Raw genomic sequence first — 227,413 nt, forward strand, 5'->3', positions numbered from 1 at the left:
CTTCCTGGTGCGGATGTCGAACTCGACGCAACGGGCGGTGCGCACTTCTTCCCAGGCGCCATGCGTGCCGGAACGGAAGGCGCTCAGCATCAGCGCCAGCTTCCAGACATTGTCGATCTCGAGGCTGTAGAGGTCGAGCGTGCCGTCCTCGATGCTGGCATCCTGCTCGATCACCGTGCCGCCGCCATAGTGCCGGCCATTGCCCACCGCGATCTGGTAGGTTTTGACGTGCGAGGTGCCTTCGCGGTTGATGATGGTGGCGCTGAACGGCCGCGCCTGCATCAGCACCTTGAGCGCGCCGATGGCATAGCCGAGCCGACCCCAGCGCCGCTTGGTCTCGGCGCTGAGCCCCATGGCGAGGTCGGCGCCGAGCCCGATGGTCGCGACATTGAAGAACGGGTGGCCGTTGACGTCGCCGAGGTCGACCCGGCGCTGGTTGCCGGCGATGATGATGTCGGCAGCGAGGTCGAGCTGCGTCGGGATCTCGAGGGTGCGGGCCAGGTCGTTGGCCGTGCCCATCGGCAGGATGCCCATTGGCAGCCCCGCCGCGACCACGCCATTGGCCGCCGCGTTGATGGTACCGTCGCCACCGCAGACGATGGCGAGGTCGGCCTCGTGCCGGCGCCTGACGATGTCGGCCGCCACTTCACCCGGCGAGCTGAACCGCTCGATCGCCACGTCGATGCCGCCGGCTTCCAGCCGGTTAACAATCGGATCGAGGCTCTCGGTACCGCGCCGGGCATTGGGATTGACCAGCATCAGCGCCCGACGGCGCGCGGGAAGGCTCATAGGCAGGGCTCACGTTGCGAACGGCCGTAGATGGAGGCGCAGCCATGAAACCGCAAGAGCGGCCAGATGCCGCCGCCGATGGGTTGCCACCGTCCTCACCTCCCCCCGATCCCGAGTGGGTGGAACAAACTGTGCAATCTAGCGGCGAACGATCGAGGCTAGATGCCGCCGCGCGCCTTCACCAACTCGCGCATCGCCGGCGCTTCGGCGTCGGTTTCCGCCGCGAGACCGTGCGCCACGCCGACCCGGTCAAGCTCGGGCCGGTTCTGGCTGGCCTTGAACTTGGCGTCGATGGCGGCGATCTCGATCTCGATGCCGACAATGCCCTTGAGCTGGCTGGCGATAAAGGCGTCCGGCGCGTCCGACACCGCCCATGGCTTCTGCCGGCTGCCCTCGTGCTGCGCCGTCAGCGCCGAGACATTGGCATGCAGCCACGCGGCGTCGTCGATTATCCGGGCGCTGCCCCGCGCCTGGACGATGGCATAGTTCCAGGTCGGCACGACTTTGCCGTCCACTGCCTTCTGCGGGTACCAGCTGGGCGTGATGTAGTGCTCGGTGCCCTGGAACACCACCAGCACGTCAGGGTTCTGGCCCAGCGCTTTCCATTGCGGGTTGGCCCGCGACATGTGGCAGCGCAGCGTCCCCAGCGGGCCTTCCGCTGCGTAGAGCAGGAACGGGATCGGGTTGGCCAGCAGCCCCTCGCCGGCCGAGATCAACAGCCCGAGCGGATGCGCGGCGATGAACGCCTGCTGCGTTTCGAGATCGGTCTCGCGGAAGGCAGGTGGCTGGTACATGGATGCCTCGAACGTGCTGCGATGATTGCCAGGTCATTTTCATCGATAAGCTGAACCACTCGCGATGTCATCCCAGCGAAAGCTCCACCCTCATCCGGATCTTTCGGTTTTCGCCTCCCTCCCCCTTGAGGGCAATCGCATATGGAAGCCACCGGCCGTTGTGTGAGTGCCTTCTCCCCTTGTGGGAGAAGGTGCCCGAGGGGCGGATGAGGGGTTCTCTCCGCGTACGGTGTCGCTCGTCGCTTTCGCTCCGACCGCGCTACACTTCGTTGCGCGGCCCCCTCATCCGGCCTTCGGCCACCTTCTCCCACAAGGGGAGAAGGCCATCCAACTGCTGTCAGAGCCCATATGCGAGCCCAAACCCCTCCCCTCCTAGGGGACGCGTAGCGCCCCGTGGGGGAGGGGAGCGCTCGGCTTCCGCCAGCGGACAAGAGAACGATGGCTGAACAGCGTTTCAGCCGAGGCGCAGCGGCTCCGGTTCGAGCGCCACGTGCAGCTCGTGCCGCCCGGCCGGCAGGCCGGGCAGGTAGCCGAAATCGAGCTTGTAGTCGGTGGCCTTCAGCCCCGCCACGGCGGCATGCGCATAGAGCTTCTCGAAGCCGGCGGCGATCTCGACCAGCGGGCCGTCGTGCACGATCCTGAGGTAGCGCTGCGCCGGGATGACGATCCGCACCATGCCGTCGGGCACCTCGGTTTTCTTCGCCGCGAGGTAGCCGACCAGCTCGCGGTAGATGCCGTTGTCGCGTGAGATCGATACCTCGAGAAACGAGCTGGCGCCGGTATCGGTCTCGAACAGCCGGGTCCAGGCGGCCGGGATGGCTTTGGGCAAGTCGTTCCAGTGCGCCTCGACCAGCACGCCGATGGCGTGCATCTCCGGCAGTTCGACGGTCTCGATCATCGATAATCCTCAGCGATCAGGCTCGCCGCCTTGCTCCCGATCGCCATGGCGGCGGCATTGGTATTGGCCGACGGAATGGCCGGAATGATCGAGCAGTCGATGACCCGCAGGCCCTCGACGCCGCGCACCCTGAGCCGCGCATCGACTACCGCCATCGGATCGTCGTCGCGCCCCATCTTCAGCGAGCCCGACGGGTGATAGTTGGTCTTCACCGTCTCCTGGGCAAAGCGGGTCATGCCGGCGAGATCGGTAACATCCTTGCCCGGCAGGATCTCTTCTTTGATCTTCGATAGGAACGGTTCGGTATCGAGCAGCCGGCGCGCATGCCGCATCGAAGCGAGGGTGAGCCGCAGATCTTCCGGGTCGCCGAAGAAGTTGCAGTCGACCAAAGGCTGCGCCGCCGGGTCGGCCGAACGCAGCCGCACTGTGCCGCGCGCCTTGGGGCGCAACAGGCATGAGGTGAAGGTGACGCCCCAGGTCGGCTGGGCCTTCGACACGTCCCGGTCCTGGTAGACGATCGGTGCGCAATAGAGCTGGATGGTCGGCCGCTCGCCGCCATCGGGATCGTAGAACAGGCAGGATTCGATGCCGGTGGTGGTCACCGGGCCCGAGTTGAACAAGAGGTACTGCAGGCCGTTGCGGAACATAGGCCAGCCCTTGTCCTGGCCGAAATAGCCCGACTTGCCCTTGGTGGTGGCGATCACCGGGACCTCGTGGTGGTCCTGCAAATTCGAGCCGACACCGGGCAGGTCGGCGAGCACGGGGATCTGGAAATCGTCGAGGTGGTCGGCCGGCCCGATGCCGCTCAGCATCATCAGCTTGGCCGAATTGTAGGTGCCCGCGCCGACCAGCACTTCGCGCCCGGCCCGTGCCTCATGCGGATCGCCATCGCGGGTATAGGCGACGCCGACGGCGCGGCCGTTCTCGATGATGATCCGGTCGACCCGCGCCTCGGTGACGATGGTCAGCCGCCGGTCGCGCCGTAGCGGGTCGAGGAAGGCTTTCTTGCCGTCCGAGCGTTCCTTGTAGCGGCCCCATTGCCCGTAGGTGTGCTGCATGATGCCCACCCCGTTCTGCCGCTCACCGTTGAAATCGGGGTTGTAGCGGTGGCCGAGCCCCTGCGCCGCGAGCAGGAAATCCTCGGTGGTATCGGAGATATGGCCGGGATCGGAGACGCGCAGGTTCCCCGAAATGCCGTGGAACTGGTCATTGAAGCGGGTGTTGCGCTCCAGCCCGCGGAAATGCCCCAGCATATCCGCATAGCTCCACTCTTCGGCATTGCCGAGCCCGGCGGCCCAGCCGTCATAGTCTTCCTTCTGGCCGCGCATATAGACCATGGCGTTGACGGCGCTGCCGCCGCCCAGTGCCTTCGCCACCGGCACGATCGGCGCCCGGCCGCCCAGTTGCGGCTGCGGCACCGTCTTGTGCATTTCGAGGAAAGTGTCCTGCGCCAGGTACTTCATGTAGCCGGCCGGCATCGCCATGATCCGGTTGGTCGAGCGCGGCCCGCGCTCGATGATCAGCACCGAATAGCCGAACTCCTTGACCAGCCGCATCGCCGCCACCGACGCCGCCGAGCCGCCGCCGCAGATGATGAAATCGAAGCTCCGTTCGGCCATGTGGAATCCCTTGCAACGCGCTCGTTTTAGCCGCCCGGCGGAGTGTTGGATAGGCTGCCATCGTCTTGAGCTGTTGCAGCAATTCGGCAACGGGGTCGTTCAAATCTCTCAGTAAACCGCGGACTCGGCTTGCCAGAATTCTGTTGTGGTGCAAGTCTTTCGCCCAGTTGTTGAGGGCGGACCATGTCAGTTTTGCGCGTGACTAAAGCAGCGCTGCTTGCCAGCGTGTTTTCGATTCCGTTCGGTTTTGCGGCATCTGCCGCCGACCTGATCCTCACCTCGCCGGAGCCGGTCGAAGATCAGTATGTCGATCTGGTGCTGCCGGCGGTTTCTGCGATCAACGGCAAGCTGGAGCTGGATTTCGGCGGCATCACCGATCCGGAGAGCGCCACCTTCCGCGCCGCCGGCTCACTATCGGTGCCGATCGGCGAGCGCTTCGGCGTCCAGGGTGACGTAGCCATCGGCAATATCGATGACAGCTGGTCGTTCGGTGGGGCGCTGCACGCTTTCACCCGCGACCCCTCGTCCTATCTGCTCGGGGTCACCGCCGGCGTGGTTGTCGCCGATGGCGCGCGGCTCGCCGCGATCGGTCCCGAAGCGGAACTCTATCTCGACCGGATCAGCCTCGAAGGCTGGGCCGGCTGGGCGGCGATCGACTATGACGACATCGCGATGCCCGACGAGAACGGCTTCTTCGCTATCGGCGATGTGGCCTGGTATCCGACCGATGACTGGCGCCTCAGCCTCGGCGCCGCCTCGATCCTCGGGCGTGAATCGCTCAAGCTCGCCACCGAATACCAGTTCAGCGGCCTCGGCTTTCCGCTTTCGGGCGTGGGCGAAGTGCGCGCCTACGATACCGGCGCCTACAGCTTCCGCGTCGGCATCAAGGGCTACCTCGGCGATCCCGACAAGAGCCTCATCGACCGCCACCGCCAGGACGACCCGCCGAACCGCGCGCTGGACCTGTTCAGCGCGGCCGGGGATCTGCTCACGGCGGAGCCGGATGGGCCGCCGGATGAGCCGTGCCCTTCCGAGAACGAGTCATGGCAACTCGTCGAAGGCGAATGGGTCTGCGAGTATAATAATGAGAGTTGATTCAGCCGCCGCGGCGGGCTGGTAGGCTTCAGCAAGTTCAGTGCTATGGGCGCGGCGGTGTCCGCGCCCATTCGTTTATGTACTCGATATACTTGCCTGCAGCGGTAAGCGGGATCTCGCGGACGGGTACAAATCGGACTTCCGCATCCGGGAAGAAAGCGGCGTGGAATGCCGACCTGGCTGAGGCCTCGTCCGCTACCACTGACCCGTCGCGCGGCACATAACGGACCTCGAACTGCAACGGCCCCACCTGGGCGATCTGCCAGAAGCTGCAGTTCAACGCCGTGCGCGCACCACTGCCCAACATGGTTGCGATCTGCCGACCGTCGGGATGGCTGAAAATAGCGATGGACCGTCCTTCGATCGCCGCCAGCACCGGCAGATGGCGTCCGCATGTGCAGGGTGGGCCGAAGCGAGCGATGTCGCCTTGCTCGTAGCGGATGAGCGGCTGGGCGGTACTGACGAAGGGCGTGATGATGACGCGGCCACTGGCACCGGGGGCCACTGCGTGGCCCGCTTCGTCGACGATCTCCACCAGCACGCTCTCAGAGTTGACGTGCATGCCCGTACCATGGTCGCAGGGATAGGCGATCGGACCGCCCTCCTTGGAGCTGTAGAGCTCGAGCGATCTGGCTCCGAATACCCGCCGGCACGCAGCCTTGTCCTCGTCGTCCATGTGCCCACCTTGGGCGAGCACATAGTGCAGCTTGAGCTCAAGGCCGAGCCGCTCGGCTTCGAGTGCCAGTACATGCAGGGTCTTGGGTCCGGTGGAATAATAGCGCGAGCCCGTGCGCCTGATGAACTCCAGGTTCTCCCGCATGGTGGCGTCGCTGTGCAACTCGAACGCCTGCCCGAGTTGCGCTGCCGCGTCCCACGAAGGGCCCCAGCGTCCGCGCGTTAGTCCGTGCGGATAGACTGAGCGGGCGTCGGATCCGATGCGCGCAGTGTATGCCGCCGACCAGTCTAGATCGTGCCATCGCTGGGCCCGCCATCGATTGGCGTTGCTTGTGAGAAAAGTAAGCCGGTTGCTGGTGATTTGGACCGGCTCGCCGGTCGAGCCGGAGCTGGCAACCGTGCTGGACTGACCGTGTCCCAGCGGCACTTCGAGCGCCAGCATCGCGGCGCGATGAGCGCTCATATCGTGACGTGTTACGATGGGGATTTCTTCCCACCGCCCCCAGTCGATATCGCCGGTGGCGGTGAACACCGGATCGAGGCGCTTCTCGTAGAACGGCACATTGGCGCGCGCATGTCGCAGCAGTTGCGCCAGCTGGCTGCGCTGGTAATCGAGCATGGTCTCGGGGAGCCAATACTGGCTCTCCATCAGCATGTCGTAGAACTCGTGCTGCAAGTCGCGCGCCTGGGCCATCGGTGGACTAAAGCCGAGCCGGGCGACGGGAGCAAGCGTCGTCCGGCCCCGCCGCTTGGCGCCCCTCACCTTCACCCTGACCCTCTCCCCAGAGGGGCGAGGGGACGCACTTTGCACCGCCCGTGCCACATCGCGCCCTCGCCCCTCTGGGGAGAGGGCTGGGGTGAGGGGCGCCAAGCACTCCGAGGCCAGCCTAAGCCGCGTTCGCCGCGGTCGGGGGCAAGAGCGTGGTTTCGAGGATGGTGCCGTTCTTCCGGCACTCCTCGGCGATCTCGGTGGCGAAGTCGCGCAGCATCTCGCGGTCAAGCACCGCGGCGTTGCGCACCACCATGGCGATGTCGCGATGCACCGGGTCGACATCGATGGGCGTGATCTCGGTGAGGCGGCCGGCGGCGATGTCGTCGGCGACGGCGGAATAGACGAAGAAGCCGACGCCTTCGCCCCGGATGGCGATCCGCCGCGCCGGCCCGGTGGGCAGCTCCACCGACACCGCGGCGCGCCGGAACAGCGCCAGCGCCGCGTCAGGATAGACCTGCCACCAGTTGATCGAGATCAGTCGCGGCACACGCTTCAGCACATCCTCGATCCGGGGTTCGAGCCCCAGTTCGGCGGCGATCTGCGGCGTCGTCACCATCGGCACCCGCTCGCGCAGCACCAACAACGGCACCAGGTCGGTGACCAGCGGATCGAGGTTGGGCCAGCAGAGGATACCGAGTTCGACATCACGCTCGCGCAGCATGGCGGCGATCTGGCTCTGCCGGCCCTCGTGGATCACCACGTCGACCGACGGATATTTCTGCTGGAAGCGCAGCAGCGACTCGGTGACCAGCGGCGAGACGAGGCTGCGCAGCGAGCCGATGGAGACCCGGCCGCGCTCCACCCGGCGCAGCGCTTCCTTGGCCTCCTGCGCCGCCTGCAGGATGCGGCGCGCGTAGGGCAGAAACGTCATGCCCTGGTCGGTGAGCGCGATATTGCGGCCGCGATGGAACAGCGGCACGCCCAACAGGTCCTCGAGCGCCCGCATCCGCATCGACACTGTCGCCTGCGTGACGTTGAGCTTGGCCGCGGCTTTGGTGAAGCTCAGATCCTGCGCAATCCGGTCGAAGGTTCTGATCTGGTCGAGGTCCATGATAGGCGACGCTTATGGAGGTTGCACCCTGGGGCCTCGGACGAGGCTTTTACATTGGACATGCTGATAACGGCCATCGGCGAATGTCAACAGAAATATGTCAGTAAGGCTGACCAATATCCTGGGCGTTGGCAGGATCGTGCCCCAAGCTGGATGCGGCACCTCCCCCGTGACGGGGGAGGATGGGTGGGGGTGTGCGGAGCCCGGATGTTTCTCGCTTCAGTCGACCGACTGCTTCCGCCGCGCCAGCTTCGCCGCCTTGTTCCGCGCCGCCGCTGCCGCCGCATCGTCCCCCAGATGCGCCTCGCCCCGCGCCCGCGCCAGTTCCATCTGCCGCTCGCGCTCAGTGGCGCCAGCCGGGGCCGCTTCGGCACATTCCTGGCAGAGCGAGCCGACGGCTTCGTGCGGACGCATCGGGTTGCGGCAGGCGCGACACAGCACCGCTTCGCCCTCAGCCAACCCATGCACCACCGAGACGCGCTCGTCGAACACGAAGCACACGCCGTTGAAGCGGCTTTCGGCCTCGGGGACGGTCTCGAGATATTTGAGGATGCCGCCCTTCAGATGGAACACTTCCTTAAAACCCTGCGACAGCATGTAGGCCGAGGCCTTCTCGCAGCGGATGCCGCCGGTGCAGAACATCGCGACTTTCGGATGCTGGGCCGGATCGAGTTTCGCCACGTAATCCTTGAACTCGGTAAAGCTCTGCGTCGCCGGATCGCGGGCATTGGCGAAGCTGCCGAGCTTCACTTCATAATCGTTCCGGGTATCGATCAGCGTCACATCGTTACGGCTGATCAGCCGGTTCCAGTCGCGGGCCTCGACATAGTTGCCGACGAGCTTGCTGGGGTCGGCTTCGGGCGCCCGCAGCGTCACGATTTCGGGCTTCAGCCGTACTTTCATCCTGAGGAACGGCATCTCGGTCGCGCTGGAGAGTTTGGCCTCGGCGCCGGCGAGGCGGCCGGCCCAGAGCGGCGCCGCCTCGAACCAGGCCATCAGCTCGTCGATCGCGGTGGGCGTGCCGGCAACCGTGCCGTTGATCCCCTCCGGCGCCAGGATGAAGGTGCCGCGGATGCCCCTCGCACAGCAGAACAGCGCCAGCTCCGGCTGCAGCGCTGCACAATCTTTGAAATCCGCAAACTTGTAGAGCGCCAGCACCTTGAAACGGTTCAGGCGTTCGGACAGATTGGCGGCGGTTTCTAAAAGCTCGGACATCGCGGCGGGTGTAGCATCCGGCGGCTGCAACGAGCAAATCGGCCGGAGCGTTTCCAGGAAAAGTGTCCCGCGGTTTTCCGGTTCGGAAGCGCGACAATCAAGCAAATTCGGAGGAATGAAATGACCTATCGGGCCAGCGACGCTCGCTATGGCGGCGGCATGCAGTATCGCTACACCGGGCGTTCCGGGCTGAAGCTGCCGGTGATCAGCCTGGGGCTGTGGCAGAATTTCGGTGGCACACGCGACTATCCCAGCGCCTTCGAAATGCTGAGCTACGCTTTCGACAAGGGCGTCACCCATTTCGACCTCGCCAACAATTACGGCCCCCCGCCGGGCGCTGCCGAAGAGCTGTTCGGCGACGTGATGGCGCGCGATTTCCGCCCCTACCGCGACGAGATGATCATTTCGTCCAAGGCCGGCTGGACCATGTGGGACGGGCCGTACGGCGACCGCGGCTCGCGCAAGTACATCCTCGCCTCGGCCGATCAGAGCCTGAAGCGCATGGGGATCGAGTATTTCGATATCTTCTACTCGCACCGCTACGACTCCGAGACGCCGCTTGAGGAGACGATGGGGGCGCTGGCGCAGCTGCATCGGCAGGGCAAGGCGCTCTATGTCGGCATCTCGATGTATCCGGAAAAGCAGACCCGCGAGGCAGTGCGGATTTTGAAGGACATGGGCGTGCCCTGCCTGATCCACCAGCCCAACTATTCGATCCTCAACCGCTGGATCGAGGAAGACGGCACCATGGCCGCCTGCGACGAGCTGGGCGTCGGCATCATCGCCTTCTCGCCGCTGCAGCAGGGCATCCTGTCGGGCAAGTACAACACCCTGAAGGGCGACCTTTCCGGCACCCGCGCCTCGGAAAACTACTCGCTCTCGGCCAACCGGCTGGAGCCGCGCATCCTCGAGGCCGTCGACAAGCTCGGCGAGATTGCCCGGGCGCGCAAGCAAACCATGGTCCAGCTGGCGCTCGCCTGGGTGCTGCGCAAACGGGAAGTGACCTCGGCGCTGATCGGCATCCGCACGCTCGAGCAGCTCAAGGATTGCCTCGGCGTACTCGACAACCTCGAGCTCTCGGCCGAGGAGATCGCGGCGATCGACGCTGCCGCCAAAGGCGGCCTGATCGACAGCCGGCCCGGGCGGTAGTCGGGCGACGAAGGGCCACTTGCTCGATCTCTCGGCCATCTCTCCCCTTGCGGGAGAGAAAGCGATTTCTTGGGCTTAGCGTTTGCTAAGTCCTAGAAATCGCAAGAGAGGGGATCTGGAGGGCACGGTGGCTCCTCACGCCCCCCTCTCTTGCGAAAACTAAGGACTTAGCTGTGCTAAGCCCAAGTTTTCGCTTTCTCCCCCGCCAAGGGGGAGATGTGACCGGTGATTGTGGCAGGTCTCACGCCCGCTCGTCCCGGCAGTAGTTCAGCAGCATCGCCGTCAGCACGACGTAGAGCGCGTTGTGCATGGGGAAGCTCAGCATCGTGTCGGGCAACCCCAGCACGAAATAACTCACTGCCAGCAGGCTGCAGCCATAAAGCCGGGTTCGATACTGGCTATCGCGCGGCGAGAACAGGCACGACACGATCGGCAGCACCAGCAGCACCAGATAGGTGGCGAGGCCGAGCACACCGGCGGCGACGCCAAAATTCAGCGCGTCGTCGTGCAGATGCGGCAGGCGGGCGTGCACCAGGTTTTCGGGTGCAAGATGCGGCACGATGGATTGCATCAGCTGGCCCCAGCCATGCCCGAAGATCGGCGCGTCGAGATACGCCGCCACCCCGGCGCGATAGAGGATGAAGCGAACATCAGTGCCCAGATCTGCCGGGTCTTCGCCGCCCGCCAGCATCGACAGCGCGTCGAACATTGCGGACGACGAGCGGGCGCCCACCAGGTCGGCGACATAGGCAACAATGCCGAAGCCGACAAGCAGCAACAGGCTGATCGCCAACGCCTTGGCCTTGTGCTCCACCAGCAGCACCGCACCGACGAACAGCAGGATCGGGAAGGCGACCAGCGCCGCGCGTGAGCCGGAAGCAAAGATCACCACCAGCGCCATCAGCGGGCCCAACAGGTAGATGAAGCGCTGCCGGCCCGACGAAGCTGCGGCGCCGATCATGGCGAAAAAGCCGATGATCAGTGCTGTGTTGGAGAGCCGGATCGGATCGGTGATCGCCGAGCCCATGCCGGCGCGTTCGGCGCCAAGCACGTAGGTATAGAACACCGCCAGCAGCATCCCGGCGGCGGTGCCGAAGAGCGCGAAATCGGCGACCTTGCGGGAGTTGCTGGCCCCCGCGGCGCGGCGGAACAACGTCGCGAGCGGCGCATAGAGCAGCATGGTGGAAAAGCCCAGCACCGGCACCAGGTCGGCCGGCTGCCTCGCCGTCGCAACGGCACTGACGAACAGCAGGGTAAAGGCGGCAATGAACAGCTTGTCCGGCAGCTCGAAGCGCAGCCGGACAGCCCGCTGTGTCACGATGAAATAGACGAATACCGCGCCGAACAGGAAGAACAGCGCGTGCGCGGTGAGGTAGCCAAGAATCGACGACAGGCCGATCGCCGTGACCAGCACGGCGCGCCGCAGCAGCGTCTCGAAACGCGGCGTCGCCGGTACCAGTGGCAGCTCGGTGATCGCCAGGAGTTCCGGCGCTACCCGGCTGATTGCCTCGACCTTGTCGCCGATCCGCATGTGCTCTCCGTCAGCCCCGCAACACGCCGCCGGTCGCCTTGGTGACCGCGGCAACGATCACAGTTGCCACCTTTTCGATCTCCTCGTCGGTCAGCGTCTTGTCGCTGGGTTGCAGCGTCACGGCGATGCCGACCGATTTCTTGTCGTCGGCGATGCCCTTACCTTCGAACACATCGAACACCGACACTTCCGTAATCAGCGTTCTGTCGGCGTTCCTGGCGGCGCGCAGGATCGTCGCCGCCGGCACCGAGCGGTCGACGAGGAAGGCGAAGTCGCGGCTCAGCGGCATCAGGTCGCTGAGCTTCAGCGCCGGCTTCGAGCGGGTCGGTTTCTTCCGCGGTTCCGGGATCGCGTCGAGATCGAGCTCGAATGCCGCCACCGGTCCAGTAAGGTCGAACTTTTCGAGCTCGCTCGGGTGCACTTCACCGAACCAGCCGATGGTCAGCTTGGGGCCGAGCTGAATGCGCCCGCCCCGCCCCGGATGGCTCCAGGCTGCGGGTTCGGCCACCAGCTGCAGCTTGTCGATGTCATGGCCCATGGCGTCGAGCAGCGCCGCGATATCGGATTTGGCGTCGAACACCGAGACCTTGCCGTTGGCCGATTGCCAGTGGCGCGAACCGCCCAGGCGGAGGCCCGAGGCGTAAGTGCGCTGGCCTTCCGGCTGTACCGAGTGGAACACCTGGCCGACTTCGAACAGCTTGAGTTCGCTCAGCCCGCGATTGGTGTTGCGCTGGGCTGCGCCGAGCAGCCCCGGCAACAGCGATGGCCGCATGTCGGTGAGCTCGGAGGCGATCGGGTTGGCGAGCTTCAGCTCGGCCGCGCCGCCGCCGAAGCGCTGCGCTTCCGCTTCCGGGATGAACGACCAGGTCACCGCCTCGTCGAGCCCGCGCGCCGCGAGGGTACGGCGGGCGAGGCGGCGGCGGTTCTGCAGCGTCGTCAGCATGCGCGGCGCCACGTGGTTGAGCCGCGGCAGTGGATCGATCGGCACGTTGTCGACGCCCACCATGCGCATCACTTCCTCGGCGAGGTCGGCCTTCATGGCGACATCAGGGCGCCACGACGGGACATGCACCTTGCGGGTGAGGCCGGCGCCTTCGAGCTTGAAGCCGAGGCGGCCGAGAATGGCTTCGATCTCGCTGGGCGAAGTCTCGAGGCCGGTGAGGCGCTCGACTTCGCTGAGCGGGAACTCGACCACGGTATTGGGGAACACGTCCTCGCCCGAAATCACCGGCTCCATCGCTTCGCCGCCCACCAGCTCCAGCATCAGCCGGGTGGCGAGTTCGAGACCTGGTTCGGTCAGCGCCGGATCGACCGAACGCTCGAGCCGATAGCGGGCATCTGAGACGATGCCGGTCTTGCGGCCGGTCTGCGCGATCAGATCGGGGTCCCAGCTGGCGCATTCCATCAGCACGTTGACCGTTTCGTCGGTGGTGCCCGAGCGGATGCCGCCCATCACGCCACCGAGGCAGAGCGGGCCGGAATCGTCGGCAATGACGGTCATGGTCTCGTCGAGCGCGTAGACTTTATTATCGAGCGCGTCGAATGCCTCGCCCGGCCTGGCATTACGCAGCACGGCCCGCCCGACGATCTTGTCGGCGTCATAGGCGTGCAGCGGCCGACCCCAGCCCAGCGACACGAGGTTGGTGATATCGACCACCGCGTTGATCGGCCTCAGGCCCACGGCACGCAGCCGCTGCTGCAGCCAATCGGGCGACGGACCGTTCTTGATGCCCTTGAAGTAGCGGCCGGCAAACTTGCGGATCGCCTTGGGCTCGCCGGCACCGAACTGGTGCGGCAGCGGCGGGATCGGGCTCGGGCCCTTCGAGGGCACCGGCGACATGTCGGTGTGCTTCAGCGTGCCGATGCCGAACGCCGCGAGGTCGCGCGCCACCCCGTAGACGCCGGTAGCATCGCCGCGGTTGGGGGTGATCGAGATGTCGATCACCGTGTTGCCGAGCTTGGCATAATCGACATAAGCCATGCCGATCGGGGCATCCGCGGGGAGCTCGATGATGCCGTCATGGTCGTTCGAAAGCTCGAGCTCGGCGGCCGAGCAGAGCATGCCGTTCGACGGCTCGCCGCGGATCACCACGCCGGCCTTCAGGGTGAAATCCTTACCCGGGATATAGGTGTCGGGGAAGGCGAACACCGACTTCATGCCGGTGCGGGCGTTCGGCGCGCCACACACCACATCGATCAGCGTGCCGGTGCCGGCATCGACCTTGCAGAGGTTGAGATGGTCCGAGTTCGGATGCGGCCTCGCTTCAACCACATGGGCGACGACGAACGGCCTGAGTTTTTCCGCGGGGTCGACGATCGCTTCGACCTCGAGCCCGACCATGGTCAGCGCCTTGCCGATCTCCTCGGCCGAGGCGGTGGTGTCGAGATGTTCTTTCAGCCAGTCGAGGGTGAACTTCATTTGTAGACGCTTTCGGTCGCTTCGATCCTGGGCAGCTGCCCGCTGATCTCGAAAAGTTTGGCGAGGACGTTGGCAAAGCCGCGCGCATCGTCGATGGCGCGGTGGGTGTGTTCGATATGGCCGTACCAGGCCGGTGGCACGCGCTGCATGCCCCACTTGGTATACTCGGCGCCGCGTAAGGTGCCGGCCATGGTGTAGAGGCAGACGCCGCCGCCGCGGAAGATCTGCCGGATCTTGTACGGTCCACCCATCACCCGGGTGCCGGCGAATACCGACAGGTAATGATCCATCCACAACCCGTCGAAGATCATCGGCGCCGCCGCAAAGACGCGGAAGCCGGGGAGCCTCTCGACCCAGTCGGCATAGCGCGGCATTACCACGCCTGGGTCTTCCGGGTTCTCGGTGGCATGCTTCCACGCCTCGGGTTGCGTCTGCCACCACGCCATGGTGTTGGGGTCGGGCTTCCTGTCGGTGCGCGGCGTCAGCACCGCCTCGAACTCGTCGAGCACCTTGCCCTCGATATCGACTGCCACCGAGGCAAAGCTCAGCATCGAGGATTCGAGCGGGTTATGCCCGTCGGACTCGATGTCGGTGACGACGAAGGTGCAAAGCTCCGACTGACCCGGCGCGATGGGCGGCTGCAGGCTCATCGGGGCACCTCGGTCACGTAGGTGCAGTGGCCGGAGGCGACAGCGCCTTCCGTGTCGACGCGGACGAACGGCAGGTCCTGGTCGATCAGGCTGATGCGCAGCAGAAACCCGGTGCTGCTGTCGAGCGCCACGAAATCGATGCGCTCGCGCAGCGAACCCGGATTGATCACCTTGAGGCTGCCGGCCTCGATGGTGTCGTTGTCCGAGCCAATGAAATGCTCGCGATAGGCGCCGGTCTCGAGGTCGATGCGCGTCACCCGCGACCCGGCGCCGCGCGCCTTGTCGATGGTGATGATCAGCGGTGGGGTCTCGCTCGAGTTGTAGTAATGCTCCGGCGTGCAGGCGACCATCTCTTCTGCGATTGCAGACGAGATGAATGTCATCGCCGCGAGGGCGATCAGCAGTCGCATTGTCCACGTCATGGCCTGGCCTCCCGTAGGGCGGCCAGCCGGGGCGGTAGCATCCGGTAGCCGAATGGCGTGTGACTGGCCTTGAGAAACGGCAGCGCGCGCTCGCTCAGCAAGGCCATGACTTTGGCCCGCAGCGGGCTGTCGCCATCGAGTTGATCATAGGCTAGTGCGTCGAGGCTGTTGTGCTCGGCCGTACTGTCGGCGAAATCGCCGATGCGCCAGCCCGAGAAGTAGGTGCCGGGCGGTACCCACTCCCAGTTGAGCAGGCGCTGCAAGCGGCCGAGATTGAGGTAGCAGGCAAGGCCCGAGCTGCTGCGCTGGATTTCGACCCAGGTGCGGGCGAACGCGGTCGTGCGGCTCCAGCGCCCGCCGGCCTGGACATAGCCGGCGGGAGCGAGGATCGCATCGATCTCGCGGTGCAGCATGCGCACCACACGCTCGCGCAACGATGCCGGGGGGTTGGCAGACATCAGCTGCTGAGCCCCCCGAACAGCGTCGGCAGGTCGAGCGGCCGGAAGCCGTAGTGATCGAGCCAGCGCTTGTCTGCATCGAAGAAGGCGCGCAGGTCATTCATGCCGTATTTGAGCATGGCGATGCGATCGATGCCCATGCCCCAGGCGAAGCCCTGGTAGACATCCGGATCGAGCCCGCAATTGCGTAAGACGTTCGGGTGCACCATGCCGCAGCCGAGGATTTCGAGCCAATCCTTGCCTTCGCCGATCTTCACCTCGGCGCCCGAGCGGTCGCACTGCACGTCGACTTCCATCGACGGCTCGGTGAACGGGAAGAAGCTCGGCCGGAACCTGAGCGTCACGTTGTCGACCTCGAAGAAGGCCTTGAGGAACTCCTCCAGCACCCAGCGCAGCTGGCCGATATGCGAGCTCTTGTCGATGACGAGGCCCTCGACCTGGTGGAACATCGGCGTGTGCGTCTGGTCCGAGTCGTGCCGGTAGGTGCGGCCGGGCATCACCACGCGGATCGGCGGATCGATTGCCGGGGTCAGGTACGGCGCCGCCGGCTTCTCGTTGCCCTTCAGCATAGTGCGGATCTGCACCGGCGAGGTGTGGGTGCGCAGCACGCGCTTCACCCCATCCGGCGACGGCGCCATGAAGAAGGTGTCGTGCATCTCGCGCGCCGGGTGCCCCTCGGGGAAATTGAGCGCGGTGAAGTTGTACCAGTCGGTCTCGATGTCGGGCCCTTCGGCGATCGAAAAGCCCATGTCGGAGAAGATTGCGGTGATCTCGTCGATCACCTGGCTGACCGGATGGACGCGGCCTTCGGCGGTGGGCGAGGGGCGGACCGGCAGGGTCACGTCGACCCGCTCCGATGCAAGGCGGGCGTCGAGCGCCGCTTTGCCGAGTTCCGCGGCGCGGGCTTCGATCAGCGCAGTGACGTCGGTCTTCAGCCCGTTAATGGCGGCGCCGGCCGATTTGCGCTCTTCCGGGGCGATGCCGCCAAGCGTCGCGAGCAGCGCCGAGACCGAGCCTTTCTTGCCCAGCGCGGCGACGCGCACGGCTTCAATGGCGCCCTCATCGCTGGCGGCTGCAGTGGCGGCGGCGATTTCGGCGCGAAGGGTGGCGATCTGAGCGTCGAGAGACATGTGGTGTTCCATTTATCGTTCGCTTCGTTGCCGCTCACTCGCTGTCATAGCGGCGAAGGTCGGTATCCATCTTGAGATCTCGGGATGGGCCCCGGCCTTCGCCGGGGTGACGTCGTGTTCTGGGCGGCGTCGAGACCAAAAACAAAAGCCCCGCGCCATCCCCGGTTACGGGGCGGCGCAAGGCTTAGCTTAGGGCCTCAGAAAAGGCGAGAATTCTTACTGGCTCTTAGCCTTGATCCGGAAATGGATCCCCGCTTTCGCGGGGACATGCTTTCCGGGGCTAGACGCTTAGGCCGAAATACGCTCGTGGGTGGTCGTCTCGATCTTGCCGAGATACCCCAGAGCCTTCTTGGCCTGCTCAACCAGCACGGCGAACGCTGCGGGCTCGGTGATCGCGAGATCGGAGAGCACCTTGCGGTCGACGGCAATCTCAGCCTTGCTGAGGCCGTCGATAAATCGACCGTAGGTCAGGCCGTGGTCGCGCACCGCGGCGTTGATGCGCTGGATCCACAGGGCGCGGAAGTTGCGCTTCTTGACCCGGCGATCGCGGTAGGCGTACTGGCCGGCCTTGTCGACGGCGGCCTTGGCAGTACGGATGGTGTTCTTGCGGCGACCGTAAAAACCGGAAGCGGCCTTAAGAACCTTCTTGTGACGGGCGTGGGCGGTAACGCCTCTTTTAACGCGTGACATCTATCGGCGCTCCTTAACGGTTATACGGCATGTACCACTTGACCAGACTTTCATCGCCCTTCTTGAGGATCTTGGTCCCCCGATGCGAGCGGATGTAGTCGGCGTCGTGGCTAAGGAGACGGTGCCGCTTGCCCGCGACGCCAGCCTTGACGCGGCCGGTCGCGGTCATCTTGAAGCGCTTCTTGGCGCCCGATTTAGTCTTCATCTTTGGCATTTTGCTGTCCTGGTTAGAGGCGGCTCGCTAGAGCCTGCATTCGGGATCGCCACGGCATGCCTTTTGGCCGGGCGGCCCGTCGAGAAGGCGGGTGTATAGGGGGAAAGCGGCACAGACGCAAGAGGGCGCGCCGTCACCGTCATCGGCACGTAATATCGCTCTGCCGTGATCCCGGCAAGCGCCGCGCTGCAGGCGCGGGATCCGGGAAGCGTTCAATGACTGATCTGTTTGCGCCCAAGCCGGCGAACCGCCCGTTGCCGAGGCCCAGCAAGGCGCAGTTGCGTGGCGCCATCTGGCTCGCGGCGCTGGCGGTCTTGGTGCTGCTGCCCAAGCCCTTTGCCGATGCCGAGCCGGCGGCGGCCCAACTGGCGGCCGAGCGCTAGCCCCGGTTGGCGGCGGCGAGCTCGCTGAGGCCATCGATCAGGTGCGCGGCCTCGGTCTTTGAAAGGCTCGCCAGCGCCTGCCGGTCGGCGCGTGCCGCGGCGGCCGCAGCTTCGGGCAGCACGGTCTTGGCCTTGGGGCTGAGATAGAGCCCCTGCGCCCGGCCCTTGCCGATCGACGCCTTCTCGATCCAGCCCTCGGCTTCGAGGCCACCGAGGGTGCGGGCGACGCCGGGCTGCTCGAGCTCGAGGCGGGCGACCAGCTCAGCCTGCGTCAGGCCTTCGCGTTCGGCGATCTCGCTGAGCGCGGTAAACTGTGCCGGATGCAGCCCGAACGGCTCCAGGGTCTCGCGCAGATGGTTGGCGAGCCGGCGGGCCAGTTGGCTCGCAACGTGAAACAAGGTTTCCTTGTGGTCGAACACGGCCTCCTCCCCAGAGGTGAGAGGCCATCATAGCGTGTTGTGACTTAAGGGGAGATTGCTGGGCCTTACTGAGAGAGACGCTGCAGTTATCCCTACCGCACGATCTCCGACCACGGCCGGCCACTGCGCGCCGCCTCCGCGGCGAGTGCAATGGAGCGCCTCTGTGCCGCGGTCAGCTCGTCCGAGACGATGTTGGCGGCGTTTGCCGGGTCGAGCATGGCGCGCGGCACTAGGAGGCGCTCGAAAAAGCCGAGCGCCGCCCAGACATTGTCGGCCAGCGCCCCGGCCGGGCGGCGGCGCAACGCGGCCTGGGTGGCGAGCTCCAGGTAGTAGGATGGGAACTCCAGCCCGTTCTGGTCGCGCCAGAGCTTCAGGATCCGCACTTCCTCGTGCCGGCCGGCGTCGTGGCTGTCGAGCACGTGCTGATGCAGGTTCGTGGTGATCGCTGCGGATCGGCGGGTCGAATAGATCTCGTGGATGTCCGAGATCATCGACAGCCGTTTGGCCGGCAGCAGGTCGACGACCATGTTGCCAAGGTTGAGGGCCAGCGTCACGTCGCGGCGGACCGGCGCGAGGCCGAGACGCCGGAACGCCGAGAACATCGACTCGTAAAGTTCGGGGATGCGGCGATCCGATTGAGCGTGGATCCACACCACGTAATCGACACTGATGCCGCTGCGATTGGCCATCGACTTCTCGAAGCCGCCGCCCGGCGTGACGTCGACAATGTCGCGGCTGCCCCAGGCGTGGCACAGCGCGGCGATCTTGTTCTCAACGCGTACCAGTTCGGCCATCGCTTCACGCGTGACCATCTCGCGATCGAGGATGTCCCGAAGGTATTCGGACGCCGACACGGTACTGACTGCCACTTGCATGATCGCATTTTACGATAATGCCATCGGTCCGGCCAGTATTCCGCCCGGGTAGATGCTGATGTGGTTACCGAAGACAGTTAATCTGTCGAGGAGAACAATATTGGCTCAGGCCGCCGTGTCTTTGAGGCCGCCGGCGATGGCTTCCATGAGGGCGCTCAACCGGCGCGGCACCAGGCGGCGCGACGGATAGACCAGGTGGATAGGCAGTGTCATGCGCTGCCAGTGCGGCAGCACCTCGATGAGCCGGCCGCTGCGCAACGGCTCGGTGACCAGATCGACCGGCAGATAGACGATGCCCGCGCCCTCCAGTGCTGCCGCCAACTGCGCCTCGCCATTGTCGATCTGCAGCCCGCCCTCGACCTCTGCAATCACCGAGGCGCCGCCCGGGCCGATGAACGGCCAGCGGTTGCGCGGGCTCATGTTGAGATTGAGGATGCAGCGGTGCTGTCTGAGTTCCTCCGGGGTAGCCGGCAACCCGAAGGCGTCGGCATAGGCCGGCGACGTGACGCAGCGAAAGCGGTAGGTGCCGATCCGGCGCGCGATCATCGTCGAGGCCTGCAACTCGCCCACCCGGATGGCGACGTCAAAACCCTCGGCGATCAGGTCGGCGCGGCGGTCATTGAGGCTGAGCTCCACCGTCACGGCGGGGTTGTCCTCGCAGAACCGCGCGATGATGCCGGCGAGCCGGTGGATGCCGAGTGTCGCCGGTCCGGTGGCGCGGATGCGGCCCGAGAGTTTCCCGGGCTCGGTGCGGGTGAGATCGTCGAGTTCGGCCACCGCCTCGAGCACCGTCTCCGCCTGGGCGAAAAAGCTCTCGCCCAGCTCGGTCAGGCGCTGCGCCCGCGTCGTGCGCTCGATCAGCCGGGCCCCATGCTCCTCCTCCAACGCCTGGATGCGGCGCCCGACCATGGCCGGCGAGATGCCGAGCAGCCGCGCCGCCCCGGCAAAGCTGCCGGCTTTGACCGCCGTGACGAAGGTTTCGAGGTTGGTGATCTCGGCCATTCGATACTCCAGCGCAATAGTGAAGCGCCATCAGCAGCAATTCTATACCTCCATGTCGGCGCGTAGATAGGGGTCATCGCAATCGCAGGATGGAGCTTTCGAAAATGACCACCACCGCAATTCTCGGCCTCGGCAACATGGGCAAGGGTCTCGCCAAGCGTCTCGCGGGCAAGACTGAGCTGGTGCTCGGCGCCTCTAACCCGGCCGCCGCCACCGAGTTCGCCGCCTCGGTCGGCGCCACCGTGACCGACTACAAGAGCGCTGTGCTCGCCGCCGACATCGTCGTCCTGGCCTTGCCCTATGGCGCGGCCCTTGAGCTCGCCGGCAAGCTGCCGCTCAACGGCAAGATCGTCGTCGACATCTCCAACCCGGTGAAGGCCGATTTCTCCGGCCTCGCCATCGGCCACACCACGTCGGCGGCCGAAGAGCTGCAGGCTGCCGCGCCCTCGGCCAAGGTGGTCAAGGGCTACAACACCATCTTCGCCAGCCTGTTCGATACCCCGGCCAGCGCCACCGCCAATGTCCCGGTCTTCCTCGCCGGCAATGACGCGGCCGCGGTCGATGCCGTTGCCGAGCTGGTCACCGCCTCGGGCTTCGCGGTCGAAAAGGTCGGTGGCCTCGATGGTGCCCGCCTGGTCGAGCCGGTCGGCATGCTGAACATCCGCTTCGGCTACGGCCTCGGCCAGGGCACTGCCATCGCCCCGACCTGGCTGAAGCTGGCGGCGTAAGGCCAGGCCAACGCAGCAGACGAAAGGGCCGGGGAAAGATCCCCGGCCTCTTTGTTCTTTACCCTGCGTCGCCCTAACCCCGATGTCATCCCCGCGAAAGCGGGGATCTCTGTTTTGGGGCAGGCACCGCAAACAGAGGTTCCCGCTTTCGCGGGAATGACCCGGTGGGGCTGCAGGTTGTGCGTCGATTTCGACGTCCTGGCGCCGCCCGAGTGCAGATAGAGTCTTCGGCATCGGCGACTAACGCCCGAGTACCGGTGATCCTGGAGCATCCAATGTCGAACCCCACCTTTACCTCCCGCCTGCTGTTAGTGGCGGCCGGTCTTTGTGGCGCACTGGGCGTCGCCGCAGCGGCCCGCGCCAGCCATGCCGGCGACGACAATCTCGGGATCGCCGCGAACTTCCTGTTGCTGCATGCGCCGGTGCTGATCGGGCTCAGCCTTCTGGCGGCGAGCCGCATGGTCATGGTGGCGGGCGTCGTGCTGCTGGTCGGGCTGGTGCTGTTCGCCGGCGATCTCGCGGCCCGCTCGCTGCTCGGCGGCGCTTTGTTCCCGCTGGCCGCGCCGCTCGGTGGTGGCGGGCTGATCGTCGGCTGGCTGCTGGTGGCGCTGGCTGGGGTGGTGGGGCGGCGGGGCCGGTAGTTTGCTGCCCCACCCCCTCCCAGCCTCCCCCATTAAGGGGGAGGTGCCGGCCGGTGTGTCAGGTACGATCGAGCCACAAGCTCGACTCTTCACCTCCCCCTTGATGGGGGAGGCTGGGAGGGGGTGGGGCAGCCCGCACCGCACCAAAAACAAAGGGCGACCCGCGGGCCGCCCTTGTTCAACTCATATCGCTGTCGACCTTATTTCGGCGCCAGCACCATCACCATCTGGCGGCCTTCGGAGCGCGGCGAGGATTCGACCTTCGCCTTGGCTTCGAGCTCGGCCTGCACCTTGACCAAGAGCTGCATGCCCAGTTCCTGGTGCGCCATTTCGCGACCGCGGAAGCGCATCGTCACCTTCACCCGGTCACCGTCCTCGAGGAAGCGGTGTACCGCTTTCATCTTTGTCTCGTAATCGTGCGTGTCGATGTTCGGACGCAGCTGGATTTCCTTGACCTCGATCACCTTCTGCTTCTTGCGCGCTTCGGCCGCCTTCTTCTGGGCAGCGTATTTGAAGCGGCCGAGATCGAGCATCTTGGCAACAGGCGGAACCGAGTTCGGGGAAATGATGACGAGATCGAGTCCCTGCTCCTGCGCCTCGGACAACGCCTCGCGCGTCCGCACGACGCCACGGTTGGCGCCTTCGGCATCAATCAGCTGGACATCGGGGGAGGAGATATCTTCGTTAGATTGCGGCCCATCTTTCTGGGGCGCGACGGGTCTCATGGGACGACGAATGGGAGGCGATCCTTCGATTGTTACCGGAGCGGCGGGAGATCGCGGCTAAAATCGTGCTGCGTCGGCCATAAGTCAACACCGGAACAGACAAGAAACAGCATGCAAGCGCGGTTTGATGACAAACTGTTGCCGCGAAGGCTAACGCGAGGCAAAAGGCCGAGCACGAGAATGGAGTCGGGGACGCGTGGAACCTGCGGTTGAGTATCTCGAGGTGGGCGAGGGGGCCGAGGCGCGCCGCATCGCCATGCTGCGCCGCCCCGGCAAGTCCCCCGGCATTTTCTGGCTCAACGGCTACCGTTCCGACATGGGCGGCACCAAGGCCTCGGCGCTCGATGCCTTCGGCGCCGAGCAGGGCCTCGCCGTCACGCGCCTCGATCACTCCGGCAACGGTCTGTCGGGCGGCGATTTCCTTGATGGCACGGTGAGCCGCTGGCTCGAGGAATCGCTCGCCGTGTTCGCCACCACCTCCGGGCCGCAGGTCATTGTCGGCTCCTCGCTCGGCGGCTGGCTGGCGCTGCTGATGGCGCGCGAGCTGCGCCGGCGGGGCGAGGGCGATCGGGTGAAGGCGCTGGTATTGATCGCTCCCGCCGTGGATGCGACGGCCGAGCTGATGACCAAGCGGATGAGCAAGGCGCAACTGGCAGCACTGAAGCGTGACGGCGTGGTGCAGCGGCCGTCGCAATATTCCGACGAACCCTATCCCTATACGGCCAAGCTGATCGAGGACGGCAACCAGCATCATCTGATGTTCGGCCGCGGTATCGATGTCGGCGCGCCGGTGACGATCCTCCAGGGCGGCAAGGACCCCGATGTGCCGCGCGAGCACGCCATGCGGCTGGTGCAGCACCTGCTCACCGACCCGGTGACCTTCACCCTGATCCCCGATGGCGACCATCGGTTGAGTCGCCCCGAGGATCTCGAGCTGCTGAAAGCCGCGGTCGAGCGCGAGATCACCGCGCCGCCCGAGCAGCTGGAGCTGGAGCTTTAGGATCGAACTGGTCCGCTGGTGCGGGCTGCCCCCCACCCCTGTCCCCTCCCCGCAAGGGGGAGGGAGACCCCTACACTAGCATCTCAGTCTGCGTCTCCCTCCCCCTTGCGGGGAGGGATCAAGGGTGGGGTCCACAGCCACCGGCCCATATTGGTTCAGCCGAACCGCAACGGCGCCTTCTGCTGCCCGTCCGCATCGAAATTGCCCGGCTCGAGCCAGCGCTCGAAGCCGGCCTTTTTCGCCGGCCATTCGCCGTCGAGCATCGAGAACCAGGCGGTATCGCGGTTCTCGCCCTTCATGATCATGTGCTGGCGGAACAAGCCCTCATAGCTGAAGCCGAAGCGCCTCGCGGCGCGTTTGCTCGGTTCGTTCCGATCGTTGCATTTCCACTCGAAGCGGCGATAGCCGAGATCCTCGAAGATGTGGCGGGCGAACAAATACAGCGCTTCGGTGGCGCGCGGCGTGCGGGAAATGGCCGGGCCCCAGTAGATCGAACCGATCTCGATGACGCCGTGCTCCGGCACGATGCGCATCAGCGCCTGGCGGCCACCCGCCTTGCCGGTCGATTTGTCGATGACGGCGAAGAGTATCGGGTCGGCCTTGCCGAGGACGCTCTGGATGAACGCCTCGGTATCGGCCTGCGCCTTTGGTGCGTAGTCGCCGAGATAGGCGAAACGAACGTCGCCATCGGGCACGTTCGAGGCTTCGAACAGGTCCGGCGCGTGCGCCATGCTCAGCGGTTCGAGCCGCACATAATGGCCCTCGAGCACCACGCGCTGCGGCGGGGTGCCGGGTTTTGGAGCGCTCATTGCCGGCCTTTCCAGATGGCGTCGAGACCTTCGCGATAGGTCGGATAGAGCAGGTCGGCGCCAAGCGCCGCCAGCACTTTCTTCGACGAGACGCGCTTGTTGTCGGAGTAAAAGCTCCGCGCCATCGGCGTCATCTCGGCGGTCTCGAACGGCACCTCGGCGGGCGGCGCGATCCCCATGACGTGGGCAGCGTAGGTGACGAGATCCTGCGGCGGCGCCGGCTCGGTATCGGCGAGATTAAAGGTCCCCTCGAGATCGCTGAGCGCGGCGCGCGCCGTGATCCGGCCGATATCGGCGACGTGGATGCGGTTGAACACCTGGTTCGGTTTGACGATGCGGCGTGCCGTTCCCTCGCGCAGCTTGTCGAAGGCCGAACGGCCGGGGCCGTAGATGCCGGCCAGCCGCACGATGAACAGCGGCACGCCGCGCTGTTTGGCATAATCGCGCCAGGCCTGCTCGGCCTCGACCCGCTGCTTGGAGCGGATGTTCAGCGGCCGGGTCGGCGCCTCTTCATCGATCCACTCGCCGCCGAAATCGCCATACACCCCGACGGTGGAGAAGTAGCCGATCCACTCGAGGTTCGGCGCCGCATCGAGATCGGCGCGGTGCAGGTTCAGCGCCGGATCGCCGCGCTCGTCGGGCGGGATCGAGAGGATCACGTGCGTCGCTGCCCTGAGGTCTTCGCTGAGCGTCGTGCCCGGCACTTCGCCATCGAACACGTGGATGCGGTAGGCCGAATCGGCCTCCGATTCGGCGGCTTCGGCGCTGCGCGTCGTGCCGGCGACAGGAATTTGCGGGTCGGCCAGGAGGTGCAGGGCGCGGGCGGTGGCGCGCGAGGAATAACCCATGCCGAAGAAGAACAGGCGCATCTCAGATAGAACTCTAGTTTGCACGCGCCGGCTGGACGACCGCGCTCCACTCTGCCTGGACGCTGATGTCGCCTTCATCGGGCAAAAACGCAAGCGCCAGTGCATCCGCGCGCGCTTTCGTCACAAGCCGGCGCACTGCCCAAACCGCGGCGCCGCGGATCAGCGGCTCAGGATCGGCAAGCCGGGCTTCGGCCAAGGGGATCAGCGTCTGGTCAGCGGAATTGCCCACCGCGATCAGCACGTTCCTCAGGAACCGCGCCTGGCCGATGCGTTTGATCGGCGAGCCGGCGAACAGGCTGCGGAAGCCGGCGTCGTCGAGCTGCAGCAGATCGCTCAGCGCCGGTGATTTCAGCTCGTCGCGGGCGCGCAGCTTCAGCTCGTGTGTCTCCGAAGCGAACTTGTTCCAGGGGCAGACGGCGAGGCAATCGTCGCAGCCATAGATGCGGTTGCCCATCGGCACGCGGAATTCCAGCGGGATCGGGCCGGGATGCTCGATATTGAGGTAGCTGAGGCAGCGCCGCGCATCGAGCTGGAACGGCGCCGGAAAGGCGTTGGTGGGGCAGACATCGAGGCAGCGCCGGCAGTTGCCGCAGCTCTCGGCATGCGCTTCGTCGGCCGGCAGTTCGGCGGAGGTGAAGATGGCGCCGAGGAACAGCCACGAGCCATACTCGCGGCTGACCAGCACGGTGTGCTTGCCCTGCCAGCCGATGCCGGCCGCTTCGCCCAGCGGCTTTTCCATCACCGGTGCGGTATCGACGAACACCTTCACCTCGGCTCCGGTGCGGCGGTTCAGCAGCCCCGCCAGCGCCTTGAGCTTGCCCTTGATGATGTCGTGATAGTCGCGATTGCGGGCATAGACCGAGATATTGCCGAAGGAGCGATGCGCGAGGTCGGCCATCGGGTCGCTGTCGGGCCCATAGTTCATCCCGACCACGATCACTGATCTGGCCTTGGGCCACAGCGCCTCGGGCGAACCGCGCCGCTCCGCGGTCTCCGCCATCCACGCCATCTCGCCATGCCAGTCGTGGGCGAGGGCGGTGCCGAGCTTTTCCGGCAGGTCCGGCCGCGCATCGGCCCGCGCCACGCCGAACGCCTCAAAGCCCAGGGCTTTGGCGCGGTCGCGGAGTTCAGCGAGGAGCTTTGTGTCTGTCACGCCGCGCGGTGTAGCACAGCCAGCGGCCGCGTCAGAAATCGAGATCCGCATATCCGGCTGCCGCCGGCATCCCGGCAACGCGGTCGTTGAGCAGGGTGCGGAAGGCCGGACGGGACTTGATCCGGGCGTACCATTGCCGGGTTTCCGGCGAAGTGTCCCACTGCACGTCGCCCAGGTAGTCGAGGCTGGAGAGGTGCGCCGCGAGCGCGAAATCGGCGAGCGTCATGGTGTCGCCGGCAATCCAGTGCCGGGTGGCGAACAGCCAGTTGAAATAGTGCAGGTGCTCGGCAAGGTTCGCCTTGGCGACGCGCAGCACGCCTGGCTCGGGCGTCATGCCGCGCTGGTCGCGCTTGACGATCTTTTCCTCGAGCACATAGCGGGTCACTTCGTCATTGAGCTTGACCAGCACCCATTCGAGCAGCCGCCACATTTCGTTGCGCAGCGCCGCATGCGACGGGAACAGCCCGGCGACCGCGGCGGGCACATAGCGATCCTCGATGGCGTGGATCACCGCCAGCGTCCCCACCACCGGCGGCTCGCCGTCCTCGGCGAGGATCGGCACCGTCGCCGCCGGATTGATCTCGAGCAGCCCCGGCTCACGCCGCCAGGGCTTGATGTCCTCGAGGTCGATGCCGACGCCATATTCGGCGAACATCAGACGGGCGAGGCGGGAGGAGGGGTCGAGCCTGTGCTGCAGCAACCGTGGCATGCGGTGAAACGATCCTTGCCGATCCTTGGCGGGCCCGGGCAAATCGCGCTAGATGCGACGCTTGCCGCCCTTCCGGTGGGATGAGTTAGGGGATCAGATGAACGCCGATCAAGGTCTTTTTGTGCCGCTGATCCTAGGGATTATCGAGGGCCTTACCGAATTCCTACCGGTCTCCTCGACCGCCCACATCCTGCTCGCGGGGCACTTTCTCGGCTTCAACAGCCCGGGCCGGGTGTTCGAGGTGCTGATCCAGCTGGGCGCCATCCTCGCCATCCTGGTGGTGTATTTCCAGCGCCTGCTCAGCATCGCCAAGGACGCGATCGCGAGGAAACCCGGGGCTCTGCGCTTCATCCTCGGGGTCATTCTCGCCTCCTTCCCGGCGGCGATCGCCGGCGTGCTGCTGCACGATTTCATCAAGACGGTGATCTACGAAACGCCGGTGGTGTTCTGCGTGTCGCTGATCGTCGGCGGCATCATCCTGCTCTATGTCGACCAACTGAAGCTCACCCCGAAGTACACAGATATCTACAACTACCCGCCGCTGCTCTGCCTCTATATCGGGCTGTTCCAGGTGCTGGCGCTGATCCCCGGCGTGTCGCGCTCCGGCTCGACCATTGTCGGCGCGCTGCTCTTGGGCACCGACAAGCGCTCGGCGGCCGAGTTCACCTTCTTCATCGCCATGCCGATCATGGGCGGGGCGTTCGCCTACGACCTCTACAAGAGCCGCGACTTCATCACTGCCGAACTCGGCGCCGCGGTGATCATCGGCTTCGCCGCCGCCTTCGTCACCGCCTTCTTCGTGGTGCGCTACCTGCTCGATTTCATTTCGAAGAACGGCTTTGCCGTGTTCGCCTACTGGCGCATCTTCGTCGGCGCCATCGGGCTATGGGGGATTTTGCTGTTCGGGTGAGTGACGCTTCCGCCGGTGGGGGGCAGCCCGCACCGGACCCTCGGGTACGACTACCCCGCCATCGCCGCCTTGAACGCGCGCACCACTGCCGGGTCAGTACGCCGGCGCGTCTCCGCCGCAAAGCCGAGCCGCACCGCCGGGGCGCTGCTGGCCGGGCCGGGTGAGGCGCAGGAGCTGTGCACTTCGTCGACCGGCACCGCGGCGAGCAGCGCGCCGACATTGGCGGGCGTCAGCCCCGAGCCGGCCATGATCTTGATCCGCCCACGCGCCGTGGTCAGCGCCGTGGCGATATTGTCGACCCCATCGAGCGCCACATGCACGCCGCCCGAGGTGAGGATGCGCTCGAACTTGAGTGCGATCGCCGCTTCCGTCGCCTCGGCGAAATCCGGCACCAGGTCGATCGCCCGATGCAGGGTCGAGCCGAGCCCCTCGGCCTGCTCCTGCAGGCGGGCCAGCACCTTGAGATCGAGTTCGCCATTCGGCAGTGACGCCCCCAGCACCACGCCGGCGAGGCCGGCGGCGCGGATAGCGTCGATATCGCCGAGCATGGCGTCGAGGTCGGCGCCGTCGCAGACGAAGTCGCCGCTGCGCGGCCGGACGATGGCGTAAACCGGAATCGGCGCCGTCGCGGCGAGCCGCATCAGGCCGGCCGACGGGGTGAGGCCGCCCAGTTCGAGCCCCGAGCAGAGTTCGATCCGGTCGCCGCCGCCGGCAATGGCGGCAGCGAGGCTTTGCGGGTCGGCGACGCAGACTTCCAGCAGGCGAGCACTCACGCGGCGTTCTCCGTAAAACCGAGGATAGCGGCCCCGACGAGGCCGGGCTCTAGCGTGAGTCGCGAGGGCACCACCAGCGGGTCGCTGAGCCGGCGCAGGATGCGCTGGCGCACGGCGGTGTCGAGCAGCGCGATGAACTCCGGCGCCTTGCCGAGCCCGCCGCCCACCGGCACGATGCTGGCGCCGATGACATTGACCACCAGTGCTAAAGGTCCGGCGAGCAGGTCGATCTGCACCTCGATGGTGCGGGTCGCCTGGAGGTCGCCAGCCTGCCAGGCCTCGACGATGGCGGTGCTCGGCAGATCAATGCCGAAGAGGTGCTTGTGCAGCCGCTCCATGCCGCGCGCCGCGCCCACCGCGTCGACGCAGCCCACCTGGCCGCAGCCGCAGGCAATGCGCGGGATATCGACCGGCGGGTTGCCCGCCGAGGTCGCGGCCACCGGCCCGTGCCCCCATTCGCCGGCAAAGCCTCCGGCGCCATTGACGACGCGACCATCGATGACGATGCCGCCGCCCACCCCGGTGCCAAGGATGGCGCCGAAGACGATGCGATGCCCGCGACCGGCGCCCTCGATGGCTTCGGCCAGCGCGAAGCAGTCGGCATCGTTGGCGATGAACACCGGGCGGCCGAGCTCCGTTGCGAGGTCGGTCGAGAGCGTGCGGCCATCGATGCAGGGGATATTGGCGCAGGTGATGATGTCGGTGACCGGATCGACCACGCCGGTGATCGAGATGGCGATCGGCGTGCCCGCCGGTGCGCCGGCTGCGTCGGCGACGCCACGGATGGCGGCGACAAAGGCGTCGAAGTCGTCGAGCGGTGTCGGCACCCGGCCCAGCGGCGTCAGCTCGGCGGGGTTTTTGGCCAGCGCCGCCTTGATCCCGGAGCCGCCAATATCGAAGCAGATAATCATCACTGTTGAGTGCTTTCTAACGAGCAGGCATCTACGTTCGTCGAACGTGGCCGACTCGGGCCGCGCGGAAGGTGCGATGACGGATAATGGTTGAACAGGCCCGGCAGCAGGCGACCCCCACCATCGACGATGTCGCGGCTCTCGCCGGGGTGTCCCGCGCCGTGGCGTCGCGCGCGCTCTCGTCCGAAAAGCGGCCGGTCTCGGCGGAAAAGCGCGAGCGGGTGCTGCAGGCGGCGGCCGAGCTCGGCTATCGCGTCAACCTCTTGGCGCAGAGCCTCACCACCAAGACGGTCAATCTGATCGCCGTGGTGGTCAACCACATCCACGACCTCTCGGACCTCGACCTGTTCGATCGGCTCTTGGCCGAGACCCAGGCGATCGGCAAGCAGGTGATCCTGATCCGCGTCGGCTCGGTCGACAAGGTCGAGGAGTTCCTGCGCCAGGGCGTCGCCTACCATGTCGACGCGGCGCTGGTGTTCTCTGATTTCGCAGATGCCGAGACGGTGCGGAAGATGTTCCGCTCTGATCTCGTGGTAATGCTCAATGGCCGGCACGACCGGCTGTCGCCGACGGTGATCCCCGACGAGGCGATGGGCATCCACCAGGCCGTCGCCGACGCGGCGCAGCACGGGGTAAAGACCGCGGCGCTGGTCACCGGCCGTGCCTCCTCGCTGGTCGAACAGGCGCGGATCGCGTCCTATCTCAGCGCTTTCAGTCAGCATGGCATCGAGCTCGTCCAGACCGTCCAGGGTGATTATTCCTATCAGAGCGGGCACGCCGCAGCGCCCGCGGTTGTCGGCTTCGATTGCCCCGATGCCGTGTTCTGCACCTCGGACGCCATGGCGATGGGCATTCTGGACGTCTGCCGCGAGGATTTCCCCGGCAACCGTCCGACCCGTTTCCGGCTCTACGGCTTCGACAACCTGTCGCTGACCGATTTTGATGCCTACCCGATCTCGTCCATCGGCTACGACAAGGCCGACTACGTGCGCCAGATGGTGCGCTTCCTCGCCGACCCCACGGCGTTCACGCCGGGCCAGCCACCGGTGCTGATCCCGACGCGGTTCGTGCCGCGGAAGACCAGCTAAGCTCGCAGTAGACCTCCATCCTCACCGGTGGTGGGGAAATATCGGTTGCCCACCACCACGCTTGAATACTGGCGAAGGTAGTGGAGGCGGCGGCTGCCACCACCACCCCCACAAATGGTTCCGGGCCGCCTTGGGGGACGGCCCGGCATTCGGCTGGAGCAGCGGCAAAGGGAGACCGGCGCCGCCCCGGCCAGTTCTTACCAGAGCGCGATCAGCTCGGGCGGATTGGCGGTCTCGCCCCACCACTTCTTGTAGTTCGCCGCGTAAGCGCCCGACTGGATGTAATCGGACACGAACATGTCGAGCCAGCGCACGAATTCCGGATCGCCCTTGGCGACGGCAATGCCGATCGGGTCGTTCGAATAGAGGCCCGGAAGGGTCACGAGGCTCGGGTTCTTGGTGGCGAGATAGTCGAGCAGCGACGAGTCTTCGATCGCCGCGTCGACGCGCTTCTGCTGCAGCTGCAGCACGCCATCGGGCGCGAACTGGTCGACATAGACCAGCTCGGCGGTCGGCACGGCGGTCTTGATGAAGGTCTCGCCGGTGGTGCCGCGGCCGACGACGATCTTCTTGCCGGCGAGGCCTTCGAGCGAAGTGATGCCCGAGTCGGCCTGGACGATGACGCGCAGGCCCGCGCGGTTATAGGGGATGGTGAAGTTCACCGACTTGGCGCGCTCGAGCGTCGCCGAGGTGTTGGCGACCACGATATCGAGCTGGCCCGAGACCAGCATCGAGATGCGGGCGTCACCCGACACGTCGGTGAATTCCACCGGCACGCCGAGCTTGGTGGCGATCATGTTGGCGACGTCGACGTCGTAGCCGACCGGGTTGTTCTGGTCGTCGCGGAAGCCGATCGGCTCGCCGCCGAGCGATACGCCGATGCGCACGACATTGCGGCCACGGATATCGTCGAGCATGCCGGCAAAGGCCGGGACGGCCGTGGTGGCGACGAGCGCCAGCGCGGCGATGGCAGTCAGAATACGCTTCATGGGTTGGTTCCTCTCCTTGTCAGATAGTCTTCGCTGCGCGGAGTTCTGCTTCCGGCATCGAGTCGTCCCAGAGCCAGTAGCGGATCTCGCCCTGGCACCTGAAATTGAACACTTCGTGGTTGCCCTTGGCGTCGACGGCGTGGATCACCACCCCGCCAAGGAACCCGTCGGTGAGTTCGCTGAGCTCGTCGACCGCGAGCTTGACCGCATCGCTGAGCGAATAACCGAGCTTCATGGCGAGGACGATGGTGCGGCTGGTGGCGCAGCGCATCGTCATCTCGCCGGTATGGGTACAGGCCGCGGCGCCGTAACGGCTGTCGGCATAAAAGCCGGCGCCGGGGATCGGGCTGTCGCCGAGCCGGCCCGGATATTTCCAGGCCCAGCCCGAGGTCGAGGTCGCGGCATGGATGCCACGCGCCGGGTCGGCGCTGAGATAGACCGTGGTGTCGCGCACCCGCTCCGGATCGGTGATGGTCTTGAGCAGCGGCGCCAGCGGGGTGTTGGGGAAAGCCGCCTTCTGCTCCGGCGTCATTTCCTGTTCGAGCCGCTCCCACCAGACCCGTTTACTATCCTCGAGCAGCACATCGTCGACTGAGAAACCGGTTTCAGTGGCAAAGCGACGAGCGCCCGCGCCGGTCAGCATGACATGCGGCAGTTGCTTCATCACCTCGTGGGCCAGCCGGGCTACCGGGATGGTGTCGGGCACTGCGCCGACGCTGCCGACTTCGCGCGTCGTGCCGTCCATCACCGCGGCATCGCACTCCATCACACCAAGCATATTGGGCCAGCCGCCATGGCCGACGCTGCGCACCTTGGTTTCGGCTTCGACTTTCGAAATGCCGGCGACCATGGCCGTCAGGCTGTCGCTGCCCGAGCGCAGCATCTCGATGGTCGTCGGGATGCCGGGCCAGCCTTCCGCATTGGCGATGAACAACATGGTGGTCAGTCTTTCCGCATCTTGGAGAGAAACTGCGCGACGCGCGGCTGTGCGAGGCCGCCATCGCTGGCGAAGAACTTTTCGGTCGGCAGGTCGACCAGCAGCACGCCCTTCTCGAGAAAGACGATGCGGTTCGAGATCTGCCGCGCGAACTCGATTTCGTGCGTCACGAACACCATGGTGGTGCCGTCCCGGGCGAGCTTGGCGAGGATGTCGAGCACTTCCGAGGTCATCTCGGGGTCGAGCGCGCTGGTGACCTCGTCGAGCAAGAGGTAGCGCGGCTTCATCGCCAGGGCGCGGCAGATGCCGACGCGCTGCCGCTGCCCGCCCGAGAGCTGCGCCGGATAGGCATCGGCCCGATCGCCGAGGCCCACCTGGGTGAGCAGGGCCCGGCCCTCGGCCTCGGCCTCTGCCTTGGGCCGTTTCAGCACCTCGATCGGCGCCAGCGTGATGTTCTGCAGCGCCGTCATGTGCGGGTAGAGGTTGAACAGCTGGAACACCGTGCCGCTGCGCTTGCGCGCCTCGGCCAGTTCCTTGGGCTTACTGACATCGAAATCGTCGACGGTGATCTTGCCGGCATTGAGCTTTTCGAGCCCGTTGATGCAGCGGATCAGCGTCGACTTGCCCGACCCGGATGACCCAAGGATCGACACCACTTCGCCGGGGTTCACCGTGAGGTTCACCCCGTCGAGGACGGTGACCGGGCCAAAGGCCTTCTTGACGTTTTCGACTTTCAGCATGCTTCAGAGGCCCCGGAAGGCGCTGTGCGCCCGCAGACGTTTTTCGGCCCAGGCGCCCAGCGAGGCGACCGCCTTGGCGGCGAGGTAGTAGAGGATGCCGACCGCGGTCCACACGATGAACGGCTTCAGCGTCCTCAAGTTGAGCGTGGCGCCGATCTTGGCGAGGTCGAGCACGCCGATCACCGAGATCAGCGAGGTGACCTGCAGCTGGTTGACCAGCAGCGCCGTCAGCGGTCCGATCGAGAAGGCGGCGGCCTGCGGCGCGATCACGTGGCGCAGTACCTGCCAGCGGCTGAGCCCGAACACCCGCGCCGCCTCGACCTGGTCGCGCCCGATCGATTCGATCGACGACACCGCGATGACGTAGACAAAGGCCGCGGTATTGGCCGAGAGCGTCACGATCGCCGCCTGCACCGGCGTCACGTTGACGTGGAAGAACGCCGGAAAGCCGAAGAACACCAGGAACAGCTGCACCAGCACCGGCGAGTTCTTCAGGATCTCCGAAACGAAGGTGACGAGCTGCATCAGCACCGGCACGCGGTAGAACCGCACGATGCCCCACAGCACGCCGACCGCGAGCCCGATCAGCGAGGTGACGAGGAACAGCCCCACAGTGACCCCGAGGCCCTGCAGCAGCAGCACGATATCGTAGGGGGTGAACTCGGCGAAACGCATCAGCTCACCTGTTCCTGGAGGTCGCGGTTGAGGCGGCGGTGCAGGAGGGTAATCCCCAGCGACACCAGGTAGGTCAGCGCCGCATAGACCACCAGCAGCACGACATAGACTTCGAACGGCCGGAAGGTATCGGAGGCGACGATCTTGGCCTGCCCGGTCAGCTCGTTGAGCGTGATGGTCGAGAGGATCGATGAGGTGAGGATCATGTTGATCAGCACCGAGCCGAGCGGCCGCACCGAGGTCCGCAGCGCAATCGGCAGCACGATGCGGGTGAAGGTGACGCGCTTCGAAAGCCCGCTGACCTCCGCTGCTTCGAGGATGCCGTTATCGATGGCGAGGATGCCGGCGCGGATCGCATCCGACGCATAGGCGCCGCCGGCGATCGACAGCGCCACCACACCGGTGGTGAAGGCGTCGATGTAAATGCCGATTTCGGGCAGGCCGTAATAGAAGAAGAACAGCTGCACGATGAACGGGATATTGCGGAACAGGTCGACATAGAGGAAAGCCAGCCGGCTGATCCACTTGCTCGACGAGGTGCGCGCGATGGCGACCAGCATGCCGAGGATGACGCTGCCCACCAGCGCCAGGGCGCAGGCTTCGAGCGTCAATAGCGCCCCCTCGGCCAGAAAGCCGAGATGTGGAATGAGAATGGTGAGATCGAGCCGCACGTGCCCTCCCGCCGAGTGAAACCGGTTTCACTTTATGTGACAGTTCGGCAATGTCAAGCAGGGTATCAGACCAGTCCGGCAGGTGTTCGGCCAGTGCGGAACCGAACACACGCCGCCGTGATCGGCATTGGATGTGAAGTGTGACCCCAATGCACTCGACAAGTGACCTCGCTTTTTGCTGGTAGACACCCTGATATTGCCACTCTTGTTGCGAGACCCGTTTTGACCACCCGCCGCCTGTTCCTGATCGGGGGCGCCGCCCTGGCGCTCAGTGCCTGTTCCTCCACCGGCAAGCGCGACCTCACCGCGCGAACCAACGTGATCCAGGTCGACGAGCCGTGGGCCAGCTACTATTCGATGAAGACCAACGAGCCGTTCCCGGTTCCTGGCATCGACATCCGCAAGATCCCGCAGCAGTTCTGGCGCCAGGAAGTCGATTATGCCGGCAACGAGAAGCCGGGCACCATCGTCGTCAACACCTCCGAGCGCTTCCTCTACCTGGTGCAGCCAGGTGGCCGCGCCATGCGCTACGGCGTCGGCGTCGGGCGTGAGGAGGGGCTCAACTTCCGCGGTTCGGCGGTGATCGCCCGCAAGGCCGAGTGGCCGCGCTGGACCCCCACCGCCAACATGATCAAGACCCAGCCCGAGCGTTACGGTCCGGTGGCCGCCGGCCTCGAGCCAGGGCTCAAGAACCCGCTCGGCCCGCGCGCCCTCTATCTCTATCGCAACGGCAAGGACACGCATTTCCGCCTGCATGGCACGCTCGAGCCCTACACCATCGGGCAGTCGGTTTCGTCGGGCTGCATCCGCCTGATCAACCAGGATATCATCGATCTCTATAGCCGCGTCTCCACCGGCACCCGGGTGATCGTCACCGGCTGATCGACCGGTCTGCTCCCGACGCGCCGCGTTGGGCCACCGAGTAAGCGAACCGACGCTGTGCAAGTCCCCCAAACTCGGTGTCATCCCAGCGAAAGCTGGGACCCAACTATCAGCTGGTGCTGGCGGTGAGATGGGTCCCTGCTTTCGCAGGGATGACCGCCGGTGGGTGGGGCGCGACCATAACTTAGCGCCCATGTGCTTTCGCGGGGATAACCCCGTGGGCAGGCCCGTCTGAAGTGCCACACCTCCCCATCCGGGCAGGGCGCTCCAGGACAGGGTGACAAATCCCGTTCCGCTCATCATTATGGCCCTCCCGGAATCAGCGGTGGGGATGTCCGTGGCATCAAAGGCCAATATCGATGCCTGGTTCGAGCGTATCGGCTTTGCCGGCTCGATCGCTCCCTCGCTGGAGACGCTGAGCCAATTGCATCAGCTGCATCCGGCGGCCATCCCTTACGAAAACCTCGATCCGCTGATGGGCGCGCCGGTCCGGCTCGACCTCGCCAACCTGCAGCAGAAGCTGCTGTTCGATCGTCGTGGTGGCTATTGCTTCGAGCACAACCTCCTGTTCAAGGCGATGCTCGAGGAGCTCGACTTCGAGGTGAAGATGCACGGCGCCCGCGTGCTGTGGGGCCTCGCCGAGGGCGAGGAGCCGCCATTGCGCCACCTGGTGCTGACAGTCGAAGTTGCCGGTGTCACCTATCTCGCCGATGTCGGTTTCGGCGGCCAGACCGCCACGGCGCCGCTCCGGCTGCGCGCCGACGCGCCCCAGGCCACCCCGCTCGACACCTACCGCCTGCTCGAAGCCGACGGCACCTGGCAGGTGGAGATCGAGATCGCCGGTGCGTGGCACGCGCTTTACAGCTTCGAGCGCACCGAACGCAGCATGGACGAGCTGGCCAGGCTGAACGATGAAGCCGACTCGTCGCCGTTCTTCACCCAGAACCTGCTGGTCGCCAAGGTCGAGAAGGCCCGGCGCGTCGCCCTGTTCAATAGGAAGCTCAACATCCACACCGTCGGCGCGCCGAGCGAGGGCCGGCTGATCAATTCGACCACCGAACTGCGCGAGCTGCTCACCGGCACCTTCGGTCTGCAGCTGCCCAATGATGAGCGGCTCGAACTGGCGCTGCAAAAGATCATCGAACGCGAGTCCGACTGATGGCGCCAGTCTATGTCGACCCCGACAAGGTGCTCGAATTCAAGGACGAGCAGGCCTTCTACGATTGGCTCAGCCAGCACCACGACAGCTGGGATGAAGTCTGGATCAAGATCCACAAGGTCGGCTCTGGCCTGCCCTCGATCACCGCCAAAGAGGCGATCGACGCCATCCTCTGCTGGGGCTGGATCGACGCGGTGCGCAAGGGCTTTGACGACAAGAGCTTCCTGCAGCGCTACACCCGCCGCGGCCGGAAAAGCATCTGGAGCAAGATCAACGTCGACAATGTCGCGCGGCTGGTCAAATCCGGCCGGATGACCGAGCACGGCATGAAGCATGTCGAGGCCGCCAAGGCCGACGGCCGCTGGGACAAGGCCTACGGCGCCGGCAAGGACATGAAGATCCCCGATGATCTCCAGGCGGCAATCGACGCCGAACCGGCGGCCAAAGAGATGCTCGGCCGGCTCAGCGAGCAGAACCGCTTCGCCATTGCTTTCCGCACCCACAACATGAAGACCGAGGCCGGGCGGAAAAAGAAGATCGAGAGCTTCGTCGAGATGCTGAAGCGCGGCGAGACCATCCATCCGCAGGGCAAGCAGAAGTGACCGTCTGGGTGGCGTTCCTGCGCGCCGTCAATGTCGGCAAGCGCCAGATGAAGATGGCGGAACTGCAGGCGCTCTGCGCCGAGCTCGGCTACACGGGCATCAAGACCATCCTCGCCAGCGGCAATGTGCGCTTCGAGTGTGGGCACGACCCCAAGGCGGAATTGGAAGCGGCGATCGAAAAACGCTGGGGCTGGTTTTCCGAGGCGGTAATGCGCTCGGGCCCCGAGATCGAGGCCATGCTGGCGGCAAAACCCTTCGCGGCCTATCCGGAGGCGGGGAACTTCCACCGCTACGTCATGCTGTTCGACAAGCCGTTGCCCGCGGGCGCGAGCTATACCGGCGTTCCCGAAAATTACGACGTGGTGCGGGTCGAGGCGCGCGAAATCTATCTCGTCGGCTACCGCCAGTCCGACGGTCGGCACGGTCCGGGGCTGGACAAGTTCGACCGGCAGTTGGAGAAGGGCGCGGTCGCTACCATGCGCAACTGGAACACCATCCCCAAGGTCCTCAATTGATCACTGTCCTCGGCTCCACCAATCTCGACCTGATCGGCACCGTCAGCCGCATCCCCAAGCCCGGCGAGACCGTGCCCGGGGACCAGTTCTCGATGGCGGCCGGCGGCAAGGGCGCCAACCAGGCGCTGGCCGCCCGTCGCGCTGGAGCCGAGGTCCGGATGTTCGCTGCCGCCGGCACCGACAGTTTCGCCGATGAAGCGCTGAAGCTGCTGCGCGCCGACGGTGTGGACCTCACCCACGTGCGCGTCGTCGAAGGCGCCACCGGCATCGCCATGATCTTCGTCGATGAGGCCGGCGAGAACGTCATCGCCATCCTCCCCGGCGCCAACGGCACCATGGGGCGGGCTGACGCCGATGCAGCGCTCGAGGGGCTGGGCATCGGCTCGGTGCTGATGCTGCAGCAGGAGATTCCGCAGGCCGCCACCGAGCGAGCGCTGGAGCTGGCCAAGGCCCAGGGCGTCGTCTCGATCCTCAACACCGCGCCGTTCCTGAAGACCACCAAGGCCGTGGCCGAACAGGCCTCGATCGTCATCGCCAACGAAACCGAGTTTGAACTCTTGACCGGCGCCGGCGTCGACCGGCTCGATGCCGCGATGACCGATTGGGCCAGATCGCAGAATCAGACGGTGATCGTCACCCTCGGCCCCGACGGCGCCCGCGCCGCCACCCCGACCGGCAGCTTCGCCGTTCCGGCAATGAAGGTCGATCCGGTCGACACCGTCGGCGCAGGCGACACCTTCTGCGGCTACCTGGCGGCAGGGCTGGATCGCGGCCTCGACCTCGAAGCCGCCATGCGCCGCGCCGCCGTGGCCGCCAGTCTTGCGGTGCTGAAGCCGGGCGCGCAACCGTCTGTGCCGTACCTGCGCGACGTCGAGGCGGCGCTGAAGTAGGGCGGCATGGAGCGGGTCTGGCTTGGGGGCAAGGTTGTTGAACTGATCCCCAGCATACATGCCGACGAGCGCGGCGCTCTCGCCGCCCTGGCGTTCGACCGGCATCGCTTTGCCGCGGTCAGGAGCTTCATCGTCGAGGCCCCGGATGGGGCCCGCCGGGGCGGCCACGGACATCACCGGGGCCGGCAGCTGCTGGTGCGGCTGTCCGGCAGCATCGACGTCGAGCTCCGCTATGGTGGAACCGTCGAGCGGCTGACCCTCGATGACAGGCTCCGTGCTGTTCTTGTCGAGCCGCCGGTCTGGGCCAGTCAGACCTATCGGGGCGAGCGCGCGAGCCTGCTGGTTCTGTGCGACACCGCCTACGATCCCGACGACTACTCCGAGGACCCCGTCTAGTGCCTCGTAAACGCATCGCCGTACTCGGCGCTGGTATTCTCGGCTCTAGCCTGGCGCTTTTGCTCGCCCGCCGTGGCCACGACGTGACCGTGTACGACAAGGAGAGTGAGCCGGTCGCCTGCGCCAGCCGCTGGAACGAAGGTAAGATCCACCTGGGATATCTGTACGGGGCAGATGACAGTCTCAGGACGGCCCGGCACATCCTCCCCGGCAGCCTCAGCTTCGGGCGCGTGCTGTCCGAGCTGCTGGAGGCCGACCTCAGGCCGCACACTACCTCCAGAGATGACATCTACCTCGTACATCGCAACTCGGTCGTCGACGCCGCCACCCTGGAGCGGACCTTCGGCCGGATCGACGACCTGCTGCACGAGCACCCGGGGGCGCGGAACTACCTGGTCGATGTCTCGGCGGCACGGAGCCGGAAGCTCTCGCCGGCCAAATGGGGCGAGATCAGCACCTCAGACGAGGTGGTTGCCGGATACGAAGTTCCCGAACGCTCGATCAACACGCAGTGGGTCGCCGGGAGCCTGGCCGCGGCGCTGCGCAGCCAACCCCGCGTCACGTTGCGGCTGGAGACGACGATCACCGAGGCAAAGCCCGTGGCCGGCGTCGATGGGAAATGGCAGGTGGCTACCAACGATGGGGCGCGGGAGCAGTTTGACGTGGTGGTCAATGCGCTGTGGGAAGGTCGCCTTGCCGTGGACCTGACTGCGGGCATCACGCCCGAGCCGGGATGGTCGCACCGCTTCCGCTATTGCCTCTTCATTCGCACCAAACGACCGGTTGCGTTGCGAAGCGCCCTCATCACCGTCGGAGGTTTTGGCGACGTCAAAAACTACAATGGACGCGACTTCTACATGTCCTGGTACCCGGTCGGCATGGTCAGGCAGGGCAGCGGCATCACCCTCGAGCGACCCGAAGCGCTGGACGCGGCGGCTACAGAACGATTCGCCGACGCCGTACGAGCTCGGCTGGGGACCCTGCTCCCAGGGACCGAGGCGGTTTTCGAGGCGGCCGAGGACATCAAGGTCCGGGGCGGCTTCGTCTTCGCCCAGGCCAGGGGATCGGTCGACGACCCCGCGGCGAGCATCCATCGGCGCGACCGTTTCGGCGTGCAGCGCGAAGGCAGCTACTATTCCGTCGACACCGGCAAGTACTCTACTGCACCGTGGATGGCCGAGCAGCTGGCCGCCGAGATTTCGGGAGGGTAGCGGCCGTGCTGGACCAATCCTTGCCGCCGGTCGCGCCCTGGCAGCCGAAGGTGACCGCGCTGGTCCCCTGCTACAACTCCGCCGCCTTCGTCACCCGGGCGCTCGATAGTCTCGCCGCCCAGACCTGGCCGAACCTCGAGATCCTGATCGGTGAGGATTGCTCGACCGACAATACCTTCGACATCGTCACCGCCTTTGCGGCGACCCGCGGCGATGTGCGCGTCCTGCGGCGCAGTGAAAATCTCGGCTGGCTGCGCAACGCCAACGACCTGATGGCCAACGCCACCGGCGAGCTGATGTTCTTCGCCTTCCACGACGATGCGGTCGAGCCGAGCTATGTCGAAAAGCTCGTCGCGGCGCTGCGCGACAACCCCGGCGCGGTGCTGGCCTATACCGATATGCAGCTGTTCCAGCCGGATGGGTCGGGCGAGATCAAGGTGTTCGACGCCCTTGCCGCCACCCACACACCATTGGCGCGCGGCCTGGTGATGGGCGGCCTCGTGACCGACTGGTGGCTGCCTAATCGCGGACTGTTCCGCTCCTGGGCCTTCGCACGGGCCGGTGGGATCAAACCCAATGCCGAAGGTGAGTTCTCGGCCGACTGGACCTGGCTCCTGCATCTGTCGCTGCTCGGCGATTTCGTCCGCGTGCCCGAAACGCTCTGCCGAAAATACTTCCAGAAAACCAGCCTCAGCCGGAACTGGGCCTTCAGCCCCGCGCAGCGCCGCGCCCTGCGCCAGGCTGGCATGCGCGAGGTGTGGAACAGCCGGCTCGACCTGCCACGCCGCGCCGTCCTGGCCGTCTATATCGGGCTGAACCTGGCGCGGCTGGGCGTGCTGTGGCGCCGGGTCACCGCACCAACTGGCCGCTAGAGCGCTTTCAGGAAAAAGCCTGTCCCGCGAAGGCGGAGCATGCAGACTTTCCTCCTCGAAAGCGCGACCAAATCAAAGACCTGGAGCATTTCATCGATTCAACGAAACGGTGAAAATGCTCTAGTCCAGCTTCACTCGCTGTTCGTAGGCCCTGAGCATCGGTTCGAGGTGATCCTCGAACAGCAGCCCCGGCTTTTCCTCGAGCGCCATCGGGTAGGCGGCTTCGGCGGCGAGCGACAGGCCGAGGAAGGCGATCAGGCCTTCCGCCGCACCGGGGGCGGCGAAGCGGTAGTGGCCGGTTTCCAGCCGTTGCAGCAGCGCTTTCTTCGAGGCGATCATCTTCTCGGTGACGCCGATGCCGTTGCTCATCGAGCTCGAGAGCTTGACGTAGTCGTGCTGTGGCGTGCCGAGGTGGTGAACGGTTCCGGCGGTGCGCCAGAGCTGCATCAGCAGCTCCAGGTCGGTCATGTTGGTGAGTTCGAGATCGTAGCGCGCGTCGCAGCGCCGGCGGTCCCAGACGATCATCGAGTCCATCGACAAGTTGACGAACTTGTAGGCGCCGGGGGTCAGCACCCGGTCCTCGCCGTCACCGACGAAACGCAGGTGCGTGTAGCCGTCATCCATCACCTCGAGCGCCGAAGCAACGATCGGGTGCTCGGCCAGCGCCGCGACGGCCAGCTCGAGCTTCCGCGGTTTCAGCCGGTCGTCGGCATCGAGGATGGCCACATAGGGGGCGCTGATGCGGTCGAGCGCCAGGTTGCGGGCCCGCGACGCACCGGCGCCGACCCGGCCGGAGCTGAGGAAATGGAAGCGCTCGTCGACGAGACCGGCACGGCCGAGCAGCTCTTCGTAGTCCTCGCCGTCATCGGTGACGATCCAGGCCTCCCAGTCCGCATGAGTCTGCTGGAGGACGCTGCGAACCGCCTGTTCAATCAGGCTCTCGGCCTTGTAGGCGGGGATCACCACCGCCACCGTGCTGTCGGTCAAAGTCATGCTCCCCGCCGGGGCGGCGGTCTTGATTGGGAAGGGTCCCAGACCCATATCACGGGCATGGAACGGCGCCACTGAAACTCGGGCCGCTCCACACCGTTGCTTGGAACAAGGACGATACGGATGTCGCGCGTCTCCATGTTTTCGGCGCCCTTCCTGCTCGGCTTCGACGCGTTCGAGGAACGCATCGATCGGTTGAGCAAAGCCGCCGATGGCTACCCGCCTTACAATATCGAGCGCTCGCTCGATAACGAGGGCGCGGAGACCTTTCTGATTTCCATCGCTGTCGCGGGGTTCGGCCTGGCCGACCTCGAGGTGACGGTGGAGGATAACCAGCTGCTGATCCGCGGCCGGCAGAAAGACGACGCCAGCCGGCAGTACCTGCATCGCGGCATCGCCGCGCGGCAGTTCCAGCGAAACTTCCTCCTCGCCGACGGCATGGTGGTCAAAGACGCGATGTTACGGAACGGCATGCTGATGCTCGCAGTTGTTCGTCCGAGAGCCGAAAAGATCGCCCGCCGTATCGAGATCCGTTCTGCCTAGAAAGGGGAACATGAAGTGCAAGAGAACAGAGAACACCCCATCGACAATCCCCTGCGGAACCTGACCCCGGCCCAGTTCATGGCGCTCGGCGGCAATGCAGTGGTCTACGTCAAGCACGTCAAGGGCGCGGACATGGGTCCGATCCTGCCCGACAGCGAATTCAACGAGGACTCCGACTTCCACATCGTGGTCTCGGCCGACGGCTCGCCGTTGATGGTCGGCGACAGCGAGGAAGCGGTCGAGGAATGGCTGAGCGACAAGTCGTTCGGCATCGTGACGCTGCACTGAACCTGAGCCCCTCTGCTTCCCTCCCTCGCGGCGCTACCGCGTCCGCTAGGAGGGGAGGGATTGAGGGAGGGGGTGATCCTGCGATCACCGATGGACCCCCACCCCTCCCCTCGAGGGAGGGGAGCCGAAAGCAGTTTCAGCTCAGTCGCCGAGGCTGGTGAGGTCGACCTTGTTGACGCTCACCATCTTGGTTTTGCGCACGAAGCCGTAGAGCACGTCAGGCTGCGAGCGGTCCCAGGCAATGCCCTGGCCGGCAATGGCCAATGGCACGGTGCCAATCCAGCTCAGCGTCGAACCGATCTTGGGTAGCTGCATCACATAGGCTTCGGCCGGATCGTGACCGCTGAGATAGAGGTTGCCGTCCGGGCCCCACGAGCCGCCCGAGTTCGACATGTCGTCGAACTTTTCCACCACCGCATCCGGAATCACATAGGCCGCGGCCACCTGCCAGTCGGGGGTGAAGCGCACCACCTGCGTATTGTATTTGTTGCCATAGGCGACGGGGCTCTTGTCGAACACCCGGTTGTAGTTGGCAAAGCCGCCCCACCAGCTGCCGTCGGCCGCCCGATCCACCCAGGTAAACGAGCCGATCTGAATGCCGAAGCTGTGGCTCTCGAGGTGGTCGAGCGTCGCCGCGTCGAAAATCTCCAGCGACGAGGTCATCGGCCATACCGGGTAGTTGGAATGGGCGACATAGATCTTGCCGTCGACCACCGTGGCGCTGTCGAAATGGCTGGCGCCGATATCCTCGTAGTCGCGGCTGAGCACCAGCTGCTTGCTGTCCTTGGCGTATTTGGCGATCGAGGTGTTGTCGATGGCGTAGAAATGCTCGGCGTCGACGCCGATCGCCTGGTTGATCTCGGGAATCTCGAAGCTGTCGAGCACGCTCGAGGTCATCGCCACCGGCTCGGCGGCGAGGCTGAGCGTAACAACGACAGGGGCAACACAATTGACGGCGACAACAAGCGTTGCCGCCAGCGACAATCTGGCAAACATCACATTCTCCTGAACGGCCTGGGGTGGCGCACTTAAGGCGGCGCGACCGCGGAAGACGCTAGGCGTGCTCGGTGAAGCTGGTGTGACGGGGCGGGCTTCCCTACCCCTTGTGGGCAGGGCAATCGCATATGGGAAGCGCCGGATGAGGGATGCTGCAAAACTCGGCAGCTCCCCACGCCCCCCTCTCTGGCGAAAACTAAGGACTTAGCTGCGCTAAGCCCAAGTTTTCGCTTTCTCCCCCGCCAAGGGGGAGAGTCCAGACGGATACTCAGGAGCAAGTGGAAGGCACTGATCATCTCCCCCTTGGCGGGGGAGAAAGCAAAATCTTAGGTTTAGCCGTTTGGCTAAGCCTTAGATTTTGCAAGAGAGGGGGCCTGGAGGGCACAATGGTTCGGCCATATGCGATCGCCTGCCTCAAGGGGGAGGGGGTCGCGGGGAGCCCTCCGGACTCAGGCCGCCCGCGTAGCTTCTAGCGGCTGGGTCAGGATGCCGTAGAGTTCGCCGGCATCGTCGGCGCGACGCAGCCGCGCGACGACTGAATCGGTGCGCAGGATCCGCGCCACCCGAGCCAGTGCCTTGAGATGGTCGGCGCCCGCGCCCATCGGCGCGAGCAGCAGCATGACGAGGTCGACCGGCTGGTCGTCGACCGACTCGAACTCCACCGGCTGTTCCAGCTTGGCGAACAGGGCCGTCACCGACCCCAGCCCGGCAAACTTGCCGTGCGGAATGGCGATGCCATTGCCGAGCCCGGTCGAGCCCAGCTGTTCGCGATCGTTCACCGCTTCGAAGATGGTCGCTGCGTCCTGCCCGGTAATCTCTGCGGCCCGCTCGGAGAGCCTGTGCAGCACGTCCAGCTTGGTCTTGATCTCAGAGCAAACAATCACGGACTCCTCCGAGAGGATGTCAGCCAATTCCATCAAGAAGTTCCCATCGTGGATGCGGAAAGAGCAAGCTTTTCCGGAGCCCTAGTTCGGCCTGAGGGCCGGATCGATCCAGCCAATATTGCCGTCGGCGCGGCGGTAGACCACATTTAGGCCACCATGTCCAGCATGCCGGAATACGACCACTTCCGCCTGGGTCAAATCAAGCTGCATCACCGCTTCGCCCACAGACATCTGCCTCAGGCTCGAGGTCGCCTCGGCGATCACCGGCGGCGAGTAGTCCTCCAGCAGCTCGTCATCCTCGCTGGGCGCGGCGAGCACGTAGGATGGCGCCTCCTCGTCAGTGCCATTGGCATGGCGGCGGTGCGCCTTGAGCTTGCGGTTGTAGCGCCTGAGGCGCTTCTCGATGGTGTCAGCCATGCCCTGGTAGGCCGACATGGCGTCGCCGCCATAGGAGCTCGACTGCAGCACGGCGCCGGAATCGAGGTGCACCATGCACTGGGCGTTGAACCCCGAGCCTTCCGGTTCGAGGGTGAGGTGGCCGGTGTAGTTGCCGTCGAAGTACTTCTTCACCACCGTGTCGAAATGGCCCTGCGCCCTGATACGCAGCGCATCGCCGACATCCATGTTCTTTCCTGAGACGCGCAGTGTCATGGAGGTCCTCTCTCGCTAGAGCGCTTTCAGGAAAAGTTCTGAGACTTTTCCGGTTCGAAAGCGCGACCAAATCAAAGCCTGAGCATTTCAACGCTTCAGCAAACGGTGAAATGCTCGTGTAGCCGGCCGGAGCGGCCGCCACCATGAGATGTGGTCACCCCGGTGAGGGGAGTCTAGACCGACCCCTCCCAAGGGGCAATGCGCGGAACCCGATTGGGTTCAAATGCGAGGTGTCGACAGCGGCAGTGCCGACGCGCTATCGTCCCGCCGCGACCAAAGCGCGCTTCTGGCGGCGCCGGATCACCGAGGAGGGGATGTTCATCCCCTCGCGGTATTTCGCCACGGTGCGGCGCGCCACTTCGATCCCGCGTTCCTTCTGCAGCATCTCGGCGATGGTGTCGTCGGAGAGGATATCGGCCGGCTGCTCGGCATCGATGATCTGCTTGATGCGGTGGCGCACTGCCTCGGCGGAATGGTCGCCCTCGCCGGTCGATGAGCCGAGCGCCGTGGTGAAAAAGTACTTCATCTCGAACAGCCCGCGCGGCGTCGACACGTATTTGTTCGAGGTGACCCGGCTTACCGTCGACTCGTGCATCTCGATGGCGTCGGCAACCGCCTTCAGCGTCATTGGCCGCAGATGCGTGATGCCGTGGACGAGAAAGCCGTCCTGCTGTTTGACGATCTCGGCGGTGACCTTGAGGATGGTCTGCGCCCGCTGGTCGAGGCTTTTGGCCAGCCAGTTGGCGGTGGCGAGACAATCGGTCAGGAAGCTCTTTTCCGTGGTGTCGCGGGTCTTCTTGGTCACCGAGGCATAATAGGTGCGGTTGACCAGCACCCGCGGCAGCACGTCGGCATTGAGCTCGATCTGCCACTCGCCGCCGGGCCCCGGCCGCACGAACACATCCGGCACCACCGATTCCACCGGCCCTGCCTCGAAGGCGCGCCCAGGCCTGGGGTCGAGCTGGCGCAGCTCGGCCAGCATGTCGAGCAAATCCTCGCGGTCGGCGCTCACGGCGCGGGCGAGGGCGGCGAGGTCGTGCTGAGCCACCAGCTCGAGATTGTCGAGCAGCCGCAGCATCAGCGGATCGAGCCTGTCCTTCTCGCGCAGTTGCAGCGCCAGGCACTCGCGCACATCCCGGGCGAACACCCCAACCGGGTCGCACCCCTGCAGCTTCAACAGCACCGCTTCGATGGTTTCGACGGGGGCGCCGAGCTGCTCGGCGACGGTTTCGAGCTCGACCGCGAGGTAGCCCGCCTCGCTGAGGCTGTCGATCAGGAACTGCGCGATCAGCCGTTCCGCCGGATCGGCGGTGATCAGCCCGGCCTGCGCGGCAAGGTGGTCGGAGAGCGTCGGTCGCGCGGCGACGAACTGGTCGATATCGGCCGCCTCGCCGTCACCGCCGCTCCGCTCGTTCCACTGTGTCGAGTCGGTCAGCCGCTCCGGCGCCGACTGGTCGGGGAAGACGTTCTCGACTTCGGTATCGTAGCCATTGGCGATCGAGTCCGCCGACTGGATGCGATCGGAATAGTCGACCGTATCCTCGGCAGCGTTCAGTTCGGCCGGGCGCTCCGGCGCTTCCGCCGCCTCGTCGGCCGGTTCCGCCCCGTCCTCGCGCTCGAGCAGCGGATTGCGCAGCAACTCCGCCTCGACGAAGCTGTTGAGCTCGAGGTGGCTGAGTTGCAGCAGCCGGATCGACTGCATGAGTTGCGGCGTGAGCGTCAGGCCCTGGCTCTGACGAACCTCAAGCCGTGGCGACAAGGCCATGCGCGCGTTTCCACGTAAGAGAGGCTTCCAACGCCATCCATGCATGATTGGCGAGGTAAGGGCAAGAACCGTGCCAAGAGTGGCCAAACGCATTTCCTGCCTTCCGGTTGTATCCGAGCCGGCGGTAGTCGATGGTGAGCCATAAGGAGAGTCCGGTGCCACTCAAGATAGTCAGACGGCTGCTGCCGGATTGGGGCACGACCTATGGACCGCCGGGTGAAGGACCATTTCCGGTTGTCCTCCTGCTCCACGGTTCGGAGGGCCCGTGGTCGGGCTGGAGCCACCGCAACGCCGTGATCCTCGCCGCGCATGGGTTCCTCGCCTTCCCCTTCGGCTACTCTAAGGGTGGCAATGCCTGGAACGCCGGCAACATCATCGATGTGCCGCTCGACCGCACCGTCGAGGCACTGGCGGCGCTGCGCGGCTTCGCTCCGGCCGGGCCGCGGCTTGGCCTCTATGGCGTCTCGCGCGGTGCCGAGCACGCCCTGCTGCTTGCCGCGCTGATGGCGCGTGACGGGGACCGGGGCATGCCCGACGCCATTGCCGCCCACAGCCCGCCCGATGTGATCTGCGGCAGCTTCGACAGCCGTTCATGGCGCGACGCCGGTGATCCCGGCTGGCAGCCTTGGGATCCGGGCCACCGTGCCTGGAGCTGGAAGGGCTCGTCGGACGGGCTGCTGCCGACCACGCCGATCGAGATCGAGCGCTACCCCGGGCCGCTGTTCCTCAGCCACGGCACCGCCGACCGGGTATGGTCGGTGGAGATGACGCGGCGTCTGGCCGACCGTCTGCATCGCCACGGCCGCAGCCCGGAAGTGCATCTCTACGAAGGCCAGGATCACCTGCCGGGTAGCGACGCTGAGAACGAACACCACGAGCACCTGATCGACTTCTTCGAGCGAAACCTCGCTTGACCAGTCAGACCTCGAACGTATCGCCCAGATACACGCGCCGCGCCTCGGGGTCGGCGGCGATCACCTCGGGCTTGCCCTGGATCATCACATGGCCCTCGTGGATCACATAGGCGCGGTCGACTAGCGACAACGTCTCGCGCACCGAATGGTCGGTGATCAGCACCCCGATGCCGCGGCGGGTGAGGTGCCTGACCAGCATCTTGACTTCGCTGACCGCGATCGGGTCGACGCCGGCGAACGGCTCGTCGAGCAACATGAACAGGGGGTCGGTGGCGACCGCCCGGGCGATTTCGACGCGCCGTCGCTCGCCACCCGACAGCGCCAGCGCATTGGATTTGGCGATATGGGCGATACCGAACTCCGCCAGTAATTCATTGAGCCGCACTAGCCGGTCGGCTTTCCTCGGTACGTGCCCCTCGAGCACTGCGAGGATGTTGCCCTCGACGCTGAGGCCGCGAAAGATCGAGCTTTCCTGCGGCAGGTAGCCGATGCCGAGCCGCCCGCGCTGGAACAGCGGCAGGTTGGTGATCGGTCGTCCGTCGACCAGGATCTTGCCCTTGTCCGGCTTCACCAGCCCCATGATCATGGTGAAGACGGTCGTCTTGCCGGCGCCGTTCGGCCCAAGCAGGCCAACCGCCTCGCCGCGCCGCACCGCGAGGCTGACATTCTCGACCACCGTGCGCTTGCCGAAACTCTTGTTGAGCCCGTGCGCCACCAGCCAGCCGGATTGGTCGACCGGGGTCCTGGTCGTCACTGTCGCCGCTTCGTTCATTGCGGGGTGAAGACGCCGGTCACCCGGCCTCCGGCATTGCCCTTGAACACCGAGCTGTTGGTCTTGAGGTTGATGGTCAGCTCCGGCCCGTTCAGCTTGCCCTGCGCGTTGACCACCGTGACATTGCCGCTCAGCCTCAGGATCAGGGTGTCCGGATCGAATGTCGCCTTGGCCCCGGTGGCGTCCTGGCTGTCGGTCTTGATCCGCACATTGCCGGTGGCGGTAAGGCCGTCGATGTCGCTTTGCCCACCGCTGCCATAGACCACCACCACCTTGTCGGCCCAGAGCTTCAATCCGGTCCGGGTGATCGTGACGTTGCCGGTGAAGGTGGCGTTGTTGTTGTTCTGGTCGATGGTGAAATCGTCGGCGGCGACGTTCACCGGCTCGGCCGCGGCCGCCGGCAGCGCCATGGCCAACAGGGTGGTCAAGGCAATAGCGAGGGCAGCACAAAACTTCATTCGGTTTCCCCCGGGGTCGAAACCAGCGTCACCCTGGCGTTCTTGAAGGTGTAGATACCGGTTTCGCGGTCATAGGTCATGCCATCGGAGACGATGTGCGAGCCGCTGGGCATGGTGATGTCGACGTTGCCGCTCGCCACCATCTTCCAGTTCATCAGGTCGGCGAACACCGCTTCGAGCGTGCCATCGAGCCCTTCCGAACTGGTGACATGGGCGATCCCCGGCACGTTCAGCAACTGGTCATTGGTCTGGAACTGTGCTGCCGCCGCTTCCGCCTGCATCGCCGCACCCTCCGGCGGGGTCATGGTGAACACTGCGTCCTCCATGTCGATCAGGTCGTTCTGTGTCGGCGCCACCTTCGCCGCCCGAGCCGACAGCGCGTAAAGCGTGCCGTCATCGCCGGTGGAGGTGAGTCGTGGCGTTTCCACCACCAGGTTGTCCCGATCGATCCTGATATTGGAGTAGCCGAAGCGCTGCCCCAGATTGTCGATGACGATCATCGCCAAGAGCACCACGAACACCAGCACCCCGCCGGCTGGCACCAGCCAGCGCAACAGGCTGACCAGCCGGTTACGACGATTGAGTCGCGCGTAGAGCGCGGCGCGATCGTCGATCGGGGTGGCCAGCGACGCCATCAGCTATGCGCGAAGATGTCGGTCTCGTCCCAGCCCATCAGGTCGAGGTCGATCCGGTGCTTGAGGAACTCGAAGCAGGCCTGGGCCAGTTCGGTCCGGCCCTCGCGCCTGAGCATCCGATCGAGGTGGCGCTTCAGGTCGTGGAGGTAGAGGACGTCCGATGCGGCATAGTCGAGCTGCGCTTCGGAGATCTTTTCGGCGCCCCAGTCCGAGCTCTGCTGCTGCTTGGACATGTCGATGTTGAGCAGCTCGCGCGCCAGGTCCTTGAGGCCGTGCCGATCGGTGTAGGTGCGCACCAGCTTACTGGCGATCTTGGTGCAGTAAACCGGGCCGGTGACGATACCGAAGCGGTGCTTCAGCACGGCCATGTCGAAGCGCGCATAGTGGAAAATCTTGGTGACCCCGGGGTCACTCAGGAGCTTCGTGAGGTTCGGCGCGTCCTTCAGATCCTGCGGGATTTGCACCACGTCGGCGCTGCCGTCACCGGGGGAGAGCTGCACCACGCAGAGCCGGTCACGCCGCGGATCGAGGCCCATGGTTTCGGTATCGATCGCCACCTCCCGGCCATAGCGCTGGAGGTCGGGCAGGTCGCCCCGATGCAGTCTGATCGTCATGTCGAAATCCTGGTTCGGCGATTTGGGCTGTGATGCCATAGCATAAAGGCGTTGGAAAGACCGGGCGGCATCGTTACAAAACCCGGGGCGGCCGCAGGCCACGCGGCTCGCGGCGGGTGGGTTACTTTATGACGTTGAACAAGGTCCGCGACGGACTGAGCGGACTGCCGCGTCGCTGGAAGCAAGCCATTCTGATCGGCTTCGACATGCTCGCGCTGCTCGGCGTGCTGTGGCTGAGCTTTGCTATCCGCCTGGGCGGCACCTTCACGCCTACCATGTCGCACATCCTGTTGATGCTGCTGGCGCCGATCCTCGCCGTGCCGGTGTTCATCCGGATGGGGCTGTATCGCGCCGTGATCCGCTACCTGCCGGAGCGGGCGCTGTGGACCATCATCCAGGCGATGATGCTGGCAACCCTGCTCTGGGTGTTCGCGCTGTTTCTCGCCGAGGCGACGCGGCTGGCGACCTTCCCGCGCACCGTGCCGCTGTTCTACTTCATCTTCGGCACCGTCATTGTCGCCGGCTCGCGCTTCCTCGCCAAGGCACTGCTCTGGCTGCCTGAGCGCAACCTCCGCCATGGCGGCGGGGTGGTGATTTATGGCGCCGGTTCCGCCGGCACGCAGCTTGCCGAAGCGCTGCGTGCGCATCGCGCCAGCTCCGTCGTCGCCTTCGTCGATGATGACCAAAGCCTCTGGGGTCGCGATGTCGCCGGCATCCGCGTCGACCCGCCGACCAGGCTCGGTGAGCTGATCAGCAACCGCGGTGTCAGCGAGGTGATCCTCTCGATTCCCTCCGCCGACGCCACCCGACGCGCCCAGATTGTCACCGAGCTCAGCCACCACCCCGTCAAGATCCGGGCGCTGCCGGCGATTGCCGACCTGGTCTCCGGCAAGTACCTGATCAGCCAGCTGCGCGAGATAGATATCGACGATCTGCTCGGCCGCTCCGCCGTGCCCGCCGATCCCGAGCTGATGGGCGAAATCCTTGGCGGTCGGGTGATCCTCGTTACCGGCGCTGGCGGCTCGATCGGCTCGGAGCTCACCCGGCTCATCGTCCAGCACGCGCCCAGGAAGCTGGTGCTGCTCGAGGCCAACGAGTTCGCGCTCTACGAGATCGACCGGCACCTGCGCACCCTGGCTGAGGTCGAGATCGTCCCGGTGCTCGGCTCGATCGCCGACGCCGCGCTGCTCCGCCGCACGCTCGAGGGGCAGGGCGTCGAAGTGATCTTCCATGCCGCAGCGCACAAGCATGTGCCACTGGTCGAGGCCAACGCGCTGGAGGGCGTGCGCAACAATGTTCTGGGCACCCGCATCCTGGTGGAAGCGGCGGTCGCGGCGGGCGTACAGCGCTTTGTCCTGATTTCGTCCGACAAGGCAGTGCGGCCGTCGAGCGTCATGGGGGCGACCAAGCGCTGGGCTGAACTGATCGTCCGCCACTACGGCAAGGGCAGCGGTATGCGCTACTGCTCGGTGCGTTTTGGCAACGTGCTCGGCTCCAACGGCTCGGTGGTGCCGCTGTTTCGCGAGCAGATCGCCGCCGGCGGCCCGGTGACCCTCACCGACAGCCGCATGACCCGCTACTTCATGTCGATCCACGAGGCGGCCGAGCTGATCGTCCAGGCCGGCGCCATGGCCGAGGGTGGTGACATCTTCCTGCTCGAGATGGGCGAGCCGGTACGCATCCGCGATCTCGCCGAGAACATGATCCGGCTGGCCGGCCTGTCGGTGAAATCCGACGACAACCCCACCGGTGACATCGCCATCCGCGAGACCGGCGCGCGGCCGGGCGAGAAGCTGGCCGAAGAGCTGTTCTTCGATCCGGCCAACGCGCTGCGCACCGCGCAGCCGAAGATCCTCCGCTCGCCACCGGGCGCCCGCCAGACCAACGACCTGTTGCCCGCCCTCACGGCGCTCGATGCTGCGCTGAAAGCCGAAGACGAAGCCGAGCTGCGCCGCGTGCTGTTCGACTACGTGAAAGTCTGAGCCGGCGGTGCTGATCGCGCAGCTCTCCGACCCGCACCTCTGCGCCCCCGACACGCTCTATCAGGGGCTGGTCGATTCCAACGCCATGTTCGAGGCTGCCATTGAGCGGCTGGCGACGCTCGATCCCGCCCCCGACCTGGTGCTGCTGACCGGCGACGTCACCGAGCACGCCGCAGCCGCGGAGTACCAGCTGGCCCGGCGCCTGCTCGCCGGCATCCGGCAGCCCGTGCTGGCCATCCCGGGCAATCACGACGAGCGCGAAGCTTTCCGCGCCGCCTTCGCCGACCGGGGCTACGTGCCCGCCACCGGCCCGCTGCATTTTGCTGTCGGCCGTCACGGGCCGGTCCGTGTCATCGGCCTCGATATCAGTGTGCCGGGCCAGCATCACGGTGATTTCGACGCGGCGACGACTGCGTGGCTGGAGGCGGCGCTCGCGGCCGAACCGGAGCGGCCGACGCTGATCATGCTGCACCAGCCGCCCATCGAAACCGGCATCGGCTTTATCGACACCTATCGCTGCTTTGGCGGCGAGCGGCTGGCGGCCATCATCGCGCGCTACCCGGCGGTGGAGCGCGTGCTCTGCGGCCATGTCCACCGTCACATGTCGCGGCGCTTCGGTGGCAGCCTGCTGCAGATCGCCCCAAGCACCACCACAGCCATCGCCCTGCGCCTCGCGCCCGGAGCCGAACCCGCCTCGTTCGTCGAGTCACCAGCGCTGCTGCTGCACCACTGGCGAGCGGATTCCGGGGTGGTCACTCATCACGTGCCGATCAACCCGGGCGAAGGCCCGCTGCCGTTCTTCTGAGCGCCAGCTAAGCGGCAGCTGACTGCATCATTCATCAGGCATTCAAGTGCTACTGAGCACTTGTTGATGATCAACGCGGGCGGCGGGCTTGGGGCTCCGCCGGTTTCGCGCTCGGCTCCGAGCCCCGGTGAATCCTAGGGAGAATTGCCATGAAACGAATTGCACTCGCCGGCTTCGCATTGCTTGGCCTGGTCACCGGCGCAGCCGCGCAGACGCCGCCTCCGGCAGTGGTCAGCTTCGCCACCATTGCCGACATGCCGACGCTGAAGGATACCTCCAAGCAGGATCATTTCGCCGTCACGCTTTCCGACGCCCAGGTGGTGACCAACATCACCGTCGATTGCACTGCCGGCCGCACTGAGCTCTTGATCGTGCGCAACGACAAGGCCTGCGCCATCGGCGGCAATGGCTCGATCATCAACCCGTCCAACAAGCAGGCACTGCCGCGCACCCAGTATCTGGGCCAGTACACCGTCACCGCCGACGGCAGCACCGACGCGCGGACGCTGTCGATCAACTACCTCGCCGTCGGCAAGGTGGCGCCCGACACCAAGCAGTTCGGCGGCTCGCTGAACTTGAAGCCCGAGCTCTCCTCGAGCGGCGCGGCCGGGCTCACCCAGTCGGTGCTGAAGAAAATCACCGGCGACAATACCGGTCCGATCAACAATGCCGTCGACACTGTCGACCTCAACCGCCTGTTCATCCCCTCGGCCGGCCTGCCGTCCGACAAGGGCTGCACCTGGTCTGGCAACATGGTCTTCGCCTACCAGACCTATTCCTGGTTCATGTCGCTGTCGGCCGATTGCAACGGCAAGGTCTATGAGCTGAAGGGCAATATGCCGTTCACCGATACGCCCGGCGTCGAAGGCCAGACCCAGTATGACCTGACCCTGACGCTGCCCTCTACCGAACTGGTCGGCGACGACGCGCTGTTCGCCACCACCGACGAGAACGCCGACCTGTTCGCCTCGGTCGACGGCATCACCGGCAACATCATCATGAAGAATTCCAACAATGTCACCGTCACCGTCGATGGCGAAAAGATCACCACCCCGATGAAGGTGGAGGCCTCCGGCAGCCTCTCGGGCACCAACGTGCCGCTCGAAGTGGTCCGTTCCTTCGCCACCCTGATCGGCATGCTGCCCTCGACCTTCTTCGGCGCCTGAGCCGTTATCGGTCGCACCCATCGAGCCCCGCGCGAACCGCGCGGGGCTTTGCCATGAAGCCGGCAGGCGTCAGGCCTGTTCGGCTGCCTCGTCGCCGGCCCGGATCGGCTTCACCGCTTCGAGGTCCTGGCCGCGGAACTGCGCGATGCGCAGGCGAAAATTGTAGCCGATGCGTTCGGCCCGCTCGACGAACAGCGCCGCGACCTCGGGCGGACAGAGTTCTTCCGCCGTCTCGCGGAACAGCTTCAGCCAGCGCGCGAAATGCCGGTCGGAGAGTTCGGGGATGGCGATGTGCTTGGGCATCGGGCGGCCGTAATAGCGGCCACTGCCCAGCAGCATCGAGCTCCAGAAATCGGCGATGGTTTTGAGATGCGCCGGCCACTCGGCCTCCGGGATCACCCGGTTGAACACCGGCCCGATCACCTCATCGCGCCGCGCCCGGCCATAAAACTGTTCGACCACCGCAGTCACCATGGCGTCGTCCAGCTCGGCTGGGATCAAGCGGCCGGTCGGGTGGAGGCGGGGGCCTTCGGGAGCAGTCACGTCATGGCCTTTCGGAGCCGCCGGCGCGTCGTGCACGCCGGCGACCTATGTAGTTAGCTCAGGCGACCTTTGCGAGCGCCTGTTCGACATCGGCGATGATGTCGTCGATGTGCTCGATGCCGACCGAGATGCGGACCAGGTCTTCCGAGACACCGGCCTTGGCCAGTTCCTCGGGGCCGAGCTGGCGGTGCGTGGTCGATGCCGGATGACAGGCCAGCGACTTGGCATCGCCGATATTGACCAGCCGAAGGATCATCTGCAGCGCGTCGATGAACTGGCCACCGGCGACGGCGCCGCCCTTGATGCCGAAGCTGATAATGCCCGACGCCTTGCCCTTGGTGATCTTCCTGGCCGTCGCATTGTACTTGCTGTCCGGCAGCTGGGCGTAGTTCACCCAGTTGATCTTGGGGTGCTGCTTCAGCCAGGCGGCGAGCTTTTCGGCATTCTCGCAATGCCGCTCCATCCGAAGCCCGAGCGTCTCCAGCCCTTGCAGGAACAGGAAGGCGTTGTGCGGCGACAAAGCCGCGCCGGTATTGCGCAGCGGCACCACGCGGCAGCGCCCGATATAGGCCGCCGGCCCCAGCGCTTCGGTATAGACCACGCCGTGATAGGACGGGTCGGGCTCGTTGAGGATCTGGAAGCGGTCCTTGTGCTTCACCCAGTCGAACTTGCCCGAGTCGACGATGATGCCTCCGATCGAGTTGCCGTGCCCGCCGATATATTTGGTGAGCGCGTGCACCACGATGTCGGCGCCGAACTCGAACGGCTTGCAGAGATAGGGCGTCGCCACCGTGTTATCGACGATGACCGGCACACCGTGGCGATGCGCGATCTCTGCCAGCCGCTGGATATCGACGATGTTGCCAGCCGGATTGCCGATCGACTCGCAGAATACCGCCTTGGTCTTCTCATCGATGAGCTTCTCCAGCCCCTCGAAATCACCCTGGTCGGCCATCCGCACCTCGATGCCCTGGCGCGGGAACGAGTGCATGAACAGGTTATAGGTGCCGCCATAGAGCTGGCTGATCGAAACGATGTTATCGCCGACGCCGGCGATCGCCTGGATCGAATAGGTGATGGCGGCCATGCCCGAAGCGACGCAAAGGCCGGCAATGCCGCCTTCCATCTCGGCGACGCGCTGCTCCAGCACTGCCGTCGTCGGGTTCATGATGCGGGTATAGATGTTGCCGGGGACCGCCAGGTTGAACAGGTCGGCGCCGTGCTGGGTGTTGTCGAAGACGTATGACGTGGTCTGATAGATCGGGACCGCCGCCGCTTTAGTGGTTTCCTCCGCCTTGTAGCCATGATGGAGCGCGATGGATTCGAGCTTCACTTATTGTCCTTTCAAGCAATGAACCCCCGGCGAACCGGTGGACCTATATCCGTAACATGGCCGGATGGGGCAGGGACCCCGTCCGAACGGATGGGGATTGCGTGATTTGCGCGCAGTGGGAAATATCGCTCCCCTTCAACCATCGAGGCCAACGTGCAAATCCGAGCTGAACGCCCTGCCGACGATGCGGCGATCCATGAGCTGACCCGCTTGGCGTTCGAGCCGATGCCGTTCAGCAGCGGCACCGAAGCGCCGATCATCCGGGCGCTGCGCGCCGCCGGCGACCTGACGCTGTCGCTGGTCGCCGAGGACGACGGCACGATCGTCGGGCACATCGCCTTCTCGCCGGTTACCATCGATGGCGTGCATGGCGGCTGGTTCGGGCTCGGGCCGATTGCTGTGCGTGCCGACCGGCAGCGCCAGGGCATCGGCAAGGCGCTGATCGCCCGGGGGCTGGAGCTGCTGCGCCAACAGGGCGCCGCCGGTGTGGCGCTGATCGGCAACCCCGATATCTACGGACGCGTCGGCTTCGAGAGCGACGGGCTATTGGCCTATGGCGATCTCGATCGCCGCTACGTGCAGCGGCTGGTGCTGTCCGGCCCGCCGCCGCGCGGCGAACTCAAATTCGCGCCGGGCTTCGACATCTAGCGCTTGAGGACATCGGCGACATTGTCGCCGGGCCACACCCCAAACTCGGTGTCATCCCTGCGAAGGCAGGGACCCAACTCACAGCCCGCGCAGGTGGATGAATGGGGGGGCCTGCTTTCGCAGGGATGACAGCCGGTGGGTGAACCGGTCCAGCGCCGTTTGACCGTCTAACCATGTTATTATAGTAACATACTCTGCGCCGATGCGGTGCGGAGGGGCGGTTGCTTGCAACCGGGCAGAGGTTGGCGATCGAGGCGCGCGGGACGGAGCGGATGGCACGGTTTGAGCCGCACCGTCCGGTCGCGCCGTCAGATCTTGTTGGCGGCCTTCAGTTCGGCGTCGAGCTTGGCCTGGTAGGCCCGCTTCATCTCTTCATCGGCCTTCGCGCTCACCCCGAAATACACAAAGCCCAGCGCCCGGCGCGAGCGGGTCGGCGAGCGGTTGGGGCTCGCCCAATGCACCGTCTTGCAGTCGTGCATCAACAGCATGCCGGCCGGCCCCGGCTGCGCCGCGGTATTGGCGACATCGTGCTCGGTGCCGAAATCGGTGATGCCCTGCGAGAAGCCGAGGATCTCGGAGCGCCCATGCGGACGCCAGCCCTCGAAGGCATGCGAGCCACGCACATATTGCAGGCACCCGTTCTCGTCGTCGACCGGTTCCAGTGCCAGCCAGCCGGTGATCGCCTTGGGCGGCGCGATCTTGAAATAGTAGCCGTCCTGGTGCGGCGGGGTCTGCTTGCCGATGCCGGGCGGCTTGTTGAAATACTCCATGTTCTGCGCGATCGCCGCCTCGCCCAGCACCGTCTCGGCCAGCTCCTTGATCACCCCGTCCGAGAGCAGCGCCTTGAAGTAGCTGTCGTATTTCTCGAGGTACATCATCTGCTTGACCGTCGAGCGGTTGGCCTTGTCCTCGTAATAGACCTCGGTCTCCGACATCTTCGGCACGCATTCGATCAGGAAGCGGTCAAGCTCGCGGTTGATCTCGGCCATGCGCGCGGCATCGAACAGCGGCCGGAAGGCGATGAAGCCGTCGCGGTCGAAATCTGCCTTCAACTGGCTATGCGGAATGCTCATTGCAGCACTCATCCTGCGCTCCTCTCCTCAGGGCCGATGCGGCCTTACCTGATGAAAGGCCACCGCCGCCCTCCCGTCATTCGTGAGGATCGGCACGACGTTAGGAAATCCGATTGCTGCCGTCAGCGGGCACTGGCGAGGCGCCATGCCCTGTGACACCGATCAGCTCGAGCTGCGCGACCACCGCTTCGGTCGGATCAACCGCCGCATGCCGATCGGACCCGTGCAATGGCCATTCCACGATCTGTTCTGGGTGCACGAAGGGCGCGTCGCCATTACATTTCCAGAGCTCGAGGCCAAACTCGAACTGGTGGCTCCATCAGGTGTGCTGATCCTGCCGGGCACCCAGTTTCAGGGTGCAACACTTGGTGCCTTCGCCACCGCCTCGATCTGCCATTTCGCGATGCCCGAAAAGCCGGCGGGGCCAGGCTATGCCCTGCCCAACCCGGACGAGGCGCTGCATCTGCAGAACCTCATCCGCCTCGCCATGCACCTCGCCCGCCGCAACCGCCCCGACGAGTTGCCGCGCCGCAAGCGCCTGCTGCTGAGCCTGCTCGACGGGTTCGAACTCACCGGCGCAACCGACATCCCGACTGCCGACGAGGACCGGCTGACCATCGCCTGGACCCAGGCCGGGCAGAACCTCCATCGCATGCGCACCCTCGCCGACGTGGCGGCCTTGCTCGGCATCTCCGAGAGTGCGTTGCGCGCCATGCATCGCAAGGCCCGGCATACGTCCGCGGGAGAGCACCTGAGGGAACTGCGTCTCACCCGCAGCGAGGAGCTCTTGGTTTCGACCGACAAGTCGCTTGCGACCATCGCCGCCGAAGTCGGCTACGGCCATGCCGCCACGCTCGCCGCGGCGTTCAGGAAGCGCCGCGGCAAGACCCCCGGCCAGTATCGCCACTGGTCCAATCCTTTCGCCTGACCGGAGTTTTTGATGCAGCGTCTTGAAGAGATCACCATCTACGCCAACCCCGACCCGCTGCTGGTCAGCCGCCAGGCAACCTTCCCGGGCATCGTGCAACTGGCCAATGGCGAGCTCTGCGCCATCTTCACCATCGGCCAGGCCTTCGACGCCGCGGATGCCCGCGCCCATGTGAGCCGCAGTGCCGACAATGGCCGCACCTGGTCTGCCCCGGTGCGGCTCACCGACCATGAGGTGCGGCCGGAAGAATCCGAGAGCTTCAAGCCGCTGCTGCTGGCTGATGGCTCGCTCCTCGCCACCGGCTATGTCTTCGTCCGCCCGACCCCGCTGACCCCGGTGGTCGACCCCGAAACCTTCAAGCTGCTGACCCTGCGCAACAAGACCAGCACCTCCAGCGATGGCGGGCGCAGCTGGAGCGTTCCGGCCTATTTCGACATCGAAGGCCAGCCGCTCGAGCTCTCCGGCCCCGCCATCCAGCTCGCTTCGGGCCGCATCATCGCCGCCACCGCGCCGTTCCATCTCGGCAAGGATGGCCATGCGGGCTGGATCATCGCCAGCGACGACAATGGCAGAAGCTGGCGCAAGCTCTCCGAGTTCTACCGCTCGCCGGCCGGGAACGTCTCGACCTGGGAGAGCCGTATCGCCGATCTCGGCGGCGGCCGCGTCGCGGTGATCTTCTGGGCCTATGACAATGCCGCCGGCGCCAACCTCACCAACCACATCGCCCTCTCCAGCGATGGCGGCGAGACCTTCGCGCCGGCGATCGACACGGGCATCCGCGGCCAGGCCTCGAACCTCTTATCGCTTGGCGGTGGCAAGGCGCTCACCATCCATTCGCACCGCGAGGCGCCGGTCGGGCTGATCGTCCGCCGCGTCGATCTCAACGGAGGTGGTTTCAAGGTGGAGGAGGAGCTCAACCTCTTCGCCGATGCTGCGATGGGCAGCGACTCCGCCGACATCAAGAAGCAGTTCGGCAGCCTGAAGTTCGGCCAGCCCTCGCTGCTGCGTTTGCAGAACGGGGAAATCTACGCCGCCTGCTGGAGTTTCGAGCAGAGCCAGTATGTGATCAAGGGCTATCGGATCGCGCTTTGACCGGGCCCTTTCTGAACCGGAGGAGCTGGTTGGGCTCGACGGTAGACCAACCCACCGGCTGTCATCCCAGCGAAAGCTGGGACCCAACTCGCAGCCCGTGCAAGTGGACAATTGGGTCCCAGCTTTCGCTGGGATGACATCGCAGGTGGGGCGATCACAGTGGTTCAACTCATCTGTGAAGCGATCCAGAGCGAGGTCGGGAACGGGCGAGTCGGTGGGAGGACAGGTATCGTGTCGCGGGTGGAAAGCATCGGCGCAGTTGCGGCCGAGTATGAGGAGCAGTCGGATTTCGACAAGATCCGGCGCATTCCCTATCTCTACGCCTTCAACATCATCACCGCCGCAGCGCTGCTCTGCACCGTCACCTCGCCTTTGGCGCTGTTCGCTGCCGAGCTGGGCGTCCCCAAGGACCGCATCGGGCTGATCGGCGGCATCATGCCGTTCGTGCAGGTCATCGCGGTGGTGTTCCTGCCCATCGTCATGGCCTTCGGCCATCGCCGGGTCGCCGGTTACGCCTCGCTCACCCGCTATCTCTGCCTGTCGCTGATCCTCGTGGCGCCGATGTTCCAGGGCAACCCGGACATGGTGTTCTGGGTGCTGTTCGCGGCCATGCTGGGCTTTTCGATCTTCCGCACCTTGGCCGAAACAGCGATCTGGCCGTGGTCGCAGGAATATATGCCGAGCTTCATCCGCGGCCGGCTCACTGGCGGCATCGCACTCGCCTACCTGCCGGTGGCACTGGTGGGTTCGGTCCTGGTGCAGCTCTGGCTTGATGGCCAGCAGGGCATCGAGCGCTTCTTTCCGGTTTTTGCCATCGGGTTGCTGCTGGGCGTCATCGCGGCGTCGACGCTGTTCGGGCTCGGCGGCGGCAAGCCGCGCCCCGGCTCGGCCCGCGGCTTCGATGCTATCCGCGCTATGCGGGTGCCGCTGCGCGACGGTAATTTCCTGCTCTATCTGGTCTCCTCGGGCACGCAGTTCCTCGTCTACACCGTCATCAACCTCTTTATCCTGCTGTTCTTTCGCGAGCGGCTCGGCATCTCGTCGGGCCAGATCGTCCTGATGGCTGCCTTCATTCCGGTGGGCGCGGCGCTCGGCAGTGTCGCTTCGGGCTGGTTCGTCGATCGCTACGGCACCCGCGCCATCCGCATCACGCTGCAGGCGTTGCAGGTGGCGATGCTGATTGGGCTGATGTTCGTTACCAAGGATACGCCCGGCACGATCTTCATCGTCGGGCTGATCTTCTTTGTCTTCGGCATGCTGTTCCAGAGCGCCATCTCGGTGGGCGGCATCTACATGCTCAACTACGTGCCGCCGGCCAAAAAGGAGAGCTACATGACGCTCGCCTATATGACCGACGGCCTGATCGGCGGCGGCGCCGCCTTCCTTGCCGGCTGGCTGCTCGAACTGCTCGCCAGCAACACCATCGTCATCTCAGGCGTGACGCTGGGCAATTTCGAAACCCTGTTTGCGCTCAGCGCCGTGATGGTGGTGGTCTCGGCCATCACCTTCGCCATGCTGAAGGAAGAGGGGGCGACCGGGGTGCGCGATTTCCTCGGCCAGTTCGGCCGCGGCCGGCCGCTCAGCGCGCTCTGGGGCATCCACCGCTATGGCGCGCTGACCTCCGAGGAGCGCCGCCGCGACCTCGCCTATGGCTTCGGCAAGACTCGCAGCGCCCTGGTCAAGGAGGAACTGATCGCCGCGTTGAGTGATCCCTCGTTCGACGTCCGGCACGAAGCGATCCAGTCGCTCGGCCACCTGCCGCCGAGTCCCGTGGTGGTGCTGGCACTTGAATCCATGCTCGCCTATGATGGGCTGGTCGAGCTGCAATATGCAGCGCTCAACTCGCTGGGCCGCATCAAGGCGACGCAAAGCGGCGAGGCCATCGCCCGCTTCCTCGACAGTCCCAACCCGCTGCTCCGCGCCCGCGCCGCCCGCACCCTCGGCGATATCCGGGACGTCAAGCAGCTGCCGCGCATCCGAACAATGTTGGCCGAGGATCCCGAAATCGACGCCCGGCTGGCGGCGGTCTCGGCACTCGGCAAATTCCGTGACAGCCAGAGCGTCGATGGGCTGCTGCAGGTCTATCGCGAACTGGCCGGCGATGCAGTGAGCATGGTGGGCGAGCCGCGCAGCAAGGTGCTGCTCCTGGCGCTGGCCAAGATCCTCGACTGGGAAGAGAGCTTTTCGCGCGAGTGGCGGCACGAGGAAAAGGTGCTGGGCTACCGCCTGCCGGGTCTGTTCGGCCGCCTCAGCGACGACCTGCGCAAGCGCTCCAATGCCGAGCACTCCCGCCTGATGATGCAGGCCGCCGCGGCGCTGAGCTCGGGCAGCACCGGCACCGCCTTCCGCGCCCTGCAGGACCTTCGCCCCTATATCGAGCGCAGTGGCCACCCCGAAGCCGGCATCGTGCTCAAGCTGATGGATGGCACCCGGGATATCGAACAACCGCACCGCGCGCTGCTGATCCTCCTGGCACTGGCGATGCGGCCGGTGCTGGCGGGGTAGTTGTTAGGCCGGTGGCTGTGGACCCCCACCCTTGATCCCTCCCCGCAAGGGGGAGGGAGACGCAGACTGTGAAGCCAGTGTTTTCGTCTCCCTCCCCCTTGCGGGGAGGGGACAGGGGTGGGGGTCAGCCCGCACCAGCGCTTCAGTAGGCGCAGCTAAACCCGCAGCTTCGCCCACCGCACATCGAGCGCGCTCGGCTCACCCGCATAATACACCACCAGCACATCCCCATCCGGCAGGGCCGTCGCCGAGGGCAGGCCAAAACTCCACACATCCATGCTGGCCAGCATGTCGCCAGTATCGCTGCTCGCCGCCTGCACCCTGGCATGCGCATAGACCTCGACCTCGCTCGCCGCCGCGAACGGCGCATCGATGCTCTGGGCCACCCGGGCGCGGATCGACTGCGACCCGAACCGATCGACCCAGGCCAGCACCACGCGGCCATCGGCCAGCACCGCCGGCCGCGCCGCCTGGTCGGCAAAGCCGAGATCTTCGGCCGCACTCCAGCTCGCCCCGCCATCGGCGCTGATCCGGCGGTGGATGTTGAGGTAGCTCGCCGTCGTGGTGTCGTAGGTCCAGGCGAACGAGCCGACCCGGCCATCCGGCGCCACCGCACAGCGGAGGTCCCAGTTGAAAATCTGGCCCGACGGGTCCTCGGCCACCGTCACCGGTCCGCTCCAGCTCTGGCCCTCGTCGGACGAATGAAAGAACACCGCCCGCTGCAGCCATCTCGAACGATCGAGATAGGTCTTGTTGGTCTCGATGCTCATCGCCAGCCGCCCGTCGGCCAACCGCATCAGCGGGCTAGTGAGGCTGGCGGGTCCGATCTCCTGGGGCATCGGCACCGCGCGCCAGTCGCTCCAGCTCGTACCGTTATCGTCGGAATTGGCGAGGAGGATCACCATCGGCAGGCAGCCCTCGGTCTCGGCATTGAACAAAGGTTTGCCAGGATACGTCGTCCGATCGACCCACATCGCGGCGGCCAGCAGCCGCTTGGGAGCGAGTTCGGTGATGTAGCAGAGCTTCAGCGTGCCGCCGATGCCGCGCACCGCGGGCGGCTCGAACGGGTAAGTCGGCGCCGACCAGCTGAGCCCGCTATCGGCAGAGCGATAAAAGGCGATCCGCTCCTTGGGCGAATCCTTCTCGTCGCCGGCCCTGAGCGTTGCCAAGAGCGAACCGTCCGCCAGCGCGGTGACCGACGGAAAGGTCAGGTTGGCGCGATCCGTACCTGGCTCCGCCTTGCCCAGAATTCCCGCTGCGACGATCTGCATTGGCCCATCCCCCTGAGCGTTTCGCGATTGAGTTGCGCCGAGCGACCCTGACCCACCCACCGGGTCATTCCCGCGAAAGCGGGAACCTCTGTTTTCTTGGCCTCATGCACCATCCCAAACGGAGTTCCCCGCTTTCGCGGGGATGACACCGCGGGTGGTGCAATTCGTCCGTGAAACGCTCTAAGCCGTTGCGCCAACCTGCTACGCGGCGCGCCTGAACAGTGTCTCGCCGCCCACCACCGTCGCTTCGATCTCGAGGGTTTTAGGGTCCAGCACAGCGAAGTCCGCGAGCTTACCCACTTCGATCGAGCCGATATCCTTTTCCATCCCCAGCACCCTGGCCGGCACGAGGCTGGTGGCGTGGGCGGTGCGAACGAGGTCGGCCCCGACCAGCTGCACGTAGTTGCGCATCGCCTCGTCCGGGGTCAGCGACGAGCCGCAGAGCCCGCCATTGCGATCGACCACTGCCTTGCCGCGCGCGCTGCGTACCCACTGACCCGGATAGAACTCGAACTCCATCTCCTCAGCGCCGGCATATTTGTTGGCGTCGGTTTCGAGGAACACACGGTCGACCGGCAGTTGCGCCAGGATCTTCATCAGCTTGGGCGAGACGTGGATGCCGTCGCAGATCAACCCCAGCGCCAAGCCCGGTTCGGCCAGCAGCGCATCGGTGAGCGACAGCACGTGCAGCCCCATATTGCCCGGCTCGGGCTGGCGCATCACGTTGTACATATGGGTCACCGCATCGATGCCCCAGGAGACGTAGCGCGCCACATCATCGGGTGCGGCCTGGCTGTGGCCGAGATGGATGCTCACCCCGTGCTGCTTCAGCCGCTTGATGAAGGCTTCGGCACCCGGCAGTTCTGGCGCCAGCGTCACCGCCTTGAGCCGGCCGTTGCTGGCGGCCAGCATCCGCTCGGCCAGTTCGACGCTCGGCTGTTGCAGGTTGCGCGGGTTGTGCGCGCCAGGCGAGGCGAAGACCGGGCCTTCGCTGTGGATGCCGATGGCGCGCGCGCCGGTGGCCTTCTCGGTCTCGGCCGCGAGGCGCGTCAGCGTCGGTTCCATGTTCTCGGGCGGCAGGCAGCTGATCGACGGCAGGAACCCGGTCACGCCGCGCGACAGCAGCAGCGTCGAGTTGTCCGACACGCAGCCGGGCAGGGTGTCGTTGTAGAGATAGACGTCCATGCCGTGCTGCAACAGGTCGATAATGCCGGGGAACAGCAGCTTGCCGCTGGCCTCGACATCCCGCCAGTCGGCGCCGGTGGCGGCGTCCCGGCTGACGATGCCGGTGAACCGGCCATTCTCGATCAACAGATCCTGCCCGATTTCTCCGCCCGGGGTCACCAGCGTGGCGTTACGCCATCTTTGCTTCACTTGCAGAATCCATGCTCGTAGTATATTGTCATGATAACCACCTAACATGCGAATTCAAGGGGAAACATGGCGCCGCAAAGCGCCTCTGTGATCGGCAGGGCGGGCGTGGTGCTATATGTCGCCGAAGCAAACTTCGGCAATCACCTGTCACGGGAAGACCTGGCTTGAGTATTGACCTGTCGCCACGCCACTTGCAGCTCAGAGACATGCTGTTCCGGCGCTGGAAAACCAACGGCCTCAAAGCCGGGGACAAGATCGAGTCGCAGAACGAGATCGTGAAGTTCTGCGAATTCTCGCTGATCACCGTGATCAAGACGCTGAAGGACCTCGAGGCCGAAGGGATCATCCGCCGCCAGGTGGGCAAGGGCTCCTTCCTCGTCGAAACGCCGTGGACCGAAGCGCATCATCGCATCGGCTTCTTTTACAACCGCGACATCGTCGGCGGCGGCATCTTCAACAACGAGTTCTATACCAAGCTGGTGGTGGCGCTGGAAAAGGCCGTGGTCTCCGATGGCCACGAGTTCATCCTCGGCAGCTTCACCCACAAGTCGATGCCGACCCATGTGTGGGACGCGCTCGATGTGGTGGTGCTCGCCGGCATTACGCCGGAAACCGAGATCGACAAGTTGCCCGAGACCTCGGCGCAGGTGGCGATCATGGACCTCGTCATCGAGGAGCTGCCCTACCACGCCTATCGCATCGATTTCGAACCGGCCTTCATGGAGATGTTCCGTCAAAACGACGGCAAGAAGCTGAAATACCTCTACCTCAACACCACCATCACCTCGAGCGAGCAGGCCTCGCGCCTCGCCAGCATCAGGCGCGCCAATGCCTCGACCGCCACCGAGCAGGAGCTGCGCGTCATCTCGGTGAACCAGGAGACCGGCCAGAACGACACGGCCGAACTTGAGGCAGTGCTCAAGAGCTACAAGCCCGATATCGTCTGCGGCTACATGCACCACAGCTGGGTGCCGGTGATCGCCGCCAAGGCAACCAAGCCGACCAAGGCCTATCGCTATTCGCTCGACAATGACGGCCCGAGCTTCAACGTCGACTCCGCCGCCTGGATGCAGCAGGTGCTGGCCGACATCTACGCCAACCTCGAAGACCGCAAACCCGGCAAGCAGGTCATGAGCATGCCGGCGACGTTTCATCCTTAGGAGCCTTGCTTAGAGGCTGGTGCGGGCTGACCCCCACCCCTGTCCCCTCCCCGCAAGGGGGAGGGAGATCAAAACACCGACATCGAAGTATGCGTCTCCCGCCCCCTTGCGGGGAGGGATCAAGGGTGGGGTCGGCCCGCGCCGGCGCTTCGGTCAGCCCGGACCAGTGCTACCCCAACGCCTTATCAAACGCCGCCATTGACTCATCGGCATAGTTCGCCAGCGCGATCACGTCGGCGCCGACCGAGAGCAGATTATACCCCATGTCGACATACTCGCCGATCAGCTCGCGGTTGGTCACCGTTGCCGCGATCTTCCCGTACTTCCGCGCCACCTGGGCAATGCGCTTGCGTACCGCCTTGATCTCGTCGTGCTGGATCTCACCCGGGATGCCGCTCGCCACCGAATAGTCGCCGGGGCCGAAGAACAGGCAATCGACGCCGTCCATCTCGGCGATCGCCTCGAGGTGCTCCATCGCTTCGGGATCCTCGATCTGGTAGCAGGCGAAGCGCTCCTCGTTGGCGGTCTTGAGGTAGTCGAGAAAGCCGACCCGGGTGAACTGCGCATCGTTATTGCCGCCATCGACGGCGCGCTTGCCGAGCGGCGCGAACTTGGTGATGTCGCGCACCTTGCGGGCGTCATCGGCATTCATCACGTGCGGCACGATCAGGCCGGTCGCATCCATCTCATAGCCGCGGATGTAGTCGCTGTAGCTGCCGCGCGACACGCGCAGCAGCGTGTCGACGTCATAGAGCTTGGCGGCGCGGATCTGGTTTTCCACCTGCTCCCAGGTCGCCGAGGTATGCTCCATGCACAGCCACAGCGCATCCGGCTGCGCCGCGGCGAAAATCTCGGCGATCTTGGCGTCGGCGATGTTGAGCTTCAGCACCCGGGCCACCTTGCCCTCGCGGATGGTGCGCAGCACGCGGCTCGGCCGCATGCGGAAGCGCGTCGGGGGCGTCGCGGCGTAAGGCTGCGTCTGGGACAAGGTGATCTCCTCCGGAGGGGTTATTTGGCGGTATAGCCGCCATCGATCGGGATGTTGGTGCCGGTGACATAGGCCGAGGCGTCGGAGGCGAGAAAGACGATGACGCCTTTCAAATCGGTATCGTTGGCCATGCGACCCAGCTGGGTGCGGGCGCTATAGGCTTTGACGAACGGCGCCGGCTGGTTGTTGAAGAAGCCGCCCGGCGACAGGCAGTTCACCCGGACATTGTCGGCGCCGAGGATGCTCGCCGCCCAGCGGGTGAAGTTGAGCATGCCGCCCTTTTCGTAGTGGTAGATCGGCGAGGGGTTGGGCGTCATGTCGGTGCCCTCGTAGTTCGCCATTTCGACCCCGACCATGCCCATCATCGAGCCGATATTGATGATCGAGCCGGATTTCTGCGCCCGCATGTTGCGGCCGAACAGCTCGGTGATCTTGAACAGCGCCGAGGCGTTGACGCGGAGGCTCCTGTCGAACGCATCGAGATCATGGGCCCAGCCATCGAGTGCCGAGCGGGTCACCGCGTTGTTGACCAGCACGTCACAGCGGCCGGCCCGGGCGATCACCTCGCGATGCAGCGCTTCGATCGAGGCGTCCGACGACAGGTCGAGCTGCAGCGCCGTGACGTCGAGGCCGCGGGCCCGCTCTTCAGCCGCCACCACTTCGAGTTTTGCGAGATCGCGTGCCGCAATGAAGGTCTGCGCCCCGGCCTCGGCCAAAGCCGCGACGATCTGCCGGCCATAGAGCCCGGCGCCGCCGGTGACCACGGCGACCTTGCCTTTGAGCGAGAAGCTTTCGAGTACCTGCATGGTTCAGTCCATCTCGCTGAGGAAAACGCGGCGACCGCCTTGTTCGCGGCTTTCGATGCCGGCGATCACCAGTTGCATCAGTTCGCGCGTCTCCTCCCACGGCACCGGCGGCTTGCCGGTGCGGAGGTAATCGACGAAGCCGACGAGCTGGGTTCGGAACGCATGATAGGTGTCGGTGAACTTGAGCTGCAGCCCGGCGGCGGTGCCGGCCAGCGTCACCATGCCGAAGCCGCCGCCCATATCCTTGGTCACCTGCAGCAGCACGTCGATGCCGTCGCGGTGGCGCAGGTGCACGATGTTGGAATTCGCGTCGCCGATATTCTGCACCGACACGTAGCCTGGTCCGGTGATCGGGTAGACCGTCTCCAGCGCATGGATGCCATAGGCTTCCCATGACTTCGCCATCGTGGCGCTGACATGGCGCAGCTGCCCGAGCGCATGCGTGGCGCGGTGATAGGGCGCGTACTCCTTGGCAAAGCGCATCGCCGACGAGCTGATCAGCGGCTTGCCCTCGGCCACCCATTTCGAGAACGTCGCGAGATCGAGCCGGTTGTCGCAGAGCGGCTTGTCGATGAACACCGGGATGCCGGCCTCGATGAACGGCCGGGCCCGCTCGACATGCTCGAACCCTTTGTCGGTGGCGACCAGCACCGCATCGACCTCGCCGATAACGTCCTCAGCTCGGCCCGCGATGTTGGGAATATGCGCCACCGCGGCGACCTGCACGGCGTCCGCCGGGTCATCCGTCCACACATGCGTGACCTTGGCGCCGGGGATACCGAGCGAGCCCGGAGGTTGCTTTCCGATATAGTCCTTGATCACCGGGTAGGGGCAGGCCGCGAGCGCCTTGGCGTCGTAGCTGCCATTGATGATGATGCTCCAGGAATAGGGGTGCCCGTTGCCCTCCACCATGCCCAGCATGGCGAGACGGATTTCATCCCGGGTGATCGGCAGAACGCTCATCGACAAATTCCCTACCAGGCGGTCCAGCCGCCATCGACATTGAGACAGTGCCCGGTGATGTAGCTCGCGGCATCGCTGAGCAGGAACGCCGTCGGTCCGGCCATTTCGTCCTGCCGGCCGATCCGGCCGAGCATGGTCTGGCGCGCCAGGTTCCCCATGAACTCGGCATTGTCCTGCGTCGCCTGGTGCGGGTAGGGGCCGGGCGCCACGGCGTTGACGCGGATGCCGGCCGGGCCGAAATGGCCGGCCATGTAGCGCACCATCTGGATCATCCCGGCCTTGCCGGCGCCGTACTCGATCGGGTTGGGCGCCATGTCGCCCGGGTAGTTCGCCGGGTTCGGCGCCACCACGCCATACATCGAGGCATAGAGCACCATCGCGCCGCCAGGGCCCATATGCCTGGCTGCCTCGCGCGCGAGGAGGAAGCTGCCGGTGAGGTTCAGCCGGTTGGTGCGGTCGAAATCCGCCGCGGTCAGCTCCTCGAAGCGCTTGCCGGTGGAGCCGAAGGTGGCGTTCACCACCCCATGCAGCGCGCCGAACTGTTGCGCCGCGCCGCGTACCGCCTTGAGGATCGAGTCCTCGTCGCCGATGTCGAGCGGCAATGCCAGCACCCCGCCGCCGAGCCCCTTGAGCTCGGCCTCGGCTGCCGCCAGCCGCTCCGGGTCGATGTCCGCCAGCACTACATTGGCGCCCTCAGCGGCGAGCAACTTGCTCACTGGCAGCGCCAGGTAGCCCGCGCCACCGGCCATCAGAATGGTCTTGCCACCAAAACCAGGCATCAGAGCCTCACGATCCGTTTTTCGAGCCAGGATTGCTTGGCGGCCAGCGCCACCCGCAGGTTGTCACGCGCGTCGTCGAGCGTCGCCAGCCAGCACGGCTTGCCCTCGATCGCATCGAGCATGGCGTCGGCCTGCATGCGGAAGCGCGCCTGATGCGCTTCGGTCGGCACCAGCCCCTGCATGAAGTCGCGCTCGTCCTGCCATTTGCCGCTGTCGTCGTCGGCGAATTTCAGCGTCGAATGCTCGAGCATCAGGTTGCCCTTGGTGCCGATGAACTCGAAGCGCGCAATATTGGGCTTCTGGAACTGGTTGATGGTGACGTTCGCCATGGCGCCGCTCTGAAAGCGGATCGAGACGAGGCAGGTGTCCTCGGTATTGGTGCCCTCGAGCACCAGCCGGTCATAGAGGCAGCTGACATCGGTCGGCTTGCCCATCAGCCAGATCAGCATGTCGAACAGGTGGCTCGCCGCATCGAGAATGGCGCCGCCGCCCATTTCCGGGCGGGCGTAGTAGGTGCGCTGGAAATCCGGTCGATATTTCGGGAATTCCTGCGAGGAGTTGAGATAGGCGAGCCGCAGCGTGCCGATCTTGCCGTCGAGGATCTGCTGGCGCAGCGTCACCACTTCATCGGCGACCCGCCGCACATAGCCGACCCGCGCCACGAGGTTCTTGGAGTGGACCAGCGCCAGCGTCTCGTCGACCTCGTCCATGGTCACCGACAGCGGCTTCTCGACGAGGAAGTTGAGTCCGGCCTCGGCGCAGCGCCGCATCAGCGCCACATGAAAGTTGGCCGGGGCACAGATCACCGCGAGGTCGAAACTGTTGAGGTCGGCTTCGCTGATATCGGTATAGGTCTCGGTGATGCCGAACAGCGCCTTGGCTTCATCGCGGCGCCCGGCGTCCGGCTCGACGATCGCCAGCTGCACCCGCCCCGTCAGGCTGTAGCCCTTGAGGTGGCGCCGGCCAATGCCGCCGCTCCCCACGATAAGCACCCGCTTCACCGACGCTGCCCCCTCACCCGACAACCAAGTATGTTGTTATGCTAACGGCATATTTAGTGCTGTCAATCGCGGCTGAGGGTCATCAGCTGCACAAAAAGTCGAAAGCCGTTGAGCTCGCACCATGATCCGTGATGCGGCGGTTCCGCCAGACGAACCACAGTCGAACGCACTGTTTGACTCACTTGACTCCAAGAAAAGCATGTTATCATGCTAACGGTATATTTAACCGATCAATGCAGGGGGATGCATTCGAATGGGTACAAAACCAAAGGTCCTCGTGACCGGCGCCAGCGGTCTGATTGGCGGCCTCGTCATCCGCGACCTCTCCGACAAATACGAGTTCAGCGGCTTGAGCCGGCGTGTCGTCCCGGGGATCGTCCACACCCAGGCCGAGATCGCCGACCCGGTGGCCATCCGCAAGGCGTCCGCGGGCATGGACATGGTGCTGCACCTGGCGGCCGAAACGCACGAGTATGACGACTGGGACAAGGTGATGCAGAACACCATCGGCGGCACCCTCAACATGTTCCGCGCTGCACAGGAGGCCGGCGTGAAGCGGGTGGTGTTCATGAGCACCGGCAGCACCATGTGCGGCTATGAATGGTACGAGGGCTCGCCCTACGGCAAGCTCGCCGCCAACCAGTTGCAGGCCCTGCCGCCGGGCGAAAAACTGCTCGACTACAAGGATCCGCCGCGCCCCGACAGCTTTTATGGGGTCGGCAAGCTGTTCGGCGAGAATACCGGCCGGCTGTTCTCCGATCGCTACGGCATGTCGGTGATCTGCATTCGGCTCGGCGCCGTGCTGCCGAGCGACCAGCCCGAACTGATCCGCCATTACCCCGGCTACCTCTCGCAGGCCGACGCGGTGCAGATGGTCGACAAATGCCTCGATGCCCCCGAAAGCGTCCGCTTCGACATCTTCGACGCCATCTCCGAGAACAAGCGCCGCTGGCGCGACACCTCGCACGCCAAACAGGTCATCGGCTGGCAGCCGACGGGTTCGGCCGACAAGTACGACATCAGCAAGCTGAGCGTTTGAGCGGCCGAAACCGCCAATCGTGCAGCGGCTGCCTTCTCCCACAACAAGGGGAGAAGGCGAGAGGTGTCTTACTCTCCATCTCGCCACTCCCACCGGCCGTCATCCCGGCGAACGCCGGGACCCACTGCTCGGAGGCCTGGGCAGGCACGAACCGTGCTGATCTGTCACGGCAAGGTCGGCGGGGTCCGCGCCGGTGCAACCTTCGGAGCACTGGGTCTCGACTTTCGTCGGGATGACGGCCGTTGGGGTGGGTTTCATCCAGCCCGACTGCGACCAAGCCCATCCCCCCAAAAATCCCCGGAAATCCTGACTTTGTTCCGTCTGGCGAACCTATTCGCCGGTGTCGCAGCCGTCGCTTGACCACCCCAAACTGATATGTTGTTATGTTAATGACATATGCAGGCCACCAGGGGGAATTGGTGACTCAGCGGGGCGATATCGTCGATCGGATGCGCGCTGGCCGCGCCCCGCTCCGCCCGTCCGTCAACCGCTTCCACCATCCGTCGATGCCCACTTGTTCACAGCGAGCATGGCAGTTTGGTCGACCAAAACATAAAAGTTTGACACCATATAGCGTCACATGGCTCCCTAAAGTTGTAGAGGACTGGGGAACCGCTGACATGGCGACCGAAGCTGCCGACATCGCGCAGGCGCTGGCCGAGGACATCCACTCCGGCGTCATCAAGGCCGGAGAGATGATCCCGTCGGAACGCGATCTCTGCGAGCGCTTCGCTGTCGGGCGCACCGTGGTGCGCGAAGCCATCACCATGCTCGAGGGCATGAAGCTGATCGAACAGCGCAAGGGCTTTCGTCCGCGCGTCGTGACGCCGACGCTGGCCCAGGCCATGGCCGGGGCCGCCGAGGCGGCGCGCTTCTTCTTTCGCGGCAGCGAGGGCAATGCCCATCTGGAGCAGGCTCGGTTCTTTCTCGAAATGAGCCTGGTGCGCTATGCCGCCCAATACGCCACGCAGGCGCAGCTGGGCAAAATGCTGGCGGCCATTGAGGCGTGTGAGCGCGCCATCGGCAACTACCCGCTGTTCCGTGAGATGGACCTGCGCTTTCATCGCACGCTGGCCGAAGTGCCGGGCAACCCGATCTTCGTTGCGCTGCACGATGCCTTTGTCGATCGCCTGATGCGCCGCCGCGAGGCGCCGGCCGATGTCGCCACCCATAACCGGCGCAGCAATGACGAGCATCGCGCCATCGTCACCGCTCTTGTCGCCCGCGACGAGCCGGAGGCGGTCAGGGTGCTGACCGTCCACCTGTCGCGCAACTACGCCACCTACATGCGCCAGGCCCTTAGCGGCACTGAATCGCCTGTCGGCACTGAACCACGTGCGGCCGTTTCCAACTCGGAGGGATGAGAGGGAAGGCCGGCGCCGTCGGGGTCCACGAAAGCGTGGATCACTATCCGTGAGTTAAACAGGGAACCCATTCACATGAAGAAATTGCTGGCACTTGGCATGGCGCTGCTCATGTCGACCTCGGCGATCGGCACCGCAGCCGCGCAAGCCACCAACAACAACCCGCTTTCGGACGTCCGCGTCCGCCAGGCCCTGGCCTACGCCATCGACATGCAGACCATCATCGACACCATCTTCGATGGCAACGCCATCAAGGCGGTCGGCATGCTGCCCAATGGCCCGTTCAAGAACCCCGAGCTCAACCCCTACGATTACAACCCGGACAAGGCACGCGAGCTGCTGAAGGAAGCCGGCTGGGATTCGAACCGCACCCTCGAGATGGTCTACTATTACGATGACCAGATCACCGCCAACCTGATGCAGGCGCTGCAGGCCTATTTCGCCGATGTCGGCATCAACATGAATGCCCGCCTGCTGACCGGCGACGTGGCCAAAACCCTCGGCGCCATCCCGCCGAACCCGACCGACAAGTCGCTGGTCTCCTGGGATCTCGGCTATGGCGCCCGCGCTGCCATCGTCATGCAGGAATATTACAACGACTACGCCACCGGTAAAGCCAGCTCCGACCAGTTCCCGGGCACGCCCGAGATGGACGCGGCCATTGCCGCCACCAATGCCAGCACCGATCCGGAGAAGCAGAAGGAAGCCTTCTTCGCCATCGAAAAGCTGATGAACGACAACGTCTACACCGTGCCGCTCTACTACCAGCGACTGTTCACGGTGGAGAGCGACCGGCTGAACCGCAACGGCGCCCCTTACGGCAACGAGCAGTTCAACTACAACTGGGATATCCAGAACTGGACCGTCACACCCGACGCCAGCGGCAAGCAGGTGTTTTACACCAACGGCGCCCCGGTCGATTATTTCGAGCATCCCTGGGCCAATCTCGGCCTCTGGGTCGGCAACCGCTTCGTCTTCGACCGGCTGCTGTTCGCCAACCCGACCATGACGGGCGTTGCCGGCGGCGACCTCGCCGAGAGCTATACCATCAGCGATGACGGCAAGACCGTGACGCTGACGCTGCGCGATAACATCAAGTGGCACGATGGCGAGCCGATCACCGTCGACGACGTCACCTGGAGTTTCGAGGCGGCTCTGTTCGTGCCGAACCTGCATGGCGTGGTGGGCAAGACCCTCAACGCACTCGAGGGCGCCGCCGACTATGTGGCGAAGAAAGCCGAGCACATCTCGGGCATTTCGACCGAAGGCAACACCATCACGCTGAAGTTCGCGACGCTCGACCCGAACGTCCTGATCTCGCTCAGCCAGTTCGCGCCGCTGCCCAAGAAGTATTTCGAGGGCACCGATCCGACCGTGCTGCAGCAGAACGCCTTCTGGCAGAAGCCGGTCGGCTCCGGCCCGTTCAAGGTCGATACTGTCGCCTTCGGCGACTACGCATCGCTCTTGCCGTTCGACGACTACTTCCTCGGCAAGCCCAAGATCGAGCAGGTGGTGGCCTTTGCCAGCGCCGACGGCGACGTCAACATGGTCAAGAACGCTGCGGCCAACCGCATCGACTTCGCCATCACCAAGGTGACCAGCGACGTGAAGGCATTGGAAGCGATGCCGCACATGAAGCTGACGCCGATGGATATCCCCTACACCCGCATGATGTGGATCAACACTTACGACAAGTAAGGCCCGATCCCGTTAGCTCCGGATGCCGCGGCCAGACCGCGGCATCCCTCTCCCGTCGTCCCAGCCGTGTAAGGAAACAGCCGCGTGCTAGCCTACGTCATCAGGCGCGTTCTGATCATGATCCCGATGGCCGTCGCCATCAGTTTCCTGATCTATCTCGGTCTCGACGCGACCCCCGGCGACGCCGTCTCCTTCATGCTGAGCCCCGAACAGATGTCGGGCGCCAATCCCGAACGCCTCGCCGAGCTGCGCGAAGCGCTCGGCCTGAACCAGCCGCTGTTCGTCCGCTACTTCATCTGGCTCTGGGGTCTGTTGCAGGGCAATTTCGGCTACACCCTCACCGGTGGCGTGCCGATCTCGGACCTGTTGGCGCGGCGCCTGCCGGCGACGCTGGAGTTGGCCGCCGTGGCGCTGGTGCTCTCCACCGTGTTCGGCTCGATCCTCGGCATCATCAGCGCGCTCCGGCGCGGCTCGGCCACCGACAACACCCTGACCGTGGTCGGCATGGTTGGTGTTTCCATCCCCGAGTTCTTCTTCGGCCTCGTCGCCATCACCGTGTTTGCGCTGAACCTTGGCTGGCTGCCGGTCGGCGGCCGCTCGATGCCGCAATACATCACCTTCTGGGATCGGCTGCCGCATCTGGTGATGCCGTCGCTGGTGCTGTCGATCATGATGACCGCCGGCGTCATGCGCTATGCGCGCGCCGCCATGCTCGACGCGCTCAACAAGGATTTCATCAAGACCGCCCGCTCCAAGGGCCTGCCGGAATGGCGGGTCAACCTGCTGCACGGTTTTCGCGTCGCGCTCACCCCGGTGGTGGTACTGATCGGCTTCCGCCTGCCGGCGCTGATCGGCGGCTCGGTGATCGTCGAGCAGGTGTTCCAGTGGCCGGGCGTCGGCAGCCTGTTCGTCCTCTCGGTGCGTAACCAGGACTATCCGGTGGTGATGGCCGTGGCACTGATCTCGGTGGTCACCGTGCTGGTGGTCAGCGTCGTGATCGACGTCCTCACCGCCATCATCGATCCACGCGTCCGGTTGGGGAACTAGCCATGGCCCTCGCCGATATTCCGCGCCGCCGCAACCGTTTCGACCGCCGCTTCGACCGCATCCGCGAACTCGAGGAGGCCGGCCGTCTGAAGCACCCGACCGGCAGCCGGCTGCTGCGCAAGTTCATCAGCAACCGGCTCGCCGTTGTCGGGCTGGTGGTGTTCAGCGTCATCATTCTTGCCTCGATCTTTGCGCCGCTGCTGACGCCGTGGGACCCGACCAAGATCAACCTCCGCGCCATGCTGCAGCCGCCCTCCTGGGAGCATTGGCTGGGCACCGACAAGACCGGGCGCGACGTGTTTGCCCGCGTGCTCTATGGCGGCCGCATCTCGATCCTTGTCGGGCTCGGCAGCGCCGTGGTCTCGGCCATTATCGGGGTGATCGTCGGCTGCTATGCCGGCTATGTCGGCGGCTGGTTCGATGCCATCTGCATGCGCATCTCCGAGATCATCATGGCCTTCCCGGAGCTGATCCTGGTGCTGATGCTGGTCTCGATCCTCGGCCAGTCGCTTTCCAACATCATGATCATCTTCATCGTCGGCGGCTGGTGCGGCATTTATCGCCTCGCCCGCGCCAGCATGCTGTCGCTGCGCGAAGAGGAGTATGTTCAGGCGCTGCGGAGCTTCGGGCTCAGTGTGCCGCTGATCTGCTTCAAGCACATCCTGCCCAACGCGCTTGGGCCCATCATGGTCAACATCACGCTCTCGACCGCCGCTTTCATCCTCGCCGAAGCCGGCTTGAGCTTCCTCGGGCTGGGCGTGCCGATGAACATCGCCACCTGGGGCAACATCCTCAACGTCGCGCAGGATCTCGGCGTCTTGCAGAACAACTGGTGGATCTGGCTGCCGGTCGGCACCACGATTTCGCTCTTCGTTCTGAGCGTCAATTTCATCGGCGACGGCCTCCGCGACGCCACCGACCCGACGCAACAGGGCTAGCCGCATGACCACCACCACTCAGCTGCCGGTCAACGACGTCGCGCTCAGCGTGCGCGATCTGAAGACCTTCTTTTACACCAACAAGCGCTGCAACAAGGCGGTGAACGGCGTCTCGTTCGAGATCAGGAAGGGCAAGACCCTCTGCATCGTCGGCGAGAGCGGCTGCGGCAAGTCGGTCACCGCTTCGGCGATCATGCAGCTGTTGCCGACGCTGTCGCGCATCGAACAAGGCGAGATCGTCTACCACTCGGAGCGCGGCGATATCCGGCTCGATACGCTGGAGCGCAACGGCAAGGCGATGCGTTCGATCCGCGGTTCCGAGATCGCCATGATCTTCCAGGATCCGATGACGGCGCTGAACCCGGTCTTCACCATCGGCTTCCAGATCGCCGAGAACCTACGCTACCACACCGCTATGCGCGGCCGGCAGCTGATGGACAAGGCCATCGACCTGCTGCGCTCGATGGGCATTCCGGCGCCCGAGCGGCGGGTCGAGCAGTTCCCGCACCAGTTCTCGGGCGGCATGCGCCAGCGCGCCATGATCGCCATGGCCATGGCCTGCAACCCGAAAATCCTGATCGCCGACGAGCCGACCACGGCGCTCGACGTCACCATCCAGGCACAGATCTTCGAGCTGATGGCGACGCTGAAGCGCGAGCACGGCACCGCCATCATGCTGATCACCCACGACATGGGCGTGGTGGCCGAACTCGCTGACGATGTCGCCGTCATGTACATGGGCAATATCGTCGAGGCCGGCACCGTCGATGAGGTGCTGCGCCGCCCCAGCCACCCCTATACCCGCGCGCTGCTCGATTCCGTGCCGGTGCTGGGGCGCGGCAAGAACCAGGATATCCGCGCCATCCCGGGTTCGACCCCCGATCCGTTCAACCGGCCCAAGGGCTGCCAGTTCGCTGATCGCTGCGCTTACAAGCTCGATGCCTGCGAGACTGCCCTGCCGGCAGAAACCCACCTGTCCCCCACGCATCGCGTCATGTGCGTGCGCCACGAGGAGTTCGCCAATGGCGTCCGCAGCTGAAGCGCACGAACCGGGCGACGTCATCCTCAGCCTCAAGGGCGTCAAGGCGCATTTCCCGGTCAAGGCCGGGGTGCTGCGCCGCACCGTGGCGCAGGTGAAGGCGGTCGATGGCGTCGACCTCGATATCTATCGCGGCGAAGTGCTCGGCCTCGTCGGCGAGAGCGGCTGCGGCAAGACCACTTTGGGCAAGACCATCCTGCAGTTGGTGCGGGCCACCGCAGGCGAGATCACCTATGTCGGCGCCGAAGCGAGCGCCGATCTCACCAAGCTCAGCGACAAGGAGCTCTACGCCTATCGCAAGCGCCTGCAGATCGTCTTCCAGGATCCGCATTCCTCGCTCAATCCTGCTTTCACCATCTTCGGCTCGCTCGAGGACCCGCTGACCAAATACGGGGTGAAGACCCGCGAGGAGCGCCGCAAGATCATCGGCGACCTGCTCGAGGCGGTGAACATGCGCCGAGAGTATATGGATCGCTACCCGCACGAGTTCTCCGGCGGGCAGCGCCAGCGTATCGGCATCGCCCGGGCGCTCAGCGTCAACCCGGAGCTGATCGTCTGCGACGAGGCGGTGAGCGCGCTCGACGTGTCGATCCGCGCCCAGGTGCTGGAGCTGCTGATGCGGCTGAAGCGCGAGCGCAACCTCACCTATGTCTTCATCACCCACGATCTCAGCGTTACCGAGTTCATCTGCGACCGCGTCGCGGTGATGTATCTGGGCAAGATCGTCGAGCTCTGCCGCTCCGAGGATCTGTTCGAGCGCAAGCTCCACCCCTACACCCAGGCGCTGCTCTCGGCGATCCCGGTCGCCGACCTCGATCGGAAGAGCAATCGCGTCGTGCTCGAGGGCGATGTGCCGAGCCCGGTCAACCCGCCGTCGGGCTGCCCGTTCCACCCGCGCTGCCGCTTCCGCCAGGATATCTGCAAGTCCACCGTGCCGACGCTGAAGCGCTATTCGATCGACGGCCGTGACGATCACTACGCCGCCTGCCACCTCATCGACGCCCAAGAAGCCGCGGCCTGATCGCCCGGCGCCAGCCCCCTACGGAGCCCCAAATGCCCGCCTTCGACATCAAATCCATCACCGGCGTCCTTCCGGCGATGGTGACCCCGTTCGACGAGAACGAGAAGCTCGACGAAAAGCGCCTGCGCGCCGTCGTCAACTTCCTCATCGAACGCCAGGTCGAGGGGCTCTACATCACCGGCTCGACCGGCGAGTCCTTCCTGATGTCGCCCGAGGAGCGCAAGCGCGTCGTCGAAGTGACGATGGAGGAGTGCCGCGGCCGCGTCCCGGTGATCGCCCATATCGGCGCCATCAGCACCTTCCATTCGATCGACCTGGCGCAGCACGCCGAACGGGCCGGCGTCGACGCCATCTCCTCGGTGCCGCCGATCTACTGGGGCTTTTCCGCCGACCAGATCCACGGCTACTACGTCGACATCACCCGCTCCACCAAACTTCCGATGATCGCCTACAACGTGCCGATGGCGGCGCTCGGCTTCGATATGATCAAGCGGCTCTCGACCATCGATGGCGTCGCCGGGGTCAAGTACACCGCCACCACGCATCACGACATCATCCGCATCAAGGAAGAGATCGGGCAGGACTTCATCGTCTATTCCGGCGCCGACGAGATGGCGATGTCGGGCCTGAGCTTCGGCGCCGACGGCATTATCGGCTCGTTCTACAACTCGATGCCCGAGATCTGGATTGGGCTGCGCGACGCCGTCGCTGCCGGCAATCTCGCCGAGGCCAAGCGCCTGCAGGAGATCGGCAACGCCGTGATCTTCTTCTCACTGAGCCGCGGCGGCATCCCCTCGATCAAGCGCGCCATGGCCTGGATGGGGTGCGACGCCGGCTATGCCCGCAAGCCCCTTGGCGGCTTCATCGACCAGGCGGCCGACGACAAGCTCAGGGCCGAGTTCCGCGGGCTCCGCGACGAGCGGAAGCTTAGCGGCGTGGCGTTTCTCGATGCGCTCTGAGAGTAAGGCTAGCGCGTATCGGGGCGACGCGGCTGATAGGCCGGTGCGCAAAGAGCACCCCCACCCCTGTCCCCTCCCCGCAAGGGGGAGGGAGACGCTCCCACCGGCGCCAGTGTTTTGGTCTCCTCCCCCCTTGCGGGGGAGGGACAGGGTGGGGGGTACTCTGTGCGCACAGAGCTATCCTTTCGCCCCAGCTGTTTGGGCGAGAGGTCGCGACGCAGTCGCGGGTGAGGGGGCCTTACTGTGACGCTCCGCACCGTCCTCACCCTGAACAGTGACCGCTCGGTTCGCAGCGGCAGCACCACCGACCTGGTGGACGCCATTCGGCGCGGTGCGGATCTCCGCATCGGCACGGCGTTCCGCCACAACGAACACATCGACACCAGCTCTTCGAGCAATGAACTGATCGAGGAGGTCGCCGAGTTCCGCCAGACCTGGCTGCTCGACGACCGCTGGGCCGCCGGCATCATGACGCTGCGCATGCCGGTGGAACTGCCGGAGGGGTTTGGCCCGCGCCCCTCGATGTCGTTCTTTCTCTACAACCAGGACGGTACCCAGGCGATCGCCCGGCCCTATCTCGATGGCCAGCCGCCGACCGGCCAGCGCGGCCCAGCGCCGCTCGACGACCTGGCGGACATGCCGCGCTACCACCAGTTCGACAATTTCGACGCCGGCACCAACGCGCCTTCGAGCAACTTCGTCTACGATTTCGACAGCTACCGCTTCATGGTCAACGACCGCTGGCGCGAGGTGCTGGCGCACGATCACACGGGGCGGCCGGTTTCCGGCTCGGTCGAGGCGCTCAATGCGGCGTTCCTGCGCGGCTCGCCGGTGAAGGTGGCGATCAGCAAATTCGGCATCGGACTGGTACCATCAGGGGAGACCGCCCCCGAGCACGAAGCCTTCATCCACTGCGGCTCCTGCTACTATTACACCGACAGGAAACTCTTCATCACCGGCACTCACCCGGCGGTGCGTGTGAAGCCGGCCATCCCGCTACGCTACGAGTCGGGCGGCTGGGATTTCTGCTGGCTGGTGGCGCGCACCGATGGCCAGGTCGAACGCTGGCGCTGCGATCCGCATACCCTCGCCTTCGATCGCAGCACGCATCGCTACGACATGCGCTGGTTCGTCTCGGGAGAGTAACAAAACATGCGTCTCGATCGGTTGTTGACCGTCGACGACTTCAAGCGCGTGGCCGAGCGCCGCGTTCCAAAAATGTTCTTCCAGTATGCCGACTCGGGCGCTTACACCGAGCAGAGCTACCGCGAGAACAGTTCCGACTTCAGCAAGATCCGCCTCGAGCAGCGCGTCGGCCGCGACATCTCCCGTCGTAGCCTTGCGACCACCATGCTCGGCCAGCCGGTGTCGCTGCCGCTCGGCCTCGCACCCACCGGCGCCGCCGGCATGCAGGTGGCGGATGGCGAGATCAAAGCCGCCCGCGCCGCCGAAAAGGCCGGCATCCCCTTTACCCTCTCCACCGTCTCGATCTGCTCGATCGAGGATGTCGCCGCGGCCACCAATCGCCCGTTCTGGTTCCAGCTCTATGTGCGGAAGGACCGCGCCTTCACCGAGCGGCTGATCGACCGGGCCCGCGCCGCCAACTGCGCTGCCCTCGTCGTCACGCTCGATTGCCAGCACTATGGCCAGCGCCACAAGGATGTGCGGAACGGGCTCACCGTGCCCTTGAAGTTCACCCCGAAATTCGTCGCCGAGCTGGCGCTGAAGCCGGCCTGGTCGTTCGCCATGCTCGGTACCCCGCGCCGCAGTTTCGGCAATTTCGCCGGCCACGTCCCCGGCGCCAATAGTGTCGCCGAGCTGGCGCAGTGGATGTCGCAGCAGGACGACCTGACGCTCAACTGGCAGGATCTCGGCTGGATCAAGCGCCGCTTCGGCGGGCCGCTGGTGGTGAAGGGGATCCTCCACGCCGACGATGCCCGCGCCGCGGTCGCCCATGGCGCCGACGCCATCGTCGTCTCCAATCATGGCGGCCGCCAGCTCGATGGCGCGCCCTCGACCATCCGCGTGCTGCCGCGCATCGTCGACGCGGTCGGCGACAACTGCGAGATCTACCTCGATAGCGGCGTCCGCTCCGGCCACGACATGCTGAAAGCCGTGGCCCTCGGCGCCCGCGCCGTCTTCATCGGCCGCCCCACCCTCTACGGCCTCGGCGTCGCCGGCGAAGCCGGCGTCACCCGCGTCCTCGACATCCTCCGCGCCGAAGCCGACAGCGCGCTGGGGCTGATGGGCGAGACCGACGTGACGCAGCTGGGGGCGCACAATATCGAGTCGAATGATCTGGTGAGAGAGCGCAACTAGCACTGGCTTTGCGGTGAGTGCCTTCTCCCCTTGTGGGAGAAGGTGCCCGAAGGGCGGATGAGGGGTATCTCTCCGCGTGCTGGTCGCTCGTCGCTTGCGCTCCGAGCGCGCCACACTTCGTTGCACGGACCCCTCATCCGGCGCTGCGCGCCACCTTCTCCCACAAGGGGAGAAGGCAAACTGTGCCCATTGCGCTTCAGAGCTTCACCGAATCCACCAGCCCCCGCGCCGTCCCATAAAACAGCGCTTCCCTCTGCGCCGTGCTCAGCCCGATCTGCCGCGCGCCGCGCTTCATCGCCCTGAGCTGCTCATAGCGGATATACGTCATCCGCCCGTCGCAGTGGCTCAACCCCATCGAATGGTTGGTCGGCGACAGATAGGCCCAGGCTCGGCCATAGGTGATGTACTTGCCGCGCATCGGCCCGATCATATCGTCCGAGCCATACATCACCCGCTCCACGCCGACGCCGGTGTAGAGCGCGTCGAGCGCATCGGAATCGCACACCGTCGAGGTGTCGTACCAGACGTTCGATAGCCCCCTGAGCCGCGCCGCCGCCTTTTCGATCGCCCAGGCCGAATAGCTGCGCGCGCAATGCGCCAGCACCCATTTCGCGCCCGGGTATTTCTCGCTGAGCCGCACCATGTCCTCGATGTTCTCGGGGTCGGCGATGGCGTCGCGCTTGCCCAGGTGCATCATGATGATCAGCCCCAGCCGGTCGGCCACGGCGATCTGGTGCTCGGGCAGCATATCGGTAATCCGGCACTGCACCGGGTCGGCGGCATAGAAGCGGTAGGGCTTGAGCCCGATCAGCCCGGTGCGCCGGATCTCGGCCTCGACCTCGGCGGCGCTCATTCCGGGATGCACCAGCATCAGCCCGCAAGAGCTGCCGCCACCCTTTGCCACCTCGGCCGCCACATAGGTGTTCGAGCCCTCGAAGTCGCAGGGGTTGGGGAAGGGGAACGGGAAGGACAGCCGCTCGATCTGCCGCGCCGGGAACAGTGTGGCATCCACCTCGTCGGCCAGACCCCAAGTCACCTCGGGGAAATAGGCGCCGATGCTCCCGGCGAACGGTCCGTTCAGCCGGTTCGGATCGAGATCGAAGGCCCAGCGATAGATATGAGTGTGGACGTCGAACACCTTGTCCGGGACGAAATCGGCGAGTTCGTCCTCCCAGATCTGCCGGTCGAGGTCGGTCGGGTCGAGATCGCGCATCAACATATCCCCCAGCGCAGCATCCGCACTTGACACTGCTGCAGATGTTATAATGATAAGCTAATATTCTGGGCAAGAGGCGAGGGGATGCCGGTGACGTCATATATCGAGGATTTCGATGACGGGCCGGGTGGTTGGATGCGCGTGGTCGACAATTTCGCCCCGCCTGCCGCGCTGCCGATCAGCAATGGTGTAGTGCGTTGCCAGGGCCCCTGGTGGGTCGATTACAACCATGCGCCGCCCGGCGGCGGCTACCTGCAGCTGCTGATGTGCATGGTCACCCACGGCCCATCCGGCGAGTCGGTGCGCGAGGTCTCGGGCGCCAACCGCTTCACCGGAGGCAGGTTCCCCACCGACTTCACCAATGCCAGGATCACCCTGCGCACCCGCGGCGAACTCGAAGCGGCCGGCACCAAACTGTCGCTGCTGATCCAGGGGAGCAAGGACGGCCTCACCTCCGGCTGGGTGCTGACCGGCCAGACCTTCGCGGTGAACGCCGAATGGACCGAGACCACCGTCACCGCCGTGCCCGACCCGAGCCAGTGGACCAGCATCGGCTCGCGCCATGATCGCACCGACACCTATGGCGAAAAGCCGCTGCTCGACATCCTCGCCAACGTGAACGTCAACATCCACATCATCATGTTCCCGGTGCAACCCCGGCCGATGGGCGAGATCGGCGGCGATCCGCATCGGCTGCGCGCCGGCCGCGACTACCCGATCTGGCCCTCGAGCATCGCCCAGGGCTATGTCGAGGTCGATCGCATGCAGATCGATTTCGCTCAATGAGCCGCTACCCACGCACCGTTCTCGGCACGGTCTGCCTGCCCTGGCACGACGACGGCGCGCTCGATGAGCCGCTGTTCCGCCGCACCATCCGAAACCTGGTCGCCGCGGGGCTGCCCGATCTCTACATCTTCGGCACCGCGGGGGAGGGCTATGCGGTCACCGACGGCATGTTCCGCCGCGTCGCCGCGATCTTTGCCGAGACCATGCGCGAGGCCGGCGGCGCCGCGCCGATGGTCGGCATCGTCAGCCAGTCGTTGGCCACGATGCAGGAGCGGATCGCCTATTGCCGCGGCCTCGGCATCGATACTCTCCAGATCTCGCTGCCCAACTGGTCTGTGGTGACCGATACCGAGCTGCATGGGGTCTTCGCCGAACTCTGCGGCGGCTTCCCCGAGGCGAAATTCCTCCACTACAATCTGATGCGCTCGGGCCGCCTGGTCTCGCCGCGGCTTTATGCCGAGCTCGCCGATGCCCACCCGAATCTGGTCGCTACGAAGTATGGCGGCGGCGATCCGTTCCTGATCTCCGGGTTGATGCAGTATGCGCCACAGCTGCGGCACTTCCTCACCGAGCAAGGCTATTACATCGGCGCACCCTTGGGCGAGTGCGGGCTCCTGACCTCGATCTCCTCGAGCAACCCAACGCGCGCTTTCGAATATCTCAACGCCGGCGCGAACAGCGATTGGCCGAGGTTTGCTGAGCTCTACCGCGAACTCTGCGGCGTGCTGCATGCGCTGCTCGACAGCGCCGGCGGCAGCTTCGTCGACGGCGCCTACGACAAGACCATCCTGAAACTCAGCGAACCGGATTTCCCGCTCAAGCTGTTGCCGCCGTACGAGACTGTGGGGCAGGGGGTGTACGAGGCGTATCGGGTGCGGTTGGTAGCGGAGTTTCCGCAGTGGTTGCCGGCCGGCTAGTTCAGTGACTGCACTGCCCCTCACCCCGACCCTCTCCCCGGCGGGGAGAGGGGGCGTTGTGGCACAGGCGGTGCAAAGCGCGTCCCCTCTCCCCGCTGGGGAGAGGGTCAGGGTGAGGGGAAGTTCAGATCGCCCCCGATGTTCCCCCTACCGGCTCACCGCGCTAGCCACCCGCCACACCCCATGCGCATCGCAGCAGGCGTAGTACATCCGATACCGCCCATCGCCGAGGTCGATCAGCGACATGTCCTCGGCATGCACGGCGTCGATCTCCTCGCCGCCATAATCATCGCCGGCGATAGCGATGCCGCTGCGCCGCCAGTTCAAACCATCCTCCGACTCCGCCACCAAGATGCGCGAGCGATAGCCCGACATATCGGCGGCGATCGAGGCTGCGGCGAAGTCGGCGCTCGACCCGTTCGCCACCGCTTCGGCGTCGAGGCTCGGATGCACCGGCGGCACCGCGCCGTCAGGCAGGTCCTGCCAGGCCGAATAGAGCATGGTCCACGGCTCACCCGACATGCGTGGCGCGATCACTTCGGCCGCGGTGATCCCCGCGCTGTCGAGCGCATCGGTGCGGTCGCGCATCCGAAAACCCGACTCCATCTCGAAGCTCAGCCCATCTGATGTCACTGCGCTCACCACCGGCGTGCCGGCCCGCTTCCCAGCTTCATACGTGGCGCGAAACACGAACAGCCGCCCGACGCTATCGCCCAGCGACAGGAAGCGCGGCGCGCCGACCCCACCGTCGAGCCGGATACCCGGCTCGACCGTCCAGTTCACCTGGTCCTCCGAAATGGCGCTGCCGATCACCGTCGGCCGGTCCGCCCGGCCGCGCCCCTCGAAATACATCCGCCAGCGGCCATCCGGCAGTTGCGTCAGGCTCGGCGCCAGCACCCGCAGCGCCATGTGCGGCAGCGCCGGATCGGGCGCCACGCGGATCCCCGGCTCCGGTTCGAACCGCAACCCGTCCTGCGACACGGCGCTGAGGATGTAACCCTGGCAATCAGCGAACGGCTTGTCCGGTCCGACCGCCGTGTAGAACAGCCGATACCCGCCTGCCGGCGCCTTGACGATGCACGGCGCCTGCACCTTGGAATGATCGAGGTCGCGGCTGCCTTCGATCCGCGCCCCGGCTTCCTTCCGCCAGTTTTTCTGCATTGAGGATCAGGCTCTTCCTTGACGGCTACTTGGTTATTCTCATAACAATATAGCATTACGTCAATGCTCGCCGCAGCGAGTGAATGGGGGAGACGGAATGGGCAAGGGGCAGGACCTCTGGAAGACGGCGAAGACCGTCATACCTGGCGGCAATATGTTGCTGTCGAAGCGCCCCGAAATGTTCCTGCCCGAACAGTGGCCGGCCTATTTTTCCAAGGCCGCCGGCTGTCGCGTCTGGGATCTCGACGGGCGCGAATATATCGACATGTCGATCATGGGCATCGGCTGCAACACGCTCGGCTATGGCCGGCCGGAAGTCGATGATGCCGTCAAGCGTACCGTTGACCTTGGCAACATGGCGACCCTCAATGCCCCCGAGGAAGTCGAGCTGGCGCGGCGGCTGATTGACCTGCACCCCTGGGCCGACATGGCCCGCTTTGCTCGTTCCGGCGGTGAGGCCAATGCCATCGCCATCCGCATCGCCCGCGCTGCCTCCGGCAAGGATGGGGTGGCGCTGTGCGGCTATCACGGCTGGCACGACTGGTATCTCGCATCCAACCTCGGCGATGAGAGCAAGCTCGCCGGGCACCTCTTGCCGGGGCTCAGTCCCAATGGTGTGCCCAAGTCGCTGCGCGGCTCGGTGTTCACCTTCAACTACAACAAGCTCGACGAGCTCGAGGCGCTGATCCGCAAGGAAGAGATCGGCGTCATCAAGATGGAAGTGTCGCGCAACTACGACCCCGATCCAGGCTTCCTCGTCAGCGTGCGCAAACTTGCCGACCAGCACAACATCATCCTGATCTTCGACGAGTGCACCTCAGGCTTCCGCCAGGCCTTTGGCGGGTTGCACAAGGTCTATGGCGTAGATCCTGACATGGCGGTGTTCGGCAAGGCGCTCGGCAACGGCTATGCCGTCACCGGCGTCATCGGCAAGCGCGACATCATGGAAGCGGCGCAGAACACCTTCATCTCCTCGACCTTCTGGACCGAGCGCATCGGCTCCGTGGCGGCGCTCGCCACCCTCGACGTGATGGAAAAAGAACAGTCCTGGCAGCAGATCACCGATACCGGCCGCGCCATCACCGCGCGCTGGCAGGCGCTGGGCCAGAAATACGGCCTGCCGCTGGTCACCGCAGGCGTTCCGGCGCTCACCGGCTTCAGCATCAAATCGGCCAACGGTCTCGCCTACAAAACGCTGATCACCCAGGAAATGCTGGCCGCCGGCTACCTCGCCGCCACCAGCGTCTACACCTGCACCGAGCACACCCCCGAAATCGTCGACAGCTATTTCGCCGCGCTCGAGCCGATCTTCAAAACCATCAGGGAATGCGAGGATGGGCGGGATATCAACACCCTGCTGAAGGGCCCCGTCGCCCATAGCGGTTTCACCCGGCTCAACTGAGATTTTTGCATGTCCCTCCCACCGCTCGCCTCTGCCGCCCTCGCTCCCTTTGCCACGCTGGTCCGTGCTGAAGGCGGCAAGTTCACCACCATCCCCGCAGTGCTGGAGCCGGGCGATGTCCCCGGCCAGCACGCCTTCGCCGTGCTCTGCCCGCAGCCGGTCGACCCCCAGGCGATCAGCATCGGCTTCCTCGAGCGCCATCCGCACTCGACCCAGACCTTCGTGCCGCTCAAGGTCGGCCGCTGGCTCGTGCTGCTTGCCCCAACGCTTGCTGACGGCGCGCCCGACCTCGCCAATATCCGCGCCTTCCTAGCCGGCCCCGAGGATGCCGTCTGCATCCATCGCAACGTCTGGCATGCCGGCCTCACCGTGCTCGATCGGCCGGCGGAGGTGGGGATGATGATGTGGCGCTCCGCTGCCGGCCCCGCAGCCGACGGCATCGTCTTCGAACTCAAAACTCCCATCGTTCTCAGCGTGTGAGGCACGTGATGACGCGACTGGTCTACATCTCGGGCGAACTGGTGCCCGAGCCCGAGGCGCGGATCTCCATCTTCGACAGCGCCATCATGCTCGGCGATACGATGACGGAATCGACCCGCACCTTCCGCCACATCCCGTTCAAGCTCGACGCGCATATCGAGCGGCTCTACCAGTCGCTGAAGCTGACGCGCATCGACCCGCAGCTGAGCCCCGCCGAAATGAAGCGGGTAACGCTCGAGGTGTTCGAGGCCAACCGGCCCAACTATGCCCCGCACGAGGACGCCTGGATCGTCCACAACATCTCGCGCGGCCTGTCGGTCGCCGGCGCCGACCCGACCAAACAGCTGGGCGCCGCCACGGTGATGATCTTCACCCAGCCGATGAACCTCTTGCCCTGGGTCGATTTCTACTCGAAGGGTTGCCACGGCGTCACGCCGATGAGCCGCATGGTGCCGAGCCAGTCGCTCGACCCCCGCATCAAGAACCGCAGCCGCCTCGCCTACACCCTGGCCGAGATGGAAGCGAAACTCGTCGACCCCCAGGCCCAGAGCGTCATCCTCGACCTCGATGGCCACGTCGCCGAAAACAAGGGCGGCAACATTTTCTGCGTCACCAAGGGCGTGCTCCGCACCCCCTCCACCGTCAACTGCCTCGCCGGCGTGAGCCGCGCCACGGCGCTCGAACTGGCGCAGGGCCTGGGCATCCCGACCGAGGAAACATCGCTGCTGCCCTACGACCTGGCTACCGCCGACGAGATGTTCTTCACCTCGACGCCGTACTGCATCATGCCGGCGACCAAGTTCAATGGGTTGCCGGTGGGGGATGGCCAGGTGGGGGCGGTGACCAAGCGGCTGCTGGGGGCGTGGAGCGAGTTGGTGGGGCTGGATATTGTCGCGCAGGCGGAGGCGCAACGGGGTTAGCGCTTTGCTGCCGCAAAGAACGAAGCCTGTCTTTCGGGGCGCTGCTTACGCAGATGCCTCGGGGGCCTCGGGCGGCGCTACAGCACCCGCGCTGAGCAAGTGATCAACCACCTGCAGATTTGCCGCGTATCGGAAAGTTCTGGTCGATTTGTCGTAGCTGCTTTGCCGCACCTCGCAGCAGGGTCTGATCAAGCGCAAAAGTTACAAGGTGGGTTTGAGTCAGGGGATCGGGCGTGAGCGATGCACGCATCGTGATGTGTCCCTGCCCGTCACCCTCGAGGTTCACGTCGATGTTCGGCTCCAGCGACGCCAGCCGTGCAGTGCCTCGCAGGTCGCGATACAGTTTCTCCAACTCGGTGCAAAAGCGCTGAAGGTCCACGTTCTGCAGGAAACACCCTTCCGCGGCAACGTGTGAGTTGGACGTAGCCAACACTGCCTTGACCCTTAGCCAATTTGCGTCGAACGGCTCTGTGGCGTCCGGGAATTCATAGCCTCTTATCCAGAGGCTCAGCCCTTTCAGACGGAACGCTGGCTCGACGTCATTGGGCATAGCCAATCTCCACGAGTTTCCATTTGGAACCCGGGCCATTTGCACCGTCCAGCCCAAATCGATCTATGCCCTAACTTGCGCGTAGCGTAACCGAGCGGCCCAAAACAAAAGGCCTCCCGTGAGGGAGGCCTTTGCGTATCCATTGGTGCCCTGGAGAAGACTCGAACTTCCACGTCTTTCGACACACGGACCTGAACCGTGCGCGTCTACCAATTCCGCCACCAGGGCAATCCGATGGGCGCCGTTCACTAGGTGACTGCACGGGGGCTGTCAACTCGGTTTCTTGCCCGACCACGCCTCGTCCACTCGACACGTCGTGGCGTGCAGGCTAGAAGCGGCAAAACCTTAGTCCGATTGCCTTGCCCGGAGCCGCCTCAAGCCATGGAATCCACCTCGAACCTGGTCACCATTTTCGGCGGCGCCGGTTTTATCGGGACCCAGGTGGTGCAGCTCCTGGCCCGTCGCGGCTATCGCATCCGCGTCGCGGTGCGCCGGCCCGATCTCGCCGGTCACGTCCGCCCGCTCGGCGCCGTCGGGCAGGTGATGCCGATCCAGGCCAATATCCGCAACCGCGAATCGGTGGAGCGCGCCATCCGCGGCGCCGGCGTCGTCATCAACCTCGTCGGCATCGGCCACGAGAGCGGCAAGCAGCGTTTCCGCGCTGTGCATGCGATGGGCGCCAAGAACATTGCCGAGGCGGCCAAGGCGCTCGGCGTCAAGGAACTGGTGCACATCTCGGCGCTGGGCGCCGATACGCAGGCGCCGAGCGGCTATGCCCGCTCCAAGGCGCTGGGCGAAACCGAAGTGCTCGCTGCCTTTCCGTCGGCCGTGGTGATCCGTCCTTCGATCGTCTTCGGGCCGGGCGACGGCTTCTTCAACCGCTACGGCATGCTGGCCCGCATGCTGCCGGTGCTGCCGGTGATCGGCGCCAAGTCACGGCTGCAGCCGATCTATGTCGGCGACGTCGCCGAGGCGATCTGCCGTGCGGCCGAGGGTCAGGTGAAGGGTGGCAAGATCTATGAGATCGGCGGCCCCGAGGTCGCGACCCACAAGGAACTGGTGGCGCGGGTGTTGACCGATACCCTCCGCACCAACCTGCTGCTGCCGCTGCCCGCCGGACCGGCCAAGCTCCTGGCGCTGCCGCTGTCGCTGCTCCCCTCGCCGCTGATCACCAGCGACCAGGTCGACCAGTTGCAGGCGGACAACGTGGTGTCGGAAGACGCCAAGCGCGAAAAGCGCACCCTCGCCGCGTTCGACATCGCGCCGACGGCGATGGACGCGATCCTGCCGAGCTATCTGTGGCGCTTCATGAAGAACGGCCAGTTCGACCGCCAGACGGCGTAATCGGCGGCTCGTCGCTGCCACCGCTGGTGGCTGTGGACCCCCACCCCTGTCCCCTCCCCGCAAGGGGGAGGGAGACCCTCACACTGACATCTCGGTTCTAGCGTCTCCCTCCCCCTTGCGGGGAGGGATTAAGGGTGGGGGTCAGCCCGCGCCGGCCCTTGAAGTGCCGCGCCGCTACCGCACATCCGGCGGCACGCCGATATCCCGCAGCAGATGCGGCGACAGCTGGTCGAGCGGCGTACGGCGCGACCGGCGCAGGGTGCGCTTCAGCATGGCGTTGGCATAGCGCCGCAGCACCAGCGTGCGGAACCACTGTCCAAAACCCCGCGCTGGCAGGTCGGCGCGCAAGACGTTGATGCCGGCCACCGCCTGCCGCAGCTCCGTCGCGTCGCGAGCCCGCTCGTTTCTCACCTGCTCGAAAGCCATTTCGCATCTCCTCGAATCTTCAAGAAACGACTCTATGCCGCTAAGACTGACACCCGCTGTCAGGGTTCGTGGTGTAGAGAAGATTTATGCGTGCCAGTCGCCTCCTCACCATTCTGATGATCCTCCAGACCCGGGGGCGGACCAGTGCCGAGTCGTTGGCCGAGGAACTCGAGGTCTCGGTCCGCACTGTCTATCGCGACATCGACCAGCTGAGCGCCGCGGGCGTGCCGGTCTATGCCGAGACCGGCCGCAATGGCGGCTTTGCTTTGCTCGATGGCTGGAAGACCCGGCTCAACGGGCTGACCGCGCCGGAAGCCCGGGCGCTGTTTTTCTCCGGGTTGCCCGGCCCGGCCGGGGAACTGGGTCTCGGCGAGGAAGCCGCGCAGGCCGAGCTGAAGCTGCTGGCGGCGCTTCCGTCCGACTGGCAGGCCGAGGCGCGGCGGATGAGCTCGCGCTTCCATCTCGATCCGCGCGGCTGGTTCCAGCCCGGCCACAAGCCGGAATTCCTGAAGTTGGTCGCCGAGGCGGTGTGGAGCGAAACCCGCATCGCCATCCGCTACGAGAGCTGGAAGGACGTGAAGGACCGGGTGATCGAGCCGCTCGGGCTCGTCTTGAAGGGTGGTGTCTGGTACGTCGTGGCGCAGCGCGACGGCAATAGCCGCACCTACCGGCTGTCGCAGATCCAGGCGCTCGGCCCTACCGGGCAGACCTTCACCCGCCCCAAGGACTTCGACCTGCCCACCTACTGGCAGGAGGCGACCAAGCAGTTCGAGCGCGATATCTATGTCGGCATTGCCCATGTGCGCGCCACCGCCGTCGGGCTGCGCAAGCTCAGGGATCTGAGCGACACGGTGCGACGCGCGGTCGAGGCACTGGCGCCCACGCCCGACGCCGATGGCTGGTGCGAGCTCGACATCCCGATCGAGGAAGTCGGCTGGGCCAGCCACGAGTTCATCAAGATCGGCGACGATGTCGAAGTGCTGGGCCCGCCGGAGCTGAGGAGCCGCGTCGTCACCAATATCAGCAAGATGGCGCGAAGGTACGGGATTACCGGAGCGTGATCAGGAAAGGTTGCAGACCTTTCCGGTTCGATCGCGCGACCATAGGCAGCGGCGTCAGCTAATGAGTGGCACATAACCGCCGCGCCGGTTATCAATCGGCATGCCGCGCCCCAAGCTTGTCTCCGACGATCAGGTCCTCGATGCCACCCATGCCGCCATGCTGCGGCTGGGACCGGAGCGCTTCACCCTTTCCGATGTTGCCGAGGCCGTGGGGCTGAGCCGTGCGGCGCTGATCCAGCGTTTTTCCGACAAGCGCACCCTGCACCTCAAAACCCTGGAGCGTTCGACCCAGGAGGTGCGCGATTATTTCGCCGCGGCACCGAGGGAGCAGGGGCTGATCCCGCTCTGGGCCATGCTGCGCGACCTGATCAGCGGCATGGGCTCGGGCGAGGGCTTTGCCGGCTACCTGCTGCTCGCCTGGGGCGACATCAACGACCCGCAGCTGAACGCGCTGGCCCGCGAGCGCAACCAGCTGGTGCGGGCAGCAATCTTCGAGCGATTGCCGCAGACGCCCGACCGGGCCGAATCGGCGGCGCTGATCCAGATGGTGATCCAGGGCGCCTGCATGCTCTGGCTGGTCGAGCCGCAGGGGACGCTCGCGCGGTATACCGAGGCAGAGACGCGCAAGGTGATCGCGCGGCTCTATCCGGGGGAGCGGCTGGAGTAGGGGGCGCTATCGGGGCTCCGCACACCCCCTCCGAGCTGCGCTAGGTCCCTTTGCTCCCAAGCTGCGCTTGCCTCCCCCGTCAAGGGGGAGGTGGGCATCGAGTGCTTGGTTTAGTCCTTGCCACAATCACTGGCCGGCACCCTCCCCTTGACGGGGAGGGATGGGGTGGGGTGTGCAGCGCGCTCGATGCTCGCAGCGACATCATTGCATCGTCTTGATTTATAACTAACGAGTAAGTTATAAACAATGGATGCAACCCGCGCCCTACGCCCTCGACCTCAGCTCTGCCGCCTTCGATGCGCTCAACACCAGCCCGCGCCTCACCTACCGCGAGCTGTTCTCGCCGCACGAAGATCTCCCCAGGCCGCTGCGCCGTTGGGCGGCGGCGCACGACATTGCGCCGCGCGCCCTGACCCGTCGTGACCGGCAACTCGGCGGCACCTCCGAAAAGCACCTGTTCGGCTTGCGCGATGGCTATGCCGTCGAATCCGTGCTGATCCGCCGGCGCGACGGCTTTACCGCCTGCATCTCCTCGCAGGTTGGTTGCGCGTTCGCCTGCCAGTTCTGCGCTTCGGGGCAGGCCGGGTTGAAGCGCAACCTCTCGCCCGGCGAGATCGTCGAGCAGGTGGTGCGGCTCGGGCCGAAGGTGAACCGCATCGTCTTCATGGGCATCGGCGAGCCCCTGAACAATTACGACAACGTGCTGGCGGCGATCCGCATCCTGCGGGATCGGCGCGGGCTCGATTGGGCTACCACGGGCATCACCCTCTCAACCATTGGCATCCCCAAGGGGCTGAAGGCGCTGCGCGAGGAGCACCTGGGGCTCAACCTCACCATTTCGCTCCACGCCACCACCGACGAGACCCGGGGCCGGCTGATCCCCGGGGCGCGCAAACACGCCATCGCCGACGTGGTCGGCGGCGCGTTGAGCTGGGCCCGGCGGCACAGCCGGATCGTCACCTTCGTCTACCTGCTGCTCCCCGGGATCAACGACAGCGACGCCGATCTCCGCCGGCTGATCGGCATGTTTCGCAACGAGCCGGCCCGGCTCAACCTGATGCGCTGGAACGAAGTCGATGGGCTCGGCTTCGGCCGCATCTCCGATTTCAGGCTGACGCAGTTCCGTGCCGGGCTGGAAGGTGCCGGCATTCCGGTCGTGGTGCGCGACACCCAGGGCAACCGCATCGACGCCGCCTGCGGCCAGCTCTGGCTGCGTGACCTGCGTGGCCAGCCGGTGGCGCGGGCGGCCTAGCCGCGCAGCGCCAGCAGCCGCTCGACGCCGCAGCCGGAGATCACCATGCGCTCCTTGCCGTTGCCGGTGAGTTTGGCGCCCCAGTCGACGACGCCACCATCGGCGAGTTGCATGTCGCCGGCGAAGATATGGAAGCAGAAGCCGGCATAGTAGCCGCCCGCCGCCTCGCGGCCGACTTCTTCGAACAGCTCCGCGCCATTGGCTTCGGCGACGCCGCGCAGTGCCTCGAGCCGGGCGTCGACATTTGGTGCCGATGTCCGGGTGTAACCGAGCCGCAGCACGGTGCCCGGCGCGAGAAACTGCCCGAACGCTTCAAGCAGCAGCCCGACTTGCCGGCCCAGCGCCTCTGCCTCAAAGCCGTAGCCGCCCCGATCGCGCCCGCCGCTCACCAGGGCGAATAGCCGAAAATGCGCCAGCATCTTGCCATCGCCATAGTTCTGCGGCCGCACCACCCGATGGCTGGTCGTGAGGTGCACATCGCCGCCGCCCTGGCGCAGCCGCGCCGCCTCGAGCGCCAGGACGTTCGTCGGGTCCGACACCACCTCGCCGCGCCGCGTCGTGCCGATCGACCAGTCCTGGTCCACCGTCGCCACCACCGAGCAGGCGCCGAGCGGCGTCACCGGCGACAGTTCCACCGGCTCGAACCGGCCTTCACATAATGTGAGCGCCAGTTGCTCCCAGGCCAGCAAAGCTGCCCGATTCGGCCGGGCCACGCCGAAGAAGCGGCTGGTCGTAAAATCCTTGAGCAGTTCGGCCGGGCTGCGCTTCTTGGCGCGGCGGCGGGTCACCTCGATCAGCAGCGACTGCAGGTCGGACGGATTGAGCCGCTCGGCCAGAATCTCCGCCAGCCCCTCGACGCCGCTCTCGCGCTCGATCCGCTCGATAATCCCGCTCATTCCCGGTCCTCCCCAGCGACCCATGGCAGGGCCAGATCGCTTCGCCGTTTCAGGTGAAACGCCGAAACGCTCTAGCTGATTTTGATTTGGTCGCGCTTTCGAACCGGAAAAGTCTGCAACTTTTCCTGAAAACGCTCCAGCAGCCAAACGGATCAAACCCACGGCTTTGACATCGGCGTCCGCGCTAAGTAACCAAGTGGTTCGGAGGACCGTGTGACCATGACTTTGCTCGACGACTTCAGGCTGTTCGATGCCGAACCCAAGGCGCGTGGCCTGGCGCAGGCGCTCTATGCCGGGATCAAGGACCTGCCGCTGGTCTCGCCGCACGGCCACACCGAGCCGCGCTGGTATGCCGAGAACGAGAAATTCCCCGATCCGGCGCAACTGCTGATCGTCCCCGATCACTATGTCTTCCGCATGCTGTTTTCGCAGGGCATCCGCCTCGAGGACCTGGGCGTCCCGACCACCGACGGTTCGGCGGTCGAGACCGATGGCCGGAAGATCTGGCGGCTGTTCGCCAGGAACTACTACCTGTTCCGCGGCACCCCGACCCGCTCCTGGCTCGACCACACCTTCGCCACCCTGTTCGGCGTCACCGAGCGGCTGAGCGCAGAGAATGCCGACGCCATCTATGACCAGATCGCCGAGCGGCTGGAACGCGACGATTATCGTCCGCGCGCCCTGTTCGAGCGCTTCAACCTCGAAGTGATCTCGACCACCGACGCGGCGCTCGATGATCTCAAATGGCACCGGATGATCAAGGGCAGCGGCTGGAAGGGCCGGGTGGTCCCGGCCTACCGGCCCGACTCGGTGGTCGATCCGGATTTCGCCGGCTTTGCCGGCAACCTCGACAAGCTCGGTGAGATCACCGGCGAGGATACCGGCCACTGGAACGGCTATCTCGAGGCGCACCGCAAGCGCCGCGCCAATTTCAAAAGCTTCGGCGCCACCTCGTCCGATCATGGCCACCCGACCGCCGAGACGGCGAACCTCCTCCCCAAGGAGGCCGGGCAGCTCTACGACAAGGTCCGCTCCGGCAAGGCCGATGCGCGCGAGCGCGCCCTGTTCCGGGCTCAGATGCTCACCGAAATGGCCCGCATGTCGATTGATGACGGGCTGGTGCTGCAGATCCATCCCGGCGCCTGGCGCAACCACTCGCCCTCGATGTTGCAGAAGTTCGGCCGCGACAAAGGCTTCGATATTCCCTCGCGCACCGACTATGTCGGCGCCTTGAAGCCTCTGCTCGACGCAGTGGGCACCGACCCGAAACTGTCGATCATCCTGTTCACCCTCGACGAGAGCGTCTATGCGCGTGAACTGGCGCCGCTGGCCGGCGTTTATCCGTCGCTGAAGCTTGGCCCGCCCTGGTGGTTCCACGACAGCCCGGAGGGGATGCGCCGCTTCCGCGAGATGGCCACCGAAACGGCGGGTTTCTACAACACGGTCGGTTTCAACGACGACACCCGCGCTTTCCCCTCGATCCCGGCGCGCCACGATGTCGCCCGCCGCGTCGATTGCGCCTTCCTCGCCCGCCTCGTCACCGAACATCGGCTCGATGAGGACGAGGCCCACGAAGTCGCCAAAGATCTCGCCTACAACCTGGTCAAGAAGGCCTACAAACTGTGAGTGACAGAATGTCCCCCCTCTTTGCGCAGCCCGGCGACGGCAAGCAGACCGAGCTGAATGGCTCCTCTCGCCGCGTCATCCTCGATCTGCCCGAACTGATGCTGGTCGAGTTCACCTTCGACGAGGGCGGGATCGGTGCGCTGCACTCGCACCCGCACCTCCAGACCAGCTATGTCGCCGAAGGGGTGTTCGAGGTGACCATCGACGGCGTCACCCAGACCATCGGCAAGGGTGGCGCCTATATCGTGCCGTCTGGGCTGGTGCACGGGGTCAAGGCGCTGGAAGCCGGCAAACTGATCGACAGCTTTACCCCGCGCCGCGACGATTTCCTGTAGGGCGCTTTCAGCCTGTCCTCGTGAAGGCGCATACGGGTGGTGCCCCACCCACCGGGTCATTCCCGCGAAAGCGGGAACCTCTGTTTTCCTGGCCTTTGCACGATCGCAAACGGAGGTCCCCGCTTTCGCGGGGATGACACCGTGTTTGGGGGAGCCTCGGTTCGCATACCCAGCATGCCCCATTGCGGGCTAAGTTGCGATCCCGCCCACCCACCGGCTGTCATCCCTGCGAAAGCAGGGACCCATCCATCCACCTGCGCGACGGCGAGTTGGGTCCCTGCTTTCGCAGGGATGACACCGAGTTTGGAGCGCTGCCGGATGGCAAGCGGTCAGATCGGAGAATCCAAGCCGTGCCCGTCACCAGGTTTCGATGCCGGCGCGGGCCATCTGGAAGCCGTGGGCTTCGTCCTCGGTCGTGCAGGTGAGGCCGGTTTTCTTCGAATAGCAGACGAAGCCTTCGATCGACGCCCACTCGCCGTAGTGCAGCACCTGCTCGGCTCCGCAGCAGCTGGCGTCGCCAACCTCGTCGAGTTCTTCGGCGCTATCGGCGCCGAGCACGACACGGACATATTCCGGTTCGACCCGGTCGCACATGATCTCGGGGCCGCCACCTTCCGGCTGATAGACGTCGGTGCCGCCTTCCGGGGTGACGATGCAGCCGACATTGCCCGAGGGCATGACGAATTCGATCTGCCCGTTGTCGTTGGCGTCTAACTCGACCTCCGCGGCGGCCGCCGGCATCGCCAATAGGGCCACGAACGCGACGCCGAGCATCAATGACCTGAACATTGGAGTCCTCCCTCCGTGCTGAGCGGGAGACTGCGCCTGCGCCGCTGAAGCCGCGATGAACCGGGTAGTCATCGCGGCGGAGCCAGCCGAAGCCCGCGGCGGGACGATTTCCTCTGAATCGTGACGCTGCCGATCACGTTTCCTGTTCTCCCCGCAATTCACACCGCCCAGCAGTTGTGATCACGGCCGCGTTGAGCCAGTGGAACGCCGGGTGCAGCGTCGCATTAGCGCGCAAGTACAACTACGCAGGAGACTACGCATTGGACGATAGCTATCGCGGCTACATCATCCGCGTGACGCGTGCCGCCCAATGGCATGCCATTCTGCTTGAGCCCGGCACCGGCGCGGTGCTGCCGACCAAGGCCACGGCCCTGTTGCGCGAAGGGCGGGGCATCGCCATGGACCGCGCCCGCAAGCTGGTCGATCTCTACGCTGCGGGTTTCGAGGAATTGCGCGACCACGCCGCCTGAGCCTTATTCGACCGTGACCTCCAGCCGTTCGCCGGCCACCACGCTGATGCTGGTTTGTTTCGGCTCGCCTTCGGCCGGCGATGCGACCACCAGGTAGTCGCCGGCGGTCAGCGTGGTTTCGAGCGCCCCGCCAAAGCCGTAGGTGAAGGATTTGCGGTTGCCCTGGATATCCGCCTTGGCGCCGAACACCTCGACCTTGTCGGTGCCTGGCGCGGTGATCGCCACGACCCCGGCGCCGAGGATGGCGCCGACCTCTGTCCGCTCGCCGGTTGCGATGCTGAACGGGGTTTCCAGCGTCGCGCCGCCCACCGTCGACACCAGCACATAATCGCCCGGCGGCAGCTCGAAATTGTGGTCCGGGCCATAATTGTAGGCCACCGACTTGCGGTTGCCCTGGATGTCCTTTTTGGCCTCGAGGATCTCCTCGAACAGGTCGCCGTCCTCGACCTTCATGCCCTCGACATAGAAGGCGTTGACCGCCGCGACGCCGACCCCGACGACGATATCCTTGACCACCGTGGTATCGGACTGCACCGGCACCAGCTCGGACACCTTGCCGCTGCCGATGCTCACCTCGACCCTGGTGTCGCCGGCCGGCACATAGAGCTTGGTCTCGCCGTAGTTGGTCGTGCTCGCGCCGCCGGGGAATTCGGTGAACACCGCGGCATTGGGGTCGGGTTCGGCGTCGGCTGCCGGCAATGGCCGGATGATCAGCCGGCCCGCATCGAGCACGAACAGCGGCTCGGCGACCGTCCCCGCCTCGATCGTCACCGGCTGTTCGAGCTTGGCGAAGTCGAGCGTGGCGCGCACCACATAGGCGCCGGGTTCGAGATTGGTCTTCCAGTTGATGCCGTAATCGGTGGTGACGTACTCGCCGAGGCTGCCATCCGGATTGGCCTTGTAGACCTCCCAGACCAGGCCCGCCTCTTCGTCCAGCGACTCGCCGCCTTCGGCGAGGCTCGCATCGGGATCGAAATTGAACTCGGCGTTGGCGGGCCCCGGGGCAGGCGCCGGTTCGGGCTCCGCCGGCGCCGCAACCTCGGCCACCGTGCTCTTCAGCGCCTCGGTCAGCGTCTCTTCGTCGCCCGCCGCGATATACTTGCCGCCGGTATTCTCGGCGAGGCAGGCGACTTGCTTGCCCTCTTCGTCGGTGAGCCCGAAGCCGACCACATGGGTGGTGAAATCGACGCCCTGGCCTTCGAGCGTCGAGGCCAGCGCGCAAGGGTCGGCCTCGCAGGTCTCGAGCCCGTCGGTGATCAGGATCACCGTCGCCTTGTCCTCGGTGTATTTGAGGTCCTCGGCCGCCAGCTGCACCGCCGCCGAGATCGGCGTCTTGCCGGTCGGCGTGATTCCCGCAGCCGCCTCACTGATCGCCGCGCCGGTTCCGGCGGCCGGCGGCACCAGGAGTTCGATGTCGTCGCACGAACCCTTCTCGCGATGCCCGTAGCTCATTAAGCCGAGCTCGAGCGCCTCGGGCACCCCCTCCAGCACCGTGTTCAGCGTCTCGCGGGCGATCTCGATGCGGGCCTTGCCGTCGATCTGCGCCCACATCGAGCCAGAGCCGTCGAGGATGATGATCGCCTTCTCGGCGGCCGAGGCGGGCATGGCGAAGGCCAGCGGGCCCAAAAGCAGCAGGGCAAGCAGCCCCGACAGCAGCGAACGGATCGGCAGCAGCATCGAAATCCCCCTCGGGTGCTGAGAGCGAGATCAGAAAAAGTTGCAGACTTTTCCGGTTCGATCTCGCGTCAAACAAGTCACCTCTAGAGGCGTAGCGAGACCAAGCTGAAGGCTAGCTGAACCGCCGCATCGCATCGAGGGCGAGGCCGAGCCCGACGCTGCCGAAGGCATCGGTTTCGACCGCCTTGGCTTCGGGGAACAGCGCCCTCAGCATATTGCCGACCGCCGGTACCCGGGTCGAACCGCCGGTGAGGATCAGCGTGTCGATCCGGCTACCAGGTACGCCCGCCGCCACCAGCGTCCTGCCGATTGCCGCGGCGATCGCTGCCGTGGCGCCTTCGAGGGCGGCGTGTAACTGCTCGATGCTGATCGGCGTCTCGAGCTTCACGTCGCGCGTCACGAAGCGGAACTCGGTCTGCGGCGCCTCGCTGAGCGCGATCTTGGCTTCCTCGACGCGACCGGCCAGCCGATGTCCCTGCCGGTCCTCGACCAGTGCGATCAGCATGCTGACGAGGTCGGGGAACTGCGCCTCCTGGTAGGTCGAGTGCAGCTCGAGCAGGGTCTTCTGGTTATAGAGCCGGTTGATCCGATGCCAGGTGGCGAGATCGTAATAGGGCGCCGAGGGCAGGGGGCGTTTGCCATCCGCCGTCTCGGTGCCGTAGCCCATCAGCGGCATCACCTTTTTCAGCGACAGCAGGCGGTCGAAATCGGTGCCGCCGACATGGACGCCGGCCGTGGCGAGAATGTCGGCCTTGCGGTCGGCGCGCCGGGCCCGTTCCGGCGAGAGCCGGATCACCGTGAAGTCCGAGGTGCCGCCGCCGATATCGGCGACCAGGCCCAGTTCTTCACCCGCTACCAGTTGCTCGTAGTCGAGCGCCGCGGCGATCGGCTCGAACTGGAACTCGATATGCCGGAAACCCTGGGCCCGCACCGCGCCCTCGAGCTGGCGCTGCGCCTCGGCATCGGCCTTGTCGTCGTCATCGACGAAGCGCACCGGGCGGCCACAGACGATGTCTTCAATCTCATGGCCGAGCGAAGCCTCCGAGCGCCGCTTCAGTTCGGCGATGAAGCGTCCCAGAATCTCGGAGAATTTCAGCGCGTCGCGCTTCACCCTTGTGGTGTCATTGAACAAGGACGTCCCGAGCACGCTCTTGATCGAGCGCATCAGCCGGCCGTCGGCGCCGGTGACATATTCGCTCACCGCCTGCCGGCCAAAAAAGGTGCGATTCTCCTCGAACGAAAAGAAGATCGCCGAGGGGATGGTCGGCTTGCCGTCCTCGAGCGGCAGCAGCCGCGGCGGCGTGTTGCCGCCGGCTGCCGCGAGGGTGGAGTTGGAAGTGCCGAAATCCATGCCGCAATGGGTCCGCGCCATCCTGTCCTCCTGGGCTGCCTCGAAAGCTGCACCGGGAGGGGCAGCGGGGCGCGCGATATAGGCGGTATGGCGGGAGCTGTCGAGAGGGCGTGCCCGCTCGCGGCGGAATCCGCGCGGGGGAGCGTAGTTATCGCAACGAACCGGCGATGGACCGAGCTCCCGCGAGTGGTTGGCGGACGCCGCGACAGATCAGGAATCTGTCATGGCGTCCGCCATGCCGTTACTGGATATAGAGCTGCACGTTGCCGCCGACATCGATGATGTCGACCACCTGGTTGACCTTGATCTTGTTGTCGGCGAGCAGCTTCACCGCGGCGGGGTTCTTGTTCAGCGCCTCGCGCAACAGGCCGATGCTCTGGGAGTCCTCGGTCAACAGGTCAACCGCCTTGCCGGCCTTGTCGGTCCAGGCGGTATTGTAGTTGTAGACCGTGACGCTCTTGGCGCCGACGAGGTCGGTGACATCCTTGGCGTTGAAACTTGCCAGCTGGCTGGCAAAGTCGTCGACGCTCATGGCGGTGCCAGGCGCGCCATTCGTAAACTTCGGCACGGCGGCGAGCACCGGATTGGCGGCGATCAGCGCAGCAATGAGGGCGACGACGGAAAGGCTGGAGAGCTTGTTCATTTCATGGAACTCCGCATGGTGGGTTGGCGTCGGCGGAGGAGGGCCGGCGGTCGGTGCAACGGCATCGGCGGGCAGGGTTATGACGTGCGGGGTTTGCGCGTCGCTCTCCCCAACCTTACAAATCCTCAAACTGCGCCGGCGGCGGCGATCGGAAAGCGGACGGTCACCCGCAGGCCGGGGCCGTTGTCCTCGAGCCGCACGCTGGCCCGGTGGCGGGTGGCGATGGCCTGCACCAGCGCCAGCCCCAATCCCGAGCCCTTCTCGTCGCGCTCCGGGTTGAGCCGGCGGAACGGCTCGAACACTTCGCTGCGCCGGTCGGGCGGGATCCCCGGGCCGTTATCGGCCACCACCAGCACCGGGTGCTGATCCTCGATGCCGGCGCTGAGTTCGATCCGGGCGCCGGGCGGACTATAGCGCGAGGCATTGGTGATCAGGTTGACCAGCATCTGCACCACCATCCGCCGATCCCCGACAATCGTCGCGTCGCCATCCCCAGGCGCCTCGACCAGCTGTTGCTTGGCCTCCTCGACCACCGGCTCGAAGGTCTGCAGCGTTTCGCTCACCAGTTCGCGGGCGGAAAAGGCCGCAAAGCCGGATTGATCGTCGGAGGCCTCGATGCGCGAAATCCTGAGTACGGTGTCGAAGATCCCGTTGAGCCGCTCGATCTCGGCCTGCGCTTCCTCGAGCAGCTTGCTCTGCTCCGCCTCGCTCGGCGCCTCCTCGGCTTCCTGCAGCAGGATATAGGCGCGGCTGAGCGGCGACTTGAGGTCGTGCGCGATCGAGATCACCGTGTTGCGCATGGTGCCGAGCAGGTCGCTCAACCGGTCGAGATGGGCATTCATCTGCCGCGATACCCGGTCGACCTGGTCGTTCGAGCGGCCGACCGGCAGGCGGACCCGGCTGTCGCCGCGCGCCACCCGTTCCAGCGTATCGGCCATGCGGTCGAGCTTGGCCGAGACTCCATGGCTGGTGAAATAGCCGATCGCCAGCGCCCCGATGCCAACCACGATGCTCGCCAGCATCAAGGCGCGCCACAGCGCCGCCGAGCCGACTTCGACGAAGAACAGCGTCCGCCCGAAGGTCACCCGGTTGCCGCCGATATCCTCGGTCAGCGCCAGGTACTGTTCCGATGGCGTCGTGACGTTGATCCCCGAGCTGATCGTGCTCCAGCCCAGTTTCGCCGGCCGCGGGATATCGTCGCCGGCCAACAGCGTGCCGTCGGGCCGGTAGAGGGCGACGACGAAAAAGCGCGGCCCGGCTGCAGCGGCAGAGCTGTCGACCAGTTGCCGCAACTGGTCCATGTCACCGGTGTCGGCCGCCTCGCGGAACAGCTCGAACTCGTTGCTGACCAGCGCCCGGATCTCGCTCTCGGCCTCGCTGCTGGTCTGGCTGACGATCACCACGCCGGCGACCAGGAACACCGCAAGGAACAGCAGCAGCGACAGCACCGCCGAGCGGAACGCCGCCCCGGCGAGAATGCTACTGACGCGGTGCATGGATCGAGTAGCCCGTATTGCGGGTGGTGTGGATCAGCGGCACCTCGAACGGCTTGTCGATCTTGGCCCTGAGCCGGCTCATATGGGTTTCGACCACCGTCGTCTGCGGGTCGAAATTGAAGTCCCACACCTGCTCGAGCAGCATGGTCTTCGTGACGATCCGCCCCGCGTTGCGCATCAGCAGCGCCAGGATGGCGAACTCCTTGGCCTGCAGTTCGATGCGGGTGCCGGCCCGCGTCGCGGTGTGGTCCAGCAGGTCGAGTTCGAGGTCGTGAATGCTGAGCCGCGTCGAGGCTTCCGCCGTCTGCGGCCGCCGCGCCAGCACGGTGATCCGTGCCATCAGCTCGGAGAAATGGAAGGGTTTGACCAGGTAATCATCGCCGCCGGCCATCAGCCCCTCGACCCGGTCGTCGACATCGCCCATCGAGGTGAGGAACAGGATCGGCATGGTGCGCCCGGAGGCGCGCAGCGCCTTGGCGACCGACAGCCCGTCCATGCCGGGCATCATCCGGTCGAGCACCAGCACGTCGCAGCTATTGTAGAGACAGAAGGTCAGGGCGTCGCGGCCGTCGAACACCGATTCGACACTGTGCCCTTGCTGGGCCAGGCCCTTGCGGATGAAATCCGACGACGTCCGGTCGTCTTCGGCGACAACGACCTTCACCGTGCAACCTCGACATTGAAGCGCGGCGCGCCCGACGATGGCATTGCCGCCTGGTCGCAACCTACACCCGGTGCAGCCGTCCTGTCGGCTTACGAATATGTAAGTTTCAGGAAAGGAGGGAGCAATCGGCCGGCCCCAGCTTCTGTCTCGCCGCTGCACCACGCACCGGCCGCCACCCAAAGCCGGCGTGGCGAACCTGACGAAAAGGAGATCGTCATGCGCAAGTTCCTTGTTCCCCTGATGCTCGTCGCTTCGATCGGCGCGTCCTCGATGGCGCTGGCCGCCCCCAGCACCGCCCATGGCGCCATCCAGTCGATGGACGGCAAGGCGTGCACCGTGACCCTGGCCGACAAGTCCGTCTACCAGTTCGCGCCCAAGTGCGACTTCTCCAAGCTGAAAGCCGGCGAGAAGGTCGCGATCACCTATACCCTCAACGGCAAGGTGAACCAGGCGTCGGCGATCACTGCCGGCTGATCAGTCTCCCGATCACCGACAGGCCCGCAGGCGAGGAGCTTCGTCCCGGCTCCTCGCCGATTGTCGTTTGCTAAACGGGGACGTGGCCCGGAGCTGGGGTTGGTCAATTCGGGGGTCGTCCAGGAGCGACAACGTTGAACCGACGCGCGATTTACCCACGGCACGATGGGTTTCAACGCTGCCCGTCCGACACCTCAACCAGATCCTCTCAGTCCAGCTCGAAGTACCTAAACGAACCAAAAGTCCTGCACCGTCAGCGCACTGACGGCGACGCCGCGGAGGGTGATGGAATTGCCTTCCCCCAGATCGAGATATGCGTCGGAACCCCTTTGCTCCGCATCGGCAATGACATCGGCGAACGTGAGGCCAGTCTGGTCATGGATCTCGATCACGTCACCATTCGCGCCGCCAGCGTGGATCTCAAAATCCTCGACTTCGTCGCTGCCGAAGTCCCCGCGGAACACGAACGAGTCATCGCCAACGCCACCAGTCAGCCAGTCGCCACCCCCGGCGCCGTCCAAGCGATCATCGCCATCGCCGCCGTCGAAGGTGTTCCTGATGTCATCGCCGATGATCGTGTCGGCGCCGGCGGTTCCAGAGACCGCGCCCACGTGATCGCCGAGAAGGAGGGTGGTTCTGATGGCCGTTCGGCCGCCGGCTGTTTCCGAGAACTGCCAAGCCAATGCTATGCCGCCGTCCTCCAGCACGGAGACCTCGGGCCTCCAGGCCTCATTGATCGCGTAGTCGGCAAGGAAGATTCCCGACCCCTCGGCCTGACCAAGAGAGTCAAACCGCTGGCCGCGTATCGTGCCGTCGGACAAATCACCCCAGATGACTACGAAGTCACCATCCGGAAGAGCTGCAACAGTGGGTGCGGTTTGGCTCCCCGCAAAACCTGAGCTGTTGATGCGGAAGCTCGGTCCCTCGCTCACTCCGTCCGAGCTGAACAGGCGGCCGACAATATCGGTACCGCTTCCCGCACCGAAGCCCCCGCTCTCATCCTCCCAGATCACAACGAAGCCCCCATCACGAAGGGCGGCGATTTGCGGCTCCCGCTGCGCATTTTGCAAGTATTCATGGATCTGAAGTTCGTTGCCGAACTTACTTCCGTCGGCATTGAACACTTGCCCATATACACCGAGACCGCTGCCGTCTTGGGTATTGGAGTCCCATACTACAACGAACTTTCCATCCGTCAGTTCTTGAACCTGCGGCACACGTTGCCAGTTGGTCGCAAAAGTATTGACGCGAAGCTCTGTAGTCACTGCGGAGCCGGCGGAGTCATACTTGCGAACGTAGACGCCGAAATCACTCCCATCCTGACCGTTGCTTTCCCAGGTCACGATGAAGCCGCCATCATCCGTCGCCGCCACGGTCGATCGCCGCTGATAGTCGGCCGTTGTCGTGTTAACGCGGAACTCGCCACCGGCCTTTGCACCGGTCGAGGTGTAGCGCTGCGCATAGACGCCGTCGTTGCTGCCGTCCTGCGACGTGGACGTCCACGTGACGACGAAACCACCTCCGCTCAGTCCGGCTACGTCGGCCAGCGATTGATCATTGGTGGCATAGGTGTTGACCTGGAACTCGCTGCCTAGCGCATTTCCGTCAATGTCGTATCGCCGCGCCAAGACTCCGCTCAGCGAACCGTCACGCCCATCCTGCGACCAGGCGACGATGTAGCCACCGTCCTCGAGGGCGGATATCGCGGGGTCCATCCTCCAATAATCGGCGTCCGTCGTTATGTTGCTGGCCCGCCAATACGCATTGACAAAGGAGACCGGAGACTGCGTCACCGCCTGACGAACGAAAACGGCGACCGTCGCTACCTGGACACCGCCGAACTCATCTTCGATTCTGACCGAGAAGCCATCGCCGCCAACATATGCAGGGTTGGCCGCATAAGAGTAGGTGCCATCTAAGCCAATTGAGACCGACCCGTGATCGGCATCGTCGATGATCGAATACTCAAAGATGCCGTCGTATCCGGGTGGCACGGTCAGCTGAATTTTGCCCTGGGCGGTCGAGCCGACTGGGATAGAGAGTATCCCGTCAATAGCCTGATGGATTGGTTCGACGGCCAGCACAACGTCCTGATCCGAGAATCGCGCGAACTCGATGGACGTGAGGAGATCCGTGCCCTCGTTGCCGTCGCTCGCGTTCAGATCCGTGATGGTGAAGCTACCGTCGACGTTCTCGACGATCGAGTAGTCCTGCCGTGCGCCGCTGTAGATGGCGGTATCGACACCCGAGCCGCCATCGAGCTGGTCGCTTCCGAGCCCGCCGCCGAGCACGTTGCTTCCGCTCGTCCCCAGGATTGTGTCGTTTCCGCTGCCACCTCTGAGGTTCTCGATATTGACCGCCGTCTCCGTCGTGCCGCCGGCGAACAGAACGGTTCCAGCGGTGAGGTTGGCCGTTACGCTCTCGCTTGTGTAGGTGAGCTCGAGTGTGTCGTTACCATCTCCGCCGTCAAACGTGTCGGCGCCAAGATTGCCGATAAGCAGGTCGTCGCCACCGCCGCCGAAGTAACTGTCGAGACCCGCGCCGCCATCGAGAATGTCGTCGCCATCTCCGCCGTGCAGAGCATCGTTGCCGTCTCCGCTGTTGAGCCGGTTGCTGCCCGAGCTGCCAACCAGCACATCATTGCCGGCCCCTGTGGTGGCATTCTCAATGTTTATGGCGCTCTCACTGACTCCATTGGCGAAGGTGAGCGTTCCGGATGCGAAATCGACCTGGATGTTGGATGCGTAGTAGGTCGTATCGATAGTATCGACGCCATCGCCACCGTCGAACGTGTCCGTGCCGGCATTGGCGACAAGACGGTCGTCGCCGTCTCCGCCAAAATGGCTGTCATCTCCGTCGCCGCCGTCGATGATGTCGTCGCCACCGGCGCCATTGATGGTGTCGTTGCCGCCGCCACCTCGCATAGTGTTTCCCTGGGCCGAGCCCAACAGGGTGTCGTTGCCTGCACCCGATGTGAAGTTCTCGAAGTCAATCGCGGCTTCTATCTGTCCCGTCTCAAAGCTGACGGAGCCGTTCGCCAGATCCACGGTCAGCGCTGCGCTGGTGTAATCGAAGTTCAACGAATCCTTGCCAGCCCCGCCATCGAAGCTATCGGTTCCAACACTGCCGTATATGACGTCATCGCCGTTGCCGCCGAAATGGCTGTCGTCGCCGTTCCCACCTCGAACTACGTCGTTGCCATCACCGCCGTGGACGGCATCGTTGCCATCACCCCCATCCAAGGTGTCGTTGCCGCTGGCGCCGTTGAGGTAGTCGTTCGAGCTGAAGCCGGTGATGATGTCATTGCCTGAGGTTCCAAGCAGCACCATACTCCGCAGGGTAGCGCGGCTCCACACGGTGCCGTCGGCGAATACGATCTGCTCGACGCCTCTATCGAAGTAATCGTCCAGGTTTTCGTCGAGGAAGATCGAGCCACCGTCTCCGGCCCCTGGAGTGCTTTCGGCGATCACCAGCGTGACGTCGTTTCCRTTCCGGAGGAGGCTGACGTCGTCGGGGTTGATATCGGTGAGCACGAGTTTGTCGGCACCGCCATGATTGGTCCCTTCGGCGATCGAGTCATGGCCRTCGCCGCGGGAATAGACATAGGTGTCGTTGCCGGCCTCACCGCGCAAAGTATCGTTGCCGAGGCCGCCGGTAATGGTATTGCCAGTATTGAATCCGACGATCGTGTCRTTGCCGTCGGTCGAGGCYTGCGCCAGGAGCCTCAGCCGCAAGTCCACCCGAGCCCAGGTGGTGCCGTCGGCGAATACGATCTGCTCGACGCCTCTATCGAAGTAATCGTCCAGGTTTTCGTTAAGAAGGATCGAACCACCATCTCCGGCGCCTGGGGCACTCTCGCCGATCAGCAGCGTGACGTTGTTTCCGTTTCGGACAAGGGCGACATCGTCTGGATTGATATCGGTGAGGACGACTTTGTCGGCGGCGCCTTGATTGGTCCCTTCGGTGGTCGAGTCATGGCCGTCGCCGCGGGAATAGACGTAGGTGTCGTTGCCCTCACCACCGCGCAACGTGTCATTGCCACTGCCGCCGGCCAGCATGTCCTGGCCGGTTCCGGCGTCGATCACGTCATTACCAGACCAGCCATTGATACCGCTGGCAATGTTCGGGCCGGTGAGGACATCGTCCGCCGCCGTTCCATCAACCCAGACCCTGGCCAACTGTTCGAACTCCGCCGCCAGCATAACCTGGCCATCGGCGAACACGATCTGTTCGATTGCTTCAAAGGCGTAAGAGCTCAGCTGATCGTCGAGGAGCAACCACTCTCCGGTATCGACGACCTCGATCATTAGGTCCATGTCGAAGCCAGGCTCGATCATGCGGACGAACCGCACGTCCTCCGCCGTCAGGTTTGTCAGGACGAGCCGATCGACGTCGGTGGTGTTGTTGGGGTCGGCATCGCCTTCTTCGTCAGTGACATCATTGCCCATGCCGGTGCCCCAGACATAGGTGTCGTTGCCCTCGCGCCCCACCAGAACATCGTCCCCCTTGGTTCCCTGAAGCGTGTCGTTACCCGAGGGGTCGGCAACATAGACTGCATGGTCTGCCATCAGGGCGTCCGGTACCAGCTCATCGCCCGGGCCATCGGTGACGTAGTAGCCGTCCTCAGCAACAAGTCGGGCAGCCATCTGCTGCGCGATCCCGGCAGCAACTCCGATGCTGACATAGCCATGAACAATGGCCTGTTCGTAGGCGCCGAGGTCACTCGCCTCGTGGCGCATGATGCGCAACAAAGTGCCGGCCTGAGCAAGGGTGAGTCCCGTCTCGCTCGCCGCATCGGCCAGGATTTCTCCGACCCAATCATAGGAGCCGGCATCGTCGCCGACGGATGGGAGCATGTTGAGCGGGTGCCCCGCGATGGCCGCTTCGTACGTTGCCGCCGACGTGGCTGTCAGTTGCGCGTGCGATATCGTCGATTGCGCGAGGAACTGGGCCGCCATGGCCTCGATGATCTTCGAAGCTTCCCAGTCGAGCATCAGCGCCGCGACAGGCCCAGGGTTGGCAAGATAGGCGTAGTCGTCCTGCTGATACTGCCGGCCTAAGATCGCTTCGAGAAACGCAACTTTACGCGCGTCCATTGCAGGACCACGGCTATCCGGTTCGACGTTGGCGACGCCTGCCCAAGCGTAGACGAAGGCCTCGAACCCTGCGAGAAGACCACCAATGTCTCCCGACGCGGCCTGAGCCAAGAGCGCCGTAAACTGCGCCTTGAGTGCCGGTTGGGCGCTGAGGGCAATGAGCGTAGACGGGAGCTGTCCTGCGCCCTGGATCACCGGCAGCTTGAACACATCGGGATCGAACTGGAACCCATCGGGCACCACAGCCCTGGTCCGGATCGGATCGATTTCGAAGAATACGTCCGACACGGTTCCCGTAGAGCCGTCAGTCCGCGTGAAGCCGGATTGCCAGAGAATGCCGTGCCCGGCTACCTGCTGGTTCGTGGCGGTCGCTGACAGCGAGATCGAAGCGACGCCGAGTTCGGCCAGCGTCTTCAACTCGCCGGATTGACTCACTCCATCGCCATTTGCGTCTCGCCACAGCAATAGCTCAGCAAATGTGCTGTCCTGCGCGTCGATGATGCCGTCGTCATTGCTGTCATGCTCTGCGAGCGCCAGGAAGCCGTGGGCGAAGCCGGTCTGGTCGCCAAACAGCTCCGAGCCGTTGTCGATGCGTCCGTCGCCATCGAGATCAATCGCCAGCAATGCATCGTCGGCGGCAACCCAACCGGCAAGTTCCGTAACACCATCCGCATCGAGGTCAAAAAAGGTCCCCGAGTTCTGCAGCGCGACAAGCTCGACGCCGTCACCGTCAAGGTCGAGAACCAGGGGGGAGAGCGGCGGCAGATCGAAGAACTCGGTGAGGAGTTTTCCGAGATCACTGTCCCGCCAGTCGGCATGCAGCTTTCCGATCAGTTCGATCCCGTTGGTGAGGGCATCGTAGACACCATAGGCCGCCCAGCCGGCGGCGACGACGGAGGCGGCCAACACACCGATTTCCGCGGCGGCGGCGACGCTGAGGGCTACTACCGCAGCACTTATTACTGCCGAAGCCCCATATGTCAGTATGTTCTGCCTGAAACTGGACCAATCGTTTGTATCGAGACCGATCTTGATGGATTCATAGCTTGCATTCAGGAATTCGACGACGTCGCCAATGGCCCCGCCACCGATACCGGCAAGTATGCTCCCCATGCTGGTCGCCATGGCGCCGACGGTGGAACTCCCAAGCCCATCCAGCGAAGCGGGCAAGCGGGCCCCGAAGTCACCAGCCACCCGGTCACCGAGCCGATCCATCGAAGACATCATCCGATCGAAAACGTCGACCGGGACCGAGGCGTTCTGATCACCGACGAACTTTGTGACAAGAAGCGCGAACTCCGACTTCGCACTGGGCTGGATCGAGCCCATGTTCTTTTGAATGTCGATGGTCGCGGCGACGCCGACGGCTGAGACGTGGCTGGGTCCCTTAGAAACGCTGGCCCCTAGATCGGCAACATGGTTGTGGTACTGCGCCTCGGTCAAGTGCCCCGCGTCGTACGCCTTCTCAATCTGGTCCCTGATATTCTCGTAGCGCTCCTCGTCATTGCTCAGGCCATTGGCATCGGTAATCGTTGGATCGAAATCAGCGGTACGCTGGCTTAGTTCGGCCGGGCTGGGATCGTAGTCAACCCAAGTGCTGCCTAACGCCGCCGACCTGCTCTCAACGCCGAGGTTGGCGAAGCGCCCCTCCGATACATCGGTGAGAAACGCGTGGAGCTTCGTGAAGGCGGCCTGCCTGTCGGCAGGATCAGCGAGCATTATCGCTTCAAGTTGAGCCAGGGCAAAATCGTTGTAGCCCTTGTGACTAAGGCCAGTCTCTCGCCCGGGGTGGACCGAGCCCCCGAAGCCAGCGTCAAGGTAAAAACTGCTGCCGCTATTTATCGATTGGCGGGCAATGGCTGCCGTTTCCGAACTGGCAAATAAGGCGATCTTGTTGCCTTTCGCTTGCTGGAAGAAGCCAGCTGCCTCCAGGGCTTGCCCCACCAGTACGTCATCGTAAGCTTTCTCGGGGATGATATGATGAACATGGAACTGCCAAAGGTAATCCACTTCCGTATCCCCAAAAATCAATCAGCTTGGTGTCAAAACCCGGCAGCGAAATAGCGGCAAGTGACTCGCCACCTTTGCGGCGCGAAGCGTCTGCGCCAGCCGGTCAGAGCAGAAAAAATGACTGCGGAATGTGTCGTCGATCCAAAGATCGGGGCCGTTCAGCGCTGCCGGGATGACTGTGACATCGTCATCCTGCGCCTCCGCTTCGATAGTTGCGACATAGGTAGTCGCAGGGTTGGGTATCCGTTCGAAGCGGGCCGAATGTTCCGGCGAGAAGTACCGGTGCACCTCTGCTATGTTAAGGAAATAGTAGCGTCCCGGAAAAGCCTCTCTGCGATTGGAGTGCAGCAACTCCACTGGATAGAGCCGCGTTTGCCCAAGGTCAAAGCCGCTCAGAACCTCGGCAAACTCTTCGGACACGGTAAGAAACCCCGCAGCACTGAAAAGGTGCGGCAGCTTGTTTCTGTCCTGTGCCGCGCGCTGAGGTCGGATCCACATCGTCGAAGGCAGTTGACCACCTTCGACGGCCACCCCTTGCCTGAATGCCTGGATAAGTGAGGCCACGGCGGGCAAATTTGTTTCGATTAGGTCGCACGTAAATCCAAACAGCAATTCGCTCTTAATATGCGATACGCTAAGCCAAACGCATGCTTCGGACGGGACGTTGTCTTTGGCGTTGTCTTCCACGTTGCTCAACACTGCTCAAATCGAGAGGCGACTATCGTCACCTAATCTTCCCCGCGAACGCCGGTGTTCCGCCAATCGACGATCGCTCTCATTGGATCATACTTCGAGGCACTCGCAAATTTCCAACCCGCAACAGCATCGCCTCATTTACCCAGCGCAGTTTGATGTATGCAGAAATAACGTGATCGAATTTCGTTTGTGTAGATCGTCGATAAGCTTCATGAGGCTGACATGCCGAAGCCAATCGGTCAACACTCAAACACATGTCCCGGGTGGGTGGCGAAGGTGCATTTCTCCATATTCAGTGTTCCGTCAAAACCCAGCAACGAACCTGCTCGCAATCTTTGCGGCGCGAAGCGCCTGCGTCAGCCGGTCGGAGCAGAAAAAATGCCTGAGCAGCGTGTCATCGATCCACAGATCTGGATCGCTCAGCGCCGCCGGGACAACTGTAACATCGTCATCCGGCAGCTCGTTTCCGACACTCCCGATATAGGAGGTCGCCGAGTTCGGCATTGCTTCGAAGCGCGTCGAGAACTCGGGCGAGAAGTACCGCCGCACCTCGGCAATACTGAGAAAATAGTACCGCCCCGGAATAGCTCTCGGCGATTGGAATGCAGCAGCTCCACAAGGCGGAGCCGGGTTTGCCCTAGCTCAAAGCCACTCAGTACCTCGGCAAACGCTTCAGATACCGTGAGCAACCCCGCAGCACTGAAAAGGTGCGGCAGCTTGCGTCGATCGTGCACGGCGCGTTGCGGGCGGATCCACATCACCGAAGGCAGTTCTCCACCGCTATCGCACCCCCTCGAGTGAACGCTTCAAGGCGCGCGACCGTGGTCGCTGAATCTTTCTGGAAGAGATCGCAGGCAAATCCGAACAACAGCTCGCTCTTAACATGCGAAATGCTAAGCCACACGCACGCGTCTGCGGGAGGGGTGTTCATTTGGGCTGCTTCTGTTCACGACCGGATCTGGAGTGCTGCGGCTCTACGAGGGCGCTCGTGACGGTTCGTCCGCTAGGCGTCGTCGCGCACCAGCTCGGTGCTTTGGCTCGATCCTGGCCGCTTGACGTTAGCGGCACGCCAGGCTCGCCACCGATCGAGCGCTGACTGCGACCTGAGCCGTATTTCGTCGACCAATATGGCGAGCCTGCCCTTCAGCGTCGCCGGCCCCATCACCGAGGTCAGGGTCAGCGTCTGGGTGGCAAAGCGGACCTTGAACGGCTCCTCACCACAGAGGAAATCCACCATCTCGAGTCCCTGGTCGATCGACCACTGAACATAATCCATCAGCAGCACCATCCCGGGCGAACCGCGCTCGAAGCTCGGATCGTAGCTGGTGAGAAACGCCATCAGGGTGCCGCGCTGCACGAAATTGACCGAAATGGCGACGGTGGTCCCCGCGCATTCGATGACGAAAATCCTGAGCGCGCCGGCCTTCGCCAGCACCTCGACCAATGCCGGCAGCGCCGGAGCGCCAGCGTCGAACAGCGGCGCAACGCGGCCGTTCCCCGCCAGCCACTGCCGCTTCAGTTCGCCGAGCCGCGCCAGCACCGGGCCCGCGGGCTCGTCGAGCGGCAGCAGGCGGAACACCACCTTGCCACTCTCCTCCAGTGCCTTGCGCCCGCGCCGGTAGTTCTGCCGGGTTTTCTTCGACTGCGCCTCGAACCACTGGGCCCCCGTCGCCCAGTCCCCCGCGACCTGCGAGCAGATTTCGGTGCGGCGATTGGCGGGTAGGCTCAGGCCACCGGGTGCATCGAGCAGGGCGCGGAACTTCGCGTCCGGCCGCAGCCGGTTGAGGAAGTAGAGGTCGAACCCGCCGGCAGCGACCACCTGCCGCCACAGCTGGCTGAGCGCGGCGGGCGGGCAGCGCGGGTGGATCAGCACATCGGCATAGTCGCTGCAGTCATTGGCCGCCCATTCGAGGAATCTGAGGCCTTTGCGGCGCTGGATGGCCAGCGGCAGGATAGCCATCAGCTCGTCGCCGCGCCAGATCAGCCCGATCCGCAGCTGTCGGCCGTCCCGGTTCGGCACGGTCCTCCACCAGGCCGCAACCCAGTCGTGGCTCTGAAAGATCAGTCCATCGCCGCGCCGCCACAGGGCGTTCCAGGCAGCGCCGATTTCGGCCAGGCGGGCATCGCTCTCGACAATCTCGAGGCGATAGTCCTCGAAACGATCATCGAGGCGCACCATGGGAGCATGGACGTTCATGGCTGTGTGGGTTCCGAAGGGGGCGGAGTGATCGGTGCGGGGCGCCGGCCGAACCAGCGCGCGACATGGCCGGCCATCTTCTTGAGCGGCAGCAGATAGAGCCCGAACAACGACTGGTAGTCGTCCTTGTCGCGATCGAGCAGCCCGAACTTCATCTCTTCGTCGGGGTCGGGAACATAGGCCGTGCCGAACATCCGATCCCAGATCGACAGCAGGAGGCCGAAATTCTTGTCGTAGTGACGCGGGTCGGCGCTGTGGTGCAACTGATGCCAGTGCGGCGACAGGATGTAGTTATCGAGCGGCCCGAACGAGATTTTGTAGTGGGTGTGCCGGACGAAATCCATCATCAGCAGGTTGCGCATAGCATAGACATTGATGCCGAACACGGTGAGCTCGACCGGATCGAGCGCAATAATGCTCCACACCCCGAAACAGATGCCGGGAATGAGCCCATCCCACACCCGGTTCATCAGGTCGTCGAGCGGATGGACGCGGTCCTTGGTAATGCCCACCAGCACTTCGGCCGAGTGGTGCACCTTGTGCAGCTCCCACAGGAACGGCACCTTGTGCTGCGCGACGTGGTACAAATAGTACGAGATGTCGTAGGCGATCAGCATCGAGCCGGTGAACAGCACCAGCACCCACCAGGGTGTCGGGCCCTCGAGCAGGGGGCCGTGGATCTGGAAGATCCAGCTGATCAGCTGGTTGGTACCGTAGCCGACCAGCGCGATGAAGACGATGCCGGTGGGGATCAGCAGCAGCGGCATCAGCAGGCGCTTGGTGATGTAGAACAGCAGGTCAGCGCGCGCCGAGGGATGCATGATCACCTCCTTGGGCAGCGCGAAGCTGAAGAAATCGCCGAACGATTTGTCCTCTACCGTCCGCCAATAGGCGACGAGGGCGCTGACGAAGGCCGTCGCGAACAGGATGAGCAGCGTGATGCCGTTCTCGCCGCTTACGGCGTTGACGAGCTTGGTGGTTACCAAATCGACGATGTCAGAAATCATCGCGGCCTCGAGAGGATCCAGATACTGGGGCCAAGATGCCAGAGCGGGGCCGCGGATGCCTGCTCCTACTCGAATCGTCCTTAATATGGGGCGGCCCCGCAGCTAAGCCTGGACAGGCTTTTCCGGCGCGGCCTTGATGCCGTTGGCATTGTAGGCGAGCACCAGGACGATCATCATCATGACGATCGGGGTCTTGGACGAAAATGTGTTGTTGGAAAGCGCCGCCAGCAGCGTCGCCGCCACGCCGATCCAGGCGGCGAGCGGGGCATGGCGCAACATGCGCAGCAGCATCCAGATCACCAGCCAGGCAAACAGCAGCGCCACCGGCAGGCCGAACAGCAGCACGATGACGACCTGAGCGCTCTCGATCGTCGGCATATGGAGCTTTTCGGTGACGATCCTGATGAGCTCCTTGCCGTCCATGCCGAACATGACCTGCTCGAAGCTCACATATTTGAACACGTCATAGATGCTCACCCGAACGAAGAAGTTCTCGTCGAACAGGGTGCTGGTGAAGCGGCTGAGCAGGCCCGCCGAAAGCAGGATGCCGGTCAGCACCGCACCACCCGCAGCTGCAGCGAGCAAGACGAACAGCTTGGCCTGCCGCTGGTGGCGTTGGGACAGACGGGGCCACGGCACCACAATGATGAGGGCGAAGATCTCGACGACGGTCACCAGCAGCGCCATGCGCGCGCCGGAGGCCGCGGCTCCGATAAACAGCACGATGATGCAGGCGACACGGATCCAGACGCGCCAATTGGTCAGCGCCACGAAACCCACGGCAATGGCGCAGGTGGTGCCGAGCGCCAGCGGGTGCTCGGAGAGACCGACTGGCCGGAACCCCAGCTCCACGGCATCGTAAGGCATGATCCGCTGCTGCGTCAGCGCCTCGAGGGTCCCGAGGGCGGCGCTGAGGATGAGCAGGCCCAGGGTGACGTCGCCGAGCAGCCGGCGCGACGTCGGGTTCAGCGCCAGCATGATCAAGCCAGCCCCGCCGGTCACCAGATAGGTATCGATCAGGACGACTGACGAGCCTGCCCGCCCGGTAACGAACATGAACAGCACCAGCAGCAGCATCAGCCCGCTGTAGCGCACCAGGGCCCGAAACTTGCCGATCTCGTCGCCGCGCAGCAGGAACGGCCGGCTGAACAGCACGACCGGCAGCAGGAACAGCACGGCATAGGTGCCGAAATGCAGCTTCTCGTAAAACGGCCCGGCTTCCGTGGTGTAGGCGACGACCCGGTTCATCAGCTGCGACGACACGGCGAAGCGGGCGATGAATGCCGCGGCGACGCAGAAGAAGAACAGCAGCGACACCGCGTTCTGCTGGCGCGCGGCATCTGTCGGCGATCTGTCAAACCCGGCCGACGTAGAACTCATTGGGGCATCCGGCTGGATCAGGTGCAGCCGCCGGGCACATTGGCGACGATGCCAAGGCTAGTTCAGCTTCGGAAATGCGGCGTTAAGATCGGTCGTATCGCTGTATGCATCGGCGCGCGCTCGTGAGCGGCCGCCTCTGCCGGCAGGTGATTGTCGGATTTTTCCAATCCCCTCGCGGCGCCTCCCCGTAGCCTTATCCCATCAGACAAGCGTGGAGATGAGAGATGAACCGCCGTCAGTTTTCCAAGGCCCTCGCAGCCTCAGCCCTGCTCGCTGCCTTCACAGCCAAAGCCGCTCATTCAGAGGAGACGACCACCATGACCAATCCGACCGCTTTCGAAATCGCCATCCCGGATGCCCAGCTCGCCGACCTGAAGTATCGGCTCCAGCACACCCGCTGGCCCGATCAACCTGAAGATGCGGGCTGGTCCATCGGGACCAATCTCGACTATCTCAAGCAACTGACCGACTACTGGATCAACGACTATGACTGGCGGCGCGCCGAGGCCGGGCTCAACGCGCTCGGCAACTTCAAGGTCGCACTCGACGGCATGGACCTGCATTTCGTCCACCGTCCCTCGAGCAACCCGAACGCGACCCCACTGCTGCTGCTGCACGGCTGGCCGGATTCGTTCTTCCGCTATCACCGGGTGATCGAGCGGCTGTCCGAGGATTTCCACGTTGTGGTCCCGTCGATTCCGGGGACCGGGTTCTCCGGCAGGACGGCCCTGCCGATGGACAAGGTCGCCGATCTCTTCGCTCGCCTGATGACCGAGACGCTCGGCTACGGCAAGTTCATCGCTGCCGGCGGCGATGGCGGCTCGATCATCTCCATGTCGCTGGCCCAGCGACACCCGGAGGTGCTGCTCGGCTATCACGTGACCGATGTCGGCTATCCCGACCACACCACCGACTTCGCGGCGCTGACCCCGCCGGAGCAGGCCTATGCCGGCGCCATCCAGCAGTGGTTCTTCGCGCATGGCGCCTTCAACCTGGTGCATGCCACCAAGCCGCAGAGCCTGGCGTTCGCGATGAACGACTCGCCGGTGGGGCTCGCGGCGTGGATCATGAGCTTCATGGCCGGCATGGGCGTCGGCGACGAGGCGGATGAACGCTTCGGTCGCGACGAGCTGATCACCAACATCATGATCTACTGGCTGACCGAGACCGCCGCGTCGTCGTTCCGGATCTACAGCCAGAACGCCATGCAGCCGCCGACCATCAAGGGCACGAACACCGGCGTTCCGGTCGCGGTGGCGACGGAGGTTCCGATCCCCGGCGGCGTGCGCCTGCCGCGCGAATGGGCGGATCGGCAGACCGCCGGCAATGTGGTGCAGTTCCACGACATGCAGAAAGCCGGCCATTTCGCGGCCTGGGAGGATCCCGAATTCGTCGTCGGCGACCTCCGCGAGTTCGCGGCGCTGCTCAAGCGCTGAGCGCTGCGGCAAGGTTACGCAAGAGCGCCGGGGGACATCCGCCCGGCGCTCGAGATTCCGGAAATCCAGGGCGAGGCACGGCCTGCCCACGGGACTCGGATGGCTAGGTCATGGCGAGGCATGTTCGGCCTGACCAGAATAAGCAGTAGAAAGGCACCCTTCTTACTGTGGGCCGAAGCAACCTCTCATACCCCCCCTCAAAACCCCCACACATTAAGTCGATCTGTGGGGGTAGCATTCCGCGCCCCACACGGGTTCTATATCGGCGAGGCATTGTCATTCTGGGGAACTTGTTGAGAGCGTTTTTGGGGATTGTTCTGGGTGTGATCCTAGTTGGGGTCGGAGGTGTCCAGGCCGGGCAATATGGGGTGCGACCACATTCGGGGATTTATGTTTGCAGTGACGACCCGGCCGTCATTGGTCAGCTGCAGCGGGGACTGCCGCCAAGCTTCCACGTCATCGATGGCACGAAGACACCACCACCAGATGACATCGCCGAGGTCACGCTTGCGTACTTTGGGCGTCCCGGTGGCGCCGCTGAGAAGTGCGCGATGAGCTATCCCGGGGGACGCAATATTCTGGACCGTGTAGTGCGCGGCGCCGAACGCTCTGCCAGGGAAACAGAGGAACGCATCAAGAAACTGGGTGGCAAGGTGGTCGGACATAGTATGCCGATGGGGAGCATGGAGTGGGACAGCGACAGCGGTGCGTCGAGCGATTGGTTTGTCGACCTGTGCTTGTTGCCCATCAATGAAGAGTGCCCTGACCTGAGTGGGCCAAGCAGGCTTCTCGACATGGCCCGCGCAGACTAGGCAGCCTCACGCCCTAAGTTTGCATGTGGGAATCGAGATAACGGTGGCGGGAGCATTGGTCACGGCGTCCATATTCGAAGGCCGGCTTGGACAGATACCGGACTGTGCGGTTCATGGTTATGGAGATAAGGAGGAATTGCGGGCCTCGTTGCAGGAACTGGGTGCCATCCCAAGGGGTGACGACGAGTTCCGACTTCGGATCGATGGCAACCTCGTGAAGTTCGACATGAACGAACGAGAGGTCGGACAAATCAGCCTGCACCTAGTTGATGTACCCGAGCACTAGCCAAATCCATGGATGGCGACCGCTCGATCACCTCGCCGGCACCAATCCGTGCCCGCACATCCGCACTATAGGTTCGGGGATCCGTCCGTCTGGCCGACTCACAGATTGACTCACAACCCGCACGCGAGTGGCGGTAGTCCTTTGCGGATCGCACTGGACGGCTGAGCAACTGCAATTAGGGCTGATCGCCTGAGTTCTCAGGCTTCGGACAATCCAGAATGTCTGTGGGCGGTCCTGGAAAACCGGGGATTTGGTGGAGCCAATCGGAATCGAACCGACGACCTCTTGCATGCCATGCAAGCGCTCTCCCAACTGAGCTATGGCCCCATCAACGATCCGTGGATCACATCCGGTGGCACGATTGTATCGTGTGTATCGTGCCTTTGGGTATGCGCCGCGGCGGTCTCCCGTCGAAGCGCGGTGCTATCTACCCACGTCACCCCTCGCATGCAAGCGGTATTTCGTGGGCTCTGCGCGGTGGGGGAAAGTTCTCGACTTTCGCACCCAAACCCGCGCCGGAGGGGGCCGGGCTTAGCGCTCGTCCCCACCGCCGCCGACGTCGAAGTCGAGGTTCTCGTCCTCGTCTTCATCCTCTTCGAGGAACACGTCGCTGTCGTCGTCGCCGATGTCTTCGACGTCTTCGACGTCCTCGACATCAGGGATCTCTTCACCGTCATCGGCGCCGGCCTCTTCGGCGTCGGCATCCTCGAGCGAGACGATCTCGGGCGCGCCGGGCTCGGCCGCTTCCTCGACTTCCGTCTCTTCCTCTTCATCCTCGTCTTCGCGAGCAACTGCGGCCTTGGCGCGCACCGCCGCTACGGCGTTCTGCTCGAAATAGGAGCGCGGATAGGACTTGCCGGTATAAGGCGAGACGATCGGATCCTTATTCAGGTCGTAGAACTTCTTGCCGGTATCGGGATCTTCCCGTTTCGTACCGCGTTCGTCGTTGGCCAATTGCTTCCTCGTATAGAAAGGCGGGGCCACCCGCAGGGAAACGTCCGGTTAGGGTGAAAGTTTCGCCCTGTCAAACCGAAAGTGCGGCCGCACTCGACCGATCTCTGGGGGTAGCGTCGTGGCATGCTGGCAGCCCGCCCGGCCAGCGTGATAGGCAGGGCCGCGAACAGCCTGGGTGCGGAGGGGCAATGATCATTGCGGTGGATGGGCCGGCGGCATCCGGCAAAGGCACGCTGGCGGCCGGTCTTGCCCGGCACTATGGCCTGCCGCACCTCGACACCGGGCTGCTCTATCGCGCCGTTGGCCTTGCCGTCGCCGACCATCTGGGTAAGTCCGATTTCGAGGCCTATGCCATCGCCGCGGCCCGTGCGCTGGATGCCGCACACCTGAGCGACGTCGATAAGCTGACCAGCGCCGAAGCCGGTGTTCTTGCCTCGCACGTCGCAGTGATCAACGACGTGCGCCTCGCGATGCGGCAGTATCAGCGCGACTATGCCCACCAGCCAGGTGGCGCGGTGATCGACGGCCGCGACATCGGCACGGTGGTCTGTCCCGATGCCGATGTGAAGCTGTTCATCGTCGCCGACAGCAAGGCCCGCATGGAGCGCCGAGCCCGCCAGCTCGAAGCCAAGGGGCAGGTGGTTGATCGTTACGCCCTCTATCACCAGATAGAGCAGCGGGACGCGCGGGACCGCGCGAATCCACATGGCGGCTTCTACCAGGCGCCCGATGCCCACTTGCTGGACACCACGCTCTTGGGTATAGAGGCCGCACTCCGCGCAGCCGTCGCCATTGTCGACGGGGTCATGGCGCGCAAGGCGTAGCTTCGGCGACCACCAAGTCCGAGCTGCTAAACCAAACCTTGCGGCTTTCGTCCCCCGGCATGTTCCAAGAGCCGGCAGCGGAAAACCATCCTAACCCCACATGGCTCGCGCGCCAGCGCACCGGATCGCCTTTTCATGGCGATTGGCACCGGGCCTTTCACCTCAAGCCACCGGGCGCATTGGAGAAGTCGTTTGGCAGTTCAAACTGTTACCAAGGAAGATTTCGAATCCCTGCTGCTGGACTCGTTCCTCGAGAACGAGCCGCTGGAAGGGACCGTGGTCAAGGGCACCGTCGTGGCGATCGAGAAGGATCTCGCCATCATCGACGTCGGCCTGAAGACCGAAGGCCGCATCGCGCTGAAGGAATTCGGCGCCGCCGGCCGTGACGGCACCATCAAGGTGGGCTCGCTCGTCGAAGTCTACGTCGATCGCGTCGAGAACGCCGTCGGCGAGGCCGTGCTGTCGCGCGAGAAGGCTCGCCGCGAAGAGAGCTGGGTCAAGCTCGAAGAGATGTACAACGCCAACCAGCGCGTCGAAGGCATCATCTTCAACCAGGTCAAGGGCGGCTTCACCGTCGACCTCGAAGGCGCTGTTGCCTTCCTGCCGCGCTCGCAGGTGGATATCCGCCCGATCCGCGACATCGGCCCGCTGATGAATGTGCCGCAGCCGTTCCAGATCCTGAAGATGGACAAGCGCCGCGGTAACATCGTCGTGTCGCGTCGTGCGATCCTCGAAGAGAGCCGCGCCGAGCAGCGCTCCGAGATCGTCCAGCAGCTCGAGGAAGGCCAGGTCGTTGACGGCGTGGTCAAGAACATCACCGATTACGGTGCGTTCGTCGACCTCGGCGGTATCGATGGTCTGCTGCACGTCACCGACATTGCCTGGCGCCGGGTCAATCACCCGTCCGAAGTGCTGTCGATCGGCGAGACCATCAAGGTGCAGATCGTCCGCATCAACCACGAGAGCCACCGTATCTCGCTGGGCATGAAGCAGCTGCAGGCCGATCCGTGGGATGGCATTGCCGCCAAGTATCCGGTCGGCGCCAAGTTCACCGGCCGCGTGACCAACATCACCGACTACGGTGCGTTCGTCGAGCTGGAGCCCGGCATCGAAGGCCTGATCCACGTCTCCGAGATGAGCTGGACCAAGAAGAACGTCCACCCGGGCAAGATCGTTTCGACCTCGCAGGAAGTCGAAGTGATGGTGCTCGAGGTCGATCCCGAGAAGCGCCGTATCTCGCTGGGCCTCAAGCAGACGCTTGCCAACCCGTGGGAAACCTTCGCCGACAAGTACCCCTCGGGTACCGTTGTCGAGGGCGAGGTCAAGAACAAGACCGAGTTCGGTCTGTTCATTGGTCTCGATGGCGATGTCGACGGCATGGTCCACCTCTCCGACCTCGACTGGCAGAAGCCGGGTGAGCAGGCTCTCGAGGCCTACAACCGTGGCGACATCGTCCAGGCCAAGGTGCTCGACGTCGACGTCGAGAAGGAGCGCATCTCGCTTGGCATCAAGCAGCTGGCAGTCGGCGAAGTGGCCGATGCTGGCGGCGACGGCGTCCGCAAGGGCTCCGTGGTGACCGGCACGGTGACCGAGGTCAACGATGGCGGCATCGAAGTGCGCATCAACGACACCGAGATGACCGCCTTCATCCGTCGCGCCGATCTGTCGCGTGACCGCAACGACCAGCGTCCGGAGCGTTTCAGCAAGGGCGAGAAGGTCGACGCGCGCGTCACCCAGTACGATCGCAAGACCCAGCGCATCCAGCTCTCCATCAAGGCGCTTGAAATCGCCGAGGAGAAGGAAGCCGTGGCCGCCTATGGTTCGTCGGACTCGGGCGCCTCGCTCGGCGACATCCTGGGCGCCGCCCTCAAGGGCCGCGACGAGAAGTAAGCGTTTCCGCGGGCGCCCGGATCAAACCGAGCGCTCGCGGGTCTGCATCTGTTTGATTTGGTCGCGCTTTCGAACCGGAAAAGTCTGCAACTTTTCCTGAAAGCGCTCCGGAGGGCTCGCACCAGCAGGTGCGGGCCCTTTGTTTGGGGGAAACGATGCTTTTGAAGGATGTCGCCTGGCGCGCCATGACCAGCTATGACCTGCCGGCGGTGCAGGGCATCGCCGACACCGTGCATGTCGATTTCTTCGAAACCCCCGAGGTGCTGGCCGAGCGCCTGAAGCTCTACCGCCACGGCTGCTACCTGCTCGAGATCGGCGATAAGCCGGCCGGCTACGTGCTGAGCCACCCCTGGCTCTATGGCACGCTGCCACCGCTCAACACGCTGCTGAAGGCGCTGCCGGCCGAGCCGGATACCTACTACCTGCACGACCTTTGCCTCTTGCCGGTCACCCGCCGGGTCGGCGCGGCCTCGAAGATAGTCGAGGCGCTGGTCAAGCACGCCAACGCCGAGGGCTACCCCACCATGACGCTGGTCGCCGTGAACGGTTCGATCCCGTTCTGGCAGCGCCACGGCTTCGAGGTGACCGAGGTTCCCGAGCTCTACGGCAAGCTGCTGAGCTACGAGGCAGAGGCGCGGTACATGGTGCGCAAGCTCGATTGACCGCTACTTGAACATCCGGTAGCCGCCATCGTCGCCGCGGCGGAGGCCAAGGTCTTCGAGTTCGCTGCCGCGCATGCCGTCGAGATAGGCGCCGTCGGACTGGCCGCGGCCGAGACCGCCGAACACGCCAGCGATGGCGACGAGCACGTGCCGGGCGAGCGCTGCGGCATTGTTGCGGGGCTTGGGCTGGTACAGCATTTGTCCGTCTCCTCGGATCTGGTGCGCTGATCATCGCCCCGAGCGGCCCGGCAGTCCTTGGGGCAATCCTGAAGAGTTCTGAAGCAGTCCTGATCGACCTGAATCAGGGGATCAGGCTATGATCACACAATGGAAAAGCGCTTTGGCGACTACCGGATCCGCCCGCGTGAACGCGAGCTTATCGGCCCCGACGGGCTGATCGAGCTTTCGGGCCGTTCCTTCGACCTGCTCGAGGCGCTGCTGACCCGGCCCAACCAGTTGCTCGACAAGTCCGCCCTGTTCGACGCGGTGTGGCCCGGCGTGGTGGTCGAGGAGAATACCCTGCAGGTCCACATGTCGGCGCTGCGCAAGGCGCTTGGCCCCGGCTTCATCGCCACCGTGCACGGTCGCGGCTACAAGTATGTCGGCCCCGAGCCGGTCGAGGATGCGGAGCCGGTGCGATCGCTCGCCGCCGGCGCCGACGGCAATCTCGGCCGCTATCGTGCCGACTGCGTGGCGCGCGAAACTGAAATCGCGGCGGTGGCACGCCTGCTCGACCAGCACCGGCTGGTCAGCATTCTCGGCCCCGGCGGGGTCGGTAAGACCACGCTGGCGGTCGCTGTGGCCGAGACGCTCGGCCCTGTCGATGGCGGCGTCTGGATGGTCGACCTTGCTTCGCTCGGCAGCGGCGAGTTCATCGAGAGCGTCTTGATCCAGACCCTCGCCGTGCCGTTCCGCGCCGGCAGCCGCTCGCTTGAATCGATCGTCGAGTATCTGAGGCCCACCGAAGCCGTGCTGATCTTCGACAATTGCGAACATGTGCGCGGCGCCGCAGCGCGCGTCATTCGCACCTTGCTGGCCGAAGTGCCAGATATCCGCATCCTTGCGACGTCGCAGGTGCCGCTGGCCTTGCCCGAGGAGCATGTCTTCAAGCTCTTGCCTTTCGCCGTCACCGGCGAAGGCGAGCTGGTAGACGCCGCCTCGGCGCAGTTCCTCGCCTATTGCTACGAGGCGTTCGGCGAAAAACTCTCCGCCGACGAACTGCCGATCGTCGCCCGGCTCTGCCGTCGCCTCGACGGGGTGGCGCTGGCGCTGAAGATGGCAGCCGCCCGCGCCGCCACCGTCGGTATCGAGACCGTCGATCGCCAGCTCGAGCAGCAGCTGGCGAGCCTCGAGGCCGATTGGGACCCGGCGCTGCCGCGCCACCGTTCCCTCGCCGCTTCGCTGGCCTGGAGCTACGACCTGCTCGAGCCTGAAGATCAACGCACCCTGCGCGCCCTCGGGGTGTTCCAGGGCAGCTTCTCCATCCCCGCCGTCAACGCGGTGGCGGGCGAGGGGGCCGAGGCGCGGGTCGCCGAACTGGTGCGCCGCTCGCTCGTCGTTCGCGACGGGCAGGACCGGGCGCGCTACCGCCTGCTCGAGTCCACTCGTCACTTCGCCCTCGACAAGCTGGCCGAGGCCGGCGAGGACGTCATCACCCGCGACCGCCACGCCGCCTATATTCGCGACCTGTTCGCCGACAGCGTGCTGCGCTGGGAGGTGCTGCCGGACGAGCGCTGGGACCAGATCTACCGCCCGGATGGCGATAACCTCCGCGCCGCCCTCGCCTGGACCAAGACCCGTGCCGACTGGCCGACCTATGTCGAGATCGCCGCCGGCTCCTACCGCTACTTCATGGAAGAGCAGCTCGGCGCCGAAGGGCTGGCGACCATCGAGGCCGGCATGTCGCTGGTCGGCGCCGTGCCGTCCGAAACCGCCGCGCGGCTGCAACTGGCCCTGGGCGAGATCGGCCGCTACAACGCCATGGATGTCCGCGCCTATCAGGGGCTCGAGCCGGCGCTCGACTGGTTCCGACGGAGCGATGATCGGTTGCGCTACACCCAGGCGCTGGTGCTTACCGCCTGGATCACCATCTTCTTCCACCATCAGGGCGATGCCGAGCCGCTGGTTGCCGAGCTCGAAACGCTGATCGCCGACATGCCGCCCAGCAAGGTGAAATCCTGGGCGCTGGTGGGCATCGGCACCCAGGCCTGGACCCGCGGCGACACCATGTCGGGGCTCGCCCGCGCCGAAGCCGGGCTTGCCATGCATCTCGATGTCGGCAACCCCAAGGGCCGTTTTCGCTCGGTGATGAACCTTGCCGAGATGCTGCATAAGGGCGGCGACACGGTTCGCGCCCTGTCGCTCTCCAATCAGATTATGCCCGAATTGCGAGCCGCCGGCCGCAGCCTGCTGCTCGGCTTCCATCTCAACAACAACGCCGCCTACCGCATGGCGCTCGGCGATTTCGACGGTGCGGTCGCCCCGCTTTACGAAGCGGCCGAAATCGTGCCGCGCGATGGCGGCCAGTGGCACTGGTGCCTGTTGCAGAACGCCGCGGAGCTCCTCGCGACGCGCGGCGCCTTCGATGTCGCGGCGCTCCTCGTCGGCTTCACCGACAAGAGTTTTGAGGGCTGGATCGACGGCCGCCAGGCTACCGAGGAGATGCAGCGCAACCGGCTCTCCGCTACCCTCGAGGCCGCGCTGGGCCGAACCGAACGAGACCGCCTGCTGCAGCAGGGCAGGGCGCTGACCCTGTTCGAGGCCGATCACCTCGCCGGCTTCATCAAGACCGAGCGGCAGCGGCTGAAGGTATAGGGCCGTCTATCCACGGGGCACTGACCCTTCCCCACCCACTGTGTGATCCCGGCCCCACCCACCGGGGCATTCCCGCGAAAGCGGGAACCTCTGTTTTCTTGGCTTGCCGCACGATCGCAAACGGAGTTCCCCCGCTTTCGCGGGGATGACACCGAGTTTGGAGGACTTGCAGAGCCTCGGCCCGCAACCCTTCTCCGCATTGCATTTGTCGCGGCCTGCGGGTTACCTCCCCCAATCCTGCATGAGGCCCCGATGACCGACACCTCCGGCGATAGCGCGCACTTGATCCCCGCCAATGCCCGGCTGCGCCGATCACGCCGGCTGTGGCGGGTGCTGTTCTTCCTGGCGCTCGCTGCTGCCGTCCTGGCCATTGTCGGCCGCTTCGCCATGGAGCAGGGCGGCCCCGGCGACCGCATTGCCCGGGTCAGCATCACCGGCACCATCATGACCGATCCGGCTCGCCTCAAGATCCTCGACAAGCTCGCCGAGGACGATGCGGTGAAAGCCGTGATCGTCGCCATCAATTCCCCCGGCGGCACCACCGCGGGCGGTGAGGAACTCTACGAGGCGCTTGGGGCGCTGCGCGCCAAAAAACCGGTGGTCGCGGTGATCAGCGAACTCGGCGCTTCGGCCGCCTATATGACTGCCATTGCCACCGACCGCATCTTTGCCCGCCGGCTGTCGATCGTCGGTTCCATCGGCGTGCTCTATCAGCATGTCGATGCCGGCAAGCTGCTGAACACTATCGGCGTCAATTTCGACAAGGTGCAGACCGGCCCGCTCAAGGCCGAGCCCGACTTCAACGAACCGATGCAGGGCGAGGTCCGCGCCTCGCTGCAGGCGCTGGTCAACGATTCGTTCGAATGGTTCGTCGATATCGTTGCCGAACGCCGCGCCATCCCACGGCCCGAAACGCTGGCGCTGGCCGATGGCCGCATCATCACCGGGCGCCAGGGCGTCGAGACGAAGCTGATCGACGCGATCGGCGGCGAAGCCGAGGCCATTACTTGGCTCGAGAGCGACAAAGCCATTGTCGCCGACCTGCCGGTGGTCGATTACTTTCCGTTGCCGGCCGAAGGTTGGTTCGGCGTAACCCGCTGGCTCGGCCAGAGCGCTGCCGAAGTGATGCGTTCGAGCGTCGACGGGGCGATGTCCCTTGACGGTTTGGTCTCGCTTTGGCAGGCTAACCCATCGATGTGAACCCCATCGACCCGTGGAGTGCGCCGGGGGGCGGTATGATCAAGTCCGAACTCGTGCAGCGACTGTCCGACGAAAATCCGCATCTGTTTCAGCGCGATATCGAGAACATCGTGAACGCTATCCTCGATGAGGTCGGCGACGCGATGGCCCGTGGTGACCGCGTCGAGCTGCGCGGCTTCGGTGCCTTCTCGGTCAAGAACCGGCCGGCGCGTGTCGGCCGCAACCCCAGGACCGGCGAAACCGTCGATGTGGGCGAGAAGTACGTGCCGCAGTTCAAGGCCGGCAAGGAAATCCGTGAGCGGATCAATCGCGCGGGATGATGTCTGGCATTTCCGATGATTAGACGCATTGTCGGCTGGTTCGTGCTGGTGCCGCTTTGCGCGGTGCTGATTGTGTTCGCCCTGGCCAACCGCCAGTTGGTGGTGGTGAACTTCAACCCCTTCGCGCCGGTCGAAGCCTTGAGCTCGCCGGGTGTCGGGGTGCCGCTGTTCCTGGTGCTGTTTGCCGTGCTGCTGGTCGGCGTGCTGCTCGGCGGCGTCGCCACCTGGTTCGCCCAGGGGCCGCATCGCCGCGACGAGCGCCACTTCAAGCGCGAGACCGAACGCTTGCATCGCGAGCTGGAGGTCGCCCGCCGCTCGCCCGAACCCCCGGCGCTCGGCGCCGAAGATTTCGTTCCCAACTGATCCAAGGCACATGTCCGACCCCCTCATCGTCAAGATCTGCGGCATCAGGACCCCGGCACTGCTCGACGCAGCCATCGACGCCGGCGCCGACATCGTCGGCTTCATGCATTTCGAGCGCAGCCCCCGGCATGTCGATCTCGAGACGCTGCAGGAACTGATCTCGGCGGCACGTGGCCGGATCGAGACCTGCGTCGTCCTGGTCAATCCGGACAATTCCTCGGTCATGGAAATTGCCGCTTTGTCGCCCGACTGGATCCAGCTGCATGGCCCTGAGACGCCGCATCGCGTCGAAGCGATCCGCGACGAAGCCGGCATCGCCATCATGAAGGCCATCGGCATCAGCACGGCCGAGGATGTGGCGCATGTTGCCGACTTTGCCGATATCGCCGATCGCATCCTGCTCGACGCCAAGGCGCCCAAGGGGGCCGATCGCAGCGGCGGGCATGGCGTGCCGTTCGACTGGAGCCTGCTCAAGGCGCTTGACCCCAACCTTCCATTCATGCTTTCCGGGGGCCTCACGCCCGAGACGGTGGGAGAGGCAATCCGGGCCGTTCGACCGATGGCCGTCGATGTCTCCTCCGGCGTCGAAACCGCGCCCGGCGTCAAGGACGCGGCGCTGATCCGGGCTTTCATCGAGCAGGCGCGAGCCGCACACGGGTAGGAGTTCAGCAGTGACCGCGACCGGGGCCAATTCCCTTCGCAACGGCCCCGACGAGCAGGGTCGCTTTGGGCTCTATGGCGGCCGTTTCGTCGCCGAAACGCTGATGCCGCTGATCCTCGATCTCGAGAAGGCCTACCGGGCGGCGCAGGCTGATCCTGAGTTCCAGGCCCAGATCAAGCATCTCGCTACCCACTATGTCGGCCGCCCCTCGCCGCTCTATTTCGCCGAGCGGCTGACCGAGCAACTGGGCGGCGCCAAGGTCTACTTCAAGCGCGAAGAGCTGAACCACACCGGCTCGCACAAGATCAACAACACGCTCGGCCAGATCCTCTTGGCCAAGCGCATGGGCAAGACCCGCATCATCGCCGAGACCGGCGCCGGCCAGCATGGCGTGGCGACGGCGACGGTCTGCGCCAAGTTCGATCTGCCCTGCGTGGTGTTCATGGGCGCCACCGACGTCGAGCGGCAGTACCCCAACGTGTTGCGCATGAAGATGCTCGGCGCCGAGGTCCGCCCGGTCACTGCCGGCGCCGGCACCCTCAAGGATGCCATGAACGAGGCGCTGCGCGACTGGGTCACCAATGTCGAGACCACCTATTACCTGATCGGTACCGCGGCCGGCCCGCACCCCTATCCGGAGATGGTGCGCAACTTCCAGTCGGTGATCGGCGAAGAGATCAAGGCGCAGATGCAGGCCGAGACCGGCAAGCTGCCCGACGCCGTCGTCGCCTGCGTCGGCGGCGGCTCCAACGCCATCGGCACCTTCCACGCCTTCCTCGATGATCCCTCGGTCAAGCTCTATGGCGCCGAAGCCGGTGGCCATGGCATCGAAGTCGAGAACGGCCATGCCGCCTCGATGACCGGCGGCCGCCCCGGCGTGCTGCACGGCAACCGCACCTACCTCTTACAGAATGCCGACGGCCAGATCCTCGAGGGCCACTCGATTTCGGCCGGCCTCGACTATCCGGGCGTCGGTCCCGAACACTCGTATCTGCACGATACCAAGCGCGTCACCTACGCGCCGATCACCGATAAGGAAGCGCTCGACGCCTTCCAGCTCTGCACCAGGCTCGAGGGCATCATCCCGGCACTGGAAAGCGCCCATGGCCTCGCGCATCTCATGAAGGTCGCGCCGACGATGAGCACGGACGAGACCATCGTCCTCTGCCTTTCCGGCCGCGGCGACAAGGATGTCGAGAGTGTCGGCCGCTACCTGGGGATGAACAGCTGATGACCACCCGTATCCCCGCGCGGTTTGCGCTCTGTGCCTCGCAGAACCGTCCGGCGCTCGTCGCCTACACCATGGCCGGCGATCCGGACCTCGCCACCGCGCAGGCCATCCTCGAGGCGCTGCCGGGTGCCGGCGCCGACATCATCGAGCTCGGCATGCCTTTCTCCGACCCGATGGCTGATGGCCCGGGCGTCCAGGCCGCCGGCCAGCGGGCGCTCGCGGCAGGCCAGACGATGAAGAAGACGCTGGCGATGGTCGAAGCCTTCCGCAAGCAGGACGACGAAACCCCGATCGTCCTGATGGGCTATTACAACCCGATCTACATCTTCGGCGTCGATGCTTTCCTGAGCGCTGCCAAGGCCGCGGGCGTTGACGGGCTGATCGTCGTCGACCTGCCGCCCGAAGAAGATGCCGAGCTCTGCATTCCAGCGCTGAGGGCCGGCCTCAACTTCATCCGCCTCGCCACCCCGACCACCGATGACGCGCGCCTGCCGGCGGTGCTCAACAACACTTCGGGCTTCGTCTACTACGTCTCGATGACCGGCATCACCGGCGCCAGCATCAAGAACCACGCCGCCGTCGGCGAAGCGGTGACCCGCATCAAGGGCCATACCGACCTGCCGGTGGTGGTTGGCTTCGGCATCAAGACCGCCGACGACGCCGCCCGCATGGGCCGCGACTCCGATGGCATCGCCGTCGGCACCGCGATCTGTAACGCCGTGCTCGGCTCGCTCGAGAATGGCAAAGCCACTGCCGGCACCGTTGCCGCGGTGACGACGCTGGTCGCGGGCCTGTCGAGCGGCGTGAAGCGGGCGAAGGCGGCCGCCTGACCGCAGCAGGGGCGTCCGGCTTCCGAGGTCTGGCGAGTTAGCCTCTCGCTCACCAACTGTTCCTATGTTCGGAACGGCACCCGTCGTGGCGCCGTTGCAGTCGGGAACGGAGCATTGGGATGCGCAGGACACTTGGCATCGTTGGCGGACTGGCGCTTGGCCTCAGTCTCAGCCAGTTCCCCGAATATGCGCAGCAATATACCCAGCGGCTGGGCGGCGCGGTCGACGAGTTGCGCATCATCACCGCCGAGTTCGAGGAGGCGGCCAAAGAGGCAGGCTTGACCCTCGAACAGGCGATCGACCGATATTCGAAGACGGGCGACAGCTTCATCGCGGCCCGCGGCGAGTCGATGGCGCGGACCTTCTCACGTTACCAGCAGCTCTCTGCCACCCTGGCCGAAGTGCGCGGCGCTACCGGCTGGGAGCGCTTCACCCGGATGCCCGAATATTTCGATACCGAGATCGGCCGGCGCACCCTCAGCGATTACCAGCCGGCGGTGCCGGTGACCCTCGAGGGGCTGAGCTATGCGGCCGCCGGCTTCGCCGTGGGCTATGTGATCCTCTCGGCGATAGCAGGGGTGCTGCTGCTGCCGTTCCGGCGCCGTCGCGTGCGCTATGTCGAGCGTCGGCCCTAGAGCGAGATCAGGAAAAGGCCTGCCCCCGCGGAGGCGGGGGGTGCAGACTTTTCCGGTTCGATCTCGCGACCGATCAATCACTCAAGGGACATAAAGCTTTCTTTATATCCCGGTTGATAGCGGCCTCCAGCTTCAGTATAAGGCCGCAACAGCACGACAGGACGGAGACAGGGCCGATGGCCAGCAATAACGACTACGTGGTCCGCGACATCGGCCTCGCCGAGTATGGCCGCAAGGAAATCGGCATGGCCGAGATCGAAATGCCGGGCCTGATGGCGATCCGCGAGGAATATGCCGCCAAGCAGCCGCTCAAGGGGGCCCGCATTGCCGGCTCGCTCCACATGACCATCCAGACCGCCGTGCTGATCGAGACGCTGAAGGCGCTCGGCGCCGACGTCCGCTGGGTCAGCTGCAACATCTTCTCGACCCAGGACCACGCCGCCGCCGCTATCGCCGCCGCCGGCATCTCGGTCTTCGCCAAGAAGGGCGAGAGCCTCGAAGAATACTGGGATTACACCGACCGCATGATGGAATGGCCCGGCGGCCAGACCCCCAACATGATCCTCGATGATGGCGGCGACGCCACTATGCTGGTGCTGACCGGCGCTAAGGCCGAGACCGACCCCTCGGTGCTGAACAACCCGCATTCCGAGGAAGAGGAAATCTTCTTCGCGCTGATCAAGAAGCGCCTGGCCCAGGACCCGAAATTCTATTCGAAGATCCGCGCCAATATCCGCGGCGTTTCGGAGGAGACCACCACGGGCGTGATGCGGCTCTATCAGCTGCAGCAGAAGGGCGAGCTGCCCTTCCCGGCGATCAACGTCAATGACAGCGTCACCAAGTCGAAGTTCGACAACAAGTACGGCACGCGTGAATCCCTCGTCGACGCCATCCGCCGCGGCACCGATGTGATGCTGGCCGGCAAGGTGGCGATCGTCTGCGGCTATGGCGACGTCGGCAAGGGTTCGGCCCAGTCGCTGCGCGGCGCCGGCGCCCGCGTGCTGGTTACCGAAGTCGATCCGATCTGCGCGCTGCAGGCGGCGATGGACGGCTATGAAGTGGTGACCCTCGAGGACGCGGCGCACCGCGCCGACATCGTCGTCACCGCCACGGGGAACAAGGACGTTGTCAGCCTCGACGACATCCGCAACCTCAAGGACATGGCGATCGTATGCAACATCGGCCATTTCGACAACGAGATCCAGGTTGCCGAGCTGCGCAACTTCAAGTGGACCAACGTCAAGCCGCAGGTCGATATCGTCGAGCTCTCGGCCAATAAGCGCATCGTGCTGCTGTCGGAAGGCCGCCTCGTCAACCTCGGCAACGCCACCGGCCACCCGAGCTTCGTGATGAGCGCCTCGTTCGCCAACCAGACCCTGGCGCAGATCGAGCTCTGGACCAATGGCGAAACGCTCACCAAGGCGGTGCACGTCCTGCCCAAGCACCTCGACGAGAAGGTGGCCGAACTCCACCTCGCCAAGCTCGGCGCCAAGCTGACCAAGCTCAGTAAGTCGCAGGCCGACTATATCGGCGTCAGCGAGACCGGCCCGTTCAAGTCCGAGCAGTATCGGTACTGACAGGTTACGCTTCGAACTCTGAAGGGCGCCCGGTGGGCGCCCTTTTTCATTGCACCGGCGGTGCGGTGGTCCTCCCCCGCGTGGCGGGGGAGGATCACCGAGAGTTCGGCGGTCGCCACCGCACCCGGCAAAATAATCCCCCCAAATCAGTGCGGCGTTAACGAAGCGTTCACTGTTCGGACTCGGGTCAACACCCATTCTCGGGCCATTCCCCGCTGTTCACATACAATTAGACTCTTTTTGCGCGATTCCGCGCCCGGTAATGTCTGGTGATTCGGCGGTTACGGGTTTTGGCCTGCCGAAGGCGCGGCGAATCAATGGGGCTCGGCGCGGCGGCAAGTGCGGTGTTCGCTGTCCGATCCGGGCAGCGGTGAGCGGCATAATCGGTTAGGGGCAGTATATGGCGCCGGATAGGGTCCGGAACGATTGGGGATTCGCAGGTCTGTCAGCGAGTCTGGTGACCCTTGTGAGTGCGTCCCCCGCCCTGGCCCAGGGCATCACTGCCAACAATGTGATGGGCGCTGCGCCCGTCGCCATCGCGCTGGGCGCCGGCGCCTTCGCACTGATCGCCATGGCGCTGGTGCGCCGCATGCTGCGCGACAACCGGCTGGCGCGCTCACGCGCCGCCGAACAGATCGCCGGGCTCCGCGCCCGGGTCGACGAATACGAGGCGCTGCTGTCTGGCGGTCGCGAGATCATTGTGCTGTGGGCCAGCGCCGGTGAAGGCCCGCGTTTCCTCGGCCAGGCCTCGGCCCTGCTGCCCCCGGGGCGGCGCGCTGAAGCGGTGCTGGATTTCGCCTCCTGGCTCGGCGAGGCCGACGCCGATCGCATCGCCCGCGCCATCGAGAACCTGCGGGTTGGCGGCCGCGGCTTCGAGCTGACGCTCAAGGCCGGCGATGGCCGCACCGTGCGTGCCTCGGGCTCGCTGCTCGGCAACGGCGCCGCCCTCCGGCTCCGGCCGGCAGCGATTGCGCCGCAGGGCGAACTGGTTGCAGCAGCGTCGGTTTCGCAGGCCACGCAGACCGCCACCGACCACGCCACGGCTCGTACGGTGCTCGCCAGCCTCGGCAAGCCGGCATTCCTCCGTGATGGCGCCGGCCGCCTCGTCTTCGCCAACGCCGCCTATCACGACCTGGCGCGGGCGCTCGGCCGCAAGACCAGCGAGAGCCAGCCGGCCGAACTGGTCGATTACGGCCTGCTGCAGCGCAACCGCGCCGTGCTTGGCGATGCGCGCAAGCCCCAGAGCACCATGGTGACCTTGGGCGAGGTCGGCGATTTCGAGGTCGTCGATTTCCCGGTCAACGGTGGCTCGGCCGGTTACCTGCATGCCAGGCAGGACAGTGCCCCACGCGATCCGGGCCTGTCGCATCTCAGCGCCATCATTGACGCCCTTGCGACGCCGATCGCCATCTTCAATCCCAACCGCGAGCTGGTGCAGTTCAACCGCGCCTATTGCGCCATGTGGGACATTGACCCGAACTGGCTGAAGCTCGGCATGGACGAGCGCGCCATCCTCGACAAGCTCCGCACCGACGGCAAGCTGCCCAACGAGCCTGACTACCAGGGCTGGCGCACCCGGCACCTCAGTGCCTACCAGCTCCGCGTCCCCAAGGAACTGGAGCCCTGGCACCTGCCCGATGGCCGCACCGTGCAGGTGATCGCCGCCCCGGCCGGGCCGAAGGGCGGGGTGATCTACGTGTTCGAGGACATTACCGACCAGCTGAACTTGAAGAGCCAGCACAAGGTGGTGCTGGACGTACAGCGCTCGACCCTCAACGCCCTGAGCGAAGCGGTGGCGGTGTTCGGCACCAACGGGCGGCTGACGCTGTCGAACCCGAAACTCTCGACCGTGTGGAAGCTGCCGGCCAACCTCCTCGCCGAGACGCCGCATATCGACCAGATCGCCGAAGCCGCGGCGCGGGCGCTGCCCGAGGACGGGGCGACGATCTGGCGCGACCTCAAGCGCTCGATCATCGACCTCAACCCGACGCGCTCGGACCGGCAGGGCCGCATCACCCGGGCCGACGGCAAGCTGATCGACTATGCCATCGTGCGGCTGCCCGACGGGCAGACGATGATGACCTTCCTCGATGTCACCGAGAGCGCCAACTACCAGCGCGTGCTGAAGGAGCGCAACGACGCGCTGATCACCGCCGACCGGCTGAAGGATGCGTTCGTGCAGAACGTCTCCTACGAACTGCGCTCGCCGCTCACCAACATCATCGGCTTCGCCGACCTGCTCGCCTCGGGCGCCGCCGGCGAACTCAACGACAAGCAGCACAGCTATACCGACTTCATCCGCGCCTCGAGCGCCACGCTGGGCGTGTTGATCGACAACATCCTCGACCTCGCGACGGTCGATGCCGGCATTGCCGAATTGCAGCCCGAACCGCAGGATGTCGCCACGCTGGTCGACAAGGCGCGCGCCGGCCTCGCCGCCACCTTCCCCGATATCGATGGCGAGCCCTCGCTCAACCTCAAGGTCATCGTCGAACCCGACCTGCCGCCATTCATCGCCGACGGCACCCGCATCGTGAACGTGCTCTATAACCTGCTCTCGAACGCCGCCCGCTTCTCCGAACCGGGTGGCGAGGTGCGGCTCACCGTCAGCGGCCGCACCGGCCGCATCCAGTTCGTCGTCGAGGACGAAGGCGCCCCGATGAGCGAGGAAATGCGCGTCGCGCTGCTCGATCGCAACGAGGCGTTGGCCGGCCCGGTCCGCCAGCGCGGCGCCGGCCTCGGCCTCTCGATCGTCCGCGCCTTCGTCAACATGCATGGCGGCACCATCGCGGTGGAGCGGCGCGAGCCGCGCGGCACCCGCGTGGTGGTGAGCCTTCCGAGCGACGCCGCCATGGCCGGCGCCGCCGAGTAGGGCTTTTCGCCGTCGCGCGCTGACGCTATTGCAGTGCCATGACTGACCAGCACCTGTTCCTCGCCGACGATGACGCGACCGCCGCCTTTGGGCGACGGTTGGCCGCTCGCCTGGTTCCCGGCGATCGTCTCCTGCTCTATGGCGATCTGGGCGCGGGCAAGACGGCGCTCGCACGGTCGATCATTCGTGCGCTGGTCGGCGATGACATGCTGGACGTTCCCTCGCCCACCTTTGCGCTGGTTCAGCCGTATGAAGCTGGGGAGCAATCGATTCTCCATGCAGACCTCTACCGGGTCGTTGATGAGCGCGAGGTCGATGAACTCGGCCTTTCCGACACCCCAGGGGCGATCGTGCTGGTCGAATGGCCGGGACGGGCCTCGCACCACTTCATCGATAGCGCGACTGGCGAGTTCGAGCTGACCGTTCCGCCAGGCGGCGACGGTCGTCATGTGCGATACAATTTCGCTGATGAGCGCGTCGTCTAGGCGGCTGGACTTCCCGCGCCCCACCGAGTCAAATCGCCGACCATGCGCCGCGACTCGCTCTTCACTATCGCGCCCCACGCGCCCTTTCTCGCGACGCTCGCCGAGCGGGTGCTCGATGGCCGCTTGCTGGGCGATTGGCCGCGCCAGGGTGCCTTCTGGCTGAGCGACATCACCATCATCCTCCCCACCCGTCGCGCCCGTTTCGTCCTCGCCGAAGAGTTCGCGCGGCGCCTCGGTGGCACCGTGCTGCTGCCCGATATCCGCACCTTTGGCGGTGAGGTGGCAGATGAGGAGCCGTTCCTGCCGCCCTTCGATGCGCCGGCCAGTAAGCCCGCGGCGTCGCTGCTTGAGCGCCGGCTGACCCTCTCTCATCTGGTGCGGCTGTTTGCCGAGCGGGCCGAGAGCTTTGCTACCCCGCCCAACCCGGCGGAGATCTTTTGGCTCGCCGATTCACTCGGCGAGGTGATCGACGATTTCACCATTGCCGGCATCGCCACCGAAAAGCTCAAGGATCTGGTGCCCGAAGAGCTGGCCGATAACTGGCAGAAGGTGCTGGAGTTCCTCGATGTGGCGCTGAAGGCCTGGCCGGCGATCCTCGCCGAACGCGGCCGCATCGACGCCGCCACCGCCCGGAATGAGCGGCTGCTGCGGCAGGCCGGGGCAGCGAGCTTTGTCTATGGCAACCGCCCGGTGATCGCCGCCGGCTCCACTGGCTCGATCCCCGCCACGGCGGCGCTGCTCAAGGCCGTGGCCGCATTGCCGCGTGGCGTGGTGGTGCTGCCGGGGCTCGATACCTCGTTCACCCCGGATCGCCACGACCGGATGATCAACGGCGAGACCACCCAGGGCCATCCGCAATATGGCCTGATGAAGCTGCTGCGCAGCCTCGAGGCCGGCGTCGGCGAGGTGGTGGAGCTTGGTGGAGAAACGCCGCGCACCGCGCTGGTGCAGGCAGCACTGGCGCCGGCCAGCGAAACCCCGGCCTGGCCCATCCTCCGCGCCGATATTCCGGTGAGCCGGGCGCTCGACGGTGTCAGCATCCTCGCCGCCCGCAACGCCGACGTCGAAGCCCGCGCCATCGCGCTCGCCGCCCGCGCCACGCTGGCTGAGAAGAAGACCGTCGGCATCGTGGCGCGCGACCAGACGCTGGCCCGGCGCATCGCAGCCGAACTCAACCGCCACGGCGTGGTGGTCGATGACGCCGCTGGCACACCGCTGTTCCAGTCGGCCGCCGGGCGGCTGGCGCGGCAGGTGCTGGCCATCGCCACCGACGACTATGCGCCGGTCGACATCATCTCGCTGCTCCGCAACGCCGCCGTGTCGCTGAGCCTCGACCGCTTCCTCGTCCGCAAGCTCACCGACCATCTCGACCTGCGGCTGCGTTCGGAGCGCCCCGGCGCCGGCATCGCCGGGTTGCGGGCCCTGTCCGACCACGCCGAACTGCCGGCGCTGCTCGATCGGCTCGATGCGGCGATGGCGCCGATCGTGACGCTCAGGACGCGCGAGCGCATCACCGCTCCCGAACTCGCCTCGGCGCTCTTGACGACGCTCGATGCGCTGATCGCCGAAGCCGAGCTGCCGGGGATGGCCGAGCTCCGCCGCTGGGCCGAGGAACTGGTGGCGCTCGACCAGGGCGGCACCGCTTTCGCGCCGTTCGACCTCGAAGCCGTGCTCGAGGCGCTGCTCACCGGCACCAAGACGCAGAACCCGGTGCCGGCGCGCGATGACATCCATATCTGGGGCGAGCTCGAAGCCCGCCTGATGAACCCCGACCTGATGATCCTCGCCGGCATGAACGAGGATATCTGGCCGCCGGTCGCCGACCCTGGCCCCTGGCTCAGCCGCGGCATGCGGATCGGCATCGGGCTCGAGCCGCCCGAGCGCCGGCAGGGCCAGGCGGCGCATGACTTCGTCATGGCCGCCGGCAATGCCGAGGTGATCATCGCCTATGCCGAGCGCATCGGCACCTCGCCGGCGCTGCCTTCGCCGCTGCTGCAGCGGCTCTATGCCTTTATCGGCGAGAGCGAGGCGAAGCTGGCCCGGGCGCGGGGCATGCGCTGGTTGGCTGAAGCCGATGCGATCGATCATGCCGGCGTGCCGCGCCCGGCCGAGCGGCCGTCGCCCAATCCGCCTGCCCGCATCCGCCCACGGCGACTGTCGATCACCGAGATCGAGCCGCTGATGCGCTCGCCCTACGACATCTACGCCCGGCACGTGCTCGCCCTCAAACGGATCGAGCCGCTCGGGACCGAGCCGAGCGCGCGCGAGCGCGGCACCATGATCCACGGCGTGTTCGAGAAATTCGTCCACGCCGGGCTCGATCTCGAACTGCCCGAAGCGCTGCCCGAGATGATGGAGATGGCGCGCGACGCCTTTGCCGGGCTCGACGCCATCAAGGAGCGTCGCGACATCTGGCTGAAGCGCTTCGAGCGCGCCGCCCGGCAGTTCCTCGACTATGAGCGGCGGCGCGATGCCGAGATCGTCGAGCGCCACGCCGAGACCAAGGGCGAATGGCTGTTTCCGGCGCTCGACAACTTCACCCTCGTCGGCAAGGCCGACCGGCTCGACCTGAAGCGCGACGGCACGCTCGAAATCATCGACTTCAAGACCGGCGGCGTGCCGCAGCCCAAGGACATGACCGCGTTCGATGCGCCGCAGCTGCTGCTGGAAGCGGCAATGGCCCGCGCCGGGGTGTTCCCCGGCATCTCGCCCCGCGACAGCTCGGCGCTCACCTACATCAAGATCGGCCTCGGGCCGGCAGCGTTCCAGATCAAGCCGTTCAAGCTGGTGAAGGGCATGAGCCTGATGGATGCGGTGGGCGAGATCGAACGCCGCATGCAGCGGCATGTCGAGGCCTTCCTGCTGCAGGACGGGCTGCCGATGGCGGCGCGCATCCGGCCGCGGGTGGAAACCGGGAGGAAATCGTATCCGGGGCCGTACGATCACCTGGCGCGCACCGACGAATGGACGCTGACCGCCGGAGTGGATGATCCATGAGCCGGCGCCTCTTGAGCCCGATGCCGCAGCAGATCGTTGCGGCGCAGCGCGACGCCTCGGACCCCGAGCGCAGTGTCTGGGTGACGGCCAATGCCGGCTCGGGCAAGACCTATGTGCTGACCGCCCGGGTGCTGCGGCTGCTGCTTTCGGGCGCCAAGCCCGAGGAGATCCTCTGCCTCACCTACACCAAGGCCGCAGCAGCCGAGATGCGCGGCCGCGTCGCCGAGCGGCTGGGGCAGTGGGCGCTGGAAAGCGAAGATGAGCTGATCAAGGACCTGACGGCGCTCTCTGGTGTGCCGCCGACCCCGGCAATGCGGCTGCGCGCCCGTTCGCTGTTCGCCCGGGCGCTCGAGGCTCCGGGTGGCCTGCGCATCCAGACCATCCACGCCTTCTGCGAGAGTGTGCTGCACCGCTTCCCGCGCGAGGCGGCGGTGCCGTTCGATTTCAGCGTGCTGGAAGAGCACCAGCGCGACAGCATGCTGCTCGAAGCGCGCGAGACCGTGCTCGCGGCAGGCCTGCGCGGCAGTGGCGAGGCGGCGGCGGTGGAAACGCTGTTCGGCCTGCTCAGCGATTTCCAGATCGAGACCGCCATCCTCGAAGCGCTGAACCAGCAGCGCACCCTCAGGCCGGTGCTGGCGCAGCCGCAGGCGGCGAAGCGCGAATTGCAGAAGCTCGTCGGCAATGTCGGCAGCATCGACGAGGTGATGGCGGAGATCAGCTCGGGCTACGGCCTCAGCCGCGACGACCACGCCGCGATCTTCGCGCTGATCACCCCCGACCCCTACGGCACCGACTTCGTCGACCGGCTTGGCCAGATCGACCCTGGCAAGCCCGATGCCGACGACCTGCTCGATGCCTTCCTGACCCAGGCCGATCGCACGGCGCGCAAGACCTTGATCAAGAAGGCCACCGCGGCGCTGATCCCCGACGTTGCGGCCCGCCTCGTGGCCGAGGGCCAGCGACTCGAACAGCTCTACCAGAAGCTGGTGACGGCCGAACTGGTGGCGCGCAGCGAGGCGATGCTCGACGTGGTGGCGGCGATCTCGGCGCATTACGAGAAGGCCAAGCGGGCCCGCTCGCTGCTCGATTTCGATGACCTGATCGAAAAGCTCGCGGCGCTGCTGCGCGATGAGGAGCAGGGCCCCTGGGTGCGCTACAAGCTCGATGCCGGCCTCAGCCACATCCTCGTCGACGAGGGGCAGGACACCAACCCGCTGCAATGGCAGGTGGTGGGGGCGCTGATCGACGATTTCTTTTTCGGCGACAGCGCCGCCGACCGGCCGCGCACGCTGTTCGCGGTGGGCGACCAGAAGCAGTCGATCTTCTCGTTCCAGGGCGCCGACCCAAAAGTGTTCGTCGAGGCCGGGCGGCAATACGCCTTCAGCGCCCGCGCCGCGCATTTCGAGATCACCCCGGTGCCGCTGCGCTACAGTTTTCGCACCCTGCCTAACGTACTGAACGCCGTCGACGAGGTGTTCAAGCGCGCCGACCTCAAGGACGGGGCGCTCGAGGCGACGGGTGTTGCGCATTCGACCGCCCGCGCCGATGCCGGGGGCGTGGTGACCCTGTGGCCGCCGATCAAGGATCAGGCGGAAGAGACCGACCCCGAGAACTGGCCAACCGAGCCGCCGCTGATCCAGACGCAGAGCGCCCAGCGCCAGGTGGCGGAAAAGATCGCCCGGGAGATCAAGGGCTGGATCGATGCGAAGCGCCCGCTCGGGCCGCGCGGCAAGGCGGTGAGCGCCGACGATGTGCTGATCCTCGTTCAGGTGCGCAGCATCCTGTTCCACGAGATCATCCGGGCGCTGATCCGCGCCGGGGTGCCGACACCGGGGGCCGACCGGCTGGCGGTCACCACCCATATCGGCGTCCTCGATATGATGGCGCTCGGCGATGTGCTGAGCAACCCGGCCGACGACTTGCAGCTGGCGGCCTTGCTGCGCTCGCCGCTGTTCGACGTCAGCGAGGATGACCTCCTGGCGGTGGCGCAGCCGCGTGGCGACAAGCGGCTGTGGCGGGCCATCGAAAGCGCTGAAATCCCCTCGGTAAAGGCGGCCTATGACCAGCTCTATCGCTGGCGCAACCGGCTGGATTTCGAGCGGCCGTTCAACTTCTACGCCGACGTGCTCTATGCCGGCGGCGGCCTCAAGCGGATGCGCGGCCGCTTCGGCTCGGAGATCGACGACGTGATGGCCGAGTTCCTCGACCTGGCGCTGTCGCATGAGCAATCGCCGCAGCCCTCGCTGCTCGGCTTTCTTGCCGAACTCCGCTCGCGCGAGGTGACCATCAAGCGCGAGCTGGCCGAAGGCGGCGCCGGCGTGCGGGTGATGACGGTGCATGGCGCCAAGGGGCTCGAAGCGCCGATCGTCATCCTCGCGGACGCCGCCAGCACCGAGCGCGGCCGCGACCGGCGCAGCATCTACTTGCGGGCACAGCCGCCGCTCTTCGTCCACGCCTCGTCGTCGGCAACCCATGCCCCGGCCACATCAGGCTTCAAGGACGAGGCCGACAGCGACCAGCTCAAGGAATACTGGCGGAAGCTCTACGTCGCCATGACCCGCGCCGAGGACGAGCTCTATGTCACCGGCTACCTGACCAAGCAGGGCAAGGTCGATGGCAGCTGGTACGAGGCGATCGAGCAGGGGCTGGGGCCGCTGAGCGAAAGCCTCACCGATGCCGAGGGCAATACCGCGGCGCTGCTCTATCCCAGGGAGAGGCCGGCGCCGGCGAAGCTGAAGCCGGTCGAGGCGCTGGTCGACCTCGGTGGCATGGGGCTCGATCTGAAGCCGCTGCCGGAGCGCAAGGTGCGCAAGGTCTTGCGGCCATCGAGCGTCGAGACGCCGTCCGATCCCGACCGCACGCTGGCGACGCGGCTTGAAGAGGGGCTCGACCCCACGACGGCGCGGCTCGCCGGTACGGCGCTTCATGCCTTGCTGCAGCACCTCGCCAAGGTTGCACTGCCCGATCGGCCGGCAGTCGCGGCGCGGGCGCTGCCGCTGCTGCTGCCCGAAGCACCCGACCAACATCAGGGGCTGGCGACGAAGGCACTGTCGATCCTGTCGCGGCCGGAGCTCCAGCACCTGTTTGCCGAGGGCAGCCGCGCCGAAGTGCCGTTCCTTGCGACCGCGCTGCATAAGGGCGAGACGGTGACCATTGCCGGCCGCATCGACCGGATCGTCGTGACGCCGGGTGGCGTGCTGCTGGTCGATTTCAAGTCCGATGCCGACCCGATGATGGAACCCGAGCGGGTCAAACCCGGTTACCTCCTGCAGCTCGGGCTCTATGCGCTTGTTGCAAAGCAGCTTTTCCCGGGACAGAGGATAGAAACCGGCATCCTCTGGACTGGGTTGGAATCGCTGCTAAAATTGCCCGACGCCGCCTTGGCAAACGCGGCGCGGGGGTTCACCATCCGGTGACGTTCGTTGAAGTCACGCTGGACTCTACCTAGCTTTTGGATCAAACAGACCGCCGCTTTCAACCCAAAAGGCAATCCCAATGACAACCCACGTTTCCGACGCCAATTTTGGCGAGGAAGTCCTGTCCTCGAAAGAGCCCGTGCTCGTAGATTTCTGGGCCGAGTGGTGTGGCCCGTGTCGCGCCATCTCGCCGGTTCTGGAAGAGCTCTCGGCTGAGCTGCAGGGCAAGGTGAAGATCGTCAAGCTGAACGTCGACGACAACCCGAACACCACCGTCAAGTACGGCGTCCGTTCGATCCCGACGATGATCCTGTTCAAAGGCGGCGAAGCCGCCGACATGAAGATCGGCGCCGGCACCCCGAAGGCCGGCCTCGCGAAGTGGCTCGAGAGCCACGCTGCCTAAGGGCGCGTCACTCGCTGCTTCCAATAAGAAAACGCCGCTGGCACCCGCCGGCGGCGTTTCTCTTTTCATCCACGACGGAAATTGCGGGTGGGGTGTGAGGTAGGCGCGACGCTGCGGGCGAGCATAATTGGTCGACACTCAGCGTAGGGACGCAAACCTATCCCTTCCCACCGCGCCCGACTCCCTGTAGCTTCCATCGCCAATCGACGATGGAGACGATTATGGGTACGCGCGTCAACGACCAGAACTTCGAAGCCGAAGTGCTGAACTCAAGTAAGCCCGTACTGGTCGATTTCTGGGCCGAATGGTGCCCGCCCTGCAAGGCGATGGACCCGATCCTCGACGACCTCACCACCGAGCTCGCCGCCAAGGTGAAGATCGTCAAGCTCGACGTCGATGCCAACCCTTCGACCGTGGTGAAGTACAATGTGCGCGCCATGCCGACGCTGATCGTCTTCAAGGATGGTGAGCCGGTGGATTTCAAGGTCGGCGCCGGCCAGTCGCGCGTGCAGCTGATCAAGTGGCTGGATCAGTTCGCCGCATAATTTCACGCGCGATTTTCCGGTGCGATCGGGCATAGTCACCGCCCCGCACCGGAGGACTGCATGAATTTCGACCACCTCGCCAAAGCCCCGTTCAATCTCGATGCCGAGGCGCTTGCCTGGGTGCGGGAGCGCTTTGCCGCGCTGACATCGGACGACAAGCTGCGCCAGCTGTTCACGCTATTGTCGCGCGGCATGGACGCCGATGAGATTGCCCGGATCCGGGCGTTCCGGCCGGGCGGCATCACCCGCCATGCCGGCGCAGACGTTGCGGCAGAGCGGGCGCTGTTCGCCGATCTCAACGCCGCGGCGCCAGTGCCGCTGCTGATCTCGGCCGATCTCGAAGGCAGCAGGATGTCCCTCGCGGCCGGCGCCGAGATGCCGAACCCGCTGGCGCTGGCGGCGATCGACGATGTCGAGGTCACCGCCGAAGTCAGCCGGATCATGGCCGAGGAAGCCCGGGCGATCGGCATCAACTGGAGTTTTACCCCGGTTCTCGACATCAACGCCGCGTTCCGCAGCGCCATCGTCGCAACCCGCGGTTTCGGCTCCGATGTCGCGACCGTCGAAAAGCACGCCATCACCCAGATGCGGGTGTTCCAGCAGCACGGCGTCGCCTCGGCCATCAAGCACTGGCCCGGCGAGGGTTTTGACGATCGCGACCAGCACCTCGTCACCACCATCAACCCGCTGTCGATGGAGGACTGGGAGGCCAATTTCGGGCGGCTCTATCGCGGCGCCATCGCCGCTGGTGCGCTCTCGGTGATGTCGGCGCATATCGCGCTGCCGGCCTTCGTGCGCGCGCTCGATCCCGATGCCGGCGTCGAAGCGTTCCGCCCGGCCTCGATCAGCCGGCTGCTGAACGAGGAACTGCTGCGCAACCGCCTCGGCTTCAACGGGCTGATCGTCTCCGACGCGACGCCGATGGCGGGGCTCGGCGCCTGGGGCAAGCGCAGCGACACGCTGCCCGAACTCGTCAGCGCCGGCTGCGACGTGATCCTGTTCTCCGATGACTACGAGCAGGACCTCGTCTATCTCGAAGCGGCGCTGGCGGATGGCCGGCTGAGCTGGCAGCGGGTTGACGATGCGGTGATCCGCCAGCTCGGCCTCAAGGCCGCGGTGGGCCTCCACAAGCCCGCTGGCGGGGGTTCGATCGGCACTGCCGAGAACCGGGCCTATGCCGACGCCGTGGCAAAGCGGGCGCCGACTCTGGTCAAGGACACCCAGAACCTGCTGCCGCTCGATCCCACCAAGCACAAGCGGATCCTGGTGATCTCCGGCGGCATCGTCTTCCCGTTCCTGCCGCACCCCTTGCCCTTCGCGCTGCCCGACCTGCTACGCCAGCGCGGCTTCGAGGTGACGGTGCATGACGCCGCCACCGAGGTGAGCCCGGATAAGTTCGACCTGGTGCTTTACCTGTTCGGCGACGAGACGCTGTTGACCCGCGGCCGCATCTTCCTCGACTGGCTGCGGCTGACCGGCAGCTTCGGCAAGGCGATGCAGCGCCACTGGCACGACATCCCCACCGCGATGATCTCGTTCGGCTATCCCTACATGCTCTACGACGCGCCGCGGGTGCCGACCTACATCAACGCCTATGCCACCACCGAGACGATGCAGCGGGCCGTGCTCGCGGCGCTGCTCGGCGATGTGCCCTGGAACACGAAGTCGCCGGTCGACCCGTTCTGCGGGCTGGAGGATGCGAAGTATTGAGAGGCCGGTGCGTGGGGCGCCCCCACCCTTGATCCCTCCCCACAAGGGGGAGGGAGACGCAGGAGCCGAAAACGTGCAGCTATCGCCTCCCTCCCCCTTGTGGGGAGGGTAGCGCAGCTAGGCGAAGCCTTAGCGGAGCTGGGGTGGGGGTGGCCCCACGCACAAACCTCAAGTCGGCGGCGTGCCGTTCTGATGCAGCACGTGCCCGGCGAGATACAACGAGCCGGCGAACACTACGCGCGCGGGCTGCCCAAGCTTGGCGGCATCGGCGAGGGCGTTGAGGATCGAGCTCGATTCCACCGCCTCGAAGCCACCTTCGCGCGCCTGTTCCACAATGGTCGCGGCGGCGTGCGCGTTGGGCTCACCCGGAATGGTCAGGGCGAATACCTGCTCGACCATCCCGGCGAACGGCGCGAGGAAGTCGGCGGGCTTCCTGGTGTTCATCAGCCCCATGATCAGGACCAGCGGCAGCGGCCGCCGAGCCTCGATTTCCTTGAGCGCCAGCGACAGCGCCGCGGCGCCATGGGCATTGTGCCCGCCATCGATCCAGAGTTCGGAGCCCGGCGGCAGCATCTGCAGCAGCGTGCCGTGCACCGGCTGCAGGCGAGCCGGCCACACCACCTCACGAAGCCCTCTTGCGATGTCGGCATCGCTTACCGGCAGGCCGAAATGCCGCGTCGCGGCAATCGCCAGCGCCGCGTTGTCGAACTGGTGCGGGCCGGCCAGCGCCGGCGGCGGCAGGTCGAGCAGGCCCTGTTCGTCCTGGTAGACCAGCCGGCCATCTTCGGCGCGGCCGTCGAAATCCTCGCCGGCGATCAGCGGCGTGACGCCCAGCCGCGCTGCCTCACGTACCAATACGGCGCGGCCTTCATCGCGCTGCCGGCCGAACACCGCCTTGGCGCCGCGCTTCAGGATGCCGGCCTTCTCCCAGGCGATCTTGTCGAGGCTGTTGCCGAGGAAGTTCTGATGGTCGTAGTCGACCGGGGTGATGATGGTGCCGAGCGGCCGCGCCACCACGTTGGAGGCGTCGAACCGCCCGCCCATGCCGGTTTCGAGCAGCAGGTAATCCGCCTTCACTTCCGAAAACAGCTTCAGCGCCGCCGCCGTGGTGATCTCGAAAAAGGTGATCGGCTCGCCGCCATTGGCCTGTTCGCAGAACTCCAGCGCCTGGTTGAGCTTGCGCGATGACACGAGCTTGCCGGCCAGCCGGATGCGCTCGTTGAAGCGCACCAGGTGCGGCGAGGTCATTACGTGCACCTTCTTGCCCGAGGCCTCGAGGAAGGCGCGCAGGTAGGCGAGCGTCGAGCCCTTGCCGTTGGTGCCGGCGACATGGATCACCGGCGGCAGGTGATCCTGCGGGTTGCCGATCCGCTCGAGTAAACGGACCTCGCGATCGAGCTTAAGGTCGATAAGCTTCGGATGCAGCTTGAGCAGCCGCTTGAGGATAGCGTCGGTGCGGGACACAGGAACGAGATTCTCGAACAGGAGCATGGCGCGCTTTTAGCATCAGGCCCTCAGGCGGCGAAAGACCCTGCCGATACCTCCTGTCCGATCAGGTCGATGGCGCAGCGGAACCCGATCGCGGGCGAACGGTTGAGCCCGGCGCCGAGCTGCAGCAGCTTCACCGAGCGCTGTGGCGGCAGCAGGCCGCTCTCGACATACCAGTCGGACACCACCGGATGCAGCTCACAGCCACCCTTGAGGGTGTGGAAGCGGGTGCGGCCGTCGCAATGCTCGCTCTCGGTGAGGTTCCAGACCAGCGGCGCGAGCCGCTCGAGCTTGCCTTGTTCGGCGGCGACCTGCCATTCGTCCTCGGTGGCGAGCCGCAGCCCGGCCCACCGGGCATAGGCCCGCGCGTCCGCCAGTTCGACATGCGTCACCGGCAGCGTTTCGGTGCCGGGCGCCGGGCGACCGTCACGCCAATGGGCAAGGAAGCGCTCGGGCCGGGCTGGCCGATAGCCCGTGGCGTTGGTGAAGGCGTAGAACTCGGCATTGGTCACCTCGGCGGGCGAGATGGCGAAGTGCAGTGCCGGCACCGGTCGGGTGAGGCTGACGATCTCGTGCAGCCGCGGCGGCAGCGGCTTCCATTCCTCGATGAACGGTGTTTCGCCATAGAGGCCGGTCTCGCGCAGCCGATAGGTGACGACGAGGTCCTGCGCCGGCGCGGTGACCGCCACCATGCCACGAGGCGTGGACGTCGCCTCGGTCTTCGGTCCGGCCAGTGGCAGCGCCATGCGGGCGGGAAAGAAGCTCGACGCGGCAAGGGGCGGTTGCGGCTCAAGTTCGCCCGAGGCACGGGCGACGGCCGCAATCCCGCCGCTCGGCAAGGCGCCGCCGATGCCGATCCGGCCATCGGGCAGGGTGGTTGCGGTCAAGGCCTTGCCGCTGACCAGGTCGACGAAGCCGGCGCCGACCTCGCCCTCCACCACCAGCCAGACGCCATCGACGGCCTCGCCGCGGTTGACCACCGTCCATAGCGGCTGGCCCTGATGATCCCAGCGTGAGGCATACACTTTGCCATCGCCCGGATGGTCGGCGAGCGGCACCCAGTCTTCGGAGATGAACCAGGCGGCGTGGCTGCGATAGAGCCGCCGCATGGCGCGCAGCAGGTCACGGTCGCGAGCGTTCCAGCCGACCCAGACGCCGAACACCACCTCCCACACCAGCACGCCAGTGCCGTTGAGCCAGGCGGAGTGCAGTTCGTCCAGATGATCGCGGTTCCAGCGGCGGACGTGGTGGATATCGTGCCGGCGCTCGAACCACTTGGAGCGCAACACGCCGGGGATCTTGGAGTCGGCGAACCACTGGCCCCACGACATCAACTGGTCGGCGACGCGGGCCAGCGGCACGCGGGACTCGCCTTCGACGGTGAGCGCGGGATCGATGGCGTCGAGGGCGACGCGGAGCCTGGCGCTGCCCTCTTTGGAGCTATCGAGAAACACGCCATCGACGCCAAGCTTGCTCACCAGCGCGGTGACGCTGTCGATGGCCTCGGCCCCAGCGCCGGTCTCCCACGGATAGTAGGTCAGGTACACCCGGATGCCGTGACGCTGGAATGCCGCCACCACCTCGGGCAGTTCGGGTACGTCCTCAAAATAGGCAAAGTGATTGCGCGGATCGATGCCGAGCACCGGATAGGCGTTCCACAGCATGACGCCGTCGCAGCCGCCGAACTGCTCGGCGAGCCCTTCGACATAGCGGTCGACTGTGAAGCGCCCGCTGGCATGGTCGTAGAGCCACTCGTCCCACAACCATACCATGTGCATGATGCGGGCGGCGCGGCTGGTGTCGGCGTAGCGGGCGGCATCGTAGCCGATGCGAGCGCGGGCCTCGTCGCGCCAGCGGTTCAGCGCGGCGCGCCAGGCCGGCCAGTCCTCGGGGTCGTCCGGGGCGGCGAAGATCTTGGCTTCATCGATCGCCGACAGGTCGGCGTCGGCCTGCAGTGGTACCGCGGCAGGCAGGTCGATGGGACGAGGGACGTACGGATTGAAACCGGGAGACGGCAAGGCGGTTCTCTGAGCCAGAGGGGAGCACGACGACCCGGCCGCCCCCCCGCTGCCGCAGAGAGGCAGGAGGTCAGGCTATTCGGCGTGCGCCGCCTCGGGCATGCCGACGAGATCGTCACCGGCATTGGCGGCGACCGGCGTCGCCAGCCGCGCCGGGGCGGTTTCGCTCAGCTCTTCGCGCTGCGGCGACTTGGTGAGGATGCCGACCAGCGAGCCGATGGTTTCGCGCAGGTTGTGCCGGTGCACCACCATGTCGATCATGCCGTGCTCGTAGAGATACTCCGAGCGCTGGAACCCCTTGGGCAGCTTCTCGCGGATGGTTTGCTCGATGACCCGCGGCCCGGCAAAGCCGATCAGCGCGCCGGGTTCGGCGAGGTGCACATCGCCCAGCATGGCGTAGGACGCGGTGACGCCGCCAGTGGTGGGGTTGGTGAATACCACGATGAACGGCAAGCCCGCTTCACGCAGCCGCAGCACCGCCACGGTGGTGCGCGGCATCTGCATCAGCGACAGGACGCCTTCCTGCATGCGGGCGCCGCCCGAGGAGACGAACAGCACGAACGGGGTGTGCTTGCTGGCGGCGGTTTCGAGCCCGGTGACGATGGCCGAACCGGCGGCCATGCCGAGCGAGCCGCCCATGAAATCGAAATCCTGTACGCCCACCGTCACCGGCTGGCCGAACAGCTCGCCGGTGCCGACGGTAACGGCGTCTTCGGTGCCGGTCTTCAGCCGGCTTTCCTTGAGGCGGTCGGCATAGCGCTTACTATCGCGGAATTTCAGCGGATCATGCGGCACCGCCGGCAGCGGCACCGTGTCGTATTTGCCTTCGTCGAGGAAGGTGGCCAGCCGGTCCGAGGCCTTGATCTTCATGTGGTAGCCGGAATTCGGCACCACCCACATATTGGCTTCGAGGTCGCGGTAGAACACCATCTCGCCCGACTCCGGATCCTTGACCCAGAGATTCTCCGATCCGGTATCCTTCGGCTTGAGGAAGGAGCGGATACGGGGACGGACGACGTTGTTGATCCAGTTCATTGCCTAAGCCTGTTCGCGGTCCATGTGCGCGCCATTCGGGCGCTGCCATCGGCCTATATGGTGATTGTGGCAGATATTATCAGCTTCAGCGGGCGTGGTTAAGGGCAGGTAGGGCCCCGCGCAAGGGGGATTTGGCGAGGAGTAGCCTTGCCTATCGGCGGGAATACCGCAGCCGGCTAGGCGGCGGGGGCGCCGTCCGAGTCTTCGTCGAAGCCGTTATTGACCAGCGTGGTGATGGCGTCGAGCGCCTCGCGCGCCTGCTTGCCGGTGGCCTGGACGAGGATGGTCGAGCCCGGGCCGGCGCCCAGCATCATCAGCCCCATGATCGAATTGCCGTTCACCGCCTGGCCGTCGCGCACCACCTTGATCTCGGCCTCGAAGCACTCGGCGGTTCGTACGAAGCGGGCCGAAGCCCGCGCATGCAGGCCCTTGCGATTGACGATGGTCAATTGCTGCGCGAGTGCCCGATCCGAACCAGCTGCGGTATCCATGCCGCTAGGATGCCGGAAAACCAATTGGCCGCCAAGCCGATCCTTGCAGTCGGCGCACCCTCTCCCGCTTGCGGGGGAGGGGGGACCAGCCGAAAGGCTGGTGGGAGGGGGGTGCCCCACGCGCTGAAGCTTCATGGTTCCCCACGCACCAGGGTGCGCAGCTGGGGCTGAGGCCCGCGTGTGCGGCACCCCCTCCCACCACGCTTTCGCGTGGTCCCCCTCCCCCGCAAGCGGGAGAGGGGGTCCCGACTGCGAGCCTCGGTGTCTACGGGGAGGCGTGACGTGCCGCATCGGAGGTGGCAGAAGCAGATCATCGAGCTTCGGGGGACAGGGTCATGGGAGCGCGTTTTGTGCATCTCTTGGCGTGCTTTGCGGTTTTGGCCTTGGCAAGTCTCCCCGCGGTCGCCGCGCCGACACTGCCCGACCTGTGCGAAACCGTTACCTTTGAGGGTGACGCGTTCATCGCCTGCACCGTCGATCCCGTGCTCCAGGACATCCGGCTGTTTCTGCACACGCCCGATGGCCAACCCTACGGGTCGCTCGAGAGCTTTGCCGCCGACGGCCCATCGGTGGTTTTTGCCATGAACGGCGGCATGTACCTGCCCGACCGCAGCCCGCAGGGGCTCTATGTCGAAGCCGGCGGGACGCTCGCCCCCCTCGTTACCGCAGATGGCGAGGGCAACTTCTATCTGAAGCCCAATGGCGTCTTCCTCGTCACCGCCGACCACCGGGCGCAGGTGGTGGCGACCGAGGCCTTCGTGGCCACGCCGGATCTCGCCTACGCCACCCAATCGGGCCCGATGCTGGTGATCGATGGCGCCCTCCACCCGGAGTTCTCCGACAACGGAACCTCGCGCTACGTGCGCAACGGCGTCGGTGTCCGCGCCGATGGCAAGGTGGTGTTCGCCATCTCGCTCGACGTGGTGAGCTTCGGCCGCTTCGCCCGCCTGTTCAGGGATGGCTTGTCATGCCCCGACGCCCTCTACCTCGATGGCTTCGTATCGGGGCTCGCCGATGACGATGGCGTGGTGGTGGGCGGGGGGCATGCTGCCGGGCCGATTGTTGCGGTGCTGCAGCGGTAGAGAGCCGGTCCCGCAGTCGGCGCACCCTCTCCCGCAAGCGGGAGAGGGACGCCGACTGCGAGCCTTGGCGGTAGCTGTCCTACCCGCCCAGCGTCTCGCTGGCGACGTTGATGTATTTCCGCCCAGCCTCGGCGGCTTCCTTCACCGCCTGCTTGATCTCGAGGTCGGCGCGCACCCGGGCGAGCTTGACCAGCATGGGCAGGTTCACCCCGGCGATCACTTCGACTTCGCGCTGCTGCATGATCGAGATGGCGAGGTTGGACGGGGTGCCGCCGAACATGTCGGTGAGGATCACCACGCCCTGGCCCTGGTCGGCGGCGTCGACACATTTGAGGATGTCGTTGCGACGCTCCTCCATGTCGTCATCGGGGCCGATGGCGACGGTCTCCACCATCTCCTGCGGACCAACCACATGTTCGAGGGCGGATTTGAATTCTACGGCGAGCGCCCCGTGCGTCACCAGAACCATGCCGATCATGCAGTATCCCCAAAGTCTCGCAGGTTCCGGCCGGGCAACAGGCTTCCCAGAGGAGCCGGGAGTCTTGCCCTTGGGCGGCCCTGATTCAAGTGGTTTTTTGTCGCGCCACCGGAGGCGGGGCGTTGACGGCGGCGATCGCCTCGCGGATCAGCAGCAACTGGTGCCGCGCGTCGATCACCCCGGCCCGCGGAACCGGGGCGCGGGGCAGGGTGGCACCGCCGAGTTCAGTGACCAATGCATCCTCTTCGAGCATGCGCTCCAGCGTTTCGACCAGGTCGATGACGAGGTGCAGCCGCGCCTCGGCGGCGAACGGTCGCCGGACGATGCCGCGGCCGCGCAGCTCGATCAGCCCCTCGATATTCGGCGCCGGCCGCATGCTGACCTCGCCGTTGCCGGCAACGATCACCACCCGGTCGTCCGAGACCAGCAGCGCTGGTAAGCCGCGCGCTTCCCATTGCTCGAGCAGGTCGAGGGCCAGCAGCGATTTGCCCGAGCCCGATGGGCCACGGAGGATCAGGCCGGTGCCGCCGAGCACCAGCCCTGTGGCATGGATGTTGAGGCTGTCGCTCACCGGCGCTTCTCGGCCGCCGCCCGCTTCAGCTTTACGGTGAACAGCGCGCCGCTGCGGTCGGAGCGGTTCTCGGCGGCGATGCTGCCGCCATGCGCCTCGACGATCTGCTTGGAAATGGCGAGGCCGAGGCCGGAATGATCGCCGAAATGCTCACCGTCCGGTCGGTCGGTGTAGAAGCGCTGGAAGATCCGGCTGATATCGCCGCGGATGCCCGGCCCCTCATCGGTCACCGTGATGGTGATGGTGTCTTCGCTGGTGCGCACCACCACCAGCACCTTGCCGCCCTCGGGCGAGAACGACACGGCATTGTCGATCAGGTTGTTGATCACCTGCGCCAGCCGGCTGTCATGGCCGAGCGCGATCGGCACGTAGCGGCTGACATGCTTTTCCAGCACCACATCGACCTTGCGGTTGGCCGCCACGTCCTTCTGGATGGAGACCATGGCGTCGGCCAGCTGCGCGATATCGACCCGCTCGGCGCTCTGCCGCGCCAGCTCGGCATCGAGCCGGCTGGCGTTCGAGATATCGGAGATCAAGCGGTCGAGCCGGCGCACATCGTGCTGGATGATGGCGTTGAGGCGCTCGCGATCCTCGGCGCGTTTGGCGCGCGGCAGCGTTTCGACCGCCGAGCGCAGCGAAGTCAGCGGGTTCTTCAGCTCATGCGCCACATCGGCGGCAAACCGCTCGATCGCCTCGATGCGGTTGTAGAGCGCCGAGGTCATCGAGCGCAGCGCTTTGCTGAGGTGGCCCACCTCGTCGGTACGGTCGGAAAAATCCGGAATTTCGGTGCGGCTGTTGACCGTCGAATGCACCCGCTCGGCAGCGCCGGCGAGACGGCGCAGCGGCCCGGCAATGGTGCCGGCGAGCAGCAGCGACAGGATCACCGTCACCGTGGCCGCAACCAGCGCAATTCGCAGAATGCCCCAGCGCTCGGCGCTGGCGATCTGGTCGATATCGCCGGGCTGGGTGGAGAGCAGCAGCACACCGACATTGGCGCGCACCCGCTGGATCGGCACCGCCACCGACACCACAAGCTGCCGCTTGGGGTCGATGCGGACGATCGCCGTCGGCGCGCCGCCCAGCGCCGCCGCCACTTCCGGGTAGCGCGTGCCCTCGTCGGCGCCGAACTCCTGGTATTGCGGATAATCGTCGCCCGGCAGCCAGTCGACAAAGGCGTTCCACCAGTCGCTGAGGAAGAAGCTGCCATTGTCCTGCGGCTTGGTGATCTGCCGCAGCACCTCGCCGCGCGCATAGAGGTTGGCGCTGTCGAGGATGAGCAGGCCCTGCTGGTCGTAGATGCGGGCTCGGGTGCGGGTCGGGGTCACGAGGTTGCGGAGCAGCGGCGCCACGCGCTCGGGATTAACCGGGAATTCGAGGCTCGGATCAAAGAAGCTGAGCGGCGAGACCACCTCGCTGCCTTGCAGCTCGATCAGCCGGTCGGGGTTCACGGTGATGACGTCGCTGTCCACCGTGGCGTCGCCCGCGATCGCCGCGGCGATGATTTCGCCTTGCACGCGGAGGCTCTGCACCCGCGCCTCGATCAGCCCGGTGCGCCACTGGTTGAGGAACAATATGCCGATCACCAGCACGGCGAGGCCGGCAAGGTTCAGGACGATGATGCGGCGCGCCAGGCTCGAGAAGATCGTAAGCGCCAGCGCGCGCTGGATCTGCTTGATCGCCGCGAGCACGACGGTACCGACAGCCCCGGCGATCCGGTTGAGCTTCGGCATGATGCCGACCTCCGCGGATGCGGGCTTGGAACCCGGCAGCTCCTCTTCGGTGACGGCCAATTGTCCTCTTACTGCTCCTTGAAGCGGTAACCTACGCCGTAGAGGGTTTCGATCATCTCGAAATCGTCGTCAACGGCTTTGAACTTCTTGCGCAGCCGCTTGATGTGGCTGTCGATGGTGCGATCATCGACATAGACCTGGTCATCATAGGCCGCATCCATCAGCGCATTGCGCGATTTCACCACGCCGGGGCGCAGCGCCAGGGCCTGGAGGATCAGGAACTCGGTGACGGTCAGCGTCACCCGCTGGCCCTTCCAGGTGCAGGTGTGGCGCTCTTCGTCCATCACCAGCGAGCCGCGCTCGATCAGCGCCTTGCTCGGCGCGGCCTCGGCGCCGGGATTTGCCCCGGCAGCAGCGGGGTCGCGCGGCGCGGCGCGGCGCAGCACCGATTTCACCCGCTCGACCAGGAGGCGCTGGCTGAACGGCTTGGTGATGAAATCGTCGGCGCCCATCTTGAGCCCGAACAACTCGTCGATTTCCTCGTCCTTGCTGGTGAGGAAGATCACCGGCACGTCGGATTTCTGGCGCAGCCGGCGTAAGAGTTCCATACCGTCCATGCGCGGCATCTTGATATCGAGGATGGCGAGGTCCGGCCGGTCGGCGGTCAGACCTTCCAGGCCCGAAGCCCCATCGGTATAGGTGGCGACCTGATAGCCTTCGGCTTCGAGCGTCAGTGACACCGAAGTCAGAATATTGCGGTCGTCGTCCACCAGTGCGATCTTGGGCATTGAGCTCCCTTTCATCCAACTCTCGCTGCGCGATTCAGCATCGCGCCTCGAATTGTGGCGAGCATTGACTGCCACAATTGCGCATAAATAAGGCGCGTCGCCAATGATTGCCAGCATGCCGCACTCAACCGAAGTCGCAGGACTTCCGTCTTAAGCCGGATTTCCCGATGGGCGAGGGGCCCTATACGGCCGTAACTCATGGTCATTCCAGACCGAGGGTAACGGCCATGGCGCAGCGTATCGACGACAAGATTCACCTGGAGCTCGCAACGCGGATCGGGGCTTTGGCTCATGTCCGTTGGGACGAGTTGCCCCCCACGCTGGTGGAAACCGCGCTCGCCGAGGGCGAGGGGCGGCTGGCGGCCGGCGGGGCGCTGGCAGTCTCCACCGGGGTGTTCACCGGCCGCTCGGTGAAGGACAAGTTCATCGTCCGCGATGCCATGACCGAGCATCAGGTCTGGTGGGACAACAACCAGCCGATGGCGCCTGAGCAGTTCGAAACGCTGCTCGCCGACATGGTTGCGGCCACCGCCGAGCGCACCCTGCACGGCCAGCACCTCCTCGCCGGCGCCGACGAGCGGCAGCAGCTGCGGGTCAGCGTCATCACCGAGACCGCCTGGCACGCGCTGTTCATCCGTAACCTGTTGATCCGACCGGAAAGCGTCGGCGGCGCCACCGACGTCACCATCCTCCACCTCCCGAGCTTCACCGCCGATCCGGCCCGCCATGGCAGCCGCAGCGGCACGGTGATCGCGCTCGATATGGCGCGAAAGCTGGTGCTGATCGCCGGCACCGCCTATGCCGGCGAGATCAAGAAATCGGTGTTCTCGCTGTTCAATTTCCATGCCCCGTTCGCCGGCACCATGCCGATGCACTGCTCGGCTAATATCGGCGGCGATGGCGATGTGGCTTTGTTCTTCGGCCTCTCGGGTACCGGCAAAACCACGCTGTCGAACGATCCCGAGCGCCTCTTGATCGGCGACGACGAGCATGGCTGGACCGCCGATGGCGTGTTCAACCTCGAGGGTGGCTGCTACGCCAAGACGGTGAAGCTCAGCGCGACGGCCGAGCCGCAGATCCACGCGGCGACGCAACGCTTCGGCACCGTGCTCGAGAATCTGAAGCTCGATGACAACCTGGTGCCGCTCTACGACGACATCTCGCTCACCGAGAACACCCGCGCCGCCTACCCGCTGGAAACCCTGCCGGCGGTGGCGCCGGGCGGTGTCGGCGGCAAGCCCCGCACCGTGGTGTTCCTCACCGCCGACGCATTCGGCGTCTTGCCGCCGATTTCGAAGCTCACCCCCGAGCAGGCGGTGTTCCATTTCCTCTCGGGTTACACTGCCAAGGTGGCCGGCACCGAGCGCGGCGTCACCGAGCCGGTCGCTACCTTCTCGGCCTGCTTCGGCGCGCCGTTCATGCCGCTCCATCCCACCGTCTATGGCCGCCTGCTCGAGCAGCGGCTGGAAGCCTCGGGCGCCCGCATCTACCTGCTCAACACCGGCTGGACCGGCGGTGGCTACGGCGTCGGCAAGCGCATCGACATCGCCACCACCCGCCGGCTGCTTGACGCGGCGCTCGCGGGCGAGCTCGAACGCGCCGAGCTGCGCACCGAGCCGCTGTTCGGCATGCAGGTGCCGCTCCGCGTCGAAGGCGTCACGCCCCGCGCGCTCGACCCCCGCGCCAACTGGGCCGACGTCGCGGCGTATGATGCCGCAGCGGCCAAGCTGCAGGATTTGTTTGCTACGAACTATCGGAAGTTCGAGCCGGTGTCGGTCGCGGCGGAGTAGGGCCGCGATTGCTGAGTGTGACAGTCCCCGCGTCAGCGGGGATTGTTGTTTCTGGGGGCACGTGGCTCCCCACGACCCCCTCTCTGGCGAAAACTAAGGACTTAGCTTCGCTAAGCCCAAGTTTTCGCTTTCTCCCCCGCCGAGGGGGAGAGGGAGCGTGAGGCGCTGACGGTGCGAAAGCTGCTTAGTCTGCGAACTGAGCTACCGGCATCCTAGCACGAGCCTCTCCGCCATCTCCCCCCTTGCGGGGGAGAAAGCGATTTCTTGGGCTTAGCTTCTTGGCTAAGCCTTAGAAATCGCAAGAGAGGGGATGCGGAGCCACCGGACCTCCCGACAGCTGAGCACCTCCCCCGAAAATGAAAAAGGCCCCGTTCAGGGCCCATTCATCCGGTGACTGCTAGGTCTCAGTTTGTCGAGTAGAAGACGTGCGAGCCGATGGCGGCGACGCGGTTGAAGGTGTGGGACCATTTCGGCGCCACTGCCGTCGTGTGGTAGAACAGTACCGAGGCCGGCACCACGCCCGGGCGCTCGCCGCGCTGGAATTCGTAGAACGCGTCTTCTGCCAGCTTGATCGACCGGTTCCAGGCCGAGCGCTCGCGACCCAGATCCGAACGACCGTCGCAGGCGAAGGTGAACTGGCACTTGTAGCGGCCCTTGTCGGCGTTCTGGAACACCACGCCGCAAATGGTCGAGGGATACTTCTTGCTCATCGCCCGGTTGATGATGACGTTGGCGACGGCCAGCTGGCCCTCGCGGCTTTCGCCACGGGCTTCGTGGTAGATCGCCTGGGCGAGGCAGAGCCGTTCGCCGTCGGCCAGCTTCACCCGCTTGGTGGTCGGCACGAAATCGGCCTTGGCATAGCTGGAGAGCACGGCTGAGGTGAGCGCTGGCTTGTCGGAGATATCGACGCTCTCGATCGCGTCGAGCGCCTGGTTCTGCCGCTTGGCGATATAGCCCATCAGCATGGCTTCGGTCAGTTCCGCCTTCGGGGCCGGAACATCAAAGCCTTCAAAATTGTCGAGTTGCTTGCGGCGCTCCACATAGGCCTGCAGCACCTCATTGGTCAGCTGCGGCTGCGCACTGGTCTGGAACTGCTCGCGCTTCAGCGCCACCGTCTGGGTGATGGCGGCGGGAACCACCGTCTCGTCGACGAGTTCTTCAGCGGACGACGGAGCAAAGGTCACCAGCAGCACCAGTGCTGCTGCGGCGAACGCCAATGCATGCGTGAAAACACGCATCGCTGGTGCGATCGACCCTGCTCGCAATCCGCCTACCTTCCCCCGATGCCGCCCCCGAGGCAGCCCCAGTTGTCTAGTTACCCTTGCCCGGAACGTAGCCGAGCTTGGGTGACGATGGAACCCAGAATTTACAGTTACTTAACCATGAATGTTAGGTTGCTAATTTGAGGTTAACGGCTCTCCCTCCGGGGTGAAAGCCCTGATTTTACTGAGTTTTGGAGGTGGGTAAGGGGGTGTTGCGGCAATCGATAAAAGTTAATCGATCCGAATCGTTGCGCGAACGACACAGTTTTTACGCCCCTTGCGAGGGCGTGAATTAACCTGGCGATTCCAGCTGGACTTGGGGGCCGGTCAGCCCTGGGCGAACGCCGCAGTCCTCAGATCATGGAGACTGTGCATCACCGCGACGCAGAGCGCGCTGATCTCGTCCGAGGGGGCGACGATGTCGGGCACCATGATGGTCTGCAGCCCTGCCGCATGCGCGGCGCGCACCCCGGTATGCGAGTCTTCCACCGCAATGCAGAGGCTCGGGTCGATCCCCAGCCGCTTTGCCGCCATCAGGTAGGGCTCGGGATGCGGCTTGGGGTTGACGACGTCATCGCGCGTCACCACCGTCTCGAACATCGACAGGATCCCGGCGCCGCCAAGGTGGCCCAGCGCGTGCGGGGCCCGTGATGAGGTGGCGACCGCCGCCGGGATGCGACGCGCCTTGAGCTCGGCGAGCAGCTCGTGCACGCCGGTCTTCACCGGCACCACTTCGCTCATCTTCTCTTTCATCAGCACCCGGCACTTCTCGTCGAAGATGGTGTAGGGAAAGCTGACCCCATAGGCCTCGACCAGCAGCCGGTTGGTGGTCTCGTGGCTGGAGCCGACCATGGCGTGGTGCACGGTCTCGGTCATCTCGAAGCCGAGCTCACCGCTCACATCCCAGACGATCTGCTTGAACACCATCTCGGTATCTAGCAGCGTGCCATCCATATCGAAGACAATGGCGGAGAACGGGCGGAGCGGAGCGGTCGGAACGGTCGGGGACATGTCGGGGGATATAGGCAGATTTCACTCCCGCCGCTACCCTTGGCTTCAACCACCGGCGACGACCTGCTATGAGCCCAGCGATGACCGTGTTCGATCCCTATAAGGTGCTTGAAGTCAGCAAGGCCGCCCGCCCCGCCGACATCAAGCAGGCTTACCGCCGCAAGGTGCAGCTCGCTCACCCCGATCGGGGCGGCGACCCCGAGCACTTTGTCGTGGTGGTCCGCGCCTTTGGCCTGCTCTCCGATCCCGACTCTCGCCGGCTGTTCGACGAGACGGGCATTATCGACGACGAGGCCGTGACCAGCTATCGCCGCGAGGTGGCGGCGATCCTCGCCGACATGTTCGATGCGGCGGTCGAAACCGCCATCGCCACCCGGCTGAAGCTCGAGAATGTCGATTTCATCGCCCAGATGTCGGCCGCCGTGCAGACCGGCCTCGCCGATGCCCGGCTCTCCATGGCCCGCACCGACACCGAGATCGGCGCCCTGCAGACGCTACGCGCCCGCATCCGCCGCACCGACGAAGACCGCAACATCTTCGCTGAACGCCTCGACGCCCAGGTCGCCGCCAAGGCCGAACAGCACCGCACCATCAAACGCCGCGTCGCCATGCTGGAAACGGCGCTGGCGGAGCTGGGCAATTACGAGAGCGAGATCGAACTGATCGCAGCGCTGGAGGCTGAGGGGTAAGGGGCTTTGCGCCCCGTGGCGGCTCCGATCTAGCTACCCCACCGAATGTCATCCCAGCGAAAGCTGGGACCCATCTATCCGCCGGCGCGGGCTGCGAGTTGGGTCCCAGCTTTCGCTGGGATGACACCGAGTTTGGGTAGGGCGCGGTGGGCTTATCTCACCAGGTCTGCGGTTAGCGGATCCTCCACCCCGTCATAATACCGCTCCAGCACCCGCCGGAACGGAGCCGCATCCTCCGCCGCATGTGCGAACAGCGTCATTGACGATCTGAGCTTCACATCGTCGGGCGAGCCGAAGATCTCATGCGCCGTCTTCCCGGCAATCCCGCCGACGATGTCAGCACATTCGACCAGCCGCGCGCCCAGCACCGGATGCGCCAGGTAGGCTCGCGCCTCCTTGAGATCGGCAATGCCGAAGCGCAAAGCCGTGGCGCTACGGCCGAGCGCCTTGAGCTGCGGGAAGATGAACCACATCCAGTGCGTCTGTTTCCGCCCGGCGCGGAGCTTGGCCAGCACCTGGGCGTAAACCGGCTCCTGCGCCGTGACGAAATGCTCGAACATGCCTCGAGCCTAGCACGCGCCAAACCCCCGCGGATTGGAACTCCCGACCCCGGCCGAAGTTTTTTCATCACCCATGTCGATTCCCGATTTCGCCGCTCGTCGTGAAGTCAGAAGGCGCGAGGGACGCGCCGACGACAACAGGAGAAACGACCATGAAGACCGCCCTTCTTGCCGCCGCCTTTGCCCTCGGCTTTGTCGGCTTTGCCCAGGCCGAAACCGCCAAAATCAACGGCCTCGACATGTACTACGAGGTGCATGGCGAGGGTGAACCGCTGGTGTTGCTGCACGGTGCCTATATGTCGGTCGACAGCAACTGGGCCGGGCTGATCCCGACCTTGGCCAAGGACCACAAGGTGATCGCCGTCGAGCTGCAGAGCCACGGCCACACCAGCGACCGCGACACCCCGATCACCTATGAGGGTATGTCCGATGACGTGGCGGCGCTGCTCGACGAACTGAAGATCGACAAGGCCGCGCTGTTCGGCTTCTCGATGGGCGGCGGCGTCGCCATCCGCTTCGCCATCGATCACCCCGAAAAGGTCACCCGCATCGTCGCCGCGTCCGCCGGCTACAAGTATGACGAGGAGACCATGGGCCCCGATTTCATGAAGATGATCGAGGGGATCACGCCGGAGATGTTCGCCGGCAGCCCGTTCGAAGGCGAGTTCAAGCGCCTGAACCCGCACCCGGAGAATTTCCCGCTGCTGGTCGACAAGCTGAAGCAGCTCGACCTCAACACTTTCGACTGGTCGGCTGATTTCGCCAAGATCAGCGTGCCTTCGCTCTATATCTACGGTGACGCCGATATCGTCGGGCTCGACTATATTTCGAAGCACCACCAGGCCGCCGGTGGCCTCGTCAACGGCGACATGGCCGGCCTGCCCAAGACCCAGCTGCTGGTCCTCCCCGGCACCAGCCACATCAACGTCTTCTTCAACCCGGCCAACGTCGAAATCATGAAGGCCGTGGTCCCGGCCTTCCTGAAGCAGGAACTCCCGGCCAAGCCGAGCTTCCCTGGCTGATCGACGACGGAATGAGTGTGAGGCCGGCGGGAAACCGCCGGCCTTCTTTGCTCGATCCCGCAGTCGTCACCCTCCCCCTCGCGGGGAGGGATCAAGGGTGGGGGGTGAAACACACTCAGTTGCTTCGTCGGCCCCTGGCCAGGGCGCAACATTTGCGCCCGCGTGGCCGTCGTCACCGTCACTGCTGACAGCCTTTGTCAGCATGCCCCAGGCAAACCTTGTCACATCAGACAAGGAGACCCCCGATGAGCACCATCGCCACCTGTTACTGCGGCGGCACCCGCATCGAGCTGCCCGAGGCGCCGACCGAGGCGACGCAATGCACCTGCACCTGGTGCACCAAATCGGGCGGCCTCTGGGCCTATTACGATGTCGGCGGCCCGCGCATCCTCTCGGACACCTATGGTGCGGTCTATTCCCCGGTCAGCCCGCTGCACGAGCACCACTTCTGCACCCGCTGCGGCTGCACCACCTACGGCGTCAGCCCCGATTATTCGCTCGAGGACACCGCGGTTCCGGAGCGAAAGAAAATGGCCATCAACGTCAAGATCCTCGACGATTACCAGCTGATGCAGTCGCTGCCGGTGAACGTCATCGACGGCCGCAACCTCTGGTAGCCGAAACGACAACGGGCGGCCGAAGCCGCCCGCTGAATTTCTGTCTCTAACCCGTCCGGATCGGCTACTGCCGACCGCGAGGTCAGAAGCCCCAGTTAAGACCGACCGTGACCTGATGGGCAGTGATGTTGAGCGGGCTGGGTGGCGCCAAGCCGAGGGTGTAGTCGGCATCGCCATAATCGCTGTAGCGATAGGCCAGGTCGACCGACAGGTCCTCGGTGGCGGCGAACTCGACGCCGGCGCCCACCGTCCAACCGACATGGGTGGCGTCGTCGCCAAAACTGGGGCCCAAAACCGGCACAGCCTCGACGCTGTTGTGTGCGACGGCCAGACCCGCTGTCAGGTAAGGCAGGAAAGCACCGCCGTCGAAGCCGATCCGGCCGCGCAGCGAGCCTTGCCAGTCGACCGTCGAGGTGAGGCTGCCAAACCCCGGCTGGGTAAGCGTCTCGGTGAGGTCGGCCCAGGCGATGTCGCCGACGACGCCCAGCACGATGCCGTTATCCAGCGTGAAATTGACGCCGGCAGCGACGCCAAGCAACCAGCCCGCCGGCTCAGGGAACTGCGCGCCGGGCGGCGCAATGTCACTGCCGAGCTCGGCCCAGCCATAACCGCCGAACACGCCGATAAAGGCGCCATCCCAGTTGCCGCTGGCCTGGACCACGCCGGCCTCAACCGGGGTATCGATGATGAGATCGGCCGCCGAGGCCGAGGAAATGGCCAGCGCCGAGGCGCCTGCAGCCAGCAGAAGCACAGTTTTGTTCATTGGAGCCCACCGCAAAGAATAATCAGTATGCAATCCCAATGGCATAGCCGCGCCCCGAACGGAAGCGCGGGGAGCGCGAAATTCCAGTTTCGCGGAGGCTTGATAACGTAAGCATCACGACACGCGGAACGATCAGCGCTCGATGTAGCAGTCGTCACCCTCCCCCTCGCGGGGAGGGATCAAGGGTGGGGGGCGAAGCACGCTCGATTGGTGCGTGGGCCCCTTCCCATCAGGGGATGTACTTGGCATCGCGACCGTAGCTGCGGAGCGAAACCCCGTTCCATCCAGCGCGCGTCGCCCCCCACCCTAGCTTCGCCAGGTCGCGTCGCTCCCGGCTGCGCTACCCTCCCCGCGAGGGGGAGGGTGACCGGTGCATCACCTCAGTGCCGCGTCTTGCCGTCCTCTTCTTCCTCGAACAGCTCGGCATTGGCCGCATCGGCCGACAGCCTCACTTTGTCGCCCTCGACGGCGGCCACCAGGATGCCCGGCACATAGTGGTGATGCCCCTCATGGCTACCGCCCGGCGCCTCGGCCTTAGTGAGCTTGATCCGCCCACCCTCAACCCGATCCACAATCCCCACATGCACCCCATCGGCGCCGATGACTTCCATATGTTCGCGGATACCCGAAAGGTTCGACATGACACTGCTCCTTGGTTGCTGGAGCAGGGGGAACGCATGGGGGCGGGGATGGATGCTGTGACAGGTGACATCGAGGTAGCGGTCACCGGTCGTCCATATATATTGTGGCGATCGTCTGAGTCTCTCATGTTACTCGCAACAAAGAGGTTGATGTGAATCCGGTAATTCGTGCGCAACTACGTGAGTTTGCGAAAGCGAACTCGATTACGAGCGAGGGTCAGGACACTCAGTTCGAGATCTACTCGATCTTCTCAGTTGTAACAGGTTTGCTGGGAGAGAGCATCGACGCATACGAAGTGCACCTTCCGGGAGACGAGTTTGGTCTAGATGGTGTTTCGATTATCATCCAGGGCGAGGCGGTGCGAAACCGACAAGACGCCGAGGAAAAGTTGGCGACGATCAACAACCCAACACTTGAGTTTTTGTTTTTCCAAGCCAAAACCGGAACGGCCTACGACTACGGTGACGTCTCTCGCTTCTACGATGCGGTATCCGGTTTCTTCAGCGGCGATCTGAAGGGGGAGAGCCTGGCAATTGACGATTGCATCGATGCGATGAACGCAATTTACGAGCAGGGCGTAGGAAAGCGTAACCCCAAGATTAGCTGCTACTACATGACGACAGGGAACTATGAGTCACCAGCTCGCATCGAGAAGTTGCGCAAGGCCTTCAGAAGCGAGCTTGAGGAGATGAACATTTTCGACCCACAGAACATTTCCATCGAGTTCGTTGGGGCGAGGGAATTGCAGCAATGGTATCGCGCAGCGACGAGCGCCGTTGACGTGGAGATCGACTTTCCCCGTAACGTTGTCATGCCAGACAATAAGCACGTCGAGGAGGCCTACATTGGTTACATCGACGCCGCCAACCTTATGGATTTGTGTACCGTAAAGGATGCCGACGGGAACGTCATAGGGCTCAACCGTGCTGTATTTTTCGATAACATCCGTGACTACGATCCGAAGTCAAAGATAAATACGAGCATAAAAGGTATCGTTACGTCGGATGGTGGTGAGGAGTTTGTTTTTCGAAACAACGGAATTACAGTAGTATCAAAGAGCATCGACAGAACAGGAGATAGATTCAGGCTCGAAGACTTTCAGATTGTTAATGGTTGTCAGACAAGTAATATCATATTTGATCTGGTGCACGGGTCTGGAGGGGAGCCGGGCAATCCTCTCCTGGCAACGCAAATTCAGGTTCCGTTTCGCCTGATTGGCTCGAGGGATGACGAATTTGTTTCGTCAATCATTGTCGGAACAAATCGACAGAACCCTGTTCGCGACGAACAATTCTGGGCGCTTCGGCCATTCATGAAAAGTTTCGAAGAATATTGCCGAAATTTGGACGATGAAGAGATCATCTATTTTGAGCGTCGGGACAATCAGTACAGGAATCAAGACGTCGAGAGAACGCGTGTCATGCAGCCATCGGTCTTGATGAAGGCCGTTGCTGCCGGCCTGTTGTTCCAGCCGCAACGAGCCGCCAGAGACTATCGAGGCATATTGTCGGAGTACGATAAATCCATCTTCTTGGATGACCACGATGTGCGAGTGTATCACGCTGTAGCGTATATGTACTATAGACTCGAGTTTCTATGGCGAAATCAGAAGTTGCCCAACAGCTACAAGACGTTCAGATATTACATCCTGTCGGGCATCGGGATGAGTGTTACGGACTCAACCGATGTGTTTGGAATGAAGAAGAACAAGATCGTCGGAGTAGCGGAAGAAATGATCCGAGTTTGCCGCGATGAAGATGACATGAAAGCGTTGATCAATCGCATCGTCGCGATCATGGAGCAACGTCTCACCGAAACTGGCGTCACCACTCAGGAGCGTATCCGAGATGCGATACGATCTGAAACGTTTGCCGCCACATTCAAGGAACGGCTGGCGGCCGAGTTTGCTTCGGAATAGCCGCAGTGCCGTTTGATGCGATGTGTGACCCGCTTAGCTGACCACGGCCACAGCGCGATCCAGACTGGTGCGAGAACATAGGGTTGCAGCCATGTCCACCCAACTCTCCACCGTCGACTACCTCCTCGAACAGCTCGCCTCGGCCGGCTCCGTTTCCGCGCGTAAGATGTTCGGCGAGTACGGGCTCTACTACGACGGTAAGATCGTTGCGCTCGTCTGTGACGACCAGTTCTTTTTGAAGCCGACGTCGGAGGGGCGGGCGTTTCTCGGCGAGGCGGTGGATGAGCAGCCGGCTTACAGCGGCGCCAGGCCGAGCTTTCGGATTGACGGCGAGCGCTGGGACGATGCGGAGTGGATGGCCGAGCTGGTGCGGGTGACCACTGTGGCGCTGCCGATGCCGAAGCCCAAGGTGAAGAAGAAGGGCTGATCGCTGTAGGGCAGCTGCGGCTGGTGCTCAGGCGGTCGACCCTGGCTCGATCGGCACCCTCCCCTTGACGGGGAGGGATGGGGAGGGGTGTGCGGTACGCTGGTGGCCGGCGGTCAGGCACTGAGCCCGCCTCGCCCCCCACCCAAGCTGCGCTAGGTCGCGTTGCTCCCAAGCTGCGCTACCCTCCCCGCGAGGGGGAGGGTGTCCTGACTGATAGCCCGGTGCGCGCTAATGCGCCCCGTCCCAATCCCTCGCCGCGTGCGCGTCCACCTTGATCGGCACGGTCAGCCGCACTGCCGGCTCCGACGCGTTTTCCATTGTCTTGACGATCACCGGGATCACGCCGTCTTCCTTGCCTTCGTCCACCTCGAAGATCAGTTCGTCGTGCACCTGCAGCAGCATCTGCGCATCTGAGCCGGCGGCTTTCAGCGCTGGTTCCATGCGGATCATGGCGCGGCGGATGATGTCGGCGGCAGAACCCTGGATCGGGGCGTTGATCGAGGCGCGTTCGACGAAGCTGCGCTCGGCCGGGTGTGAGCTGTTGGCGTTGGGGAAGTTCACCTTGCGCCCGAAAATCGTCTCAACATAGCCGTCGGCCTTCACCTTGCGGCGCTGCTCGGCCATGTAATCCTGGATGCCGGGGAAGCGGGCGAAGTAGGTCTTGATGTACTCCCCGGCTTCCGAGCGCTCGATGCCGAGCTGGTTGGCGAGGCCGAAAGCCGAGATGCCGTAGATGATGCCGAAATTGATCGCCTTGGCGCGGCGCCGCACTTCCGAGGGCATGCCCTCGACCGGCACGCCGAACATCTCCGACGCCGTCATGGCGTGAATGTCGAGCCCCTCCTCGAACGCATCCTTCAGCGCCTGGATATCGGCGATGTGGGCAAGGACGCGGAGCTCGATCTGCGAATAGTCGGCACTGATCAAGGTCTTGCCCGCCGGCGCGACGAAGGCGGTGCGGATCTTCCGGCCATCTTCGGTGCGCACCGGGATGTTTTGGAGGTTCGGATCGTTCGAGCTCAGCCGCCCGGTCAGCACCGAATGCTGCGAATAGGTGGTGTGGACCCGGCCCGTACGCTGGTTGATGTAGCTCGGCAGCGCATCGGTATAGGTGCCCATCAGCTTGGTCAGCTGGCGCCAGTCGACGATGGTGCGGGCGAGCGGGATGCCCTGCGTCGCGAGGTCTTCGAGCACGTCGGCGCCGGTCGACCAGGCGCCGGTCTTGGTCTTGGTGCCACCAGGCAAGCCCATCCGGTCGAACAGGATCTCGCCCAGTTGTTTGGGCGAACCCAGGTTGAAGTTGGAGCCGGCGAGCTCATAGGCCTCGGCCTCGAGGGCAGCGGCCCTTTGCGCGAAATCACCGGAGAGGCGCGAGAGGATCTGCCGGTCGACGGTGATGCCGCGGCCTTCCATGCGCGCCAGCACCGGCGCCAGCGGCCGCTCGATGGTCTCGTAGAGCGTGGTCATGTTCTCGGCCACCAGCCGCGGCTTCAGCACCTTCCACAACCGGAAGGTCAGGTCGGCATCCTCGGCGGCATACTTTGCTGCGTCGGCGATCGGCACCTGCGCAAAAGTCTTCTGCGTCTTGCCGCTGCCGAGCAGCTCCTTGATCGACATGCCGGCGAGACCCAGCCAGTGATCGGAAAGCTCGCCCATGGTGTTGAACTGCGGGCCATCGAGCGAATAGCTGAGCAGCAGATTGTCGTCGAACGAGCGCACCTCGATGCCGTAGCGGGCGAGGATGCCGAGATCGTATTTGACGTTGTGGAAGATTTTGAGGATCGAGCGATCGGCGAACAGCGGCTTGATCTGCTCGAGCGCCGCCCGGAGGTCCATCTGCCCCTCGGCCATGCCGCCGCCCAGCAGGTCGCCGTGCCCCTCGGTGTGGCCGAGCGGCAGGTAGGCGCCATTGCCCGGCGCGGTCGAGAACGAGATGCCGACGAGATCGGCGGTCTGGTTGTCGAGCCCGGTGGTTTCGGTGTCGGTGGCAACGATCCCCTCGGCATAGGCCGCATCGATCCAGCGTTGCAGGTGCGCCGCGTCGCGGATGATCTCGTATTTCGAATGATCGAGCGGGATCGCCTTGATCTTTTCGTGCTCGAGCTTGGCATGCAGCACCGGGGCGGAATCCGCCCGGCCCTCGGCCGATTGCCGCGCCGCGCGCGCCTCGGCCCGGGCATTGTTGTCAAAGCCCACCGGCTCGGCGGGCTTGGCCGCCAGTTCCGGATCGGCCGGCCACGCCTCGGGGTCGGCATCGAGCAGGGTACCCAGGCGCTTCGAGATGGCGAAGAATTCCATCGCCTTAAGGAACGGGAACAGCTTTGCCGGCTCCACCGGCTGGCGCACCAGGTCCTCGAGCGGCAGCTCCACCGGCGTCTCGCGGTTGAGCGTCACCAGGCGCTTCGAAATGCGGGCCAGCTCGGCATTGGTCTCCAAGGCCTCGCGACGCTTCGGCTGCTTGATCTCGGCGGTGCGGCTCAAGAGCGTCTCGATATCGCCAAAGGTGTTGATCAGCTCGGCGGCAGTTTTCACCCCGATGCCGGGAACGCCCGGCACATTGTCGACCGCGTCACCGCAGAGCGCCTGCACCTCGATCACCTTATCCGGCCCGACGCCGAACTTGGCGAACACCTCGTCCGAGCCGATCCAGCGCAGCGGCGGCTGGCCGGGGCGCGGAATGGTGTCGAGCAGCCGCACCGAGCCATCCGGCTCCACCAGCTGCATCAGGTCCTTGTCGGACGAAACGATCGTCACCTTGCCGCCGACATCCTTGGCGAGCGCGGTGTAGGTGGCGATGATGTCGTCGGCCTCATAGCCTTCCATCTCGATCGACGGCAGCCCGTAAGCCCGGGTCGCGGCGCGCGTCAGCGGGAACTGCGGCACCAGCTCTTCCGGCGCCGGCGGCCGGTGCTGCTTGTATTCGGCGTAGATCTCGTCGCGAAAGGTCTTCGACGAATAGTCGAAGATCACCGCCATATGGGTCGGCGCGTCGTCGCCCGAGAGATCCTCGCTGAGCTTCCAGATCATGTTGCAGAACCCGATCACGCTGCCCACCGGCAGCTTGTCGCTCTTGCGGGTAAGCTGCGGCAGGGCATGGAAGGCCCGAAAGATGAAGCCTGAGCCGTCGACGAGAACGAGATGCATGAAACGATTCCGGATGGTCGGGGCCGGACCTTAGCCGAGAAGCCGCTGGGGATGAACCCTGACGAAGGCTGACACGGAGCAGTCCGGCGCCGCTGCAGCTGCTCCCGATTGTAATCGCCCTGACGCGCACCATGTCTAGGCTACCGGTCGGGCCGGGAGGGGGAGATAACGATGCGGGCAGCTGTCTATCGGTCGTTCGGCGGGCCGGACGTGGTGCGGGTTGAGGAGTTGCCCAAACCGGCGCCGCAGGCCGACGAGGTGCTGGTGCGCGTCCATGCCTCGACGGTGAGTGTCGGCGACTACCGCATGCGGACCCGCGACCTGCCCAAGGGGCTCGAATTCTTCGGCCCGCTGACCATCGGCATCTTTGCACCGCGCAAGAAAATCCTCGGCATGGATTTCGCCGGCGTGATCGAGGCGGTGGGCGCCGGCGTGACGCGCTTCAAGCCGGGCGACGCGGTGGTGGGCCTCACCGGCATGAAGTTCGGCGGCCATGCGGAATATGTCACGCTCAAGCAAACCGAGGCGATGGTGCTCAAGCCCGAGGGCTGGAGCTTCGAGGATGCCGTGGCGCTGGTGTTCGGCGGCCACACTGTCGCCGAGTGCATCCGGCAATGCCCGATCAGGCCCGGCGACGAGGTGCTGGTCAACGGCGCTTCCGGCGCCGTCGGCACCTCGGCCGTGCAGGTGGCGAAACACTTCGGCGCCGTGGTCACGGCGGTGACCAGCGCCGGCAATGCCGAGCTGGTGCGCTCGCTCGGCGCCGACTACGTGATCGACTACAAGGCCGAGGATTTCACGAAGAACGGCAAGCAGTACGACGTGATCTTCGAGTGCGTCGGTAATGCGCCGTTCGAGCGGGCCGAGCCCGCGCTGAAACCCGGCGGGACGCTGCTGCTGGTGATCGTTGACCTGAAGGGCATGCTCGGCGCCGGCAAAAACAGCCGGCGCAGCGGCAAGCGGGTGATCCCGATCAGCTTCAAGCCCAGGCCGGAGGATGTCGCCTTCGAGATCGAGCTCGCCAAGGCCGGCGCATTGCGGCCAGTCATCGACCGGATTCATCAGCTCGATCAGGTGGTTGAGGCGCATCGTCACGTCGATACCGGACGCAAGCGCGGCAGTGTCGTGCTGCAGCTGGCAGGATAGATGCTTCGCCCCGCAGATCGTGGCAATCCAGAGTCCGTCAAGCCATTGCCCGATTTGCGTCGCTTTCGGGACAGACTTTCCACAAGCTTGTTAATCATTGTAAGGGCCATGAACGGGGCATTCGACGAGCTTTCGCGTCACTCGGCGCGTCGGCGAAGGGCGACAACTCAGCAACTTCTGGTCCGTGTCGGTGCGCCGGCAATGGCAGTGCTTGGCATTGGCGCGATCGGCGCAGTGCTGCTCGGCTTGCAGTGCGGTGGATTGGACCAGTGCTTTGCCCGCAAGGCGCCCGTGGCCGCCACCAGCGTGGCACCCGTGCCCGTCGCGGCCGAGGCCTCGCTCGGCCCGGCCCCTGTCGCACCCGTTGCGACGGCTCCCGCGGCCCCTGTCGCATCGACCGTGGCGATGACCACTGCGCCGGAGGTGCCGGAGGGCGTCAAGCGGGCGCAGCGGGTCGACGCGATGATCGGCGATACCTTCGTGGCGCTCGCTTCCGATGACGAGGGCTGGCTCGCCGGCGCCGCCGCCAACGCTGCCGCCGACCCCGAGACTTATGCCGAGGGCGATGGCGCCGGCCCGCCAGTGCAGGACGAGACCGCTGTCGAGGCGGTGGACGCCGTTGCCGGCGATACCACGAAGCCGCTGGAGCGCCCGACGCCGCTCGATGTGGCGGCCTTCGCCGAAGCGCCCACCGAGACCGCCGCGACCGTCAAGGCCGAGGCTGAGCGGAAGCTCGCTGAAGTGGCGAAGTCTGAGCCCGAGCCGATTGCCGAACCCGAGCCGGAACCGGCAAAGGAACAGCCTGCCGCCGAGCCGGAAGCCAAGCCAGAACCCGCACCCGCCAAACAGGAAGCGGCCGCCTCCGGCGATTCCCGCACCGTTGCCGGCTCCGGCGTCAATGTCCGCTCCGGCCCGGGCAAGTCGAACGGCCGGGTGTTCGGCCTCGCCGGCGGCGAGAAGGTGACGGTGAGCGAAAACCGGCGCGGCTGGCTGAAGATCACCGACGACCAGGGCCGCACCGGCTGGGTCTATAAGGATTACCTGAACTAGCAGCCAGAGGGCACGCGGCGCCGCGCCGTCGTCGGCAGCGAGTGCCTTCTCCCCCTGTGGGAGAAGGTGGCCGAAGGCCGGATGAGGGGTTCTCTCCGCGTACACCGTCGCTCGTCGCTTACGCTCCGAGCGCGCTACACTTCGTTGCGCGGACCCCTCATCCGGCGCTGCGCGCCACCTTCTCCCACAAGGGGAGAAGGCAAACCGGTGCCCGCGCCGGCCGGGGTTGCCCGCCGCTTCCGCCCGTGATTAATTCCGCGTCCTTCACAGCCCTCCCATGGAGATCGCAATGCCCCGAGTCATGTTCATCGAGAAAGGAGCCCTTCCCCAACTTGAGAACGTGACGCGCAATGCGAACACTGAACCTTGGGATTCTGGCGCATGTCGACGCCGGTAAAACCTCTCTGACGGAACGGCTGCTCTACGCAGCCGGTGTCATCGACCGCCTCGGGAGCGTCGATGGCGGCAATACCCAGACCGATACAATGGCGCTGGAGCGCCAGCGCGGCATCACCATCAAGGCTGCCGTGGTGTCGTTCGTTGCCCATGATACGACGATCAACCTGATCGATACCCCCGGCCACCCCGATTTCATCGCCGAGGTCGAGCGGGTGCTGAACGTGCTCGATGGCGCGGTGCTGGTGGTCTCGGCGGTCGAAGGCGTACAGGGCCAGACCCGCGTGCTGATGCGGGCGCTGCAGCGGCTCAGGATCCCCACGCTGATCTTCATCAACAAGCTCGATCGCGCCGGCGCCGACCCGGACCGGGTGCTGGCGACCATCCGCCGTCGGCTGACCCCGGATATCGTGCCGATGGGCATGGGGCAGGGGCTCGGCACGGCCGCCGCGGCATTCGCCCCCTTCGGTCCCGACGACAAAACCTTCCGCGACACCCTCGCCGAATGTCTCGCCGAGCACGACGAGGCGGTGCTGGCCGCCTATGTCGACAACCGCCACCTGCCTTACCACCGGCTACGCGGAGCGCTGGCGCAGCAGAGCCGTGCCGGCCGGCTGCATCCGGTGTTCATGGGCTCGGCCATATCGGGGGCCGGGGTGGAGACGCTGCTGTCAGGCATCGCCGAGCTGCTGCCCGCCCCGTCTGCCGAGCTGGAGGCGCCGCCCTCCGGCAGGGTGTTCAAGGTCGATCGCGGTCCGGCCGGCGAAAAGCTCGCCTATGTCAGGATGTTCGCCGGCGCCCTCCATAACCGCGAGCGCCTGCAGCTGCGCGGCGAAGACGCCAAGATCACCGGCGTCGAGGTGTTCGAGCGCGGCGCCGTCGTGCGGCGCGATCGGGTGGTGGCCGGCGAAATCGCCCGGCTGCGTGGCCTCGATGTGCGGATCGGCGACAGCATCGGCATCTCGCCGCGCCCGGCAGCGCAGCACTTCGCGCCGCCGACGCTCGAAACGCTGGTCGTGCCGGTCGCGGCAGCCGATCGCCGTGCCCTGTGGACGGTGCTGGGGCAATTGGCCGAGCAGGATCCGCTGATTAACCTCCGCAAGGACGATACACGGCAGGAGATATTCGTCTCGCTTTACGGCGAGGTGCAGAAGGAGGTGATCGAGGCGACGCTCCTCACCGATTACGGCCTCGCGGTAGCGTTCCGCGAAACCACCATGATCTGCGTCGAGCGCCCGCTCGGCACCGGCACGGCGATCGAGCAGATCTTCAAGCCGCCCAACCCGTTCCTCGCCACGGTCGGCATTCGCGTCGCGCCCGGCCCGGTCGGCTCGGGCCTCGATATCAGGCTCGAGGCGATGTTCGGCGCCATGCCGGTGGCATTCTATGAAGCCATAGAAGCGGCGATTGGCGAGACGCTGCGGCAGGGGCTGATGGGCTGGCAGGTGACCGACGCGATTGTCAGCGTCACCGATGCTGGCCACAAGGCGCCGATGAGCGCCGCCGGCGATTTCCGCAACCTGACGCCGCTGGTGCTGATGGAGGCGCTGCGGCTGGCCGGTACCGCGGTGTGTGAGCCGATCCACAACTTCCTCATCGATGTCCCAGCCGAGGCGCTGGCGGCCGCGCTCTCGGTGCTGGCGCGGCTCGATGCCTTGCCGGGCCAGCCGGTGCTGGAGGGCGTGAGCTATGTGGTTGAAGGCGAGATCGCCGCCGCCCGGGTGCACGAGCTGCAGCAGCTGCTGCCCGGGCTGACCCATGGCGAGGGCGCCCTCGAAACCAGCTTTGCCGGTTACCGCGCCGTGGCCGGGCCAGTGCCCACCCGGCGGCGCTCCGACAACAATCCGCTGAACCGCAAGGAGTACCTGCTGCATGTGCTGCGGCGCGTCCCGACCAGTGTCGGCGAAACCTAGCGGGGATCGGCAGGCCGGCGGCATTTGAGGAAAATGCCGCCGGAACCTTTTGGCCGGATGCGACTTGAGCTGCGGCGCTTTCCGAGGCGCCAGTCGACCTAACCTCCGACCGGGCCGGGAGGCGATATGGAGCTGACCCATGGCGCGGTCCGTTCACTCTCTCCTCTGGTTCGCCGGCACGCTCATCGCCGCTGGTTTCATCATCACCGCCGGAGCCGTATTCACCGTCGAACGGCTGGCCGAGGCGGTCGCCGCGGCGCCGGTGAAGTCGGACGTGCGGCCCAGCTATGTGGCCTCCCTGCCCAGGGCCGCTGCCACCGACCTCGATATCGCGAAGTTCGTTGCCGTGACGCCGGTCACCGCGGCGGCCGCAACGGCCACGGCGCCTGAACCGCCAACCCTGACCCACGAAGTGGTGGTGAAGTCACTCTGGGTGCGCGCCGGGCCCAACAAGCGCAGCGCCAGGGTCGTCGCCCTCGAGCGAGGCGCCCGGCTGTCGGTTTCCCGGATCGAGGGCAACTGGACCCTGGTCAGTGGCCCCAATGGCGGACGCGGCTGGGTCTACTCCGATTACATCCGGCCGGCGGGCACCAGTTACTAGCCCAGCAGTTCGGTCACCTGCTCGTCGCCGAGCTGGCCGAAGTGCCGGTAGTGGAGGCTCACCGCGAGGAATGGCTCGGGCGTCTTGAGGCAGACCAGCATATCCGCCTCCTGCGCCAGCTGCTCGATCACATCGGGCGGCGCCACCGGCACCGCGAGGATGATCCGGGCCGCGCCGTCAAAGCGCAGCGCCCGGATGGCGGCGCGAGCAGTGTTGCCGGTGGCGACGCCGTCATCCACCACCACGCAGGTGCGTCCGGCCACCGGGATCGGCGGCCGTCCGTCGCGCCACAGCAGCCGTCGGCGCTCGATTTCGGCAAGTTGCCGCTCCTGCTGGGCCTCGAGGTAGCCTTGCGATGCCCCGGCCAGACCCAGCACGGCCTGGCTCACCACCAGCTGCGGATGCGCTCCTTCGGCCACGGCGCCGATGCCATATTCCTCGTGCCCCGGTGCGCCGATCTTGCGCACCAGCAGCAGGTCGAACTCGGCGCCAAGCGCCGTCGCTACCTCACGCGCCACCGGCACACCGCCGCGCGGCAATGCCAGGATCAGCGGGTTGTCGAGGTGAAGCGCCTGAAGCTCGGTGGCCAACGCCCGGCCGGCCTCGTGTCGATCGGTGAAACTGGGCTCGATGCCATGCTGCGTGAACATGCCCGTGCATCCGGATGGACGACTGCGATTGGAATAAACGCTCGCTGGGGCGAGGTGGTTTCACCAATGCCCGCCTGAAATGTGCAGCCATGTTCTCGATTTGCGGACTCACGCGATGTCATCCCAGCAAAAGCTGGGACCCTCGGCGAGGGCTCTGCCCTCGTCCGGTGCCGCCCGCACCAGCTGATGGATGGGTCCCAGCCTTCGCTGGGATGACAGCCGGTGGGTGGGAGAGTGCTACTGGCGATCCCGTCCGGCGCCGCGACCGCGTTCGACCTGGTTAGCCCGTACCCGATGCACAAAAGAAAAGGGCCGGTCTCCCGGCCCTCTATTGTTGTATCGAGACCTGGTCTTACTCGACCTGGCCGATATTGGCGGGGCTTTCGCCCGGCGACAGCAGGTATTTCCAGATCGCCGCGCCGATGGCGGCGCCGATCAGCGGCGCCACGATGAACAGCCAGACCTGGCCGAGCGCGCCGTTCTGCGCAAAGATCGCCGCGGCGATCGAGCGGGCCGGGTTGACCGAGGTGTTCGACACCGGGATCGAGATCAGGTGGATCAGCGTCAGGCTGAGCCCGATGGCGATCGGGGCGAAACCGGCCGGCACCGCCTTGGCAGTGGAGCCGAGAATGACGATCAGGAAGAACGCCGTCAGCACCACTTCCGCAACCAGCACCGCGGTGAGCCCATAGCCGCCTGGCGACAGCGTGTCGTAGCCGTTCGAGGCGAAGCCGCCCGGCGTATAGCCGGCGACGCCCGAGGCGATGATGAACAGTACAGCCGCGCCGGCAACGCCGCCGATCAGCTGCGCCACCCAGTATGGCACCAGATCCTTGTAGGCAAAGCGGCCGGCGATCGCGAGGCCGAGCGACACCGCCGGGTTGAAATGCCCGCCCGAAATGCCGCCCACCGCATAGGCCATGGTAAGCACCGTCAGGCCGAATGCCAGCGACACGCCGACAAAGCCGATGCCGACATCAGGCACCCCTGCCGCAAGAATGGCGCTGCCGCATCCGCCGAATACAAGCCAGAATGTGCCGAATGCTTCGGCCGATAGTCTTCTGAACATAACCAAACCCTCTCAGGAGTCGTTCCCACGCCTCACTGTTAGGCGCTGTTGTAGCGCCGGTGAATCGCCGCACCCGGGTTTTGCACCACTGTTGTGCTGGGTGAGGACGAAAAACGTAGCCTGTGCAGGCGTCTGCGTGTCGCGCCGGGTGCTGCCGGGTTAAGCTTAGGCCCCGAAAACGTTTACGTGGACTTTAGCTGCGCTACAAATGCGGACGCCAGAATTCAGCTTTTCCGAAGCTCGGCAGTGGATTTTCCTATTTAGCTCAAAATAGAACAAATCGATGACTATCGTTATCACCGTAGATGGTGCGCAAATTACACTGCCGAATTAGGTAACGACCCGGTTACTGTGCATTGTCAGGCTTCTGTCAGTCGTGCTCTAATACTTATGTGGACGCGATTCGAGGGTACGGGGATGAGCCCCGTTACCTACTGGTGCCGGTACAGATCGGCAACAGCTTTGGCCTGCAACCTCAGGTGGCAAAGTGGACAGACTTGCGGACTCGATACCCTATCGGCCCTATCTCAATAGAGATCGGCTGATCTATCTAACGCACCCGGAAGCACGGATATCCAAGGCACTGTGCGACGAGTTCATCGCGCAGGGCTTCCAGGTTTCCATGGTGCCGGACGTGATGGCTCTGACGAGGCTCATGGCGCTCAGGCGTCCTGATCTGGTGCTGATGCCGCTGTGCGGCGAGGAACGCGACATGGCGGACGCGCTCGAGGCGCTGAACGCCATCCGCGGCCAGCACCTGGGCATTCATACCTTCCTTCTGGCGCCTCCCGACGTACGTGCTGAAATGGTGGTGGCCGCCATGAAGCACGGCGCCAGCTCAGTGTTTTCCCCGCCCTATGCGCCGGTTGAACTGGCTGTCGCTGCGCAGGAAATCTTCCGTGGCGACATCCATGTCGAACAGGGCAAGGATGGCCCATCCACCGTGACGGTGAAGGGCTTCGGCACGCTCACCTATCGCGAGCGGCAGATCCTGCAATATGTCGTCGATGGCCGCACCAACAAGGAGATCGCCGTCGATCTCGGCCTCTCCTACCGCACGGTCGAGGTGCATCGCCGGCACATCATGGAAAAGATCGGCGCGCGCAACACCGCCGAACTGGTTCGGCTCGCCATCGAGAGCTGAGTGCTTTCAGGGAAAGTTGTAAGACTTTTCGAAAGTGCGGCCAGACGGGAACTGGGCATCGTCTCGACGAAACTGAAGATGCCCCGAGACAAAATGCTCCCCGCAGGACGCGAGGAGCGCCAGCAGCGCCGCCCCCGCGCTGCCCGGCTCCACCGGGTTGTTGCCTGCCTCGAAGCAGCACCTTTCGTTCGCGATGGCTCCCGAACGGACGTGAGGCTTTTGCAGCAATGACGCCGGTGGTTCCGTTTTCCGGTGCCTGAGCCAATGTGCCCTCAAGGACCCCCTCTCTTGCAAAAGGGCGCATCCGGGCGGCTAAGCGTCCAGGTCAGGAAACCGCGGCAGGCATAGCCGGCGATCCGTCGCTGATCGGCGCTGCCGCCGTCGAGCAGCGTGATGATCGGGGATAGACTATGCCAGTTCGGCGTCAGCCTGCCAGCAGATCTGTGGAAGTCGCCTTAGGGGCTTAGGGCGCAACGCACCTCAGCGGAGGCCAGCTTCTTCGAGCAGGCCGAGGCGCTTGGCGTCGTAATAATAGCCGCGGGCGTAGTAGCGCACCGCGCCATCCGAATTGTAGCCGGCGGTGATATAGGCGCCGCGCAGGTACTTCACCGCGTATTTGAGGTTGGTCTCGGCATCGAGCAGCCCGGAGGCGCCGCCGCCATAACCCATCGAGCGCGCCGTGTCGTGCCGGATCTGCATCAGCCCGTAATATGGCCCGTTGCGCGCCCCCGGGTTGAAGCCGCTTTCGCGCTGCACCACGCGGCGCACCAGCGACTCCGGCACATCGTAGACGCTGGCATATTTGGCGATCAGCCCGTCCACCCCGGAGGACGAGGTGCGGGCCGGCGCTTCGGCAAAGGCCAGCGGCACGAAGGCCTCGCCTTCGCTCTCGGGCCGCGTCTCGGGCACTGGTGCAATCGCCGCGATTGCCGCCGGCGAGGCCGGCTTGAACCCCGGCAACCCCGCCATCGAGCAGCCCGCGACCAGCCCGGCGAGGACAGGCACAGCGAGCGTGAGGCGCACAACGCGCGAGAGAACAGGGGCCCTGAACATAAAGTCTCTATTAACAGAAGCTTTTGCGCGGGGGAACCCGGGTGAATTGCGGGGGATTTGAGCCGATATGCGGTGCTTTCGCGCAGGAGCCGGTGCGAGCTGCCCCCCACCCCTGTCCCCTCCCCTTCAAACAGGGGGAGGGAGACGTCAGCCTCGATATTTGTGTGAGGGGACAGGGGTGGGGGGTCAGCCCGCGCCGGCCATCCCGTCGTCGGCAGCCTTTCGCTGCCCTAGGCGATCACCGACTCCTTGAGCGGCGCCGGCCGTTCCACTGGCGTGGTGATCTCCACCGCCCGGCGCTCGCGGCTCGCCGTCTCGAACGCTTCCATCACCTCGAGCACGTGCAGCGCCAGGTCGCCCGAAGCGCGGTGCGGCCGGCCTTCGAGGATGGCGTGCGCCATGTCGGCGACGCCGAGCGAGCGGTAGTTCGCATCGGCATAGGGCAGGGCGTAGGGCACCACCGTCCAGTCCTTCTCGCCCGCCGCCCGCGTCTTCACCTCGCCGCCGAACATGTTGGGGTCGGGCACCAGCACGCTCTGCTTGCTTCCGTAGAGTTCGAACGGCAGGTGCGCGTGGCCCGGCACGTCGAAGCTCAGCGTCACCTGGATGATGGCGCCCGAGTGGAACTCCAGCAGCCCCGCCACATGCGTCGACACCTTCACCGGCATCAGCTGGCCCTTCTTGGGCTCCGAATAGATCGGCCGCTCTTTCTGCGGCGTCGCGCTCATCGCCTGCACGCTCTTCACCGGGCCAAGCAGGTTGATGAGGTCGGTGATGTAATACGGCCCCATATCGAGCACCGGCCCGCCGCCGACGTCGTAATAGAACGCCGGATCGGGGTGCCAGCGCTCATGTCCCGGGCAGGCGAAGAACGCCGTGCCGCCGACAATCTCGCCCACCGCGCCGCTATCGAGCAGGGCTCGTGCCTCCTGGTGTGCGCCGCCGAGGAAGGTGTCGGGCGCCGAGCCGACCCTGAGCCCCGCCTGCTTCGCCGCCGCGGCCAGGGTCTTGCCCTCGGCATAGGTGATGCCGAACGGCTTTTCGCCATAGACGTGCTTGCCCGCCGCGATGGCGCGGAGGCCGACCTCGACATGCGCCCGGGGGATGGTGAGGTTGACGATGATCTCGACCCTCGGGTCAGCCAGGAGCGCCTCGACCGAGACCGCGGTAAGCCCGAACTCGGCGGCCTTCTTTTCGGCCACCTCCGGCTTCATGTCGGCGATGGCGATCACCTCCAATACCGGGAAATCCCGCATCGCCTTGAGGTACTGGCTCGAGATATTGCCGCACCCGATAATCCCCACGCCAACGCGACGCTTGCCGTCCATAGTCTTGTGTCTCCGTCCCTGTCGGTAAACCGGCCGATCCGCCCGGTCGGGCGCGCCGCTCCAATCTTCAAGGCAGCATCGCCGCAATTGGCGTCGATTGCCAGAGGCAAATGAGGTACGTAACGCAAGGTTTCTCACCGTCGCCCGATCCTGCTATGAGCGGCGCAATGCTCAATCCCGTCCCCACCAGTTTCGACTATCGCCCGCCGACCGAACCGTGGCTCACCGTGGTGCATGCCGACGACGATATCGTCGTGCTCGACAAGCCCTCGGGCCTGCTCTCGGTCGCCGGCAAGGACCCGGCTTTGGCCGATTGCCTCGAGGCGCGGGTCAAAGGGCGCTGGCCCAGCGCCGCCATGGCGCACCGGCTCGATAAGGATACGTCCGGCGTCCTGGTGATGTGTCTCAACAAGCGGGCGCTCGGCCATGTCGGCCAGGAATTCGAGCAGCGCCGCGCCAAAAAGTCATACGTGGCAAGGGTCTGGGGCGATATTGAAGCCGACGAGGGTCGCGTCGACCTGCCGCTCGCCACCGATTGGGAAAACAAGCCGCGCCAGCGCGTCGACTATGAGCGGGGAAGGCCGAGCGTCACCGACTGGAAGGTCGAGGCGCGCGAGGGCGGCATCACCCGGGTGCGGCTCTACCCGCTCACCGGCCGCACCCACCAGCTGCGCGTCCACATGCTCGAGCTCGGCCACCCGATCCTCGGCGATCCGTTCTATTCGACCGGCGAGGCCTTCGCCGCGGCCGATCGGCTGCAGCTCCACGCCGAGGAACTGGGCTTCAATCACCCCGCTGGACACTGGGTGAATTTCCGCGTTCCGGCGCCGTTCTGAGCCGCCGCAGCCGGCCGGCCTGTCACGAAATCGTCATTGGAGTGCCGGATTGAGGCCTGAAACGGGCCATTTCCGCCTTTTAGCGTCGCCAGCGTCTCAACCCGAGCTCGGAGAGAACGATGAGCGAGATCAAGGACCGGCAGGACGCCGCTTCCGATATCGACCCGATCGTCGCCGCCCTGGCAGACGATACCCAAGCCGCCGCGGCGGTGGAGGGCTTTGAAGCAGCCGAACCGGTCGATGCCGAGGCCATGCCGGTCGCCGGCGTGGAAGCGCCCCTTGGGCCGGAAGCCGACACTGTGGAGCTCTCCGATAGCGCCGGCAGCGACGCGGACGAGCCGTCGGCTGCCGCCGATCTCGACGATGTCGTCGAAGGCGAACCCATCCCCCAGTCTGGCGAGACCGTCTACGCTGCGACGGCGACCGATGAATTGGTGGCCGATGCCGCCGTCGATCTCGGCGACGAGGCTCCGGCCGAAGCGGCCGGCTCCGCCGATATCGCCGATGCCATTGAAGCCGCTCTGCTGGACGCGGCGCCCGCGCCGCTTGCTGCCAGCGCCTTTGAGCACATGCCGGCCGCCTATGCCGACACCATCGTCGAGCTCGATGTCGAGGCTGACAGCGATGACGACGCGCCGCTGCTCGATGTCGATCTCGAAGACGGCATCGCCTCGGTGTTCGCGGCGCTCCACGCCGCGCAGCAGGACAGCGCTCCGGTCGAGCCGCTTGGCGATCTCGAAGCCGCCGACGGCGTCACCTTCCGGCTGCTCGGCGAACTCGATCGCCTCTGGCACCGCGCCGCCTGAGCTTTCCACCGGTCGGTTCTCCCGGGAGCCGACCGTCTTGCACTCGTCGCACCAATCGCCTATTGCCTAGTCCCGCTGCACCCGTAGCTCAGCTGGATAGAGCGCTGCCCTCCGAAGGCAGAGGTCATGAGTTCGAATCTCGTCGGGTGCGCCAATCCTTTCCATGGCTTAGCTGGCCGGTGATTCGCTGGCGCACTGTTTCCGCACAGAAGCGTAACGGCCGTCTGGCACCCACCTGAAGATGGGGCTGCGCCCAACAAACACCCCGCCGCCGCTCGGCGCGCCGTGGTCGGCGAGTTAGCTGCTCCTCGGATCTCAGCGATAATCGATGCACGGGCCCGCAGTCGCACTGGTGCGAGGTACGATGGCAGCGCCACGGCGACGCTTGCTGGTGCCTTCGGTGCGTCGAGGATAGCCGGCTTTCGTTTTTGTCGCTCTCGCATGTCACAGAACTTTCCAGCAAAGCTGGCGAGGCCGTGCCTTGCCGGAATGGCAGCGGATGCATATCCAGAGCGACACTTAGATCTTTGGCTATTCCGGTTGGTATGGTCTTAACAGCCTGGCGCATCCGAAGGAGACGATGGCGACGGCCCAAACATCTTCACGGCTTACGCGGGCAAGGCAACTATGATGATTAACGCCGATCGAACGACGCCTGAGAAGGGACGTATTCTGCTTACTGGGGGCACCGGCTTTGTCGGGCGCCATGTACTTCGCGCGCTATTGGCAGAGGGCGAAAGCGTTACCCTGGCAGTCCGCCGACCAGGGGGGGGCGCGGAAAACGTGAAGCACGCCGATCTGCGGGTCATTGTCAGCGGTGATCTCGAAACTGCCGATCTCGCTCAATTGTTCGAGGGAGTAGACCGCGTCGTGCACCTAGCGGGCTTGGCACATGTTTCGTCCCCCGAGAATGCCGATCTAGAGCGCGCTTTTTTCCTCGCTAACGAGCATGCCACGGGTCGGCTAACCTCAATGGCGCGTTCGTCCAGCGTACGTGCCTTTATCAACCTGAGTAGCCTCGCCGCTATTACCTCCAATACGACGAGCGAGATCGTCAGTGACAGCTCGGATGAACGACCAGTGACCGCGTATGGTCGCTCGAAACTCGCTGCAGAGGCTCACGTGGCGCGCCTTGCGGAGGAGCAGGGCGTCGTTGCCATATCGCTGAGACCTCCGCTTGTGATTGGTGCGGATGCTGGAGGTAACTGGTCGCTGCTCCAACGCTTGGCGGCCACCGGCTGGCCGTTGCCCGTGTCATCTCTGAGGGCGCGGAGGAGCTTTGTCGGCGTCGGTACGCTGTCCGAGGCTATCGTGCGCTTGTGCGCCGGCCCTTTTCCGCGCAAGGCATCAGGCGCATATTGTGTCGCTGATCCAGACGCGATGTGCCTGCCCGAGGTAGTAACCGCGCTGCGGGCGGGTATGGGACTAGCGGCAAGGCTGTACCCTATGCCGAAGGTGACGTTCGACCTGGTCGGAGCATTGACAGGCCGGCAAAGGCAGATTGCCAGCCTGACTGGCCCACTCAGAGTGGACGCCTCACGGTTCCTTTCAACTTTCGATTTCAAGCCTAGCGCGCCACTCGCCGACGCGATCTCGTTGGCAGGCCGAGACTACATGACAGCGCGCGGGCCAAAGCGCGCGTCATAGACGCGTAGGTCCGCATGTCGAGCGTTTGCAGCGCGGCTTGAGAATGCTTGGGCCGGCGCGACCATGAGGATGTTCGGTGGACCAAGCGTTGTGGCCTTGACGGCACACACGCCGTCGTCGACGCGCCGCGACACATGAATTTGCTCGACTTGAAGCTGGCCGGCGGACAGCTTGAGGTGCAGCCCAACTGTAGCTAAAGGTGACGTCTGGCTAGAGGGCATATCAGCCCAACGAGTCAGGTCCCTGATGGCACGCGACACCTCGCTTGTCGCTGTGTGTACTTCAACAACTACTTTGGTTTTCATGAAGACATTTGCTTCGATACGTAAGTTTGTCTCGACGAATGTCGCGATGACCGCATTCTTTGTATGCTACGGCCTGACCGTCCTTCTGGGGAATCTTATCTATGCAACCCCATTTGGGGTGGGCCTTCTTACCGCCGCCGGATACCCGACATCATTTTTGCAGTTTCCTACTACGTTCACGTTCGGCTATTGGGCTCTTCTGCTGTTGCCACTGGTCGCGATGCCGGTCATCGTCGCTCTCTCGTCGCCAATACTTCTGCGACCAATTGGCGGGTTCTTCCGCCTGGTGCCCCGCTTTTCTATTTTGGACTTTGTGGTCATCAGTCTCGTCACCTACGGCGTGATCATATTCGCTTTTTACCGGTCAGAGGCTGTAGGGCTGTTTCTTGGCGGAGCGAGTGCGGCCGATGCCATCGAGGCCCGGTTCGCTATGCAGGCGAGGTTGCTTTTTCCCGAAAAGGTGGCGATCCACTCCATTATGCCATTCTTGGCCTACTATGCGTTTGTAGTTTTTTTGCGGGATCGGGGGAAATTCTGGGCAGTTGCTTCGGCTATGAGTTGTGTTGCAGCATTTGTCGTACTTGTTTTTCTTAACATGAAGTGGCCCGTGTTGCTGTTCTCGATCGGCATCGTCGCTTCATTGATGATGTTTTCGCAGCGCCGCTTCTTATTGATGAAACTGCTGGGCGGTAGCTTGGCAATGGTGGCGATATACCTCCTTGTGTCCGCCGTTGTCTTTAGGCTTGCGGCAGAGCCGGAGGCCCGACCTGCTGTCAGTGTTGAGCAGGGATCAACATCTGAGCTTGGTTTTGAATCTGCATCCGACGTGGCTGAGAAAGTCCAGCAAGTCGCCGGCAGCGCCCTTTGGAATACTCCGTTCCTGACCGCACACGCGATAAATCGCATGGCTATCAGTTACCCATACTACTATGAAATATTTACGGAGCGCGGTCCGGTCTGCGGAACATTGATCCAGCAGTACCTACCAGGCAAAAAGCCGTGCCATCCGAGCTACCTTGTCTATACCGCCATCTTTGGAGCCGATGGCTACGAGGATCGGGGCACGGCACCGGCTGCGCCGCATATCACCGCTTATGCGTTCGCGGGCTGGTTCGGCGCGGCGCTTGGGCTTGCAGGCATGGGTCTACTGCTTGCCCTTTTTACGGTGGGGCAACGTTCTTCCGGCCCAATGGCCGATACGTGGGCTGTGCTTGGCGTCGTCATGGGGTATCACCTGTCACAAGTCCCCGGCGACGAAGTCATATTATACACTACCGGATTGATCTGGCCGGTTCTATTGATCTTGGCATACTCAGGATTGCGGAAATTGAAAGGTCTATTTCAGAATGGCGTGACACAATGGAGGCGCTCGCGAAATTACCGGGACGGTAGCGTTCCGGAGTAATATCTGGATCGTGGGCAGCGGGAACCTGGAAGAGCGCTCCAATCACACAGGCGAAACAAAGGGGGCAGCAGCCTGGGCTCGCCCAGCCCGCCCTGAGGAAGCAGGCACTACAGCGCTCCGAACGTCCGTCTTCGTGGCTTTGTCGGTCCTGTATGGCACCCTTCGGTTGACCGGCTATCTGACCAACTGACCCTCTGAACACAGAATATCTGACGATGGGCTTCGTTGGTGGCTGAGGTTGTGGCTCGTGCTGCCGCCGGGCTACCTTCAGGACGCCCAATCGTGCCGTCTATGGAGTGCCCGTTGCACCTGAACGACCATCCAATCGTATTTCTGGGCGGGATATTCACTCCCGCTCAGACGGACCTCATCCAAGACCAATCGAAAGGCGTGGTGCAGAACGCGGCCGACGCATTGCAGAAGGGTTTGATCGGAGGAATCTCCGCGCATCGCCCCTCGGCCACGGTGGTCAATCTGCCATTCGTTGGGTCTTACCCTCAATTGTTCCGCAGGTGGCACTTTCCGGGCACCGACGAGACCATCGGGTCTGGCACACAAATCTGGGGAGAGAGCTTCGTCCTCATCAAAGGCGTGAAGACAATCTCTCGTCTGTTGTCAGCGACAAGGGGCCTTTTCCGCCATGGGCAGCCGAACATGGTCATCTTGATCTATTCCGCGCACCTCCCCTTCATGGTCGCCGCGCTGGCACGCAAGCTCTTTGGTAGAGGCGTCAAGATCGTCCAGGTCTTGCCCGATTTTCCCGAGTTCATGGGGGAGGGTGGCATGCTCTATGACATAGCAAAAGCGGTCGAGACGAGATTGTTCTACCGCCTGTCCCGACACATTGATGGGTTTGTGCTGCTGACACGCTTCATGGCGGATCGGCTAGGTATCGACGGCAGCCGCTATGTCGTCGTTGAAGGTATCGCCCAGGCGCCGGAGGCAGCACCACGCTCCGATGCCGGAGCCATCGCCGTGGAGCCGGGGACGCGGGCGTTTCTTTATACCGGAACGCTGGCCGCTAGGTACGGGGTGATGGATCTTGTCGATGCGTTTCGTCGCGTTGGCGATCCAAGTATTCGGTTGTGGGTCTGTGGAGAGGGCGACAGTCGTGATAGGATCGTGGCCGCAGCGCAGAATGATCCGAGAATTCGATACTTCGGCCAGGTGTCGAGGCACCAGGCGCGTCGTCTCCAAGAATTAGCTAGCGTTCTGGTCAACCCGAGAACGCCAGAGGGTGAGTTCACGAAGTACTCGTTCCCGTCGAAGACCCTGGAGTACATGGCCTCCGGGCGACCTGTTCTGATGCATCGGCTGTCGGGGATCCCCGAGGAGTATGAGCCTTATTACTTCAAGCCAGAATCCACCGACGTAGCTGGGCTGACCGACGCTATCCAAGCGTTGGTGTTACTGGATGACGCGGTTCTACGAGAAAGAGGTGCGGCAGCTCGGGACTTCGTTCTGAACGAAAAGAGCGCTATTTCGCAGTGCAAGAAAATAGTTGAATTCATCGATTCCCTGTGATGCGAAAATGACTGCTTACTTACGCCCTGATGGCCATGCGCATTCTTAGAGACGACCGGTCCCGTCGCCTCGTGGCGGCCATCGTCACTGGTGCCGGTGGGCGGGCGATGGCGCTTGTTGCTCCGCTCGTGGCAACGCCGCTAATGCTAACCTATTTCGGTGATGCGGACTTCGGTGTATGGGCGACCGCCGTATCGCTGACCAGCATGGCGGTCTTCTCGGATCTCGGCATAGGCAACAGTCTGCTTACCCGTATCGCGACAGCATCTGGTCAGGGCCGGCTAGAGGACATTCAAAGCTACATTGCCAGCGCCTATGTCGCACTCTGCTCCGTCGCAGGAGTGGCAATGGTCCTCCTGCCTCTGATATGCGGGCTGCTCGTCACCGGCGAGGCCGCGGCAATGCTAGTGACAGTCCTTGTCATATTTTTCGCCGGACTGCCCGGTACGATCATATATCAAATTCTGTATGGCTTGCAGCGCGTTCCTTTCAGCAACCTATTGCTGACTATTGGTGCCGTCCTCTCGGTGCTCTGCAGCTTGGTTGCCATTGGACTCAAACTACCCAACTGGGCGGTCGCTGCCGCCTATGGCGCTCCTCCCATCCTGGTCAATCTGGTCGGTGCTGCAGTGTTCTTTGCGCTGCGCCCCGAGTTCCGCCCGGGGGCAGTGCGCCGAAGCCATCTCTTCGATCTGCTCAAACTAGGTGCCCGTTTCGCCATGCTGTCGGCACTCACGGCGATCGGGCTCAATCTCGACAACGTCATAATCGCGGCCGTGATGGGTAGCGAGGCTGTGGCGGCCTACGCTGTGACCGCGCGGCTCGGCTCCATCCTGTCACTGCTCATTCTCACGCTGTTCATGCCCCTGTGGGGAGCGAGCGCAGAGGCGTTGGCGAGGGGCGACTACGCTTGGGTGGCCCGCACAGCACGACGCATGAGTTTGTTCGGCGCAGGCTTCGTTTCCGTTGCAGGAATATGCCTCGTCCTGGCGTCTGGTTGGGTCATGGAGCTGTGGGTCGGCAGGATATTTCCGCAGCAACATCTGATTCTCATAGCGATCATTGCGACCTCTACAATCGTGGCGGCAACATCACCTTACAACATGATACTCAACGCGTTCGGTAGAATCACCGTCCAAGTATATCCGTGGGCAATATTTGTCGTGCTGTCTGCAGTCGCCAAGGTCGCCCTTGCCGGTACGGGGCAGATGTGGTTGGTCGCCGCAGCCACCGGAATTGCATACGCCGTCGTAATCGCGCCGGTAATGGTAGTGGCAGCACGTCGGGGATTGAGGGAGCACAGCGAAGCACGCGGGTCGCTGGGGAAAGTGGCGCCAACATCCGTTTGAGGCTGCCAATCGAAGAACGTTTAGAAGATGCGCCCAGTGGGATCTCTGCTCTCTTGCGCCGACGACGATGTGCCCTTCTCCACTAAGTTACTCAGCATCTCCTCGAGCCGCGAGATCACCTTTTCGCGGTTGAACTCGAGGTCAGCATAGAGGGTGCCGTTACGGCCCATGGCCTCGCGTTCGACGGGGCTCATCGCCATCATTTGGCGTACTGCTGCTGTGAGGCCAGCGACGTCTCCCGCCGAAACCGCGAGTCCGGCCCCCGCTGCGGCCACCACCTCAGCGCCTTCGCCGTCGAGCATGGCCAGGATGGGCCGGCCGGCGCTGAGATAGGCCTGTATTTTGGCCGGAATAGTCATGGCAAAGCTCGGTTCGGACCTTAGGCTGACCAGCAGCGCGTCGGCGTGGCGATAGAATTCAGGCATGCGCTCCGGCGGAAACCTGCCGACAAAGCTCACCTTCTCGCTGAGCTCTCGGCGCGCGATTTCGTCACGCACCCAGTCGCCCTTCCGTCCGCTACCCACCACGATCAGGCGTACCGCCTCCCCTCGCAGCGCCTCCATGGCGTCGAGCAGAGCCGGAAAGTCCTGCGCCTCCCCGACATTGCCGGTGAACACGATGGTGAACATGTCCTGTCTCGACGGCACTTCGGCAGCGAGTACCTCGGTGCCGAGCGGCTCCGTGGGCTCTGACCATCCAGGCAGGTAGGCAACGCGTCCGGGATCGCCGACGCGCGCCGTGATGTCGGTGACGAACGCATGGGACTGGCCGAGTAGCAGGTCGGTGCGCTGATAGATGAAGCGTACGAGCCAATCCACGGCGCCGAGCAACCCGGCTGAGCGGGTGACGCCGACCGCAACGAGAGACTGCGGCCAGAGGTCGAGCACCCACATGGTGCTCGGTATCCGGCGTAGCCGGCGCATCAGTACGGCTGGGAGCGCAGAGCTGACGGGCGAGAGCTGGCAGACGAAAATCGCATCGAACGGTCGTCCGCGCAGCTTGAACGGCGCCAGCAGCAGGCCGGATAGGGCGAAGCTCGCATAATTGAGCAGCAGCCGGAGCCGGCCCTTACCTCGCGCCAGCATTGGTAACCGCACGATGGTCGCCCCCTCATAGGTGGCATAGCGTTGGGGCGCCTCCGCGAAATCAGGGAGTAGTTGCCCGTCGGGATAGTTCGGTTTGCCAGTCAGCACCGTCACCTCGTGGCCACGGGAACTAAGCTCGGCCACGAGATCGTTGATGCGGAACGTTTCCGGCCAGAAGTACTGCGTAACAACGAGCAGGCGCATGAGCTAGATCGTCTCGCGCCACACCGTGCGCTTTACGTAGTCCCGATAGCTGAGGATGATGCGAACTACCTTGTCGGACACGTTGGGCATTGAATAGTCAGCGACGAGGCGCAGTGTGCGGTGGGCCCCCCGTCCCTGGGTGGCGAGGATGGCGATGCCCTGCAGCACACGGTCGAGATCGAGGCCCGTCATCATTACCGACGCTTCCTCCATGCCCTCGGGACGCTCGTGTGCCTCGCGGAGGTTGAGGGCGGGGAAATTGAGGATCGAGGATTCCTCGGTGATGGTGCCGCTGTCCGACAGCACGACGCGTGCGTGCATCTGGAGGTTCACGTAGTCCGTGAAGCCGAGCGGCTTCATCAGTCGCACCTGCGGGTGGAGCGTCAGCCCCGCTTCATCGATGCGTTTGCGCGTGCGTGGGTGGGTGGAGACCACGACCGGTTCATCGAACTTCTCGGCGACGCCGTTGAGCACGCCAGCAAGCTTGGGAAAGTTGACGGGTGAGTCGACATTCTCCTCGCGATGAGCGCTGACCACTGTGTAGTGCTCCGCCTCGAGTCCTAGGCGTTGCACGGCGTCCGAGGCATCGATCCCCGGCCGGTAGTGGCTAAGCACCTCGAACATCGGTGAGCCCGTTTTGATGACGCGATCAGGCGGCAGCCCTTCGCGCAGCAGGTACTCGCGCGCAATATCGGAGTAGGTGAGGTTGATGTCTGCCGTGTGGTCGACGATCCTGCGATTCAGTTCCTCCGGTACGCGCTGGTCGAAGCAGCGATTACCAGCCTCCATGTGGAAAACTGGTATCCGGCGCCTCTTGGCTGGAATGGCAGCGAGGCAGCTGTTGGTATCGCCAAGAACGAGCAGCGCTTCGGGCGCCTGCTCGGCCAGTACTCGATCGAAGGCAATGATGATATTGCCAATAGTTTCGGCTGCACTGGCGCCCGCTGCGCCAAGGAACACGTCCGGCCGGCGCAACTGGAGGTCGGAGAAGAAGATCTCGTTTAGCTCATAGTCATAGTTCTGCCCCGTATGGACCAGCACATGGTCGGTGAGCAGGTCGAGCTGTGTCAGCACGCGCGACAGCCGAATGATCTCCGGTCGCGTGCCGACAACGGTCATCACTTTGAGCTTCTTCATTTGGGTAGCACCGGTGCAGCAATGGTATCGGGATGTTGGGGGTCGAACACCTCGTTTGCCCACAACATGACAATCATCATCTCGTCGCCAACATTGGTGATGTCGTGCGACCAACCCGGCACGGTCTCGACGACGCGCAACTCATCTCCACCCACCTCCAACTCGTGAGTCTCGCCCGTCACAATGTGTCGGAAGCCGAATCGCGCCCGCCCCTGCACGACGATGAATTTCTCCGTCTTACTGTGGTGATAGTGGCCGCCACGGGTCACGCCAGGATGTGCGGTGAACACCGAGAACTGACCGGCATTCGGCGTACGCAGTATCTCCGCAAAGGTGCCACGCGCGTCCGTATGCTTGGTCAGCGCGTAGTCGAACTGGTGCGGCTCTAGATAACTAAGATAGGTCGCGTGAAGCGCCCGCTTGAGTCCGGTGCCGACCGCTCCGGTGACGAGGCTATTGCGGCTGGAGCGCAGATCCTCGAGCTCGGCCGCCAGAGCCCCGAGGGTGATCTCGTAAAGGGGCGTTACCTCGGGTCGGCGGCCCACCGCGTCTGGATCGTTGAGCACTGAAACGAAAGCCGCCACGACGTCGTCGACATAGACAAGGCGTAGTAAGCGATCGGGATCGGAAATGCTGATAGGCAGGTCGTGCGAAATGTTGTGGCAGAAGGTCGCGACGACAGAATTGTAGTTCGGTCGGCACCATTTGCCGAAGACGCCAGGCAACCGGAAGATGGCGACCGGTGCGCCCGATGCGGCCGCGTAGGACTCGACCGTCGCTTCGGCGGCGCGCTTCGAGACGCCATAGGGATTGTCGAGTGCGGCCTGTACCGAGGAGCTGTAGATGAGCGGAACCGGACGGCCGAGCCCCAACAGGGCCACCGTTAGCGCCTCGGTCATGCCTTGATTGCCAGTCGCGAACTCATCCTGGTGCTCCGGCCGGTTGACGCCGGCCAAGTGCACGACCGCTTCCGCGCGGAGCAGATGGGTATGGAGATCGCCGTCATGCGGCACCGGCACGACCTCATGTCCCAGTTCGCGGAGGCGCACCACGAGGTTTCGTCCAATGAAGCCGCTCGCGCCAGTTACGGCCACCACGCTCATTGCTATCCCTCCAAATGGGGTGTGCGGCCAGCGGCCAGATCTTGGATGAAATCAAGCCTGTCAAGCAACCGGCTCATCTCCTCCACGTCGAGACGCGTGGTATTGTGCGAATTGTAGTCCTCGGTCACCGAGATGACCGGTTCGCCGCTCTCGACGAATTTGGTATAGTTGAGGTCTCGCAGGTCGGGCGGGATGCGGTAATACTCGCCCAGGTCCTCGGCCGAGGCGCGCTCCTCGCGGCTGAGCAGCGTCTCAAACAGTTTTTCGCCGTGCCTCGTGCCGATCACCTCGATCCTATGGTCGGCGGCGTTGAGTACGCGCCGCACCGCCTCTGCCAGCACGCCGATCGTGGCCGCCGGTGCCTTCTGGACGAAGATGTCGCCGTTTCGTCCATGCTCGAAGGCGAACAGTACGAGATCGACCGCGTCACCCAGTGTCATCATGAAGCGAGTCATGTTCGGATCGGTGATGGTGATCGGCCTGCCCGCTGCGATCTGGTCGGCAAATAGCGGGATGACTGACCCACGCGAGGCCATGACGTTGCCATAGCGCGTGCCACAGATCACCGTGCCAGTGCCGCCTATCTCTCGCGACTTGGCAACCATCACTTTTTCCATCAGCGCCTTGGAAATGCCCATAGCGTTGATCGGATAAACAGCTTTGTCAGTGCTGAGGCACACCACCCGCCTGACACCGTTGGCGATGGCAGCCTCCAATACGTTCTCGGTGCCGAGCACATTGGTCTTGACCGCTTCAAGCGGATGGAACTCGCAGGATGGCACCTGCTTGAGCGCTGCGGCGTGAAAGATGAAATCCACGCCTCGCGTTGCCGCCAGGATACTCGCGGGGTCGCGCACGTCACCGATGTAGAATTTCAGCTTCGGCGAGGCAAACGTCTTGCGAAGATCGTCTTGCTTCTTCTCGTCGCGGCTGAATATGCGGATTTCGCGGATGCCTGAGTCAAGGAAGCGCCGTAGCACGGCTGTGCCGAACGACCCGGTTCCGCCCGTGATAAGGAGGCTGTTTCCGTCGAACATGGGCGGTAGGTATGAGATGGGAACGGGCAGGGCAAGTCTCCTTGTCTCTATCGTTGCGGTGATGGCTTGCCAGCCGTGGAAGCTTGGCTTTCGGGCGTGCATGGAACGCCCGCGTTTGGGAGGAGCGGGACTGTGTGTGAGTGCTGCGCCGCGCGCGCACACGTAACAGTTCGCACCGCGGACGTCGACCATTGCGACCGGGTGTGATAGCGGGAAGCACTCATGTCGCCTTGTCGATTAGCCCAAACAACACGGCGCGCGCTCTCGCTTCGTCGTGATCGTTCAGAGCTCGTCGGAGCTCGTCAAGCGCGCTTCCCAACTGATTGTCGGCGCAGGCGCTGTCGGGAGCCGTCAGGATACGCGGGTGCTCGGTGGGTGCTGCGCGCTCGGGATCGTAGAACAACTCCTCATAGAGCTTCTCGCCGGGCCTCCGTCCGACCTCGATGATGTCGATATCTCCAGGAGTTTCGGGTGTCGACAGCTTGAGGCCGGCAAGCCGCACCATAGTTTCAGCCAGGTCGCGGATGAGAATAGGCTCACCCATTTCGAGTAGAAACACGTCCCCGCCTTGCGATAAGGCACTAGCTTGCACGATAAGTTCGGCAGCTTCGTGGATGGACATGAAGTAGCGCGTCATCCGCCCGTCGGTCAGCGTGATAGCCCCGCCTTCAGCAATCTGCCGCTTGAACAACGGCACGACCGAGCCGTTGGATCCCAGCACGTTGCCGAAGCGTACGGCGGAGAATTTCTGGAGCGTTCCGCGCCGGCGAGCCGCCTCGGCATGTTGCTGCACTATGAGTTCGGCCCAGCGCTTGGTCGCTCCCATGACGTTGGTGGGACGCACGGCCTTGTCCGACGAAATCAGGACGAAGCTCCCGACGCCGGCCTCGAAGGCCTGTTCGGCGACCGTCAACGTGCCCAGAACGTTGTTGCGGATGCCTTCCAGCGCGTTGACCTCGAGCAGCGGCACGTGCTTGTGCGCCGCGGCGTGGTAAAGCACTTCCACACCGTGCTCTTCGATGGCGCGCCGGAGGAGTGCAGCATCTGTCACCGAACCTAGCACGGGCACGACCGCGCTATCCGGCTGCGCGGCGAGCAAGGTCTGCTCGATTGTGTAGAGTGCGAACTCGTTGGCTTCGAACAGCACAAGGCGCTTGGGTGCCCAGCGCATGATGATGCGGCAGAGTTCCGAACCGATAGAGCCCCCCGCTCCGGTTACCATGACCACCCTACCGGTGACCGCTCGCTCGAACAGGTCCGGCTCAGGCGGCACGGAGGAGCGGCCGAGAAGCTCGTCGATGTCGATTTCGCGAATCTGATTGACGACATAGCGACCAGCCGCGACATCGTTCAAGGGAGGCAACGTGCGCACCTTCACCCCATGTGCGCTAATCTGCTCGACCAAGGCCTGCCGCTGTTTAAGGCTGAGCGACGAATTCGACAGAATGATCTCGCCGATATGGAAGCGCGAGATAACGTCGTTGAGTTCCGACGGGTCATAGACCGGGGTGCCGCCGAGCACTCGACCACAAAGGTTCGGATCGTCATCGAGAAACGCCGCGACCGCTATGCCTGGTTCCTGCGCGAAAGCGGATTTGAGGTTCAGGGCGCCAGTTCCGGCGCCAAAGATTGCAACAACCTTTGCGGGCACCGTCACGGAGCGCCCCCCCAAAAGGGCCTTCACCATTAGTCGGCTGCTGCTGAGCAGGATAATGCCCAGCGCCCAATACAGGATCGGCACCGATCGCGGCACGAAGCCGTAGACCACCGCCTCGGTAACGAAGGAGAATACGATCCAGCAGATCGCGGCATAGGTCATGCCCTGCAGAATCACCCACAAAGCCCGCTCTGGAAGATAGCTCACGACGATCTTGTACAGGCCGAGCGCGTAGAAGATCGGGATGGCGATGACGGGCGCGCTAGCCAGCGCCGTAAATTGCGTCAGTGTAGTAGGCGGCGCCCACTCTCGCAGCCGTAGCGAATAGCTGGTCCACAGTGCCAGCACGAGCAGTGAGGAATCGAGAAGGACTAATATGACTCGCTTCTGTCGGGCCGAGAGCGTTCTCGAGACTGAGTTCGCCAGAAATACTAACCAATTCACAGCTTGCTCAGGAAATTGCAGACGGAGACGAGTGGGTCACGCACCAATGAGCGTCACCCGTGGCATTGCCGGCAAACCTATGGCTGATTCGCTCGAAGTTATGCGCCGGCAGATGTCGAGTGGAAGGGCAGCACCTCATGGTCCCCAGTAGCCGGATAAGTGTCGAGAACGGGTACTGCAAGGAGCGCAACTGTCCGCGTGATTGGTTGGCGTGTGGAGAAGAAGGATGAGTCGAGTGGCCTGGTACCCGATGGCCGTATCCAGACGAAGGCGCTTTCAGGCCACAACGCCAAGGAAGGTCTCAATGGACGTTCCCGAACCGCCGCTAGTCCCGGTGACCTCATACGGCGACACACGTTGCCTCTGGTCGACTGTACCTGTGTAGCAGGTCTTGCGGTGCAGGCAAGGCGCGCGCTTGGAGAGCGCCTGTGCACACGGACTGACTTTCGTCGAAACCGCTGGATCTCTCCGCTCGAGCCCCCGACAGTGGCCCTCGGCGGGGCGATGCCGAGTAAAGGCCCCCACGTCGAAAACGCCCTCCCTCAATCACCCCGCGGCATCGCAACGCTTTTCATTGCGTTGGCTGTCGTCGCGGCGATGCTCGACAGGTGGTCCCGCATGGCGAGCCTGGCCTGCTGCGGGTCGTGCGCGGTCACCGCGGTGACGATCCGTTCGTGCTCCCTGGCGCTGTTTTCCAGCACTCCTGGCGTCTCGGAGGCGATGCGTCTGAACTCGGTTCCGGCGTGGTAGAAGGATCGGGCGGTTCGTTCGAGGAACGGATTGCCGGCAAGCGCGAGCAGGGTCTGGTGGAACTCGAGGTCGAGCACCCGAAAGGCCACCGGGTCGGCGATCAGTCGGTAGCCTTCGCGGACCATGTGGTCGAGGTGGAGGATCGCCTCGTCGGTGGCCCGCAGCGCCCCCAGCGCCAGGAGTTCTCCCTCGACCGCCATGCGGGCTTCGTAGAGCGAATCGATGTTGCGCTCGTCGAGCGCGATGAGCATCTGCACTGGCGCCGCCAGCCGCTCCGGCTTCAGGTCGGTGACCGAACAGCGCCCGCCCTGCCGCGTCTCGACGACGCCGAGAATCTGGAGGCCGCGCAGCGCCTCGCGCACCACTGGCCGGCTGACTTGCAGCGCCGCGCCGATTTCCTGCTCGGTGGGCAGGGTGTCGCCTGCCTTGAGGCTGCCGGCATAGATCAGCTCGAGCAGGCGCTCGACCACCAGTTCCGCGGCAGGTTTGCGGGCGAGCGGCGCCCCCTTGCTCAGCGAGGCAACGGCGCTGTCGGTCATGGTGTCACCATCTGTAGCGGCAGGTTGAGGGCGATCGAGGCGGCCCGCAGGCCTTCGGCGTGGTGGCCGTAGCCCAGGACGCCATGATGGGTCGGGCCGGGGCGGCTCCATTCGTTGACGAAGCGGCGCAGCCCCTGCGGGAAGCGGACCCGGGCGTTGGTGTCGCCCAGCTGCAGCGTCGGGCCCGGGACGATCTCTCCCTCCGCCGCCACCAGCTGGAAATCCCCATCGGCCCCCTGCGTCATCGACAACAGGGTAACGGGGCCCGGGCCGGGAAAGAACTGCGTCAGGTAGCCCTTGCCGGATTTGCCGTGGAACACCTCGGACATGGCGAGGCGCGCCGGCTCGCGTGAGATCGCCGGATCGCCGGCGCCGCTATGGCCGATGATCACCACATCGTCGTCGAAATCCATCGAGTAGAGCTCGGCGAGGGTGGCGCTGCCGCCGAGGGTTTTGAGCAGCAGCATGGCCACGGCCACCTTGATGTCGGCCTCGACCGGGCAAGCGATGCCCGCCGCGTTCAATACCGACAAGGCAGGATTGAGCGCGGCCAGCAGCTCGGCGTGCCGGCCCTGCACCGGGCCGTCATAATGGCTGGAGATGGCGCAGAGATTGTGCCGCGCGACGAAGCGCTGCACGGCGGCCGTGACGGTGCCGGCTGCCGCGAACTCGGCCTCGGTCAGCGAACCCGAGGCCGGAAAGATCCGGCGCAGTTCGGCGACCCCGGCGGCCTGCTCGGCAGGCGTTACCGCGTCCATTTCAGCTACCAGCTCGTCCCAGTGCCGGTGGTCGACGAAGCTGCCCAGCTGCTTGAACAGGTGGGTCTCGTCGATGTTCAGGTCCATCATGCCGGCAAACGGCCGCCCCAGCAGGCCGATCGACTGGGTGCGCAAGCGGCGGCAGAGCGTCGCCAGCCTGCACCAGGTGGCGAGGCTGTCTGCCAGTTCCAGGTCATTGTCGAGGTGGCCGGTGAGCACGTCGAAGCGCTTGCCGAGGCGGATCAGCACATTGGTCATTTCCGGCAATGACGAGGGGGTCACCCCGCTCGCCAGCCAGTCGCCGATGCCGGTGACCCGGGCCATGTCGAGCTTGCGCTGCGGCTGGACGTTCAGCAGCACCACCGGCACATCCAGCGCCCGGATCGCCGGCAGCAAGGTTTCGGAATTCGCATAGGTGGCGAGCTGGACGAACACCAGGTCGACATCCTCACGCTGAAACGTGTCGCCGGCGATGCGTGCCGACGCGGCTTTGTCGACGAGGCCCGCCTCGACCAGTTGGCCATGCGGCGAGACCAGCGCGCAGAGGCGCCGGTGCGCGTCCAGCACCGCATCCTTCATCCCGGCGAACTGGCTCCAGTAGCTCCCCAGCCCAACCGCCATGGTGCCGATCCTCGGCCGCGGCGCTGCGTCGTCGGTCATCCGTCTCTCCCGTCGTTTCAGCCTTACAGCGCGCCCCAGCCCGGGGCAATCACTTGAATGCTTCGCAAGCTAGCAACAAAGCAACTTGACTTACAAGTTTCCATGTTGATGAATATGGCCAGGAGGACGGGCATGCTGCTTGAGGGGAAAGTCGTGGTGGTGACGGGCGGTTCGCGGGGCATTGGCGCCGCGATTGCCGCCCTGGCCGGCCGCCATGGCGCCAACGTCGCCATCAACTGCGCGCCGGGTGCAGACGAGGCGCGGGCTGCCGATCAGGTGGTGGCGCTGGTCGAGGCCGCCGGCCGCCGGGCCATCGTTGTCGAAGGCGATATCGCGCTGCCCGACACCTCGACCACGCTGATCGAGCGCACCGTGGCGGCCTTCGGCGGCGTCGACGTGCTGGCCAGCAATGCCGGCATCTGCCCGTTTCACAGCTTCCTCGACCTGCCGCCGGCGCTGCTCGAGCGCACCATGGCGGTTAACCTCCATGGCGCGTTCTACGTGGTGCAGGCGGCGGCGCGGCAGATGCGGGCGCAGGGCAGGGGCGGCGCGATTGTCGCGACCAGCTCGATCAGTGCGCTGGTCGGCGGCGCCACCCAGACGCACTACACCCCGACCAAGGCCGGGGTGCACTCGCTGATGCAATCCGCCGCGGTTGCCCTCGGAGCCTTCGGCGTGCGCTGCAATTCGGTGCTGCCGGGCGCCATCCTGACCGATCTCAACCGCGCCGATCTCGAAGCCGACGACAAGCGGGCGGCGTTCGAAAAACGCATCCCGCTCGGCCGCCTCGGCCGCCCCGACGACGTCGCCGAGTGCGTGGTGTTTCTCGCCTCCGACATGGCGCGCTACGTCACCGGCGCCGCGCTGCTGGTCGACGGCGGCATGTTCGTGAACCTGCAATGACCTTCTCGTCGGCGGCTCGCTGGCCGGCGCACAATCGAATGAGGACCAGACAATGACCGCGCCCAAGATCGTGGCGATTCGCACCTACCTGCTCGATGGCGCCGGCGGCGGTGATTATTTCCGTCAGGAGGGCGGTCACTGGCTGATCGACAGCGTCATCGCCAACCCGATGTCCGGCTATCCGGAATATCGCAAGACCCGCACCAGCTGGGGCATCGGCGTCATGGGCTCGATCGTCGTCGAGGTCGAAACCGCGGATGGCCAGGTCGGCCGCGGCACCGGCTTCGGCGGCCCGCCCGCCTGCTGGCTGATCAACCACCATTTCGGCCGCTTCCTCAGGGGCGCCGACCCGCGCGACATCAACCGCATCTGGGACCAGATGTTCCGCGCCTCGATGCCCTATGGCCGCAAGGGCATCGCGCTGGCGACGATCAGCGTCGTCGACCTGGCACTATGGGATTTGTTGGGGAAGCTCCGCGGCGAGCCGGTCTACAAGCTGATCGGCGGGCGCACCAAGGAGGCGGTGGAGCTCTACTGCACCGGCCCGCGGCCCGACGCCGCGCAGAAACTCGGCTTCTTCGGCGGCAAGGTGCCGATCCCCTACGGTCCGGCGAGCGGCCGGGAGGGCCTGCGCGCCAATATCGAGTTCCTGACCCGCCATCGCGCGGCCATCGGCCCGGATTTCCCGCTGATGGTCGATTGCTACATGGCGTTCGACGTGCCCTACGCGATCGAGATCGCCGAGGCCGCTGCGCATCTCAACATCCACTGGTGGGAAGAGGTCCTGCACCCCGACGATTTCGATGGTTTTGCACTGCTGAAGCGCGCCCACCCCAAGCTCCGCTGGACCACCGGCGAGCACGAGTACTCGCGCTACGGCTTCCGCAAGCTGATCGAGCAGCGCAATGTCGATATCCTGCAGCCCGACGTGATGTGGGTCGGCGGGCTCACCGAACTGCTGCGGATTTCGGCGCATGCGGCGGCTTACGACCTGCCGGTGGTGCCGCATGGCAGCGGACCCTACAGCTACCACTACGTGCTGTCGCAGACCAACGCGCCGTTCAGCGAATATGTCGCCAACAGCCCCGACGGCACCGCCGTGCTGCCCAGCTTCGGCGCGCTGTTCACCAATGAACCCGTGCCTGAGAACGGACGTGTCGACGTTACCGACACGCCGGGTTTCGGGCTCGAGCTGAACCCCTCGGCGAAACTGGTCGAGGCCGCCTGAAGCAGAACGGCCCGCCAAGCGGGCACATAAAGGGAGAGAGAAACGTGATTCAGAGACGCAATCTGCTGACCGCCGTCGCCGCCGGCCTCACCTTGCTGGCGCTCGCTCCGGCGATGGGACAGGACAAGCCCTTCGCCGGGGTCGAGCTGAAGGTCGCCATGATCGACGAGCCGCGCGAATGGGCGTTCCGCGACCGGCTGGCCGAGTTCGAGGCGTTGACCGGCATCAAGGTGACCATCGATACCTATGGCTTCGATGGCCTGTTCAACAAGATCCTCACCGCCTCGGCCGGCAAGACCGGCGAATACGACGTGGTGCAGATGCACGTGCCGGATATGGCTTTGTTCGACGAAAAGGGCTTCATGGTCGATCTCACCGACTGGGTGAAGCGCGACGCCGCCGAGATGGAACTGGACGATATCCACCCCTCCATCCAGGACTCCCACATGATGTACAAGGGGCGCTACTACGGCGTGCCGACCCATGTGGGCGGTATGAACTTCTACTACCGCAAGGATATCTTCGAGGCCGAGGGCTATGCCGTTCCCACCACCTGGGACGAGGTGCTGGCGATCGCCAAGGCGGTCGACGAGAAGCACGGGCCGGAGATGCGCGGCCTGGTGCTGATGGGCAAGGCCGACATCCAGGGCGCCTCGACGTTCCAGAACATCTGGGGCGCCTATGGCGGCAACTACTTCGACGACGCCGGCAAGCCGACGCTCAACACCGAAGCCGGCCTCGCCGCCATGAATATGCTGAAGGCGCTATCCGCACATGCCGTGGAGGGCTCGCCGTCCTACAGCTTCGACGAGGCGCAGACCGCGTTCAAGCAGGGCCAGGCCGCCATGACGCTATTCTGGGACTCGGGCGACAACTTCTTCGGCGATGCGGCCAATTCGCAGATCGTCGGCAAGTGGGCGATTGCGCCGATGCCGGGCGGCCGCGCCACCAATGGCGGCTGGTCGGTGCAGGTGTCGCGCGACTCGAAGAACCCGGAAGCGGCGTTCGCGTTCCTCAAGTGGATCGTCTCGCCTGACATGGAGCGGGCGCTGGTGCCGCTGACGCCGTCGATCCGCACCTCGATTCTCTCCGATCCGGCCAATGACAAGTACCCGGCCTATAAGGGCTTCCTCGCCCTGGTCGAAGGCCAGCCGTTCAACTTCCCCAAGGTCACGCCGAACCTGCAGATCCTCCAGGAACTGGCCGATGCGCAGAACGCCGTGATGACCGGCCAGGCCACACCGGAGGCGGCGCTGGCGCAGCTGCAGTCCGACGTCGAAGCCATCGCCGTCCGCTTCGGCATCTGGCAGCCTTGAGCCTCACTGCTCTCCGCCACCATCGAACCAGGGGCACCGGCCCCTGGTTCATCGCAGAAATGAGGCCGCATGCGCGCTAGTCTTTGGTCCCGGCTGTTCCCCTATCTGCTGCTCATGCCGGCAATGGCGATCCTTCTCGCCATGGTGGTCTATCCGCTGCTCTTCTCGCTCACGACCAGCTTCACCGACTACAACCTGATCATGCTCGACGGCGTGTGGGTGGGGTTCAAGAACTACCTGACGGCGTTCGGCGACCCGGCCTTCCGCGACAGCGCGCTCTTCACCTTCATCTTCGCCTTCACCTCCACCGGCACGCAGCTGGTGCTTGGTTTCGTCACGGCCCTGTGCCTTGCCCGGGTGGTCTATGCGCGCGGCCCGCTGACTATCCTCCTGATGTTCCCGATGATGGTAACGCCGGTGGTCGTCGGCATCCTGTGGCTGCTGATGTTCCAGCCGGACTACTCGGTGGTTAATGGCCTGCTTGCGAAGCTAGGGATCGCCGGGCCGATCTGGCTGCAGCATCCGTTGACGGCGCGGCTCGCGGTCATCGTCGCCGACGTCTGGCAGTGGACGCCGTTCTTCACCATCATCCTGTTGGCCGGCATCCTGAACCTGCCCAAGGAGGTCATGGAAGCCGGCGAGATCGACGGCGCAACGCCACTGCAGAGCCTCGCCAGGCTGGCCATCCCGATGCTGATGCCGCTCATCCTGATCACCACGCTGATCCGGCTGATCGACTCGTTCAAGACCTTCGACTCGATCTTCGTGATGACCAATGGCGGTCCCTCGGCCTCGACCGAGGTGGTCTCGCTCTACATCTACCGCAAGGGACTTCCCTATATGGAAATGGGCTACGCCTCGGCGCTGAGCTACCTGTTCGTCATCGTCCTGACGGTGATCGCCGCATTGCTGATCCGCCAACTCAGCCGCAAGGCGTGAGGCGGTGATGAGTGCATCCCCATCCACCCGCCCGCTGCATCCCGGCCAGCGCGTCGCCGTCGGCGGCATCCTTGTGCTGATGACGCTGTTCGCCGGCTTCCCGCTGCTCTGGGTGCTGCTGACCAGTCTGAAGCCGAACAACGCGATCCTCTCCAAGGACCCGATCTTTCTGTTCCAGCCGACGCTGGAGCACTGGGAGCGCGTGCTGTTCACCTCCGACTTCCTGAAGTTCTACCTGAACAGCCTGATCATTGCCGCCGCCACCGTCGCTATCGTCATGGTGGTGGCGACCCTCGCCGCCTACGCCCTGGCGCGCTACCCGATGCGGGCCAGTAAGGACATTTCGTTCTTCATCATCAGCCAGCGCATGATGCCGCCCGTCGCGGTGGTGCTGCCGATCTTCCTCATCGCTTCCAGCATCGGCATGCTCGACCGGCTCGAGACGCTGATCGCCATCAACGTGGCTTTCAACATCCCGCTCTCGATCTGGATGATCCGCGGCTTCATCGAGGGCACCTCGCGCGAGATCGAGGAAGCCGCCGTCATGGATGGTGCCAGCTGGCTCGGCGCATTCTGGCGGGTGACCGTGCCGCAGATCTGGCCCGGCCTGCTGAGCACGGCGCTGTTCGTCTACATCTACACCGTCAACGAGTTCCTCTTCGCCTCGATCCTCTCGGGTACCAATGCCCGGCCGGTTTCGGCCGCCGTTGCACTGTTCCTCCCCACCGGGGTGCGCGGCACCTTGTTCGGCGAAGCCGCGGTGGCGGCCATCCTCATCATGCTGCCCGGCATTATCTTCGCCGCGCTCATGCAACGTCATCTGGTCGCCGGGGTCTCCCTGGGCGCAGTCAAAGGCTAAGTCGTTCCATGTCGGCAATCTCCATCCGGTCCCTGCACAAGACCTACGGCAACGTCGAAGTGCTCAAAGGCATCGATCTCGATGTCGCCGACGGCGAGTTCGTGGTGTTTGTCGGGCGCTCGGGCTGCGGCAAGTCCACGCTGCTGCGCTGCATTGCCGGGCTGGAGACCATCTCCGACGGTTCCATCTCGATCGGCGGCGAGGAGGTAACCCGCAGGCCGCCCTCGAAGCGCGGCATCGCCATGGTGTTCCAGTCCTACGCGCTCTATCCGCATCTGACGGTCCGCGACAATCTCGGCTTCAGCCTCAACCTGGCGCGCCAGCCCAAGGCACAGATCGCCCAGCGCGTCGCCCGTGTCGCCGGGATCCTGAGGATCGAGGATCTGCTCGATCGGCGCCCGGCCCAGCTCTCCGGCGGGCAGCGCCAGCGCGTCGCCATCGGCCGCGCCATCGTGCGCGAACCCGAGGCGTTCCTGTTCGATGAACCGCTGAGCAACCTCGATGCGGACCTGCGCGTACAGATGCGCCACGAGCTGATGCAGCTGCACGAGGAACTCTCGGCCACCATGATCTACGTGACGCACGACCAAGTCGAGGCGATGACCATGGCCGACAAGATCGTCGTGCTCAACGCCGGCCGCATCGAGCAGGTGGGCACGCCGCTCGAGCTCTATTCGAGGCCGCGCAACCTGTTCGTCGCGACCTTCATCGGCTCGCCGCGCATGAACATCGTGACCGCGTCGGCAGCGCGCCAGGCCGGCCTTTCGGTCGGCGCTGCGGCCGAACGGATCGGCATCCGGCCCGAGCACATCGCCATTGGTCCCGCCGGCAGCGGCCAGTTCAACGGAACGGTCGGGCTGACCGAGCATCTGGGCGCCGACAGCTACTACTTCGTCGAGCTGGACGACGGCACCAGGGTGAATGTCCGCCGCTCGGACAACGTCATGCTCAGCCGCGGCGAGCGTGTGGGTCTTGCGCCAAATCCCGGCTACCTGCACCAGTTCGCCGCCGACGGCGCACGGCTGGACTAGCCATTCAATTGCCCAACCAAAACAGGAGGCATCTATGCAGCGACGTGAATTGACCCGGGTTTTTGTGCTCGGCGGAGCTGTCGTCGTGGGTCTGGCCTTCGCCGGCCCGGCGGCGGCCTGTTCGGACCTGCCCAATATCTGCGCGATGAATGCACAGCACCACCAGAGCATGGTGGATATCTCGGCGAGCTACGCCTATGGCGACTACTACGGCGAAGAAGAATATTACGGCGACGACTACTACGACAGCGGCTATTACAGCGGCGACATCGACTATTCGGCCTATGCCGAGGACCCCGGCCGCTCGCTGAGCAACGAGGCAGCGAGCTTTGCCAGCGCGGTGAGTGCACAACAGGCAGCGCTCGACGAAAAGCTGAAGGATCCGGGGTTCCGCAAGGCTTATGAGCGCTACAGCAATGGCGGCTGGGACTACTTCCAGGACAATGCCGGGGCGGCGCCGGGCGAGTACTGCGCTGCCTTCTACTGGAAGGGCGATGGCATGGTCCGGCTGTCGGGGCCGGGCGGGGATTATCAGGGCGCCCTGATCACATTCTGGGGCCCGAACATTCCGACGCCGTCGGAGGTAAAGACCATCAGCGTGACACTGGATCAGGCCGATGGCGCGCCGCAGAAGGTCAAGGCCTTCAACTACCATCTGGCCGGGGATGCCTGGGGCGCTATCGCGCTCGCCGTCCCCTCGATTGAAGCAGCACTGGAGGGGATGGAGGATCAGCAGAGCTTCAAGCTGCTGATCGGCAGCAAGACCGTCGCCGAGGTCGAGTGGCAGGGCGGCCTCAAGGCCAAGAGCAAACTGCAAAGCTGCCTCGGCTGATGCGCGGATTGCAGGCAGTGGCCGGCCTTGCTCTGGCAATCGGACTTGGCGCGGCGCTGGCGGTTCCGACAGTTGCGGCTGAAACAGCACACGACCAGAACGCCTTGCAGATGGCGGCGGACGCCTGCAGCAACCAGGAGTTTTCCTCGCTGCTGCAGGCCATGGCCATTTCGGACGCGGTGGTCGCCCGCCACAGCGCCCACAGCGTCTCCGTCATTGTCGACGGGGTCAAGACGCTCGTTCCGCGCGAGGGCTATCGCGACTTCCCGATCGGTATGCTCGACTACTACTGGATCTCCCGCGCCTCGATGCAGGCCTGGGAGGCCAATCCCGACACCGAACTGGTTCACCTGAAGCTGGAACGCAACCAGAGCCAGAGCAACCAATGGCGCATCGACTACGTGGCGGTCCGATACGATGGCAACTCGTCGGGCGGAGACGATCTCGGCGACGTCGGCGAGACCATCGGTACGCCCGGCTACTTGCTGTTCGAGCCGATAGCGGGGTGCTGGGAACTGGTCGAGCATGGAGCCGGCGCGCCGTGACCGGCTGACCCCGCGACGCCTGCGCCGTGGACGTCCAGGGGCGCTCCAGGACGTTCGCGTCAGGCGGCTTGTAGTTTGTCGCCCTGCTGGCGAGGCACTGCGGGCAAGTCCCGGCCCCAAATTTCCAGTGCATCCGTGACCGACCTCAGCTTGGCGCCCAGCGGCGTCAGCGAGTACTCCACCTTGGGCGGAACGACGGGATAGACGGTTCGGGTGACGATCCCCCCGGCCTCGAGCTCGCGAAGCTGTGCCGTCAGCATCTGCTGGGTGACATCCGGAATGGCGCGACGCAGCTCGCTGAACCGCTTGGTTCCCGGCATCAGGTGGAAGACGATATGGAGCTTCCACTTCCCTCCCAACGCGCTGACGGCCCGGGTCACTGGACACTCGGGACCGGGGCCACACGGGGGGTCGGCTCTCATCGTTGGTGTCTCCATAGTATGATTTTCAGGAGTATCTCAGAAAATTATGCGTTCTTGCGATCTTGGAAGCAAGACATACCTTCCGCGGCGCTCAACGCAAATGGAGTTTTGCCGTGAAGAACATCCTCGTCTTCGGCGCCACCGGTCCACAGGGGCGTCCCGTCGCCGAGAAACTTCTCGCCGAAGGATACAAGGTCCGTGCGCTGGTTCGCGATGCCGCCAAGGCGGAAGGCCTTGCCGCTTCCGGAGTCGATGTTGTCACCGGTGACCTGGCCGACCCTGCCAGTGTCTCCGCCGCGATGCGTGGACAGGACGGCGTGTTCCTGCTCGTGTCATTCGTCACTGGCCGCATCGAGCACGCTCGTACGGTCATCGATGCGGCGACGGAGCACGGCATACGCAAGATCGTATGGAACGCGACGGGCGCAATTGCACCGGAGCCCACTGGTAACCCGGCTATCGACATCAGGCGCGACATCCTCGCGGCCCTCGAAAGAAGCGGCATTCCATTCGTGGCGCTGCAGCCGACGGTCTACATGGAGAACTTCCTATTGCCGTTCATCACGGCGGAAGTCGCCGAAAAGCACACACTGGCGTATCCAATGCCGGAGGCGGTTCGCTGCCAGTGGATCAGCCAGCTCGATGCAGCTTCGTACACGGTCGCGGCATTCAGGCATCAAGGGGACGAGAACCTGATCCTCGAGATCAGTGGTCCCGAGCAGCTTTCCGGGCCCGAGATCGCACTACGCTTCAGCAGCGGACTGCAGCGCAGCATCGATTTCAGGCCCATGCCGCCCAAGGAGTTCGGCGCTTTGCTCGCTTTTGGCGCAAGCGCGGATCTGGTGGCGAGCTATTACGAGCAGGTGTTCGTCGACCCCTCAAAGATGACCACCAATGTCGATCACCAGCGGGTCGTCGACCTGCTCCCGATCACCCCAACCTCGGTGGAGGACTTTGCCCGGATGTATCGGAGCCAGTTCAGTCGGAGCTAACCCGGTCGGGTACGCCAACCCATTCGCAGCGGCAGAAACCGTAGTAAAGTGCCCGGCGTGAGCCGGTGCGCCGAGCGCGGGTTGCTGCCGTCGCGCCGCCGGTGCTGGGCGAAGCCGGGCGAATCGCGGAGGCGAGATGAAGACTGACGACTTGGCAGCGCTGTTCGATCGGGCGGCCGGCGATCTGGGAACCATTGACCAGCACCTCCAAGCTCTGGCGACGGAGCGCCGATTGCCCCGGCTGGCGCTCGCCATGTGCGCGGCCCGCTACGAGGAGGCGGCGCCAATCCTGCAAGGCCTGCTTGACCGGGCGGCCGCCGGGGCTGCCTTGTCCGAGGACGAGGAACACTTGTTGTTCCGTGGCCTGCATATTCAGGGCGGGGCAAAGGACAAACAGGTATTTCCGGCCTTGCTACGGCTGTTGCGGCGGCCCAAGGCCACGGTCGACCGGCTGCTTGGCTACGCCATCACCGAGACCCTGGCGAGGATCGTCGGTGGCGTCTTCGATGGCGATGCCGACGCCCTCTTCGCGTTGATCGCGGATCGAAAGGTCGACGAGTTCGTGCGGGACGCGGTGTTTGGCGCCGCCACCTTCCTGACCTGGGAAGGCAGCATATCCGCCGAACGGATGCATGGCTTCGTACAACGCTTCTACGACGAGCGGCTGGCCGGCAACCAGGACTACGCCTGGATCGGCTGGCTCGAAGCGATCGCCCTGCTCGGCCAGCGCGACCTGGTGCCGCTCGTCGATCGCGCCTGGGACGAAGGCCGGATCGACACCGAAGCCCTCAGGCGCCACCATTTCGATAGCGACCTGGCCGGAGCCGAAAACGCCCCTGGCGATGTGACACGGTTCCGGCGCGCTCGGCTGGGCCACATCGAGGATGTAGTGGAAGCGCTGGAGTGGACGGACCATTCGTATGAGGACGAGGCTGACACGGTCGCTGCTTGGGCAGACCTGCCCGCAGACCCGGTCACCAACCCGTGGCGTGGCGTCGGACGCAACGATCCGTGCCCATGCGGCAGCGGCAAGAAGGCGAAGCGCTGCCACCTCGCCTAGCGCCTCTGGTCATCGCCTGAACGACGCGAGCGATGGCGTCGTCCGCTTTGGGCGGGCAGATCGCACGGTCGGGTCTTCGACCTTCCCCACTCGACGGCCGGCGGCATTTCCGGCACTACCCGTCACGATACCGATAGCCGCTAAAGGGGTGCCGATGTCTCGTCCGATCTTTGCCGATCCGATCTTCGATGGTGCGGCCGATCCGGTGGTGATCAACCGGCGCGGCACCGACGAGTGGTGGATGTTCTACACCGTGCGCCGGGCGGCGCATGTCGGCCCGGGCGTCGAATGGGTGCATGGCAGCCCGATCGGCATCGCCGTGTCGAGCGATGGCGGCGCGAACTGGGACTATCGCGGCACCGTTGCGGGCCTCGACGACCCCTCAGATGCCGGGCTCAACACGCACTGGGCGCCCGAGGTGATCTGGGCGCTGGGCGAGTACCACATGTACCTCAGTTACATCACCGGCACGCCCGATCGCTGGGCCGGCTTCCCACGCCGCATCGTCCACTTCACCAGCCCCGACCTCGTCGCCTGGACCCGCCGCTCGGTGCTGCCACTGGCGTCGGAATTCGTGATCGACGCTGCGGTCGCGCTCTGTGCCGATGGGCTGTACCGGCTCTGGTACAAGGATGAGGGCAACGGCTCATGCACCGGGGTCGCCATCAGCACCGACCTCTACACCTGGACGCATGAGGGGATCGCCATTCCGGGTTCACGGCACGGCGGCAGGGGGCACGAGGGGCCAAATGTGTTCGAACTCGGTGGTCACTCCTGGATGATCGTCGACGAGTGGCGCGGGCAGGCCGTGTTCCGCTCCGACGATGCCAGGACCTGGGAGCGGCAGGGGCTGATCCTTGATGTGCCCGGCGATCACCCCGAGGATCGGCAGGTGGCGCGCCACGCCGACGTGGTGGTGCAGGATGGCTGGGCGGCGCTGGTCTATTTCACTCATCCCAATACCGGCACCGACCACACGCACGAGATGGATACGCCGAGCGCCCGCCGCAGCACCATCCACTGGGCCAGGCTGACGGTCGAGGACGGCGTGCTCCGTTGCGAGCGCAATGTCGGGGCGCTGCAGCTGCAGGCGCTGCGGGACTAGTGCCTTCGCCATCGAGATGCACAGTGCCCAGGCGCATAAGTCCGGATCGCGAAGCGGCAGCGCGATCGGTCGAAGCACAGCGTTTCGGCCCCACCATCGGTGTCATTCCCGCGTAGGCGGGAACCTAGTGGGATGCTGCGGCGCCCGCTGGCTCTGGGAGATCCCACGGGGTCCCCGCCTACGCGGGGATGACGCCGGTGGTCAAGGCTAGGGTTGAGCCTGGTCCGGGACGAATCCCTGCCTGTGCAGGGCAGGGATCGTCCCCGTGGCCTCGCGCCGCTACTTCAAACTGATAAACGCCAACCCGTTATTGGCGTTCATCGGCACGACCAGTTGCTCGGCGCCGGCGTCGTAGCACATCGAGGCGGCGCTCGGGATGTTCTCGGCGATCAGCGAAGCGGTGCCGTCGGGCGTCAGTTTGGTGATGCCGCCGTTCGTCACGCTGCTGATGTACTTGGTGCCATCGGGCAGGATGACGATGCCGTCATTGCCCGGTTGCGCCGCTTGCTCGGTCTTCAGCAGCTTGGCGTCGGCGGCCGCAAAGGTCAGCACCTCGTCATTGCCGATATTGACCACCACCACGTTCCCATCGGCATCGAAGGCGATGCCGTTGGGCTGGTTGAGCGGCGCGCCCGCTATCCACACCGAGGCCGCGCCATCCGGCGTCACCTTCCAGATCTGCCAGGTGTCGGGCTCCGGTGATTTGCCGCCAACGCCCGTATTGCTGGCATAGATGGTGCCGTCCGGCGCTACCTCGATATCGTTGATCCAGGGCGATCCCTCGATCCTGGCTTCACCCTCGGGCTCGCCGGTTTTCATGTCGAACTTGCGGATCACTGCGACGCTCGGCGTCGTCTTGGTCGGATCGGCCGGGTCTGCGGTGCCACCATCGCGGTCGGCGAGATAGAGCACGCCGCCCTCGATATCGCTGCCGAACGGCTCGTTGAGGAGCAGCGGCGGCATGAGGTCGGCGCGCTGCTGCGGGTTCTGCACGCCGATCCAGCGCGCCGTGTTGACCGAGCCGTCGTGGTTGATCAGCGCGACGAAGGCGTTGTTCTCCTGGATTGCCTGGTTGACGCCGCGCGCCGGCGCCACGATCAGGTCGCGCTCGGCATCATAGGAGCAGCTTTCGGTGGCGTAGATCGCGCCGAACACCTTCACGTTGCTCGACATCGGCGCAAAGCCGCCGTCAGCGGCGGGATTCACCGGCAGGCCCAGTGGGTTACCGACGAAGTACGGTCCTGGGGCTGGCCCCTGCGCCAGTGCGGGGCTCGCGGCGACCCCGGCGACGAGGATCAGGCTGGCGATCGAAACAGGCTTCATCGACTTTCTCCACTTCTTGTTGCAGGCAACCGACTGGAGGCTCGCCGTAATGTACAGGCGTTCCCCCGCATGGCTTCGTCGCTTGCCGGCGCGTGGATCAGTCCGTCCCGTCCGGCGCGTTGCTGGTCGACGCAAACGTCGCCGTGATGATCTCGAGCGTCTGCCGATAGTGCTTCATCAGCAGCTCGACCGCAGTCTTCGTATCGCCGGCCAGCGCCGCATCGGCGATCAGCCGGTGCTCGTCGGGACGGGCTTCGAAGGGCGCCGGGTTGGCGCTCTCGGTAATGAACCGGTACGAGTCCACCCGATCGCGGATCTCCTGGCAGTAGCGCAGCAGCAGCGACGAGCCGCAGGCGCTGATCAGCACCTGGTGGAACTGCTTGTGCCGTTCGTCCCAGGCGGGGTTGAGCTGCTGGCGCGCCGCGTCGGCATATCTGTCGGTTCGCGATAGCCAGTGCAGCGCCAGCACCAGGTTCTCCTCCCATTCGACCGTGCGGTTCGCGATGCTTTCCTCGAGCGCGCGTTCGTCGAGCCAGCACCGGGTCTTGATCAGTTCCTCCAGCACCTCTGTCGTGAACGCAGCCACGAAGAACCCTCGTCGTTCCTCGCGTTTGACCAGCCCTTCCGACACCAGACCGATCAGCGCTTCGCGGATCGGGATGTGCGATGTCTCGTAGCGGTCGGCGAGGTCCTCAATATTCACCTTGGTGCCCGGCCGAAGCTTGCCCGTGAGGATGTCGCCCCTCAGCGTGGCTCGGATCCGGGTGGCGGAAACGATCGCACTGTCTGGAACGCGATCGCCGGTCTTTGGCAGAGTTGACACTGTTAGGTCCCTTGCGAGAGGCTGCGGACCGTCCAATAACTCCAAAAACACGAAAAAATCAGAGGCAAAGCGCTGTCAGGAAAAGTTGCAGACTTTTCCGGTTCGAAAGCGCGGCAAATCAAGGACCCTTCCTACGGTGATGCGGTCGCCGCGGCGTCGCAGGGTAGAAACTCCCCCGCGGGCCCGGCGCCGTCTTTGAGCGCAACGGTCAGTTTGCTGCCATCGGCGCTCTCGGTGACCTCGAGCGTGCCGCGCACCACTTCGTCGTGGCCGCTCTCACAGGCAATCTTCACCTCAAAGGCCTTGTCGCCCGCTTCGGTTATGTTGGTGTAGGGGCAGACATTGCCTTCAAAGCGCACATCGTCGGCGCTGATCAGCACCTTGTCGCCGCTGCTGTCGGCCGCCCCGGCATGCGCCGCACAACCGGCCGGCGTGCCATAGCTGCCGGCGAGCGGCAGGCTGGCGGCCAGCACAGCGGTGGGAATTGCGACCAGAACGGCCGCAAGAGTCAGTCTGAGTTTCACTGCGTCACTCCTCTTGAGTGCAAAGGAGGCCAATCTAGCGGTCGTCTTCGCCCATCATGTCGCCGCCGACACGGGAGTCGAAGGCTTCCGCCACCACCAGCTTGCCGTCCTGAACGGCAAGCCCGAGCTGCGGCAGCTTCCGCACCGCCGGGCCGTGCGCTACCTCGCCGTTCTTGGTCGGGTCGAACCGAGAACCATGGCAGTCGCAGGCCAGGAGCTTGTTCTTCAGGGTATCGGTGAGCGGGCAGCCGGCATGCGTGCAGATGATGGTGTAGCCCAGTACGCCCTCGGCCGACTTGGCCGCGGTTTCCGCCGGCAGGGCTGCCGGGTCGTAGCGCAGCAGCAGCACGGTGTTCTCGTACTCGGCGTTGCGCACCACGCCGTCGGGCGACATCGCCACCGCTTCGAACGGCTTGCTGTCGAGCTTGATGCTGTCGGGCGTCAACGGCGTATTGCCGGCCGGCGAAACCAGGAAATCCCCGACCTGCGGCGGCATTGCATCAGGCGCCGCAGCGATCGCCGCGCCACCCAGCCCGGCAAAGGCGCCGGCCGCCGCGAGGCCACCGAGGACGCTCCGCCGGCTGATCCTGGTGCACGCGCACCCGCATTGAGTCTCGATCACCGGATCGGCCGCAGTGCCTTGTTTCATCAGCTAATTCTCCTCAAGTGCCGGCCTCGGCAGGCCGGCGGCGCGGCCGCCATCACCGCGCCCTCGTTCAGATCGAATATAGAAAATAGCCGTCAGTGCTTGTTCCTATATTCTGAATTGGGTTTTGTAGGTCGCGTACATTCTGGCGGCGAAACGTCGCATTGCGATAACGTCGCAGCGCCCACGATCCCCATCGGATCGGCGGCCGAGTTTTCGAAATAAAGGGATGAGGAAGATGGCACGCTTGCGCTTTGGCGCCGGCCTCCTGGCCTTGGCGGTGACGATGGCGTCATCGGCCTGGTCGGACGAGGTAACCAATGATCGGCTTCTGGCTGCCGACAAGGAATCCGGCAACTGGCTGATGGTTCACCGGACCTATGACGCCCACCGCTACAGCCCGCTGGACGGCATCAATAAGGACAATATCGGCAAGCTGTCGCTGGCCTTCGTCACCCAGTTCGACCAGGCATCGGCCGGCGGCCGCTATGCCAGCGCCCGCAACGAAGGCACCCCGCTGGTCGAGGACGGCTTCATGTACGTCCAGGCCGGCTGGAGCCGGGTCTACAAGGTCGACGTCCGCGACGGCCGCTTCGGCAAGATCGTCTGGAAGGTGGATCCCGAAGTCGACAAGCAGTGGATTTCCGACGCCACCTGCTGCGGCGCCGAGAACCGCGGCATCGCTTTGTGGAAGAACGACGTCATCGCCCTGACCCTCGATGGCCGGGTGATGTCGATCAACAAGGATACCGGCGAGCTCAACTGGGAAACCCAGCAGGCCGACAAGACCCGCGCCGAAAGCTTCACCGTCGCTCCGCTGGTCATCGGCGATGTGGCGCTCTATGGCCCGGCCGGTGGCGAATACGGCATCCGCGGCTGGATCGAGGCGATCGACCTCAATACCGGCAAGCCCAAGTGGCGCACCTACACCATTCCGGCGCCGGGCGAGCCCGGCAGCGAAACCTGGAAGCGTGAGGGCACCTGGGAAACCGGCGGTGGCTCGATCTGGGCCACCGGCAGCTACGACCCCGAACTCGGCCTGACCTATTGGGGCACCGGTAACCCGGCGCCGCAGATCGACGCCGAATATCGTCCGGGCGATAACCTCTATGCCTCGAGCCTCGTCGCGCTCGACACCGAAACCGGCGCCATCAAATGGCACTTCCAGTTCACACCCAACGATCCCTATGACTACGACGAAATCGGGGAAACCCAGCTCATCGACAACGGCGACCGCAACCTCGCCTTCCGCGCTGCCCGTAACGGCTTCGGCTACTCGTTCGATCGCTCGAACGGCGAGCTGCAGCACGCCACGCAGTATGTCGACGACCTGAACTGGACCACCGGCATCGACCAGAAGACCGGCCTGCCGCTGAGCTACGACCCGAAGGCCGACCTGCAGAAATATGTCGCCGGCACGGTTGGATCGCGTGACGACCTGCCGGGCATCTATTGTCCGACCCTGGGCGGCGGCAAGAACTGGCAGCCGGCCTCCTATAGCGCCAAGACCAAGCTGGTCTACCTCACTTCCAACGAAGGCTGTTCGGCCTATGTGCCGACCGAGGCGCCGAACCCGACCATCACCGGCGGTGAGTACGACGTCGTCGCGGCGCAGAAGGAATGGAACGGTCGCCTGCCCGCTCCTGAGGGCACCGAACTGCCGGCCGAACAGAGTGGTTCGGTGGTGGCGATCGACCCGGTCACCGGCAAGATTGCTGCCAAGATCCCGCTGCTGGCCCGTGGCAACGGCATGCTGGCGACCGCCGGCGGCCTGGTGTTCGGTTCCGATCGTGCCGGCTGGATCTACGCCTATGACGACGAGACGCTGAAGGAACTCTGGAAGTTCAACGTCGGCACCTCGCTTGGCTCCCCGCCGATGGCCTATGCCGTCGACGGCAAGGAGTACATCGCGGTCCTCGCCGGTGCGGCGCCCTCCACGGCGCAGATCAATGCCGACCCGTCGCTGAAGTACTTCGTGCCGACCGACGCCATGTACGTCTTCGCCGTGAACTGATCTCTCCTGTGGCACGGCGGCGAAAGCTGCCGTGCCACCCCTTTTCGCCTCGTGCGACGGTACCATGATCAATTTTGTCCGATTGCTGCCGGCCCTGTTGCTGTTCGGCCTTGCTGCCCCGTCGCTGGGGGCGCCGCTCCCGCCAGAATTCCGCACCCTCGCCATCGGCGAGACCGCCGCCGCGCTGCCGACCGAGGGCTACGAAGCCTTCGCCTGCGGCTCTAATGGTGGCCCACCGCTCAAGCACATCACCGGCTGGAGCGACTTTGCCCAATGCGCCGCCGACGAGCGCGGCCTCCACGAAGTCTATGTCGAGTTCGGCCGCCGCGTCGGCAAACTCGCCGAGCGTTTCCACGATCAGTATGGCGAGGAGCTCTGGCTGCAGCGTTTCGGCGGCACCCGGCTCGCCAATTTCCCGGTGGTGCTGTCGCTGCTGTTCGACGATGCCGGCGTGGTGCGCGGCTTCCGCGCCGTCACCGATGACCGCGCGCATATCGAGGATCGCGGTCGCGCCTACCTGTTCCGGCTCCCGGTGTTCCAGCGCTACGGCTCCAAGGATTGGACCTGCACCGATCTGCCCAAGGCGCCGGGCGAAACCGGCGTCGGCGAGATGTTTATTAAACAGGTCTGCACCAAGGAGGTCGAAGGGCGGCACGTCCGGGTAGAAACCCACTATTTCCGCAAGCCCGGCCAGACAGGCCTCGATATCCAGGGCATGTTCGAGCCGGGCCAGTATGAATCCTCGACCCGCTGGGAGGCATTCGACGCGACGCTCGATGCGGCGAAGGCGGCGCCATGAGGCCGGTGATCGGCATCGCGCTCACCGTGTTGCTCGCGACAATCGCACCGGCAATCGCGCAATCCTCCGAAGCGGCGGCCTTCCTCAACGGCGACACCAATTCCTGCCCCGGCTGCGCGCTCGTCGGCGCCGACCTGAGCGACCGCAGCCTGACCGGCGCCGATCTCTCGGGCGCCGATCTCAGCGGCGCCTTCTTCTTTCAGTCGGACATGAGCGACGCAAACCTCAAGGGCGCCAAGCTCGAAGCTGCCGACTTCACCGCCGCCAAGCTCAGCAATGCCGACCTCGCCGACACCCGCCTCGATAACGCGGTGTTCTTTCGTTCGACCCTCAGCGGGGCGTCCCTTGCCGGCGCCAAGGGTGAGAGTGTCAACTTCCGCCGGGCCATCCTGACCAACGCCCATCTCGATGGTGCCAGCCTCCGCTTCGCCCAGTTCGAGGATGCCCGTTTCGGCGGCGTGAAGGCGACCAACGCCGATTTCTCCGGCGCCAGCTTCCGCCAGCTCAACATGCAGCGGGTGGATTTTTCCGGCAGCACCATCGAGGGCGCCGACTTCACCGCCAGCAACCTCGAGTCCGGCATCCTGCGCGGCGCCAACCTCGCCCATTCCGACCTGTTCGGCGCCCGCCTGATCGCCGCCGACCTGACCGATGCCAACCTCTCCGGCACCCGCCTCGTCTCCGCCAACCTCCGCGACGCCGTCACCGACGGCACCAACTGGCAGGACGCGCTGATGCCGGACGGGAGCTACTATCGGCGCTAGACTGGCCCGCCGGTGCGTGCTGACCCCCACCCCTGTCCCCTCCCCGCAAGGGGGAGGGAGACCCTCACACCAGCGTCTCAGTTTGCGTCTCCCTCCCCCTTGCGGGGAGGGATCAAGGGTGGGGGGGCAGCACGCGCCGGCGCTGGTGGCCTGTTCGGCGGCGGCGCAGTTGTATTGCGAACCACCAGATAAGTGTCGAGCGTCACCCGGGCGTCGCCCACGGCGCGCGAGCCCAGCATGTCGAGCAGCAGTGACATCGCGGCTCGTCCGGTCTCGTCCGAGCGGTTGGAAACCGTGGTCAGCGACGGGTAGGTGGCGGCGCCCAGCACGTCATCGCAGCCGACGATGGAGAAATCCGCCGGCACGCTGACGCCGCGATCGGCAAGGCCGGTCATGATCCCCTGCGCCGTCAGGTCGTCGAAGGCGATGGCCGCGGTGGCGCCGGTGGCGAGAATATCCGGCACCACAGCGCGGCCGCTCTCATAGCTCGGCACCCGGGCGGCGACGATACTGACCTCGAGCCGGTGCTGCCGGGCTCCCAGGCGCACCGCGGCGCGGCGCTGCTGGTTCGACCATGAGCTGGCCGGGCCGCTGACATAGACGATGTGCTTGTGGCCCAGTTCTGCCAGATGAGCGATCGCCTCGCGCACCCCGATGGCGCTGTCGATCAGCACCCGCGGAATCCCCGGTACATCGCGATTGACCAGCACCAGCGGGCGCTTCAGCGCATGGGCGCGGATCCGCTCATCGGTGAGGCGCGAGGCGCACAGCACCAGCCCCTCGACCTGGCTGAGGAAGCGGTCGACCAGCTTGTCCTCCTGCCGCCAGCTCTCATCCGAATTGCCGAGGAACACGCAGAAATCCGAGCGGTCCGCCTCCATCTGCGCGGCGCGGATCAGCGGCGGAAAGAACGGGTTGGCGACATCCGGCACCACCAGCGCCACATTGCCGTAGCGCCCGGTGCTCAGCGCCCGCGCGGTGTGGTTGGGGACATAGCCGATGCTGCTGGCGATCTCGAGGATGCGCGCCACGGTTTCCGCGCCGAGCATGCCCGGCTGCGTGAAGGCCCGTGACACGGTCGACTTCGAGACGCCCGCCGTCCTTGCCACATCCATCATGGTGGGCAGGTCCTTGCGGCCCTTGCCTGCTGTCATGCTGTTGCCCTTGCGCAGCCTGGAACGATCGCTCCCACAGTTCAGCGTGGCTTGGCAATATCCCGTTCCATCCAATGCCGAGTGTTCGACAGGGGATTGACGTGCAACCGGTTGCATTCGATAGTCAAACGAAATCGTGGTTCGAGAACGATGCGTCGCGGGGAGTGCTTTAGCCGATGAGTTCGAGTGTCGTGCCTGAGGCCGGAACGCGTTACCGGCGAGTAGACCAGCTCAAGGTCCGGAGCTTTGTCACCCGCGAGGAGCTGGGACGCGTCGCTGCCGGCGAGATCGCCACCGAGCTGCGCTCGCGGCTCGCCCGGCAGGCTGCGGTGCGCATGGTCTTTGCCTCCGCTCCGAGCCAGAGCGACGTCATCGATGCGCTGGCGGCAGAACCCGGCATCGACTGGCGCCGCGTCACCGCCTTCCACATGGATGAATATATCGGGCTCGCCCCCGACGCGCCGGAGCGCTTCGGCAGCTGGCTGTCGCGCTACATCTTCGGCCGCCTGCCCTTCGCCGCGGTGCACCCGATCCTCCCCGGCGACGACCCCGAGGCGACGGCGCGCGATTACGCGGCGCTGCTGGCCGAGGCCCCGATCGATATAGTGCAGCTCGGCATCGGGGTGAACGGCCACATCGCCTTCAACGACCCGCCGGTGGCCGATTTCAACGATCCGCTCGATGTCAAAGTCGTGGAGCTCGATGAGGTCTGCCGGCAGCAGCAGGTCGATGATGATTGCTTTGCTACCCTCGCCGATGTGCCGCTGCGCGCCATCACGCTGACCGTGCCGCGGCTGCTGCGGGCCGACCGGCTGTTCTGCATGGTGCCGGGGCGGGTGAAGCGCAACGCCGTGCGCGCGGCGCTCGAGGGCCCGTTGACCACGGCCTGCCCGGCATCGATCCTCCGTACCCACCCCGACTGCACGCTTTACCTCGACGCGGAGTCAGATCCCCATGCCTGAATTGATCGACGCCGACGCACTCTGCCGTGGCTACTATGACGACGTCACCGCCCTGATGCGGCGCATCCTCGTCGAGGAGCGCGACGCGACCGAGCGTGCCGCCGAGCGGGTGGCCGAGCAGATCGCCGCCGACCGGCTGGTCTATGCCTACGGGCCGGGCGGCCACTCCAACCTCGCCTCGCAGGAAATCTTCTTTCGCGCCGGCGGCTTGATGCATGTCAGCGCCATCCTCGACGAGGGCACGCTGCTCTCCGGCGGCTCGCTGCGTTCGATGGCGATCGAGCGCACTCCCGGCTATGGCAAGATCGTCATCGCCGACCAGCGGCTCGGCGAAGGCGACCTGCTGATCCTCGTCAACGCCTACGGCATCAACGCCGCTCTGATCGATGCGGCGCTCGAGGCCAAGCGCCGCGGCGTGTTTCTGATCGGCGTCAACTCGCACGAGCACGCCAACAATTCCGCGCCCACCCACCCGGCGCGCCACCCGACCAAGCACAACCTGCACGAGCTGGTGGATATCGCCATCGACTGCAAGGTGCCGATCGGCGACGCGATCGTTCAGGTGCCCGGCATGGGTGAAAAGATCGGCGCCATCTCCACTTTCGCCAACGCCTTCGCGCTCAACAACCTGGTGATCCGCACCGTCGCCAAGCTGGTCGAACGCGGCATCGAGCCGCCGGTCTGGCGCAGCGGCAACGCCCCCGGCGGCGACGAGGCCAACGCGAAGTTCATCGCGCGCTTTGCCGAGCGGGTGCGCTGGCTGTGACGGCAGCAATCGTCGGCCGCGCTCCAGAAACCGGCCAGGGCCTTGCCATCAGCATCGCCGACGGCCGGATCGCTGCCGTCGAGGCGGCGGACTACCACGGCCCGCTCTATCTCTCGGCGGGCCTCGTCGACCTGCAGGTCAATGGCTATGCCACCCACGATCTGAACGACGGCACGGTGACGCCGGAGCGCGTCCTGGCGCTGACCGAAATGCTGCTGGCGCTGGGCACCACCACCTTCCTGCCGACCCTGGTCACCGCCAGCGAGGCGAACATCACCGCCGGGCTCATGGCGATCCGCGAGGCGCGAGCCCGCTACCCGCTGGTTGCCCGCGCCGTGCCCTTCGTGCATGTCGAAGGTCCGTTCATCTCTGTCCATGACGGCCCGCGCGGCGCCCATCCGGCCGCCCATGTCCGCGACGCCGATATCGCCGAATACGAGCGCTGGCAGGCAGCGAGCGGCGGGCTGGTCGGGCTGCTGACGCTGTCGCCGCATTCCGATGCGGCCATCGCGCTGGTACGGCACGCGGCGGGGCAGGGGGTGCACGTCGCCATTGGTCATACCGATGCAAGCCCCGAGCAGATTCATGCCGCGGCAGCAGCCGGTGCCACGCTCTCGACCCATCTCGGCAATGGCATATCGGCCCTGCTGCCGCGCCATCCCAACGTCATCTGGGCGCAACTGGCCGACGATCGGCTGACCGCCACACTGATCGGCGACAGCCACCACCTGCCGGCCGACACGCTGAAGGTGATGCTGCGCGCCAAGGGGCTAGATAAGGCGCTGCTGGTGTCGGACGTGGTCTCGCCCGGCGGGCTGAAGCCGGGCATCTATCACCAGACCATCGGTGGCCGGGTCGAACTGCAGGCCAATGGCCGGCTGGGGCCGCCGGGCACGCCCTACCTCGCCGGCGCCGCGCTGCCGCTGGGCGATTGCGTAGCGCGCACCGTCACGATGACCGGGCTGAGCCTCGCTCAGGTGCTGGGGCTCGCGACGCGCCATTCCGGCCGCTTTGCCGGTGGCCGTGGCTTGCTCGAAATCGGCGCGGCGGCTGACCTCATTCAGTTCGAGTGGGCGCCAGACGCCGAGCGGTTGACCATTGCTGCAACCTATCTGGGTGGGGAGCGGGTATGGGCGCGTTGAAGGCCGGCGTCGCCGTCGTCGACATCACCCCGCCACCCGGGTTGCTGCTCGCCGGCTTTGCCGCCCGCACCGAGCCGGCAACCGGGGCGCATGATCCATTGACCGTACGGGCCGTGGTGGTCGGCGATACCGCGATTGTCGTCGCCGACGTCATCGGCATCCATGAGGCGATGAGCGCCCGCATTCGCGAGCGTTGCCCGTTGCCGTCAGCCAATGTCATCGTCGCGGCCACCCATACGCACGGCGCGCCCGTCTCGATGGCAGACCGGCTGAGCGCCGAGGCCGCCCCGGCATTCCTGAAGATGCTCGAGGACGGCTGCGTCGCCGCGCTGGCCGAAGCTGCCGCCAACGCCGTGCCGGCCACGCTGAGCGTCGGTCTCGGCGCCGATCCCGATGTGGCCCGCAACCGCCGTCACGCCGACGGCCCGCTCGATCGCGCCCTGCCGGTGCTGCGCATCCGCGACGCGGCCGGCAGCCTGCTGGCGGTGGTCGTCTCCTATGCCTGCCACCCGACCGTGCTGGGTGCCGACAACCGGCTGATGACCGCGGATTTCCCGCATTTCGTTCGCACGACGATTGAGGCGGCGCATCCGGGCGCGGTGGCGATTTTCCTCAATGGCTGTTGTGGCGACGTCAATATCGGTCACACCGCGCAGGCGTCGGTGACGCTCAACGCCAGCGCCACCCGCACCTTCGAGAACGCCGAGCGGCTGGGCACCCGGATCGCCGAGGCGGCGCTCGCGGCGCCGGAGACAGGGCTCGGCGATACGGCGACCGCCGGGGAACAATGGGTAGAACTGAGCCTCGAGCGGCGCGAACGCGACCTGCCGGCGCTGGCTGCTGCCTGGGATGACGAGGCCCGCACCGCCGAGCCGGTGCGCGCTACGGTGCTGCGCCATTGGGCGAACTGGGCCCGCCGTTATGCCGGCCAACCCGCGGGAAGCTGGGCCGGTCGCGTCAGTGTCCTCGATTGGGGCGGCCTGCCGATCGCGGCGCTGCCCGGAGAGATCTTTGCCGAAACCGGCCTTGCCGTCCGCGCTGCCTGCGCCGGCCGGCCGGCTTTGGTGCTGTCCTATGCCGACGGCACGCCGGGTTACATTCCGCCAGCCAGTGAGTTTGGCTTCGGCGGCTACGAGGTCGATGAAGCGCATCGCTTCATCGGTATGCCGGGGGCATTCGCCGCCGGTTCTGCCGAGCGCCTGGCCCTCGCGGCCAAGACCTTGCTCGGACTACCAAAACAGGCTGCAACGCCTAGAAAATGAGGGGTTTCGACGCTGTCGCGCGGTTTGCGCCGCTTGACACGCAACCGGTTGCAGTCAAGACTTCACTATGTGCTGGATCGTTCGTTAAACAGGGATGACAACGATGATGAAATTGCTTTCTCGGCCTCAGCTTTCTGCCTTCTCGATATCAGGACGACAGCTGCTGCTGGTGTCCGCCGCCGGCCTCGGGCTAGCCGCTACGGCGGTCTCCGCGCAGGAGATCCGGGTGTGGAGCGGCTATCCGGAACTGGCGCCGTTCTATCAGCACGTCGCCGAGGGGATGGCGGCGGAATACCCGGACCTCAAGGTCACGGTTGAAGCCATCGCCTTGCGCGAACACGAGAAGCGCGTGGCGCTCGGCGTCACCTCCGGCGAAGCCGCCGAGGTGATCGAGCTGGCGACCACCATTGCCGCCCGCTATCTCGAGGGCGGCCTGCTCAACACCCCGCCGGCCGACGTGACGGCCTTCGTCAAGGATCCCGCCAATTTCGGCGAGTTCTTCGTCAACTCTGCCAGCTATGACGGCACCGTCTACGGCATGCCGCTGTTCCGCGGCCAGAGCGCGCTCTACTACAATACCGACATGTTCGCCGCGGCCGGCCTCACCGAGCCGCCCAAGACCATGGCCGATTTCGACGCCTATGCCGAAAAGCTGACGCAGCGCGATGCCAGCGGTGCGCCCACCGTCACCGGCTGGAGCATGCGGCTCTCGGGTGGCGGCTCGGGTATTGCCGAAAAGTTCGCCATCAACATGTGGCAGCATGGCGGCGAGCTGATCGCGCCCGCCGGCGAAGGCCTGTGGAAGTCGAACTTCGCCTCCGAGGCCGGCACCGCCACCATGAAGCAGTACCTGCACAACCTGTTCGACACCAAGACCGTGACGGTCGAATCGCCGGCTGACGCCGACGCCTTCGAGCGCGGCCAGACTGCCATGTTCATCCGCGAGTCCTGGGTGATCGGCGATATCGCCACCAAGGCCCCGGACCTGAAATATGCCACGGCGACGCTGCCGCGTGGTTCGATCGTCAGCCCCGGCCAGCTTTACGTCAAAGCCGGCGCCGACAAGGAAGCCGCCGCCTGGGCCTTCGTGCTGGCAACCCAGAAGCCTGAAAACCTGCTCTGGCTGCTCGACAATGTCGGTTGGCTGCCGAACCGCTCCGGTCTCGATTTCTCGGCCATCCTTGCCGCCAAGCCCGGCTTCGAAGCCTACGTCAACTACCCCGCGAGCTATGAGTTCTTCACCGTTCCGGCCATCGGCCCGATCGATGAGATCCAGACCCGCGCCGCAGCCTTCCTCGTTGAAGCCTTCGCCAAGCCGGAGCTCGCCACCGACGATACGGCGCTCAAGGCCTTCCTCGAGAATGCCGACAAGGAGATCAATGCCATTCTCGACCGTGAAGGCCTGCTCGGCCAGTAAATCGGTTTTGCAAACCTGCCCTTGCTCAACCGCTGCCTTCGGGGATCATGCCCCGGAGGCAGCACGGAGACGATGACATGCTGAAGCGACGACGCCTGCTCTTCTCGCTGCTTGCCATCCTGCCTGTCATCGCCATCTTCGCCTTTGTCCGGGTCTACCCGATCAGCGAGATTCTTCGGCTGAGCCTGCACAAGTGGGACATCCTGTCGAAGAAGAAGCCGTTCATCGGGCTCAGGAATTTCCAGGAGCTGCTGGGCGATCGGCTGTTCCACGAGGCGCTGTTCAACACCTCGATCATCGCCTTCGGCGTGCTGCTGATCACCATTCCGCTGTCGCTGGTGATCGCCGCGCTGATCTTCCACCGCACCCGCTCGCGCTTCGCCGCCTTCTACGAGACGGCGGTGTTCATCCCGCACGTGGTGTCGCTGGTGCCCGCCGCCATGGCGTGGAAATGGATTTTTGACGCGCGGCTCGGACCGCTTAATGCGTTCCTCTCGATCTTCGGGGTCAAGCCGATGTCATGGCTGTTCGACCCGGTGCTGTCGATCATCTGCGTCATCGTGCTCTGCTCCTGGCAGGCGCTCGGCTTCGCCGTGCTGATCTACCTCGTCGGCTTCAAGAGCCTGCCGGTCTCGGTCTACGAAGCGGCCAAGCTCGATGGCGCCTCGGGCCGGCAGTCGTTCTGGCACCTGTCGGTGCCGATGCTGAAGCCGATCACCCTCTATGTCTCGGTGGTGACGCTGGTGTCGGCCTTCAACGTCTACGCCCAGGTCTACGTGCTGGCCTCCGATGCGCAGGGCGCGCCGGGGCGGCAGGTCCGGGTGCTGGTGCTCGATATGCTCGAGAACAGTTTCCGCAATTACCGCGTCGGCTATGCCGCCTCGGAGGCGGTGGTGCTGCTCGCCATCGTGCTGCTGCTGACCTTCGTGCAGTTCAGCCTGCTGCGTGACAAGAGGGCCCCCCGATGAGCACCGAGATCGAGAAACATTCCCGTGAAGTCGGCGACCGGACGTTCAAGGCGCGCGCCACCAATCTCGGTATTGACCTGTTCCTCGGGCTGTTCGGGCTGTTGATGATCCTGCCGCTGGTGCTGCTGGTCGCCAATGCCTTCAAGACGCCGCAGGAAATGCTGAGCTGGCCGCCCACCGTCATTCCGGCCCAGCCGACGCTCGCCAATATCGAGGCGGTGCTGGCCGATACGCCGCTGCTGCGCTGGATCTTCAACAGCTTCAGCTTCGCGCTGCTCTCGGCCATCGCGATCCTCATCACCTCGACCATTGCCGGCTACATCCTCGCCAAGTTCCCGTCGCGGGCGATGAGCGTGCTGTTCGCCATCATCCTCGCCACCGCCATCGTGCCGTTCGAGGTCTACATGATCCCGCTCTACTTCCAGGCACAGAGCATGGGGCTGCTCAACTCGGTCTGGGGGCTGCTGCTCGGCTACCTGGTGATGAGCTTCGGCATCTTCCTGATCCGGCAGAACGTCATCCACTCGATCCCCGACGAGCTGCTCGAGGCCGCCCGTATCGATGGCGCCGGCGAGATCTGGATCTTCATCCGCATCGTCGTGCCGCTGCTGCGCGGCGCGCTCGGGGCGCTGTTCGTCCTTGCCTTCTTCCAGGCCTGGACGGCCTTTGCCTGGCCTCTGATCGTCGCCACCACCAAGGACAGCTATACCATCGAGGTCGGCCTCGCGCTGTTCCAGACCGGCTTCACCGTCGACCTCGGCCGATTGAGCGCCGCCTCCGCCATCGTCCTCGTGCCGTCGGTGGCTTTGTTCGTCTTCTTGCGGCGCAACTTCGTTCAAGGCGTCGCCAGCACCGGGCTCAAGGAATGACCGAGTTTTTCGCCGCGGCGCGGCAACGCTATCTCGCCTCCAACGCCGAGACGCTGCGCTGGATGCTGGCGCGGCCGCCTTTGCACGGCACCTTCGTCAACACCAAGCTGAACCCGCTGACCCTCATCGATTACGCAGCGGTCGACGGCTGGCGCGGGCCTGACCATGTCTATGGCTGGATACAGGGCCGCGCCCTCGAGGCCATCGTCACTCACGCGTCGGCCTTCGAAAGCACCGACCCTGACCTCACGCTCGCCCTCGACGTGGCCGGGCGCCGGCTCTATACGGCGCTCGACAAGCTGCGCGCCGCCGATGGGCATGTGTATTTCTGTTACGACCGCGACATGCGCCCGATCCGTTTCGAGGGTGAAGTCTTCGTTCCCCAGACCCAGCCGGCCGACATTTACAGCTTCTCCGACACCTTTGCCGCCAAGGGCCTGGTTGCCGGCGCGGCGCGCTATGCGCCCGCCGATCTGCCGCGCCAGCTCGCGGCGCTGGCAAAGGTGATCGCCGCGATCGAGGACGATCGCTTCCAGATCGACGAGAAGCTGCCGCTGGGGCGCGAGATGCTCGAGGCCGAGGCGGCGGACTTTGGCCCGCGCATGATCATGCTGAGTGCCGGCGCCTTGCTGACCGGCATCGGCCACCGCAATCTTGCCGGCTTCGCCGATCGCTTCATCGGCCATGTCATCGACAACTATTTCGATCCCGCCAGTGGGCTGCTGCGTAACGTGCCGGGCGAGGATCGCTGCAATGTCGGGCACGGCATCGAGTTCGTCGGCTTCGCGCTCGACTACCTTGAGGCCGACGTCGACCCGGAACTGCTGCGCGTGCTGGAGACCATCCTCGTCTCGTCGTTCGACCGCGGCTTTGTGGGGCCCGGCGTGCGGCTGGTGGTGTCGGCGGCGAGCGGCGCACCGATCAGCCCCTATTGCCCCTGGTGGTCGCTGCCCGAAACCATCCGCAGCGCAGCGCTCTGCCACGAGCGCTCGCACAGCGCCGAGAGCCTCCGCGTCTGGCAGAAGGCCGACGAGGTGTTCTTCCGCGACTATTGGCGCCCCGGCACCGGCATTGCCTACCAGTGCCTCACCGACGATGGCCCGATCGACTACGTGCCGGCCACCCCCGATCTCGACCCCGGCTACCACACCGGGCTGAGCCTGCTGGCTGCGATCGATGTGGTCGGTCGCCGGAGCTAGGGGAGGGCACATGCAGCGCAGGGGCATCGCCGTGATCGGCGCCGGCATGGGCATGAAGCCGCATGCGCTGAGCCTGCGTGATCTGACTGATCGGGCCGAAGTGATCGGTGTGTTCAGCCGCTCGGCCGAGCGCCGCGAGGCGGCCCATGCGGCCTATGGCTTTCCGGTCAGCGACGACCTCGACGCCCTGGTCGGCGATCCGCGGGTCGATGTCGTGCTGGTGCTGACCCCGCCATCGGCGCATCTCGAAATGGTGCGGCTGGCGGCCGCCGCGGGCAAAGCCATCCTGCTGGAAAAGCCCATCGAGCACAGTCCGGCCCGGAGCCGCGAAGTCGTGGCGGTCGCCCGTACCGCCGGTGTCCGGCTCGGCATCGTGCTGCAGAACCGCACTCGGCCCAATGCGCGCGAACTCGGGCGCCGCATCGCTGAGGGAGAGCTGGGCGAACTGGTGACCGCCTCGGCTTCGATCCGCTGGTGGCGGGCCCAATCCTACTACGATGAGCCGGGCCGCGGCACGCTGGCGCGCGACGGCGGCGGCGTGTTGCTGACCCAGGCTATCCACGCGCTCGACCTGTTCCTGAGCCTCACCGGCCCGGTCGCCGAGGTCAGCGCCATGGCCGGCACCTCGCGGACCCACCGGATGGAATGCGAGGACGTGGTCAGTGCCGCGATCCGCTTCGGCAATGGCGCGATCGGTTCGATCGATGCCACCACTGCCAGCTTCCCGGGGTTCCCCGAACGGCTGGAACTGGTCTTCGACCGGGCCACGGCGGTGATATCAGGTGAAAGCCTGATGCTCTATTGGCGCGATGGCAGCATCGAGGATCGCTCTGTCGCTGCCGCCGGCCATGGTGGCGGCGCCGACCCGATGGGCTATTCGCACGCCCGGCACCGCGCCGTGCTCGAGGATTTTCTCGATGCCCTGGACGAGGGCCGCGAGCCGTTGGTCACCGGCGAGGAGGCTCTCAAGGTGCATCGGCTGATCGAAGCGCTCCTCGCCTCGAGCGCCGAACAGCGCCCGGTCCGGCTGGCTGACCTCGACCGCTGAGCGCAATGCAATTGGGCTCGCGCCGAGGCAGGGCCGAATGTGCCGCTCCGCCATGACACGGCCCTGATGTTACGATCAAGAACCGTGAGTCGTGGGTGCTTCGTGGGGGGTGATGATGGCTGTGCTTCGCGTGCTTGCTTTGGCGGCTGTCGCCCTGCTGGCGCTGCTCTCGGCGGCGCTGGCGCAACCGGCGCGAGACCTGTTCGGCGCCATGCATTCGCCGACCACCGGACCCGAGGTGCCGGTGGGCAGTTACGCCAAGGGCTGCATCGCCGGTGCGGTGCAATTGCCGACCGATGGGCCGGGCTGGCAGGCGATGCGCCTGTCGCGCGATCGGCGCTGGGGCAGTGCCGAGCTCGTCAGCTATATCGGGGCGCTCGCCCAATCGGCGGCGCAGGATGGCTGGCCGGGGATCCTCGTTGGCGATATGGGGCAGGCGCGCGGCGGGCCGATGGCCAGCGGGCACGCCTCGCATCAGATCGGGCTCGACGTCGACATCTGGTTCGAGCGCATGCCGGATCACCAGCTCAGCGCCGATGAGCGCGAGAGCCTCTCCGCCCGCTCGATGCTGAAGAAGGGCACCCGCGAGATCGACCCCCAGCGCTTCGGCGAAGCGCAGCGCCTGCTGCTCTATCGCGCCGCCGAGCTGCCGGGCGTGGCCCGCATCTTTGTGGCGCCGGGGATCAAGAAATCGCTCTGCGCCGTCACCTGGCGCGACCGCAGCTTCCTGAACAAGATCCGCCCCTGGTACGGCCATGACGACCATTTCCACGTGCGCCTCGACTGCCCGGCGGGCGTCGAGCTCTGCGTCAACCAGGCGCCGGCTCCGGCCGGTGATGGCTGTGGCGCCGAACTCGACTACTGGTTCACCGACGAGCCGTACAACCCGAGCGACAAGCCACCGGCCCCACCACTGACCCTCGCCGATCTGCCCAAGGCCTGCACCGCCGTGCTCAAGGCAGACTGAGCTGTCTAGCCGTTATCCCTTGTAGATCGCGGCGATCCTGCCGA

212 protein-coding genes, 3 tRNA genes and 1 pseudogene (2 of these 216 cut by a window edge) are annotated in these 227,413 nt (G+C 65.0%); 114 read left to right on the forward strand and 102 right to left on the reverse strand.

Features of this window, described 5'->3' with window-relative positions; translation table 11 throughout:
• From ASC89_RS12585 to ASC89_RS12600, 4 genes are all read right to left on the reverse strand, one after another.
• A protein-coding gene (locus tag ASC89_RS12585) for a lipid kinase (RefSeq protein WP_055873111.1) crosses the window boundary here: on the reverse strand, positions 1-789 show its 5' portion. 105 nt of this gene lie to the left of the window's left edge; the window shows 789 of its 894 coding nt (coding positions 1-789); the start codon lies at positions 787-789; its stop codon lies off the left edge, out of view.
• 158 nt (positions 790-947) lie between these two features.
• Entirely contained in the window at positions 948-1,583 is a 636-nt protein-coding gene (locus ASC89_RS12590) for an FMN-binding negative transcriptional regulator (RefSeq protein WP_055998299.1), read from the reverse strand.
• Positions 1,584-2,037: 454 nt separating this feature from the next.
• Complete coding sequence (locus ASC89_RS12595; protein ID WP_055998302.1) at positions 2,038-2,481, reverse strand: GyrI-like domain-containing protein; 444 nt, start codon at positions 2,479-2,481, stop codon at positions 2,038-2,040.
• Complete coding sequence (locus ASC89_RS12600; RefSeq protein WP_055998305.1) at positions 2,478-4,100, reverse strand: GMC family oxidoreductase; 1,623 nt, start codon at positions 4,098-4,100, stop codon at positions 2,478-2,480. Before ASC89_RS12600 ends, ASC89_RS12595 begins: the two co-directional genes overlap by 4 nt.
• A gap of 183 nt (positions 4,101-4,283) precedes the next feature.
• Between ASC89_RS12600 and ASC89_RS12605 the strand changes: the two genes are divergently transcribed.
• A complete protein-coding gene (locus ASC89_RS12605) occupies positions 4,284-5,195 on the forward strand; it encodes a hypothetical protein (protein ID WP_055998308.1) in 912 nt (303 codons plus the stop codon).
• A gap of 43 nt (positions 5,196-5,238) precedes the next feature.
• Here ASC89_RS12605 and ASC89_RS12610 read toward each other — a convergent pair whose 3' ends face one another.
• The 3 genes from ASC89_RS12610 to ASC89_RS12620 all read right to left on the reverse strand — a co-directional run bounded on the left by ASC89_RS12610 (position 5,239) and on the right by ASC89_RS12620 (position 8,908).
• On the reverse strand, positions 5,239-6,564 hold the full coding sequence (locus ASC89_RS12610; RefSeq protein ID WP_156384607.1) for a phenylacetate--CoA ligase family protein: 1,326 nt from the start codon (positions 6,562-6,564) through the stop codon (positions 5,239-5,241).
• A 193-nt stretch (positions 6,565-6,757) separates the two neighbouring features.
• Positions 6,758-7,693: a LysR family transcriptional regulator gene (locus tag ASC89_RS12615; RefSeq protein ID WP_055998313.1), complete on the reverse strand. Its 936-nt coding sequence runs from the start codon at positions 7,691-7,693 to the stop codon at positions 6,758-6,760.
• A 219-nt stretch (positions 7,694-7,912) separates the two neighbouring features.
• Positions 7,913-8,908, reverse strand: coding sequence for a rhodanese-related sulfurtransferase (locus tag ASC89_RS12620; protein WP_055998316.1), 996 nt, complete (start codon positions 8,906-8,908; stop codon positions 7,913-7,915).
• Between the two features lie 120 nt (positions 8,909-9,028).
• Between ASC89_RS12620 and ASC89_RS12625 the strand changes: the two genes are divergently transcribed.
• A complete protein-coding gene (locus ASC89_RS12625; protein ID WP_055873087.1) occupies positions 9,029-10,057 on the forward strand; it encodes an aldo/keto reductase in 1,029 nt (342 codons plus the stop codon).
• A 241-nt stretch (positions 10,058-10,298) separates the two neighbouring features.
• Here ASC89_RS12625 and ASC89_RS12630 read toward each other — a convergent pair whose 3' ends face one another.
• The 8 genes from ASC89_RS12630 to rpmI form a co-directional block, all read right to left on the reverse strand.
• On the reverse strand, positions 10,299-11,588 hold the full coding sequence (locus tag ASC89_RS12630; RefSeq protein ID WP_055998319.1) for an O-antigen ligase: 1,290 nt from the start codon (positions 11,586-11,588) through the stop codon (positions 10,299-10,301).
• Positions 11,589-11,598: 10 nt separating this feature from the next.
• Positions 11,599-14,007: a phenylalanine--tRNA ligase subunit beta gene (gene pheT, locus ASC89_RS12635; protein ID WP_055998322.1), complete on the reverse strand. Its 2,409-nt coding sequence runs from the start codon at positions 14,005-14,007 to the stop codon at positions 11,599-11,601.
• The gene (locus ASC89_RS12640; protein ID WP_055998324.1) at positions 14,004-14,657 is read right to left on the reverse strand and encodes a 3'-5' exoribonuclease; all 654 of its coding nucleotides are present in this window, start codon (positions 14,655-14,657) and stop codon (positions 14,004-14,006) included. The genes pheT and ASC89_RS12640 overlap by 4 nt, the downstream gene beginning before the upstream one ends.
• On the reverse strand, positions 14,654-15,079 hold the full coding sequence (locus ASC89_RS12645; RefSeq protein WP_156384608.1) for a hypothetical protein: 426 nt from the start codon (positions 15,077-15,079) through the stop codon (positions 14,654-14,656). Before ASC89_RS12645 ends, ASC89_RS12640 begins: the two co-directional genes overlap by 4 nt.
• Positions 15,076-15,537 (reverse strand): hypothetical protein, encoded by a 462-nt coding sequence (locus ASC89_RS12650; RefSeq protein WP_055873067.1) that lies wholly within the window; start codon positions 15,535-15,537, stop codon positions 15,076-15,078. The genes ASC89_RS12645 and ASC89_RS12650 overlap by 4 nt, the downstream gene beginning before the upstream one ends.
• A complete protein-coding gene (pheS, locus tag ASC89_RS12655) occupies positions 15,537-16,667 on the reverse strand; it encodes a phenylalanine--tRNA ligase subunit alpha (RefSeq protein ID WP_055873062.1) in 1,131 nt (376 codons plus the stop codon). Before pheS ends, ASC89_RS12650 begins: the two co-directional genes overlap by 1 nt.
• A gap of 288 nt (positions 16,668-16,955) precedes the next feature.
• Complete coding sequence (rplT, locus tag ASC89_RS12660; protein ID WP_055873058.1) at positions 16,956-17,357, reverse strand: 50S ribosomal protein L20; 402 nt, start codon at positions 17,355-17,357, stop codon at positions 16,956-16,958.
• A 13-nt stretch (positions 17,358-17,370) separates the two neighbouring features.
• Complete coding sequence (gene rpmI / locus ASC89_RS12665; RefSeq protein WP_055047457.1) at positions 17,371-17,571, reverse strand: 50S ribosomal protein L35; 201 nt, start codon at positions 17,569-17,571, stop codon at positions 17,371-17,373.
• Between the two features lie 215 nt (positions 17,572-17,786).
• On the opposite strand from rpmI, the gene ASC89_RS28500 reads away from it, so the two are divergent.
• On the forward strand, positions 17,787-17,954 hold the full coding sequence (locus ASC89_RS28500) for a hypothetical protein (RefSeq protein ID WP_156384609.1): 168 nt from the start codon (positions 17,787-17,789) through the stop codon (positions 17,952-17,954).
• Here ASC89_RS28500 and ASC89_RS12670 read toward each other — a convergent pair.
• The 3 genes from ASC89_RS12670 to ASC89_RS12680 all read right to left on the reverse strand — a co-directional run bounded on the left by ASC89_RS12670 (position 17,951) and on the right by ASC89_RS12680 (position 20,250).
• The gene (locus ASC89_RS12670; RefSeq protein WP_055998330.1) at positions 17,951-18,373 is read right to left on the reverse strand and encodes a MarR family winged helix-turn-helix transcriptional regulator; all 423 of its coding nucleotides are present in this window, start codon (positions 18,371-18,373) and stop codon (positions 17,951-17,953) included. The two genes, ASC89_RS28500 and ASC89_RS12670, sit on opposite strands and share 4 nt — an antisense overlap.
• 92 nt (positions 18,374-18,465) lie before the next feature.
• Positions 18,466-19,242 carry a hypothetical protein gene (locus ASC89_RS12675; protein WP_055873053.1) on the reverse strand — a complete coding sequence of 259 codons (777 nt, stop codon included), beginning with the start codon at positions 19,240-19,242 and terminating at the stop codon, positions 18,466-18,468.
• Between the two features lie 111 nt (positions 19,243-19,353).
• Positions 19,354-20,250, reverse strand: coding sequence for a LysR family transcriptional regulator (locus ASC89_RS12680; protein ID WP_055998335.1), 897 nt, complete (start codon positions 20,248-20,250; stop codon positions 19,354-19,356).
• Between the two features lie 104 nt (positions 20,251-20,354).
• On the opposite strand from ASC89_RS12680, the gene ASC89_RS12685 reads away from it, so the two are divergent.
• Both ASC89_RS12685 and ASC89_RS12690 read left to right on the forward strand, forming a co-directional pair.
• On the forward strand, positions 20,355-20,978 hold the full coding sequence (locus ASC89_RS12685; protein WP_055873046.1) for an NADPH-dependent F420 reductase: 624 nt from the start codon (positions 20,355-20,357) through the stop codon (positions 20,976-20,978).
• Positions 20,979-21,253: 275 nt separating this feature from the next.
• Positions 21,254-21,619, forward strand: coding sequence for a DUF423 domain-containing protein (locus ASC89_RS12690; RefSeq protein WP_055998338.1), 366 nt, complete (start codon positions 21,254-21,256; stop codon positions 21,617-21,619).
• A gap of 200 nt (positions 21,620-21,819) precedes the next feature.
• On the opposite strand, the gene infC is transcribed toward ASC89_RS12690, so the two are convergent.
• The gene (infC, locus tag ASC89_RS12695) at positions 21,820-22,356 is read right to left on the reverse strand and encodes a translation initiation factor IF-3 (RefSeq protein WP_197421053.1); all 537 of its coding nucleotides are present in this window, start codon (positions 22,354-22,356) and stop codon (positions 21,820-21,822) included.
• A gap of 244 nt (positions 22,357-22,600) precedes the next feature.
• On the opposite strand from infC, the gene ASC89_RS12700 reads away from it, so the two are divergent.
• A complete protein-coding gene (locus ASC89_RS12700; protein ID WP_082533384.1) occupies positions 22,601-23,344 on the forward strand; it encodes a carboxylesterase in 744 nt (247 codons plus the stop codon).
• Positions 23,345-23,499: 155 nt separating this feature from the next.
• Here ASC89_RS12700 and ASC89_RS12705 read toward each other — a convergent pair whose 3' ends face one another.
• Genes ASC89_RS12705 through ASC89_RS12720 form a run of 4 tightly spaced genes read right to left on the reverse strand, consistent with a single transcriptional unit; the run spans position 23,500 to position 26,884 of the window.
• Positions 23,500-24,153, reverse strand: a complete 654-nt coding sequence (locus ASC89_RS12705) for a GNAT family N-acetyltransferase (protein WP_055998343.1) — start codon at positions 24,151-24,153, stop codon at positions 23,500-23,502.
• Positions 24,150-25,022 (reverse strand): SDR family oxidoreductase, encoded by an 873-nt coding sequence (locus tag ASC89_RS12710; RefSeq protein WP_055998346.1) that lies wholly within the window; start codon positions 25,020-25,022, stop codon positions 24,150-24,152. The genes ASC89_RS12705 and ASC89_RS12710 overlap by 4 nt, the downstream gene beginning before the upstream one ends.
• A 13-nt stretch (positions 25,023-25,035) precedes the next feature.
• Positions 25,036-26,226 carry a tRNA epoxyqueuosine(34) reductase QueG gene (gene queG, locus ASC89_RS12715; RefSeq protein ID WP_082533348.1) on the reverse strand — a complete coding sequence of 397 codons (1,191 nt, stop codon included), beginning with the start codon at positions 26,224-26,226 and terminating at the stop codon, positions 25,036-25,038.
• On the reverse strand, positions 26,207-26,884 hold the full coding sequence (locus ASC89_RS12720) for a glutathione S-transferase family protein (RefSeq protein ID WP_082527785.1): 678 nt from the start codon (positions 26,882-26,884) through the stop codon (positions 26,207-26,209). The genes queG and ASC89_RS12720 overlap by 20 nt, the downstream gene beginning before the upstream one ends.
• A gap of 97 nt (positions 26,885-26,981) precedes the next feature.
• Between ASC89_RS12720 and ASC89_RS12725 the strand changes: the two genes are divergently transcribed.
• Entirely contained in the window at positions 26,982-27,794 is an 813-nt protein-coding gene (locus tag ASC89_RS12725; protein ID WP_055998349.1) for an undecaprenyl-diphosphate phosphatase, read from the forward strand.
• A 50-nt stretch (positions 27,795-27,844) separates the two neighbouring features.
• On the opposite strand, the gene ASC89_RS12730 is transcribed toward ASC89_RS12725, so the two are convergent.
• Positions 27,845-28,567 carry a copper homeostasis protein CutC gene (locus ASC89_RS12730; protein ID WP_055998352.1) on the reverse strand — a complete coding sequence of 241 codons (723 nt, stop codon included), beginning with the start codon at positions 28,565-28,567 and terminating at the stop codon, positions 27,845-27,847.
• On the reverse strand, positions 28,564-29,478 hold the full coding sequence (locus ASC89_RS12735; RefSeq protein WP_055998355.1) for an ROK family protein: 915 nt from the start codon (positions 29,476-29,478) through the stop codon (positions 28,564-28,566). Before ASC89_RS12735 ends, ASC89_RS12730 begins: the two co-directional genes overlap by 4 nt.
• An 86-nt stretch (positions 29,479-29,564) precedes the next feature.
• Between ASC89_RS12735 and ASC89_RS12740 the strand changes: the two genes are divergently transcribed.
• On the forward strand, positions 29,565-30,566 hold the full coding sequence (locus ASC89_RS12740) for a LacI family DNA-binding transcriptional regulator (protein WP_055873013.1): 1,002 nt from the start codon (positions 29,565-29,567) through the stop codon (positions 30,564-30,566).
• Positions 30,567-30,763: 197 nt separating this feature from the next.
• On the opposite strand, the gene ASC89_RS12745 is transcribed toward ASC89_RS12740, so the two are convergent.
• From ASC89_RS12745 to ASC89_RS12765, 5 genes are read right to left on the reverse strand one after another with little or no spacing between them, the layout of a single operon-like run.
• The gene (locus tag ASC89_RS12745; RefSeq protein ID WP_055873010.1) at positions 30,764-31,555 is read right to left on the reverse strand and encodes a transporter substrate-binding domain-containing protein; all 792 of its coding nucleotides are present in this window, start codon (positions 31,553-31,555) and stop codon (positions 30,764-30,766) included.
• A 19-nt stretch (positions 31,556-31,574) separates the two neighbouring features.
• The gene (locus ASC89_RS12750; protein ID WP_055998358.1) at positions 31,575-32,492 is read right to left on the reverse strand and encodes a N(4)-(beta-N-acetylglucosaminyl)-L-asparaginase; all 918 of its coding nucleotides are present in this window, start codon (positions 32,490-32,492) and stop codon (positions 31,575-31,577) included.
• Between the two features lie 5 nt (positions 32,493-32,497).
• On the reverse strand, positions 32,498-33,232 hold the full coding sequence (locus ASC89_RS12755; RefSeq protein WP_055873003.1) for an amino acid ABC transporter ATP-binding protein: 735 nt from the start codon (positions 33,230-33,232) through the stop codon (positions 32,498-32,500).
• A 3-nt stretch (positions 33,233-33,235) separates the two neighbouring features.
• Positions 33,236-33,907 (reverse strand): amino acid ABC transporter permease, encoded by a 672-nt coding sequence (locus ASC89_RS12760; RefSeq protein ID WP_055873000.1) that lies wholly within the window; start codon positions 33,905-33,907, stop codon positions 33,236-33,238.
• Positions 33,907-34,578, reverse strand: a complete 672-nt coding sequence (locus tag ASC89_RS12765) for an amino acid ABC transporter permease (protein ID WP_055872996.1) — start codon at positions 34,576-34,578, stop codon at positions 33,907-33,909. The genes ASC89_RS12760 and ASC89_RS12765 overlap by 1 nt, the downstream gene beginning before the upstream one ends.
• Before the next feature lie 222 nt (positions 34,579-34,800).
• On the opposite strand from ASC89_RS12765, the gene ASC89_RS12770 reads away from it, so the two are divergent.
• The 8 genes from ASC89_RS12770 (at position 34,801) to ASC89_RS28700 (ending at position 41,105) form a co-directional block, all read left to right on the forward strand.
• Positions 34,801-35,460: a L,D-transpeptidase gene (locus ASC89_RS12770; RefSeq protein WP_082533349.1), complete on the forward strand. Its 660-nt coding sequence runs from the start codon at positions 34,801-34,803 to the stop codon at positions 35,458-35,460.
• A gap of 331 nt (positions 35,461-35,791) precedes the next feature.
• Positions 35,792-36,619 carry an arylamine N-acetyltransferase gene (locus ASC89_RS12775; RefSeq protein ID WP_055998361.1) on the forward strand — a complete coding sequence of 276 codons (828 nt, stop codon included), beginning with the start codon at positions 35,792-35,794 and terminating at the stop codon, positions 36,617-36,619.
• A complete protein-coding gene (locus tag ASC89_RS12780; protein WP_055872991.1) occupies positions 36,619-37,221 on the forward strand; it encodes a YdeI family protein in 603 nt (200 codons plus the stop codon). Before ASC89_RS12775 ends, ASC89_RS12780 begins: the two co-directional genes overlap by 1 nt.
• Positions 37,218-37,736: a DUF1697 domain-containing protein gene (locus ASC89_RS12785; RefSeq protein WP_055998364.1), complete on the forward strand. Its 519-nt coding sequence runs from the start codon at positions 37,218-37,220 to the stop codon at positions 37,734-37,736. Before ASC89_RS12780 ends, ASC89_RS12785 begins: the two co-directional genes overlap by 4 nt.
• Entirely contained in the window at positions 37,733-38,626 is an 894-nt protein-coding gene (locus ASC89_RS12790) for a ribokinase (RefSeq protein ID WP_055998367.1), read from the forward strand. Before ASC89_RS12785 ends, ASC89_RS12790 begins: the two co-directional genes overlap by 4 nt.
• A gap of 6 nt (positions 38,627-38,632) precedes the next feature.
• Positions 38,633-39,022 carry an FdtA/QdtA family cupin domain-containing protein gene (locus ASC89_RS12795; protein ID WP_055998370.1) on the forward strand — a complete coding sequence of 130 codons (390 nt, stop codon included), beginning with the start codon at positions 38,633-38,635 and terminating at the stop codon, positions 39,020-39,022.
• Positions 39,022-40,233 (forward strand): FAD-dependent oxidoreductase, encoded by a 1,212-nt coding sequence (locus tag ASC89_RS12800; protein ID WP_055998373.1) that lies wholly within the window; start codon positions 39,022-39,024, stop codon positions 40,231-40,233. The genes ASC89_RS12795 and ASC89_RS12800 overlap by 1 nt, the downstream gene beginning before the upstream one ends.
• Before the next feature lie 5 nt (positions 40,234-40,238).
• Positions 40,239-41,105 (forward strand): glycosyltransferase family 2 protein, encoded by an 867-nt coding sequence (locus ASC89_RS28700; protein WP_055998376.1) that lies wholly within the window; start codon positions 40,239-40,241, stop codon positions 41,103-41,105.
• Between the two features lie 120 nt (positions 41,106-41,225).
• Here ASC89_RS28700 and ASC89_RS12810 read toward each other — a convergent pair whose 3' ends face one another.
• Positions 41,226-42,098, reverse strand: a complete 873-nt coding sequence (locus ASC89_RS12810) for a glycosyltransferase family A protein (protein ID WP_162247940.1) — start codon at positions 42,096-42,098, stop codon at positions 41,226-41,228.
• Positions 42,099-42,218: 120 nt separating this feature from the next.
• Between ASC89_RS12810 and ASC89_RS12815 the strand changes: the two genes are divergently transcribed.
• Together ASC89_RS12815 and ASC89_RS12820 are read left to right on the forward strand one after the other, a co-directional pair.
• Entirely contained in the window at positions 42,219-42,638 is a 420-nt protein-coding gene (locus ASC89_RS12815; RefSeq protein WP_055872972.1) for an Hsp20 family protein, read from the forward strand.
• Between the two features lie 15 nt (positions 42,639-42,653).
• A complete protein-coding gene (locus ASC89_RS12820; protein WP_055872969.1) occupies positions 42,654-42,926 on the forward strand; it encodes a DUF1150 family protein in 273 nt (90 codons plus the stop codon).
• 141 nt (positions 42,927-43,067) lie between these two features.
• On the opposite strand, the gene ASC89_RS12825 is transcribed toward ASC89_RS12820, so the two are convergent.
• The 4 genes from ASC89_RS12825 to rpoN form a co-directional block, all read right to left on the reverse strand.
• Positions 43,068-43,922, reverse strand: a complete 855-nt coding sequence (locus tag ASC89_RS12825) for a cycloisomerase (RefSeq protein ID WP_082533353.1) — start codon at positions 43,920-43,922, stop codon at positions 43,068-43,070.
• A 449-nt stretch (positions 43,923-44,371) separates the two neighbouring features.
• On the reverse strand, positions 44,372-44,839 hold the full coding sequence (locus tag ASC89_RS12830; protein WP_055872961.1) for a PTS sugar transporter subunit IIA: 468 nt from the start codon (positions 44,837-44,839) through the stop codon (positions 44,372-44,374).
• Between the two features lie 48 nt (positions 44,840-44,887).
• Complete coding sequence (locus ASC89_RS12835) at positions 44,888-45,457, reverse strand: HPF/RaiA family ribosome-associated protein (RefSeq protein WP_082527780.1); 570 nt, start codon at positions 45,455-45,457, stop codon at positions 44,888-44,890.
• A 256-nt stretch (positions 45,458-45,713) separates the two neighbouring features.
• Entirely contained in the window at positions 45,714-47,222 is a 1,509-nt protein-coding gene (gene rpoN, locus ASC89_RS12840; RefSeq protein WP_055998382.1) for an RNA polymerase factor sigma-54, read from the reverse strand.
• A gap of 155 nt (positions 47,223-47,377) precedes the next feature.
• Between rpoN and ASC89_RS12845 the strand changes: the two genes are divergently transcribed.
• On the forward strand, positions 47,378-48,136 hold the full coding sequence (locus tag ASC89_RS12845; protein ID WP_055998385.1) for a S9 family peptidase: 759 nt from the start codon (positions 47,378-47,380) through the stop codon (positions 48,134-48,136).
• Positions 48,137-48,140: 4 nt separating this feature from the next.
• Here the strand turns inward: ASC89_RS12845 and lptB are convergent, their stop codons facing one another.
• Genes lptB through ASC89_RS12865 form a run of 4 tightly spaced genes read right to left on the reverse strand, consistent with a single transcriptional unit; the run spans position 48,141 to position 50,615 of the window.
• Positions 48,141-48,890: an LPS export ABC transporter ATP-binding protein gene (gene lptB, locus ASC89_RS12850; RefSeq protein ID WP_407065067.1), complete on the reverse strand. Its 750-nt coding sequence runs from the start codon at positions 48,888-48,890 to the stop codon at positions 48,141-48,143.
• Positions 48,891-48,904: 14 nt separating this feature from the next.
• Entirely contained in the window at positions 48,905-49,366 is a 462-nt protein-coding gene (gene lptA / locus ASC89_RS12855; protein ID WP_055872949.1) for a lipopolysaccharide transport periplasmic protein LptA, read from the reverse strand.
• Positions 49,363-50,001 (reverse strand): LPS export ABC transporter periplasmic protein LptC, encoded by a 639-nt coding sequence (gene lptC, locus ASC89_RS12860; RefSeq protein WP_055998391.1) that lies wholly within the window; start codon positions 49,999-50,001, stop codon positions 49,363-49,365. Before lptC ends, lptA begins: the two co-directional genes overlap by 4 nt.
• The gene (locus tag ASC89_RS12865; RefSeq protein ID WP_055875847.1) at positions 50,001-50,615 is read right to left on the reverse strand and encodes a ribonuclease D; all 615 of its coding nucleotides are present in this window, start codon (positions 50,613-50,615) and stop codon (positions 50,001-50,003) included. Before ASC89_RS12865 ends, lptC begins: the two co-directional genes overlap by 1 nt.
• A gap of 128 nt (positions 50,616-50,743) precedes the next feature.
• Between ASC89_RS12865 and ASC89_RS12870 the strand changes: the two genes are divergently transcribed.
• From ASC89_RS12870 to ASC89_RS12880, 3 genes are all read left to right on the forward strand, one after another.
• A complete protein-coding gene (locus ASC89_RS12870) occupies positions 50,744-52,597 on the forward strand; it encodes a nucleoside-diphosphate sugar epimerase/dehydratase (RefSeq protein WP_055998394.1) in 1,854 nt (617 codons plus the stop codon).
• Between the two features lie 7 nt (positions 52,598-52,604).
• Entirely contained in the window at positions 52,605-53,402 is a 798-nt protein-coding gene (locus ASC89_RS12875; RefSeq protein WP_055998397.1) for a phosphodiesterase, read from the forward strand.
• 149 nt (positions 53,403-53,551) lie between these two features.
• Positions 53,552-54,568 carry a hypothetical protein gene (locus tag ASC89_RS12880; protein ID WP_055998400.1) on the forward strand — a complete coding sequence of 339 codons (1,017 nt, stop codon included), beginning with the start codon at positions 53,552-53,554 and terminating at the stop codon, positions 54,566-54,568.
• Positions 54,569-54,637: 69 nt separating this feature from the next.
• On the opposite strand, the gene ASC89_RS12885 is transcribed toward ASC89_RS12880, so the two are convergent.
• Both ASC89_RS12885 and ASC89_RS12890 read right to left on the reverse strand, forming a co-directional pair.
• Positions 54,638-55,147 (reverse strand): group III truncated hemoglobin, encoded by a 510-nt coding sequence (locus tag ASC89_RS12885; protein ID WP_320410473.1) that lies wholly within the window; start codon positions 55,145-55,147, stop codon positions 54,638-54,640.
• A 22-nt stretch (positions 55,148-55,169) separates the two neighbouring features.
• Positions 55,170-56,444 (reverse strand): O-acetylhomoserine aminocarboxypropyltransferase/cysteine synthase family protein, encoded by a 1,275-nt coding sequence (locus tag ASC89_RS12890; protein WP_055998407.1) that lies wholly within the window; start codon positions 56,442-56,444, stop codon positions 55,170-55,172.
• A 153-nt stretch (positions 56,445-56,597) separates the two neighbouring features.
• On the opposite strand from ASC89_RS12890, the gene ASC89_RS12895 reads away from it, so the two are divergent.
• Entirely contained in the window at positions 56,598-57,092 is a 495-nt protein-coding gene (locus ASC89_RS12895; protein ID WP_055998409.1) for a GNAT family N-acetyltransferase, read from the forward strand.
• A 308-nt stretch (positions 57,093-57,400) separates the two neighbouring features.
• Here ASC89_RS12895 and ASC89_RS12900 read toward each other — a convergent pair whose 3' ends face one another.
• Positions 57,401-58,165, reverse strand: coding sequence for a phytanoyl-CoA dioxygenase family protein (locus ASC89_RS12900; RefSeq protein ID WP_055998412.1), 765 nt, complete (start codon positions 58,163-58,165; stop codon positions 57,401-57,403).
• A 145-nt stretch (positions 58,166-58,310) separates the two neighbouring features.
• Here ASC89_RS12900 and ASC89_RS12905 point away from each other — a divergent pair, with 145 nt between their 5' ends.
• From ASC89_RS12905 to ASC89_RS12915, 3 genes are all read left to right on the forward strand, one after another.
• Positions 58,311-59,093, forward strand: a complete 783-nt coding sequence (locus ASC89_RS12905; protein WP_055998416.1) for a helix-turn-helix transcriptional regulator — start codon at positions 58,311-58,313, stop codon at positions 59,091-59,093.
• Between the two features lie 12 nt (positions 59,094-59,105).
• On the forward strand, positions 59,106-60,185 hold the full coding sequence (locus ASC89_RS12910; RefSeq protein WP_055998419.1) for a sialidase family protein: 1,080 nt from the start codon (positions 59,106-59,108) through the stop codon (positions 60,183-60,185).
• A 231-nt stretch (positions 60,186-60,416) separates the two neighbouring features.
• Complete coding sequence (locus tag ASC89_RS12915; protein WP_156384611.1) at positions 60,417-62,690, forward strand: MFS transporter; 2,274 nt, start codon at positions 60,417-60,419, stop codon at positions 62,688-62,690.
• 155 nt (positions 62,691-62,845) lie between these two features.
• On the opposite strand, the gene ASC89_RS12920 is transcribed toward ASC89_RS12915, so the two are convergent.
• Both ASC89_RS12920 and ASC89_RS12925 read right to left on the reverse strand, forming a co-directional pair.
• Positions 62,846-63,961 carry a sialidase family protein gene (locus ASC89_RS12920; protein ID WP_055998425.1) on the reverse strand — a complete coding sequence of 372 codons (1,116 nt, stop codon included), beginning with the start codon at positions 63,959-63,961 and terminating at the stop codon, positions 62,846-62,848.
• Between the two features lie 201 nt (positions 63,962-64,162).
• Positions 64,163-65,335 carry an N-acetylglucosamine-6-phosphate deacetylase gene (locus tag ASC89_RS12925; RefSeq protein ID WP_244488458.1) on the reverse strand — a complete coding sequence of 391 codons (1,173 nt, stop codon included), beginning with the start codon at positions 65,333-65,335 and terminating at the stop codon, positions 64,163-64,165.
• A 164-nt stretch (positions 65,336-65,499) separates the two neighbouring features.
• On the opposite strand from ASC89_RS12925, the gene ASC89_RS12930 reads away from it, so the two are divergent.
• Positions 65,500-66,495, forward strand: coding sequence for a GntR family transcriptional regulator (locus ASC89_RS12930; protein ID WP_055998427.1), 996 nt, complete (start codon positions 65,500-65,502; stop codon positions 66,493-66,495).
• Positions 66,496-66,664: 169 nt separating this feature from the next.
• On the opposite strand, the gene ASC89_RS12935 is transcribed toward ASC89_RS12930, so the two are convergent.
• From ASC89_RS12935 to ASC89_RS12955, 5 genes are read right to left on the reverse strand one after another with little or no spacing between them, the layout of a single operon-like run.
• Positions 66,665-67,483, reverse strand: a complete 819-nt coding sequence (locus ASC89_RS12935) for an HpcH/HpaI aldolase/citrate lyase family protein (protein WP_200940448.1) — start codon at positions 67,481-67,483, stop codon at positions 66,665-66,667.
• A 20-nt stretch (positions 67,484-67,503) separates the two neighbouring features.
• On the reverse strand, positions 67,504-68,289 hold the full coding sequence (locus tag ASC89_RS12940; RefSeq protein ID WP_055998430.1) for an SDR family oxidoreductase: 786 nt from the start codon (positions 68,287-68,289) through the stop codon (positions 67,504-67,506).
• Positions 68,290-68,292: 3 nt separating this feature from the next.
• Positions 68,293-69,252 carry a Gfo/Idh/MocA family oxidoreductase gene (locus ASC89_RS12945; protein ID WP_055998434.1) on the reverse strand — a complete coding sequence of 320 codons (960 nt, stop codon included), beginning with the start codon at positions 69,250-69,252 and terminating at the stop codon, positions 68,293-68,295.
• 11 nt (positions 69,253-69,263) lie between these two features.
• Positions 69,264-70,031: an SDR family NAD(P)-dependent oxidoreductase gene (locus ASC89_RS12950; protein WP_055998436.1), complete on the reverse strand. Its 768-nt coding sequence runs from the start codon at positions 70,029-70,031 to the stop codon at positions 69,264-69,266.
• Positions 70,031-71,032: a Gfo/Idh/MocA family protein gene (locus tag ASC89_RS12955; RefSeq protein ID WP_055998439.1), complete on the reverse strand. Its 1,002-nt coding sequence runs from the start codon at positions 71,030-71,032 to the stop codon at positions 70,031-70,033. The genes ASC89_RS12950 and ASC89_RS12955 overlap by 1 nt, the downstream gene beginning before the upstream one ends.
• A gap of 253 nt (positions 71,033-71,285) precedes the next feature.
• Between ASC89_RS12955 and ASC89_RS12960 the strand changes: the two genes are divergently transcribed.
• The 10 genes from ASC89_RS12960 to ASC89_RS13005 all read left to right on the forward strand — a co-directional run bounded on the left by ASC89_RS12960 (position 71,286) and on the right by ASC89_RS13005 (position 82,456).
• Positions 71,286-72,071, forward strand: coding sequence for an NAD(P)-dependent oxidoreductase (locus ASC89_RS12960; protein ID WP_055998442.1), 786 nt, complete (start codon positions 71,286-71,288; stop codon positions 72,069-72,071).
• Between the two features lie 620 nt (positions 72,072-72,691).
• Positions 72,692-73,435, forward strand: coding sequence for an FCD domain-containing protein (locus ASC89_RS12965; RefSeq protein ID WP_055872889.1), 744 nt, complete (start codon positions 72,692-72,694; stop codon positions 73,433-73,435).
• Positions 73,436-73,510: 75 nt separating this feature from the next.
• On the forward strand, positions 73,511-75,133 hold the full coding sequence (locus ASC89_RS12970; protein ID WP_055872887.1) for an ABC transporter substrate-binding protein: 1,623 nt from the start codon (positions 73,511-73,513) through the stop codon (positions 75,131-75,133).
• An 84-nt stretch (positions 75,134-75,217) separates the two neighbouring features.
• Entirely contained in the window at positions 75,218-76,180 is a 963-nt protein-coding gene (locus ASC89_RS12975; protein WP_055872882.1) for an ABC transporter permease, read from the forward strand.
• Positions 76,181-76,182: 2 nt separating this feature from the next.
• Positions 76,183-77,118: an ABC transporter permease gene (locus ASC89_RS12980; protein ID WP_055872881.1), complete on the forward strand. Its 936-nt coding sequence runs from the start codon at positions 76,183-76,185 to the stop codon at positions 77,116-77,118.
• Between the two features lie 4 nt (positions 77,119-77,122).
• On the forward strand, positions 77,123-78,157 hold the full coding sequence (locus ASC89_RS12985) for an ABC transporter ATP-binding protein (RefSeq protein ID WP_055872876.1): 1,035 nt from the start codon (positions 77,123-77,125) through the stop codon (positions 78,155-78,157).
• A complete protein-coding gene (locus ASC89_RS12990) occupies positions 78,141-79,178 on the forward strand; it encodes an ABC transporter ATP-binding protein (protein ID WP_055998444.1) in 1,038 nt (345 codons plus the stop codon). Before ASC89_RS12985 ends, ASC89_RS12990 begins: the two co-directional genes overlap by 17 nt.
• Positions 79,179-79,210: 32 nt before the next feature.
• Positions 79,211-80,137, forward strand: a complete 927-nt coding sequence (locus ASC89_RS12995) for a dihydrodipicolinate synthase family protein (protein ID WP_055998450.1) — start codon at positions 79,211-79,213, stop codon at positions 80,135-80,137.
• A 243-nt stretch (positions 80,138-80,380) separates the two neighbouring features.
• Entirely contained in the window at positions 80,381-81,283 is a 903-nt protein-coding gene (locus ASC89_RS13000) for a hypothetical protein (protein WP_055998453.1), read from the forward strand.
• 6 nt (positions 81,284-81,289) lie between these two features.
• On the forward strand, positions 81,290-82,456 hold the full coding sequence (locus tag ASC89_RS13005; protein WP_055998456.1) for an alpha-hydroxy acid oxidase: 1,167 nt from the start codon (positions 81,290-81,292) through the stop codon (positions 82,454-82,456).
• A gap of 196 nt (positions 82,457-82,652) precedes the next feature.
• Here the strand turns inward: ASC89_RS13005 and ASC89_RS13010 are convergent, their stop codons facing one another.
• Positions 82,653-83,669, reverse strand: a complete 1,017-nt coding sequence (locus ASC89_RS13010) for an amidohydrolase family protein (RefSeq protein WP_055998460.1) — start codon at positions 83,667-83,669, stop codon at positions 82,653-82,655.
• An 87-nt stretch (positions 83,670-83,756) separates the two neighbouring features.
• On the opposite strand from ASC89_RS13010, the gene ASC89_RS13015 reads away from it, so the two are divergent.
• Positions 83,757-84,458, forward strand: coding sequence for a hypothetical protein (locus ASC89_RS13015; protein WP_055998462.1), 702 nt, complete (start codon positions 83,757-83,759; stop codon positions 84,456-84,458).
• Complete coding sequence (locus ASC89_RS13020; protein WP_055998464.1) at positions 84,455-85,375, forward strand: dihydrodipicolinate synthase family protein; 921 nt, start codon at positions 84,455-84,457, stop codon at positions 85,373-85,375. Before ASC89_RS13015 ends, ASC89_RS13020 begins: the two co-directional genes overlap by 4 nt.
• Before the next feature lie 147 nt (positions 85,376-85,522).
• On the opposite strand, the gene ASC89_RS13025 is transcribed toward ASC89_RS13020, so the two are convergent.
• Complete coding sequence (locus ASC89_RS13025) at positions 85,523-86,536, reverse strand: hypothetical protein (RefSeq protein WP_055998466.1); 1,014 nt, start codon at positions 86,534-86,536, stop codon at positions 85,523-85,525.
• Between the two features lie 97 nt (positions 86,537-86,633).
• Here ASC89_RS13025 and ASC89_RS13030 point away from each other — a divergent pair, with 97 nt between their 5' ends.
• The 3 genes from ASC89_RS13030 to ASC89_RS13040 are packed head-to-tail and all read left to right on the forward strand — an operon-like array spanning position 86,634 to position 89,338.
• Complete coding sequence (locus ASC89_RS13030) at positions 86,634-87,938, forward strand: aminotransferase class III-fold pyridoxal phosphate-dependent enzyme (protein ID WP_055998468.1); 1,305 nt, start codon at positions 86,634-86,636, stop codon at positions 87,936-87,938.
• A gap of 9 nt (positions 87,939-87,947) precedes the next feature.
• Positions 87,948-88,418, forward strand: coding sequence for an ureidoglycolate lyase (locus ASC89_RS13035; protein ID WP_055998470.1), 471 nt, complete (start codon positions 87,948-87,950; stop codon positions 88,416-88,418).
• Positions 88,419-88,426: 8 nt separating this feature from the next.
• Positions 88,427-89,338: an aminotransferase class IV gene (locus ASC89_RS13040; protein WP_055998472.1), complete on the forward strand. Its 912-nt coding sequence runs from the start codon at positions 88,427-88,429 to the stop codon at positions 89,336-89,338.
• Positions 89,339-89,441: 103 nt separating this feature from the next.
• Here ASC89_RS13040 and ASC89_RS13045 read toward each other — a convergent pair whose 3' ends face one another.
• Both ASC89_RS13045 and ASC89_RS13050 read right to left on the reverse strand, forming a co-directional pair.
• The gene (locus tag ASC89_RS13045; RefSeq protein WP_055998474.1) at positions 89,442-89,888 is read right to left on the reverse strand and encodes a hypothetical protein; all 447 of its coding nucleotides are present in this window, start codon (positions 89,886-89,888) and stop codon (positions 89,442-89,444) included.
• A 143-nt stretch (positions 89,889-90,031) separates the two neighbouring features.
• A tRNA-Leu gene (locus ASC89_RS13050) sits at positions 90,032-90,116 on the reverse strand.
• Positions 90,117-90,269: 153 nt separating this feature from the next.
• Here ASC89_RS13050 and ASC89_RS13055 point away from each other — a divergent pair.
• Positions 90,270-91,232: a complex I NDUFA9 subunit family protein gene (locus tag ASC89_RS13055; protein ID WP_055998476.1), complete on the forward strand. Its 963-nt coding sequence runs from the start codon at positions 90,270-90,272 to the stop codon at positions 91,230-91,232.
• A 174-nt stretch (positions 91,233-91,406) separates the two neighbouring features.
• Here the strand turns inward: ASC89_RS13055 and ASC89_RS13060 are convergent, their stop codons facing one another.
• A complete protein-coding gene (locus ASC89_RS13060; protein ID WP_055998478.1) occupies positions 91,407-91,658 on the reverse strand; it encodes a hypothetical protein in 252 nt (83 codons plus the stop codon).
• Between the two features lie 86 nt (positions 91,659-91,744).
• Here ASC89_RS13060 and ASC89_RS13065 point away from each other — a divergent pair, with 86 nt between their 5' ends.
• The 3 genes from ASC89_RS13065 to rlmN all read left to right on the forward strand — a co-directional run bounded on the left by ASC89_RS13065 (position 91,745) and on the right by rlmN (position 94,638).
• On the forward strand, positions 91,745-92,719 hold the full coding sequence (locus tag ASC89_RS13065; protein WP_055998480.1) for a YafY family protein: 975 nt from the start codon (positions 91,745-91,747) through the stop codon (positions 92,717-92,719).
• Positions 92,720-92,819: 100 nt separating this feature from the next.
• Positions 92,820-93,386 (forward strand): TetR/AcrR family transcriptional regulator, encoded by a 567-nt coding sequence (locus ASC89_RS13070; RefSeq protein ID WP_055998482.1) that lies wholly within the window; start codon positions 92,820-92,822, stop codon positions 93,384-93,386.
• Between the two features lie 250 nt (positions 93,387-93,636).
• Positions 93,637-94,638, forward strand: coding sequence for a 23S rRNA (adenine(2503)-C(2))-methyltransferase RlmN (rlmN, locus tag ASC89_RS13075; protein ID WP_055998485.1), 1,002 nt, complete (start codon positions 93,637-93,639; stop codon positions 94,636-94,638).
• On the opposite strand, the gene ASC89_RS13080 is transcribed toward rlmN, so the two are convergent.
• Complete coding sequence (locus ASC89_RS13080) at positions 94,635-95,534, reverse strand: hypothetical protein (RefSeq protein WP_055998487.1); 900 nt, start codon at positions 95,532-95,534, stop codon at positions 94,635-94,637. The genes rlmN and ASC89_RS13080 overlap by 4 nt on opposite strands.
• Before the next feature lie 219 nt (positions 95,535-95,753).
• On the opposite strand from ASC89_RS13080, the gene uxaC reads away from it, so the two are divergent.
• Both uxaC and ASC89_RS13090 read left to right on the forward strand, forming a co-directional pair.
• Positions 95,754-97,160, forward strand: coding sequence for a glucuronate isomerase (gene uxaC, locus ASC89_RS13085; protein ID WP_055998993.1), 1,407 nt, complete (start codon positions 95,754-95,756; stop codon positions 97,158-97,160).
• Between the two features lie 8 nt (positions 97,161-97,168).
• Complete coding sequence (locus tag ASC89_RS13090; RefSeq protein ID WP_082533358.1) at positions 97,169-97,495, forward strand: cupin domain-containing protein; 327 nt, start codon at positions 97,169-97,171, stop codon at positions 97,493-97,495.
• A 357-nt stretch (positions 97,496-97,852) separates the two neighbouring features.
• Here the strand turns inward: ASC89_RS13090 and ASC89_RS13095 are convergent, their stop codons facing one another.
• Positions 97,853-98,284: a hypothetical protein gene (locus ASC89_RS13095; RefSeq protein ID WP_244488459.1), complete on the reverse strand. Its 432-nt coding sequence runs from the start codon at positions 98,282-98,284 to the stop codon at positions 97,853-97,855.
• 260 nt (positions 98,285-98,544) lie between these two features.
• On the opposite strand from ASC89_RS13095, the gene ASC89_RS13100 reads away from it, so the two are divergent.
• Positions 98,545-98,754 (forward strand): hypothetical protein, encoded by a 210-nt coding sequence (locus ASC89_RS13100; RefSeq protein ID WP_055876112.1) that lies wholly within the window; start codon positions 98,545-98,547, stop codon positions 98,752-98,754.
• Between the two features lie 3 nt (positions 98,755-98,757).
• On the opposite strand, the gene ASC89_RS13105 is transcribed toward ASC89_RS13100, so the two are convergent.
• From ASC89_RS13105 to ASC89_RS13125, 5 genes are all read right to left on the reverse strand, one after another.
• On the reverse strand, positions 98,758-100,431 hold the full coding sequence (locus ASC89_RS13105; protein ID WP_055998491.1) for a VWA domain-containing protein: 1,674 nt from the start codon (positions 100,429-100,431) through the stop codon (positions 98,758-98,760).
• A 112-nt stretch (positions 100,432-100,543) separates the two neighbouring features.
• Positions 100,544-101,803: an Hsp70 family protein gene (locus ASC89_RS13110; protein WP_055998493.1), complete on the reverse strand. Its 1,260-nt coding sequence runs from the start codon at positions 101,801-101,803 to the stop codon at positions 100,544-100,546.
• 220 nt (positions 101,804-102,023) lie between these two features.
• Positions 102,024-102,425: a hypothetical protein gene (locus tag ASC89_RS13115; protein WP_055876118.1), complete on the reverse strand. Its 402-nt coding sequence runs from the start codon at positions 102,423-102,425 to the stop codon at positions 102,024-102,026.
• 125 nt (positions 102,426-102,550) lie between these two features.
• Positions 102,551-103,921, reverse strand: a complete 1,371-nt coding sequence (locus tag ASC89_RS13120) for a HAMP domain-containing sensor histidine kinase (protein WP_055876121.1) — start codon at positions 103,919-103,921, stop codon at positions 102,551-102,553.
• Positions 103,905-104,585: a response regulator transcription factor gene (locus ASC89_RS13125; RefSeq protein ID WP_055876124.1), complete on the reverse strand. Its 681-nt coding sequence runs from the start codon at positions 104,583-104,585 to the stop codon at positions 103,905-103,907. The genes ASC89_RS13120 and ASC89_RS13125 overlap by 17 nt, the downstream gene beginning before the upstream one ends.
• A 216-nt stretch (positions 104,586-104,801) precedes the next feature.
• On the opposite strand from ASC89_RS13125, the gene ASC89_RS13130 reads away from it, so the two are divergent.
• Entirely contained in the window at positions 104,802-105,059 is a 258-nt protein-coding gene (locus ASC89_RS13130) for a DUF1344 domain-containing protein (RefSeq protein WP_055876127.1), read from the forward strand.
• Between the two features lie 227 nt (positions 105,060-105,286).
• On the opposite strand, the gene ASC89_RS13135 is transcribed toward ASC89_RS13130, so the two are convergent.
• The 6 genes from ASC89_RS13135 to ASC89_RS13160 all read right to left on the reverse strand — a co-directional run bounded on the left by ASC89_RS13135 (position 105,287) and on the right by ASC89_RS13160 (position 117,445).
• Positions 105,287-112,186, reverse strand: coding sequence for a calcium-binding protein (locus ASC89_RS13135; RefSeq protein ID WP_156384612.1), 6,900 nt, complete (start codon positions 112,184-112,186; stop codon positions 105,287-105,289).
• On the reverse strand, positions 112,187-112,852 hold the full coding sequence (locus ASC89_RS13140) for an imm11 family protein (RefSeq protein ID WP_407065068.1): 666 nt from the start codon (positions 112,850-112,852) through the stop codon (positions 112,187-112,189).
• A gap of 312 nt (positions 112,853-113,164) precedes the next feature.
• Positions 113,165-113,410, reverse strand: coding sequence for a hypothetical protein (locus ASC89_RS13145; RefSeq protein WP_055876144.1), 246 nt, complete (start codon positions 113,408-113,410; stop codon positions 113,165-113,167).
• A 454-nt stretch (positions 113,411-113,864) separates the two neighbouring features.
• Positions 113,865-115,058, reverse strand: coding sequence for a GNAT family N-acetyltransferase (locus tag ASC89_RS13150; protein ID WP_055876147.1), 1,194 nt, complete (start codon positions 115,056-115,058; stop codon positions 113,865-113,867).
• Positions 115,055-116,065 carry a sterol desaturase family protein gene (locus ASC89_RS13155; RefSeq protein WP_055876150.1) on the reverse strand — a complete coding sequence of 337 codons (1,011 nt, stop codon included), beginning with the start codon at positions 116,063-116,065 and terminating at the stop codon, positions 115,055-115,057. Before ASC89_RS13155 ends, ASC89_RS13150 begins: the two co-directional genes overlap by 4 nt.
• Positions 116,066-116,167: 102 nt before the next feature.
• Positions 116,168-117,445: a VpsF family polysaccharide biosynthesis protein gene (locus ASC89_RS13160; RefSeq protein ID WP_156384614.1), complete on the reverse strand. Its 1,278-nt coding sequence runs from the start codon at positions 117,443-117,445 to the stop codon at positions 116,168-116,170.
• A gap of 317 nt (positions 117,446-117,762) precedes the next feature.
• Between ASC89_RS13160 and ASC89_RS13165 the strand changes: the two genes are divergently transcribed.
• Positions 117,763-118,881, forward strand: a complete 1,119-nt coding sequence (locus ASC89_RS13165) for an epoxide hydrolase family protein (protein WP_244488460.1) — start codon at positions 117,763-117,765, stop codon at positions 118,879-118,881.
• Positions 118,882-119,186: 305 nt separating this feature from the next.
• Positions 119,187-119,693: a hypothetical protein gene (locus tag ASC89_RS13170; protein ID WP_055998497.1), complete on the forward strand. Its 507-nt coding sequence runs from the start codon at positions 119,187-119,189 to the stop codon at positions 119,691-119,693.
• 537 nt (positions 119,694-120,230) lie between these two features.
• Here ASC89_RS13170 and ASC89_RS13180 read toward each other — a convergent pair.
• Both ASC89_RS13180 and ASC89_RS13185 read right to left on the reverse strand, forming a co-directional pair.
• Positions 120,231-120,306 (reverse strand) — tRNA-Ala (locus ASC89_RS13180).
• 204 nt (positions 120,307-120,510) lie between these two features.
• Complete coding sequence (locus ASC89_RS13185) at positions 120,511-120,933, reverse strand: TIGR02300 family protein (protein ID WP_055876161.1); 423 nt, start codon at positions 120,931-120,933, stop codon at positions 120,511-120,513.
• 188 nt (positions 120,934-121,121) lie between these two features.
• Between ASC89_RS13185 and ASC89_RS13190 the strand changes: the two genes are divergently transcribed.
• From ASC89_RS13190 to ASC89_RS13200, 3 genes are all read left to right on the forward strand, one after another.
• Positions 121,122-121,757 carry a d(CMP) kinase gene (locus ASC89_RS13190; protein WP_055998501.1) on the forward strand — a complete coding sequence of 212 codons (636 nt, stop codon included), beginning with the start codon at positions 121,122-121,124 and terminating at the stop codon, positions 121,755-121,757.
• Between the two features lie 192 nt (positions 121,758-121,949).
• Complete coding sequence (gene rpsA / locus ASC89_RS13195; RefSeq protein ID WP_055876168.1) at positions 121,950-123,647, forward strand: 30S ribosomal protein S1; 1,698 nt, start codon at positions 121,950-121,952, stop codon at positions 123,645-123,647.
• 155 nt (positions 123,648-123,802) lie between these two features.
• On the forward strand, positions 123,803-124,309 hold the full coding sequence (locus tag ASC89_RS13200; RefSeq protein ID WP_055998503.1) for a GNAT family N-acetyltransferase: 507 nt from the start codon (positions 123,803-123,805) through the stop codon (positions 124,307-124,309).
• 3 nt (positions 124,310-124,312) lie between these two features.
• On the opposite strand, the gene ASC89_RS13205 is transcribed toward ASC89_RS13200, so the two are convergent.
• Positions 124,313-124,507 carry a hypothetical protein gene (locus ASC89_RS13205; RefSeq protein WP_055998504.1) on the reverse strand — a complete coding sequence of 65 codons (195 nt, stop codon included), beginning with the start codon at positions 124,505-124,507 and terminating at the stop codon, positions 124,313-124,315.
• Between the two features lie 129 nt (positions 124,508-124,636).
• On the opposite strand from ASC89_RS13205, the gene ASC89_RS13210 reads away from it, so the two are divergent.
• From ASC89_RS13210 to ASC89_RS13285, 16 genes are all read left to right on the forward strand, one after another.
• Complete coding sequence (locus tag ASC89_RS13210) at positions 124,637-127,123, forward strand: winged helix-turn-helix domain-containing protein (protein WP_055998506.1); 2,487 nt, start codon at positions 124,637-124,639, stop codon at positions 127,121-127,123.
• 252 nt (positions 127,124-127,375) lie between these two features.
• Positions 127,376-128,323 carry a signal peptide peptidase SppA gene (gene sppA, locus ASC89_RS13215; RefSeq protein WP_055998511.1) on the forward strand — a complete coding sequence of 316 codons (948 nt, stop codon included), beginning with the start codon at positions 127,376-127,378 and terminating at the stop codon, positions 128,321-128,323.
• 35 nt (positions 128,324-128,358) lie between these two features.
• On the forward strand, positions 128,359-128,643 hold the full coding sequence (locus tag ASC89_RS13220) for an integration host factor subunit beta (protein ID WP_055876189.1): 285 nt from the start codon (positions 128,359-128,361) through the stop codon (positions 128,641-128,643).
• A gap of 15 nt (positions 128,644-128,658) precedes the next feature.
• Positions 128,659-129,006: a lipopolysaccharide assembly protein LapA domain-containing protein gene (locus tag ASC89_RS13225; protein ID WP_055047554.1), complete on the forward strand. Its 348-nt coding sequence runs from the start codon at positions 128,659-128,661 to the stop codon at positions 129,004-129,006.
• A gap of 10 nt (positions 129,007-129,016) precedes the next feature.
• Positions 129,017-129,667, forward strand: coding sequence for a phosphoribosylanthranilate isomerase (locus ASC89_RS13230; protein ID WP_055876193.1), 651 nt, complete (start codon positions 129,017-129,019; stop codon positions 129,665-129,667).
• A gap of 10 nt (positions 129,668-129,677) precedes the next feature.
• Complete coding sequence (gene trpB, locus ASC89_RS13235; RefSeq protein WP_055998513.1) at positions 129,678-130,898, forward strand: tryptophan synthase subunit beta; 1,221 nt, start codon at positions 129,678-129,680, stop codon at positions 130,896-130,898.
• Positions 130,898-131,728 (forward strand): tryptophan synthase subunit alpha, encoded by an 831-nt coding sequence (trpA, locus tag ASC89_RS13240; protein ID WP_055998514.1) that lies wholly within the window; start codon positions 130,898-130,900, stop codon positions 131,726-131,728. The genes trpB and trpA overlap by 1 nt, the downstream gene beginning before the upstream one ends.
• Positions 131,729-131,847: 119 nt before the next feature.
• Positions 131,848-132,363 carry a DUF2937 family protein gene (locus tag ASC89_RS13245; protein ID WP_055998516.1) on the forward strand — a complete coding sequence of 172 codons (516 nt, stop codon included), beginning with the start codon at positions 131,848-131,850 and terminating at the stop codon, positions 132,361-132,363.
• A 176-nt stretch (positions 132,364-132,539) separates the two neighbouring features.
• Positions 132,540-133,940, forward strand: a complete 1,401-nt coding sequence (gene ahcY / locus ASC89_RS13250; RefSeq protein ID WP_055876203.1) for an adenosylhomocysteinase — start codon at positions 132,540-132,542, stop codon at positions 133,938-133,940.
• Positions 133,941-134,406: 466 nt separating this feature from the next.
• Positions 134,407-136,812, forward strand: a complete 2,406-nt coding sequence (locus ASC89_RS13255) for a PAS domain-containing sensor histidine kinase (RefSeq protein WP_162247941.1) — start codon at positions 134,407-134,409, stop codon at positions 136,810-136,812.
• Between the two features lie 38 nt (positions 136,813-136,850).
• The gene (gene tsaE, locus ASC89_RS13260) at positions 136,851-137,297 is read left to right on the forward strand and encodes a tRNA (adenosine(37)-N6)-threonylcarbamoyltransferase complex ATPase subunit type 1 TsaE (protein ID WP_055998521.1); all 447 of its coding nucleotides are present in this window, start codon (positions 136,851-136,853) and stop codon (positions 137,295-137,297) included.
• Positions 137,298-137,339: 42 nt separating this feature from the next.
• Positions 137,340-140,294, forward strand: a complete 2,955-nt coding sequence (gene addB / locus ASC89_RS13265) for a double-strand break repair protein AddB (RefSeq protein ID WP_055998523.1) — start codon at positions 137,340-137,342, stop codon at positions 140,292-140,294.
• Positions 140,291-143,710 carry a double-strand break repair helicase AddA gene (addA, locus tag ASC89_RS13270; protein ID WP_055998525.1) on the forward strand — a complete coding sequence of 1,140 codons (3,420 nt, stop codon included), beginning with the start codon at positions 140,291-140,293 and terminating at the stop codon, positions 143,708-143,710. The genes addB and addA overlap by 4 nt, the downstream gene beginning before the upstream one ends.
• 79 nt (positions 143,711-143,789) lie before the next feature.
• Entirely contained in the window at positions 143,790-144,113 is a 324-nt protein-coding gene (gene trxA / locus ASC89_RS13275) for a thioredoxin (protein WP_055876218.1), read from the forward strand.
• 221 nt (positions 144,114-144,334) lie between these two features.
• Positions 144,335-144,658: a thioredoxin gene (gene trxA / locus ASC89_RS13280; protein ID WP_055998527.1), complete on the forward strand. Its 324-nt coding sequence runs from the start codon at positions 144,335-144,337 to the stop codon at positions 144,656-144,658.
• A 60-nt stretch (positions 144,659-144,718) separates the two neighbouring features.
• Positions 144,719-146,368, forward strand: a complete 1,650-nt coding sequence (locus ASC89_RS13285; protein WP_055998529.1) for a glycoside hydrolase family 3 N-terminal domain-containing protein — start codon at positions 144,719-144,721, stop codon at positions 146,366-146,368.
• Between the two features lie 168 nt (positions 146,369-146,536).
• Here ASC89_RS13285 and ASC89_RS13290 read toward each other — a convergent pair whose 3' ends face one another.
• The 4 genes from ASC89_RS13290 to ASC89_RS13305 all read right to left on the reverse strand — a co-directional run bounded on the left by ASC89_RS13290 (position 146,537) and on the right by ASC89_RS13305 (position 151,400).
• Positions 146,537-147,859, reverse strand: a complete 1,323-nt coding sequence (locus ASC89_RS13290) for a folylpolyglutamate synthase/dihydrofolate synthase family protein (protein WP_055998531.1) — start codon at positions 147,857-147,859, stop codon at positions 146,537-146,539.
• A gap of 23 nt (positions 147,860-147,882) precedes the next feature.
• Positions 147,883-149,874 carry an SUMF1/EgtB/PvdO family nonheme iron enzyme gene (locus ASC89_RS13295; RefSeq protein WP_055998533.1) on the reverse strand — a complete coding sequence of 664 codons (1,992 nt, stop codon included), beginning with the start codon at positions 149,872-149,874 and terminating at the stop codon, positions 147,883-147,885.
• A 75-nt stretch (positions 149,875-149,949) separates the two neighbouring features.
• Positions 149,950-150,909 (reverse strand): acetyl-CoA carboxylase, carboxyltransferase subunit beta, encoded by a 960-nt coding sequence (gene accD / locus ASC89_RS13300; protein ID WP_055876230.1) that lies wholly within the window; start codon positions 150,907-150,909, stop codon positions 149,950-149,952.
• 176 nt (positions 150,910-151,085) lie between these two features.
• Positions 151,086-151,400: an HPr family phosphocarrier protein gene (locus ASC89_RS13305; RefSeq protein ID WP_055876232.1), complete on the reverse strand. Its 315-nt coding sequence runs from the start codon at positions 151,398-151,400 to the stop codon at positions 151,086-151,088.
• Between the two features lie 383 nt (positions 151,401-151,783).
• On the opposite strand from ASC89_RS13305, the gene ASC89_RS13310 reads away from it, so the two are divergent.
• The gene (locus ASC89_RS13310; RefSeq protein WP_244488461.1) at positions 151,784-152,482 is read left to right on the forward strand and encodes a phosphodiester glycosidase family protein; all 699 of its coding nucleotides are present in this window, start codon (positions 151,784-151,786) and stop codon (positions 152,480-152,482) included.
• A gap of 79 nt (positions 152,483-152,561) precedes the next feature.
• On the opposite strand, the gene ASC89_RS13315 is transcribed toward ASC89_RS13310, so the two are convergent.
• The 4 genes from ASC89_RS13315 to ASC89_RS13330 all read right to left on the reverse strand — a co-directional run bounded on the left by ASC89_RS13315 (position 152,562) and on the right by ASC89_RS13330 (position 156,049).
• Positions 152,562-152,960 (reverse strand): PTS sugar transporter subunit IIA, encoded by a 399-nt coding sequence (locus ASC89_RS13315; RefSeq protein ID WP_055876237.1) that lies wholly within the window; start codon positions 152,958-152,960, stop codon positions 152,562-152,564.
• Between the two features lie 85 nt (positions 152,961-153,045).
• Complete coding sequence (locus tag ASC89_RS13320) at positions 153,046-153,531, reverse strand: HPr kinase/phosphorylase (protein ID WP_055998537.1); 486 nt, start codon at positions 153,529-153,531, stop codon at positions 153,046-153,048.
• Positions 153,528-155,261 carry a sensor histidine kinase gene (locus tag ASC89_RS13325; protein WP_082533387.1) on the reverse strand — a complete coding sequence of 578 codons (1,734 nt, stop codon included), beginning with the start codon at positions 155,259-155,261 and terminating at the stop codon, positions 153,528-153,530. Before ASC89_RS13325 ends, ASC89_RS13320 begins: the two co-directional genes overlap by 4 nt.
• Positions 155,262-155,329: 68 nt before the next feature.
• A complete protein-coding gene (locus tag ASC89_RS13330; RefSeq protein ID WP_055876245.1) occupies positions 155,330-156,049 on the reverse strand; it encodes a response regulator transcription factor in 720 nt (239 codons plus the stop codon).
• A 227-nt stretch (positions 156,050-156,276) separates the two neighbouring features.
• Between ASC89_RS13330 and pckA the strand changes: the two genes are divergently transcribed.
• A complete protein-coding gene (gene pckA / locus ASC89_RS13335; protein WP_055998541.1) occupies positions 156,277-157,839 on the forward strand; it encodes a phosphoenolpyruvate carboxykinase (ATP) in 1,563 nt (520 codons plus the stop codon).
• 404 nt (positions 157,840-158,243) lie between these two features.
• On the opposite strand, the gene ASC89_RS13340 is transcribed toward pckA, so the two are convergent.
• Together ASC89_RS13340 and ASC89_RS13345 are read right to left on the reverse strand one after the other, a co-directional pair.
• Positions 158,244-159,077: a cell wall hydrolase gene (locus tag ASC89_RS13340; protein WP_055876251.1), complete on the reverse strand. Its 834-nt coding sequence runs from the start codon at positions 159,075-159,077 to the stop codon at positions 158,244-158,246.
• A gap of 351 nt (positions 159,078-159,428) precedes the next feature.
• The gene (locus ASC89_RS13345; RefSeq protein ID WP_055998543.1) at positions 159,429-160,112 is read right to left on the reverse strand and encodes an HAD family phosphatase; all 684 of its coding nucleotides are present in this window, start codon (positions 160,110-160,112) and stop codon (positions 159,429-159,431) included.
• A gap of 80 nt (positions 160,113-160,192) precedes the next feature.
• Between ASC89_RS13345 and ASC89_RS13350 the strand changes: the two genes are divergently transcribed.
• Entirely contained in the window at positions 160,193-160,801 is a 609-nt protein-coding gene (locus tag ASC89_RS13350; RefSeq protein ID WP_055876256.1) for a DnaJ domain-containing protein, read from the forward strand.
• A gap of 152 nt (positions 160,802-160,953) precedes the next feature.
• Here the strand turns inward: ASC89_RS13350 and ASC89_RS13355 are convergent, their stop codons facing one another.
• Positions 160,954-161,361, reverse strand: coding sequence for a DUF1810 domain-containing protein (locus tag ASC89_RS13355; protein ID WP_055998545.1), 408 nt, complete (start codon positions 161,359-161,361; stop codon positions 160,954-160,956).
• A 152-nt stretch (positions 161,362-161,513) separates the two neighbouring features.
• On the opposite strand from ASC89_RS13355, the gene ASC89_RS13360 reads away from it, so the two are divergent.
• On the forward strand, positions 161,514-162,383 hold the full coding sequence (locus ASC89_RS13360; protein ID WP_055998547.1) for an alpha/beta fold hydrolase: 870 nt from the start codon (positions 161,514-161,516) through the stop codon (positions 162,381-162,383).
• A 245-nt stretch (positions 162,384-162,628) separates the two neighbouring features.
• Positions 162,629-163,000, forward strand: a complete 372-nt coding sequence (locus tag ASC89_RS13365; protein WP_055998549.1) for a GFA family protein — start codon at positions 162,629-162,631, stop codon at positions 162,998-163,000.
• An 82-nt stretch (positions 163,001-163,082) separates the two neighbouring features.
• Here the strand turns inward: ASC89_RS13365 and ASC89_RS13370 are convergent, their stop codons facing one another.
• Complete coding sequence (locus ASC89_RS13370) at positions 163,083-163,763, reverse strand: outer membrane protein (RefSeq protein WP_055998551.1); 681 nt, start codon at positions 163,761-163,763, stop codon at positions 163,083-163,085.
• Positions 163,764-164,143: 380 nt separating this feature from the next.
• Entirely contained in the window at positions 164,144-164,404 is a 261-nt protein-coding gene (locus tag ASC89_RS13375; RefSeq protein WP_055876270.1) for a DUF2171 domain-containing protein, read from the reverse strand.
• 152 nt (positions 164,405-164,556) lie between these two features.
• On the opposite strand from ASC89_RS13375, the gene ASC89_RS13380 reads away from it, so the two are divergent.
• On the forward strand, positions 164,557-166,323 hold the full coding sequence (locus tag ASC89_RS13380) for an AIPR family protein (RefSeq protein WP_055998553.1): 1,767 nt from the start codon (positions 164,557-164,559) through the stop codon (positions 166,321-166,323).
• Between the two features lie 91 nt (positions 166,324-166,414).
• A complete protein-coding gene (locus ASC89_RS13385) occupies positions 166,415-166,750 on the forward strand; it encodes a TfoX/Sxy family protein (protein ID WP_055998555.1) in 336 nt (111 codons plus the stop codon).
• A gap of 228 nt (positions 166,751-166,978) precedes the next feature.
• On the opposite strand, the gene polA is transcribed toward ASC89_RS13385, so the two are convergent.
• Entirely contained in the window at positions 166,979-169,894 is a 2,916-nt protein-coding gene (gene polA, locus ASC89_RS13390; protein ID WP_055998557.1) for a DNA polymerase I, read from the reverse strand.
• A 171-nt stretch (positions 169,895-170,065) separates the two neighbouring features.
• Between polA and ASC89_RS13395 the strand changes: the two genes are divergently transcribed.
• The 4 genes from ASC89_RS13395 to ASC89_RS13410 all read left to right on the forward strand — a co-directional run bounded on the left by ASC89_RS13395 (position 170,066) and on the right by ASC89_RS13410 (position 175,000).
• Complete coding sequence (locus tag ASC89_RS13395) at positions 170,066-171,040, forward strand: NAD(P)-dependent alcohol dehydrogenase (RefSeq protein ID WP_055998559.1); 975 nt, start codon at positions 170,066-170,068, stop codon at positions 171,038-171,040.
• Between the two features lie 201 nt (positions 171,041-171,241).
• Positions 171,242-172,090 carry an SH3 domain-containing protein gene (locus tag ASC89_RS13400; protein WP_055998561.1) on the forward strand — a complete coding sequence of 283 codons (849 nt, stop codon included), beginning with the start codon at positions 171,242-171,244 and terminating at the stop codon, positions 172,088-172,090.
• Positions 172,091-172,440: 350 nt separating this feature from the next.
• A complete protein-coding gene (locus ASC89_RS13405; RefSeq protein ID WP_055998563.1) occupies positions 172,441-174,399 on the forward strand; it encodes a translation factor GTPase family protein in 1,959 nt (652 codons plus the stop codon).
• A gap of 139 nt (positions 174,400-174,538) precedes the next feature.
• The gene (locus tag ASC89_RS13410; protein WP_055998565.1) at positions 174,539-175,000 is read left to right on the forward strand and encodes an SH3 domain-containing protein; all 462 of its coding nucleotides are present in this window, start codon (positions 174,539-174,541) and stop codon (positions 174,998-175,000) included.
• Here the strand turns inward: ASC89_RS13410 and ASC89_RS13415 are convergent.
• Complete coding sequence (locus ASC89_RS13415) at positions 174,997-175,650, reverse strand: phosphoribosyltransferase (RefSeq protein WP_055998567.1); 654 nt, start codon at positions 175,648-175,650, stop codon at positions 174,997-174,999. The two genes, ASC89_RS13410 and ASC89_RS13415, sit on opposite strands and share 4 nt — an antisense overlap.
• Positions 175,651-176,002: 352 nt before the next feature.
• Positions 176,003-176,719 carry an aquaporin Z gene (gene aqpZ / locus ASC89_RS13420; RefSeq protein ID WP_055998569.1) on the reverse strand — a complete coding sequence of 239 codons (717 nt, stop codon included), beginning with the start codon at positions 176,717-176,719 and terminating at the stop codon, positions 176,003-176,005.
• A 487-nt stretch (positions 176,720-177,206) separates the two neighbouring features.
• On the opposite strand from aqpZ, the gene ASC89_RS13425 reads away from it, so the two are divergent.
• A complete protein-coding gene (locus ASC89_RS13425; RefSeq protein ID WP_156384615.1) occupies positions 177,207-177,863 on the forward strand; it encodes a response regulator transcription factor in 657 nt (218 codons plus the stop codon).
• Between the two features lie 480 nt (positions 177,864-178,343).
• Here the strand turns inward: ASC89_RS13425 and ASC89_RS13430 are convergent.
• Positions 178,344-178,688 (reverse strand): annotated as a pseudogene (locus ASC89_RS13430) (transglycosylase SLT domain-containing protein); the annotation flags it as partial.
• Positions 178,689-179,146: 458 nt separating this feature from the next.
• Positions 179,147-180,244, reverse strand: a complete 1,098-nt coding sequence (locus ASC89_RS13435) for a Gfo/Idh/MocA family protein (RefSeq protein ID WP_055998571.1) — start codon at positions 180,242-180,244, stop codon at positions 179,147-179,149.
• Positions 180,245-180,399: 155 nt separating this feature from the next.
• Between ASC89_RS13435 and ASC89_RS13440 the strand changes: the two genes are divergently transcribed.
• From ASC89_RS13440 to ASC89_RS13470, 7 genes are all read left to right on the forward strand, one after another.
• Complete coding sequence (locus ASC89_RS13440; RefSeq protein WP_055998577.1) at positions 180,400-181,080, forward strand: pseudouridine synthase; 681 nt, start codon at positions 180,400-180,402, stop codon at positions 181,078-181,080.
• A 119-nt stretch (positions 181,081-181,199) separates the two neighbouring features.
• Positions 181,200-181,886 (forward strand): hypothetical protein, encoded by a 687-nt coding sequence (locus ASC89_RS13445; protein WP_055998579.1) that lies wholly within the window; start codon positions 181,200-181,202, stop codon positions 181,884-181,886.
• A 77-nt stretch (positions 181,887-181,963) separates the two neighbouring features.
• Positions 181,964-182,040 (forward strand) — tRNA-Arg (locus tag ASC89_RS13450).
• Positions 182,041-182,513: 473 nt separating this feature from the next.
• Entirely contained in the window at positions 182,514-183,533 is a 1,020-nt protein-coding gene (locus ASC89_RS13455) for an NAD-dependent epimerase/dehydratase family protein (protein ID WP_055998581.1), read from the forward strand.
• 246 nt (positions 183,534-183,779) lie between these two features.
• Positions 183,780-185,243: a hypothetical protein gene (locus ASC89_RS13460; RefSeq protein ID WP_156384616.1), complete on the forward strand. Its 1,464-nt coding sequence runs from the start codon at positions 183,780-183,782 to the stop codon at positions 185,241-185,243.
• Between the two features lie 303 nt (positions 185,244-185,546).
• Positions 185,547-186,767, forward strand: coding sequence for a glycosyltransferase family 4 protein (locus ASC89_RS13465; RefSeq protein ID WP_162247942.1), 1,221 nt, complete (start codon positions 185,547-185,549; stop codon positions 186,765-186,767).
• A 107-nt stretch (positions 186,768-186,874) separates the two neighbouring features.
• Complete coding sequence (locus ASC89_RS13470; protein ID WP_162247943.1) at positions 186,875-188,116, forward strand: lipopolysaccharide biosynthesis protein; 1,242 nt, start codon at positions 186,875-186,877, stop codon at positions 188,114-188,116.
• Between the two features lie 20 nt (positions 188,117-188,136).
• Here the strand turns inward: ASC89_RS13470 and ASC89_RS13475 are convergent, their stop codons facing one another.
• The 7 genes from ASC89_RS13475 to ASC89_RS13505 all read right to left on the reverse strand — a co-directional run bounded on the left by ASC89_RS13475 (position 188,137) and on the right by ASC89_RS13505 (position 197,490).
• On the reverse strand, positions 188,137-189,405 hold the full coding sequence (locus tag ASC89_RS13475) for a glycosyltransferase family 4 protein (protein ID WP_055998589.1): 1,269 nt from the start codon (positions 189,403-189,405) through the stop codon (positions 188,137-188,139).
• 3 nt (positions 189,406-189,408) lie between these two features.
• On the reverse strand, positions 189,409-190,542 hold the full coding sequence (wecB, locus tag ASC89_RS13480) for a non-hydrolyzing UDP-N-acetylglucosamine 2-epimerase (RefSeq protein ID WP_055998591.1): 1,134 nt from the start codon (positions 190,540-190,542) through the stop codon (positions 189,409-189,411).
• On the reverse strand, positions 190,539-191,645 hold the full coding sequence (locus tag ASC89_RS13485; RefSeq protein ID WP_055998593.1) for a UDP-2-acetamido-2,6-beta-L-arabino-hexul-4-ose reductase: 1,107 nt from the start codon (positions 191,643-191,645) through the stop codon (positions 190,539-190,541). The genes wecB and ASC89_RS13485 overlap by 4 nt, the downstream gene beginning before the upstream one ends.
• 2 nt (positions 191,646-191,647) lie before the next feature.
• Complete coding sequence (locus ASC89_RS13490) at positions 191,648-192,682, reverse strand: polysaccharide biosynthesis protein (RefSeq protein ID WP_055998595.1); 1,035 nt, start codon at positions 192,680-192,682, stop codon at positions 191,648-191,650.
• Positions 192,683-192,902: 220 nt separating this feature from the next.
• Positions 192,903-194,687: a nucleoside-diphosphate sugar epimerase/dehydratase gene (locus ASC89_RS13495; RefSeq protein WP_244488462.1), complete on the reverse strand. Its 1,785-nt coding sequence runs from the start codon at positions 194,685-194,687 to the stop codon at positions 192,903-192,905.
• A gap of 638 nt (positions 194,688-195,325) precedes the next feature.
• Positions 195,326-196,072 carry a FadR/GntR family transcriptional regulator gene (locus tag ASC89_RS13500; protein WP_055998597.1) on the reverse strand — a complete coding sequence of 249 codons (747 nt, stop codon included), beginning with the start codon at positions 196,070-196,072 and terminating at the stop codon, positions 195,326-195,328.
• Positions 196,069-197,490 carry a hypothetical protein gene (locus ASC89_RS13505; RefSeq protein WP_055876313.1) on the reverse strand — a complete coding sequence of 474 codons (1,422 nt, stop codon included), beginning with the start codon at positions 197,488-197,490 and terminating at the stop codon, positions 196,069-196,071. Before ASC89_RS13505 ends, ASC89_RS13500 begins: the two co-directional genes overlap by 4 nt.
• Positions 197,491-197,622: 132 nt before the next feature.
• Here ASC89_RS13505 and ASC89_RS13510 point away from each other — a divergent pair, with 132 nt between their 5' ends.
• The 8 genes from ASC89_RS13510 (at position 197,623) to ASC89_RS13545 (ending at position 205,143) form a co-directional block, all read left to right on the forward strand.
• Entirely contained in the window at positions 197,623-198,393 is a 771-nt protein-coding gene (locus ASC89_RS13510; RefSeq protein WP_055998599.1) for an SDR family NAD(P)-dependent oxidoreductase, read from the forward strand.
• 52 nt (positions 198,394-198,445) lie between these two features.
• Positions 198,446-199,621: an L-rhamnonate dehydratase gene (rhmD, locus tag ASC89_RS13515; protein ID WP_055998602.1), complete on the forward strand. Its 1,176-nt coding sequence runs from the start codon at positions 198,446-198,448 to the stop codon at positions 199,619-199,621.
• A gap of 44 nt (positions 199,622-199,665) precedes the next feature.
• Positions 199,666-200,937: an ABC transporter substrate-binding protein gene (locus ASC89_RS13520; protein WP_055998604.1), complete on the forward strand. Its 1,272-nt coding sequence runs from the start codon at positions 199,666-199,668 to the stop codon at positions 200,935-200,937.
• Between the two features lie 69 nt (positions 200,938-201,006).
• A complete protein-coding gene (locus ASC89_RS13525; protein WP_055998609.1) occupies positions 201,007-201,876 on the forward strand; it encodes a carbohydrate ABC transporter permease in 870 nt (289 codons plus the stop codon).
• 7 nt (positions 201,877-201,883) lie between these two features.
• Positions 201,884-202,735 (forward strand): carbohydrate ABC transporter permease, encoded by an 852-nt coding sequence (locus ASC89_RS13530; RefSeq protein WP_055876330.1) that lies wholly within the window; start codon positions 201,884-201,886, stop codon positions 202,733-202,735.
• A gap of 8 nt (positions 202,736-202,743) precedes the next feature.
• Complete coding sequence (locus ASC89_RS13535) at positions 202,744-203,766, forward strand: ABC transporter ATP-binding protein (RefSeq protein WP_055998611.1); 1,023 nt, start codon at positions 202,744-202,746, stop codon at positions 203,764-203,766.
• 34 nt (positions 203,767-203,800) lie between these two features.
• The gene (locus ASC89_RS28145; protein WP_082533363.1) at positions 203,801-204,598 is read left to right on the forward strand and encodes a hypothetical protein; all 798 of its coding nucleotides are present in this window, start codon (positions 203,801-203,803) and stop codon (positions 204,596-204,598) included.
• A gap of 17 nt (positions 204,599-204,615) precedes the next feature.
• A complete protein-coding gene (locus tag ASC89_RS13545) occupies positions 204,616-205,143 on the forward strand; it encodes a hypothetical protein (protein ID WP_156384618.1) in 528 nt (175 codons plus the stop codon).
• 59 nt (positions 205,144-205,202) lie between these two features.
• On the opposite strand, the gene ASC89_RS13550 is transcribed toward ASC89_RS13545, so the two are convergent.
• The gene (locus ASC89_RS13550) at positions 205,203-205,565 is read right to left on the reverse strand and encodes a helix-turn-helix domain-containing protein (protein WP_055998615.1); all 363 of its coding nucleotides are present in this window, start codon (positions 205,563-205,565) and stop codon (positions 205,203-205,205) included.
• Positions 205,566-205,678: 113 nt separating this feature from the next.
• On the opposite strand from ASC89_RS13550, the gene ASC89_RS13555 reads away from it, so the two are divergent.
• From ASC89_RS13555 to ASC89_RS13565, 3 genes are all read left to right on the forward strand, one after another.
• Positions 205,679-206,557: an SDR family oxidoreductase gene (locus ASC89_RS13555; RefSeq protein WP_055998617.1), complete on the forward strand. Its 879-nt coding sequence runs from the start codon at positions 205,679-205,681 to the stop codon at positions 206,555-206,557.
• 136 nt (positions 206,558-206,693) lie between these two features.
• Positions 206,694-207,617: a DUF1186 domain-containing protein gene (locus tag ASC89_RS13560; RefSeq protein WP_055998619.1), complete on the forward strand. Its 924-nt coding sequence runs from the start codon at positions 206,694-206,696 to the stop codon at positions 207,615-207,617.
• 154 nt (positions 207,618-207,771) lie between these two features.
• Positions 207,772-208,722: a hypothetical protein gene (locus ASC89_RS13565; protein WP_055998621.1), complete on the forward strand. Its 951-nt coding sequence runs from the start codon at positions 207,772-207,774 to the stop codon at positions 208,720-208,722.
• A gap of 279 nt (positions 208,723-209,001) precedes the next feature.
• Here ASC89_RS13565 and ASC89_RS13570 read toward each other — a convergent pair whose 3' ends face one another.
• From ASC89_RS13570 to ASC89_RS13585, 4 genes are all read right to left on the reverse strand, one after another.
• Positions 209,002-210,045 carry an SMP-30/gluconolactonase/LRE family protein gene (locus tag ASC89_RS13570; protein ID WP_055998623.1) on the reverse strand — a complete coding sequence of 348 codons (1,044 nt, stop codon included), beginning with the start codon at positions 210,043-210,045 and terminating at the stop codon, positions 209,002-209,004.
• A gap of 97 nt (positions 210,046-210,142) precedes the next feature.
• Positions 210,143-210,868, reverse strand: coding sequence for a GntR family transcriptional regulator (locus ASC89_RS13575; RefSeq protein WP_055998627.1), 726 nt, complete (start codon positions 210,866-210,868; stop codon positions 210,143-210,145).
• Positions 210,869-210,999: 131 nt separating this feature from the next.
• A complete protein-coding gene (locus ASC89_RS13580) occupies positions 211,000-211,392 on the reverse strand; it encodes a hypothetical protein (protein WP_055998629.1) in 393 nt (130 codons plus the stop codon).
• Positions 211,393-211,426: 34 nt separating this feature from the next.
• Complete coding sequence (locus tag ASC89_RS13585) at positions 211,427-212,041, reverse strand: ubiquinol-cytochrome c reductase iron-sulfur subunit (protein ID WP_055876354.1); 615 nt, start codon at positions 212,039-212,041, stop codon at positions 211,427-211,429.
• Between the two features lie 235 nt (positions 212,042-212,276).
• Here ASC89_RS13585 and ASC89_RS13590 point away from each other — a divergent pair, with 235 nt between their 5' ends.
• The 3 genes from ASC89_RS13590 (at position 212,277) to ASC89_RS13600 (ending at position 215,615) form a co-directional block, all read left to right on the forward strand.
• Positions 212,277-214,052 (forward strand): PQQ-binding-like beta-propeller repeat protein, encoded by a 1,776-nt coding sequence (locus tag ASC89_RS13590; protein WP_055876357.1) that lies wholly within the window; start codon positions 212,277-212,279, stop codon positions 214,050-214,052.
• Positions 214,053-214,116: 64 nt separating this feature from the next.
• Entirely contained in the window at positions 214,117-214,851 is a 735-nt protein-coding gene (locus ASC89_RS13595) for a hypothetical protein (protein ID WP_055998631.1), read from the forward strand.
• On the forward strand, positions 214,848-215,615 hold the full coding sequence (locus ASC89_RS13600) for a pentapeptide repeat-containing protein (RefSeq protein WP_055998633.1): 768 nt from the start codon (positions 214,848-214,850) through the stop codon (positions 215,613-215,615). Before ASC89_RS13595 ends, ASC89_RS13600 begins: the two co-directional genes overlap by 4 nt.
• A 77-nt stretch (positions 215,616-215,692) precedes the next feature.
• On the opposite strand, the gene ASC89_RS13605 is transcribed toward ASC89_RS13600, so the two are convergent.
• Entirely contained in the window at positions 215,693-216,769 is a 1,077-nt protein-coding gene (locus tag ASC89_RS13605) for a LacI family DNA-binding transcriptional regulator (protein ID WP_082533365.1), read from the reverse strand.
• 176 nt (positions 216,770-216,945) lie between these two features.
• Here ASC89_RS13605 and ASC89_RS13610 point away from each other — a divergent pair, with 176 nt between their 5' ends.
• The 10 genes from ASC89_RS13610 (at position 216,946) to mepA (ending at position 227,369) form a co-directional block, all read left to right on the forward strand.
• Positions 216,946-217,731: a glucosamine-6-phosphate deaminase gene (locus ASC89_RS13610; protein ID WP_082527946.1), complete on the forward strand. Its 786-nt coding sequence runs from the start codon at positions 216,946-216,948 to the stop codon at positions 217,729-217,731.
• Positions 217,724-218,497, forward strand: a complete 774-nt coding sequence (locus ASC89_RS13615; protein WP_055998635.1) for a sugar isomerase domain-containing protein — start codon at positions 217,724-217,726, stop codon at positions 218,495-218,497. The genes ASC89_RS13610 and ASC89_RS13615 overlap by 8 nt, the downstream gene beginning before the upstream one ends.
• Positions 218,494-219,639: an N-acetylglucosamine-6-phosphate deacetylase gene (locus tag ASC89_RS13620; RefSeq protein WP_055998637.1), complete on the forward strand. Its 1,146-nt coding sequence runs from the start codon at positions 218,494-218,496 to the stop codon at positions 219,637-219,639. The genes ASC89_RS13615 and ASC89_RS13620 overlap by 4 nt, the downstream gene beginning before the upstream one ends.
• Positions 219,627-220,901 carry a neutral/alkaline non-lysosomal ceramidase N-terminal domain-containing protein gene (locus ASC89_RS13625; protein WP_055998639.1) on the forward strand — a complete coding sequence of 425 codons (1,275 nt, stop codon included), beginning with the start codon at positions 219,627-219,629 and terminating at the stop codon, positions 220,899-220,901. Before ASC89_RS13620 ends, ASC89_RS13625 begins: the two co-directional genes overlap by 13 nt.
• Positions 220,902-221,007: 106 nt before the next feature.
• Positions 221,008-222,318 carry an ABC transporter substrate-binding protein gene (locus tag ASC89_RS13630; RefSeq protein WP_082533388.1) on the forward strand — a complete coding sequence of 437 codons (1,311 nt, stop codon included), beginning with the start codon at positions 221,008-221,010 and terminating at the stop codon, positions 222,316-222,318.
• A gap of 77 nt (positions 222,319-222,395) precedes the next feature.
• Complete coding sequence (locus ASC89_RS13635; RefSeq protein ID WP_055998641.1) at positions 222,396-223,286, forward strand: carbohydrate ABC transporter permease; 891 nt, start codon at positions 222,396-222,398, stop codon at positions 223,284-223,286.
• A complete protein-coding gene (locus tag ASC89_RS13640; protein ID WP_055998643.1) occupies positions 223,283-224,155 on the forward strand; it encodes a carbohydrate ABC transporter permease in 873 nt (290 codons plus the stop codon). Before ASC89_RS13635 ends, ASC89_RS13640 begins: the two co-directional genes overlap by 4 nt.
• Complete coding sequence (locus tag ASC89_RS13645) at positions 224,152-225,354, forward strand: hypothetical protein (protein ID WP_055998645.1); 1,203 nt, start codon at positions 224,152-224,154, stop codon at positions 225,352-225,354. The genes ASC89_RS13640 and ASC89_RS13645 overlap by 4 nt, the downstream gene beginning before the upstream one ends.
• Positions 225,355-225,364: 10 nt before the next feature.
• The gene (locus tag ASC89_RS13650; protein WP_055998647.1) at positions 225,365-226,402 is read left to right on the forward strand and encodes a Gfo/Idh/MocA family protein; all 1,038 of its coding nucleotides are present in this window, start codon (positions 225,365-225,367) and stop codon (positions 226,400-226,402) included.
• A 115-nt stretch (positions 226,403-226,517) separates the two neighbouring features.
• The gene (gene mepA / locus ASC89_RS13655; protein ID WP_082533389.1) at positions 226,518-227,369 is read left to right on the forward strand and encodes a penicillin-insensitive murein endopeptidase; all 852 of its coding nucleotides are present in this window, start codon (positions 226,518-226,520) and stop codon (positions 227,367-227,369) included.
• 12 nt (positions 227,370-227,381) lie between these two features.
• Here the strand turns inward: mepA and ASC89_RS13660 are convergent, their stop codons facing one another.
• On the reverse strand, positions 227,382-227,413 hold the 3' portion of the coding sequence (locus tag ASC89_RS13660; protein WP_055998651.1) for a hypothetical protein. The gene runs 580 nt beyond the window's last position; the window shows 32 of its 612 coding nt (coding positions 581-612); its start codon lies beyond the right edge, outside the window — the gene reads right to left on this strand; its stop codon occupies positions 227,382-227,384.

It is taken from the genome of Devosia sp. Root413D1, assembly GCF_001425235.1.
GTDB lineage: Bacteria > Pseudomonadota > Alphaproteobacteria > Rhizobiales > Devosiaceae > Devosia_A.

Excerpts from the sequence above, each read along its gene's own strand:
- ASC89_RS12865 (WP_055875847.1), bottom strand. The coding sequence starts at position 50,615 with ATGACGATCAGACTGCATCGGGGCGACCTGCCCGACCTCCAGCGCTAT.
- ASC89_RS13435 (WP_055998571.1), bottom strand. The coding sequence starts at position 180,244 with ATGGACGGCAAGCGTCGCGTTGGCGTGGGGATTATCGGGTGCGGCAAT.
- ASC89_RS13160 (WP_156384614.1), bottom strand. The coding sequence starts at position 117,445 with ATGAGTTCTACGTCGGCCGGGTTTGACAGATCGCCGACAGATGCCGCG.
- ASC89_RS13640 (WP_055998643.1), top strand. The coding sequence starts at position 223,283 with ATGAGCACCGAGATCGAGAAACATTCCCGTGAAGTCGGCGACCGGACG.
- ASC89_RS13385 (WP_055998555.1), top strand. The coding sequence starts at position 166,415 with ATGTCCACCCAACTCTCCACCGTCGACTACCTCCTCGAACAGCTCGCC.
- ASC89_RS13565 (WP_055998621.1), top strand. The coding sequence starts at position 207,772 with ATGTCTCGTCCGATCTTTGCCGATCCGATCTTCGATGGTGCGGCCGAT.
- ASC89_RS13080 (WP_055998487.1), bottom strand. The coding sequence starts at position 95,534 with ATGAGCGGGATTATCGAGCGGATCGAGCGCGAGAGCGGCGTCGAGGGG.
- ASC89_RS13110 (WP_055998493.1), bottom strand. The coding sequence starts at position 101,803 with ATGGCGCGGACCCATTGCGGCATGGATTTCGGCACTTCCAACTCCACC.
- ASC89_RS12595 (WP_055998302.1), bottom strand. The coding sequence starts at position 2,481 with ATGATCGAGACCGTCGAACTGCCGGAGATGCACGCCATCGGCGTGCTG.
- ASC89_RS12755 (WP_055873003.1), bottom strand. The coding sequence starts at position 33,232 with ATGCTGAAAGTCGAAAACGTCAAGAAGGCCTTTGGCCCGGTCACCGTC.
- lptC (WP_055998391.1), bottom strand. The coding sequence starts at position 50,001 with ATGGCGTCGCTGGCCACCCCGATCGACGATCGCGCCGCGCTCTACGCG.
- ASC89_RS12680 (WP_055998335.1), bottom strand. The coding sequence starts at position 20,250 with ATGGCCGAGATCACCAACCTCGAAACCTTCGTCACGGCGGTCAAAGCC.
- ASC89_RS13090 (WP_082533358.1), top strand. The coding sequence starts at position 97,169 with ATGTCCCCCCTCTTTGCGCAGCCCGGCGACGGCAAGCAGACCGAGCTG.
- ASC89_RS13400 (WP_055998561.1), top strand. The coding sequence starts at position 171,242 with ATGGCAGTGCTTGGCATTGGCGCGATCGGCGCAGTGCTGCTCGGCTTG.
- ASC89_RS13230 (WP_055876193.1), top strand. The coding sequence starts at position 129,017 with ATGTCCGACCCCCTCATCGTCAAGATCTGCGGCATCAGGACCCCGGCA.
- ASC89_RS28500 (WP_156384609.1), top strand. The coding sequence starts at position 17,787 with ATGACTGATCTGTTTGCGCCCAAGCCGGCGAACCGCCCGTTGCCGAGG.
- accD (WP_055876230.1), bottom strand. The coding sequence starts at position 150,909 with ATGAACTGGATCAACAACGTCGTCCGTCCCCGTATCCGCTCCTTCCTC.
- ASC89_RS13225 (WP_055047554.1), top strand. The coding sequence starts at position 128,659 with ATGATTAGACGCATTGTCGGCTGGTTCGTGCTGGTGCCGCTTTGCGCG.
- addB (WP_055998523.1), top strand. The coding sequence starts at position 137,340 with ATGCGCCGCGACTCGCTCTTCACTATCGCGCCCCACGCGCCCTTTCTC.
- ASC89_RS13600 (WP_055998633.1), top strand. The coding sequence starts at position 214,848 with ATGAGGCCGGTGATCGGCATCGCGCTCACCGTGTTGCTCGCGACAATC.
- rplT (WP_055873058.1), bottom strand. The coding sequence starts at position 17,357 with ATGTCACGCGTTAAAAGAGGCGTTACCGCCCACGCCCGTCACAAGAAG.
- ASC89_RS12625 (WP_055873087.1), top strand. The coding sequence starts at position 9,029 with ATGACCTATCGGGCCAGCGACGCTCGCTATGGCGGCGGCATGCAGTAT.
- ASC89_RS13615 (WP_055998635.1), top strand. The coding sequence starts at position 217,724 with ATGCCTGAATTGATCGACGCCGACGCACTCTGCCGTGGCTACTATGAC.
- ASC89_RS13210 (WP_055998506.1), top strand. The coding sequence starts at position 124,637 with ATGGAAAAGCGCTTTGGCGACTACCGGATCCGCCCGCGTGAACGCGAG.
- ahcY (WP_055876203.1), top strand. The coding sequence starts at position 132,540 with ATGGCCAGCAATAACGACTACGTGGTCCGCGACATCGGCCTCGCCGAG.
- ASC89_RS13190 (WP_055998501.1), top strand. The coding sequence starts at position 121,122 with ATGATCATTGCGGTGGATGGGCCGGCGGCATCCGGCAAAGGCACGCTG.
- ASC89_RS13030 (WP_055998468.1), top strand. The coding sequence starts at position 86,634 with ATGGGCAAGGGGCAGGACCTCTGGAAGACGGCGAAGACCGTCATACCT.
- pckA (WP_055998541.1), top strand. The coding sequence starts at position 156,277 with ATGGCGCAGCGTATCGACGACAAGATTCACCTGGAGCTCGCAACGCGG.
- ASC89_RS12870 (WP_055998394.1), top strand. The coding sequence starts at position 50,744 with ATGACGTTGAACAAGGTCCGCGACGGACTGAGCGGACTGCCGCGTCGC.
- rlmN (WP_055998485.1), top strand. The coding sequence starts at position 93,637 with ATGCAACCCGCGCCCTACGCCCTCGACCTCAGCTCTGCCGCCTTCGAT.
- ASC89_RS13040 (WP_055998472.1), top strand. The coding sequence starts at position 88,427 with ATGACGCGACTGGTCTACATCTCGGGCGAACTGGTGCCCGAGCCCGAG.
- ASC89_RS12645 (WP_156384608.1), bottom strand. The coding sequence starts at position 15,079 with ATGACGTGGACAATGCGACTGCTGATCGCCCTCGCGGCGATGACATTC.
- trxA (WP_055876218.1), top strand. The coding sequence starts at position 143,790 with ATGACAACCCACGTTTCCGACGCCAATTTTGGCGAGGAAGTCCTGTCC.
- ASC89_RS12720 (WP_082527785.1), bottom strand. The coding sequence starts at position 26,884 with ATGCCACGGTTGCTGCAGCACAGGCTCGACCCCTCCTCCCGCCTCGCC.
- ASC89_RS12985 (WP_055872876.1), top strand. The coding sequence starts at position 77,123 with ATGACCACCACCACTCAGCTGCCGGTCAACGACGTCGCGCTCAGCGTG.
- ASC89_RS13285 (WP_055998529.1), top strand. The coding sequence starts at position 144,719 with ATGAATTTCGACCACCTCGCCAAAGCCCCGTTCAATCTCGATGCCGAG.
- ASC89_RS13475 (WP_055998589.1), bottom strand. The coding sequence starts at position 189,405 with ATGCGCCTGCTCGTTGTTACGCAGTACTTCTGGCCGGAAACGTTCCGC.
- lptA (WP_055872949.1), bottom strand. The coding sequence starts at position 49,366 with ATGAAGTTTTGTGCTGCCCTCGCTATTGCCTTGACCACCCTGTTGGCC.
- queG (WP_082533348.1), bottom strand. The coding sequence starts at position 26,226 with ATGCGGATCTCGATTTCTGACGCGGCCGCTGGCTGTGCTACACCGCGC.
- ASC89_RS13155 (WP_055876150.1), bottom strand. The coding sequence starts at position 116,065 with ATGATTTCTGACATCGTCGATTTGGTAACCACCAAGCTCGTCAACGCC.
- ASC89_RS13505 (WP_055876313.1), bottom strand. The coding sequence starts at position 197,490 with ATGACCGACGACGCAGCGCCGCGGCCGAGGATCGGCACCATGGCGGTT.
- ASC89_RS13510 (WP_055998599.1), top strand. The coding sequence starts at position 197,623 with ATGCTGCTTGAGGGGAAAGTCGTGGTGGTGACGGGCGGTTCGCGGGGC.
- ASC89_RS12745 (WP_055873010.1), bottom strand. The coding sequence starts at position 31,555 with ATGAAGCGTATTCTGACTGCCATCGCCGCGCTGGCGCTCGTCGCCACC.
- ASC89_RS13360 (WP_055998547.1), top strand. The coding sequence starts at position 161,514 with ATGAAGACCGCCCTTCTTGCCGCCGCCTTTGCCCTCGGCTTTGTCGGC.
- ASC89_RS13405 (WP_055998563.1), top strand. The coding sequence starts at position 172,441 with ATGCGAACACTGAACCTTGGGATTCTGGCGCATGTCGACGCCGGTAAA.
- pheT (WP_055998322.1), bottom strand. The coding sequence starts at position 14,007 with ATGAAGTTCACCCTCGACTGGCTGAAAGAACATCTCGACACCACCGCC.
- ASC89_RS13395 (WP_055998559.1), top strand. The coding sequence starts at position 170,066 with ATGCGGGCAGCTGTCTATCGGTCGTTCGGCGGGCCGGACGTGGTGCGG.
- ASC89_RS12705 (WP_055998343.1), bottom strand. The coding sequence starts at position 24,153 with ATGAGCGCTCCAAAACCCGGCACCCCGCCGCAGCGCGTGGTGCTCGAG.
- aqpZ (WP_055998569.1), bottom strand. The coding sequence starts at position 176,719 with ATGTTCAGAAGACTATCGGCCGAAGCATTCGGCACATTCTGGCTTGTA.
- ASC89_RS12900 (WP_055998412.1), bottom strand. The coding sequence starts at position 58,165 with ATGAGCATTCCGCATAGCCAGTTGAAGGCAGATTTCGACCGCGACGGC.
- ASC89_RS13525 (WP_055998609.1), top strand. The coding sequence starts at position 201,007 with ATGCGCGCTAGTCTTTGGTCCCGGCTGTTCCCCTATCTGCTGCTCATG.
- ASC89_RS12830 (WP_055872961.1), bottom strand. The coding sequence starts at position 44,839 with ATGGAATTGGCTGACATCCTCTCGGAGGAGTCCGTGATTGTTTGCTCT.
- wecB (WP_055998591.1), bottom strand. The coding sequence starts at position 190,542 with ATGAAGAAGCTCAAAGTGATGACCGTTGTCGGCACGCGACCGGAGATC.
- ASC89_RS13070 (WP_055998482.1), top strand. The coding sequence starts at position 92,820 with ATGCCGCGCCCCAAGCTTGTCTCCGACGATCAGGTCCTCGATGCCACC.
- ASC89_RS13355 (WP_055998545.1), bottom strand. The coding sequence starts at position 161,361 with ATGTTCGAGCATTTCGTCACGGCGCAGGAGCCGGTTTACGCCCAGGTG.
- rpmI (WP_055047457.1), bottom strand. The coding sequence starts at position 17,571 with ATGCCAAAGATGAAGACTAAATCGGGCGCCAAGAAGCGCTTCAAGATG.
- ASC89_RS13060 (WP_055998478.1), bottom strand. The coding sequence starts at position 91,658 with ATGGCTTTCGAGCAGGTGAGAAACGAGCGGGCTCGCGACGCGACGGAG.
- ASC89_RS13630 (WP_082533388.1), top strand. The coding sequence starts at position 221,008 with ATGAAATTGCTTTCTCGGCCTCAGCTTTCTGCCTTCTCGATATCAGGA.
- ASC89_RS13220 (WP_055876189.1), top strand. The coding sequence starts at position 128,359 with ATGATCAAGTCCGAACTCGTGCAGCGACTGTCCGACGAAAATCCGCAT.
- ASC89_RS13610 (WP_082527946.1), top strand. The coding sequence starts at position 216,946 with ATGAGTTCGAGTGTCGTGCCTGAGGCCGGAACGCGTTACCGGCGAGTA.
- ASC89_RS13115 (WP_055876118.1), bottom strand. The coding sequence starts at position 102,425 with ATGAACAAGCTCTCCAGCCTTTCCGTCGTCGCCCTCATTGCTGCGCTG.
- trpA (WP_055998514.1), top strand. The coding sequence starts at position 130,898 with ATGACCACCCGTATCCCCGCGCGGTTTGCGCTCTGTGCCTCGCAGAAC.
- ASC89_RS13585 (WP_055876354.1), bottom strand. The coding sequence starts at position 212,041 with ATGAAACAAGGCACTGCGGCCGATCCGGTGATCGAGACTCAATGCGGG.
- rhmD (WP_055998602.1), top strand. The coding sequence starts at position 198,446 with ATGACCGCGCCCAAGATCGTGGCGATTCGCACCTACCTGCTCGATGGC.
- ASC89_RS13290 (WP_055998531.1), bottom strand. The coding sequence starts at position 147,859 with ATGCTCCTGTTCGAGAATCTCGTTCCTGTGTCCCGCACCGACGCTATC.
- ASC89_RS13560 (WP_055998619.1), top strand. The coding sequence starts at position 206,694 with ATGAAGACTGACGACTTGGCAGCGCTGTTCGATCGGGCGGCCGGCGAT.
- ASC89_RS12920 (WP_055998425.1), bottom strand. The coding sequence starts at position 63,961 with ATGCAGATCGTCGCAGCGGGAATTCTGGGCAAGGCGGAGCCAGGTACG.
- ASC89_RS13010 (WP_055998460.1), bottom strand. The coding sequence starts at position 83,669 with ATGCGCGATCTCGACCCGACCGACCTCGACCGGCAGATCTGGGAGGAC.
- ASC89_RS13470 (WP_162247943.1), top strand. The coding sequence starts at position 186,875 with ATGGCGCTTGTTGCTCCGCTCGTGGCAACGCCGCTAATGCTAACCTAT.
- ASC89_RS13645 (WP_055998645.1), top strand. The coding sequence starts at position 224,152 with ATGACCGAGTTTTTCGCCGCGGCGCGGCAACGCTATCTCGCCTCCAAC.
- ASC89_RS12950 (WP_055998436.1), bottom strand. The coding sequence starts at position 70,031 with ATGCCTGGTTTTGGTGGCAAGACCATTCTGATGGCCGGTGGCGCGGGC.
- ASC89_RS13150 (WP_055876147.1), bottom strand. The coding sequence starts at position 115,058 with ATGAACGTCCATGCTCCCATGGTGCGCCTCGATGATCGTTTCGAGGAC.
- ASC89_RS12750 (WP_055998358.1), bottom strand. The coding sequence starts at position 32,492 with ATGTTGTTCATCGCCAATGCGGAAGGCTGGCCCGGCATCCCGACGACC.
- ASC89_RS13005 (WP_055998456.1), top strand. The coding sequence starts at position 81,290 with ATGCGTCTCGATCGGTTGTTGACCGTCGACGACTTCAAGCGCGTGGCC.
- ASC89_RS13550 (WP_055998615.1), bottom strand. The coding sequence starts at position 205,565 with ATGAGAGCCGACCCCCCGTGTGGCCCCGGTCCCGAGTGTCCAGTGACC.
- ASC89_RS12995 (WP_055998450.1), top strand. The coding sequence starts at position 79,211 with ATGCCCGCCTTCGACATCAAATCCATCACCGGCGTCCTTCCGGCGATG.
- ASC89_RS13105 (WP_055998491.1), bottom strand. The coding sequence starts at position 100,431 with ATGCTGCTGCCGATCCGTTCGCTGCTGTCGGGGCTGCTTGCCCTGCTG.
- ASC89_RS13590 (WP_055876357.1), top strand. The coding sequence starts at position 212,277 with ATGGCACGCTTGCGCTTTGGCGCCGGCCTCCTGGCCTTGGCGGTGACG.
- ASC89_RS12960 (WP_055998442.1), top strand. The coding sequence starts at position 71,286 with ATGGGTACAAAACCAAAGGTCCTCGTGACCGGCGCCAGCGGTCTGATT.
- ASC89_RS12965 (WP_055872889.1), top strand. The coding sequence starts at position 72,692 with ATGGCGACCGAAGCTGCCGACATCGCGCAGGCGCTGGCCGAGGACATC.
- ASC89_RS12780 (WP_055872991.1), top strand. The coding sequence starts at position 36,619 with ATGGCGCCAGTCTATGTCGACCCCGACAAGGTGCTCGAATTCAAGGAC.
- ASC89_RS13345 (WP_055998543.1), bottom strand. The coding sequence starts at position 160,112 with ATGTCCCCGACCGTTCCGACCGCTCCGCTCCGCCCGTTCTCCGCCATT.
- ASC89_RS13015 (WP_055998462.1), top strand. The coding sequence starts at position 83,757 with ATGCCGGTGACGTCATATATCGAGGATTTCGATGACGGGCCGGGTGGT.
- ASC89_RS13020 (WP_055998464.1), top strand. The coding sequence starts at position 84,455 with ATGAGCCGCTACCCACGCACCGTTCTCGGCACGGTCTGCCTGCCCTGG.
- ASC89_RS13035 (WP_055998470.1), top strand. The coding sequence starts at position 87,948 with ATGTCCCTCCCACCGCTCGCCTCTGCCGCCCTCGCTCCCTTTGCCACG.
- ASC89_RS13340 (WP_055876251.1), bottom strand. The coding sequence starts at position 159,077 with ATGCGTGTTTTCACGCATGCATTGGCGTTCGCCGCAGCAGCACTGGTG.
- ASC89_RS13055 (WP_055998476.1), top strand. The coding sequence starts at position 90,270 with ATGGAATCCACCTCGAACCTGGTCACCATTTTCGGCGGCGCCGGTTTT.
- ASC89_RS13490 (WP_055998595.1), bottom strand. The coding sequence starts at position 192,682 with ATGTTCGACGGAAACAGCCTCCTTATCACGGGCGGAACCGGGTCGTTC.
- ASC89_RS13415 (WP_055998567.1), bottom strand. The coding sequence starts at position 175,650 with ATGTTCACGCAGCATGGCATCGAGCCCAGTTTCACCGATCGACACGAG.
- ASC89_RS12630 (WP_055998319.1), bottom strand. The coding sequence starts at position 11,588 with ATGCGGATCGGCGACAAGGTCGAGGCAATCAGCCGGGTAGCGCCGGAA.
- ASC89_RS12710 (WP_055998346.1), bottom strand. The coding sequence starts at position 25,022 with ATGCGCCTGTTCTTCTTCGGCATGGGTTATTCCTCGCGCGCCACCGCC.
- ASC89_RS13370 (WP_055998551.1), bottom strand. The coding sequence starts at position 163,763 with ATGAACAAAACTGTGCTTCTGCTGGCTGCAGGCGCCTCGGCGCTGGCC.
- ASC89_RS13200 (WP_055998503.1), top strand. The coding sequence starts at position 123,803 with ATGCTTTTGAAGGATGTCGCCTGGCGCGCCATGACCAGCTATGACCTG.
- ASC89_RS12980 (WP_055872881.1), top strand. The coding sequence starts at position 76,183 with ATGGCCCTCGCCGATATTCCGCGCCGCCGCAACCGTTTCGACCGCCGC.
- ASC89_RS12945 (WP_055998434.1), bottom strand. The coding sequence starts at position 69,252 with ATGAGCGTTCTGCCGATCACCCGGGATGAAATCCGTCTCGCCATGCTG.
- ASC89_RS13410 (WP_055998565.1), top strand. The coding sequence starts at position 174,539 with ATGGCGCGGTCCGTTCACTCTCTCCTCTGGTTCGCCGGCACGCTCATC.
- ASC89_RS13065 (WP_055998480.1), top strand. The coding sequence starts at position 91,745 with ATGCGTGCCAGTCGCCTCCTCACCATTCTGATGATCCTCCAGACCCGG.
- trxA (WP_055998527.1), top strand. The coding sequence starts at position 144,335 with ATGGGTACGCGCGTCAACGACCAGAACTTCGAAGCCGAAGTGCTGAAC.
- ASC89_RS12590 (WP_055998299.1), bottom strand. The coding sequence starts at position 1,583 with ATGTACCAGCCACCTGCCTTCCGCGAGACCGATCTCGAAACGCAGCAG.
- ASC89_RS12970 (WP_055872887.1), top strand. The coding sequence starts at position 73,511 with ATGAAGAAATTGCTGGCACTTGGCATGGCGCTGCTCATGTCGACCTCG.
- ASC89_RS12600 (WP_055998305.1), bottom strand. The coding sequence starts at position 4,100 with ATGGCCGAACGGAGCTTCGATTTCATCATCTGCGGCGGCGGCTCGGCG.
- ASC89_RS13330 (WP_055876245.1), bottom strand. The coding sequence starts at position 156,049 with ATGCCCAAGATCGCACTGGTGGACGACGACCGCAATATTCTGACTTCG.
- ASC89_RS13650 (WP_055998647.1), top strand. The coding sequence starts at position 225,365 with ATGCAGCGCAGGGGCATCGCCGTGATCGGCGCCGGCATGGGCATGAAG.
- ASC89_RS13635 (WP_055998641.1), top strand. The coding sequence starts at position 222,396 with ATGCTGAAGCGACGACGCCTGCTCTTCTCGCTGCTTGCCATCCTGCCT.
- ASC89_RS12615 (WP_055998313.1), bottom strand. The coding sequence starts at position 7,693 with ATGGACCTCGACCAGATCAGAACCTTCGACCGGATTGCGCAGGATCTG.
- ASC89_RS13095 (WP_244488459.1), bottom strand. The coding sequence starts at position 98,284 with ATGTTCAGGTCATTGATGCTCGGCGTCGCGTTCGTGGCCCTATTGGCG.
- ASC89_RS13375 (WP_055876270.1), bottom strand. The coding sequence starts at position 164,404 with ATGTCGAACCTTTCGGGTATCCGCGAACATATGGAAGTCATCGGCGCC.
- ASC89_RS12700 (WP_082533384.1), top strand. The coding sequence starts at position 22,601 with ATGCTGCGCCGCCCCGGCAAGTCCCCCGGCATTTTCTGGCTCAACGGC.
- ASC89_RS12650 (WP_055873067.1), bottom strand. The coding sequence starts at position 15,537 with ATGTCTGCCAACCCCCCGGCATCGTTGCGCGAGCGTGTGGTGCGCATG.
- ASC89_RS13305 (WP_055876232.1), bottom strand. The coding sequence starts at position 151,400 with ATGGATACCGCAGCTGGTTCGGATCGGGCACTCGCGCAGCAATTGACC.
- ASC89_RS13245 (WP_055998516.1), top strand. The coding sequence starts at position 131,848 with ATGCGCAGGACACTTGGCATCGTTGGCGGACTGGCGCTTGGCCTCAGT.
- ASC89_RS13365 (WP_055998549.1), top strand. The coding sequence starts at position 162,629 with ATGAGCACCATCGCCACCTGTTACTGCGGCGGCACCCGCATCGAGCTG.
- tsaE (WP_055998521.1), top strand. The coding sequence starts at position 136,851 with ATGACTGACCAGCACCTGTTCCTCGCCGACGATGACGCGACCGCCGCC.
- ASC89_RS13315 (WP_055876237.1), bottom strand. The coding sequence starts at position 152,960 with ATGATCGGCATGGTTCTGGTGACGCACGGGGCGCTCGCCGTAGAATTC.
- ASC89_RS12735 (WP_055998355.1), bottom strand. The coding sequence starts at position 29,478 with ATGATTATCTGCTTCGATATTGGCGGCTCCGGGATCAAGGCGGCGCTG.
- ASC89_RS13165 (WP_244488460.1), top strand. The coding sequence starts at position 117,763 with ATGACCAATCCGACCGCTTTCGAAATCGCCATCCCGGATGCCCAGCTC.
- sppA (WP_055998511.1), top strand. The coding sequence starts at position 127,376 with ATGACCGACACCTCCGGCGATAGCGCGCACTTGATCCCCGCCAATGCC.
- ASC89_RS12775 (WP_055998361.1), top strand. The coding sequence starts at position 35,792 with ATGTCCGTGGCATCAAAGGCCAATATCGATGCCTGGTTCGAGCGTATC.
- uxaC (WP_055998993.1), top strand. The coding sequence starts at position 95,754 with ATGACTTTGCTCGACGACTTCAGGCTGTTCGATGCCGAACCCAAGGCG.
- ASC89_RS12690 (WP_055998338.1), top strand. The coding sequence starts at position 21,254 with ATGTCGAACCCCACCTTTACCTCCCGCCTGCTGTTAGTGGCGGCCGGT.
- ASC89_RS13445 (WP_055998579.1), top strand. The coding sequence starts at position 181,200 with ATGAGCGAGATCAAGGACCGGCAGGACGCCGCTTCCGATATCGACCCG.
- ASC89_RS13530 (WP_055876330.1), top strand. The coding sequence starts at position 201,884 with ATGAGTGCATCCCCATCCACCCGCCCGCTGCATCCCGGCCAGCGCGTC.
- ASC89_RS12990 (WP_055998444.1), top strand. The coding sequence starts at position 78,141 with ATGGCGTCCGCAGCTGAAGCGCACGAACCGGGCGACGTCATCCTCAGC.
- ASC89_RS13605 (WP_082533365.1), bottom strand. The coding sequence starts at position 216,769 with ATGACAGCAGGCAAGGGCCGCAAGGACCTGCCCACCATGATGGATGTG.
- ASC89_RS13440 (WP_055998577.1), top strand. The coding sequence starts at position 180,400 with ATGAGCGGCGCAATGCTCAATCCCGTCCCCACCAGTTTCGACTATCGC.
- ASC89_RS13455 (WP_055998581.1), top strand. The coding sequence starts at position 182,514 with ATGATGATTAACGCCGATCGAACGACGCCTGAGAAGGGACGTATTCTG.
- ASC89_RS12760 (WP_055873000.1), bottom strand. The coding sequence starts at position 33,907 with ATGCGTTTCGCCGAGTTCACCCCCTACGATATCGTGCTGCTGCTGCAG.
- ASC89_RS12835 (WP_082527780.1), bottom strand. The coding sequence starts at position 45,457 with ATGACACTGCGCGTCTCAGGAAAGAACATGGATGTCGGCGATGCGCTG.
- ASC89_RS13130 (WP_055876127.1), top strand. The coding sequence starts at position 104,802 with ATGCGCAAGTTCCTTGTTCCCCTGATGCTCGTCGCTTCGATCGGCGCG.
- ASC89_RS13625 (WP_055998639.1), top strand. The coding sequence starts at position 219,627 with ATGGGCGCGTTGAAGGCCGGCGTCGCCGTCGTCGACATCACCCCGCCA.
- ASC89_RS12795 (WP_055998370.1), top strand. The coding sequence starts at position 38,633 with ATGGAGCGGGTCTGGCTTGGGGGCAAGGTTGTTGAACTGATCCCCAGC.
- ASC89_RS12740 (WP_055873013.1), top strand. The coding sequence starts at position 29,565 with ATGGTTGAACAGGCCCGGCAGCAGGCGACCCCCACCATCGACGATGTC.
- ASC89_RS12880 (WP_055998400.1), top strand. The coding sequence starts at position 53,552 with ATGAAACGAATTGCACTCGCCGGCTTCGCATTGCTTGGCCTGGTCACC.
- mepA (WP_082533389.1), top strand. The coding sequence starts at position 226,518 with ATGGCTGTGCTTCGCGTGCTTGCTTTGGCGGCTGTCGCCCTGCTGGCG.
- addA (WP_055998525.1), top strand. The coding sequence starts at position 140,291 with ATGAGCCGGCGCCTCTTGAGCCCGATGCCGCAGCAGATCGTTGCGGCG.
- ASC89_RS13325 (WP_082533387.1), bottom strand. The coding sequence starts at position 155,261 with ATGCCGAAGCTCAACCGGATCGCCGGGGCTGTCGGTACCGTCGTGCTC.
- ASC89_RS12605 (WP_055998308.1), top strand. The coding sequence starts at position 4,284 with ATGTCAGTTTTGCGCGTGACTAAAGCAGCGCTGCTTGCCAGCGTGTTT.
- ASC89_RS12610 (WP_156384607.1), bottom strand. The coding sequence starts at position 6,564 with ATGGCCCAGGCGCGCGACTTGCAGCACGAGTTCTACGACATGCTGATG.
- polA (WP_055998557.1), bottom strand. The coding sequence starts at position 169,894 with ATGCATCTCGTTCTCGTCGACGGCTCAGGCTTCATCTTTCGGGCCTTC.
- ASC89_RS12810 (WP_162247940.1), bottom strand. The coding sequence starts at position 42,098 with ATGACTTTGACCGACAGCACGGTGGCGGTGGTGATCCCCGCCTACAAG.
- ASC89_RS13500 (WP_055998597.1), bottom strand. The coding sequence starts at position 196,072 with ATGACCGACAGCGCCGTTGCCTCGCTGAGCAAGGGGGCGCCGCTCGCC.
- ASC89_RS12825 (WP_082533353.1), bottom strand. The coding sequence starts at position 43,922 with ATGTTTGCCAGATTGTCGCTGGCGGCAACGCTTGTTGTCGCCGTCAAT.
- ASC89_RS12905 (WP_055998416.1), top strand. The coding sequence starts at position 58,311 with ATGCCCTGTGACACCGATCAGCTCGAGCTGCGCGACCACCGCTTCGGT.
- rpoN (WP_055998382.1), bottom strand. The coding sequence starts at position 47,222 with ATGGCCTTGTCGCCACGGCTTGAGGTTCGTCAGAGCCAGGGCCTGACG.
- ASC89_RS13120 (WP_055876121.1), bottom strand. The coding sequence starts at position 103,921 with ATGCACCGCGTCAGTAGCATTCTCGCCGGGGCGGCGTTCCGCTCGGCG.
- ASC89_RS13595 (WP_055998631.1), top strand. The coding sequence starts at position 214,117 with ATGATCAATTTTGTCCGATTGCTGCCGGCCCTGTTGCTGTTCGGCCTT.
- ASC89_RS13535 (WP_055998611.1), top strand. The coding sequence starts at position 202,744 with ATGTCGGCAATCTCCATCCGGTCCCTGCACAAGACCTACGGCAACGTC.
- ASC89_RS12725 (WP_055998349.1), top strand. The coding sequence starts at position 26,982 with ATGAACGCCGATCAAGGTCTTTTTGTGCCGCTGATCCTAGGGATTATC.
- ASC89_RS12910 (WP_055998419.1), top strand. The coding sequence starts at position 59,106 with ATGCAGCGTCTTGAAGAGATCACCATCTACGCCAACCCCGACCCGCTG.
- ASC89_RS12620 (WP_055998316.1), bottom strand. The coding sequence starts at position 8,908 with ATGTCCGAGCTTTTAGAAACCGCCGCCAATCTGTCCGAACGCCTGAAC.
- ASC89_RS13485 (WP_055998593.1), bottom strand. The coding sequence starts at position 191,645 with ATGAGCGTGGTGGCCGTAACTGGCGCGAGCGGCTTCATTGGACGAAAC.
- ASC89_RS13570 (WP_055998623.1), bottom strand. The coding sequence starts at position 210,045 with ATGAAGCCTGTTTCGATCGCCAGCCTGATCCTCGTCGCCGGGGTCGCC.
- ASC89_RS12940 (WP_055998430.1), bottom strand. The coding sequence starts at position 68,289 with ATGCAGGTACTCGAAAGCTTCTCGCTCAAAGGCAAGGTCGCCGTGGTC.
- ASC89_RS13025 (WP_055998466.1), bottom strand. The coding sequence starts at position 86,536 with ATGCAGAAAAACTGGCGGAAGGAAGCCGGGGCGCGGATCGAAGGCAGC.
- ASC89_RS13350 (WP_055876256.1), top strand. The coding sequence starts at position 160,193 with ATGACCGTGTTCGATCCCTATAAGGTGCTTGAAGTCAGCAAGGCCGCC.
- ASC89_RS13460 (WP_156384616.1), top strand. The coding sequence starts at position 183,780 with ATGGCACGCGACACCTCGCTTGTCGCTGTGTGTACTTCAACAACTACT.
- ASC89_RS13045 (WP_055998474.1), bottom strand. The coding sequence starts at position 89,888 with ATGCCCAATGACGTCGAGCCAGCGTTCCGTCTGAAAGGGCTGAGCCTC.
- ASC89_RS13205 (WP_055998504.1), bottom strand. The coding sequence starts at position 124,507 with ATGCTGTACCAGCCCAAGCCCCGCAACAATGCCGCAGCGCTCGCCCGG.
- ASC89_RS12685 (WP_055873046.1), top strand. The coding sequence starts at position 20,355 with ATGACCACCACCGCAATTCTCGGCCTCGGCAACATGGGCAAGGGTCTC.
- ASC89_RS12640 (WP_055998324.1), bottom strand. The coding sequence starts at position 14,657 with ATGAGCCTGCAGCCGCCCATCGCGCCGGGTCAGTCGGAGCTTTGCACC.
- pheS (WP_055873062.1), bottom strand. The coding sequence starts at position 16,667 with ATGTCTCTCGACGCTCAGATCGCCACCCTTCGCGCCGAAATCGCCGCC.
- ASC89_RS12815 (WP_055872972.1), top strand. The coding sequence starts at position 42,219 with ATGTCGCGCGTCTCCATGTTTTCGGCGCCCTTCCTGCTCGGCTTCGAC.
- ASC89_RS28145 (WP_082533363.1), top strand. The coding sequence starts at position 203,801 with ATGCAGCGACGTGAATTGACCCGGGTTTTTGTGCTCGGCGGAGCTGTC.